Genomic DNA, 230,686 nt, shown 5'->3' with positions numbered 1-230,686 from the left:
GCTCGCACACAATCAACACTTCAATGCACGCGCTCACGGCTTCGGATACCGGTGACCCCAGCCGATCCAGGAGCGATCGCTCACCGTCGAACCGTATTTATCGCCGCTCTTGTACGCGTCGCGCCGGGTGATATTGCGGACGCTGTGATCGCCCATCAAGTAGTTGTTGGCGCCGTCGAGCGCATTGCCCGAATCCAGGCTGCTCGCGCGGAACTTTGATGGCGGATGTCGCGGACGCTCGTCGTAACAATCCATGGCCCAGACCATCGCGTCCATATGCGGAATCTCGCTGATGCGTCGTCCCGCAACGCCGGTGGTGTTTCCGTCGCCGCTCGTCGAGACCGCCGAGTCGTTGAACCAGTAGTACGTCCAGAGTTTCATTTCCGGCCGCAGATTCTGGAGCGTCGGCGCGGGCCAAACAAAGTAGCGGAAATACTGCTGCAGCCCAAGCGCGATCGTTGGATCTCGGATGTCGGATTCCGTGTTCTTGGCCGCGGGGCAGGTAAAGGGGGTATTGCCACCCTCATTCAGATACGGCTGCAGCGCGATGACCGTGTTGATCTGATAAAGGTCACGTGGATCAGACGGCCAATTGATCGGATCTGGCGACGTCCTCAGATCAAACCACCGCGGCACCTTCTGTTCATCCAGATACATCTGCGTCGCGATGCCGAGTTGCCGCAAATTGCTCTGACAGATCACGTCCCGCGCGCGTTGACGAGCCCCCTTGAGCGCCGGCAGCAGAATCCCGATCAGCATCGCGATAATCGCGATGACGATCAATAGCTCGATCAGCGTGAACGCCGACCCGCTCCGCATCGTGCTGCGATTCTCGCGTTGACAGATCACGACTTCACCTCAGCCCAGAGGTCTTCGGAGTCGATGCCGCCGCATTCGAAGCAGGGCCAAACGGAGAATTCTCCTTCACCATTTGCCGTTCCGCGTTGAGTCTCTCTACCGTTTCCTTCCACTCGGCCGCGGCAACCAGAACGCCGGTAGGTTTTCCTGTCTTCGGGTTGATTACGCCTTCGTCCGGCTTGAGCGCTCTCCCGACGCTCCGCAGCTCCTTTTCAAACCGGCCCCGAGGCATTTGCACTTCCTCGCCGGTGTCCATATAGCGAATCGTGACGTTCTCGGTCATGCGCGCCGGGTCATACGGCGATCGCGCCGTCAGCGAGCGGATAAATGTCCACGCCGCAAAGATGATGGCGATTCCCGCCAAAGACCAGCCGACGACAGGGTTCTTCAGAATGTTCCGGATGGCATTCATGTTGGATTACTTGTCCATGATCTTTGCGTGTCCCCAGTTGTAGAACGGGGGGGGGATGCCCGTCGGATCCTGCGCATAGTTGTATGTCGAAATGTCCAGCAGCTTGATGCTCTGATCGCCGAACAGAAAGTTATTCGTTCCTCTTTCCGCTCCCGCAGCACGCGACGTCTTCGTCGCCCAACCCAAAGTGGTCTTGGACGTATGGCGGGGATATTCATCCAGGGCATCGGTCGTCCAGACCGTGAACTGCGGGAATGGGATCTCAACCATCCTTCGCGCAGACATACCGCTCTGGACTTTTGGGTAGGGGCCCAGCGGTCCGGTTGCGATTTTGCTGTCGTTGAACCAGTATTCTGACCAAACCGCCAGAGGCTTTTTGTTGAAACTCAACGGGTCGAGGTCCTCCGGCAATGCAAAGACGCGATTTGCCAAATAGAGGTAGCCGAGATTGTTCTCATCCGTCACGCTTAGAAGGCCCTTGGCCGAAGGACAGGTGAACGGAACGTTTCCAAGATTGCTCACATACTCCTGCAGCGTGAGGTTCGGATTCACCTGGTACATGACGCCGCCTTGATCTTTCGGGTCCGCTTTCGAAATCTTTGTCTTCGGATCCATGAACATGTCAAACCATCTCGGGACCTTTTGAGAGTCCAAGTAGCTCTGCGTTGCGATCCCGATTTGCCTCAAGTTGCTCTGACAGATCGTTGTGCGTGCGTTCTTCCGTGCTTGCCCCAATCCCGGCAGCAGAATCCCGATCAAGAGAGCGATGATCGAGATCACCACCAGCAGTTCGATCAGCGTGAACCCTTGAAGTCGAATCCCGTCCTGTGATTTGACTCTTCCGTGCATGTCTTCGACTCCTGCCGCGGCTCATCGCCCGAACGGGCTCACCGCCAAAAAAATTTCACGCTTTCGCCTCGCTCGGCATCATCGCCGACTTGGCTTCCGCCGCCCCGCCGCTGGATTCAGCGACGCCGCCCCACGAGACATATACGTCCAAAGCCTCCCCCTGGCCCAAACTTTTTACGTCCGATTCCGTCAGTATTCCTCCCGGAATCGCGCGCCCGTTCGCGGCGCCGAGGCGCACCGTCGCCGGTTTGCCCGCGTCGAACGCGCGGCTGTCGAAACGCACGCGGATCTTCTTCCCCCTCCACGTGCGAACCGCATCCACCTCGCCGAACTCCGCCGGAGTCACCGGATCGATCAAGAGACCCGCTTCGCCGCTCTCCGTGAACACCGGCCGGATGCCGAGAATCCACTCGAGGCTCACGCGGTTCAGCCACGCCGCGCTGCCCGTGTACCACGTCCAGCCCGCGCGCCCCGGCTTGTCCGAGAGCGGCCCATCGACGTTGCCGGGCGTGACATACGGCTCGGCGAAATAGCTGTCGGCGTTCTTTCCGCGAGTCGGTGGCGAGATGCTCTTCCAGATCCGCGCGATACTCTCGACGTCGCGTCGCTTGCACGCCGCGGCGAGCGCCCACGTCGCCGCGTGCATGTAGACGCCCCCGTTTTCCCGGCTCCCCGGGCTGTAACGCGTCACATAGCCGATCGTCGGATCGGGGATCGTGTACGCCGGGAACAGAAGCAGCGGACCGTACGGGCTGAGCAGGTTCTTCTTGACGCTCTCCCACGCCAGCGCGGCGCGATCTTCGGGCGCGATATCCGTCAGAATCGACCACGTCTGCGCATTCAGATGGATTTTGCCTTCGGGGCTCTGCGAGCTGCCGATCCACTCGCCGCTGTCTTTGGTCCCGTACTTGTACCAGGCGCCGTCCCACGCGTGCGCGTTGATCGCCTTCGTGTACTCCTCGCGCTTGGCGCGATAGCGCTTCGCGTTTTCCGCATCGCCGCTGCGCTCGACCACCGTCGCGAAGTTCTGCAGGACGTCGCACAGGAACATGCCCAGCCAGACCGATTCGCCCTTCTCGTCAATGCCCATCGCCGACAAGCCGTCGTTCCAGTCGCACGAACCGATGAACGGAAGGCCGCGCTGGCTGGTGCGCTTGAACGTGCGCTCGATCGATCGCTTGCAGTGATCAAGAATCGTCGCCTTCGCCTGTTCGTCATCCACGAACGGCGCCGTTTCTTTCAGAATCGAATCGTCGCCCGTCTCGCGGATGTAGTTCCCAACCAGGAACGGCAGCCAGAGATAGTCGTCGCTGCACGCCGTGTGATTGCCGAAGTCGGCGAGCGCATGCCACCAGTGATAGACCGAGCCGTCTTTGAACTGCCGCGCCGCGTGCAGCATGATCTGTCGCTTGGTCCCCGCCGGATCGAGCGGCAGCCAGACCTGGCTGTCCTGGAGCTGATCGCGGAACCCGAACGCGCCCGACTGCTGGTAGTAGCCCGTGCGCCCCCACATGCGCCCCGAGAGCGCCTGGTACGGCAGCCAGTGGTTGTTGAGCAGATCAAAGTCCACGCGCTCCGACTTCACCTTCGTCGCCGAGAGCAGGTTCTTCCAGAAGTCGTGCGCCCGGCGGGGGGTATCCCACGCCACTTTCTCATCGGCGTACTTGTCCACCTGCGCGAGGCACGCCTTCTTGTCGGCTCCGATCGTCAGCACAAAGTGCAGCCGAACGGTCGCGCCGGCCGCGAGCGAAAGATCGCCCCCGAGCGCCGCCGCGGCATCGCCGAATCTGCCGAATCCCGCCTGGCGCAGCCCCGCGATGTCGCGCACGCTCATCGCTTTCGGCGCCGAAGTGGAGCCGTACTTCCCGAGGAAGGTTGCCTTGTCCGCAACCGCGAGGGGCCGATCGAACTGCGCGCCCCCGACGCTGTGCGCCGCGACGTACGGCCACGGCACGTTCCAGTGCTCGCGCTCGGTCTTGGGCCGGATGTCCCACATGTTCTTGGTCGAGACGATCGCACGCCGGTTCGCCGATTCATCGAACGAGACGTCGAAGAACAGGCGATGGAACTCGCGTTTCACGTCCGGCGCGACGCCGCACGTCCACTCGAAGAACGAAGCGACCCGCAGGCTTCGCGCTTTGCGGGTCGTGTTGGTGATCTCGACACACCAGACCTCAACTTGATCTTTCGGATCGACAACCAGTGTCCAAGTCGTGCGCACCCCGCTGCGCAACGTGCGGAACATCGTGCTGCCCAGCGCGTGGGTGCATGAGAACTCGTCATACGGGCGACGACAAGGGGAAGGTGCAAGGGACCAGATGTCCGGCGCATCGAGCGGCGCATCGAGGTCCGCGATGTACAGGAACTTTCCGTAGCAATCGCGAACCAGGTCCATCTCCCAGCGCGTCAGCACGTTGTGCTGCGCATCATCGAACCACGAGAACCCGCCCCCGTTCTGGCTGATCACCAGCCCGTATCTCCCGTTGCAGATCACGTTCACCCATGGCATGGGGGTGTCGTGGTCCGTGATGACGAAGGACGAACCGGAAGGATGAGAGTGGTCGAAATTTCCGAAGCGGCTGGAGAGCATCATGCATCAACCTTGTGGCATCGCGGGGCGCCGACCGGCGTTGAAACGCACGCGAAACCGGATTCACTGAGCCATGAAAGCGCTTACATCGTGACACAATCCGAGGGTCGTGTCAAGGGGGGAGGGCAGGTTCTCCGGAGTTTTCCACAATTGCCGCGGCGCCCTGAGGAAAGCTTCAGACTGAGAAAAAACCAGCCCGCGGCGTTTGCCGCGGGCCGGAACTGATTCAGTGCTGGATTTGCTGCGAGAGAGCGGCAAATCACGCGAATCGGAGAGTGAGCATCAGGCGCGACGACGACGAGCCGCGACCAGGCCGCCGAGGGCGAGGAGCGAAGCAGCGCCGGGCGTCGGAACAACGACGACATCCCAGTACTCGGTGTCATTGACCGTGCCGTCGCTTCCGAGCAGCGGGTTGCGCGTGTTCTGGAAGCGGAAGCCAAGACCGGCGCCGTCGATGAAGCCGTTGAGGGCGGGATTGCCCGCATCGAACGTGTTGAACACGGTCTTGGTGAAGTTGGTCGTCAGGTTGGTGAACTGAACGGCGTATGCCGCGAGAGCGCCCGCCACGCCCGGGGCGTAGTAGGTGTAGCTCATCTGCAGGATGTCGCCCTTGGTAAATGCGGGGCTGATGTTGCCTTCGGCAATCAGGCTGAAGTTCTGATTTGCACCACCGACGAAGACCGTGCCGTTGCCGACGACAAAGATGCCGCCGTCAGCCGAGAAGTCGCCCGCGTTGTTGTTGAAGAACCAGAGGCCGCCTTCGGGCTGCTGAGGCCAGAGCATGCCCGAGCCGTCGTTGTCGATGTTCGAATTGATCCGCATCTTGTAGCTGATCTTGAACGACTGGTTGTTCTGGAGCGAGAGACGCGTGACGCCGTTGTCGTCGCTGAACTGAGCGAAGTGGCGATTGGCGAACTTCTGCGGGTTGTCGGGGTTCACCGGGCCCATGTTTTCCATGATGCGCACGCCCGAAGATCCGTTGATGGTCGGGGTGATGATGGAGTTGGGGTAATCGTTGAAATTGCGATACACCATGTTGAAGCCGTTGAAGCCGTTGATGTCCGCCATCGCGGAGCACGCAAAGCCGGCCACGGCCGCCAAACCCGTCACGGAACGCCATTGCATAAGAAATCTCCTCTCGCAACTCTCGCCCGAAGGACTTCTGCGGGCACCGACCCACGAAAAATCACTCGGCCACTGAAACCGTTTTCAAGCCACCCGCCAGCGAGTAGCGAGTGCAATGAAAACGTGCCTCAAGTTCCAGGCGGATGCCAAAATTTCGGTGCGGTTCCCGAATAAACGGAAAAATCGCGGCGTGCAAACGTCCTATAAGCGTCACCGCACGGGGGTATTCGCCTCTGAGAACTTGAGGCGATCCATCCCTTCGCGAACCCATTTGTGGCTTTGGAACCACTTCCACACGTTTCCGGTACGGGCGTTTTCGATGGCGAGCAGCAGCGGGCCTTGGTCGATCGCGAGGTACTCCGATGCCGCCCAAGGTTTTCCGTCAGGGCCCTCCAGGTTGAACGCATCGACGAAGCCGAAGCCGCCGCCTTCAGCGAGCGGCACAGACGGGTCGCGCCACGCAAGCGGCTTCCCGTCGGGCCCGGTGAGAGAGCGGTAGTAGCGCATCGCGCGCATCGCGGCATCGGGCTGGAAGAGAATCGCGCACCCGGCGCCGTAGGGCGCGATGGTGCCGTCGCCGAAGTTGTCTTTCGCGCGGAAAGTCGTGTAGTCGTAGTCGCCGCGCGCGCCGGGCACCATCACGAAATCCGGATAGACGCCGGCGACGAGATATCCCTTCGGATAATCCGATGCGGTGAGTCCCCATGCATCGGGTCCGAGTGTCGGCAAAGACTTGGGGTTTTCGATTGCCTTGATGCGATGAAGGATCGTGGCGCGCCGACTGTTTTCCCACCAGTCGACCGGCGGGCGAAACTGGACACTGAACGCTGCGGGATTGTCCGGGCCCATCGCGGCGTAGTTGAGCCAGAGATGGCTGAACGTGTTGACGAACAGCGACCCCGAGAACGGGAGAAAAGTCATCACGCCGGTTGTCTTCGGAAGATCCGCCGGCAACTTCTTCGCGCCGGCATGCGTGTAGGAACCGAGTTGTCGGCGCAGCTTGTAGTAGAGCGACGGATCAACTCGATGAGACTCATCGGGTGCGCAAACAGCGAGAAACGTCGTCAATCGGTGCTCGCAACCCGAATCCATCCAGTAGTAGGGGAGGCGTGCGCCGTCACCCTGCGGATGACTCGAATCCTTCGGCTTCCATCCGAGCGAAATGAATCCGCGCTCGTGCGGCTTGGCTTCGTCGCCGCCCTGAAAGAATGTCCAGTCTGCTTCTTCGAAGAGTTTGTCGCCGAGCGTTGCGACCTCGCCTCCGAAGTACGACGATGCGGTGAGGATGCCGGCGAACAGGAGCGCGGAATCGATAGTCGAAACGGTGTGCTCGAGATTCGCGCCGCCGTGGATGCCGCCCGTTTCGCCGTCGATGAAATGCTGGAAGAGGCCGGCCTTTCGGATTTCGGGTTGAGAAGAGAGCGTCTTCAGGATGAGGATCGCGCGCTCTTGAGCTTGGTCGCGGGAAACCCAGCCGCGCTCGACCGCGATCGGAAGGCCGGAAAGCAGGAAGCCGACCCCGGCAACGCTGACGACGGGCTTCGAGAGCCGGTCCGGAGGCATGCCGTTTTTCGGATTGCCGGTTTCCCACAAATAGCGAAAAGCGCCGTGCTGAACCTCTTCGAGAAAAGCCTCGTCTTCGGGGGAAAACTGAAAAGGAGGTCGCTTGATGTCCGCCGGCGAGCAGATTGCTTCGAGAGGCTTATCCGCTCGTGCCGACGCGGGACCCGAGGCAACCCCAGCGGCGAAGACGACCGACAGGAGGGCGAGAGATCCGGAGAGTGAGTGGCGCATATGGTGTTCGCCAAAGGGTATCCGAAAAAGAAAGCGTTTTCATTGGGGCGGGACTGGGTGGGAAAACAGGGTTAGCCAAGGGTGAAAACGCTCGTCAGCCGATAGCATGAGACCCAGATGAGGCGGATGAAAGCCAATTCGATGAGCAAGGGCGGAACATCAATACAAGACGTTGCTCGCGAGGCAAAGGTTTCGATCGCGACGGTGAGCCGCGTGTTGAATCAGCCCGACCTGGTCACGGCGGAAACCGCGGGGCGAGTGCGGGAAGCCATCAAGCAGCTCGGATACGTCCCCAACGCGTACGCGCAGGGGCTGAGCAGACGTCACGGCAAGGTCTTGGGAATCGTACTGCCGGATATTCACGGCGAGTTCTATTCGGAGTTGCTGCGCGGCGCGGACGGCGAGGCGCGACGGCTCGGCTTCCACTTGCTTGTGAGCTCCGATGCGCACGATCACGGCAGCCCGACTCGGACCGAGAATCTTGCGTTCGGGTTGATCGACGGCCTGGCGCTGATGATGACCGAGCCGAACATGCAGTTGTGGCGCGAAACGCTCGATGCCGCGCTGCCGACGGTGGTGCTCGATGCGGAAGTAAACGAACCGGGCGTGGACAGCGTCGTCGTGGACAACGTGATGGGCACGCACGAAGCGGCGGAGCATCTGCTCGAGAAAACTCCGGCTTCGAATTGCTATTTCGTCGGCGGGCCGCGCGAAAACTTCGACACGGTGCAGCGTGCGGCGGAATTCAAGAAAGCGCTGGCAAGCCGCGGGCACTCGGTTCGGGACGATCAACTTGCGTTCGGCGAGTACTCGATCGACTGGGGCCGGAATTGGGTCGCCGAGAAAATGAAATCCGGCGGATTGAAGAATGCCGCGGTTCTGGCGGGAAACGACGAGATCGCGCTCGGGATCATGCAGGCGGCGCAAGACGCGGGCGTGCATGTACCGAAGGATTTGCGGATTGTGGGCTTCGACGACACGCGTATCGCGACACTGGTAAGGCCGGCGCTTTCGGCGGTGCGCGTGCCGCTGCTGGACATCGGCGCGGCGGTGGTCCGATTGCTCGTGGAGCGCGTGGGCAACAGCGAGAAGCCGGCGACGCGTGAGAAGCTTCCGACGAAGTTGATCGTGCGGGAGAGCAGCCGGGTGTGACCGCCGATGTGGCCTCTCCCGCACGGGCGAGGCTCCGTTCTGATCCAGTTCAAGAATGCGGATCGGAATCGAGCGACTGACCGTTCGTTGCGATCGCTTTCGAGTACCACGTCGCGGAGTCTTTGGGGGTGCGTTTCTGCGTGGTGTAGTCGACGTGCACGAGGCCGAAGCGCTCTTTGTACCCCTGCGACCATTCGAAGTTGTCGAGGATGGACCAGTGGAAGTAGCCGCGGATGTCGGAGCCGGCACGGATGGCTTCGCGCAGCTCGAGCAGGTAGCGGCGTGTGAAGTCGATGCGCTGCGGGTCGTGGACTTTTCCGTCCATGCTGACCCAGTCGATGCCGCTCATTCCGTTTTCGGTGATGTACACGGGCAGCTTGTAGCGCTCATACGTGTAGCGCGGGCCCCAGTGGAGACTCTTGGGTTCGACTGGCCAGCGGACGGCGGTGGTGGGGTGCGTGGCCTGACGCTCAACGGTTGCCGGCTTTCCGTCTTCAGCGCGGCGGACGGGCGTGCCCTCGTAGATGTTGAGGCCGATGAAGTCGATCTTCTGGGAGATCAATTCCATGTCGCCGGGCTGAATCGTCGGCGCTTTTGGTGCGTCGGCGCCGAAGATTCTCATTCCGTCTTCGGGATAGTGGCCCTTCGCGATCGCGTCGGCGTACCAGGTGTTGTTCCAGAGATTGCGCTCCGTGATCGAGCCCATCGACTGGATCGCGGCGTCCTGATCCTGCTTCGAATCGGATGCTGGATACTTCGTGACGCAGACAGGCGCATAGCCGATTTGCTGCGCTCCACCCACCCCACCCACCCCACCCGCCCCACCCGACGCTTTGCATCGGGCGCGAAGCACCTGCACGCTCGCGCCGTGGCTCATGAGCGCGTGGTGGCAGGCGACGAGCAGTTCGCGCGTGGGGAGGCGAAGGCCGGGAGCGTTGCCGGCGTCGGCGTGTCCGAACTGCAGGAAGACCTGCGGTTCGTTGAGCGTCATCCAATGTTTCACGCGGTCGCCGAGGCGATCGGCGACGACTTGCGTGTAGTCGGCGAACCACTTGACGGATTCACGGTTGAGCCAGCCGCCGCGACGGAAGAGGGCTTCGGGATAATCCCAGTGGAACAGGGTGATGTATGGCGTGATACCGGCGGCAAGGAGTTCGTTGACGAGTCGGTCGTAGAAATCCAGTCCCTTCGCATTCACCGCGCCAACGCCCTCGGGCAGAATGCGCGACCACGAGAGCGAGAAGCGGTAGGCCATGAGGCCCATCGACTTCATGATCGCGACGTCTTCCTTGTAGCGGTTGTAGTGATCGCAGGCGACGTCGCCGGTGTGTCCTTGAAAGACATTCGGCTTGATCGGGTTGAAGGCGGGACCGCCTTCGGTGGGTCGGGCGTGGCAATAGGTATCCCAGATCGAGGGCCCTCTGCCGTCGGTGTTCCAGGCGCCTTCGATCTGGTACGCGCTGCTCGCGGCACCCCAAGTGAAATTGGTGGGGAATGACATAAGGGCGGAGTGTAGATGCACAGGGCGGGCAAGCCGCCGCGAGTCGAGCGATGAGATTGGGGTTCAGTTGCAGAGCAGGTCGTTGTACGCCGCGACGAAGATCACGAAGTCGCTGTCATCGCAAAGGCTGTCGCCATTGAGATCACCGGGGCGGTAGGCGCCCGGTATCAACAGGTCGTTGTACTTTGAGACGAAGAACACGAAGTCCGCATCGTCAACGAGACCGTCATTGTTGAAATCAGCGGCGCAGGAATCGATGTTGTAGAGCGGACCGGCAAGCACGCTCTCGACCGCGCCAGGCTGAACGAGTTCCGCAAGACCGAGCGCGCCGAGCGCGACATCGGGCATGCCGGCGGAATTCGGATCCCAGGTGAGCTGCGTGCTGGAGCGCCGGTACAGAATGCTCGCGCCGCCTTTGAACGTTTCGCGTGCGCCGATGCGATAGGCGTGATACGCGCCGGTCGCGGCGGGCACGTGCACTGATCCATCACCGACGCCTGCCGCGAACGCTTCGAGCGACGTGAACGTCGCGATGTTGTCGGCGTGGCTGGTCAGATCGTCGGCACTGTAGCCACTGGGCGTCGTGCCAGCGGAGAAGACGGTGTTCCAGCGCGGAGCGTTGTCGTCGGTCCACGCGTAATTCGAGAGGCGGAGATTCAAGATTTGCGCGCGCCAGTCCGGGCTGCTTCGATAGCCATCGACGAGCAAGAGCGAATACAGATTGGTGAATGCCGCCTGAAAGCTGTTGTTGCTGCCGCTGGTGATCGGATATCCGGTGACGAATGTGCCGGTCGGCCAAAGCGAGCGATTGAGCCAGTTCGTGAGCGCCGTCTGCGAGCCACTTCCGCCGTACGTCGCGGCGGCGTTCACAAAGACGAGACCTTCGTTGTAGCAGCCTGACAGCGAACCCGGGATCGGACCGCCGCCGGCGTTGCCGAGAAAAAAGATGATTCCGGAACTTGGGATGAGATAGGAGTCCCAGTTCTTGACGCCTCCGATGATCGCTTTGGCGGCGGCACGTACCTGCGGATCGCCCGGGTAGAACTGCGCTGCTTTTGCCGCGGCGTGAACGATCTTCATCGTGCTCAGCGTCGCGTAGCCGTCGTTCCATTTGATTCCGCCGGTCGAGGGCTCCAGCCAGTGCTGGAAAATGCCGTCGGCGGAGCGATCGGGCTTGATTCCATCGGGAGCGAGCCCGGCGTAACGCGTGAGAACAGAGCGAACGGCTGGCAGATTGCTCGATGTGCCGCTGAGTTGATCGCTCATCAGGCAGAGAAAGACCGTCCATGCCGCGGCATCGGGCGATGCGGGATGGAAACGATTCCAGGAAGGAATCACATCGGCATCGATGACCCAGCCGGGCGGTTCGCCGTCGGGAGAGATGAGACTCTTTCCGAAGAAGACGACTTGCGCGATTTCGTCGTTGATCCAATTCTCGAAGGAAAGGCGCGTGTCGGAGCTGTCACGGGTTTTCGTCGCGTCGGTGCCGCCGCCGGACAAGAGCGTGCCATCGCCGAGTGCAGCGATGGATGCGAGCGGTGGATTCGGGCCGTCGTACACCGACGGCGAGAAAGCCTGTGTTGCGCGCGCCTGCGCGAGCGGGATGAACCAGGTCGCCGAGCCCGCGCCGGTGGAAGAAAGCGCATAAAGGCCGGCGTTCGAAACGCCGCCGTAGTGATCCGAGAACGCCAAGTCGCGCACACTTGCGAGCGAACCGAGCGCGGTGAATGAGAACGAGTTTGTGCCGATGATGGAGCGCCAAACTTGGCCGTTCCAGGCGCCGAGCATCGCATTCTGCGTGCGATCAACGACCAGTGAAGTGGGGGTCGCGCCGCCGGAAACGGCACTTGTGAACAGAAGGCTGCCGCTCGTGACATTTCGGTTCGCGTTGTAGCAACGGATCGTTCCTGCGGAGGCAACGTAGAGCCGGCCTTTGAAGTGAGCCATGCCGAGGTGCGTGAAAGTCGCGTCGGGAGGCGTGAGATCGACGCGTGCGAAGAGGTTGAGCGAATCGGTCTGTGTGTCGTAGCGGAGAATCGCATCAGCGGGACTCGAGTCGGGGGACGCGCTCGTCGTGTGCAGCGCGATGAAAAGAAGGCGGCCGGACTCTGAAAACGCGAGCGAGACGGGTCCATCGGCGGAGGAATTCAGCGCCATCCAGGGGACGAGCGCGGTCATGCGAGTGCGTGAGAGCGAGGCGAGGAGCGTGCCGCGGGTATCGCGGATTTCAATCGAGTCCGAAACCGAATCGGCGGCGGCTTCGTAGCCGGAGAGGGCGCTGCCCGCGACGGCGGCGATGTTGGCGACGGGAGCAAAGGACGCGGGCCAGACAGAGGAAACCGGCGCAGCAAGCAGGGACGAACCGCTCGACGCGAAGGCCGCGATGACGAGACAAATCGAGTGTGCGGAACGGTTCATCATCCTCCTGTGCGACCGCGCGGAGCGGGCAGATTCACAATACTCTGTTCGATTGACGATGGCCCGGAGTTTCGGCATAATGAAAGCGATTTCATGCCTATGAAACGCGTGAGATTCCGGTTCGAGGACGCGAGAACGAGTTTGCGGACGTCCGCCCTCGGGAAGGCTTCGGAGAAGAACATGAGTGCTTCCAGAATGACGTCGCTGATGGGCGTTGGGTTCGGGGTGATGCTGGCGCTTTGTGCCGGATGCTTTGTGACTGAGGCGCGGGCGGACGTGCTCTTCCGAGAAGCGTGCGAAGATGTGAAGGCTTGGACTTTACAGCCGAGTGATGGAGTGGTCGCGACGCTCGAGAGTGCGCAAGGGCCGGATGGAAAACCAGCCATTCGTTTGAAGTTCGACTTTCGCGCGGGGAGCGGATTTGTGGTGATCCGCCGCAAGGTGGGCGTGGCGCTTCCGGCGGATTACAGGCTTTCATTCGATTTGCGGGGCGAAGGCCCGACGAACAACTTCGAAGTCAAACTGCTCGACCACTCGGGCGAGAATGTCTGGTGGGTGAACAACCGCGACTTCGCGTTTCCGACGCAATGGGAGCACGAGCGCTACAAGCGGCGGCACTTTTCATTCGCGTGGGGGCCGAGCGGCGGGAAGCCGAACGAAGAGCTGGGCGCAATCGAGTTTGCGGTGGCGGCGAGTTCGGGCGGGCAAGGGACGGTGGAACTGTCGGATCTGGTGTTGGAATCAGTTCCGCAGAAAACGGAGAAGCTCGAGAACCCGAAAATCGTGTCGTTCGACGGCACGGTGATTCACGACGACGAAGCAACGATGATGGATCGGCCGGCGAAGATCGTCTGGTGGACGGACCCGGGAAAAGACGGGGGGTCGATGACGGTGTCGCTCGGGGGTGTACGTGAGTTTGGCGGGGTTATCGTCCGATTTGATAAAGGGCGCCTCGAGCGGGGAGCAAAGACGATCGAGTTGTTCGGATCGATGGACGGAAAAACCTTCACGTCTCTGGCGAAACAGGAAATTGCGAGCTCCGGACGTGTGTACATGCCGCTACGCGATGCGGAAGCGGCGTTCTTGCGATTCACCGTGTCCGGTGCGGAAAAGCATGGAGCGATTCTCGACACGCTTGAAATTGCGCCGCTTTCCTTTGGGGAGAGTCGCAACGGAACTTTGGCACGAATCTCGCGCGACTTTGAAAAAGGGATGTTTCCTCGGTACTTCCAGCCCGAGCAAACCTACTGGACGGTGGTGGGTGTTGCAGACGACAGCAAAGAAGGGCTGCTCAATTCCGATGGTGCGCTTGAAGTGGACAAAGAGCGGTTCACGCTTGAACCGTTTGTCATCGAGAATTCCAAGGCGGCAACAGTCTTCACATGGGCGAATGTGCAGTCAATACAAAGCTTGGCAGGCGGCTACGTGCCGATTCCGAAGGTCACTTGGACTTTTGACGGTCGTCAACTCGATATCGAGTCATTCGCTTTCGGGCCGGCCGGGAAAAGCGTATTGGCAGCAAAGTACACGTTGACGCCGGCCGATCGCGAAGACGATTTCGTGCTTGCGATCCGTCCACTGCAGGTGAATCCGCCATGGCAAGATTTGAAGACGAGCGGAGGATTCGCGCGAATCGACACACTTGAGGTTCACGGACCGATGGGAATTGTTTCGAGGGAGACGCCTGCCGATCGAAAGGTTGTTCGTGTGATTGGCGACAGTGTGGAATCACATGCGTGGACATTCGACGAAAGCCCAACCATTGAAGGTCTCCGCGGCGGCCCGCAATCCGTCAAGGACAACCGCGGCCTTGCAGCTGGCGCGTTCCTTGGACCAACACGAATCTGGTCCAAGCCGATGACGGAATGGGCCGTTCTGATTCCCCTTCATGACGAATCCGACATGCCCGCGTGGGCTTCGTTGCCGTTTGATCAGGCGATGGCCGCTCTCGAGAAAGAAAAGCAGTCGGTTGAGGACTGGTGGCGGGCGGAGCTGAACAAGGTCACACTTTCAATTCCCGCCGACCGCGATCTCGAGAACACCTTCCGCACCGCGCAGGCGCACATCCTCATCAACCGCGACGGGCCGGCGATTCAGCCCGGCTCGCGCACGTACGAGCGATCGTGGATCCGCGACGGGTGTCTGACAAGCAGCGCACTGCTCGCGACCGGACACGCCGAGCGTGTGCGCGAGTTCATCGATTGGTACGCGCCGTTTCAGTACCCGAGCGGCAAGGTCCCGTGCGTCGTAGACAAGCGCGGGCCCGATCCCGTGCCGGAGAACGACAGCCACGGGCAGTTGCTCTACCTGCTTCACAAATACTACCTGTTCACGCACGACACCGCGACGCTTGAAAAGAACTACGCGCATGTGACCAAAGCCGTCGAATACATCGATTCGCTCCGCAAGCAACGCATGACGCCGGAATACGCGAACGCGACCGGGCTGAAGCGCGCGGAGTACGGGCTCGTCCCCGAGTCGATCAGCCACGAGGGGTATAGCGCCAAGCCCATGCACAGCTACTGGGATGATTTCTTCATCGAGAAGGGCTTGCAGGATGCCGCGGATATCGCCCGCGTGCTCGGCAAGAGCAACGACGCGACGAATTTCCAGGACATGGCGGATGAGTTTCGTACCTGCCTGATCGATTCGATCAAGCGCGCGACGGCGCACCACAAGATCGACTACATCCCCGGGTGCGTGGAACTCGGCGATTTCGATGCGACAAGCACGACGATCGCGCTCTGGCCCTGCGGCGCGGGCGCGTGGCTCGACCGCGCCCAACTCGAACGCACCTTCGACAAGTTCTACGGCTTCGCGATGGGTCGCATCGACGGAAGCGCGAAGTACAACGAGTACACGCCGTATGAGTGGCGCATCGTCGGCTCGATGATCCGGCTCGGTTGGCCCGAGAAGGCGTGGAGACTGATGGACTTCTACATGGCCGATCGGCGCCCCGCGGCGTGGAACCAGTGGGCGGAGGTGGTCTGCCATGATCCGAAGAACCCGCGGTTCATCGGCGATATGCCGCACACGTGGGTCGCGAGCGATTTCCTGAATTCTGTGCGCTCGATGTTCGTGTACGAGGATCCAGCGGACAAGTCGCTGGTGATCGGCGCGGGGATCAGGCCGGAATGGCTCGACGGCGAAGGCGTGTCGATCGGAAACTGGCCGACGGAGTACGGCGTGCTGAGCTACAAGGCGAAGCGGGAGAGCGCCAAGGTGACGATCCAGTACGAGATGTCGGCGCTGCCGCCATCGGGAGTGATTGTCGTCTCGCCGACTCTCGCCGGAAAGGAAATGCGCCTGACCGAGCCGAAGGGAACAGCGGAGTTTGTGCGGCCGTGAGCGACCTAACTCCTGCGGCTTCGAAGATCTGAACTCGTCGCGGTGGTGACATTGATGCTGTGCGAGCGCACGGTAGCGCCGCACGCGGGGTATTTGTGCGCATGGGTCCCCGCCCGGATTCGAACCGGGAACGACAGGACGCCGATGAGCGGGCGCGCGACTCTGCGCGGAAGCGCGCGAAGGTCTTGGAGGAAAACAAGGTCTTCGCGTGGGCGTGAATTGACGACGCGCGAGCGTGGCCGGCACAGGGAAGCGCTGGCTGTGCTCGTTTCAATTCGGGTTGAGAATGTCGCGAACCGTCGCATTCATCATTGTGGTGGACTGTTCGGACAAGATGAGATTGTCCACTTTGATTACGACTACCAGCAAGCGCCGGATGAGTGCGTCTGCAACTTGCAAGAGGTTCTTTGCGTCGGGGTACGGAGGACCGTTGCGCGACGCGAAGGGGCCGCCGTGAATCGAACTGTGCAGAATAGACGTAAACCAGAAATACTCTTCCTCGCGCCCAACTTTCCGCGCCAAGGTTGTCCCGTCGCCGACGTACCACTGCCCCCGTGGGCGTTGGTTCTTGTCCAGATAGTTTGCCTTCACGCGATCAAACTCGGTCTGATTGTTGATTTCGCCTGGGGCGCGGAGTCGGGAGTTGCTCAGTTGCTTCGCCCACTGCGAATTCTGTTTCACGAGAGTCGTCGCCCGCTTGTAGCGTTCGACGTGCTCGTACTCGAGATAGAGGTCCGCCAAGTCGTCGGCAGTCTTTCCGTTGGCACTGTCACCGAGACGGATGTATTCGGCCTGAAGAGCACAGTCGTGCATACATCGAAGAATTGCCGAGGCATCATTCGCGCACAGTTGCATCTCTCGTTTCGACGTGCAGCCTGCGACAATGTGCAGAATGCTCTTCCAACTGCCCGAGGCTCTCACGAGCAGCATTCCAGTTGCCCTGCTCGCCTTGCCGGGTTGCGAAATCGCATCGTGCTTGGAAATGACTTCGCCAATCAACGCTTCCATCAATGCGGCGAGTTCTTTGTCGTTGTCGTCGAGCAAGATGTATTCCTAAAGCATTTTTCCTTGCCCGCACGTCTGGCAGCGCCACGGACTAAAAGACTCGGCAAGCAACAGACACGCCCACACGATAAGGAACAGCCCGCCGGTAAGGATCGTCAACAGACAACCCATTCCGCCGCTGAAGTGCTTGCGTGCGTGAAGGGTCGGCTTGCCACAAACTTTGCAAAAGCGCTGCGTCTGAATGAATGCCATTCGTACCCCCGGTGGTACAGCAGTCTACACCAAATGCGCTCGGGCGGCGGGGTTGACAACCGCGCGCATAGCGCTAGTCTCGCGAGGGACGGCCTGGGCAACCGTCAGAAAGGCGAACGCTATGCGGAAACTGAAGTGCTTTCAGGTTCACGGATTGAACGTGTCGGAGGTCTTGGACGAATTCAACGAACGCGCGGAAGAATTCGGAGTCAAGGAAAAGGACATCATTTCGGTATCGACGCTACCGCCCGATCCAAGGCAGGTAGCGGCGGCACGCGGGGGCGAGAAACCGCCAAAGCTGCAAGTGGTCATAACCTATTGGGCGGCAGAGTGAAAGTGAACAGGGAGGTTCCGATGACGATGACGCAAGCAGACATCCAACGGATCATGGATGCACACCCCCAACTCAATGAGTACGGAATCGGCGTGTATGACGACAAGGCAAAGCCGTCCGTACAGGAGGCGGAACTCGCCGAAGGCAAAGCAAAACTTTTGGGTAGCGCGGAAGCCTGCAACCGCGTGTGCGAGTGGTTGAAGGGAGTGAAAAAAATACGGGCGATCAATTGGGACCAGACCAGTTACGGTCTGAAGCATTTGGCCGAGCGCGACGGCGACTACTGCTCAAACGGCGCGTTCATCGTGGCGGCAATTCACTCCGGATTCCCTTATCGCATTGAGCCGGGCAACGCCTACGTCTACTTTGGCATGTCCAAGAAGTCCATCAAGGCAATTCGGGACCGGCAGAATCATGTCGTGAGATAGTCGGCGATGAACATTCAACCTCCATCCGTTCTTGAGTACGGCGGCACTATGGATGCCGCGCCGTTGGAAATCCACGTCCTGAGCGAATTCGCGAAGTTCCTTCGGAAAAGTGGCGAGCCTTGCGAATTCATCGAAAGCGAAGAGGCTGTTCGGCTCGGTCTGGTGCGGAAGATTGACGGCGCGAGTGTGGACGGCGTGCTACGAATCTCGTCGGGCGATGTGGCCGTGGAACTGTTGGGATATGCGCCGCTCGGGGACCGTGGCGAGAGCATGAAACCCGATTTGAAACTGCGCACGGAAGTGATTGGGCCGAAGATCGCCCAATGGCAGTCGGAAACGCACATCGAACTCAGGATTTACTATTCGCAGCGCCTTCGAACTGCAGCGCCGTTCGGCAGGGTACTCGCCGTTCCGGATAGACGCATTTGGCATGCGCTGGCCAATGAAATTCGGTCGGCGTTGCTGTTAGCGAAGCCGATGGAAGTTGACGGACGGCAATGGCTTCGCTTTGTCGAATCGGATATAGCGACACGTTGGGGGTTTCGCGACGGAACTTTGTTCCTGGACGAATCCGCTTTCCCGTTGTGCGCTGAGCACTTGGACGGCTTGCAACTTCATCGGCTTCACGATTTCATGCTGCCGCGCGTCGATAGCAACTTGTCCGACGGGATGATCGGTCTAGCAGGCTGTTGAAATTCTGATTGTGCCTACTGCGCCGACGCATTGCAGACAACTTTCTGGCCCTCAGACCCGGGTCGCGAGGGTAGATGGCGGTTCGAAATTGCGACTGGTTGGAGTTTTTCAACAGCCTGCTAGCAGGCTGTTGAAATTCTGATTGTGCCTACTGCGCCGACGCATTGCAGACAACTTTCTGGCCCTCAGACCCGGGTCGCGAGGGTAGATGGCGGTTCGAAATTGCGACTGGTTGGAGTTTTTCAACAGCCTGCTAGATTCGTGGACAGCTATGAATTCGCCAGTGCCCCGCCAGCGCTGCGAGTGGGCGTCGGCCCCATCCGAGGCTGAGAGCGAGTTGGGGCGATTCCCGCTGTTTTCTGGTTCGGAACGACTGTGGGCGCTTGGAAGCGCAGGGACGCGCATTTCCCCGATATGTGGCATGGATGTCGCCTGGCACCAACAATGCGAGAGCGACCGAGCGTCCGGAATCAATGAAAGAACGCCTATTTTCGAGGCGTTTTCTTCGAATGGCCCCGCCCGGATTCGAACCGGGAACCAAGCGATTATGAGTCGCCTGCTCTAACCGTTGAGCTACAGGGCCAACAGAGCGAAGAGTATCAGCGCGGCAATGAAAAAGGCCCGCGTCCGGCGCGGGCCTCGATCAATCAAAATTGGCCTCGGATCACTTGATCGACAGCATCTCGCGATAGCCGGGGAGAGGCCACAGGTCCTGGCTCACGCGCGACTCGAGTTCATCGACGACAGCGCGGAGTTCGCCCATGGCGCCGAGCACATCGTCGTGCATGTGATGGGCTTTCTTGTGCTCGTCGGCGACCTGCGTATCGATCGCCTTGTCGAGCTTGGCGATCTTCGAGCGCAGCTGCGAAACCAGCTCGCTGAAATCATCGAGCTCGGCTTTGAGGCTCTTGGAATCGCCTCCGGCGGCCTTGGTCGCGGCAACCGCTTCCGCAATCTCGGTCTGCTGGCGGATTGCCGCGGGAAGAACGAGCGTGCGGGCCATGATCGAGGCTGTCTCGGCCTCGATCTGGACCTGCTTGTTGTACTTCTCGATGTAGATGTGCTCGCGGCTTTCGCTCTCGACCTTGTTGAGAACGCCGTACTTCTTGAAGAGCTCGATGTTCTTCTTGGAGGTGAGAACGGGCAGGGCATCGACGGAATTGCGGAGGTTGGGGAGCTTGCGCTTCTTTTCCGCCTCGACGTGCCACGCGTGGTCGTAGCCGTCGCCGTTGAAGATGACCCGCTTGTGCTGCTTGACCGTCTTCTGGAGCAGGCTCTTGACGGCGGTCTGCAGCTTGGAAGCGGACGGATTCGAGCCGACGGCCTTCTCGAGCTGGGTCGCGAGGAAGTCGAGGCTTTCGGCGACGATGGTGTTGAGCACCGTCGCGGGCCACGCGACCGACTGGCTGCTGCCCACCGCGCGGAACTCGAACTTGTTGCCGGTGAACGCGAACGGCGAGGTGCGGTTGCGGTCGCCGGTGTGGCGGGGGAGCTGCGGAAGCGTGCGGGCGCCTAGGTCGAGCTTGCCGCCCTTCATCGTGCTCTTGGGTGAGCCGCTCTCGATCTGATCGATGATGTCCGAGAGCATGTCGCCGAGGAAGATGGACATGATCGCGGGCGGAGCTTCATTGGCACCGAGCCGGTGATCGTTGTTGGCGCTCGCGACGCTGGCGCGGAGCAGGTCGGCGTGGAGATCGACCGCACGGATGACGGCGCAGAGGAAGACCAGGAACTGCATGTTGGTGTGCGTGTCGTCGCGCGGGTCGAGCAGATTGGTGCCCGTGTCGGTGGACATCGACCAGTTGAGGTGCTTGCCGCTGCCGTTGATGCCGGCGAAGGGCTTCTCGTGCAGGATGCACTGGAGGCGATGGCGGTTGGCGACCTTCTTCAGAGTCTCCATGACGATCATCTGGTGATCGCACGCGAGATTGGCGGTCTCGAAGATCGGGGCGAGTTCAAACTGTCCGGGGGCGACCTCGTTGTGGCGGGTCTTGACCGGCACGCCGAGGCGGTAGAGCTCGCGCTCGGTCTCAACCATGAAGGCGATGACGCGCTGCGGGATCGAGCCGAAATAGTGGTCTTCGAGTTGCTGATGCTTCGGGGGCTTGGCTCCGAAAAGCGTGCGATCGCACGCGAGCAGATCGGGGCGATCAAAGTAATAACTCTGATCGATCAGGAAGTACTCCTGCTCGGCGCCAGCCGTGCACATGACGCGGGTCACGTCCTTATCGGTGCCGAAGATCTTGAGGATGCGCATCGCCTGCTCGGAGAGCGCGTCCATCGAGCGGAGGAGCGGTGTCTTGTGATCGAGCGCGACGCCGGTCCACGAAACGAACGCGGTGGGGATGCAGAGCGTGACCCCGCCACCCGCGCGATTGAGGAAAACGGGGCTGGTCGGATCCCACGCGGTGTAGCCGCGGGCTTCAAAGGTGGCGCGCAGGCCGCCGGAGGGGAAGCTCGATGCGTCGGGCTCGCCCTGGACGAGGGCGCTGCCGCTGAATTCGCTGAGCGCGCCGCCCGTGCCGTCGGGGACGAGGAAGGCGTCGTGCTTTTCCGCAGTCGTGCCTGTGAGCGGCTGGAACCAGTGGGTGTAGTGCGTCGCGCCGTGCTCGATGGCCCAATCCTTCATAGCGGCGGCAACGCTGTCGGCGAGCTCGTGATCGAGGGGCTCGGCATGCTTGATCGTGCGCTGGAGCTGCTTGAAGACTTCCTTGGGGAGACGCTGACGCATGACGCGTTCGTTGAAAACATCGGCGCCGAAGGTGTGGGTCACGGCGTCGCCGGTGTTCATTCGGAGGGCCTCCGGTCGATGGCTGTTGGAATGGTGATGGCTGATTTCGAGAATCGCGTCCGTTCGATTGGTCATGGGTGATCTCTGCTGGGGTTGATCTTGAGAACGGTGCCGGTCCCGCGGCACAGTGAAAACAAACTCATACCGTCACCACCCATACAACCGGAACAAACCGGCGGACGGGCTTTGGCGGCCGAACACGCTCATTGCGTGCCCAAGTGTGCGTACGGGCGGAATTATTGGCACACGAGCGTCCAACGGGAAGCGGTTACGTGCCCAAGCCGGCGCAGAGTTGTCGGCAGAAATCGCCCGCGACTTGGGCCGGGGAACCGTCATTGCCGACTTCGGACAGCCGCCGAATCAATGCACTTCCGACGATCGCGGCGTCGGCGCTCTGAACCACGTGGCGGACCTGATCGGGGGAGGAGATGCCGAAACCCACCGCAATCGGCAGATCGGTGATGCCGCGCAATTCGGAGACGCGACCGGAGATCTCGGGCAACTCCGAACGCTCACCGGTTATTCCGGATCGGGCGAGGACATAGAGAAAACCGGTCGAGGCCTTCGCGATTGCCGCGGCGCGATCGAGCGGAGTTGTTGGCGCGATGAGGAATGTGCACGAGAGACCGGCTTCCCCCGCGGCGGAGCGCCACGCTTCGGACTCTTCGAGCGGAAGATCGGGAAAGATGAATCCGTCGAAGCCGGCATCGCGGAACCTCGCGACGGCGGAAGCGATGCCGGAGTTTGCGCCGAGGCGCTGCATAATGGAGATGCTGACCATCGCCACCAGACCCAGACGGATGCGCTCACGCACGGAAGCAACCTGATCGAGCACGAGGCCCGGCGTGCAGCCGGATTGGATCGCGCGGTGCATCGCCGCGGCGATGACGGGGCCGTCGGCGATCGGATCCGAGAATGGGATTCCGACTTCAACGACGGACGCGCCCGCATCCTGAAGCGCGAGCAGAATGTCGGGCATCGAGTGAAGGCCGGGGTAGCCTGCGCACACAAAAGGCATCAGCGCCTTCCTGTTGCTCGCTTTGAGTTCGGAAAAAATGGAATCGATGCAGCCCATGCGGGGCCACTATACCGGCGCCGCATGCGAATCGCGCTACACTGGCGGGTGAGCCGAACAGGCAAACTGACACCGGCGGATGTAGACGGCGCCTACGCGGCGGCACAAAAAGTCGTGGACATGCATCGCGCGCTGGTCGGGTTTGTTCGCCCCGGAAAAACGCTTGCGCAGATCGATCGATTCGTCGCGACGACTCTCGAGTCGATGGGGACCGAGTCGTGCTTTCTTGGCTATCGCCAGTCGCTGCGCGGCCCGAAGTTTCCTTCGCACGCATGCCTCAGCGTAAACGATTGCATCGTTCACGGAACCGCAGGTTCGCTGGACCGACCGCTCGCGCCCGGCGACCTGATCAAGATCGACATCGGCGTGACCTATCGCGGCTGGATCGGCGATGCTGCTTGGACGTATTCGATCGGCCCGGCGTCGAGCGAGGTGCGTCGACTCATGGACGCGGGCAAAGAATCGCTCTCTGCGGGCATTCAGGCTTTTCGGATAGGAGAGCCGCTGTTGCTATGGGCAAAGGCGGTCGAACACTGCGTGGAGTCGAAATACGGATTTCGACTGATCCGGGGTCTTGGAGGGCATGGGTATGGGAGAAGGCTGCACACCGAACCGTTTGTTTCGAACTCGACCCCGACCTTTGCAAGCGAATGGCCGGACGGGTCGCGACCATGTTCTCCGGGGATGCTTCTGGCGCTGGAACCGATGATTGGCGTGGGAACCGGTCAGCAGCGCTCGTCGAATGGGCACGACTGGCCTGTCTACACGGCGGATGGATCTCTCGCGAGTCATCATGAGCACGATGTTCTTATCACCGAGAGCGGTCCGCGCGTGCTGACCGAGGGATTGGATGATCTGCCGGATGAGCTGCCCGCGTGACGCGCCTGGCTATATAACTCTTTCGTGCAGAAAATGCCGATCGAATGCCGAATGAGGAATTCGTGTGGGAAAGACTTGACAGTTGCTCTGACGTGTGCTGGTATGACTCAAGACCGCCCGGAAAAGGGCTGTGTTACGGAGATGATTTCATGCGGACAATTTCAAAGGCTATCGCTCTCTCGGTCGCGCTGTTGAGCGCGCAAACCGTCACGCTTGCGCAAACCGCGACGCCGGTGCAGCTAAAAGCATCGGACGCCGCGGCAAACAGATACTTTGGTACGAGCGCGTCGATCAGCGGCGACATGCTCGCGATCGGGGCGCCGCTCGCTTCCGGCGGTGCGATATCAAATAACGACGGATCGGTCTATCTCTTCCGGTGGACGGGGACGGCGTGGTCGCAGGAACAGAAGATCGCCGGTCCGAGTGCGATCTCGGGGACACAAACCGACTTCGGGCGGTCGGTTGCAATCTCGGGCGAGACCCTTGTGGTGGGCGCCAGACTCGACGACACCGCCGCCAGCGACGCGGGCGCCGCGTATGTGTATGTACGTATCGCGGGCTTGTGGACGTTCCAACAGAAGCTGACGGCAAGCAACGCGGCGGCGAACGACAATTTCGGTGACGCGGTCGCGATTGATGGCGACACGATCGTGGTGGCGGCGTCCGGTGCGGACGCGGGCGGCACGGATCGCGGTTCGGTTTATGCGTTCGTGCGCAGCGGCAACGTCTGGTCTCAGCAGGCGATTCTTCCCGCGATGACCGGCGCCGCAAACGGGGACAAAGCCGGAGAGAACGGCGCGCTTTCGATCAATGGCGACACGGTCGCGGTCGGTGCGCCCAGCAAGACTTCGAATGCCGGCGCGGTCGCCCTGTATTCACGCCAGATTGCCACTTGGACCAATACAACGGTTTTGGCGAGCCCGGACGCCGGCACCGACACAGCCGGCAAGTTCGGCTCTTCCGTATCGGTCAAGGGCGATGTGCTGGCGGCCGGTGCGATCAATTCTTCGAAGACGGTTGCCACAGGTGGCGGGGCATACATCTACAGGCGTACTTCCGGAACTTGGGGCGCCTCTTCGAGCGGAGTTCTGGTTGTCCCATCCGGGCTGGCGACTGGCGACAGCTTTGGTAGTTCCATCATCCTGAGCGGGAACACGCTTCTCGTCGGCTCGCAGGGTCGGTCCACCAACACGGGCGCGGCGTACTCATTCCGCTTCCAGGACGGTGCCTGGTCACAGGAAGCGTTGATTCTCGCTCCCGATGCCGCTGTCGGTGATTTCTTCGGGTTCTCCGTCTCTATGGACGGCAACATCGCCGCCATCGGCGCTCAAGCCGACGACTTCTCCGGCTTGACCGATGCCGGTTCGGCTTGGGTTTTCTCGCGTGAGAACAACAAGTGGCTCAATGGTCCGAACTACGCGTCTTCGACCGCCATGGTCGCCGGCGATTCGTTCGGATTTGCCGCGGCGATCGATGGGAACTACGCCATCATCGGCGCTTACACCGACACGGTCACCGCGGTCGGACAGGGCTCGGCCTCCATCTTCACGCGCGGTGGAACCAACTGGACATTCCAGCAGATGATCACCGCGACCGGCGGAACGACGAACGACAATTTCGGCCGGAGCGTCAGCATCAGCGGCTCGACCGCGCTCGTGGGCGCTCCGTCGGTTGACAACGGCGGCGCGATCGACCAGGGCGCCGTGTATTTCTTCAATCGCTCGGGCGCCACCTGGACCCAGACCGGCGGGACCATTCGGGCCTCCGACGGCTCGGCCACCGACTATTTCGGCACGAGTGTCGGCATCAGCGGCGACTACGCCGTGGTGGGCGCTTACGCGGATGACACCGGGTTGTTCATCAATCACGGCTCCGCATATGTGTTTGAACGCAACGCCAACGGTGTCTGGCAGCAAATCGCTCGCCTCGAAGCTTCCGATAAGGCCTCGAACGACCTGTTCGGCTACGCATCCGCAATCAGCGGCAATCTGATCGTCGTCGGCGCGCACAACAAGTCTTCTGTTGGTTCCGCGTACATTTTCGCGAAGGACGATGTGGGCACCTTCAAGCAGGTTGCAAAGCTCAGCCCGAATGATCCGAGCGCCGGCGCGCTGTTTGGCGTTTCGGTTGCGACAGATGGTGAAATTGTGGTTGTGGGCGCCCAGGGCAAGCCCGCGGCCTACGTCTATGCCAAGCAGAGCAACAACACCTGGACGCAGGTTTCCAAGCTGACCGCGCCGGACGGCAATACGACCGATGGATTCGGCGTGAGCGTTTCGGCGTCAAATAGGCAGATTGCGGTGGCGACGGTCACCGATCGGCGAGGCGCCGTGAACGGCGCAGGCTCCGCGTACCTGTTCACATCGTCGACCGGGCTCGCAACCGGCCCCTACGTCACGCAGTACCGCGTGAACCCGATCTCGACCGTGACCGCGGCGGGCGACGGCGTGGGCTATAGCGTCGGGATTTCCGGCGGCACGATCGTCGGCGGCAGCTTTACCGGAACCGGCATCACCGGCCGCGCGACCGAATTCACCGATGTCACGGACAGCGCACTCACCAGCGTTGTGAATCTCACCGCACAGAACACGGCGACCGATTTGGCCAGTGCTCTCGAAGCAGCCACGGCGGATCAAACAATCATCGCGGCGGCGGGGGCGTTTTCTCAATCGCCGAGCGTGAACTTCGGTGGGAAGGCCGTCACGGCGAAGAGCCGCAGCACAATCCAGACTCCCGCGACGACACTCATTTCTATGGCGAACGGAGCCGTTCTCACAACGGCTTCTGGTTATCCCATGAGTGTGTACGGAACGCTCCGCACGTCGAACGATTCGGGTCGCAGCGATCTGGTCGCTTCGAATATCTATCAGGGCGGGTTCGGAAGCTGGAACATCGGCGAACATGAGGTGTCGATGTCGGCGACCAGCGCGACATTCGACGGCAAGACGACGCTGCAGAGCACCAAGTCTGGCCTCAGCACAAACGGAACGATCCTGTTCCGCGGCAGCCTCACCGACCTGTTCGGCGGCAGGCTGACCTCCGCCGGTCCGATGACCTTCGACGGCATCGTCAATCTGAAGAGCACATCCATCACTTCGGGTGGAACGATGTCGATTGAGACGAACACAAACATGGCCGGCGTCACGGTTTCTTCGCCGGCCAATGTGGTCACCGGCGGCGGGCGCTGGGTGTTCGGCGGCACCTTGATGGGGCCTCTGAACAACTCCGGCAAGATCATCACCGCCGGCGCGTCGAGCATTTACGGCTCGATCATCAACAACTCGGGCGCAACCATCGATCTCACGGGTGGTGCAACTGCTTTGTATGGCAGCGTCGTGAACAACGGAACGATCACCGGCTCGTTCAGCGGTTGCCCGACCTGCGTGGGGCTTCCGGTTGCCCTCCAGATCGAATCTGACATGATGTTCAATGAGGGCGCGGGCTTGGCGATCTCAGGTGGTTCGATCGAGATCGGTCGGTCGTTCCAGGCGACGGCTCTCGACTCGCACCCCTTCAACATGCTGGCCGGCGGCATCCGCATGAGCAACAGCGGGCAGGGCGCTTCGACCTTCGAGGCAATGAGCCACGATTACGGCCCAGCCGGTGCCGTGCTCCATGCGGACATCGACTCGAGCTTCCCGATTGGCATTCTCGAAGTCGGACCGAAGGCTACCGTGCTCAATCTCGTCGACCTGTTCGACAACGATGCGGCGGGTCAGTCTTCGCGCGAAGCGGTGTATGTCGAGACCCTGATCGTGAACGCCGGCAGCCGCTTGAACACTGGCGGCATCAGGGTGTACGCCCGTTACTCCTCGATCGCGGGCACGGTTGACAACATCAGCAACGTCATCACGCTCGGCGGGCCCTGCGACGCCGATCTGAAGATCGACGCGATGGTTGATGATGCCGATTTCTCGCTCTTCGTCAGCGCATACAACGTTTCGGATTGCTCGGACAACGCCATGCCGCGTCTTGGCGGCGGCGGCTGCCGCGCCGATCTGAATTTCGACGGCTTTGTCGATGACGCGGACTTCCAGATCTTTGTGGGCGCCTACGACCGCCTTCTGTGCGATTAACCAAGGTTTTCGCCTCATAACTGACAGAGGAATTGCCTTGCGGCCCTGCGATTTGCAGGGCCGTTTTCTTTTCCGGCATCCGCGCGACGGGATCGGGAGAATGATGATGCGGAGGCGACCGGTGCATTCGGCCCTCGGAAATGACGCCCTCGGCAGGCCGGTTCGGCTGCTTCTCGCCGACCCGAGCGACCTGCCACCAGGTTCACGTCCCGATGGATGGCGGTCTTCACTCTCGTCGGTGTGGCGCATCGGGCTGGATGCGTTTCGCACTCGATCCGGATGGTACATCGCGTCGATGCTCGGGCTGCTCGCCTTTGACTTTTTCGGGCTCTGGGCCGCGGGGCCGCTCGCCATGTTTCTGGTGCTGTCGTCTCCGATCGCGTCGGTTCTGCTGATTCTGGTCGTCAATTCGGCGGTTGGTCTCTCCCTCGCCATTGAGGAGCGCAAGCGAGGTGCTCGCGACCTCTGGCTGGATGCGGGGCGATGTCCTAGCTGCGGCTATGTGCTCGATCAGGAAGATTCGGATCCGCACCGCCCGATTGTCTGCTCGGAATGCGGCGCGGCGTGGCTGGCGACGCTCGCATCTCCGGATCCGATCGTTGTGCTTCGGTCCCGAGCGATCGGCGTCGATTCAGTTTCCGGAGTAGTAGCGCGCAACGTGCCCGCCGACGATCACGGCCCGTACAGGATCACCGCCGAGTTCGTACGCGAGCTCCCGGTAGTCTTCGAACCGGAGCAGGACAAGATCCGCCCGCTTGCCGGATGAAACGACGCCGCGATCCTTGAATCCGAGCATCATGGCGGGATTCACGGTGATCGCCGTCAGAGCCTCGTCAACGGTCAGCCCGCAGAACCGGACCGCGAGCGCTGCGGCAAGCGGAATCGAGATCGAAGGAGATGAACCGGGATTGGCGTTGGTCGCGACGCAGACCCGGCCGCCTCGATCCACCAGCTCGCGCAGGTTCGCGAACTTGATCCCCGGCGACATGCCGGTGAACGCCTTGCAAGTGGATGAGTTGCCGAGGTTGATCGCCGTGATCGGGAGACCAACGGCGAATGTTTGACTCTTCGATAGTACCTCGAGTTCCGCGCTCGTCGTCTGCTCCAAATGATCAACGCTCAAAACGCCGAGCTTGACGGCTTCGGTTACCATGCCGCGGCTCGTGAACTGATCGGCATGCACTCGCAGCGGATGCCCCAGCTCCTTGGCGGCATTCAGCAGCCGGAGCGAATCCGAAAGCGTCCACGCGCCTTCTTCGCAGAACAAATCGATTGCGATGCCGGGGAATTCCGCGTGAACAGTCGGGAGCGTCTCGTTGATGGTTTTCTCGACAAACGTCTTTTCACCGACGGTTGTATCGATCGCGTGTCCGATCAAAGCGGTGAGCACCACAGTGCCCGGCCAGGTCAGCGCGGCATCCCTGATAGCGCGAAGCATCTTGATCTCGGTTTCGGTGTTCAAGCCGTAACCGGACTTGATTTCGATCGTTGTGATGCCTTGGCGCAGCGATGCATCCAGGCGCTGCCGAAGCAACTCCGTGAGCCGAACGAGCGGTGTTTCGCGAACGGCTCGAACGGTGCTCATGATGCCGCCGCCGTCCTTGAGAATCTGCAAGTAGCTTTCGCCGGCCAGCCGTCGCGTCCACTCGTCGATCCTGTTTCCGGCCCAGCAAAGGTGGGTGTGGCAATCCACGAACCCCGGCATCAGGACGTCGCCGCGTGCATCGATGACCTGCCCGCCGGGCGGAACGGTGATCCCGTCGCCGACTGCCTCGATGCGCCCGGCGCGAATGAGCACGTCAACGTTTTCCCGCATTTTCAGCCCGCGCATTGCCTCGCCGGTGCGCACCCCCACGTAGCCCGGCGGGGCTTCCATCGACAAAAGTCGGCAACGGCGAATCAGAAGGCTCATTCGAGTGCTCAAAGCAGCGTGAATTCGGCCCCCGGCCCAATCCGCCCGACGTCCTGTGCAGACGCGGGCCCTTGCAAAGCTTATCAGGAACTCGGCCTCACTGCTTGACGGAAGCGGTACGAAGCCCGATGCCCCGCAGAAACGAGAGCAGCAAATGTGCAGCGAGCCGGGCGGTGCGCCCGCCTTCGTCGTGCGGTGGACAGAGTTCCATGAAATCAAGACAGCGAAGGTTGTAGTGCTGACCCAGCCGCTCCATCGCGTCCGCGAGTTCGCGTGGTCCGAGCCCCGCCGGATTCGGCGCGCTGACCCCGGGCGCCGCCCCCATATCGACGCAATCGAGATCGACGCTCACAAACCCGCCGTTCGTGTCGATGCCTCCGAGCGGATCGGAACCGGCCGGTGCGATGACGCCGCGATGTTTGATAAACCATTCGGCGTGCTCACGCTGGTTCACGAGCGGATTGAATCCGACGATTCGCAGGTTCGATGCGATGTTTTCATCGAGCAACCGGCGGAACGACATCCCGCTGCCCGGAGTGTCGCGCACATCGAGATGCGCATCGAAATAGATTCCGGGCATGAGTGAACCGCGTGCGCGGGCGACGCCTCTTACCAGCGCATAGGTCAGATCGTGCCCGCCTCCGAATCCGATGACGAGCATGCCGCGGCGGGCGAGTGCTTCCGTCGCTTCGCTGACACGATCGTGCGTTCGGGCAAGAGCCTGAGCATCTTGTCCTTCCGCGGGTACAACATCCCCGGCATCAAAGACTGCCGGTAACTCGCACAGAAACTGCGACGCAACTCCGTATCGGCTGAGAGCATCACGGATCGCGTGCGGCCCTTCGCGTGCACCGGGGCGTCCGTTGTTCAGATGTACCCCGAGATCATCGGGCATTCCCAAGATTGCGATTGAACAGCCGTCGTGTGAGTCCGTCCGGATCGTCGAAGCGAAACGCCCCGGCGCGATGCCCGCCGGATATCTCGCCGGAGTGCAGTGGGGGAGGTTGAGGGAAGGACTCATATCGCGCTCGAGATCAGGATCGCATCGGGATATCGATTTTGTTTGCCTTGGCGCACGCGGCGGCTTCGTCGTATCCGGCATCGACATGACGAAAAACACCCATCGCTGGATCGTTTGTCAGCACGCGCTTCAACCTCGCCACGGCCTCCTTTGTGCCGTCCGCAACGATCACTTGGCCCGCGTGCTGACTGAATCCGATTCCGACGCCGCCGCCGTGATGGAAACTGACCCATGATGCGCCGCTCGCCACATTGACCATGGCGTTGAGGATCGCCCAGTCGCTGACGGCGTCGGTCCCGTCCTTCATTCCTTCGGTCTCGCGGTTCGGGCTGGCGACGCTCCCGCAGTCGAGATGATCGCGGCCAATGACGATCGGAGCTTTGATCTTGCCGGACTTGACGAGGTTGTTGAGCATGACGCCGGCTTTGTCGCGCTGGCCCTGACCGAGCCAGCAGATGCGCGCCGGAAGGCCCTGAAACGCGATGCGTTCCTTCGCCATCGTCAGCCAGCGATGGAGTCCTTTGTCCTTCGGGAACAGCTTCATGAGAGCTGCGTCGGCCGTGAAAATGTCTTTCGGGTCGCCCGAGAGCGCGACGAAACGGAACGGCCCGCGCCCGACGCAGAATTGGGGCCGGATGTACGCGGGCACGAAACCCGGAAACGCGAACGCATCCTTGAAACCGTGATCGAAGGCTCGCTGCCGGATGTTGTTGCCGTAGTCGAACGTGATGCTTCCGTGCTTCTGAAGCTCGACCATGGCGCGCACATGGCGATCCATTGATGCCAGACTCTCTTGCTCGTACTTCGCAGGGTCGCTCTGCCGCCAGGCCTCTGCCTGTTCGATCGATCTTCCCAGCGGCACATAGCTGAGGAGATCGTGTGCGCTCGTCTGATCGGTCAGGGCATCGGGCGTGATGGCGCGTTCGAGGAGTCGCTCGAGCAGTTCGATCGCATTGCAGCACACGCCGATGCTGATCGCCTTCTTGTCTTTCGCGCTCGCGACCGCGGCATCAATCGCCGCGTCGAGATTGTCCACGACTGAATCGAGGTAACGGTCTTTCACCCGGCGCTGCAGGCAGCGCATATCGACATCGGCGATCAGGCATGTGCCGCCGTTCATGGTGATGGCGAGCGGCTGCGCGCCGCCCATGCCGCCGCATCCGGCGGTGACGCACAGTTTTCCGGCAAGATCGGCCTTGAAATGATGCTGCCCGAGTTCGCGGAATGTCTCGTACGTCCCCTGCACGATCCCCTGCGTGCCGATGTAGATCCACGAACCGGCCGTCATCTGGCCGTACATCATGAGACCTTTGGCCGCGAGTTCATCGAAGTGCTTTTGTGTCGCCCAGTGGGGGACTAGATTGCTGTTGGCGATGAGCACCCGCGGCGAATCCTTCGTCGTTTGAACAACGCCGACCGGTTTGCCGGACTGAACCAGCAATGTCTCGTCCGCTTTCAGACGTTTCAGAGTCTTGATGATTGCATCGAACGCGGGCCACGAGCGCGCCGCCTGTCCGCGCCCGCCATAGACGACCAGATCTTCCGGGCGCTCGGCAACCTCAGGGTCGAGGTTGTTCATGAGCATGCGCATCGCGGCCTCGGCCTGCCAGGTCTTGCAGACTTTCTTCTTGCCGCGCGGAGCACGCACGACACGTGCGCCGGATTTCGGCGCCGCCTTCGCGGCGTCGGCGAGAATCTTCGAAACTTTTCCGATCTTCTCAACCACTTTGGTCGGCATTCAACGCTCCTCGAGGAGCGAGTGTAGTGGGCGGCCGCACCGAAGTGTGAGGCGACGAGGCCTGTATCCTGCAAGGATGCGATGCCGTGACTGCGGCTATTCACTCGAAGGGTTGTCGCTGCGGGCGAGGTGTCCCGAATGCGGCGGCTCGAAACGCGACAGCGAGGATGAGCGCGAGATCCAAGGGCTTCTCATTCGCAAGTGGCGGCAGGCAATCTGGGTGCCCGTAGTTCTGGCCGCGGCGACCGTGCTTGTCGGCTACGGCGTGCCGATCCTCACCCCGCTTGTCGCGCTCTTTTTCCTGATGTTCGTCGCGATTCTGGCGGAAGATATCACCCGATTGCGAGGATTCCTGCGTCCGGAGTGGTCTCCGTTCCGGTGGCTGTTCGAGCTTGCAATCGTGCTCGTCCTGTTCGTGACATATTTCACGCTCGCGTGCGTTGGCCTTTGGCGACTCGCGCAGAGCCCGCTCGTGCGAAGTTTTTTCTAGCGCCTATATCCCACCGAATGCGCCCTCGCGGATGAGATCCGATACCGCCTCGATATCGCGCGTGAGCGGACGATCGTGAGTGAGCTTCTTCACCTTGGAGCGGACGATCTTGTACGCCGCTTCGACACCCTTGCCGCTCTTGAGGGGACGATGCGCTTCGAGTCCCTGTGCGGCGCAGATCAGTTCGATCGCGACGACTTTGCGGGCGAGATCGAGTGAGCGAGCCGCCTTGGCGGCACTGCGCGGGCCGAACGAGTTGTAATCTTCCATGCCGGCGGAAGTGGGGATGTTGGCCACGCTCGCGGGAGTCGCGAGCCCGATCATCTCGTTGACGCATGCCGCGGCGGTGTACTGGGCGATCATCAGTCCGCTCTGCAAACCCGGGAGCGGCGAGAGGTAAGGCTTCAGGTGACTCTCGGGTTCGAAGGCGCCGGTGATGAGATATATCCGCCTTTCGGCGATGCCAGCGATGTGGCAGAGCGCGATCGCAAGCAAATCGAGCGGGATGGCGAGCGGCATGCCGTGGAAGTTGGCACCGGAGAGAATGTCCCCCCGCCCGCCCGGGCGGGGAAACACGAGCGGGTTATCGGTGACGGCGCCGAGTTCGTCGTACTCGAGAACCGAATTTAGATTTCCCATCGCGTACCAGCACGCGCCGAGTACGGTGGGGGCGGCGCGGAGCGAATAGGGGTCCTGCACGCGCGGGTCGTTTTCGACGTGGCTCGGCAGAATCCGGCTTCCCGACAGCAACTCGCGCATTCTCTCGGCCACCGTGCGCATGCTGTAGCAATTGCGGGCCCGATAAAGCCGATCGTCCAGAAACTCATCCGTAGCACGGCAGGCTTCGATCGATATCGCCGTCGCAATCACGGCCGCGCCGAAGAGTGTCGACGCGTCGTGCGAGATCAAACTTCCCCAACCCGCCATCAAATGGGTACCGTTGATCAGCGCCAGCCCTTCTTTCGCGGACAGTTCGAGCGGCTTCATCCTCGCTTTACGCAACGCGGCAGCGCCGCTCATCCGACGCCCGCCCAGTTCCGCCTCGCCCTCACCGATCGCGACCAGCGCAACCGCAGAGAGCGGAGCCAAATCGCCGGATGCGCCGACGCTTCCCACGCTCGGCACGATCGGCGTCACCCCTTTGTTGAGCATCGCAACGATGGTTTCGCAAACAATTGGGCGCACGCCCGAAAGCCCGCGCCCGAGCGATGCCGCGAGAAGCAGCATCATGGCCCGAACGACATCGCGCGGCAGCGGCTCACCAACACCGGCGGAATGCGAACGCACGAGGTTGCGCTGCAGCGCTGCCAAATCCGCTTCGCCGATTCGTTGTTTGCTGAGCGAGCCGAAACCGGTGTTGATCCCGTAGTGCGGTTCGCCGTCCTTGAGCGCCCGCTCGACCACGGTCCTCGATCGCTTCATCGCGGCGATCGACTTCGGAGAAACTCGCACGCGGACGTTTTCGCGAGCGACCGCAACCACATCCTCGATTGAAAGAGAGCCGGTCGTGAGGTCGACGGAATGGGCCATGGGGGACGAGTGTAGGCACCAAAAATAGCCATAACGTCCTATAATATATGTTATGTTAAATACAAAGAGCTGGCGTCAAAGCGAGCGTGCGATCCCGCCGCAGGCGGCTCGGACGATGGCCAAACTCGCGAAGGAAGGCGTTCGACAAATGAGCTTCGCTGCAGAACCCGCACTTGGCAGCGATCGAGATCATCCGGTCCTTGGTGTCGAGCACGCAGGACAGCGCCCGACGCAGCCTGAGGCGTTCCAGGTAGCGATGGACCGGCAGACCGGTGTGGCGCTTGAAGACGCGGCAGAGATGAAATGGTGACATGCACACCCCCGCCGCCAGGCTTTCAAGGCCGTGGGAGTGCTCCGGGTTCGTCGCAAGCACGCGACGCACCTCGTCAACCGATTCCCTGTGAAACCTCGCCTGAGCGGGGGAAGGGCGTCTACGCCGGACGGTGCTTCGGGCCTGCACGTTCGCCTCGATGATTTCGGAGATTGACTCCAGCACGGTCTCCTCGACTCGAAGCCCGTTGCGACCGTTTCCCTCCACGAGAACCGAATTCAAAGCGTGCAGGCGCAGCAGGGGGGCTGTGGGTGATGGACCAAAGTTCCAGGGAAAACGAGAGGTGGGGTCGTGCTTTCGACCCGTGGCTGCGGTCAGCATCTCCGCGAGCAACTCGGGCCGAATATCAACCCAGTCGTTGCGAAGGCCGTGAGGGGTGAGATTGCGGCGGCGATATGTGAACCCGACATTCGTGAAGTACACCGTGTTGCGGTCGATCACCGTCGGCGAGTCACTTTCGACCGTCACCAAGTAGGGGATTCGAGGCAAGCCGATTGCGGGCCAGCAATAGCCTGTTCGTGCCTGTCTCCATTCCGGGTGATCGGCGGGAATGTGCAGGACGCCGATTCCGATGAGCGGCGTTTCGAACAGCGGGTGCGCGCGATGCGTCGGCGACATGTCGGGTCGCTTTGTAATCCCTGCAGGAATGTGCAAGGGCGGAGCCATGCACGTCTTTATCCGCCAGAACCCCCCTCCCGGTTCGATTTCTGTGTTGGTTGCACCGGGTTTTCGGACAGACCTTGCGAAACCGGCAAGCGGATGCAAATGCGATGGGTCCGGAGAATCAGACGAGCCGCAGCCCCATGTAAAGCGTCTCGGGTTTCGGGTCGTCGTTGTATCGTGGGATTTCAATGAAGCCAAGCGAGCGATAGAGCCTGCATGCGGACTTGAGTTCCGGCTCGGTGTCGAGCTTCATGAGCGTGTAGCCCCCCTGCTTTGCGAATCGGATGAGTTCTTCGCAGAGCAAGCGTCCGACCCCCCTGCCGCGGGTTTCGGGTTTGGCGTAGAGGCGCTTCATCTCGCAGATGCGTTCGCCGGGGCTGTCGTGCGGGGCGGGCTCGATCGGGCGGAGGGCGACGCAGCCGACGGCGGCCTCGCCGTCCATCGCAAGCAGGATGCAGCCGCGCGGGAGCGCGTACTTACCCGGGAGTGAACGGAGTTCTTCTTCGAGATTCTGCTGAGCGAAGCTGGCGGCGCAGAGATAGGCGATGCTTTCGGAATACTCGCGAAAAAGACCCTTCGCTTGTTCTAGCTCCGGTGGAATTGTCGCGTAAATGCACTTGATCATCGCAACACTGCCATCAAATTGAAGGCGTCACTGCTTGTGGTAGTCTCCTGCGAACTCCGGGAGAGCGTGTCATGTTTTTCTTTGACGGGATAGTTGACTGGTGGGCCTCGCTTCCGTTGTGGGTGCGATACGGCGTTGCGATCATCATTCTCGGCATCAGCGCGCTCGCGTTGCTCAACGGCCGACTCATCCTCTGGGGATGGGGGCTTGGAGTCGCGTTCTTGTTCCTCGCGGGAAGGTCTGATTCCGAGAAGCGGGGTTACAACTTCTAAAAACGATTACTGCCCGTTGATGACCGTCAGGCATTTCGCAGCGACGTCGCCGAGCGGAACGATCTCGCCTTTGCCGGTGTCTCGCCGAGTCTTGTACTCGACACCCCCCTGTTCGAGCGCTTTGTCACCGAGGGTCAACCGGATCGGGATACCGACAAGATCGGCGTCTTTGAATTTCACGCCGGCGCGTTCGTCGCGATCGTCGATCAGCACGTCAACTCCCTTGCCGACGAGCTCGCACGCGATCTTTCCGGCGACTTCACTTTGCTTTTGATCTTCCGGCTTCATGAGCGTGATAAGCACGTGATACGGTGCGATCGGCGCGGGCCAGGCGATCCCGTTCGCGTCGTTGTTCTGCTCGACGCACGCCGCCATTGTGCGGCTGACGCCGATGCCGTAGCAGCCCATGATCACGCTCTGCTTCTGCTGCTGCGCGTTCAGGATGGCGAAGCTCATCGCGTCGGAGTATTTCGTTCCCAGCTTGAAGATGTGGCCGACCTCGATACCGCGGGCGGCGACGAGCTTCGCGCCGGGTGAGCGGGGCGACGGATCGCCTTCCTTCGCGTTGCGCAAGTCCCCCACTTTCACTTTCGATGCATCGTCGAGCGCCGCTCCGACGTCGCGACGCCAATTGAAATGCTTCCCGTGATAGTCGGCCTTGTCGGCGCCAGTGGCCCAGAAGCCGCCCATCGAGGCGTCGCTGTCGATGAGGAGTAGCGTTCCGGGAACGGAGTTGACCGTCTTTGGCGATACATATCCGATCGCAAAGCCTGCGGCACGCGCCGCCTTCTCGTCCGCCATCGCGATCTTCTTGAAGCCGGAGAGCGCTTTGACTTTTCCTTCGTTCACGTCTTGATCGCCGCGCACCGTGGCGATGATCCACTTGATCGACGTGCTTTCGCCTTCGCCGACGCCAAAGACAATCGTCTTCAGCATGCGCTCGGGCTTCACCCCCATCGCCTTCCCGACTTCATCGATGCCGGGGAGATTGGGCGTGTGAACCTCGGTCCATTCACCGGTCGCGGGCTCCTGAAACGTGCCGCGCTGGCGCTCGCCGATCTCGCACTTTTCCATGTTCGCCGCGTAGCCGGTCACCGGACATTTGAGAATCGTGTCTTCGCCGCTGGCGCAGTTGACCATGAACTCGTGGCTGGCGCTGCCGCCGATCGGGCCGGACTCGGCTTCGACGGCGGTGAAATCGAGGCCGCAGCGCGTGAAGATGTTGGTGTACGCGTGGTACATCGCGTCGTACGCCTCGTTCAGCCCCCCCGCTCCTTCCACGCTCATGTGGAACGAGTACGCATCCTTCATGATGAACTCGCGGCAGCGGAGCAACCCCGCGCGCGGACGCGCTTCGTCCCGGAATTTTGTCTGGACTTGATACAGGTTGAGCGGGAGTTGCTTGTAGCTCGCGATCGAGCCCTTCATCAGATCGGTGATGACTTCTTCGTGGGTCGGCGCGAGCGCGTTCATGCGACCCTTGCGGTCCTTCACGCGGAACAGGTTGTCGCCGTAGTCCTGATCGCGCTTGGTGCCATCGAAGAGTTCGAACGGCTCGAGCGCCGGCATCAGCATCTCGGTCGCGCCGGCCCCGTCCATTTCCTCGCGCACGATCGCGCCGATCTTGTTCAGCACGCGGTGCGCGAGCGGCAGGTAGTCGTAGATTCCCGCGCCGACCTGGCGGATAAATCCGGCGCGATGGAGCAGGATGTGGCTCGGAGTTTCCGCATCGTTTGGCGCTTCGCGCGTCGTCGGAATGAGCGACTTGGTCCACCGATGACAGACACCGGAACGAACGGAAGAAACGACCGACTTTTTCGCGGCGGAAGCCCCCGCGGGCTGCGTGTTTGACAACATAGGCCCGAAGGTTAGGCGGAAGTCGCGCTCGCGCTCCGAGCGGGCGACCACCCAAGGCTCTGAAGCACCGGAATCCAGCGCTCGGCGCGCTGCAACGCGTGCTCATCCTTCGGTCCGGCCCCCCACCACCAACAGAGTTCGACCGGCACGTTCATGTCGATCACGAGATCTGCGATCTGCTTGTCGGTGAGATCGGCAAAGGGAGTATCGACTTTGATTGCGGGCTTTCCGTGTTCGGCGCTGTCGAGGCTGGCGAGCCGAGTCACGAGCAGAGCGCGATCGACGGCGCGCGCGATCTTCTCGACATCCGGAGCCCCGGGGAATTGAACCGGCCAAACAACCAGATCGCAGCCGAGCTGCGCCGCCTGGTAAGTCGCGCCGATCAGGTTGAGCGTCTCGCTCAAACCCGCTCCAAAAGAACCGTGAGCGCCGGGACCGCGGAGTTCCCCGCGAGCTTCGGCGACATCGAGTTCGTAGAGCTTGGCCTGCTTTTCGATGGACTGGCGGCGTGACCGATTGGTCTCGTCGCCCACGGGCATGAAGAGCACGATCGGTTTGGCGGCCTTCTCATCGCCGCCTGCGCTCACGATCGCCTCTCTCGCTGCGGCACATGCCACCAGCGAGGCGAGTGAACCGTCGGAAATCACAAGAGTCCGTGAAAGTGACGCCGGGTTGCTTGAAGATGTCCCCATCGAGTGAGCCCCACCAGGCTTCATTCGCTTCCGTCCGTCGACCGGAGCCCAGAGCGCCGGAGAAAGCGATCAGCCATGATCGCATACGTTCCCCGTGCGCAGGGGTTCCGCGTGGAAGCGTTTTCGGCTGTTACGGGGCCTGAGAGTAAAACTTTGAGGCATTCTGCTTGAGCGCCGCAAGATCTTCCTTGCGCACGTACATCATGTGGCCGGACTTGTAGTAGTTCATGCGCACGTTCTTGCGCAGCGCCGGCTCCAAACCCATGTGGTCCACGGTGTACTCGCTGGCGAAAAAAGGCGTCGCCAGATCGAAGTAGCCGCACTCAATCGAGATGCGCAAATAAGGATTCCTACTGATCGCGCCCGAGAGTGTACGGCTGACATCGGGATACGACGAATTCGAAGGGAACTTCCAGGGGCGCACGCGCCCGGTCAGGATCTCGTAGTTGACGTCGGACTCGAATTTCAATTCGCCCCGCACGTACGCGTTGAGGGCGGCGGTGTACGGGCCGAGAATCGCGGCGTAACTGGGGTCGTACTCGGTCCGGTCCGAGACGTCGTTGACGTCGTAGCCGAGGTAGCGGCTGTCCAGCCGCCCCACCGTCCGGCCCTCATCGCGCAGCAACTCCTTTGTAAACGAGTAGATGGGCACGCGAAGATTGCTGCGGAGGATGTACTCCTTGCTCAGGCCGATGAAATCGGAGAGTCGCTGAGCGATTGATTCCCGTTCTTCCTTCGAAAGCCCGTCGCCCTTCGCGAGGGCGAGCAGGTAATCGTGCCCGGCGAATTCCCTCGCTTGCCGCAGCGTCGTCTCGAGTTCCTGATCGAACGGAGGCTTCAGCTTCTTGTGGTAAAAGGCGGTTGCGGAATACGTCGGCAGGAACAGCCAGTATGCGTCGTCGTTCGCGGCGTCGAATGAAAGCGTCTGGAAGTTGAGCACCATCGAGATCAGGGTGATGCCGTTCAGATAGATCCCGAGTCGATCCTGCAGATCACCCGAGAGTGCCGCGGCACGGGTAGTTCCGTAGCTCTCACCCGCGAGAAACTTGGGGGAGAGCCAGCGGTCGTTGCGGACGAGCCAAAGCCGGATGAAATCAGCGACGGATTTGGCATCTTCGGTTAGTCCGTGAAACTTGCTCGCGTCCTCGCCTTCCGCGGCTCGGCTGAAACCGGTGCTGACGGGGTCGATGAAAACCAGGTCCGTGAGATCGAGCCAAGACTGGTCGTTGTCAACGAGCGTGGCGGGCGGAACAGGAGCCTGACCATCGTCACCGAAGACGACTCGGCGCGGCCCCAGCGCGCCCATGTGAAGCCAAACCGAACTGGAACCCGGACCTCCGTTAAAGGTAAAGGTGACGGGTCGCTTCGATTGATCAGGGCGAACCCACTCTCCGTTGGAGCCGGACTTCTCGAGCTTCTCGTATGCGATGTAGAAAATGCTCGCTTTGCTCTTGCCGAAGTCATCGACCTGAGGCATAAGACCGGCGGTCGCCCGGTAATGAATCGTCTGGCCACCGATGGTGATGTCGTGCTCGGTCACGACGGGTGCCTTTTCCGAGTCTTTCGAATCGTCTTTGACTTTGACGTCGGGCTTCTGATCCGGCTTCTTGTCGCCCCCTTGTCGAGCGATGGAAAGAGGACAAAGAAGAAGTGCGGAAAGGGTGAGAATCGGCCAATAGATCTTCATGGCTGCATCGTACCGAAAAGGATCACACCGGCTGTAGCGGGAACGCTTTGTCCGATTCGTGCTCGGCTCCAGCAGAAAGCAAGCGGCTACGGACAAGCCGAATCTCCGAAATCACGAACTTTTCGGGAGCGAGCCGCTCGGCGCGTCGATTGATCGACTTTCCCGGGAATCTCGCGAGGGTGAAATGCGGCAGGAATTCGTCGCGTTTTGAAGATCGGAGCGCGAGCCGTCGTGCGAGTCGTCTTTGCAATTCCGCGAGAGAGGACGGCAACGAAGTCACGGCCGCGAGCAATCGAGGAGGACCGCGCTCCGGAAGCATTTGTAATTGGCGGGCTTCCACCTGCGCTTCGCCGATGCCCGCGGTCGCGGCACGGATCGACTCGCGGATCTCGGGAAGATCGCGCTCCTCGCGATCGCCGAGAAACACAAGAGTCAGGTGAACCTGCTCCGGCGTCGAGAGCCTGACATCGGTCGGGAGAAGCGAGCGGGCGCTCGCCAACCACGCCTCCACGATCGGGAGCGGCGGATACGCGGCGACGAAGAGCCTCAAGGTGCGGCTCATGGCTGGGATCAGAAATTCGGCGTCGGAGCGCGAAACTGCTCGAGATCCAGACCTCGGAAGTATTCAATAGTCTTGGTCAACCCCGCCTCGAGCGGAATCTTTGGCTCCCAGTTGAGCTTGGCCTTCGCCAGCGTGATATCCGGTTGGCGCTGAGTTGGATCGTCCGCGGGGAGCGCCCGGTGCGTGATCTGGGACTTTGATTCGGTCATCGCAATGATGGTCTCGGCGAGCAATTTGATGCTCATCTCGTTTGGATTGCCGAGATTCACCGGACCGTGGAAGCTGTCGGGTCCGTTCATCATCGCGATGAGACCATCGACCAGATCATCCACATAGCAAAAAGCACGGGTTTGCGAACCGTCACCGAAGATCGAAATATCCTGCCCTGCGAGCGCCTGGCGGATGAAGTTGCTGACCACCCGCCCGTCGAAAGGGTGCATACGCGGCCCGTAGGTATTGAAAATCCTCACAACCCGAATGTTCAATTTGTTCATCCGCAGGTAGTCAAAGAAAAGCGTCTCGGCGGCACGCTTGCCCTCGTCGTAGCAGGCGCGCGGCCCAATCGGATTGACGTTGCCGCGGTATGCCTCCGCCTGCGGATGCACTTCCGGATCGCCGTAGACCTCGCTCGTCGAGGCCTGCAGAATCTTGGCGCGACAGCGCTTGGCCATGCCCAGCAGATTGATCGCGCCGAGAACGCTCGTCTTCATCGTCTTGATCGGGTTGTACTGATAGTGCCCGGGCGCGGCCGGACACGCGAGGTTGTAGATTTCGTCCACTTCGAGCCAGAGAGGGTGGGTGATGTCGTGGCGGATCAGTTCAAAGTTCGGTTTTCCAAGAAGATGCGCGATGGTGTTCTTCTGGCTGGTGAAGAAGTTGTCTACACATATGACATCATGGCCCGCCGCAACCAGCCGATCGCACAGATGCGAACCCAGAAAACCCGCGCCGCCCGTCACCACGATTCGACGAATCTTCATGCTGGCCTCTCCGTATCCGGTTTATTCATGGCAAGCTCATCGGCCGCTCGAGCGGCGGCCTCGCAGTTCTCCCGCAGGTGTTCCGCGTTCGTCGTCCCCACGATGACGCTGCAGACACCGGGAAATGCGAGATTTCGCGTCATCGCTGATCGAATGGGATCGGTCCCGAGTTTGTCGAGATGACCGCTCGCGAGCGCTTTTTTGACCAGTATTCCTACGCCGCGCCCCGCGGCACTGTTCACTGCGTCTCTCATCGCCGCCTCGTCGCCGATCTCGAGCATCAGCACATCGGCCCATTCGATCGCCCGGGCGACCCCGGCAGCGGACTTGAGCGATGCGCCGATCGTGCGAACCTTGCCTGCTTCCTTCGCGCGGCGGAGCGCGCGGATCGCCCCGTCGAAACCGTCCTTTGAGGTCTCGGCGACTCCGTCTGAGTGAAGCAGAACGCTTCCGAGCTGAGGCAGCGATAAGCGCTCAAGGCTGCGATCGATGCTCTGTGCAATCGAATTCTCCGAAAAATCAAACACCGAAACACTCCCGGTCCAGTGCTCGCCCGCTTTCGTAACAACGAACCAAGGATGCTTGCGATGCTTCAGAAAGCGTCCCAGCCTCTCTTCACTCACGCCGTAGGCCGGAGCGGTATCCAGAACACAGATACCGACTTGCTCCGCGGCATCAAGCAGCGCCGAAGCTTCGGCGTCGCTGGGAAGCATCGCCCGGCCCGGGTATTTCAGGCCGGTCGTGCGGCCAAACTTGACCGTCCCGAGGCCGACGATACTCAACGTGATGCCCGTCTTGCCGAGCGGTCGCGCGACCATCTTCAGTGTTGAGTTTGCGCGTGAGAGTGCCAAGGAATGGAAGCGTAGACGGGGCGATCGGAGTGTCCGATGTCTCCCAATTCCGAACCGGACGGCTCGCAGATAGATCGAACGACTCCGAGCACCTCCTCCGCCGCGGCGGGCGCCGTCACCAGCTTTGTAGGCCACACGGCTATCGCATTTGTGCCTGCGATTCGCCGCACGACCGGCGAATCGGGCCTTTTGCCCGAGGAGCTTTTCCCTTCAGCGCGGGCGATTCGCAGCGTTCGGAATTCCCAATCGTCGAAATCGAGTTTCGGAAAGCAATGGCGGAGCTCGGCACGCGCCGCTTCGATCTGCCCGTCAACGTTTCGGGACACGCCGCTCTCGGCGAGTTCACCACCGAGATACCAGGTGATCGCGCCATCTGCTTGGGCGCTGGTAATTGTCAGGCGGGGCTTGTCAGAAGCCGCGGCGATCCAGTGACCAAAGAGCAATTCGGGCGCGCCGCGTCCAAAGACCATGTGCAGATCGCGCCGCTGCATCATCTGCTCCGCGGGTTGGCCGAACAATCGCAGGAGCGCTTCGTTTCCTTCTCCGGCGCACAGCACGACTGCGCCGGCCTCAATCTTCGTGCCTCCCCACCTTAAACACATTCCTGATGAAGCCGCGGCGATCGTCTCGACTTCCGCAGAAACAACCGGGCCATTTGCAGCCCCGAACAACGCTCGGAGCGCCGAGATCGGCTCGATCACCCTTTCCGCAACGCAATAGACGGCTCGTCCGCGAGCATCGAGAAGGGACGGGATATCAGCGGAGCGCGCCGCTTCCACGTGACTGGTCAGCACTTTGGATGCGATCGCGCCCGTCAATTTCGAAATGATTCCGGAATCGGTCCACATCAGCATCGACTCTGAAACGATGTCAACCCCGCAAAGGTTGGGACCGCCGGCCCCGGACATCGCATCATCCCATGCACGAGCCGACGCCTCCGCAGCGGTCGCGGCGTGGGCAGCGTCAGGTCCCAGCGCGTATTTGACGCCTCTGTGAAGAATTCCCTGCGACGCCGCGGTTTGGCCGTTGCCGAGCCTGGACTTTTCCAGAAGCACGGTGCTGTAGCCCGCGTTCTCGAGCTTCCAACGGCACCAGAGACCGGCGATGCCTCCCCCGATGATCGCGATATCCACCCGAGCTGTGCTCAACCGGCCGATCTCCACATGCAGCAATTATTGAGGCGCCGGCGGAATCTTCAGGACCTGACCCGGCCGCAATTCGTCCGCGCGACTGAGCACCTCGCGATTGGCTTTTAGGATGAAATCTATTTGCCTGATTGTTCCGTAGTACTTCTGGGAGATTCCCGTCAAGGTATCGCCCCGAACGACGGTATGGGTCCGCGTCGCGGTGGGTATTTCCTCGCTTATCGTGGGTGAGCGTGGCGTGGGTTTGCCTTGAATGTTCGCGGGATCGCGGGGGATGCGCAGAATGCGTCCGGCCTTTATCCGCGTCGGGTCCACGAGCGGATTAGCGTTTGCGATCACATCGGCCTTGTTTCGACTTCCAAAATACCTGAGTGCGATCGACGCAAAGGTATCGCCGGGCTGAACCGTGTAGTCCAGGAACTCGGGAGCAACGACTCCTCCGCTCTCGGGCCGCACGGGCTTTGGCTCCGACGCCGTTTCTGCTTTCCTGGATGGCATCGGAAACGGATCGGTGGGCGGCAACCGGGGTTTGGGATTCCCGTTGTCCGCAAGCCGCTCGGTCTTACCCGTATCCGCTGTGCTAAAGCTGATCTTCGCTTCGGTGGGAGTCCAGAGCCAGAACACGATGATCCAAACGATCACCAGGCAGAGCAGCCCTGCAGCAATCTTTCCGCCGTGGTGATCCACGACCGGCCTCCGTGGGCGCCATTGCCCAATCGCCCGCACCCGATAGACGCTCCCCAGCAAGCCGACGCCGAACTAGCGCGTCACGAGAGCCGTCCCGGGAACCGGCTGGACCTGTTCATCGGCTTTCCGGCGTTTGCCGGACCACACCAGCGGAGCGGCGACACCGACCGAGGAGTAGGTTCCGACCAGCAGGCCGACGGTCAAGGCGAACGCGAACGCCCGCATGCCTTCTCCGCCGAGCACGTAGAGCGCAATGCAGGAGAAAAGCGTGGTTCCGCCGGTGATCACCGTTCGGCTGAGCGTGTGGTTCACGGCCGTATTGATCATGTCGTAGTCCGCCTCGGCGCTCTTTCCCTTGGTCTCGCGGATGCGGTCCATGATGACAATCGTGTCGTTCAACGAGTAGCCCGCGATCGTGAGGAGGGCCGCGATCATGTTGAGGTCGATGCGGAATGGAAGGAGCCCGAGTGATTGCGCGATCGGTTCTGTGGAAGAGTGGCGATAGAGCACCTGCGACAGCGCGAGGCAGGAGACGACCACCACGACGTCGTGCACCAGAGCGATCAGTGCCGCGACGGAGAATCGCATGCTCTTGAATCGGAACCAGATGTAGATGGAAATCAGCGCGAAGCTCAGCGTCGTCGCGACGATCGCCTGGGCACGGAACGATTCCGCGATCGCCGGGCTGAAGATCACGACGCTGGCCGGGGTCTGCGCCTCGGTCAACGCTGCCTCGACGAGCTTCCACTCGCGCCCGGCAAGCTGATCTTTCCACTTTTCTTCGTTATCGAATACCTTTAGATTCTCATCGGCAACGACGACGACGGCGGACGTCAGGGCGCTCACGTCCGGGGAAGTCGCGATGACCGCCCGCTTGCGTGAAAGCGTGTCGGCAAAGTCCGGACTGCCTCGCGTCGCTTCGAGGCGTGACTGCAACGTCGCGAGCGGAATCGGCGGAGTGATGTCGTTGAGAACGATCGCGACACCGCCGATCGAATCTCCGACGTTCTTTCCCTGGGGAAGTGTTTCGCCGATGTTTGAGCCGAGGTCGCCGGTGAAGATGCGATGGACGGGCGCGTCGGCAAAGTCGGACGCCGAGCCCGCGAATTTCAAGGCCGGCTGCTGCTCCATGACATCCGTGAAGCTGTCCACGATGGCTTCGAGAATCTGATCGCTCTTCGTGGAAATGGTCTTCACGGCAAACCGCCAGCTCGTTACGCCGTCTTTTTCCGGATCGATGGGGAGCACTTCGGCGTTGAGCAGTTCCCGAAGAGGACTGTCGACGGGCGCGTTTTGTCCGATCTGCGCGATGCGATTCTGGACTTCGGGGCGCGTGAGCGTCACGTGTTCTTCCGAACCCGGCGACTTCGGCTTGAATTCCAGCGTGACGGCGGTGCCGCCGCGGAATTCGTTGTCGAGCATGTCGTTACCCTGGAAGAAAACAAGACCAAGGCCGATGACGACATATGTTGCGGAGAACGCAAAGAAAAGCGGACGGAGCCGGAGCCAATCCACGTTCGGAGTCAGCGCCCGCTGCAAGCCCGGCCAGGCCAGCGGCAGCATGTTGACTCGCTTCCAGCCGAGGCCCAGCAGGATCCCGAAGAGAATGCGGCTGAATATCAGTGCACAAAAGAGTGTCGAAACGACACCGATTCCCATGGTGATCGCGAACCCGCGAATCTCGGCGGTACCGGTGTACGCCAGAACAACGCAGACGATCAGGTTCGTCACGTTGCCGTCGAAAATGGAGCTGAAAGCCTTGTCGAAGCCGATGCGGACCGCGGTTTTCGTGTCCGCACCCCGCAGTATTTCTTCGCGGATGCGTTCGTACACCAGCACGTTGGAGTCAACGGCCATGCCGAAAGTCAGGATGATCGCGGCGATACCGGGCATGCTGAATGCCGCGTGGTTCATCGACAGCGCCCCGAGTACCAGAGTCGCGTTGGCAAACAAAGCGAGCACGGCGACGAGGCCGGCGCCGAAGTAATAGACAACCATGAACGCCGACACGACGACGAGCGAGACGACGCCCGCCTTGAACCCCTTTTCGAGGTTGTCGGCGCCGAGTTCAGGGCCGACCGAACTCACGCTGATCGGTTCTGGGCTGAGCTTGGCTTGCAGCGAGCCGGCCGCGAGAACGCGGATGATGTACTGACGTTCCGCGGAGCTGAATTCGCCGGTGATCTGGCCGCTCTTGCTGATGGCCGAATTGAGCGTGGGCGCCGTGTACACCTCGTCATCGAGGAGTACCGCCATCCGCTCTTTCACATGGTTCTTCGTGAGTTCGCCCAGCTTGGTCGCGCCGCGCGCATCCATCACAAAGTCGATCGCGGGCACGCCTCTTGGGTCGCGTCCCTCCTGGGCGCGCGAAACGCCCCAGTCACCGTCGGCTTTGGTCAACCGGCTGCCCTTGACATCCCAGACCAGCATGTAGTACTGGCCCTGATACTCCTCAACGACGTAGTTTCGCGTCCGGAAGAACTCCGCCGGGTTGGACTCGAGGAAACGCAATTCCGGTTCGTTGTGATACCAACCGTCGATCTGATTGATGCGAGCCCACATCGTCTCGCGGGGCTTGGCGCCCCGAGGGCCCTTCTCCCGCAGCTCTTCACGCACCTGCGCTTCATCGGGCAGGTGGCCGGGATCGACCGTGATCCGAAAACTCAAAACGCCGGCGCCCTGAAGCATGCGGATCAGGTCCTGCGGGTCATCCAGCGTCGTGCGTTTCTTCGCGTATTTGGCGTAAGCCTCCAGCACCGCATCGAGCTGATCTTTCGCATCCGGGTACGACTCGCGGATACGGCTGAGCGCGTGCTCTCGAGCGCTGGGCAATTCGATTCTCTGCCCGCTTGCATCTTCGATGCTGCGTTTGCGGTCGGACAGATTGAGCGCCTGGCGTATCTCCGCCGGAGGTAACACCGTCGCGAGCGCGGCCTTTGTCGTCTCCTCCACTTTCAATTCGGCTTCGCCGGCTTTGTCCACCAGAACGTCGATTTCCGAGACCGGCGCGTTGGCGGTCTTTGCTTTCTCGATTTCGCTTCGCAGGAGCGCCGCTTCGTCGTGCTGCGCGACCAGCTTGTTCAGCAGTTCCTTGCGCTTCGCGTTGCCTTCCGCCAGCTCCGAGATTCGCTTGCTTCGCTCGTCACCCTTGAGCGATTCCAATTCGGCGATGCGTGCGCGCGTCAGAGTCGTCCGTCCGAGCCTCCGCAGTTCGTCCTCGAACTTCGCCTTCAGATCCTTGACCTCTTCGCGCGGAAGCGGCATCGAGATTTCGATTCGATCTCGGCCCTGGCTCACCATCGCAATTTCGAGCAGCCCGTCGGGATCGACACGCTCTTTCAGAATCTTGATCGTGTCGCTGATAACTTTCTTTGCGTCTTCATCCTGCCCGATCTCGACTTGATAGATCAGTGTGACGCCGCCGGCGAGGTCCTTACCGAGGCGCAGCTTCTCCCCGGGCGGATAGGTCTGCCAGGCGAAGAACACGATGAGCGCAAGAACGATGCAGAGGTTTCTGTAGAGTTTGCCCATGCCAGTCCCGAATCCGATTCCGTGTCGCGTGGAAGTACATCCCCACGCGATGAGTTTTCATTGGTTGAATCAGCGAGTGCCCGCGCCGACCGCGGCGGGCTTGGTCTCAAGCGATGAATCCGCTTTGGAATTTCGGGATGACTTAAGGATTCCCTGCACCGCCGACTTCGCGAAGCGAATCTTGCCTTCTTCCATCCGCACGACGAGTTCGTCGTCGCGGATTTCGGTCACCACGCCGATAATGCCACCGAGCATCTGAACCGTGTCGCCCTTGCTGAGCGACTCGTTCATTTCTTGACGCTTCTTCTTCTCTTTGCGACTGCCGTTCCATGTCGTAAAAATGATGAGGAGGAGCATTCCTCCCATCAGGTAGAGAAACATCGGATCAAAGCCGGCCGGACGAGCGGCTGTCCCGGCTGGAGCGGTTGCTCCGGAAGGTTGCAAAGACTGGGCCTCGCTCGGCGCCGGCTTGCTCGCACTCGGAATCCCGAGCGGCACGAGCGCCTGGTTGCTCGGCGCCGCATTCTGCGTGGCGGGCGCGCCGCCCGCCGTGGCATCTGAGTTTCCGCCTTGCGCAAGAATGAATGTCGAATACTGCTGCATCTGCATCACCATCATGCTCCAACGAGGCGGGCCGCCGATCAGGGCTGAACCCTGCCGAAAGCGACCCGAACAAGGAATTGGAAGGGTAGCCGGACAAATGACATTTGTCGGCCCCGCTCACGGCCCGAATCCAAAACAACTATCCCCACATGCGGCGGCCGGTTCGCGGGGAAGGGCAGCAAAATCGCTTTCACTCCGGCGCATTCTCGGGCTCGCGCGCTTTGGAGACCGGCCAGTGATTCTCAAACCAAGACCAATCGTCCGAACCGATTGTCGCGCGCAGATCGGCCATGAACCTTTGGAAGTGGCGGAGATTGTGGAGCGTCACCAGAATTGGGCCCAGCATTTCTTCCGCCATGAAGAGATGCCTGATGTATCCGCGCGAAAATGAGCATTCGGTTCCTCCGGCACACGCGACGCAATCGCAACCGAGTTCGATCGGCGACAAGTCTTCGGCGTATCTGGCGTTTCGCAATCGGATCTGGCCGCGCGAGGTAAAGGCGTTTGCATTCCGGCCGTTGCGGGTCGGAAGCACGCAATCGAACATGTCCACACCAGAGCGCACCGCTTCGTAGAGGTCTCGTTCGTATCCGACCCCCATCAAGTAGCGCGGCTTTTCATCGGGGAGCAACGGGGCGGTGAATTGAACGATCCTGGCGATGTCTTCGGCGCTCTCGCCTACCGCGACGCCGCCGATTGCGAAGCCCGGACAATCGAGGGCGCAAACCCGCTCGGCCGACCACCTTCTACGGTCCAGATCAGTCCCCCCCTGCACGATACCGAACAGTCCTTGATCTTGCGTGCGTGCATGCGCTCGGATGCACCGCTCGAGCCATCGCACAGTTCGCTCGTTTGCGAGATCGAGCCGCGCGATGTGGTCGTACTCGCGATTCTTCGCGTTTCTCTTGGAACTATGTCGCGTGTCCCGCTTCACGACGGACGTGAGCCGAGCCTGACTCGGACGTTCGACTCTCGGATCGATCGAGGGTGGACAGTCATCGAGCGCCATCAGGATGTCGGGCCCGAGCAGATTCTGCACCTCGACGGCGCGCTCCGGGGTGAACCGGATGGTAGCTCCGTCGACGATCGAACGGAATGTCACGCCGTCGTCGTCCACCGTATTGGTTTCGCTCAGGCTATAGGCCTGATATCCACCTGAGTCGGTGAGAATGGGCCGTTGCCAGTTCATGAAGCGATGGACGCCGCCCAATTTGGCGACGAGCTCCGGTCCCGGACGCAGGAGCAGGTGATAGGTGTTGTTCAGCAGAATCTCGGCGCCGGTTGCCTCGACCTGCGCGGGCAGGATTCCCTTCACGCTCCCCTTCGTCCCAACGGGCATGAAGGCGGGCGTTTGAAAGCTGCCGTGCGGCGTCGAGACGACTCCCGCGCGTGCGCCGCAAACCTTTGACCTCGCCCGGATCTCAAATCCGATCGGACTCTTCATGCGACATCATTGTTGCGTCGAGCCCCGTCTCCAACGGAGCAATGATTTCGGCGCGATCTGAGTCAGACGCCGCGACCGCGCAAACGTTCCGTGTCGCGGGCCAGAACTCGGCGCTCTTTCTCCGTCAGGCTTGAAACGCCGCTGACTCGCACCTTTTCGAGGATTCTGTCCACCTCGACATCGGAGTCGGCGCCGCTTCGAAGCCAGGACCAGCCGCCCCCCTGCTTTCGCGGTTTTTGCGGCTTTCTCGAATCCGAAAAGACATCGAAGAAATCCTGCAAGAGGTGCGCATTTCGTATGAAGAAGTAACCGGCGATCGCGCCGCCGAGGTGCGCGGCTTCGCCGCCGGCGTTCTTTGCCCCCATGAACAACTGGACCATGGAGAGCACGACGAACCCGTACGCAAACGTCCGCATCTTGAGAGCGATCGGGGGGATAATCAATTGAACAACGGTTTCGGGCTCGATCTTGGCGCATGCCATGATGACGCCGAAGACGCCGGCGGAAGCGCCGATCAGAGGCGTGGTCGTCATGTGGAAAAGCAGGCCGGGAACAGCGGGCAAGCCCATTGCGTACGCGGCAATCCCGAGCAAATTCAGCAACAAATACAGGACGCCGCCGAAAATGCCGGTGACGAGATAGAAAGCCAGATAGCGTTGCCCGCCGAGATACCTCTCCACCGTCGGGCCGAAGACGTACAGACCCAGCATGTTGAAGAACAGGTGCATCACGTTGGCGTGCAGAAACTGGAACGTGATGAACCGCCAGACTTGTCCCTGCAGGATCGTCGCGGTGGAAAAGTGCCCCCAACCTTCCAGCGGCCGCTGCACTGTGTAGTAGGCAGTGCCCACAACCTGCTGCGTGTCCCGGTCAAAGAGCGGACGAATCAGTTTCATGTCCGGAGTTGTCACCGCAGACCGGTCCGCCTTCCCTCCGTTGGGAAGATAAAACTCACGCGCTTCAACTCCGTCTCCGGCTCCTTCAACCCCGTAGAGCAGCGGAACGCCGGGCCGCAGCCAGAACGCGCCGATGACAAATATGGCGACGTTCACCGCGATGATCCACGTGTTCACCGACCAGAATCGCAATCGCCCGAACACCGCGGGGGTTCGATCCCGTTCCCATGCATATTGCCGATCAGCCAATCCCATCCATGCCTCGGTTTCTGAACCGTTCCTCGTTGAGAACCGGCTCCGGGAAAATGCGCAACTCCGGTTCCGAATGAATCAACCGTCCGCAGTCACTTTATCGGCGTTCACCCTTTGGAGTTCTGACCCCCGGAAAAAACCTCGGCAATGACTCCCGGCTTCACAAAGAGGAGCAGGCCTGCAACCTGCGCCGGTTTCAATCGAAACGCCCGGCAAACAGCGCGTCGATACGCCTCGATCTGTGCTCGATACGCGCCCATCGCATCTGCGATTTCCTCCTTTCCCACATTATCCGTTTTGAAATCGATCACTTCGGCCCAGGCGGGTCTGTCCTGTTCAATCCCCACAACCACACGATCGACTCTCCCTCGGACGAGACCTTGGTCGTTCCAGGCGAGCGGCCACTCACGCAACACGCGCAAAGTCCCGGACCGGTTTGAATAACGTTTTCTGGAAAGCGCGGCGCCGATCGGGCCGCGCAGAGATTCTCGCAGCAGCTCTTGTTGCTCTCGGCATTCCTGATCGGTGCAACCCAATCTCTCGGCCGTCGCCGCGAGCTCGCGATCCGATGCTTTCCAATCCTCCAACCATTCCACGCTCTCCATCCAGGCGTGCCAAAGATCGCCACGGCGTCTCGCACCGAGATTCGCCGTCGGCTCGCGGAGGATTGCCCCGGCGTCGCGCGATTCCGATTTCAAAGACGGAGCCGCTCCCGGGCGAGTCTCCCGCCTTTCCAGCGATAAACTGAGCTTACAGGAAACGGTCTTGCCGACCGGCGCTTCTCGGGGGGACAAGCGTTCTCTGTTCTTCGCTTGGTGCTTCCAGCAAAAGAGTTCGGCGGCCTGGGCGCCGAATGCGGGCCCTCCGACCGCGGCGCGCAAAACCCTCGCGCTCGATAATTGCTGCCGTGGCTGCTGCTCGTTCATCACGATCATCTCGAGCCGGCGTTTCGCGCGGGTCATCGCAACGTACAGACCGCTGATGGCTTCGCGGATATTGCGCGCATGCCACCGGTCCGCCACAGCCGTGAGGTCCGAATGACATGCCTGCACGGCCGCGTTGGGCCAGAGCGAGACTGCCCGCACCGGCGCGAGCGGGTCGGATTCGCCTTCCTCCCCGCGATCGACGACAACCGCGGGAACGCGTCCCTTCCAGCGGCGTTCCAGGTCGAGGAGCACCACCGCATCCCATTCGAGGCCCTTGGCCTTGTGAACCGTGAGCACGCTGACCTCTCCCGCCGACGCATCCACGATCGCGGTCTCGTGCACCAGGCGAATGAACTCGGGAATTCGCCCCCGAGGCTTTGCATCGAAGTCGAGCGCGATCCGCTCGAGATGTTCGAGCCGCGACGAGGCGCGCGCGGAGAGTTCGGCACCCAGATCGTCGCGCAGCCACTCAATCAGTCCCGCGATCCCATCCCGCGCAATTCGCGCTCGGATGTCGGAGGCCACACGCGTTGCGACCGAAGAATCGAGAGGTGAATTCATGCCGACAATGCGCGCCAGGGCTGATTTTCCGACATGAAACTGCGAGGCACTGTCGCCGGGGTGTTCGGCGAGCTGAAGCAGGCTGACAACCGCGCTGACGCATCCTTCGTCCATCAGCGGATGACCGCGCTCCTGCGCCGCCAGAATGTCCGCCTTCTTCAGCCGGTGTATCACGCCTGGAATCACGCTGTTCGTTCGCGCGAGAATTGCGATGCTCCAATCGGGATGTGCCCGATGGATTTCTTGTACGCGCTCGATCGCACGGTCTGCGACCAGTCCCTGGGCATCTTCACCATCGCCCGCGAGGCGGACTTGCTCGATACGCGCAAGCCCATCACTGTCAAGGGCGGCGGCGTGCGGATGGAAATTCGCCGCCCAGCGCTCCGCGATTCTCGAATAGTCGCCGAGCGCAGGATTCGACCTGATTGACCCGAACACATGGTTCACCGCGTCGAGCACGGCCTGCGAGGAACGCCAACTCTTCGCGCGGGTCTCCGGTGAGCCCAATCGCAGCCGCGAGCTCAGCCCCTCGAGCAACTCCGGCACCGCGCCGCGCCAGTTATACAGCGACTGCTTCACATCGCCGACCGCAAAGAGTGATCGACGAGCGCCCACAGATCCGGCGCCGCTCGTGAGTTCGCGAAGAAGCGGTTCGAGCACGCGATACTGCACGCGCGACGTGTCCTGAAACTCATCCAGCAACAGGTGATCGACCTGACCGTCCATGCGGTAAGAAACCCACTCACTCTCTTCCGGGCTTAGCGCGAGCATGAGCCGCGGCAGATCATCAAACGTCACACCGTTTTCCGCTCGCTTGGTTTCCAGATACGCGCTGTCGAACGCCTGGATCAGTCCGCCCGCGGCACGCGATGATTCCGCCAGCGCCGACGCAATGGCGGCCGTGCCGTGGCGAGCAAGTTTCAACAAGATTTCTCGCATCGCCGCAGGAATTTGGCACCTCGAATAGGGTTTCCCTTCGAGCGCGGCTTTCGTGACCGTCTGATCCAGAAACCTTTCCCAATCGCGACTTCGCGCGGCACTGGCGAGCTCATCGCGCGCTCTTGCGAATCCCTTGTGTGGCGAGCCTTCATTGGTCAACACGGGCGGAAGCGCCCCGAGAGCCGCGATCTGTGCGCTGATCGATTCCGAATCGAGAACTGCGGATTCATCTCCTCGGATCACGCCCCACTTTTCGGCGGTGCCTCCGCTGTCAACGAACGCATCGTGGAGTTCGATCGCACGGCGGATCAATTCGGCCCGCGGGCGCATCGGCAACCCGCCGTTATTCATCGATTCGATGATTCGCAGAAGCGCCCTTGCCTCTACCCTTGAGCAAAGCAGATCGATTGCCTGTTCACGCGTTTCGTCAACCTCCACTTCATCCAGAATCCGCCATCCCGGTGTCAGGCCAAGTTCCGAGGCGCCGAAACGACCTATCTCCGCGAAGTACGAATCGAGCGTTTGAACGCGAACGCGATCGATGCGGCGTGCCAAACCGAGCGCCAGCTCGCGCGCCTCTTGCGGAGTGCAACCGAGACTCCCCGCGGCGACATTGTCTCCCTTGCTTGCCCCGATCAATCGCTCGAGTACTTTGGCGAACATCTCGCCCGCGGCCTTGCGCGTGAACGTTGTTGCGAGGATCTTGTCGGGCAATCCGCCCGATTCGAGGAGCGCCCGCACGTAGCGACCCGCGAGCTCAAACGTTTTTCCGGAGCCCGCGGAAGCGAGAATCACAGAGGCGGGAGCGGTCATTCTTCGACCTCCTCCGGGTCCGCTTCAAGCAGCGTCACTCCGCAAAGTCTTGCGATCGCGCCTTCTTCAAACGGATCATCGCCTTGCTCGAATCGTTTTCTGAGCACACGCTCCACGATCTCTGCCGCGAGGGCCTCGGCTTCCGCGTACTGATCCTTGTTCCAATCCGCGAATTCGACACGTCCGTCGTCGCTCTTTTTGGGAAGCAGGAAGTAGCCCGCGCGGGCGCCATTCGGAGCCAGCCCGCTGGCACGCAACAAATAGACGTACAAAGGCAACTGCAGATCGATCCACTTTTTCGATTTGAGATGGACCTTTCCCGGCTCTTTTGCGGTGTCGCCGGTCTTGTAGTCGAGAACCAGCCATTCTTTCTCGCGTCGATCAACCCGATCGAGACGGGCTTTCAGCAGGATCGTTCCACTCGGGGCCTGGATCTCGATCGGCTTTGGGGCTTCCCACTCAGTCGCGTGAATCTCCCAGCCATCACTCGCATGCGATGCCTGAACGCGAGCAAATGTTCGCAGACGACGCCTGGCAACCTCAAGCTGAATGTCTCGTACACCCGAAGACTTCTGCAACGGGAGCTCGGCAATAGCCCGCTCGAATTGCGAGAGCACCCACTCGGCGATCGCGGCCTCCCGCCGTTCTGATTTCGCTTCTCCCGAGCCGAAGTCTTTCAGAATCCGATGGAGCAACGTCCCCATCGTGCCCGAATCCGACTCGGCGTCGGGCTCGTCCACTTCCACGAGTCGCGCGACGTGCTTGAGAAAGAATACATACGGGGAGCGGATGTATTCTTTGAATGCGGTCGCACGGACGGCAGACGGCAGTGCGATTTCGTGCAATGGCGCCACGGGAAAACCCACACCGGGCATCCGATCCTCGTTCTCAGCGCCGCCATGCTTTTTCGCAAGAAATCGTGCCGCCTCTGGGATCCCGCTCGTCATGCGCTCAATCCGATCGATCGCTTCACCATCCTCACAACGAAAGAGCATCCGGCTCGGTTTCAGCGGATTTCCTTCGTTGTCTCGCTTCGCGCAGATGAACCAGACACCCGCGCGCGTCTTCGCCTTGTGTTCTCGCGACCGGATCAACCCTTCGAGCAAGAATGCGTCGCGCTCGGCACGCGAGCCGCCGGTCGCCATTCCCAGTTCGGCTCGCACGCGATCCGGCAGGAGCGGGTCTTCCACTCGTCCCAAGGGGATCGCTCCTTCGTTGAATCCGACAACGACCACAAACGGCGCACGATCGACCGCGGCCTCAAGCCATCCGAGGACCTCGATTTCGTCCCGGCTCGAAGCCGCCGCGATTCGCGCCGCGCGGATGGACTCGAGGAGCAATTCGATCCATCTCCACGCGGGCATCGCCCCGATCATCCCCGCGGCTATTCGCACTTGTGCGATCGAGTCCGCGATGGCCTCCAAGGCCTCTGCTTCGCGATCCGATTGATCTTCGCCACCAAGCGCTCGATCAACAAACCCGATGATCTCGTCCAGTATCAGGTCGGTTTCGCGCTCGGCACGGTCTTCGGCGCACAGCGGGCCAAGCAACTCCTCGACGGCATCCGCAACCTGTTGCAGGTCTTCCTGCAGGCTGCTCGCCGGAGCCCCCGGATTCAGGATCGCCGCGGCATCGACTTTCGCGACCCAATTCTGTGAGGGCTGCCTGCGACGGACAATCCACCGCTCAACTTCGGGTCGTTTGACAATCGCCGCAAGCGATTCGAGGGTTCCTTCCCGAAGGTGCTCGCCCGCGGCGACAAGCAGTTTCACCACGGAAGCCCGACCGATCTCTTCTCCAGAGGCGTCGTGAAATCGCAACCCATCGACCCCCCGTGCCGCGAGCGCGAGATCTCGCGCCCAGGACGGTTCCGGAGCACAAACGCTGACATCCCGGGGCGTCAGCCCTCTGTGCTGTTCGGACCACGCTGCGATCCGTCCGATGGCGCGATCGGCGCTCGCTTTGGTGTCGTCCGCGATTTCAACCATCGAACGCGGGATGGAGATTCGCTCCCGCGAGATATCGCGACGCACACAACCGTCCTCGTCGAGCCAGCGGTTCTCCGATTCCGGCCCGAACACCAGAGCGGAAACAACAGCCCGACTCCGCTTGATCGCGGCGCGCGAGGCAGCGTCGAGTTCCGCCAATCCGACAAGGACGATTTCGCGGACGGTCGGCGTAATCTCGCAATCCGCGGCACGGAGTTTCGCCAAGTTTGCCAGATTCGAATCTGTCAGTCGCCTCTCACTCAGCAGCGATTCGTACGTGTGGCGGCAGCGCTCGATGATCTCCCATCTCTTCGAATCACCCGTTTGCTCGAGAGCGCGGCACCGTTGCGGCACCTCACCGGGCAGGATCAATTCACGCGCCAATTCTCCTGCCGTGGAATCAAGCATGGCACCGAGCCGCACCCACTCGCCGATGGCATCATCCAACGGCCGGCGCCGGTGCAGTCCTTCGAACTCTTCGGCTCTCAATTTGCGCAGCGCGATTCCCCAGGCCATCGCTCGGACAAGCGAAGGAGCCGTTTGGGTAGATTCCAGGAGGAGCGCGCCGCACAATTCTCCCGGTGTCGCAACGCGACCCGGCGAAACCCAGAACTCCGTTTTTTCACCGATCCCGACCAGCTCCGCCATCAGCTCTCGTCCGAATCGTCGACCCGGCACGACGATCAGCGCTCCGCGACAGTCGATTCCGTCTCCCAATTCGTGCGTCTGAAATCGAGTGGCCAGCCACGCGGCCGCACTTTCGAGCAACGATCGATCCCACCCCATGAATACCTTTTGAACCAACGGCTTGACACTCCCTTTTCGCCGCAGCCGGACAACTTTGGTACGGTATCAGTTCTATTCTCGCCCCCTCGGCAGTCGATTTTCGGAAGACCAATTTATGAAGACCAAGCGCTCACGTTCGATCGCGGCTCTCATTCTCGCCACCGGCCTTGCGGGATCAGTGCTCGCTCAGTCCCCCGCCGCTCGAACCGGCCTGATCCAATACCCGAGTGTGAGCCCGGATGGGAAACTTCTGGTTTTTTCCTCGGGTGGTGACCTATGGGCGGTTTCTCGATCCGGAGGAACGGGGACCCGGCTGACATCGCACCCGTCGGAGGAGCGCGAATCGGCTTTTTCGCCGGATGGAAAATGGCTGGCCTTCGAGTCCGAGCGAGATGGTCCGCGTTCGATCTACATCGCGTCGATTGAGCGGACACCGACCGGCGTCGCTCTTGGCCCGGTCCGTCGCGTCACGACGACCGACCGGGCGCAGAATCTCACCGGATTCACTCCTGACGGAAAGTTTGTCACATTCTCTGCGACAAATGAACCGAGCATCTACCGCTCAAACAGGCTGTATAAAGCGCCGGTTGAAGGCGGCCCGATCGAGCGGCTCAGCGACGCCTTCGGAACTTTCCCGCACGTATCTCCGGATGGCTCGTTCATCGTGTTCACGCGCGGGCGCGCCGATTTCACTCGTCCCAAGTACAACGGCTCGGGCGCGCCGGATCTGTGGAAGATGAATGTTTCAACCGGGGATTTCGAGCGTCTCACATCTGACCCGCGCTCGGACGCCGATGGCTGGCCCCTTCCTGACGGGTCCGTTGTCTATCTGTCTTCAAAGTCGGGCGAATTCAACGTGCGACGCATTGCGGCCGGACAGACCGACGGACAGGCCATCGACCTTACCAATTTTCAGCCGACCGGGAATGAACTCACCATCGGACACGGTGCGCGCGATCTCACGGTGAACGCTGCGGGTGATACCGCGTCGTTCGTGGTATGGGACACGCTGTACACGCTGGACCTGAAGACGCCCGGCGCCAAGCCCCAAGCGGTGTCGATCGCGTTCTCGGGCGATTTCGCCGACTTGGATACCCAGCGGCTGAATCTCGGAAAAGAAGTCTCGGAACAGGCGGTCAGCCCGGATGGCAAAACGCTCGCCGTGATCGCACGCGGGCAGATATTCGTTCGCGCGACAGAAGAGCACTTCCCAACGAGGCGGGTCACGCTGGGCTCCGGGCGTGCGCGCGGACTCAGTTGGTCGCCGGACAATCGCGTCCTCTTCTTTGCGTCCGACGACACCGGCACGTATCAGTTGTATTACGCAACGGTGGCGCTGGCGAAGTCGGACCTCTTGCCGCCCGAAGAAAAGAAACCCGAGACCAAGGGCGAGGAGAAGAAGGAAGAAAAGAAAGAAGAGAAGGCACAAGACGCAAAGCCTGCTGATGGAGAAAACAAAGACACCGGCAAGGAATCCAAGAAAGACGACAAGCCAAAGAACGAATTCGCAAAGAGATGGGCCGAGGCGGTCACCTTCGATATTCATCCGCTTCTGCCGGCGAATCTGGCTCCGGGCAAAAACGACGGAGTCTTCGGACCCGAATACCGCGACCCGACTCCGTCACCCGACGGAAAGAAGCTGATCTTTACGCGCGGGCTGGGCGACGCTGTGTTGATGGACCTCGCGTCCCGCGATTGCCGGGTGTTGTGGAGCGGATGGAACCCGCCGGACATTCTCTGGGCGCCCGATTCGCGTCACATCGTTTACGAACTGGAAGATCTTGATTTCAATGCGGACATTTGGCTGCTCGATACAAAGCCGGGTGACGACGGGAAGACCCCCGCACCAATCAACCTCACACGTCACCCAGACTCCGACGTGTCACCACGCCTGACAGCCGATGGCAAGATTCTCTATTTCCAGAGCGAGCGCTCCGAGCAAAACAATCAGTTTCAGGTTTATGCGCTGGCCCTCGATAAGTCTCTCGACGCGCTACGCCCCTACGAACTCGAGGAGTACTTCACCAAAGCCGCCGAAGCCGCCAAAAAGCGCAAGCCGATCGATCCAGTTGAATGGGACAAGTCGGCGGCGACCGGTGGCGAGGCAAAGCCGGAAGCGGAGAAGAAGGAAGACAAGAAATCGGACACACCCAAGCCCTTGCGCTTCGACACCGAAGACGCGTATCTGCGCATCCGCCGCGTGACCAATGGAATCCCGCTCTCTTCCCCGCAGCTCGCGATCACTCCCGCGGGCGACCGCATCATTTTTTCCGCACCGGGAGATACCGATCCTTCGCTGGTTTCGATCTCATACAAGGGTGAGGATCGCAAGACCATTCAGTCTGGCGGCGTATCAAACATTTCCGTCTCGCTGACGGGAGACAAGGTGTTCTTTATCCGACAGGGCACCGTGTCTTCTGCGCCACCGACCGGCGGCAAGGTCGAAGCGCTTCCGATCGACGCTCCGTTTGTCGTCGATGTTGCCGCGCAGCAGCGGCAAAAATTCATGGAGGCCGCTCGCATTCTCGGCAATTTCTTTTATCACCCGACGCTGAAGGGCCTGAATTGGACGGGAATGGCCGACCGTTATGTGACGCTCGCACAATCCACCCGCACCGTGGGGGAATTCGCACGCGTAACCATGATGCTCTTTGGCGAGCTCGAGGGGTCCCACGTCGGGGTCTTCAATCCTCCGGGGAGCGCGCCGGCTCAGCTGTCGGTTGGTTACCTCGGCCTTGATACCAAGCCGGTACCGGGCGGTTTTGAAGTCGTCCGCATTCTGCCCCGCTCTCCCGCCGACAATTCGCAAGCCGCGGACGAGAAACTGCGCTCGATGCGTCTCGCAGTGGGCGACGTGATCACCGCTATTGATGCCCAACAACTCGCCGCGAATGCAACATCGATGCCGAGCACAGACCTCGCTGTCGCGCTTGTCGGAAAGGCGGGCAAGGAAACTCTGCTCTCGTTCACTCGTAAATCGGATGTGCCCGATCCTGCGACCAACGAAGTCAAGTCTCGTGCCGTGCTGATCACACCTCTGTCGTCGGGCGCCGATGTCGATCTGCGCTACGAAGATGAAGCGCTGCGCCGTGCACAACTCGTCGATAAACTGTCCGACGGCAAGCTGGGTTACCTGCACATCCGGGCGATGGGCCAGGCGTCTGTCGACGATTACGAGCGAGATCTGTTCGCGGCGGCGGACGGCAAAGTCGGCCTGATCATCGACGTGCGAGACAACGGGGGAGGAAGCACCGCCGACATCCTGTTGGCGTCTCTGACCGCGCCGCGCCACGCCTATGCGATCTCGCGCGGCGCACATGGCGAAGAAGTGAAGAAGGACGCGTACCCGCGCGATCGCCGCTTGATTTACGGCTACTCCCGCGACATCTCGGTTCTCATCAATGAGAACTCGTTCTCAAACGCCGAGATTTTTGCTCACGCGATCAAGACGATCAACCGCGGAAAACTCGTGGGTACTCCCACATACGGCGGCGTGATCTCAACCGGCGCCGCGACGCTCATTGACGGGACGGCTGTACGCACACCGGGCCGCGGGTGGTACATCAGCGGCAGCCACACTGACATGGAGAATCACGGCGCGCAACCCGACATCAGCGTGCCGCAAACCCCCGCCGACGAGGCCGCCGGACGGGATGCGCAGCTGGAAGCCGCGGTCAAGGAACTGCTTGATCGCGCGAAGGAACCAGAGTGACGAGTTCGGCGCAGCGGGCTGAAGCCGGGCAACCGCCGCGCTCGCCGCGTGTCGCCTGACCTTCGCGATCGCTACGCTCGTGCTCCGTGCCGCAGCCGCCGTCACGCATCCTGATCGTTCGACCCAGCGCGCTGGGCGATGTGTGCCGCACGGTTCCGGCGCTCGTCTCCCTTCGCGCGGCGTTTCCGCACGCGCAGATCGATTGGCTTGTACAGGACGCCAACGCGGATGCGGTGCGCCATCATCCGGCCCTCTCAAACGTCGTTGACTTTCATCGAAAGAAGCTCAGCGAAGGGCTGTGGCGCGGAACAGCGACGCCGTTGCTCAGGTTCGCGGCCTTGCTTCGACACAATCGCTACGACGTCGTATATGACCTGCAAGGCTTGGCCAGGTCCGGATTCTTCGCGTGGTTGACACGCGCGCCGCGGCGGGTCGGGCTCAAGAACGCTCGCGAGTTCGGATGGCTCGGATTGACGCATCGGTACGAAGCGTCCTGGTCCCTCCACACGGTCGATCGGATGCTCGAGGTACTTCGACGCGACGGAGTACCGCCGGTGATCGACATGCGTCTGTATACAGCGCCCGCTTCGCGTGAGAGGGTGCTTGCCGATCCGGAATTGCGAGACGGCCTCTTTGCTGTTGTCGCTCCAACGAGCCGTTGGCTCTCGAAGCGATGGCCGGCCGAGCGTTTTGCTTCGGTGGCGCGGGAGTTGCTTCGAAGGGGATACTCACGTGTTGTACTTGTGGGTGCTCCCGGAGAGCGCGAGCAGTGCACACCGCTGACCGATCTCGCGGCGAAGGAACCCCGGATTCTTGATCGCATTGGAACGACTTCGATCGCTGATCTGATGGCGCTCACCGAAGCGTCATCGCTTGTGATCGCCAATGACTCCGCAGCGATCCACATGGCGGTCGGTTTCGGACGGCCGCTGATCGGGCTCTACGGTGCGACCGATCCGAAAGCGGATGGTCCCTATCAGCGCGACGCCGACGTCGTTAGTCACGTACCTCCTCGGGCGGTCCGGCACAAGGGGATTTCGAGCAACCAGCTCATGCACCGAATTTCTGTTGAAGAAGTGATTGAGAGAATCCCGTCCCCGCGCCGAATCGACCCGGTCGCTGCCCACCTCGCCTCCGCGCGCCCCCGATAGACTCCAACCACACCCGTCGAAGGAACCTGTCCGATATGCCCCGTTCCATTGCAGTCTTCTGCGGCGCCGCGTGCGGCCATGACCCCGCGTTTGTGGCCGCGGCAAGAAGCCTTGGGGTCGCCATTGCGCGATCGGACCGAGCGCTCGTCTACGGCGGAGGCAGCGTGGGGTTGATGGGAGCGGTCGCTGATGGAGCCCTTGAACACCAAGGGCGCATCACCGGAGTAATCACCCGTCAACTGGTTGACAAAGAACTGGCGCACCGCTCGGTTTCCGACATGCGCATCGTGGCGACCATGCACGAACGCAAGATGGCGATGGCCAACATCGCCGATGCGTTTGTGGCGCTTCCCGGTGGCTTCGGCACGCTCGATGAGTTCTTCGAAATCCTCGCTTGGGCGCAGCTCCGGATTCACACCAAGCCAGTTGGGATGCTCGATGTCGGCGGCTTCTTTGATCCGCTTATGCACTTTCTCGATCGCGCCGCCGAAGCCGGGTTTCTCCGCCTGCCGCACCGCGAGTTCATCATCATCGATCCGGACCCGATTTCGCTGATCTCGCGGCTTGCCGCGCCGAAGTAGCTTTGTTCCCGCTTGCACCCGGTTTCGTGCGGAGTTCGCAGCAGACGCCGAATTCGCTGCATATCTCATCGTCGGCGCACAAGCCGGCGCGTGCCTTGCAGACCGCCCGGCCGTGCCAGATGAACTGATGCGATAGCTCACACCAGCGTTCGCGAGGAAACAGGGCCATCAGCTTGCGTTCGATCACCTGAACATTGTCGGTCTCGTTCGCCAGGCCGTACCGCACGGCGAGCCGCTGGATGTGCGTATCCACTACGAACCCTTCGTTGACACCGAAGCAGTTTCCGAGCACAACATTCGCGGTTTTCCGCGCGACTCCTGGAAGGCGGATCAATTCTTCCATCGTCCTCGGCACTTCACCGTCGAATTCTTCGACAAGCATCCGAGCGGCACCAACAAGGCTCTTCGCCTTGTTTCTGAAGAGTCCGATCGAACGTAGATATGGCTCGAGCTCCGAGGGTGAGGCCTGCGCCATCGCGCGAGCATCCGGAAACTGACGAAACAGCCCGAGCGTAACTTTGTTCACCGCAACATCAGTCGTCTGAGCGGAGAGAATCGTTGCGATCAGCAACTCGAAGGCGTTGCGGTATTCGAGCGCGCAGTGCGCGGCGGGATATCGCTCTCGCAGCACATCGGCGAGCCGGAGTCCCCGCTGTCTCGCTTTTTCGCTCACCCTTCGGTTCTCGGATCGCTGCTTTTTCACGGATTGAACTTATCCTGCTATCGAAACGGTAGCGAACGTCCGGATAACACCCAGTTTGTCCATTCGAGCCCGGTTTTCGTTGACCGCCGCCGCGCGTTCGATGAGAATGGTTTGCTGGCTTCCGCCGCCGGATTGATGGAGGGAGACAAGCAACCGCTTGTTTTCTATTTCCGCCCGCGCGGCGTACACGCACGCGTGTACGCGTGCGCCGTCGCCTCGGCGTTCCGGTCGTCCGAACCCAACATTTGGGTGCGGGCGCGGAGGTTTGATTCTCATCAGCCACCGAGCCAAGTGGTGTTTGGCTCGGTGGTTGTGTTTTTGGCTCGAAGCAGGAAGTTGCGTTGCCAATGGCATGCCCGACAGGAGTTGAACCTGTAACCTCTGCCTTCGGAGGGCAGCGCTCTATCCAGTTGAGCTACGGGCACGTGACTCGAAAACTTGCCGCTTTCGAACACACGGCGGCCCGATGCTACGATCGCCCCTTCCCGGAAGCAAACCGCTCCCCCACTCATGTCCACCGCGACCCATGCCGACGCCCCGAGGACCATCGCTCCGGGGCCAGAGCCGTCATTTTTTTCACGTCCCACCCCGCGATTGGCGGTTTACGGCTTCACGTTCATTAACAGCCTTTCCGCAGGACTGGTCACAAGCGGAATCTTCGTGCTCACCGCCGAAGGCTTCGGCTTTTCCGCGCTGCAGAACTTCCTGCTTGGCGCGGTCCTCGGAGTGATGTACATCATCGGTGCGCTCGGGGCTCAGCCGTTCACGCGATTCCTCCGCAACGCCATCCCCGGTTTGAGCAGCCGCGGAATTCTCGTTGGAGTCATGATTGCGTTGGGATCCCTCACAACGCTTCCGGCGCTTGTTTGCGGCTTGGGAAAGCCCGACCGTTCCGCCGGCGGTGAATGGTCTGTGTGGATCATGGTCGTTTTCTACAGCCCGATTACGGGGATTCTGTGGCCCATGGTTGAGTCGTTCCTTTCCGGCGGCCGGAGAGGCCACGAACTGCGCGCCGCGATCGGGCTCTGGAATGTGCTGTGGAGCGCGGCACTGGTGATCGGCGCGTGGGCGATTTCTCGATTCGTCAAGGACGCGCCGGGTGCGGCACTCGTCGGCCTGGGACTATTCCAGGTGTTGTCGATCTCGGCTCTTCGCTGGTTTCCTCGCGAACCCGGCGTCCACCTGCATGAATCGCACTCGCAGACCCCGCCGATCTACGCCGATCTGCTCACTACCTTCCGGGTCTTTCTGCCGACCTCGTACGTCGTGAGCAGCGCGCTCGGCCCCATCCTGCCACTGGCGTGTCAAGCTATCGGGGTACCGGCCGAATGGCAGATGGTTGTGATTTCGGCCTGGCTCTTGCCGCGCTGTCTCGGGTTTCTCGCGCTCGAGCGTTGGCACGGTTGGCACGGGCGCTGGTCCGCGCCGATCGTCGGTGGCGCGTTCTTTTCAGGCGGTTTCGCGCTCGCGATCTTCGCATGGAGCATCGCGAAGAACGATCCATCGCAGGGCATGGATTATCGCGCGCTCGAAATCCTGCTGGCCGGCCTCGCGCTCTTCGGCGTAGGAATGGCCATCATCTATGCCGGAGCAATTTATTACGCGATGGAGGTCGGCGCCGCGGAGGTCGAGGCCGGCGGCATGCACGAGGCCCTGATCGGTGTCGGATACACCGGCGGTCCGCTCTTGGGTGTGCTCGCGATCGGCGCAAGCTCGAGCGGGATCATCCGCGAGAATTCCGTCAGCACTTTTATTCTCTGGGGGGTGCTCATCGTGCTGGTGGTCGCATCGGCCATCGTTGTGAAACGCGTGCGCGATGGACATCGAAAGCACAACATGGCTCATTCCGCGCCGTGAGTTCAGAAGAACGCTCCGCTGCGCGGTGACTCAGACAGCAATCGAAGTGAAAAATGGGCGCCGGCCGCGAAGTGCTCGCGACCGACGCAACACATGGGGTGGGCAATGAGAGGTTGGACTACGGACAAAGCAGTTCGTTATACGCAGAGGCAAAGAGCACGAAATCCGAGTCGTCCACAAACGTGTCGCCGTTGAGGTCCGCGGGGCAAACCGGCCCACAGATCAATTCGTCGTATGCGGCGGCAAAGATCACAAAGTCGGCGTCGTCAACAAATCCATCGTTATTGAGATCTCCGGGGCAGGGCAGTTTCACCGTGAAACTCACGCGAGCGTTGTTGGTCACAACGGCGGCTCCCGGCGACAAGATGTAGTTGGCGGCATTCGTTGTGCTCGCGCCCGAAGCCGGGCCGTTGTATTGCAAGGCCATCGTGCCAGCGGTCGGCAACGGTTGCCCGAACGGAGGCCCCGCATTGCCGTCCGAGTCGTTCGTCAGGTCAACTGAATTCGAGCCCAAGTAGGACGCGCCGCCATATGCAAGCGACCACCAGATTGTGCCGCCGTCAAATTCGAACGTGATGCGTCCGGCGTTGAGATAGGAAACCGGAATCGGATTCGTCATGATGAAATCCGGCACGGTCATCGGGCTCGTCTTCGATTTGAAGGAATTCGTGCAAACCAAAACGGTGTCGCCGCCCGCGGCATTCGGTACGTTCGACGTGAAGTCGATCAAGACGACAGGGTTCAGACCGTTGGCGTCGTATGCCTTGAGCCGCGCAAACGAGACCAGGTTCTGACCTGCAAAGCGCTGGCGGAGTTGAATCGCCTGCGCCGTCGTATCGCCGCCGACACCGCCGATCACCAGTTGTATCTGCATGATGTGGTGGTTTGCGACCGCCACGCCGCAAACCACTCCGGCCGATACCGCTCCGAAAACCGTTCGTTTCCGCATAGTTGCGCTCCCACTCAATGTGCTTGCGGGCGACTCCTGTCGTCCGCCCCCACGGGAGCATGTCGGAATGTGTGAGGCGGATTGCAGGAATTGTCCGGAATTAGCCTCTCTTAGCGCCGAAAAGCGCTCCGGCGCCGGATGCGAGACCAGAAGGAAGATAACTCAACAAAAGAGTTCGATACTTCTCGCTCTCTTCTCGCGCGAGCGCGGCGCCATCTTCGACATGTCGCTGAGCGTTCGACCAGTCAAAGTCCATGAGCCCGAAATACTTCAGCGCGAGGACGGCGCCGACCAGGATCGCCGCGATGAGAAGAACGCTCCGAATGATTTTCTTAAGGACGAAAGCGATCAGAAAGGCGCCGACGAAACTCGCGCCGTAGCGAAACGCCGCGGGAGCTTGGACGCGCGGTTCGGGAGGTGCGTTTGTCGGCGAAGCAGCGAATCCGGAAACCGGCACCGGAGCAGCCGGAGTACGCGTTGCTCCGGTGGCGGAATACGCCCACCATGCAGCGCCCGCCAGTGTGATCAGGATCGCCAGCCAGAGCGACTTGGATGAGAGCAGCCCCCGCTTGCGGCCGAGGTCCGGCGGAGAGGAAGTAGCCCGTGAGTTTGATTCAGCCATCATCCGGGAGTCCTCCTAGCGTTATCCGCATGTGGTGGTCGTCATGAATCAGCCCGAGTCAACCGAGCCGCCGCCGAGCAGCGCCACCGACACCCCAAAATCAGCGCTCGAGGCGCACGTCGCCGAGGTCATGCCCGAACTGTACAACCAATTGCGCGAGATCGCGGCGCGATACATGAACCGGGAGCGACGGGATCACTCCATGCAGGCGACGGAGGTCGTGCACGAAGCCTTTGTCCGGCTCGCGGGTTGGGAAAAAGCGATCAAAGTCAACGATCGGGAACAGTTTCTTGCCGCCGCTGCAGCGGTGATTCGCCGGGTGCTCGTAGACCACGCGCGGCGCCGAAACGCGATCAAACGCGGCGGCGGCGAAGTTGGGCGACTGGGCGACTTCGACGCCGCGGCACCCGACGAACACGGGCCGTCCACGGTGGCGGAATTGCTCGAAATCGATGGCGCGATCGAGAAACTTCGCCAGCTCAACGAGCGATCGGCCCGCATTGTGGAACTGCGGTTCTTCGGCGGTCTGACGATCGACCAGATCGCGCGCGTGCTCGGCATTTCGCCCCGCACCGTGCACGAAGATTGGCGGTTCGCGCGTGCGTGGCTGCGGCATGAATTGGGAGAAGCGCTCGGCGAACACGATCAGGATTAGCGGGATTTGCCGTCAAGCCCGCGGAATCGATCGAGCATGCGCCGAAACCTCCCGCCAAGTCCGTGCGCGGCGCCGACCGGTTTGCCATCAAGGTAGCCCCGAATGTCCTCGGCCATGGCAGACACCGCGGAGTACCGGTTCGTGGGTGCTTTATGCAAGGCCTTCATCGGAATCGCGCCCAGCTCTTTGTTGAGTTCGGAGAAGAGCTCGCCGGAGCTTGTCGAGCGACGGGCGGCGATTTCGTCCGAGCGATCCGAGAGTTCAGAGAGCCGTGCGACAGGATCGAGAACTTTCTGCTCCTGAATGATGCGCGAGAAATCGCCGATCCCGGCACGCCGCAGAGCAAATCGGTCGAACGGCGCGACGCCGACGAGGATCTCGTAGAGCAGTGCCCCCAAGGCGTAGACATCCGAACCAGGCTCGGTCAGACGCGGCTGGTCGGCGACCTGCTCAGGCGCCAGGTACTCGACGGCGCCGCGATTCAATCGCATTTCGAGCCAAGTTCGGCGGTGCCCGAGCAGGTCGTGAAGCGCACGGGCGATGCCAAAATCAAGGAGGGTGACTGTCGGAACATCGCCGGCCATGCGAACCAACGCGTTTCCCGGCGCCAGGCCACCGTGAATGACCCCGCATTGATGAGCCGCTTGCACCGCTTCGCAGGCATCCAAAAACAAAAGGAGCCTCGCGCGAATCGAAGCTCTGACCCGATCGCAGTAGTTTAAAATGGGCTCGCCGGGAACGAAATCCGTGGCGACGAACATTCCGCCGCCTGTCAATTGTGCGGCGTCGAGAAGGCGCGGCGAAGGATACTGGCGAAGGAGCGCCAGCGACCGCTGATCCACCTGAATACGAGAAACAACCTCCCGGGCTTCGGCGGTTGAGAATGAGAATGCCGAATGAACAACCTTGACGACAGCACGCCGATTGCGCGCCTCGGGATTATGCGCGAGGCTCGTGACGCCGCTCGCTCCCTCGCCGAGCACTTGGAGCAGCTTAAATCGGCCGACCGGCTCACGCGGAACTCGCATCCGCGGAATCTCTGAAGTTTCCTCGATCGCCCGGATCACCGGTTTGTCGAGTACCGAAGCCTCAGAATCGTCGTACTTCAGCAGGTCCGTCACTTGCCTCTGGAGCGCTGGATCCCCACCGCACCGCTGAGACAAAAATGCCTGCCGCGCGGCACCGCGGAAGCGCTGCGCATCAAGAAAAATCTCGCGTACGAGCTTGAAACGCTCGGAGTCCAAAGTGGCCCTGGGAATGGCGAAGTCACTTGACTGCATCAGAAACGCATTACCCGCTTTCCTGAAACAGCGAAATCGACCGGATTCGGCTGCAGCCATGAGCACAAAGAAACTCCGCCCCGCATGGGGGCATGGGCCGGAACGCCTTGACTGCAAGATCCTGTTCGATTCGCGTCCGAGAGAGTCTAAATTCGTATTTTGTTTGGATTGCATCCTTTTTGCAAAAAGTTCGCAGGCGCGGACTCGCGTTTCCGCTTTGACTCGGGAGGGGAGTGGGCACAGAGAGGGAAGAGAGTTTGGAGCTGTGCCGGTGGTCAGGTAGAAGCAGGACGGGGTGGAGGAAAAAAAGGTAACTCGGCAGTGGGGTTCGGCACGAGGCGCCAGCCTCGCACCGAGTCGAGAGGAAATGGTCGTGTGTGCCCGAGGGGAAAGGGCACATACGAGAATTCCGTGGACGCCGGCTCTCGTGGGTCGGCGTCCACGGTTCGTTTTTGCAATTAGCGGTATTCGAAAAAGCGTTTGAGTCCCAGCCAATGCTTTTCGTACAGGTTCCATGAAAGCCACGCCGCGGCGTACGTGATTCCGATGCAGGCGACAGTGAACGCCAATTGCGCGGGCAATTGCGAGTCCGCGATCATCGGCAGTTGCTTCTGCTTGAGGATCAAGTCGCGAACGAGCGCACGCAGCGGCAAGTGAAACAAATACATCGCGTACGAGTATTTTCCGAAGGAACGGAGCACTCTGGACTCGAAGACTCTCACGAGTCGCGACCGCCGTGCACCGGGATCGGCGATCTCACGCTGCGATGCCGCGACCGCGCGCACCAGAATCGCACCGAAGAACACAGCGAGAACGGTCAAACCGGCTGCCTGAATCTCCGGCAGATTCGCGCTGAAGAGCCCTTCTTCTCCTATTCGTCCCGAGTGCGTCCAGTAGCGGAAGACTCCGTCGCCGATCAGCAACAGACCCACGACCGGGATGACAACGCGCGCTGCCGCCGCAAGTCGTTCGAGCCCTCCTGCCTGCCGCACCACGAGTGCAATAAAGGCCCCCACCGCCAACGCATCAAGCCGGCTAGGCGTGAGCACATGCAGCGCGATCGGATTCACCCCTGTGTAAAGAAGCCAGCATCGAAACGCAAGGGAAAACACGATCGCCCCCATGCAGATTCGGATCAGTACGGTTCGGGAAAAGAAAAACACAACCGTCGGCCACACCAGGTAGAACTGCTCCTCGATCGCGAGCGACCACGAGATATCCAGAATCCCGTGCCGAAACTGCCCCGCTTTGGCGATCGCGAAGTTTGACAAGTACGCCCAGTACATCCATTCGTCGCCCTCGATTCGCCCGAACCGGTCGAGCTTCGCCTGAGCAGCATGCGGCAGATGCGCCGCCGCGGCGGGCAACACGATGAGCGAGAAGAACACCACGGCGTAGTAGAGCGGAAAGATGCGTAGCGCCCGGCGAATGTAGAACGTTTTGAAATATTTCGCATCCTCGCGTGTGTCGTACAGAATGCCGGTGATCAGAAAGCCCGAAAGCACGAAAAAAAGATCCACGCCGCACCAACCCGAGGAAAACAGCGTGCGAGCGACGCCGTCGATGCCGCGCTCGCTTGAGAGCAGCGACATGTGGAAGATCATGACGAGCAGGATCGCGGCCCCGCGGACGCCGTCGAGCAGCGGCAGATGCTTGCGGAAATTGGGGATCGCGGAAGGCATTCGGAACAGCGATTACGCCAGCGAAAAGATGTCTCCTCTCATCGGCAGTTCCGCCTTCAATCCGTAGCGTTCGAGTAGGCCCTGTGCGAGAGAAGCGCGTGGACCGTCGTCGCCGTGCGTCAAAGCCACCCGTGGCTTTCCCGCCGCCAGCTTCGACATCCATTCGATGAGTTCCGTTCGACCCGCGTGCGCCGAGAAACCATCGATCTTGTGCACAGTCGCCCGAACGACGATCGGGTCGTTGAAGATGTAGACCTGTTTGGCTCCCTGGGCGAGGCGGCGTCCCATGGTGCCCTCACCCATATAGCCGACGAGGATGAGCGCCGTGCCGCGGCGCCAGATGTTGTGCCGGATGTGGTGCACGATCCTGCCGCCCTCGCACATCCCCGAGCCGGCGATGATGACGCAGGGATCCCACGATTCGTTCAGCGCACGCGACTCGGTCGCGGATTCGATGATGCGGAAACGCTTCAAATCCTGCTCGAAGTTTCCTGTTCGCGCGAGCTTCGCCGCATCGTTGTCGTAGAGCTCCCTGTGCTTGCGGTAGACCTGTGTCGCTCGCATCGCCGCGGGGCTGTCGAGGAAGATCGGGATGTCCGCCGGCAGTTTTCCGTCCCGTACTGCCTGACCGAGGTAATAGAGCAGCAACTGCGTGCGTCCGATGGCGAACGCCGGTATGAGCACACGCTGCTTGTTGAAGATTGTCTCGCGGATGACCCGGATGAACTCATCGAGAGATGGCTGCAGCGGCGGATGCTCCCGGTCGCCGTAGGTCGATTCGAGAAAAACAAGATCGGCCTTCGATGGAGGGTCGGGATCGCGCAGGATCGGAACATGACGGGGGCCGATGTCACCGGAAAAGGCGATGACTCGGGTATCGTTTCCATCCGACACCGTCATCTCGATCGAGGTCGCGCCGAGAATGTGGCCGGCTTCGCGAAAGAGCACCGAAATGCCCTCGGCGACCTGCACAGGTTCGTAGTATGGACAATCTCTGGTCCGAGCCTTGATGCACTCCGCGTCGGCACGCGTGAACAGCGGCGGTATGGGTTCCAGCCCCGCCCGTTCCCGACGCCTGTTCTCCGCGAGCGCGTCCTGTTCCTGAATCCCCGCGGCATCCGCAAGCACCGCATCCGTTAGGTCGCTAGATGCCGGCGTCGAAAAGATCTCGCCTTTGTACCCGTTCTTGCAAAGTATCGGAAGGCGGCCGGAGTGATCCAGGTGCGCGTGCGTGAGAACGACGGCATCGAGCTCATCGAGCGCGGGAGGCATCACAAAGTTCGCGCCGCCCCGCGCGTCCGGGCCCTGGAACTGCCCGAAATCAACGAGCACGCGCGATTTCAAGGTTTCAACGAGGTAGCACGAACCTGTTACACCGCCCGCGGCACCGAGAACTTGAATACGGATCATGCACTCTTCCTGAAAAAAGCCTTGTCACCAGGCGGGTGTCAACCGGCCCCCATGCGACGTATGCGGCGCCCACGCAAGAACCACGGCTTTCACAGTGATATTGGTCTTCTTTGGTTTGAGCGTGATGCGTTCCAGCGAAATCGTGGCGGCGTCCACCCTTGCAGATGCAGCATCGATCTCGCCCTGCACCTTTTCTTCGAGTTCTCTGATCTGCTGATCGATCGCCGCGACATCCTCCTCGGCCCGGCCGACATCCGCGGATTCTTTCATCGTGCGCGACGCGCTCCGGGCGGCGGTCCCGGCCTTGCTGACGTTCCCTGCGCTCATCGTCTTTCGACCGAGCAGAGCACCGAGAATCGCCGAGCCAACCGAAATCGCGGTGTTCCACTTTGCTCCCGACGCCTGCTCCTTCTGAACCTGAACTTTCGCTTCCGCCCGTCTTCGGCGTTCTTCCAGCGTCGCAGCCTTTGGTGCGTACTTGGCGCGAATCTTGTCGATCGCGCCGTCGCGGGCTTCGCGCGCGGCCTGGTCGAGCCGCAAACGAAAATCGCGTTCCGACTCCCCGGGCTTGGACACCTCTTCGAGATCATCACAAATAAGGATGTCGATCGATTCCGCACGGAACAGCGCATCAACAAGCGACTTCTTCCACGCATCAAAGTTTTTCGGCTTCGCGACATCCGCAGGAGGTACCGCAAATGACGAGGGAGTTGCGGGCTCGCGTTCGAGGTCTGCTTCCGACAACTCCGCAACCTGGGCGCGATCCCAGTCGATCGCGATCGGGCCGCCCTCGAACGAAACGAGCATCGAAGCGCTGACCTCCGTGTCAACTCCGACTTTGGAATCGCTGTAGTAGATTCTCGACAACCCGAGCAGCATGGGTACGTACGTGACCGGACCGCTCGCCCGCGTAGCCAAAAAATACTGCGGCACTTCGGGGGGAAGCACGGGCCGAGCCGCCGAAGAAGCTGCGGCAGTCTGTTTGGTGGGCACGCTCTCCGTTTCCGCGACCGCGGCATCACCGATCCGCGCGGGATCGGAGAGCAGTTTGATTTGCGTCCGAGTGAGGGGCCCGCGCAAGTATGAAAGGCACCAACGCGTCTCGAAGACCACGGGCCCGTCGTCGTGCACGTTGTTCATGAGAAACACACGCGAACCCAGTTGCGAGAGCAATCGATCCATTGCCGCGCGATCAAAGCCGGAACCGGCCTGAGTGGATGCTCCCTCAAGCCCGTCGAGCACGCGCTGCTTGTCGCGATCGGTCTGGAGTCGGCCGATGAACCATGTTCCCGCGTTGGCGAGCCCCTTGTAGTCAAGATCAACCGGGTTCTGGGTCGCGAGCACGACCCCGACTCCGAATGCTCTCCCCTGCTTCATGAGAGTGAGCAAGGGCCGTTTGCTCGGCGGGTTCGCTGTCGGCGGGAAATATCCGGCGATCTCATCCATGTACAGAATCGCGCGAAGACTCGAGGTTCCCGATTGCGTTCGCATCCACCCAAGTACCTGATTGAGCAGGAGCGAGACAAAGAACATCCGCTCCGCATCCGGGAGATGGGCGATCGAGAAGATCACGCACCGGGGCTTTGCCGTGGGAGAATGAATCATCGCGCCGATTTCGAGCGCCTCGCCCTCCATCCAGCGTGAGAAACCCGGCGACGCGAGCAAGGAATTGATCTGCATCGCGAGCGCAAATCGCTCCTTGGCAGGATAGAAGCTCTCGATGTTCATGACCCCTACCCGCTGGATCGGGGGATTCTGCACCTGCGCGATCAGGCTCGAAAGCTCAAGATCTTGCCCTTCGCTCCATGAGCGCGTGATCAGTGCCGAAAGCAGGATGTGCTCACGGCCTTTGAGCGGATCGGCTTCGATCCCAAGGAGCCCAAGGAGACTTGTGACCACCGTGTTTACGCGTTCACGAAAGACCTCTGCGTCCTCGATCACTTCCGGCGTTGGCGCACCAAACGACTTGAGAATGGAGACTTGAAGGCCCGCGCTGCTCCCGGGCGTGTAAATCGCGAACTCGGCAGCGTCTTTCAAACGCTGGATCCGCGCGCCATCCTGCCCCCACTCTTCCAAGCCCTTGGCCCACAGGGCGGCCTGCTGCGCCGCGTACTCGTCCGGCGAGACACCCTTTTTCTTTGCATCTTCTGCGTTGATCCACGGACGGAAATCGTCGGCCTTCAGGCTCGGAAACGTGAGCAGAAGATTCGAGAGATCGCCCTTGGGATCGATGATCACGGATGGGATGCCGTCTATCGCCGCTTCTTCCAGCAGCGCCAGGCACAGCCCGGTCTTTCCCGATCCGGTCATTCCCACGCAAACGGCGTGCGTGCAGAGGTCTTTCGAATCGTAAAGGATCAGGCTCTCCGAGCGCCGGCGAGCGGAAAGGTCAAACTCCTTTCCGAGATAGAAGACACCCAGCTTCTCAAAATCCGGATTCGGCATCGCGGCACATCCTTCCGACCACAATGTATCCGATGCGCAAAGATCAATATGAATCATGGTTTAACGGCGTTGTCGGCGTCTTCCGATTGCTGGTACTGTCTGGATATGGCAGACGAGTCCGCCCGCGAACCGACTTCAGTCGCTACGTCTTCCGGTCCGCAGGTCGACGGTGATCGCCCCGTCAATGCACCCACGCGAAAGACGGGACCGCATCTGATATTCAGGCTCGCGTTGATAGTCACGGCAATTGCCGCGGCGATTCTTTTGACTCCGTGGGTTCGGCGGATGCTGCACACCGTTTCGACGGATGACGCCTATGTGAACGGACACGTGACGTTTGTCGCCCCGCGCGTGCCGGGCCAGGTGAGCAGAGTGCTGGTCGAAGACAACAACCGCGTCAAGAAAGGCGATCTTCTCGTCGAACTGGACAAGACACCTTATCAATTGCAGGTGGACATCTCGGGGGCGGCGCTGGGCACAGCAAAGGCCAATCTGGTCGCCGCGATTGCCGCCGCCCGAGGCATCGAAGGACAAATGCGCAGCCTGCGTTTCGCTTTGGAACGATCGATCGAATCCGTGAACGATCGGATCGAACTCCTGAAAGCAAAGGCCGCCACACTCGATGCCCAGAAGGCGCAGATGACTCTTGCGCAAAGTGATTACGAGCGAGCGCTCAAAACGGGAGACTCCGGCGGACTCTCGCAGGAGGAAATCGATCACCGAAAGCAGGCGGTGCAGGTCGCGCAAGCAAAGGTCGCGGAGGCTTTGCAGAATGTGCACGAGATCCGGGCCTCGCTCGGTCTTTCCGTGCAGCCCGAACAGGGCCGGCCGCTCACCGATGTTCCCGCAAATCTTGACCAGACCTTTTCCGCAGTCCGTGAAGCGCAGGCCCAGCTCATCCAGGTTGCCGCCCAGATGGGGATCGTTTCTTCGTTCGAGCATTCGCCTCGTGAAATGCTGGCCGACTTCAAGAAGCGCGCACCCGACGGCAATATCGACACGATTTACAACGAGTTGCTGATGCAGGCGCCGAGCGTTAAGCAGGCCGAGGCAAGGGTTCTTGAAGCGCAGCGCCAACTCGAACAGGCAAAGCTCAACCTGAGCTACTGCGATGTCATCGCTGAGATCGACGGCGTCGTCACCCGTCGCAACGTCAACCCCGGAAACAATGTCGTCGTCGGCCAGTCGCTCATGGCGGTGCGCTCGCTCACCGAGATCTGGGTGGACGCCAACTTCAAAGAAACCCAGCTTTCCTATCTGCGCATCGGGCAGACAGCGACTCTCGACGTCGATATGTATGGCGACACGCACCGGTTCAAGGGCCGTATTACCGGCTTTACCATGGGAACGGGTTCAACACTCGCACTTCTGCCCGCCGAGAACGCCACGGGCAACTTCGTCAAAGTCGTGCAGCGGCTACCCGTGCGGATCGAATTGATCGACTATGACCCCGAAGAATTCCCGCTCTTCGTAGGTCTTTCGGTGACCCCAACGGTCTTCATCGATCAGCCCGCGACGGGACCAGATGCCGGGCGCGTCCTCCAACCGTCGATTCAGACTCCCCTGCCCGAAGGCCGCGGCGCCGGCGTGGAGTCGGCAAAGTGACGGACCGGGCGAGTACCGCGTCCGCGTTCCGAACCGCTGACTCCGCGGCAGTCCGGCCGTGGGTCGTCGGCCTCGCCGTCGTCATCCCGACATTCATGGAGATCCTCGACACGACGATTGCGAACGTCGCGCTCCGCTATATCGCCGGCGGCCTTTCGGCTCCGGCGGTGGACAGCGAGTGGGTCATCACAAGCTATCTGGCCGCGAACGCGATCATCCTCCCGATGTCGGGGTATATCAGCACCCGATTGGGCCGACGCAACTACTTCCTTCTCTCCATCGCCATCTTCACGGTTGCCTCAGCTCTCTGCGGCATGGCGCCCAGCTTGGAGCTGCTCATCGCCGCCCGCGTGGTGCAGGGCTTGGCCGGCGGCGGGCTCCAGCCCTGCAGCCAGGCGATCCTGCTCGATGCGTTTCCCAAAGAGCAGCGAGGCGGCGCGATGACGATGTTCGGGATGGCGGCGCTCCTGGGCCCCGTGATCGGACCGACCTTCGGCGGCTATCTGACCGACAACTTCGGCTGGCGCTGGATTTTCTACGTCAATGTGCCTGTTGGCCTGCTGGCGTTTTTCTATTGCCGCGCAGTTGTCACCGACCCCCCTTATCTCCGCGCACAAACCGATCGTGCGAGGGCGAACCCGTTGCCGTTCGATTTCCCGGGGTTGGTGCTGCTTGCGATCACGATGATTTCGTGGGAAGTCGTGCTCAGCAAGGGGCAGGAATGGAACTGGTTCGGCGACCCGTTCTGGCGCGTGCAGACTTTGACCGCCGCGTTCTTCCTCGGTTTGATCGGGCTGGTCATTCGCGAACTTCGAGTCGCGAACCCGCTCGTCAACTTCCGCACCCTCAAAGACGCCAACTTCCGCTCGTGCTGCATCATCCTGGCGTGCTCGTACGGGGTTCTCTACGCGGGGACCACTTCGCTTCCAGCGATGTTGCAAACGCTCTTCGGCTACAACGCCACTATGTCAGGCCTCGTTCTGTCACCGGCCGGATTGTTTGCGATCGTCACGATGCTGTTCATCGGGCGAATGCTGAATCGGGGAACTGATGCTCGCATCCTGATGACGATCGGCGTGTTCCTGATTGCCGCCGGAAACTACTGGATGGTGCTCATGAATCTCTCGATCAGCCCTTGGCAGGTCGTGTGGCCCCGCGTGGTGATGATCATCGGACTCGGGTTTCTGTTCGCCCCGCTGAACGTCGCCGCGTTCGCCACGATTCCGATCGCGATCCGCGGCGCCGCCGTCGGCCTGCTCGCGCTCCTTCGCAACGAAGGCGGGAGCGTCGGCACATCGGTCGCGCAGACCGTGCTCGAACGCCGCGAGCAATTCCATACACTTCGCCTGAACGAATTCCTTGACCCGCTGAACCCAGCGGTCGCGAACATTCTCGAACTTGGGCAGAGAATCTTCATGACGCAAACGGGTGATCCGGTCGCGTCGCGCTTCATGGCCTATCAGCTCATGGCGAACATGCGGGATCGGCAAGCGACCGCCATGGCGTATTTCGATATCTTCTGGGTTGCCGCCGTGCTCGCGTCTTCCCTGTTGTTCCTGGTGCTGCTTATGAAGAAGGCCCCGACGGAAAAGGGCTCGCACGTCTCCGCGGAGTGAATGTGGCGAAGAACTATCTGATTCTCAGTGCATCCGTGGGCGCGGGACACCTTCGAGCCGCGGAAGCGGTTGAACTCGGCCTCAAGAGAATCGCACCGGACGCTCTCGTCAAAAACGTCGACGTTTGAAGTTGACCAACGTGCTGTATCGCCGCGTCTACGCGAAGGCATACCTCGATCTCGTAACCCGGGCCCCCCACCTGCTCGGTTATTTTTACGACAAGACCGACCGCGCGCGGCCCCGTGGCGGAAAAGCAGACAAGCTCCAGCTGCTCGTCGATCGCCTCAACATGCGCGGCTTCGACAAGTTGCTGGACGAGGAACCATGGGATGCCGTCATCAGCACGCATTTCCTGCCCGCAAGCCTCATCGCCCGCAAGCGAAGAAAGAATCAAACAAAGCAGCGACACGTCACAGTCGTCACCGACTTCGATGCGCACGCGTTCTGGGACAACCAACCCTGCGACCGCTACTACGTGGCGATTGAGGAAACACGCCACACCCTCTTGGCCCGCGGCATCCCATCGGCCGACATCCTCGTCACCGGAATCCCCATCGACCCAGTGTTCGCGGCGCCAAAGCCCAGAGCCGAGCTGTTGCGAAAGCACGGGCTGAAGGGTGTTCGCCCGATCGCGCTCCTGCTCGCCGGCGGGTTCGGTGTCGGACCTGTTGAAAAGCTGCTCGATGCCATTTTGCAAGTCGATACCGGACTTGAGGTCATCGCCGTCGCCGGCAAAAACACGCAGCTCAAAACCAAGCTCGACAAAGTGTCAGTGCCGACGTACCACTCGGTCAAGGTGCTCGGCTTTACGCGCGAAATGGACGAGCTTCTGGCGATCGCCGATGCGGTCGTGACAAAGCCCGGCGGCTTAACGACATCCGAATCGCTCGCGCGGGGCGTGCCGATGGTCATCGTGAATCCGATTCCGGGCCAGGAAACCCGCAACAGCGACTTCCTCCTCGAAAACGGCGCCGGCATCAAAATCAACAGCATCGGAGCCATGCCGTACAAGCTCGAAAAGCTCTTGGGAGATCGCGCCCGCTTAAAGTCGTTGAAAGATCACGCCTTGCTCCTGGGCCGCCCCGAATCCGCGCTCACCATCGCCAAAGATATCGTTCGCGGGTGAGCGTTGTCCCGAAAATGACGCGGTTCAGGTGAAGAGTCCAGAGCCATGGAGCAAATGCGAGCGACACTGCCGCGGATCGTGATCATCGGTGGCGGCTTCGCCGGACTGAACGCCGCACAGGCCTTGAAAGGCGTCGCCGCGGATGTTTCCGTCATCGATCGCCGCAACTTCCACCTCTTTCAACCGCTTCTTTATCAGGTCGCGACCGCCGGCTTGTCTCCCGCCGATATCGCCACACCGATCCGCCACGTTCTACGCAAACAGAAGAACGCGCACGTTGTACTTGCCGAGCCGACCGCGATCGATCTCGAGAAGAGGCACGTGCGATTCGACGGCGGCCCGACGCTCGAATATGACTGGCTCGTTCTCGCCGCGGGCGCGACACACTCGTATTTCGGGCATGATGAATGGGAAGAGATCGCCCCGGGACTGAAAACGGTCGAAGACGCGACCGAAATCCGCCGGCGGATTCTGCTCGCATTCGAGAGCGCCGAATACGAAGGGAGCGAAGAAGCGCGAAGAGCGGCACTGACCTTTGCGATCGTCGGGGGCGGACCGACCGGTGTTGAACTAGCGGGCGCGATCATCGAAATCGCCGCCAAGACGATCCCGAAAGATTTCCGCTTCATCGACACGACCACGACCCGTGTCATTCTGTTCGACGGAAGCGACCGGCTGCTACCGACCTTCTCCCGCGAATCGAGCGAGCGCGCCAAGCGGACACTGGAGAGAATGGGTGTTGAGGTTCATCTCAACGCACGCGTGACAAATATCACCCGCGATGGAATTTACGTCGGCGAGGAGTTCTTCCCAGCGCGGTCGGTTCTTTGGGCCGCCGGCGTGCGCGCGAATCCGATCGGCGAAACCCTCGGTGTTCCTGTCGAGAAAAACGGTCAGGTGAAAGTGGGTCCTGATCTCTCGGTGCCGGGCCATCGCAACGTCTTCATCGTCGGCGACATGGCGTCGGTCGAATCAGATGGCAAACCTGTGCCCGGCGTCGCGCCCGCGGCCATCCAGATGGGCAGATACGTCGGAAACCTCATCAAACGCGAGATCGAAGCCGGGCACCCGCCCCCGCCGCGCGAGCCGTTCGTCTATTGGGACAAAGGCTCACTCGCCACGATTGGGAAAGCCAAAGCCGTAGCCGAGGTCGCAGGCTTCAAATTCAGCGGATTCTTCGCCTGGCTCGTCTGGTCGCTCGTCCACATCACTTTCCTGATCAGCTTCCGAAACCGATTGATCGTGATGTTCAACTGGGCTTGGGGGTGGTTCTTCTTCTCGAAGTCGGCGCGGCTGATCACGGGCGATACCGATATTCGCGTTGATGAAGTTCGCGCAGGGGAAGTTGTGATCGGCAGCAAGTTTGCATCGCCGCACGAGCGTTCCGGATCAAGCTGACAGTGCCATTTTTCAGAGTCAGTATTTCACCTGCGACTTACGGCGCCCACACGTTTGCAGTGGAAGTCGACGCACTCTTCGGTGTTCCGCTTGCCGCGCCGTTTCCGTTTCCATAGCCCCCCGGCGCCGGAATCTCCGTGCTGCTTACATCCGCCTTGATCACGTTGACGGGGTGCACTTCCTTCGGGAATGCCGCGGCGGACGCCGCCGGAACCGTTGCGCCGTTCAAATGCACCTTCCCGCTCGAAAGCCCCGGGAAGTGCTCGCCCTGCCAAGATGCCGGGTACTTGGCATCGTCGAGGTCAATGGCGGCCTTGGTCGGGAACAGCGGCCGGAACGTATCGCACATCACCGCGAGTTCGGCCGTGTGCGTTGCGGTCAGCGACGCCTCCACCGTCCCGGGATGCGGACCGTGCGGAATGCCCTGCGGGTGCGCCGTCAGAGAACCAACTTCGATCCCCTTGCGGCTGCCGAAATTCCCTTCCACATAGTAAAGCACCTCGTCCGAATCGAGATTGCTGTGGTTGTACGGAACCTTGATCGACTGCGGGTGGTAATCGAGCATCCGCGGACAGAACGAACAGATGACGAAGTTGTGCGCCTCAAACGTCTGATGAATCGGAGGCGGCATGTGCAGCTTGCCGGTGATCGGGCTGAAATCGTCGATGTTGAAGATGTACGGGTAGTAGCAGCCGTCCCAGCCGACGACATCGAGCGGGTGGTAGTGATAGATGTACTCGTGCACCATGTCCCGCGCCTTGATGCGCACGGGATAGTCACCCTTCTCATCAAACGTCAGCGGCATCTCCGGCAGCCGCAGATCGCGCTCGCAGTACGGCGCGTGCTCGAGAAACTGGCTCGTCTCCTTCGCGACGTACCGGCGGGGCGGTCCGATGTGCGATCCGTTCGCGGTTTCGATAAGAAGGATGCGGCCAAACGGAGTGTTCTCAAGGCTCGGCTCGCCCTGCGCGATCTTCGAAGCATCGCGCTTGTCCCACGTCAGCTTGTAGATGACCCCTTTGGGGATGATGATGTAGTCCTTGGGGCCAAACTTCAGCGTGCCCATCATCGTGTGGACAACACCCGTTCCGAAGTGGATGAAAATGCACTCGTCGCCCTGTGCATTCTTGAAGTGATAGTTCATCTGCTCCGCGGGATTACAAACCGCCATCTCGCAATCGGTGTTTCCGAAAAGCACGACTCGCCCCGTCACCGCGTCTCCCTTCGGAGGCGATTTCTGCCCTCCGGTCATCACGTGGCGCATCCGCATCACATTCTGCTCGAGGTACTCCTGCTTTGTGGAGTAGAGATGCTTCCACCCCGCAACCTGCGTCGGCGGGTGGATGTGATACATCGTGCTTGTCGGGCCCGTGAAGCCCTCGGTGCCGAACAGTTCTTCGGAATAGAGCACGCCGTCGGGGCGGCGGAATTGCACGTGCCGCTTTTTCGGGAGAAGGCCGAGTTTCGTGTAGTAAGCCATGGCAGTATCTCCGGTGCTGCTTTCATTTTACGCGACGCGAATGGCACGCCCGAGGTTCGCACCAAACGAAGCATTTGGTTGACTTCACACACTCCAATGCGCCGAGGACGCCGCTCCGCGGCGAGAAAGGGTCTCAGTTGGCTCGTGCGAGGACAGGTGGCTTGACTTCGCCGAATTCCGCGACAAAACTCCACGTTCCGCAAGACGGCGATTTAGAAATGGCTCGCTTTTTCAGCCACATCATCACACACGTTCGCCTCGGCCAAGCGCCGGCGGCGTGGTCGAAACGCGACGCCTGAGTCGCCATCGCTCATTTTATAGAATTGAACATTGAAGAGGTGCTTGTTTTTCGTGTTTTCCGCGCGCTCGTTGCACGCAGGAGAACGGGAAGGCTGTTCGCCATGAACTCAAACGTGAAGATCGACCCGAACATCCGGGAGATGAATGAACTGACGGTTGCGAAGATCCTGCGCCCCGAGGACATCCGCTCGGCATGTTCGTTGCGACCCTTTATGAAACGCACGAGGTGCTGCCGCCGCAGGCGCTCGACGTCACTCCCGGCCTGAGCGTGCGCCCCATCAAGGTTGCGTGCTATGACTGCGCCGACGGAGAACCGCGGCGGGTTCTCTCCGTGTGCCTGCCCTTTGTGCAGGTTGAGTCTGCCGAGGGCTGGCTCTCCACGCTTGACGTGCGTCGTCAGTCGCTCGTGGAGTTGTCCGAGATGTTCGGGCTGGAAGCCTTTACCCGCCCTCGTCGGAAGGATGACTGATTCATTGTCAGGGCCGGTCCGCCGAGAGGCGGGCCGGCCGCTTTCAACAGCGCCCGATCCCTCGTGGTATCGTCTTGTTCTTCCGAGGTGACAAATGTCAAAGCCGGGCGTGGCGGACAAGGCGGCGGACGCGACTCTGAGCGAGCCTCAGGCGAAGCTTCGATCGGGCTTGATGATCGCTGTCGCGGCGATCGTGCTCGTTTGCATCATCTTCGGCTCGCTGCCGCTCAAGGTCGTTGCGCTCGTGCTCGGGCTCTGTATCATTCAAGGACTGTGGCGAGGCGCCGCCGAATTGATCGGCATCGTCGCCGGAATGATTTTCGGTGTTTTGCTTTGCCGCCCCATTGGACGCGCGCTCGAGCCAGCCCTGACTTCGATGACCAGCACCAGCGGACTTTCCGCCCGACTGATCTCCGTTGGCCTGGCGGCACTCATCATTTCAGCGATCGTGGCAATCGCAATCAGCCTGGTCGCAAAGCGATTGCTGAAGAAGCGCCCACAACTCTCGGGGATGGACAAGTTCGCCGGCGGCGGCATCGGGCTGCTGGAGGGCTGCTTCCTCGGCCTGATCGTTCTCTGGGTTCCGCTCGCGATGGAACCCGTCGCGCGCGGACAACTCGGCGCGGGTCCCGGCGGCGAAACCCCGCCGCCAAACCCCGTCGCCGAAGCGGTCGTGCGCTTCGCCGAAGAAGTGAAAGACTCCAGCCTGGGGGGCGTCGCCGAGAGCACGAACCCGATGGAGGGCGCCAAGATCTTCGCTCTCACGAGCGATTTCGCGCTTGTGATGCGTCACCGCAAAGCAAGAGAGCACTTTGTCGCCAGCGAAGCCATGCGCAGTCTTCGCGAAACCCCCAGCGTGCAGGATGCGATCGCCCGGCTTGAAAAGGATCCGGAATTGGGGGCGATGATCCGCGCGGGCGATTACGGCCCGAGCTTCGTCCGGGGCGTACTCACCAGCAGAGCCCTGCTCGAAGTCTTCGACACCACGTCGGTCGTGAAAGATCTGACGCCTCAGGTCGGGCAAATCGAAATCGCGCTGCAGGAAGCAAAGAAGATCGCTCTCGAAGGCCGATGAGCCGACGGATTGATTTCGTTCCAAAGCGATCGGCATTCAGGAATGTTGTTGCAGCGTGAAACTTTTCAATTAATGCGCACCCGTGACGCGGCGCTCGCCGCGGAAAAGCGTTTTCGGCGCGAGCGGACCAGGATCCGTCGGCGATTGCCCGGCGCGATCATCGAACACGTCGGTGCAACGTCGGTTCGGGCGATGCCCACCAAGAGCGATCTGGACATCGTGGTTCGCGTGGATTCCGCGTCCTTCTCCGAGGCAGAACGCCGGTTGCTTCGCCTCTATCGCCGCAATCTTCAGAGCGAGCGGAATTCGGAATTCGCATCTTTCGAGGACAACCGCTCGACGCCGCCGCTGGGTGTTCAGCTTGTCGCGATCGGCTCGGCGCATGATGACTTTGATCTCATCCGCGATCAATTCCGCGTGAGCGCCTCTTGCCGTCGCAGCTTCGCCCGAATCAAGCGAAGGTTCTCCGGAAAAAACATGGCCCGCTACCGCCGCGCCAAAGCGGCTGCGCTCGAACGAATCGCGAAAAAAGAGCCCCTGGCGACGCTTCTCGCCGGCAGGCGCTCGCGCACGCCGCACCCGAAAAACTAGAAGCGCCCGATCCAGATTCCTAGCAGGCTGTTGAAAAACTCCAACCAGTCGCAATTTCGAACCGCCATCTACCCTCGCGACCCGGGTCTGAGGGCCAGAAAGTTGTCTGCAATGCGTCGGCGCAGTAGGCACAATCAGAATTTCAACAGCCTGCTAGAATCGGATGCACAGGAGGCTGAACCGCGCGAGGTTCGCCCGATTCCGGTGCGAATCGCCCGCCGCGGCCAAATTCGCCGCGTGCACGAGGAAACGTGAGATGGCAATCCGAGTTGGAATCAATGGATTTGGTCGCATCGGCCGCCTTGTCTATCGAATCGGTTTCGAGCAGGGCATCGAGTTCGTCGCGGTGAACGATCTTGTTCCCGCCGACAATCTCGCGTACCTCCTCAAATACGACACGATGCACCGCCAGTTCAATGTCAAAGGTGCGCCGGCCACGATCTCGGCCACAGAGAATTCGTTCACGGTGAACGGATTCACCACCAAGACAATGGCCGAGAAGGACCCCGGCAAACTCCCGTGGAAGGACATTGGTGTCAACTACGTTCTCGAATCTACCGGCCTCTTCACCGACTTCGAGAAAGCCAGCCTGCACAATCAGGCCGGCGCCAAGCGCACGATCATCAGCGCTCCGACCAAGAGCGAACCCGCACAGGTTCCCACGCTCGTTCTGGGCGTCAATCACGAAACCTACGACCCGAGCAAGCACACCGTCGTCAGCAACGCTTCCTGCACGACCAACTGCCTCGCGCCGATCACCAAGGTCATCGTGGACAATTTCGGCCTCGAAGAAGGCCTGATGACCACGATCCACGCCGCGACCGCGACCCAGCCGACGCAGGACGGTCCGTCCAAGAAGGACTGGCGCGGCGGACGCAACGCCTACCAGAACATCATTCCCGCCAGCACGGGCGCCGCGAAGGCCGTCGGCCTCGCGATCCCCGCGATCAAGGGCAAGCTCACCGGCATGTCTTTCCGCGTGCCCACCGCCGACGTTTCCGCCGTCGATCTCACCTTCAAAACGAGCAAGGACACCAGCCTCGCCGAGATCAACGCCGCGATGAAGACCGCAAGCGAAGGCTCGATGAAGGGCATTCTCGGCTACACCGACGAGGAAGTTGTTTCCAGCGACTTCGTCAGCGATCGGCGCTCGTCCATCTACGACGCCAAGGCAGGCATCGAACTCAACAAGCGCTTCTTCAAGGTCGTGAGCTGGTACGACAACGAAGCGGGCTACGCCGCACGCTGCGTGGACCTGATCAAGTACATCGCGAGCAAGGACGGCATCAAGTAAGCCGCTCGCCGGTCATCGGCGAATCGCAATGATTCTGATCTCGCAAGAACCCACCGCAGCAGGTGGGTTCTTTCTTGCGCGTTCTGGTTGTTCGCCCGAAAATAACGGACACGCGGACGTGCAATCCCCGGCGCCGGAATAGACGGACCTTCGTTCTCGGTCGAAGATGCCGCGTGGTGGCAGTGCCTTCGTCGTCGGCGCCTCGTGCGGCCCTTCGGCCTGGCCGCCCCGCGGACCGCGGGAGTGCGCTCATGAAATCTCGATTCGCTTTTTCGCTCATCGGCCTCGCGCTGGTTTCCATGCTCGCGGGTTGTTCTGCGATGCTCCCGATTGCGGGCGCGCTCGTGCTGAAAGAAGCCGCTGATCGTTACGAAGCCGCCAACAAACCGGCGGAGTCGAAACCCGCGGGCACTGCTTCCGATGAGCCGACTGTCGCCGCGGTTTCCGACGATGCCGCGCCGGCGTTCGAACAGCAAGCGGCAGCTTCTCCGCGAATCGCCGTAACGTCCGGCACGAGCGCGACGACCGACGGCCGCGTCGGAACGGCGAAGACCTCGACCACAATCGAAACCGGCGCTTTGGCGGCCATTGTCGCTTCGCACGGCGAGGAATACACCGAGGAAGAAATCGCGGCTTCGAGGCGATCCTTCAGCACGCCCGTAAACCGGATCAATCCGTCCGCTTCGGCGGCGCTCGCCCCGGCAAAGAACGGAACCGCTCCGTGCACACCCGACGCCACGGCTCAGGCGAACGAAAAAGCGCAATCCGCAGTGAAAACCGCCTCGTCGATTCCGACCACAAAGGCCGCCGCCAGTGATTCGGCGACCGACTCGGCGGCTCGCATCCTCGCCACGGCGCTTAAGCAGATTCCCAATCCGCAGGCAACCCCCGCCGCCAAGCCCGCGCCGATCATTCCTGACAAATCACGAAACGATTGAGGATCATCGCTCAAGCTTGCTCGGCCTCGGTTCTCTCCTTCAGCCGGAGCAGCGCAGAATCCCACTGCCTCGAAATACTTTCGAGCGAGCGGGCTGCATCGTCAATCGCCCGCGGCACAAGCGCAAATCGATTCTCTCTCCCGTGCCTCACGCTCCGCACCAGCCCCGCATCCTCAAGGACTGCCAGATGCTTTGAAACCGACTGACGGGTGACACTCCTCCCTTTCGACAGGGCCGCGATCGACATCGATCGGCCGTCCCGAAGCCGCGAAAGAATCGAGAGTCGCGTGTCGTCACCGAGCGCCGCAAAGACACGCACCCTTCGGCGCACGTCTCGGAGCACATCACGCTCGCTCATTGTCGATGTACTCCCGAATGTTGTTCACCTGAATCTCCCAGCCGCCCGAGTTCATCCGGAACGCCTCATCGCGTCGGTGGGCCGGCACTTTGTCGAAGCCTGATTCGGTGACCCGCAGCAAGACGCCGTCGTTCTTTGGCTGGAGATGAAACTCGACAAGCGTCGGCGTTTCGGCCGAATAATCCACTTTCGGGTTGATCGCGTACGGATGCCAACGGAACGCAAAGTACTCCATCGGCTTCAACGCGACTACTTCGACTTTGAACACCAGGTGCTCATAGCCTGGATAGGTGATGCGTCCGTGCGTCTTTTTGCCCGCGACAAACGGCCCCTCGAGCGCGACACCGAACCACGCACCGAACTCCCGGTGGTCCGTCAGCGCTTTCCAGATCCTATCAACCGAGGACCTTATCTCGATCTGCTTCTCTATCCGGTCGCTCGACGATCTCATATGCAACCTCCTGGTTGCATATCATATCAGACCGAAACACGCCGAGTTTTCCCGACTTTCTTTACTTCGTCTTGATCCTGATCTCGTCGCCGTCCTTGCCTTTGCCCGCCGCTTCCCCGGCACCGCCCACAAGCCGGACAGCCACATTCCGCACCGGCCGCTTCATCTCGCCCTCGGTCTTTACGACCTTGACAATCACTTCATCGCCCTTGCGCTCCGCCGAATAGGTTGTTCGAAGGTACTCGCCCTTCTTGTATCCCCATCCATCGCCGGCGTCCTCGTACATCGTGCCGATCGCCTTGCCGTTCTCATCAAGATTGACGATCAGCGTCGCCTCGACCGGCTTCTCATCCACAAACTGCATCACCTGCCCCGTCGGCACGATCGCGCCCGGACGCACGTACAACTTCGGCAAATCCGGGTCCGCCTTCTCGGGCGAATCGCTCTTCGTGAAGTCAAACTTCGCCCAATTCCCCCGCGGCATCGCGCTCACGCGCGAGCGATCCGGCACCATGTCCGGCACGATCAACAGGTCGCTCCCGAGCAGGAACGCGTCATCTTCGCTCCGCAGCGCCGGGTTCGACAAATCCGCCCAATACGCCGGCCGAATCACCGGCAACCCGTCGACACTCGCCTCCTGGAACAGCGTGTACAGGTAAGGCATGAACCTCATCCGCCGATTGATCGCGTCGCGGCACGTGCTCTCAACTTCCGGCCCGAACGACCACGGCTCCTTGTCGATGTTCCCCTTGCCCGTGTGCCCGCGCGCAAACGGCATCATCGCGCCGAATCCCATCCAGCGCGCAAAGAGCTTTCCTTCGCCTCCCTTCGGTCCGTTACCCGCAAATCCGCCGATATCCGGCCCCGCGAACGGTTGACCGCTCATGCCCATGTTGAGCGCCATCGGCACCGAGTTTTCAAGGTGATACCAGTTCGCGCTGTTGTCGCCAGTCCACGTCGCCGCGTACCTGTGTCCACCCAGGAAATTCGCGCGGCTCAGCACGAACGGCCGCTTGTCCGGGTTCGCCTTCATAATCCCTTCGCGGCTCGCCTTTACCATGAACATTCCGTACACGTTGTGATACCGGAGATGCGGCCCGTTCCCGCCGAGATCCGCGTCCGCGCGGTGCAGGTTGTCTTCCGGCATCGTCTTGCTCGGAACGTTGAACACCGCCGGCTCGTTCATGTCGTTCCAGATCCCGTCGATCCCGTTCGCCATGAAGTCTTTGTACAGGCCGCCCCACCATTCACGCGTTTCTTTCCGCGTGTAATCCGGGAACACACACTTGCCGGGCCACACCTCGCCGAAGAACGTGCTTCCGTCGGCGCGCTGCACCGGGTGATTGCCCGCCATCGCCTGCTCGAAAACGAAATACCCCTCGGGTCCGAACTTGCTCTTGTCCGCCGCCACGCCCGGATCGATCATCCACACGTTGTGAACGCCCTTGCCGTGCAAGTAGGTGTTCAATCCCTTCGGATCGGGGAACTGGCTCTTGTCGAACGTGAAGATCCGAAACTTGTCCATGTAGTCGATGTCCATCCAGATGACATCGAGCGGAATCTTCCGCGACCGGAACCCGTCCGCAATCTCCTTCACCTTCGTGTCCGGGTTGTACGAATAGCGGCACTGGTGATACCCGAGCGCCCACTTCGGCGGCAGTGTAATCGTTCCCGTCAATTCCGCGAGCGCTTTCACCACGTCCTGCGGCGTATCGCGCTCGATCATGATGACCGGCGGTTTCGGTCCACCATCGACGGTCACGACAATGTCGCCGCCGCCAAGGCTCGGCATCGCGATCGTCATGCGATACGAGCAGTCGATCAAAATGCCCTTGCTTTTTCCGTCGGGCGCAACCGCGAGAATCCACGGATGCGATTGATACAAACTCGGATTGGTATCGTCGTAGCCGTACGCGTCGGTGTTCCAGAGAGTCACGGTCCGCCCGTTGCGCAGAACCGGACCTGCGACCGATCCCGTTCCATACAGCGACGTGTTGGGCGCAACCGCGATGCGAATAATGGTCTTCTCGCCTTGCGTTTCAAAGCGCGGAGCCTCGGGCATCGATCCGCTCGCCGCGCCGATCGCGGGTCGGGCTTTCTCCATCGCGAGCGACGGCAGCGCGTTCTTCTGAGCCTCCGCATCGGCGAAGTAGCAATACACCCCCTTACCGATCGGGCCGGCGATTACCGCGGCCAGCTCCGCTGCCGAAGCCGCCGCGCCTGCCGAAAGAATCAGCGCAGCGCCGAGTACTCGAACAAGCCGACCCTTCACGCTTCCTGCTTTCCGCATCGGTAAGACTCCCTGTGTTTGCATTCGCGCCGCTGGCGAGGCGGGGAGTATGACGCCAATCCCGACCCGCCTCAAGCCCTGCAGCCCGAGAACACCCCCAGATTCTCGCCGGACGCTGCATTTGTCCGTTGCCCGCCGCGTTCTCTGCCGGTATCTTGTACTCGGAGGAGAAACGTTTACATTCCGGCCCGGGATTCTCACAATCCCAAGGGCGGATCGGAACGAACATCTTCCGTGTCAACGGCGTTCTCTTGTCACCGGTTGGTTATCTGCCGCCTGATTTTTTCCGAACTCGTCCAGAGAGGACCCGATCGATCATGTCCATCAGCCCGAACCGCCGTTCTTACTTTCTCGGAGTTCTGCTCGCAAATGCCGCCGGTGCCGCGTTGTGTCTCACAGCCGCCGCCGGAAACGTCGTGCCCGGCGACAATGCGGTCATTTTGCAATGGTTCGAGTGCAAATGGACGGACATGGAAAAGAAGGTGCCGGACTGGTTCATGGCGGGCTATGGCGCCGTCTGGCTTCCGCCCATCTCCCGTTGCCTTGATGTTGGCTCGGCCGGCTACAACCCCTTTGATCGATTTGATCTGGGCAGCCCTTCGGCCCCCACCGCATACGGAACCGCCGACTTCTTCGACGCGGCACGCGGCGAACTTCAGCGCGCCGACGGACAGGTCTACATCGACGCGATTTACAATCACAACGGCGCTCGCGATACATCCTCGGGCTTTCAGGCGAACGGAGGCTGGCCCGGTTTCTGGATGAATTCCGCGCCCGGAAATCCGAGCAAACTCCCCACCGACAACTGGGGAGACTTCCACAACGGCAACGGTTCCGGATATCTGCAGTCAGAGAATCCCGGCGGCTCAAACTACAACCTGTACAACGGCGACTTGGTTTCACTGATCGACATCGCTCAGGAAAGCAACAACGTCTTCATCCGCCATCCGGTCGCCGCGGGAGATCCGCAGAACATCCCCGCGGGTACTCTTTACAACAAGCCCGACCCGAAGAACGCTCAGTTTTATTCGAATCGCTCGCTGGCCGGCACCGCCGTTTCAAACCCCGGAACCTTCCGTTACAGCGGCACGCTCAACTTCACGTTCTATCCCTATGACGGTCTCAACGGAACCGCGGTCGCCGACAACGGAACCGGGCTTCTCATGCGCTGGACGCAGTGGATCATGGACGTCCACAAGGTTGACGGCTTCCGACTCGACGCGATCAAGCACGTGCCGAGCTGGTTCTGGGATCAGTACTTCGATTCGATCGTGTACAACCGTCGCACCACACCCGACGGGCGAAAAGTGATTCCGTTCTCGTTCGGCGAGTCGGTCGAGAGCAACCAGTTCTGCTACGACAACTACATTCGCAAGCCCAACAACAACAATCGAAGCGGCGATTCATGGGGCAACCGCGACTGCCTCGATCTGAACGGCGCGGGCCAACTGCGCGATCTGGTCAACGCTTCGGGCAACGGCTCGTGGCAGAACGTGATCAACGCACACCTCGACAACCAGGACGGCAACAACGACGGAACTCTCGGCGTCAATCACATCTGGAGCCATGACAATGGCGACGGGGGCGACGGCGGTTCCGCCCCGCCCTATCCCTCGGCAACGGCGCAGGGAATGTACGCCCACGCGTATCTGCTCACGCGCCCCGGAGTTCCGAACGTCTACCACAACGCCCGCGGCATCGCGCGCTCCGGAGGGTTCTGGCCGCGCCAGGGAATGCCGACAGCGCTCGGCTTCAACACCGATCCCGCTGTAAATACGCCCGACGGCACGCTCACCAAACTCGTGCAAATTCACAACTGGGTCGCACGCAACGACATCAACCTGATCAACTCGACCGATCCGCAGAACCAGTCGAACGCCGATGTGCTCATCTTCGAGCGCCGCAAGTTTCTCGGCTTCGGCAGCTACACCGCGAGTTGCCTCGTCGCGACCAACGACCGATACGACGCGGGCACCGACGTGCGATTCGTCAAGACGAGTTTTCCGACCGGCACGCGCCTGATCGAACTCACCGGCAATGCCGCGGATGCGACGGTCGATCCGACCAACATCATTCCCGAAGTGCTGACCACGGCGGATTTCAACGGCACGCCGGGCTGGGTGCTGGTCACGACTCCGCGCAACAAGACAGGAACCACGACGCACAACAAGGGCTACCTCGTCTATGCGCCCGCGTTGCCGAGCGGCACACTCAACCTCACCGGCATCACCTCGACGATCGCCGCCGACACGAATTTCGTGCCGTCCTATCGCCGCCGCATGACGCCGATCCCGGTCATCACCGGAAACTCATTCCAGATTCAATTGACGACGAGCAACGGCGACACCGGCATCGTCGGCCAGCCCGGCGCGAACGACAACACCGACGACAACGCCCTCTTCAAGATCGATCAGGGCTACAAGGACTTCAACGGCAACGGCGTCGTCGACTTCGACTACACGAGCGCGGCGGGCGCCGGCTACGAGCAATTCCTGACGCTGAAAGACCCGCTCTACAACAAGGGCTACCTCATCAATCAGGGCAATTACGCGCAGACGATCGACGCCTCGCTGCTCGATGAGGGCGTGCACTATCTCTCGGTAGTTGCGTTCCGTCACCGCGGCGCGAACGACTCGCCTCTCTTCCGCGAATTCCGCCAGGTCTTCTACGTGGACCGACTCCCCCCGATCGCCAATATCACGAATATCGCGCCGGTGATCAACGCGAATCCATCGGCGAATTACCTGGTGAAGGCCGGCGACCGGACCGTCACGCGCACGCACATCATCATGAATCTCGCCGCCGCGGCGGACCCGATCGCCAGCTCCAATTCCTTCAATCAGTGCACCCAAAGCGATCGGTTTGACTACTCGCGAGCGGTCTCATTCGTGAACGGCGTGAACCGCGTCACGCTCGTGTCGTTCGAACTTTCCGGTCGCTCATCGGTCAAAGACTATTACGTCAATTACTTCACGACTTGCCCGGGCGATTTCAACGCGGACGGCTTCGTCGATGACACAGACTTTGTGATCTTCGCCGCGGCGTACGACGCGTTGACCGATCTGCGGGGCGACCTCAACGGCGACGGCCAGACCGACGATTCGGATTTCGTCATCTTCGCCGGAGCGTACAACAACCTGCTCTGCCCGTAACCGGTGGTAGGTGCAACGCGGGAGATAGAGAGAACGCGGAAGGTGCCGAGATCGCGGAGTTGCGCAGAGAAGAGATCTGGAAAGAAAAACTCGCGGCTCAACTCAAAGCTTGAGGCGTCAAGGGAATTGACGACAAATCATTGCGATCTTCGCTGACGCATGTATGCGCGGTCGATCGGCCCATCGCACAATCTCTATCCTGCTCGATCCTCGCGAATTCTCCACTCTTGCTTCGCTCTCTTCCTCCTTCGCGAAACTCCGCACCCTCGGCGCTCTCCGCGTTCTCTTCCTTGTCACCAGAACCGGAGCGAATCGCTCACGCACCCGCCCCGACCGTTTCCCGCTCGACCGTAGCCAACTTGAGAATATTGGACTGCGTCATCTTCTCGCCGGAAAGTTCGCCCGTAATGCACCCGTCGCTCATGACTAGGATTCGGTCGGAGAGCGCGAGCAACTCGGGCATTTCGCTCGAAACCAGCAGCACCGCGGCCCCGGCGTCGGCGGCGCCGCGCACAAGCCGATAGATCTCTGCCTTGGTGCCGACATCGATCCCGCGCGTCGGTTCGTCGAGCAGCAGAACCCTGGTGTTCTTGCCCATCCATCGAGCGATCAGGAGCTTCTGCTGGTTACCGCCCGACAGCTCGCCGGGCAACGACTCCGCGCTCGCCGCCTTCACACGGAACTCGGCGAACCGATCCGAAACGAGCCGTCGCTCGCCGCCGCGATCGCGGATCCCGATGAGACGCGCGAGCCTCGACATGAACGGCATCACGGTGTTCTCGCCCACCCCCAGCAGAAAGAAAAGACCCTGCAATCGCCGGTCTTCGGGGACATAGCCGATTCCCGCGGCGATCGCCTCGCGGGGGCCTCCGCCCGAGATTGGTTCGCCATCAACTTCCATTCGGCCGCGCGCACTGTGATCGAGCCCGAAGATCGCGTTGAGCAACTCGGAGCGCCCGGACCCGACCAGCCCCCCGACCCCCACGATTTCTCTTTCTCTGACTTCCAGCGAGATGTTCGACAGTTTCTCGGATGAGAGGCTAAAGACGCGGAGCATCGCGCTCCCGGGCGCCGCGACATGCCCGGTTTCCGCGGCCAGCGAGGGCAACTTCCCGGTCGGAGTGCTCAATCGCCGCCCGATCATCTGTTCGACCAGCGTCGGCTCGTCAATGTCTTTCACGCGGCTCGTTGCGACATATTTTCCGTCGCGGAGCACGCTGACGCGATCGCACACCGCGAAGATCTCGCCCATCCGGTGGCTGACGTAGATGACCGTGATGCCGCCTTGGGCCAGCCGACGCGTGATCTCGAGAAGCCTTTCCGTCTCGGCGATCGAGAGCGAACTCGTGGGTTCATCGAACACGATCACGCGTGGAGCGCTGCCCCCGCTCGCGGATCGATCGTCGAGCGCCGAGGCGATCTGGCAGATCTGCCTGCGCCCGGGCGAGAGCGTCCCGAGCGGCGCCGCAACGTCGATCGCGGGCTCGAGCTTGTGCACGAGCGCCGCGGCACGCTCGAGCATGGCGCGTCGATCGAGCAGCCCGAAACGCGTGCGGGGCAGATCGTGCAGCGCCAGGTTCTCCGCCACTGAGAGGTTCGGGCACTGGGCAAGTTCCTGGTGCACGATGCGGACGCCCGCGTGGAACGCGTCGTCGATCGAACCGGGCACAAGCTCTCGCATCTTGTCGGGATGCGCGTCAAGAATTCGAATTGTGCCGCTATCCTGGCGGTGCAGCCCGCTGATGACTTTTCCGAGCGTGCTCTTGCCGGCGCCGTTCTCGCCCATGAGCGCGTGCACCTCGCCGCGAAGAAACGACACGCTCACGTTATCAAGCGCCTGCGTGATCCCGAATCGCTTCGAGATTCCTTCGGCGACGAGCAGCGTCGTCGGTTCCTGTTCTGCAGGCGTCTCACGATCCATCCGACCAGGCTTCCTTCCCTGAAAGAAACCGACCGCCCCGAGAGTCGGCGCGGTCGGAAGAATCATCGTACGCGAAAAACGAAACGGACGCGCTTACTTCTTTCGCAGCCACTTGTTCCACAGGCCTTCGTACTGATCCACGTTGTCCTTCGTCACCACCGACAGCTTGAAGTTGTTGATCACTTTGTCGGGGTTCTTGTTGGAATTGAGCTTGTCGACGAGCATGACCACGCTCTCGTATCCCCACCCGTAGCAATCCTGCCCGATGAGCGCCGCGACTTCTCCGTTCTTGATGTAGTTCAACTGCTCCGGAAGGTGATCGACCGACACGATCTTCGCCTTCTCATACACGCCGTCGAGCGCGTTCTGCGTGAAGAGCGGCCAGCCCCCCACCATCGCCCAGCCGACGATGTCGGGGTTGGCGGTCTGCACCTGCTGCACCAGTGCCGCGGCATCGCTCGCCGTCTCCTTGGTGTAGTACACGTCTTTCAGCGTAAAACCCTGATCCTTCAGGGTCGCCAGCTCATCTTTCACGCCTTTGACACGGGCGTTGAGGTTGGTGGCGTTCTGATTCCCGGAGAGGATGGCGATCTTGCCGCCCTTGCCGCTCATCGCCTTCGCCAGCTCGCGCATCACCGATCGGCCGGCTTCTTCGTCGTTGATTCCGTAATAGGCCAGACGCTTGCTCGCGGGGATATCGCTGTCGAAGGTGATGACGACGACGCCCCGATCGATCGCGCTGTTGACCGCCGCAGTGAGCACATTCGCGTCGCTCGCGCTGATCGCGATACCGTCGAAGCCCTGGCTGGCGAGCTGCTCGACGTACTGAGCCTGCTGCTGCGCATCCTCGTTGACCGGGGTGCGCCATTCGACTTTCACATCGGCGCCGAGCTTTTTGCTGAGTTCTTCGCCGGCGTCGAGCGCGCCGGTGCGGGCCGCCTGAAAGACCGGATTACTCTGGCTCTTGGCGATGACGCCGATTCTGTAGGTCTTCTTGGGGGCTTCGCCCGCGCCCATCAGCGCGAGTGCGCCGGCTCCCGTCAAGAGTGCGAGCGCCGCTCCGAGCATCCCTTTCCTGTGCAGGCCGATTTTCATGAATCTATCCCCTGAAATTCGGGCGGCAACTTCGCCGCCGCGAGCGTGTGTTGGAACGCTTTCATCGTATCACAGACCGGCGCGTGTGCGGAGACCGCCTCCCCGGCCGCGAAAGAAAAGAGCCCGCCTTTCGGCGGGCCCCTCGTTCTTCAGTGTCCGATCCTCAGATCGTGATTACTCCATGATGTTCGGGCAGACGAGGTCGTTGTAGGCCGCGACGAAGAGCACGAAGTCCGAATCGTCGACAAAGCCGTCGCCGTTCAAGTCGCCCGGGGCGAAGCGGGAATCGGCAATCAGCTCGTTGTACTTGTTCGCGAAGATCACGAAGTCCGCATCTTCGACAATCCAGTCGCCGTTCAGATCGGCGGGGCAGCTCTGGAAGACCCGCACCCACTGCTTGCCGGCAATATTCGCGAAATTCACCTGATTGGGCACGCCGACGTTCGCACCCGGCGAAGTGCCGTAGGAAGCGGGCAGATCGCCGAGCACCTGGTTCGTCACGTTGCCGCTCGACTCGATGAAGCCGGCGAGCTTGATGTCGCTGGTGCCGTCGTAGCCGAGTTCGGCGAGGTCGATGGAAAACTCGAGTCCCGTGTTCACCGCGATCACGTCGTCCTCGGTGAACGGGGCGCCGCCGTTGGCGGAAGTCACGCCCGCGAGGTTCGACTGATCCATCCGCATGAGGATGATGCCGGCGGCCGGCTTCGGGGCATTGGTGTTTCCGCCGCCGCACGGAGCGACGATGTAATCCACCATGAACTTGTGACCTGCGTACGGCGCGAAGTTGCCTTCGAGTTCGGTGCGCGTGCCGTCTTGCTCCTGGATTCCGATGAACGGCTCGGTGGTGCCGCCGGGATATCCCTGCAGACCGTTGTACTTGATCACGTCGTACAGCTGGCCGTTCGCGCCCGCCACGAGTTTCGGACCGCCGTCGAACATGCCGTAATCAACGATCGCGTCGCACACCGTCGCACGTCCGTTGGTGCGGAGCACGGTCGCGTGCGAGTAGTTGTTGACATTGTCGCCGTTGGTGTAGTCGATGAAGTAAGTCGCGCTGAAATCAGCATCGTGCGTCAGGCCGACGGGGTTGACGCCGTCGCCTCCCATGCCGTTCAGGTGACCGAAGTCAAAGCCCGAGTTGTCGTTCCGGATGCGGTTCTGGCCGTGCTCCACTCCGCCCGGAGTCATGAACCCACCGACATCGATGAACATGTTGTACTTCGAGTAGTCGGTGCGGACGTTGCCGGTCGTCAGGAGGTAGAGGCGCTTGTTGGTCTTGTCCACGTAGGAATACACACAGTCCAGCTCCGAGCCATTCGAGACGTTCTGGTTGCCGGCCGCGGGCGGGCAGAACGCGGGAACGCCGAGCACGTTGGAGTTGTTGATCGTGGCGAGGATCGCCGGTGCTCCCGCGGTGCCGCCGGTCAGCGCGCCGTTGCTCGCAGCACCGGAAGAGCCGCAGTAGAAGCTGGAACCGCCACCGGATCCATCGTTATTCGAGAGCTTTGCGTAATCGACATAGAGAGCAAAGGGCGAATCGCCGCAGTTGAGGCCGACCCAGTAACTGGCGTTGAAACCCGTGTCGAAGGTGAGCCCGTTGCCCGAACCGTCGTCGCCCATGCGGTTGAGGTGCATGCCGTCGCCGCCGGCCGGGGGGTTGTCGCCGCGCAGGCGATTCTGGCCCTGCGCGCTGCCGGTGTCGAAGAACACTTCGAGCGTGTTGTGGTTCGACTCGAGGTTGCCGGTGAAGAACATGTAGAGGTTGCCGTTGGCGATGCGGACATATCCGCCGTCGAGTTCGGAGCCGCCGGCGTAATCCACGGTTCCGCCGACCGCGTCGCCGAAGCCGGTGCGTGCACCCTGCTGGAAGCGCGTGGTCCAACCCGAAGAGTCGCGGGTGCCGTCGATCACCGGGGCGGTGCCCACGGTGGCGAGATTCACGGTGTAGTACTGCAAGCCCGCGGCCCTGGCATCGGTCTGAAGGTTGACCGAGCGCGATTCGCCGAAGTTGGCGGGCTGAGCGGCTTCGCCGACGACCGTGCCAACCAGCGGAACGCCGCTGAACTGATTGGAAACGAATCCGCCGTCCTGGTTGTTGATGAAAGCCGTCACGCGCAGCGTGCTCGGGTTGCCGAGCGCCGAGAGCGGAATCGCCAACTCAATTCCCGTCGTCACGGTGTTGACGGTGGCGCCGCCCAGCGTGTTCTTGTCGCAGTTGATGACGTTGTTGTCGCCCGCATTGGTCGGAATGGCGTTGACCCAGCGAGGATTGCCGTACTGGGGCTTTTTGACGCCGGTGATGGCAAGGGGTTGAGCAACCGCAAGACCGCAAACGCCCGCGAGAATCAGGGCGGGGGCAATGAAACACTGACGCATCGGCAGATACTCCCTCGAAGAAGCTTTCCAATCGCCACCCACCGACCCGGTAGCCGGCGGCAGCCAAACGCGCAGAAACCACCCACCCAGACCCGGACAGAGTGTTTCTGACACCGTTTTCAAGTGTACCACAAACGAGCCCGAACACCGCGGTGTTCACTCACAAATCCTGTTGTTTTCGCTATTTCCGCGACGCTACCTCCCCGCGAGCGCGCACGCGAACGTCCTGTCCGTGTTACTGCGGAGCGCTTTCCACACCAGATCGTCGAATTGTTAAGACCCAGCTCCTCGGAATCACGGCACGGTTGCGAGTCCGGCCCGAAAACCGCCCGGGCGTGCGACCATCTCTCAGGGCTCATCCGCGGACAGTTCACCTCGAAGAAGCGATGCAAGCGACCGTGGCAGAACCGCGCCGGAACCCCGTCTGAACCGCGACCGGACCCTGCAATCAATCATGGGGCGATCGTCGAGAACTGGCGAGGTCGAGCGGGCCCGAGTATCGCGGCGCTTGACAAGCGATCGGTATTCCCGCTAGTTTGCAGAGTCCCGGGGGTTGATTCCGAATCCGGAGGGATACGACGGACGGATTCCGTCGTATGGTTTGGAAGCGTTTCACGCGGCAGCGCAGCCCGTTCGGGCGTCTTTGTTCCGCCGCAGGCAGTGCCAGAAGGACATGTGATGCACATCGCCAGTCAGCCCGAAAGATTTCACGCGCCCAGAGACGCCGAGCGGCTGCGTTGGTCGCGGCGCGGAGGCGTGCGCGGTTTCACGTTGATCGAGTTGCTGGTCGTGATCGCCATCATCGCACTCTTGATCGGTATTCTGCTTCCGGCGCTGGGCAAGGCCCGCAACTCTGCTCGAAACATGAAGTGTCTCGCGAACGTCAAGTCGATGGCGACCTCGATGGCGCTGTACGCTGGCGAATACAAGAGCTGGTACCCGGCGCTTCCCGTCGCCGATTCGGGCGAGAGCGAAGCCGCGATGGACAAGGAAGATGCCAATCACATAAAGCCTCGATGGGGTCGGCAACACAAGTACGGCGGGCTCGCGGGCTTCTTTACTTTAAATCAGTTGGGGCAGGGAGATGACGCGAACGATCCCCGAGTCGGCTACATCCGAAAGATCTTCGCCCAAGTATCGCCATATTATTCGGACAGAGTGACGCAGCCGGTGCTGGGCAAGTACATGGATGGGTTCGGCGCCTTGGTTTGCCCGGCGGATCGAGAGGACCGTCGGTACTATTATCACAATACCTCCACGAATGGCTGGGATGGTGGCAAAGCATATTATACTTCAGATCCACCGCAATACACTTCGTATACCCCCAAAATCCCCTCAAAGATTGACGAAATTGCTTCTTATAATATTAGTTATTTTTACTATGCCGGACTGAAGACGGATGAGCCGACGGTCATTTCGTCGGTGCCGGTCTGGGGCGACGAAACCAACGGCCCGGATGTCGGCACACTCTCGTTCTACAACAGCGGAAACCCGTCCGGCTCACCACCGTCCGGCTATGCGGCCGCGGGCGCTCTCTCGACCGACACGTACGGAAAAGTCGACAATCACGGACGCGACGGCGGCAACTTCATGTTCTCCGATGGGCACGGCGAGTTCGTGACCGGGAACATCCAGTCCACCTTCTTCGACAAGCCGACTTTCAACAAGCCCGCCAACACCACGCGGAACATCAACGCGATCCTCTCCTATCGCAGCAACTGGATCGAAGCCGTCGATTGATTTGTCGTCCTCTCTGCGCCAACTTGCTACGCTTCACCCCTCTTGACCGCCACCCCGCACAAGAATCCGGCGATTCGGAAATCGCTTTTTCGCCGCCTGCTGCAGGCCCAGGAATCCGGGCTCATTCTCGTCATCCTGCTGATGGCGGCGGTGCTCACGATCAAGGGCGGCAGCAAGCCGGGCGACATCATCCGCATCCCGATTCCGGCCGAAGCCTCGGTTGAAGAGGTCGGGGGCGTGCTCGTCGTCACCTCCCCCACCGACGCTCCCCTCAAAGAAGTCCGGGCGACACTGGGCGATTCGGGCACGAGCGGAGCCAATGTCCGCATCGTCGCAGGATCCGCCAAGCTCGAGGCCCGCAGCGCCAGCAATCCGCGCGTCCGAACCTTCGAGGGTTCACAAGTCCTCATGGTCTCGCGCTTCGAGAGCAAGTTTCTCAACACGCAGAATCTTGTGCTGCTCGCAACCCAGGCCAGCTTCATCGCGGTCATGGCCGTCGGCATGACGGCCGTCATCATCCTCGGGGGGATCGACCTTTCGGTCGGCTCGATTTACGGGCTTGCCGCGGTGGTCGGGGCGTTCGCGCTCAAAGCGCTACAGATGCACGTGCTCGGGCCGGAGGCCAACTCGCTCGATGCCTCTGCGGGCGGGGCGCCGTGGTGGATGTCGATTCCGGTCGGCATTGGCGTCTGCTGTCTTGTGGGTGCCGCCTGCGGTGCCGCGAGCGGGTCGATGATCGTCGGTCTGCGCGTCCACCCGTTCATCATCACGCTTGGCATGATGGCGATGCTGAGCGGGCTCGTCTTTGTGCTGACGCGCGGCCAATCGATCACCGGTTTCCCGGAGAGCTTCACCAAGGGCTTTATGAAAATGCCGGCGGGGAACGTCTACCCCGTGCCGGTGGCGATCATGGTGCTCACAATGCTTGCGGGCATGTTCGTCTTGAGCCAGACCGTGTTGGGCCGGCGGATCTTTGCGATCGGCGGGAACGAGATCGCTGCAAAGTACGCGGGCATTCCGGTCGGCGGCGTGAAGGTCATCGTGTACGTCGCGATGGGAGCGCTCGCGGGCCTCTCGGCTGCGATGTACCTGGGCTATTACGGTGCCGCGGCACCGGGCGCGGGTCAGGGATATGAACTCGATGTGATCGCGGCGGCGGTGATCGGCGGCGCATCGCTTTCGGGCGGGCGCGGCAGCGCGTTCGGCGCGGTGCTCGGGGCGCTCCTGGTTCAGATGATCGGCAACGGGATGCTCGTACTCGATATCGATCAGAGCTACACGCAGATCGTCAAGGGCGCGGCGATCGTCGCGGCGGTTGTGCTCGATCAGGCGAAGGCAAGATTGACGCCGGGCGCAAGATGACCGGAATTGGGATGTGGGCGGGATTTTTTGAGATTCTTGAGTTGGGTTCGCTCCGAGGAATGGCGACGGACTTTCACCCGTTCGTCGCGAATGTGGCGCGGTTCGACGCTGAAGGCGTCGGCCGGAATAGCCGGGGCTTGCCGCGAAGCGGCAGCCCCGGTGTGAATGCGACCAAGGAAACGCAGGCCGAAGGTCTGCACGCGGTCACGAGCGCGGCGACGCACAGGCCCTCGGCCTGCTGGTCTTGTGGCGGCCTATTACCGGTGGTGCGGCTTCGCCGCGACCCCATCCCCCACCGGCTATAGGCGCTTAAGCCTGCGCGTTGGAAGAACGCGGTTTTCGATTTGGGATGTTGGATCGAGAGGCGAGCACGCGCCCTTTGAAAATGCGATGATTGCCGCGCAATACACGGTCGACAGTGCGTGGTGAGGTTCGACGCCGAATGCGTCGGCGGCGCGGGATCGGACTGAAAAAAAGCGGCGGGCTTTCGCCCGCCGCGTTCGAACTGTTCAAAGGACCAAGTTCAGATATTCAGGCTCGGAATTAGTCCCACCAGAACTGCTGCGTGGTCATCGACTGCACCTGGCCGGTGCTCGCATCGAAGGTGGCCCAAGACGCGACGCCGCCGTTGTTGCCCCAGCAACGAAGGTAGTTGTTGCGGCGCTGACCGATGTTCTTATCCTTGAGCAAAGCGTCTTCGGAATCGTTGTAGGTCTTGCCGTCCGTGCTATTGGCTTCGTCTTCGTTGGCGAAAACGTTGTCGTACTTGAACACGCCGGCGGTGTTCGAAGAAGACACCTTGTCGTAGACGACCGTGATGTTTTCCGGATCGGGTCGGGTTTCAAACGACACGGAGTTGTCGTTGCGGGCGAGGTTGCCTTCCCACGAGGTGCGAGCGCCGTGGATCAGCAGCGTGTTGGACTGGGTCGCCTTGATGCTGTCCTTGCCGCGCGTCGTTTCGGAAAGCTTCCACGCGCCCTGATCGCCGGTGTACCACGGGCCACGGTTGCCGAGAACCACCTGACCCGCATCGAAGGTGCTCTGCCACATGAAGCGGCGTGCACCGTACATCGGGACGAAGGCGTACGAGAACCCGCCAGCCGGAGTGATGCCGCCGGCGCCCTTGATGTCAAAATCGCCGCCGATGTCCGTCGTCGGATACGCGGCGAACGAGGGATCGCAGATCGCCTGCGCCTGCTTGGTCGTATTGACGGCCGCAGGCTTGCTGAACTGGTAGTAGGGATTGACCTTGATGTTGCCGTTGACTTCGGCGGGGCTGACGCAGATTTCGGGGCCGAAGGAACCGTTGTAGATCAGCATCGAGACCATCCAACGCGGAACGTCCTTCTGGAACTTGTTCTTCGCTTCGTTGGCTCCGGTCGTGGTGATACCCGGAATCGTGTCGTTGGAGTCGATCGACGAGGGCAACGGGTAGTTGTCCTGGTTCTGACCGGCCCACGTCACCATCGACTGGTGGATGGAGCGGACCTGCGTGCCGTCCTTGATCTGACGAGCGGCGGCGCGGGCCTTGCCGAGCGCCGGGAGCAGGATGCCGATGAGCAGGGCGATGATCGCGATCACGACCAGCAGCTCGATCAGCGTGAATGCAGACTTGCGAGACTTCATGCTTGATTCTCCCGAGTGTGGAAGGCCGGAATTGGCTTCGCACACTCAAAAACCGAAGACGACCGACTTGACGACATGCCGGGCATGGAAGCGGCGGATCACCGCCACCAGCCATTGCAGTCCAGTCCGATCGACACGCACACCGCGGAGGGTCGTCCAAGACCCGCGAACGCCGCATCTTTCGGACTACCAAGTTGTCGGCAGGTCGCTCACGCCCCGAATCAAGCAAGCGGGCGGAACAAGGTGGAGCCCAACGGACCCCGATGAGAACGCCGTGGAAAAATATCCAAACGGTGCGGATCAGAATTCCCGAGAGCGGTCTTCCGAACGCGTGCGTCCTGCCATTCAAACACCAAACCCAAATTTTCAAGCCGGGTTCGCGGCTTGCGCGACTCCGGAACACCAAAACGTACACATCCCGATTCGAACGTCAAGGAAAACGGTTCCAGCAAGTTATGGATACGCTGGGTTTTGTACCCGTGTTCACCAATCGGAATCCAAACATGAGAACACCAGAAGTGCAGCTTTCGGAAATCGGGATTGTGCTTCCTCCCGCGGTGCCGCCGGTCGCGGCGTACATCCCGGTTCGCCTTGTCGGAAATCTGGCATTTGTCGCCGGTCAGATTCCGATGCGCGATGGGAAACTGATGGCGAGCGGGACAGTACCGGACAAGGTTTCGGTGGAAGATGCCGCGGCGTGCGCCCGCCAATGTGCGATCAATGCGCTCGCGGCGCTCAAGGCTGAACTGGGCGAACTGGCGCGCGTGAAGCAGATCGTCCGCGTCGGCGTTTTCGTCGCGTGCGGCAGCGGCTTCTTCGATCATCCGCAGGTTGCAAACGGCGCGAGCGAACTGCTGCAACAGGTCTTTGGCGAGGCGGGCAAACACGCCCGAGCGGCCGTGGGTGCACCCAGTCTGCCTCGAGGGGCGCCGGTCGAGGTCGAGCTCGTTTGCGAATTCCGCGCACCGTCGTGAATCGAGACGACAGCATCCGAGAACTTGGAGGTAATGCGCGGGCAGAGACGTGTTCGCAATGGCGGTGCGATTCGGAGACATTCGCCTGATTCCGGCTGCTTTCTCGGGCCTGGGCCGCTCCTTTCCGGTATCCGATGCGTAGATGAAGCCAAAGCCTTGCAACTCGGGGCTCCGCCGGTCACACTTGGGATGCTGGCATATTTGTTCTCGCCACGGCCCGCGCCGCGGCAAATCCGGGGAGCTTTGATGGATCACAGGCCCGCGCCACCCAAACCAGGCGACAAGCCGACAACGGCGACCCACGTTGCGACGCCCCCGCCCTCTCCGGCTGCGGCGCAGGTGACGCAGTTGCTCGTTGCGGCGGCGGGCGGAGATTCGCAGGCTGCGCGCGATCTATTGCCCTTGGTGTACGAAGAACTTCGGCGGCTCGCGCAGGTGCGCATGGCGCGCGAACCCAAGCGCGGCGCTGGGATGACGCTCCAACCGACGGCGCTTGTACACGAAGCGTACCTCCGCCTGCTCGGTGATCACGAGGTGCGCTGGAACGGGCGCGGGCACTTCTTTGGTGCCGCGGCACTGGCGATGCGCCGGATTCTGGTCGAGCGTGCCCGTCACCGCAAGCGGCTCAAGCACGGCGGCGGGTTGCAGCGTGCGGACATCGAGATGGCGGACATCTCTCCGGTGCTCGCGAGCGAGCCGCCGGCGGAGGAGATGCTGGCGCTCGATGATGCATTGAAGGGACTTGAGAAGCACGATCGGCGCAAGTACGACGTCGTCATGCTGCGGTATTTCGCGGGCTTGTCGATCGAAGAAACCGCGGACGCGCTGGGAGTGTCGCCCGCGACGGTGAAGAATGACTGGACGTTCGCCCGCGCGTGGCTGAAGCGCCAGGTCGCGGGCGCCGACACTTCGGATTCGGAAGAGTGAGCACCGCGCCGGGCCAACGCACACCTCCGCAGCGACTCGAGGACATTTTTCTGCGCGCGACGGAACTCCCGGCGCTGGAACGCCCGGCGTTTCTGGATGGGGTGTGCGGAGGCGATGAGGAGCTGCGCCGCGAGGTCGAATCGCTGCTGCAGCACCATTCGGGCGTGGGCGGGTTTCTGGATTCGAAGGCGGCGCCGGGACGAGGGCTGCTGACCCAGCTCGGCGCGAGCGCGCTTTCGGATGCCGAGCCGCTCTTGCCGCCGGACAAGAAGATCGGAACTTTTCAGATTCTCGGGGTGCTCGGAAGCGGCGGGATGGGCGTGGTGTATGTCGCTCAGCAGGAACGCCCGAAGCGCACGGTGGCGCTCAAGGTGATGCGGCGCGTGCTGGGCGATCCGCATTCACTCTCGGCGCAACGGATTCTGCGGCGCTTCGAGCACGAGGCGGAATTGCTGGGGCGGCTGCACCATCCGGGGATCGCGCAGATTTTCGAAGCGGGGACGTATGCCGTCGATGGCGTGACCCACCCGTACATCGCGATGGAGTTGGTCCGGGGCGATCCGCTGCTCGCGTACGCGGCGAAGCACAATCTCGGGAACCGGGAGAAGCTTGTACTGGTCGAACGTATTTGCGAGGCGGTTCAGCACGCGCACCGCAACGGCGTCATCCACCGCGATCTCAAGCCCGCGAACATCCTCGTGGATGAATCGGGGCGACCGAAGGTACTCGACTTCGGCGTTGCGCGAACCACCGATTCGGATCTCCAATTGACCAGCGAGCACACGGCGGTCGGAGCGCTGATCGGCACGCTGCCTTACATGTCGCCCGAGCAGGTCAGCGGAGATCCGGCGGCGGTCGATACGCGATCCGACGTGTACGCCGTGGGAGTCATTATCTATGAACTGCTCGCGGGGAAACTACCGTACGACCTCGCGAGCCGCTCATTGCCCGAGGCAGCGCGGATTATCCGGGATGAAGAGCCGACGAGACTCAGCACGATCGATCGCTATTTTCGCGGCGATGTCGAGATGATCGTTTCGAAGGCGCTCGCCAAGGACCGGACGCGCCGGTATCAGTCGGCAAGCGACCTGGGAGATGACATCGCGCGGTACCTCGCCGGGCAGGCGATCTCGGCGCGGCGCGATTCGGCGATGTACGTCCTGCGGAAGCAGCTCCGGCGGTATCGCGGAATCGTCTCCACCGTCGCATTTTTCCTGCTCATCGTGGTCTGCCTCGGCGTGTTCGCCGGGATTCAGGCCTTCCGCGCGTCGCGGCTGGCGGCGACCGAGGCGCTCGCAAAGAACGAGGCGCTGAGCGCGCTCAAGCAGGCGGAAACAGAGCGCAAGCGCGCGGACGCGACATCGGAATCGCTCGCGGTGCAGCTGGCGCGATCGAACGTGGAGCGCGGGCGCCTGCTCGGCATCGCGGGAAACCTGCTCGCGGCGGAGGACCTGATCTGGCCGGCTCACCTGCGCGAACCTAATTCCCGGCACACTTTTTTCGCGCTCTGGGAACTCTACATGCACGAACCCTGCCTCGCGACAGTGCGAGCGCACTCGTCGACGATCTGGGGGATGGCGGCGTCGGGCAACGGGAGGTTCGTGGTCACCGGCGCGGAGAGCGATCCGCCGCTCAAACTCTGGGATGTCTCCACGCGAACGGCGGTCCGAGACATTTCGATTCCGTTTTCGACCTCGCTGGATTCGACGTCACGCGGGCTGGCGATCGATCGAACGGGGAAGCGCATCGCGATCGGGTACGAGGACGGTCGCATCCTGCTGGTGGATGGGACGGATGGTTCGACGACGAAGTCGGTGAAGTTTGGCGATCGGTTCGTGCGCGGGCTTGAATTTTCGCCGGATGATTCCGTGTTGCTCGCCGGGCTGGGCGACGGGAGAGTCCTCGAGCTCGATCCCTCGACGCTGGATGTCCGTCGGACCCTTCTGCGGATCGAAACGGGGGTGAACCAGGTCGCGTGGTCTCCGGACGGGAAGCGATTTGCGATTGCCGCGGGCGATTCGACCGTGCGGCTTTTTTCGTGGGACGACGCGGGGATTCCGGAGTCGATCCAGATTTTTCGGGGCCACACGATGCCGGCGAATGTGATTGCGTTCAGCCCGGACGGATCGGTGCTCGCATCGGGAGGAGGAGATCGCACGGTGAGGGTGTGGGCTCCCGAGACATCCGAGGGTCTTGCCAGCCTTGACGCGCCAAACGGAACAGTCCGCTCGCTCAATTTCACGGCGGATGGCTCCCGACTCGTTGCAGGCGGCTGGTGGACCATGAACGTGTGGGATTGGCGCCGCGAGCGCAAGCTGAGGTCCTATTCCTGCCCCGAGTCGTGCACGGGAGCGGCACTGCTCGCCGGCGGTAAAGAGCTCTGGACCACGGTCGATGACACGATCCGCGTCTGGGATTTCTCGTCCACCCCCGGGTTGGAGCTGATCCCCGGCCACGCGGGAAGAGCGGTCGCGGCGTGGAGCCCGGACTCGAAGTTCATTGCGTCCGGAGACTCGCAAGGGGCGGTTCGCGTCTTCGATGCTTCAACGATGTCGCTGGCCCGCACGCTCACCGGGAGTTCGGCCCGCGTGCGCGCGATCAGGTTTGACAGGACGTCTCGCTATCTCGTCGTAGCGGGTGAAGACACGAGCGCGCGTGTCTACGACTTGAACTCGCCGAACCCGGAACCTTCGGTTGTGTTGCGGGGCGCGTTTGCGCTCTCACCCCGGTCGATCGACTTCTCGCCCTCAGGCGACTTGCTCGTGCTGCCGTATCACGACGAATGCCATCGCGTCCTGCGATTTCCGGAATGCACCGAGATCCACAGGATCCCGACGGCAGGACGCGAAGAGGCGCTGAGCGCTCGTTTTTCTCCTGATGGCAAAGTGCTGGCGACCAACGACCGCGATCGCGCGCTGCGGCTCTGGAGCGTGGGCGATTGGAAACCGATCGGAGCGATGCGTCCGGGCGGGATCGCCCCTCAACCGTGGTCGATGGAATTTACGCCGGATTCGACGAAGATTCTTCTGACCAGTTGGAACAAGCGGGCCGAATTGTGGGACGTCGCGACGTGCAAGTTTCTCCAGTCCTTTACGGGTCACGGGGGGTTGCCAACGGATATCGCCATTCGCAAGCGCGAGCCCATGATCTTCGCAACGACCAGCACCGACGGGACGCTGCGGCTCTGGGATATGACTCACATGAACGAGCCCTGCATGCTCACCATCGATCGATTCTCCAGCTGGGAGGTCAACAGCCTGCAATGGAGCCCGGACGGTCGCAAACTCCTTGTGGGCGACTCGGTCGGGAATGTTCAGGTCTGGAACATGCGCTACTTCAACCGGCACATGGGGGGCAACATGCAGTATCAGCTCGACCGACACCGGTCTGAACTGCCGCCGGACCTGCCGATGGATGACATCCTGGAACTGATGAAGCGTCTGAACGATCGCAGCCGGACGGGCGCGTGAGCAGACGACCTTGCAGAGTCCCGCGACGATTTCGGCGATTTTGAGCCGTCGCGGGAAATCTCTGCAGGGCGGCGGCGAGGAATTCGCTTCTCCAATCGGAACGCACCACCGATCCGGCATGCCGCCCGTCCGTTCAAGGGAAGGAGCATGCGGCACACACGATCGGCGCCCCCGCGAGTGGGCGCCGATCTTTTTTTTCACGGCTGCCGGGCGTTGCGGACGCAAGCTCAGTACCCGGATTTCACATCGACGACGTTGAGCAGCGGCTCACCCGCTCCAAAGCGACGGACGTTCTCCTGCACAAGCCCCCACTCCCGTTCGTCGGTCAGGTCCGAGTCGGCGGCGACGTGCGGCGTGATCACAACGCGCGGCTGTTTCCAGAGCGGGTGCGATGAAGGGAGCGGTTCGGGGTCGGTGACGTCGAGGCACGCTCCGGCGAGCACGCCGCTGCGGAGCGCCCCGAGCAACGCATCGGTGTCGACGATCTTGCCTCGGGCGATATTGATGAGAATCGCGCCGCGCTTCACCTTCGCGAGTAATTCGGCGTTGAATAGCTTTTCGGTCTCCTTTGTGAGCGGGGCGCAGATCGTGACGACGTCCGCTTCGGGAAGCATGGCCGCCAGGTCCTGCGGTTTTCCAACTCTTTCGACAAATGCCGGCGAGGGAGCGTCAGAGCGGCGCATCGCGATCACGCGCATGCCGAATCCGTCCGCCCGCTTTGCGACTTCGCTGCCGATGCCGCCGAGTCCGACGACAAGCATCGTTTTTCCCTGGAGGGCGAACGGGCGGAACTCCGTGTCGTCCGGGCGATCGCTCCACTTCTGCTGCTCCTGATGCCTCGCGTACGTGGCGAGATCGCGCGAGATCATCAGGAGCATCGCAAAGACATGATCCGCGATTGCAGGTCCGTGCACGGCGCGGCTGTTCGTCATCACGATCCGTTCTTTGTCGATTCCTTCCAGCTGCACATAGCGGTCAACACCTGCCGAAAAACTGATGACCCAGACCAGCTTGGGAGACTTCTCGAGAAATTCGGGTGTCAGCAAGTGCGCCGCGACACCGTGCGCCTCGCCCGCGTGCTCGAGGGCCGTTTGTCTGTTCAGCCCGCTGATGAACCGAACGTTGGGCGCGAGCCGTTCGAACGCCTCGATCTGCGCCGGCGGCAGACGGCCCATGAGAACCGTCAGTTGTGTTCGCTCCGCCTGATCGCCGGCCGGCATCGCGAACGCGACCCGAGCGTTTCGTGTCGAACCAAACTCCTCTGCGGTCGGCTGCTGACCGAGCGCGATGCCCGCGCAAATCCCAAAGACGAGGCAGCAGAGATACTTCATTGCGTGGGCTCCGGACAGTCATGGCCAAATGGCCGAAGAAAACCCAGCGGCGATTCTCCCTCGAAGCCTACCGGCTCTGACGCTTCAGGGACGGATCGATCGGGATTGCCTGCCAACCCGGGATTCCTTTCGCGCTCTTGACCTGATTGTCGGCCTGGATGAAGTCAATCGAGCCGTCGTCGTAGACACGATAGATGTAGCTGTCGCCCCCGCTGACGCCGATGACTTTTCTTTCAAAGTGGTTCTGGAGCCCGAAGATCCCCAGAGCGAGCGCGCCGGTGACGCACCCGATCGCGCTGCGCTTCCAGAAGAGCAGTCTTTTCTGCAAAACCGTGACCTCGTCGTTGGCGCTGTTCATGTCTACTCCCAATTTCGAGCAACAGAAAATAGCCGCCGGTCTGCGGACCGGTGCTTTTGATTCCGTCGCGCAGGGCGAAAATGTTCTACCCGAGCTTTGCTTCCATCGAAATCTTCGCGTTGAGCACCTTGCTCACGGGGCAGTTCGTCTTGGCTTCGGTCGCAAGTTGCTGGAACTTTGCCGCGTCGATCCCCGGAACGGTTCCGGTCACATCGAGATGGATTGCGGCAATCTGCCAGCCGCCGCCCGCCTGCTCCATCGAGAGAGTCGCGTTCGTCGCGAGCTTGGTCGGAGTGATCCCCGCGTTCGACATGATGAACGTGAGCGCCATGGTGAAGCATCCGGCGTGCGCCGCGGCGATCAGTTCTTCGGGATTGGTTCCGTTGGCGCTCTCAAATCTGGAAGCGAATGAATAGGGTGTGTTCTTGAGTGCGCCCCCCGGAGCTGAAAGCGTGCCCGCCCCGTCCTTGATCGAACCGTTCCACTGCGCCTGCGCTGTTCGTTTGATTGTCGCCATCGTCAGCCCTCCGGTGAATGTTCTGCTCATCGGCGCACCGATCGCGCCGACTTGTAGCCTAGCGCCGCCGAGGCGGCGCACGCGGCGCCTAAGGAAGTCTGAATCTGTCCGACATCAACGAGGCTGAGGCGACACAGCTCGGCTCAATTTGCTGTGCGCGGTTGATCCTGACTCAGAAACGGGCGCTCGCGCGTTCAAATTGTGGTGCCCGCGGAGCGCGAGAATGCCAGAGACTTCTTGACTCTCTGAAACGTGCGACATGCTTTGCTCCTGCTATTGAGCGAGAGCAAGCGCGAGAGCTGCGGAGCTCAAAACCGGCACCCGACGAGGCCTTCAGCCCCCGCTGAACAACACCGGATTCCGCCCGCTCGAACCCGCCGCAAATGCGGCGTTGCCCGCACCAGAAGGAGCTGCGGCCGGTGTCCGCGGAAGCGATCGTCCGGCTCGATCCTGCGGATTGGGTGACCTGCGCAATCCCTCGGCCTGCAGCTCCTTCTCTGCCTGCACCCAATCCGATTCTGCGCTCCCCGAGCCTCCCGCGCGCGAGAGGAAAATAAAATAGGCCCTCTCCTGAATCCGCTCAGGCGTGATCTCGGCACTAGAAGCCCCAATCTGGGTGCGGCTACCCGCCGTGGATGATGCCTGTCGTGCGGATGTTTCGGTGTTATGAACGATATTCGTCGCCATAGATCCTCCTTGACCAGGTCCCTAGACCAGCTCCGAGCACCCCGTCGAATACGGCCACAACGCGGGGCCGCTCCCGCCTCTCCCGAACAGTGTCCTCCGCCAGTCTCTCTTGCTCCGCAACTCGGCTTTTGTCGTGCATCGCAGCGCGCCGCGAGCATTGACCCGCCATTTGATGACGCGATCTCAAGCTTCGGTGCGCGAGAAATCATGGAATATCCGATTTCCATGAAGCCAGAATGAGTTCGAACTGAAATCGATCGCGCGGCACCAATCGGCTGCACTCCCGACAGCATTGTCGAACTACTCAAACAAAAAAACCGGGCGGCATCGCCCGGTTTGGGTGAATTAGCATCCTCGCTGTCGCCTACTTGAGTTTGCTCATCAAATCGCTGACGCTGGAATTGAGCTTCCCGATTTGTTCGGTGAGCTCCGCGCTGAGGTCACTCCATTTATCCGCGGCGGCGGTCTTCAATTCGCCGAGCTTTTTCTCCACACTCGCGAGTTGCGATTTGGCGCTCTCGACCCCGCTCTTCAGGGAGGACTTGAGGGGTTCGGCCTGGGAATCGACTCTTGAGGCGAGTTCGTCCACTTTCGCCTTCGCCGCGTTGTACATGTCGGTGGCGTTCGTGACGGCTGCCGACTGCAATTCGGAAACCTTTTCCGATGCCGAAGAGGCAACATCCTTCGCGGCATTCGCGGCGGAATTGGTCACTTCCTTGGCCTTCGCAGCGGCCTTGTCACCTTCTTCTCCGCAAGCACATAGCCCGATCGCAAGTGCAGCGCACAAAGACGTGGCAATCAGGTGTTTCATGGAAGACTCCTTGGCGGCGTACGGCACTGGTGCCCCCCGATATGCCGCGTTCCAGCGGGGTACTGAGAGTTTACCACTCGCACCCGCTTCCGCTACTTCGGATTCTGAGATGGCGGATTTCCTTTGCGATCGATATCGATGGCGACCGGATAGTGATCCGACGCGTAACCCTCGGGAGGCAGCGTCGTCCGCCAATCAGCGCCCTCCGGGCGAGCGGGCATGCCGTAGATGAAAGCGGAATCATTCACGAACTGTTTGCGCAAATTCTGATTGAGAAAAATCAGATCGATTCTGCGACCGGACTCGTGCGAGATGTTGCGAGGATCGGCGGAGTCGCGGCCGCTGAAGACATCGAACAGGCCGGCGTCGGTGTAAATCTTCCCGTTCGGATCCGTCACCATGCCGTTGAAATCTCCCAGCACGGCGATCAATGCACCAGGATTCGCCGCTTCGATTTCCTTGACGATGTCGACCACGCCCTTTGCTTCGGCGATTCGCCAGTAGTCGGAACCCCGGCCGGACTTGTGGTGCACCACCAGCAGCGTCAACGTCTCATCCTCTCCGCCTTTCAGATTGAAAGCAGCCGAAGGAATCTGGACATCCACGCGAAGCGGCGTCCGACGGAACTTGATGTCCTCGCCGGCGAGCGGATTCGGACGGCTTCCGTCGCGGGCGGGGTGCTTGCCGCCGATCTTGCGAGCGTTGTACGCCTCCGTTTTCACGATCGGAAAGCGCGAGAGCACCGCATTGTCGATGCCGCGCGGATCTTCGGACTCGACAAGCTCGGCGTACTTGTAGCCCAGATCCTGAAGGTACTTGTCCCGAAACTCCTTCAACACGGCCAGCGACTCCACTTCCTCCATCGCAACAACGTCCGCGTCGACGGCGCGAATCCCCGCGGCGATTGCCTCGCGCTCCTCCTGCGGCTTGATGGGAGCCGGGTCGCCCTCGTTGTGCGTGCGGGTCACCGGATCCGAATCGAACAGGTTCATGGCGTTGTACGTTGCGATCCGCACCTGACCACTCGTGCGTGGTCTCGCGGTCTTTTCGCCGAATCGCACCGTCGTTCGATCGACCTGCTTCGTTGCGGGAACGGACGGCGCCGTTTTCTCGATTGATGGAGCAGATTGGGCGAAACAAGCTGCGGCGAACAAGAGAGCGGCGAGCGGTGTGGCAATTCTCATGGGAGTCTCCATTGCTGACGCTCATCGTACGACCTGGATCAACGAGCGCTGAAAAAAACAACCCGCGCCGAAAGTACGGTGCGGGCGTTGGACTCTGTGCCGGAGGAATTGATTACTCTGTCGCCCGGGTAAACGTGTACTCGGCCACGCCCTTACCACCGGAGCCGGCGCTGATCTCGGTCGAGAAGTGATTATCGCCCTCAAAGCGCACAACGACCGCGACCGCGTTGCTCGGACCGCTCGCGGGCAGATACGTCAGCACTTTTCCGCCCTCTTCCGAATGACCAATCAGGTGCGTGATTGAAGGCGATGCGTCACCCCAGGCGGTGACTGTCAAACCCTTTCCGGGTTCGGAGGCAAACAAGAGCGAGCCTTCTTGGCGGCTGGTTTGCCCCGCGAGTTCGCCCGACGTTGTCTGGACATCCAACAGGACGAAGAAGTTGTTGACGAGCACTCCCGCGGCACGACCCTGCACGCTGTGTTTCTGGCCGTCTTCCCCGGACCAGGAACCTTCAAATCTCCAAGCACCCACCAGTTTGGCGAGTTGTCCGCGATCCGCATCGGCACGCTCGGTCGTCACGGACCGATTCGTCGCACAGCAGGATCCTGCCTGACAGCCCCACTGAGCAAAGAGCGAGACAATCGCAGCAATTCCCACACTGGCGCGAATCACGCCGGAATTCACTTTCACCATTGCGAAGACCCTCCGTATCGCATGTTCTGCTGGCTCTGTTGAGCGCGCCGATTCTGATCGCCGATCACACCGCCGACAATCGCACCCGAAACGGCACCAATCGCGGCACCTGCACCCGCGTTGCCGCTCAGAGAACCGATCGCCAAGCCTCCCAAGGCGCCGATCGCGCCACCAGAAACTGCGCCTTGACCCGCATTGTTGCAGCCGCCCGCACCGGCTGCGAAGGCGACCACCACGCAACAACCGATCCAGGCTCGAAGTAGAGATTGACTCGATTCACGTTTCCTTGCCATGGCCATACTCCCAAGGTTTCCGTCTGGCGCTCCGGACGCGTCCGACTTCGTGCGCACTATACCAGCCTCCCGATAGAAGCAGCAGACTGGGATTGTCGCGATTGGCGGCCCGCATCGAAGACTGCCTACCGGCGCACGAGTTGCAGCGTCGCTTTCGCCGCGGCGAATCCGCTCCGCGCAGCTCCTTCCATCGTCGCTGGCCAATCCGTGCGCGTGTAATCACCGGCCAACACCGGTGATTCGCTCACAGCTGCCAGGGGTTCGGGGCGCAGGGGTTCAAACCCGGGAGTAAAGGCAAATGTTGCCCGCCGTTCCTTTACGGGGCGCGCGAGTTCGAGCTTCGCATCGGCGGCCTCGGGAAAACGGGCGAGCAGATCACGAAGCACTCGCCCGACAATCTCATCCTGATCGAGCCCCATCCATTCGTCGGCGGCACTGACGACCGCATGCACCTTCCGCCCGTCCTCGTCCTTGCGGAAAAGCCATTGCGTTTGGGCCCCGACGAGCACGGCGTGCGGTACGCGCAGAACGGGGCGATCAAAGAACAGGTGAACTCCGAGGATCGGGCTGTGCTTCATGCGTTGCATGCCTTCGAATCGGGCGTCGCGTCGCCTGATCGCGTCATCCGCCAGCAGAACCGCTTTTTCAAACGGCAGCGCGCAAAGAACCGCGTCGGCCTCCAAAGTGTGTCCGCTCGCGAGCGTCGCCCTTCGGCCGTCGAAACGCGCGACCGACTCTCCGAGCAGCAAAGTTCCGCCGGAATCGGCGATCGCTCCGCGCGCGCGGTCGTAAATCTGCCCCAGCGGAACCGTCATGATGCCGATGCGCGAAGGTCGGGCTCCGGCCAGAAACGCCTGCTGAAAGACCTGGATTGCCGGCAGTGCCGAGACCCGTTGCGGCGTCAGGTTGCAGGCGCTGATGACGATCGGATCCCAGAACTTGAGACGATCTGATTCGTGCTGCCCAAGATCTTCGAGCAGGTCTGCAAATGTTCGGGCTTCATGATCGGTGCGATTGAGAAACCGAATTTGTGCAAGACCCGCCGCGATGCGCGATTTCTCCGCGAGCGTGAGAAACTTCGCCCGAGCGAACGCCGGAAGCCCGTGAAGCGGAGGCGGAAGCGCCGCGGGCTTGAGAACGGAGGTGCGGCCGCCTTCTTCAACCCAATACTGGTGATCGTCCCACCGGATGAGATGCGAAACTCCGAGCAGCCCGCACAGACGTAGATATGCTTCGCAGCATCCGAGCGTCACGTGCTGGCAGTTGTCGAGCCAGAGACCGGACTTTGCGTCAAAGAAAGATGAAGCCCGGCCTCCGAGTCGATCTCGCGATTCGATGAGCGTGACGCGAGCGCCCGCCGAGCAAAGCTCGAGCGACGCGGCGATTCCGGCGATTCCCCCACCGAGAATGAGCACACGAACGCTCAACGAGTGCTCCGCGCTGTATTCACGTGAGCCGCTCGAACGCTCACTTCTTCGCCGCCTTCGCCCGAACGGCGTTTTCGATGGAAGACTTTCGAGCTTCTGCGGCGGCGCTCAGTTGCCGGCTCCATCCTCTGGCGTACGAGCTCGCCGCGATCCACGATTTCATCGGGAGCGACAGATGCACCGGTCGCGCCGCGATCACAAGCTTCGGCTTTTTCTCGATCCGGTCGAGCAGAGCCGAATACACCCTGGTCAATCCGTCGAGCACGGCGAAACAGCTCGGGTCCACCTTGTCGGCGAGCGGCGCCGATTCATTCAGACTGCGGCGCGCAAAGCCTGTCAACTCTCGGACAGCCGCCTCGCACCGAACGGGATCACGCCATTGGCGCAGTCCGTCCGCGATCAGCCCGCACTTGCCGAGAACATCCGCAGGAAAATACACGCGCTTGGGTGAGCGATCAAAGTCAGAGGCGAAATCGCGGAGCACGTTGATGGTCTGGAGCGCCCGCCCCCGAGCCTTTGAAAGCGGCACGATGTCGTCGAAATTCACGCCCTTTTTGAGCCCCCACACGCTGATGCACATGAGCCCCACGGTTCCGGCGACGCGGTAGCAGTAGTCTTCGAACTGTTCGATTGACTCTATTGCAAAATCGCCGCCGCTCTCGCCGACTTCTCTCCGCATTCCCTCGATCAAATCCTCGGACCAGCGGGGCCTGATTGCGCAGGTTCGAAATGTCCACGTGACCGCCGGCCAGATTGTGGTGTCGTCTCCGGCCGGACAATTCGCGAATGCTTCTTTGGTGAATTTGGCGAATCGATCCAGTCCGCTCCGCGCCGCGCCGGCATCCGGCGAATCGTCCGCGATGTCGTCAGCGAGCCTGCTCCAGGCGTAGAGCGCGTACATCTCGCCCCGGCGCTTTTCCGGCGTAAGCCGAATGGCGCGGTAGAACGAAGCGGCACGCTTGCGCGTGATCTCGCGGCAGACTTCCATCGACCGCCGGACCGGCCCGGGCGCGGACGTCGTTCGGCTCAGCCGTTCCGGGATGGATTGATCCAGACGGGACATTCGCGGGAGAGTATCGCAGATTCCCGCGGCGGCGAACAAGGCTTGCCCATCATTCCCGCCATCGCCGCAGGGAGCGAAGCGCAAGCGCCCGCAAAATCAGGACCGCCTTGTCCACTTTGGAAAGCCTTGGCCGCTCCCACAGCGTGGTGCATCCCGTGCGCAGAATCAGCCGGAGGGTCTCGCGGCCGCCGTGATGAAAGAGGTACACCACGGGGCCGAGACGGCGATTCAGGTGTCCGACGATCTGTCCGCCCTCAACGTAGAGAATGTCCGTGCGCTCGACGAGCTGACGAAGAGCAAGGATGAAAGGCACGCGCGCTTCGGGGTCTTTCGGGCGACTCATCCATTCGCGTATTTCGGCTTCCGAGCGGTGAATATCGTGGAGCGGAAGATAGATTCGATCGCGTTCGACCAGATCGCGTCGCACATCCTGCCAGAAGTTGGTGAGCTGAAGCGCGGTGCAAATACGATCGGACAGGTAAAAGAGCTCCGGCTCCCGATCGGGAATAAATCCATCGAGCATCAGCACGATGCGTCCCACCGGGTTCGCGCTGCGCGTGCAGTAATCCAGAAGTTGATCCCAGGTCTCGTATCGGGTGACGCGCTGGTCCTGTTCGAAGGCGAGGATGAGGTCTTCAAATGGACCGACGGGAAGATTCTTTGCTCTCATCGTCTCGCCCAGCTTCTGAAAAACCGGGTGATGCGAATCGCCTCGAACCGCAAGACGCAATTCCTGTCGCGCCAGTTCGAGGAGTTTGAGCGCCCGCGAACGCGCCATTTCGCCGACTCCCTGCGCATCGGCAAGATCGTCGATCAATCGGCAGTAGTCGTAGACGGTGGCAAAGTGAGGTCGCAGGTCGCACGGAACCAGAGGGCTGAGAACCGAGAAGTTCTCCTGATCGCTCGAAGCCGCCGAGGGTGGGAGCACAAGAGTGTGATCGGTGCAGTCGACTGCGACGGAAGTTGGGGCGCCGGTTTGATGCAAGCGTTGAAACCTACCATGAACGGTCAGCACGGAGCGAACGGTGAAACTGATTCTTGCCAATCCCCGCGGCTTTTGCGCCGGCGTCCAGATGGCTGTGGACGTCGTCAGCCAAACGATCTCGCTTTTGCCCGGCGAGAAGGTCTACGTCTTTCACGAGATCGTCCACAACAGGCACGTCGTCAATCGGTTTCAGCAACAGGGCGTGGTCTTCGTGGAAGATCTGGCTGAAGTGCCATCGGGAAGCATCCTCGTTTTTTCCGCCCACGGAGTATCTCCCGAAGTACGGGAGTATGCGCGAAACCGGCGACTTCAAACAATTGACGCCACGTGCCCCCTGGTGACCAAGGTGCACTCGGAATGCATCCGTTATGCACGCCAGGGATTCGAGATTCTGCTCGTGGGGCATGCGAATCACCAGGAAGTCGTGGGCACAAGGGGCGAAGCGCCGGAAGCGGTGACGGTCGTCGAGAGCGTCGAACAGGTCGCGACGCTGAGAGTGCGTGACGAGAACAAGCTCGTGTATCTGACACAGACCACTCTTTCGACCGATGATGCCGGGGTCATCATCTCGGCGCTCAGACAGCGCTTCCCGAATCTGAAAGAGCCGCCGAGTTCGGACATCTGCTACGCAACGACGAACCGCCAGCAGGCGGTGCGTCAGATCGCGCCGGAGTGCGATATCGTGCTCGTAGTCGGATCGAAGAACTCATCGAACTCCGTGCGTTTGACCGAAATCGCCCAGAACGTGGGAACGCCGGCGCGGCTCATCGATGATGTCACCGAGGTCGATTGGAAGTGGTTCAAGGGTGACGAGACTGTCATGATCACCGCGGGCGCGTCGGCGCCCGAGGACCTCGTGGCCGGACTCTGCCGCGAACTGCTGCAGCGTTTCGGAGGAGAGCTCGAGCAGCGTGAGATCGTCAACGAAGACGTGGAATTCGGCCTTCCGCTTTCGCTCCGGAAGCTCGGAAAGGCAAAGGGCGTCGACCTCGATGACTCACGCATCCGTGTCGGCGCACCGATCATTACTCTGGCGACGTACGGTGCGGTCGCGCTAACGGTCAGCGCAAGGGCCAAGTAGAATACATGAAAGCACGCAGATACGCGTCGCCAGTGCACATCATGGGCTCACGCAGCCATGGACACTTCTGCGCCGGCCGCTGCGAGCAATCCGCTTCGCCATGTCCAGCGCTTCAGCAGCAGAAACTGCTGGAGCAGCGCCTGAAGCAGGAGAGCCTCGTACGCACCTTCAACGGCGGTGGCGGGAATGTCGGAATACCGAAGAAAAGAGTCGCGAATCCGCTCCACCCCGACGCGCTCGCGTGTGACAAAGGCCTGCGAATATTCGACTTCCTCAGAAAGTGAGACATCTCTGCCGAAGCATGCTTTGGCGAACGATGGATTGGCGCGTGCAAAGTGCCACGCGGCCACGCCCAGGTTGTGTTCACGGGTGAGCAGATCCTGCGGCCGGTAGAAGTGCTCGTGATCGGCTCTCGCGTCGGGACGATAGAGAACCGGCGTTGCGTGCTCTTGCGCCAGCCGGAAGCCGAGCTCGATGTCTTCGTACCCGTAGAGTCGCTCCCCCGCGTAGAAGCCTCCGACGGCCCGAACCAATTCGGTGCGTGCCGAAAAGTTCAGACCGAAGCAGTGCCGAAAGCCCCAGTCTCGCTCGGGATCAAACGGCGCCGCGTCCATCGTGTCGTAGAAAAAAATCATCGAAGTCTTGCGCGTCAGGAGGTCAAGCAGCGACTCATTCTCGCGCCGACAGAATGGCGAAGCGCCGACGGCGACGATTGGCTTCGCGCGCGTTCTGTGGGCTCCGATGTGCGCGCCGACAAATCCGGGAACGGGACGAACATCGTCGTTGATACTGATCATGAAGGTGCCGCGGGCCCGCTTCAGCATGCGGTTGCGGACCATCATGAGGCCCTCACGCGGACACTGCATGAGTTCGAGGGGGGCCCTCCCGCCGCAGGACTTCCATTTCTCTCGCGCGGCATCCTCGGCACCGGGGTCGGGGCCATCGAACCCGACAATTACCTCAAACTGGGAGTGGTCGAAGTCCTGTTTTGCGAGGCAGGCGAGGCAGTTTGCGAGTTTGTCGGAACGGGCGAAGGTGGGGATTAGGACGCTCGCTTGCATGAGAGGAATATCGGTCCGGGAACGGGAACAGATACACCCAAGTGCGAGGCCGTGAGATGGCAGCTTGTCGAGAGCGCGATCGATGGCGTGACCGTGTGTTTCAATGGGCAATGGATCGCTTTCCCTTGAATCCTCGTCGCCTTGAGACCGCGACACCTTGACACTCGGTCTTCCGCCATAACCTCATGCGTTGCAGCATCCTGCGAGTCACATTTTCGAGTTCACTCCCGAGACACTTGCCGGCTGGTGCGAGGCCCGCGGCATGACCCCTTTCCGCGCGAAGCAGATTCTCGAATGGATCTATGTGAAGGGAGTTGCAGACCCCGCGCAGATGAGCAACCTCTCGAAGCGCGATCGCGAGGCGCTCACCGCTGAAATGACGTTTCTTTCGGGAGATCCACTCGCTCACCAATCTGCGACGGACGGCACGCAAAAACTGCTCATCGAATGGCGAGACTTTACGGAGTCCGGGCCGAGTGCCGACCAGGGGGTTTCCTTGCCAGTGATGAATTCGGCAAAGCCGACTTCCGACGGGTCCGATCGGCAGACCGAGTGCGTCATGATCCCCACCGAGGAGCGCAAAACCGCCTGCATCTCCAGCCAGATCGGATGTCCCGTCGGCTGCAGGTTCTGTGCATCCGGCATGGGCGGGCTGGACGGAAATCTGTCAACCGGGCGAATCGTCGAGCAGGTTTGGCGACTCGGCCGGCTCAAGGACGTCGGACGCATCAGCAACGTCGTCTTCATGGGCATGGGCGAGCCGCTGAGCAATTTCAAAAACGTGACCGGGGCCATTCGAGTCATCACGGCGCTTTGGGGACTTGGGATCTCCGCGCGAAAAGTGACCGTTTCGACGGTCGGCCTGCCGCAGGCGATCCGACGGCTTGCGGAGGAGTTCGAACTGCCGGTCACACTTGCGCTGTCACTCCACGCCCCGAACGACTACATCCGGCGGAAGCTCATTCCCTGGGCCGAATACACCACGATCAGCGACCTGCTCGGAGCCTGCCATCTTTGGTTCGAGAAAACCGGACGCGAAATCACCCTCGAGTACACCTTGCTCCGGGACGTCAACGACCGTCCCAAGCACGCCGAAGAGCTCGCCGGAATCGCAAAATCAATCCGCGCCAACATCAACCTGATCCGATACAACGAGGTCGCAGGAACCGATTTTCAACGACCGCGGAATACCGACGTGCTCGAATTTCAGAAAATCCTTCGCTCGCATAACATCAATGCTCATATTCGCGCCAGTCGCGGCCGGGACATCGCGGCCGCCTGCGGGCAGTTGCGGCACGAAGCGGCGGGAGCAACGGGCGAGTGAACGGGACACTGGCCGAAATTCCGGGTTGGGCCGATCGCTTTGTCCCGTTCTCAGCGACTCACGGAATCGTGACCGCCGCGTTCCTTGTGCTCACCATCGCGGTTTGCCAGAGCGTGGGAAAGCTGCCCCTCAGCCCCCGACGCACATTCGAGATATTCGTGGGAACGTGGGCGTTTGGCTTCGCGTGCCTTTATGCGGCATGGTGGTTGTTCCCCAGGAACTTTGATATCAATCGGTCGCTGCCTTTGCACGTCTGCGACCTGATGTCCTTCTTGTCTCCGTTCTCTCTGCTGTCCGGGCTGCGGCGCTATGCATCCCTCGCCGTGTTCTTCGGCCTGGCGTTCTGCACGCAGGCATTTGTCAAGCCGCTTGCCGGCCCCGGGCCGTTCCATCTCGCAAAATGGGCGGAGTTTTGGGGATTCTGGATCACACACGCGATCGTGGTGTTTGTGGCGGTCTATTGGATTTGGGTTCGCGGCTTCCGACCGAAATGGAGCGACTACCGGCACGCGACCATCATCGCGTGGATTTACATCGCGATCATATTTCTCTTTGATGCTGCCTGCCGTCTGAACTACGCCTATGTCGGTCGCGGAACGCCGACCGGAGAGACGTTCGCAGACGATCTTGGCCCCTGGCCGCTTCGGGCGCTTTGGATTGCGTTGATCGGACAAGCCGCGCTCACGGTGATCATGCTGCTGAGGCTCATCCCCGGCGGCGAGCCCCGATCGTCATTAAACTCTTCGCGATGACCGGCCTGTGCCTCGCACTCATCTTCATCGCAGCAGCGATCTGTGCGCCGCTCTGTGCGATTCTCATTAAGTTGGGACACCGGCTAGGAACCTTCGACTCTTCGGGAGTCGCGGGGCAGATCAAAGACCGGTCGCGTCGCGTTCCCAACACGGGGGGCATCGCCATTTTCTGGGGGATTGTCGCGCCGATTCTGTTCGCGCTTGCGGTCGGTCATTTCTTCCCGGCGTGGTTTCCTGCCGTCGCGGGGAACACGGTGCCCTACCTGGCCCAGAAATCGCCGTCGGCGATCCTGCTGATCGCGTGCCTGGCAATCCTGCACATCATGGGGTTGATCGACGATCGCACGCCCCTTTCACCGATTCCCAAGCTTCTGCTCATGGCGGCTCCCGCATTCGCCGCCCCGCTCCTGATGGATACCCGCCTCCTGACACTTCTCGACCCGTGGGTCGGCGGGCCGTGGCTGAGCGTGCTCATCACCGCGGCATGGTTTCTCGCCATCACCAACGCGATGAATTTTCTCGACAACATGGATGGCCTGAGCGCCGGCATCGCCACAATCGTCTCCGCGTGCCTTCTCGTCGTCACGATCGACAAGGATCAATGGCTGCTTGCCGCTTGCCTCTCGCTCACAATCGGCGCGTGCCTGGGCTTTCTCTGCTTCAACGCACCGCGCAAGAGCGGCGCGAGATTATTCATGGGTGATGGCGGCAGCTTGGTGATCGGGTTCATGCTCGCATTCGTCACCGTTCGCGTCACCTATTACGACCCCCAAAGCGCGCAATCATCCCGCGCGCACGCCACCCTTATGCCTCTCGTCATTCTGGCGTTGCCGCTCTACGACCTTGTTGTCGTGACCACGGTTCGGCTGTGGAACGGGAAGTCGCCGATGGTGGGCGATATGAATCACGCTTCGCACCGACTCGTCAACCGGGGGCTCAGCCGGGCCGGCGCCGTGTACCTGCTCTGGGGCTTGACAGCCGCGACCGGCCTCGCGGGCTTGGCCCTTGCACGCGCGGACGGAGGAGTCGCGGCATTGATCGGTGCGATGGTGTTCGTTCTGCTCGGGCTGCTCGCATTCTTTGAATACGCCGCTCCAAGTCCCTCGAAACAGAATCCGCGTGGCGGTGGAACGTCGAACGCCCGATCCGAAGGCGAGCGTGTGGCGTGAATCCGATCGCCCCTGAATCGGCGCCCGAACGCCTTGCTGCGCAGCGCCAGATTCTCGAAGCGCTGTGCGGAATCGGAGCCGCGCTGATCGTCGGGCTCGCGGTTCTCAAGGCAAGCGTCACGCTCGTTGCTTTTCCCGGCTGGGATATCGATCCGATGACGATGGCGGCGCCCATGGTCGGACTCGGCCCGACCGCAACGCTCGCAATCGACTGCTCGCTCCTGACGCTTGCCGGCGCGATGATCGCGCTCTGCTCACCTCTGGTCGGCCGCTTCCCTGCAATCGAGTTGCTTTTGCTCCTTGCAGGCGTGGCGTCTGTTTCATGGCATGGCCTCTTTTCCGGTTCCGCCTCGCAGGAGAATCTTCTACTGGGAATGGGGTGGGTCGCCGCAATGAGCGCCGCGGTTGCGCTCGCGCACGCAGCTCGCATCCCATCGGTTCGGCGAATAGGCGCCGCCGTCGCACTCGGATTCCTCGCGTTTCTCGCGTTCAAAGGTGCGATGCAGGTGTGGGTGGATACGCCGCAGACCATCGCGGAATACAAACGGAATCGCGAAGCGATTCTCGCCTCGCACGGATGGTCGCCCGAGTCCTTTGCCGCACGCACCTTTGAGCGTCGGCTCTATGACTCCGTCGCCACCGGCTGGTTCGGCTTGTCGAACGTCGTCGCGACCTTTGGGGCCGCGGGGGTCGGCGCATTTCTTGTCCTGATCCTGCGAGAACGGGGCAGAGCATTGAGGGTTCTCGCGATCCTCGGATTCGCCGGCGCTCTCGTGTGCACATGGCTTGCTGCAAGCAAGGGCGGATGGGCGGCAGCGGCCATCGGGAGCTTCGTCGGGCTCGCGGGTCCGCTGATCGTCCGGCAACGCAGATTCCTCGGCGCGGTTCTCATGCTGGCAATCCCAATCTGCGCGATCGGAGCGATCGTCGCGCGAGGAGTCATCGGAGAACACATCGCTGAGCTCTCGCTCCTGTTTCGCTCGCAATATCTAAACGCCGCGGCGAGAATCTTCGCCGCAAATCCCATCGCCGGCGTGGGGCCCGCAGGTTTCAAGGATGCCTACCTCATTGCAAAATCTCCACTCAGCCCGGAAGAGATATCGAGTCCCCACAACGTGCTCTTCGATTTCGCAGCCACGCTGGGAGTCGCGGGAATCGCTTGGAGTGTGCTCTGGCTGGCGTTGCTCGCGCTCGCCGGCGCAAACCTGGCCAACCCAATTGAAGAGCCCGACAAGCCAGACCCGAACAACAACACGCGAACTTCGTTCCGGTTGGCCGCGCTCGCGCTGGCCCTGGCGACGCTCGGCAGCGCATGGGTGGAAAACCTCATCACAACTCCTTCGGGAAGCGTCGCACGCATTGCATCGCTCGGATGTGCGCTCCTGATCGCGTGGCGGGTCTGCGCAGCCAGTGAGACCGCTTTGCGCGTCGCGCTGGTGGCCGCCGCCGCGGCCTGCGGCTTTCACGCGATGATCGAGGTCACGGCCGTGCAATCCGGTTCATCCGTCCTGTTCGCTTCAATCGTCGGGCTCGCCGCCGCGCAGCCGGCTGCTGCGCTGATTCCCGTGCGGCGGGGAGTCTTCAAGATCGCCGTGCCCGGTCTTTTCATGGCGTGCCTGGGAATACTTTCGAGCTCGCTCGTGGCGCGTGTTCAAAACTGGGAATCGCTTCTGCTCGGCGGCGCCGAACGTTTGGAGCCTGTGACGACGCTTGCTCAGGAAATCGCGACGTCAGACAACGCAGCCGCCCTCTCGGACGCCGTGTCCGATCTCGGAAGAATGCTCGGCAGGCCGGTCGCACCGAATCGCGAGTCGATCAACCGCGCGCTCCAGGATGCTCGCCGCAAAGCAGGCTCGCTCGCCTACGAGGACCTGATCATGGCGATCGCCGCCGACCCATCCAGTCAAGCCACTCGTCAGGCCGCGTCGAACCTATCGCTTCAACTCGCGGCACTCGAAGGGGAGGGAGCCGCTCAGGGCGGGCCGCTCGATTCGATCGAATCCCGCCGGCTGAGATCCGCGCTGGACCTGGCGGAAGACTCGGCGCGGCTGCCATGGCATCGAGCTTCGGCCGCGACCTGGCTCGCAACCGTCCGCCGCGGAATCTGGCAACTGACCCTGAATAGAACGATGCTCGACGGTGCGTACCAAGCGTCGGTCGAGGCCGCCGAACTCGACCCCCACAATCCGCTGCACGCCGCGACCTGCGCCCGGCTGGCGCAGGCGCTCGGGAACTCTCAGGCAGCGCGCGATTGGGCCAAACGTGCTCTCACTCTCGACGAGAACATGCGGCTTGATCCCCTGCGCCGCTTCGAGCGGCACGAGCGCCAGGAACTCGAGGGTCTGAGCAAGTCTTCCGAGTGAGGAGGGCCGGAGAATACTCGGACGCTCGCGAATCCCGAGATCGCCGGCGAGCCGCCGGCTTCCTCCGCCTTTTGCAGCAAACCACGACAAATCTTGCGACTTGCGGCCGTCCTCGTGTGCTTGATTCTTAGGGACTTTGGACTATTATTCTGCTCGCAAAATTCGGAGCGCATGGCGGGGATCTCCCGCCCCAGACAATGACGCTCCGGCGGTCGGAACGGGTGTTTCAGTTATGGAAGAGGAAGAAGAAATCGCGGGGTGATCAAAAACCCCGATGCCCCGCTCGCACCACCTAGCAAACGGCCGCGAGCCCACCCGCCCCACCCATCACTCGCAATTCTCGCTCGTCCCACCATTGAACCAATCGACGCGATCGGCCTCGGTTCCGAGACCGGACGCGTGAACTCAGTCTTCGAGATCAGGCGGCACGCCGCCCGGTCCCGAGCATTCGCAAGCACGAAGGAAACGCCATGACCGCCGACCTGTCCTTTATCAGAAATTTCGGAATCTGCGCCCACATCGACGCCGGCAAGACGACCGTCTCCGAACGCATCCTGTTCTACACCGGCAAGAACTACAAGATGGGCGAAGTGCACGAAGGCACCGCGACCATGGACTTCCTCCAGGAAGAGCAGGAGCGCGGCATCACCATCCAGTCCGCCGCCACCACCTGCCCCTGGACCCGCAGCGGCAAGGAATACAAGCTGAACCTGATCGACACCCCGGGCCACGTCGACTTCACCATCGAAGTCGAACGCTCGCTTCGCGTGCTCGACGGCGCGGTCGCCGTGTTCGACGGCAAGGAAGGCGTCGAAGCGCAGTCGGAAACCGTCTGGCGTCAGGCCGACCGCTACAAGGTCCCGCGCCTCTGCTTCATCAACAAGATGGACAAGCTCGGCGCTTCTTTCGATTTCTCCTACGAAACGATCAAGACGCGCCTCGGCGCCAACGCGCTCCCGCTCCAGTGCCCGATCGGAAACGGAAATGAATTCCAGGGCATCATCGATCTCGTTTCGATGCGTGCTTACTACTTCGAAGGCGACAAGGGCGACAAGGTCACCGAACGCGACATTCCCGAGGATCTCAAGGAATACGCCGACAAGTGGCGCCACGAGCTCCTCGAGAAGGCCGCCGAACTCGACGACGACCTGATGCACAAGTACCTCGAGGGCCAGGTCCCCACGCAAGAGGAGATCCGCAAGGCCGTCCGCAAGGGCGTGGTCTCACGGGCGGTTTACCCGGTGCTCTGCGGCGCCGCGCTCCGCAACATCGGCATCCAGCGCCTCCTCGACGCCGTCGTCGATTACCTCCCCTCTCCGACCGAAAAGCCCGACGTCGAAGGCACCGATCCGCGCGACAAGAACGTCCGCCTCACCCGCCCGCACGATCCGGCGGCGCCCTTCAGCGCGCTCGTCTTCAAGGTCGTCAGCGATATGCACGGTGACCTCACCTACATCCGCGTCTACTCCGGCACGCTCACCAAGGGCACGCGTCTTCTCAATCCGGGCAACGGCAAGAAGGAAAACGCCAGCCGCATCTTCGAGATGCACGCGCAGAACCGCATCCCCCTCGAGCAGGTGACGGCGGGCAACATCGTCGCCGTCGTCGGCATCAAGGACTCATACACGGGCGACACCCTGTGCGACGCCGATGATCCGATCCTCCTCGAGCGCATGTTCTTCCCCGAGCCCGTGATCGCGATGTCGATCGAGCCCAAGACGACCGAAGACAAGCGCAAGCTCTCCGAGGCGCTCGGCGTCATCCGCCGCGAAGACCCGTCGTTCCGCTCCAACTACAACGAGGAAACCGGCGAGACCATCATCGCCGGCATGGGCGAGCTCCACCTCGAAATCATCAAGAACAAGCTGACCCGCGACATGAAGATCAACGTCGCCGTCGGCAAGCCCAAGGTTTCGTACCGCGAGGCCATCACCAAGAAGGCCGAGTACGTGCGAGGCAAGTTCGTCAAGCAGACCGGCGGTCGCGGTCAGTTCGGTGACTGCACAATCCACCTCGAACCCTTCACGGCCGAGCAGGCCGCGGCGGAGGAACTCGATTTCTCCGACAACATCGCCGTCGTCAACGAGGTCGTCGGCGGCTCCATCCCGAAGGAGTACATCCCCTCCGTCGAGTACGGCATCCGCCAGACCTGCATGACCGGCGTCAAGTTCGGCTACCCGATGATCAACGTCAAGGCGACGATCGTCGACGGTTCGAGCCACGCGGTCGACTCGTCGCAGGTCGCCTTCGAACAGGCCGGCCGCCTCGCCGTCATGGAAGCGACCGAAAAGGCCGGGCCGGTTCTCCTCGAGCCGATCATGAAGGTCGTCGTCACCGTTCCCAACGACTACCTCGGCAACGTGACGGGCGATATTTCTTCCCGCCGCGGCATGATCATCGACACCGATGACCGCGGCGTCGTCAAGCTCGTGACGGCGGAAATCCCGCTCGATCAGCTCTTCGGCTACACGACCTCGCTGCGAGGCATGTCGCAGGGTCGCGCCAGCGCCACGATGGAGTTCCTCGAGTACCGCCCGATGCCGCGCAGCCTGCAGGAAGCCGTTGTCGAAGCCGACCGCGGCGGCAAGGCCGGCAAGAAGTAATCAGTTCCTTCAACTTGTTTCAATCAACCGGAGCCGAAGGGCTCCGGTTTTTCTTGCTGCGCATCATTGTTTGGCCCATGTTGGAAGATGCCCTCGCATCCAAGCCGCAATGGAGCCGACGTCAAGCACGATCAGCAACGAGAGACTGATCCAAAGCGGACAATACCTACCAATGAAATCAGGGAGGAAGTAGAACGCCGCTGCCAGCAGCAATCCGCCTACAAACCACAAGACAAGGATCGGAGCTGTCGAGGCGCGCAGGGTCGATCTTGCTCTTCGAGACGGCGGCTCACCCATGTGAAGCAATCGCGTCCAACTCTCGCACGCTCCCGCCGCAAGCGCAAACACAAGCGCCACGACACTAATTGCCGACGGATGCATGGAGCGGACAAGGAGGACTTCGCCGAGTCGTTCGCTTAGATAAGCCTCGCGCCTCGCGTTAAATTGTGCGACCTCGCGCTCGAGCAAGATCGAAGACCAATCAGTTCTCAGCAACCAGTCTGAGGTTGTGAATCGAGATCCCCGTTGCGGTCCCGTTGGCGACTGAACGTGGAATTCGCCTTCGATCGAATAGCTTGGGCCATTTGAGCTGGGAGCCCAAATACCTCGATAGTGATGCACGACATGTGCATTCACTGAAGTGACAGGCACCGGCGAGTACGCAAGCCCCCGCGCAAAGAACGTGACGGCAAGTACCGCCGCCAATTGAGGCAGCAAAAGCACGGCAACGGTCCATCGCCATTCAGCGCCAACGGATGGGAGATGCCAAGCAACCTTTGGTCTTTGCTTCGTCGAGGTCATGGCCCCATCCGCAGCAACCGCCCGATCGACCGCAACACCCCGCCCTGTGGCGGCTGCCTTTGACGCTGATGCTCCGGCAGCCCCGCCCTCGCCGCCGCGGCACTCTCAAATCCCGCGCCCTCCTTTAGCCCGATCGCGAACCACTCATCCAGCACCGGATCAAGACTGCTGACAACCTGGCTCGGCGAAACCCCCATCGTCCGCGAGTCGAGTCCGGTCAGGCAGCGAAAGAGCACTTCGACCACGCTCCTCACTTCGCCCCGGATCTCATCCTCCCGCGCGGTGCGTGCGTCGCGCAAGCCCTTCGCGGCAATCCGGGCCCAGCCGAAATGCTCGATCTGCACCCGCCCCTGCCGATCCACCAGGATTTGCTTCGCTGCGATCGGCCCGTTGTAGACCCGACCGCCGTGCATGTCGTCCATCGCGTGCAGGATGTGATCCGCCGCCGCTTCCACTTCTTCCGGTCCCAGCCGAGTCCCGCGCGAGGTCGCCAACGTCTCGAGCGTCACCTGTCCCGACGAATTGCCGAAGTAGGGCGTGACAATCACCACACGGTTTCGTTCGTCACGAACGACTTCTTCGATCGGCGCGATGTGCGCCACGCGCATCGAAGACAAAATCGAGCTCATCTCGATCTGGTCACGAGCGTCCAGCAACCCGCCCTCGCCAGGAGTGTGCGCCACGTGGGCCGAGAGCGTTTCAGCACGCTTCACAAGCACGCGATCCGCGGCGGCACCAGCCTCGAGCGGACGCACCACGCGGTAATGATCGGAGAGGTTTTTCAGCGATTCGACGCCCGACATCCGCATCATCGTATTCGATACCCGGTTCAGGGCGGCAGGGCCCCACTGGTTTTGGTGAGCCGGCGGAGATGTATTCCGAATGTGCGAGCCGCGCGGGCAAACGCTCGAAAGAAGCCGGGATATCCGGTGAAATAGGCGCGGCGAAACGCCGTTATCCAAATGGGGTCGCCGACGCCGACCGGAACTTTCATGAAGGATGCCGGAGCTCCGTGGCCGGCCTTTGGAGGAATCACTATGTCGTCGCGCGTTCTCAAGTCCGTTTTGTTCGCGCTCCCCGTGCTCGCTGTCGCCTCGCTCGTTCAGGCGGCGCCCGTCTCCGCTGCACCATCAACCAGCGGCCCGACAGTCAAGCAGTCGGATACCACAACCGCGAAAAAGCACAAGAAACACAAGAAGCACAAAAAGCACAAGAAGCCGGCCGCGAACACCAAGTGACCGCGCCAAACAGCTGATTGATCGCCGGGCCTCGCGGGGTTCAGCGAGCGTGGGACGAGAAAAGCCCCGACGAAATGTCGGGGCTTTTTCCTGCGCGGGTTTTGGGGTGCACTCACTTCCGCCAATGAGCCCCCAGCGAGCACAGTCAGTGCCGTTGACATGCATTTCAGGATGGCAAGGGAGGTACAGACCGGGGAAGGCGACGAAAGCACACGACCGGTCCACCGCAAGAAACAATGGATCGAAATTGCTCCGCTTGTGTTTGTCCTCCCCCGTTGCCCAACGGGGGAGGTGGCATCGCGAAGGCTTTGTGGAGCGATGACGGAGGGGGACTCGGTTCTCCCATGAATCGAAACGCGGAATCTGTCCACTTCACTGCGCGCATTCTCGAACCGATCCCATTCCGTCCTCCGCTCGTATGATTGGTCGGGCCGAACTCCGGTCCCCCAGAATCTGCACTCACCGCGTGAACGGAGACCCGCGATGTCCACACTTTCTCCCGCCGTCAAACCCAGCAAGGTGTCCGATCCGCTCCAACTGATCGACGTCGATCATGTCCAGTTCTACGTCGGCAACGCGAAGCAGGCCGCCTTCTTCTACGCGCACTGCTTCGGTTTCCAGATCGAGCAGGTCTGCGATCTCACGACCGGCAATCGCGACGCGGCACACTACCTCCTCACCCAGGGCAACATCCGCTTCATACTCAGCAGCCCCCTCGCCCCCGAGCACCACGCCTCCATGGAACTCGCCATGTACGGCGACGGCGTGAAGGATGTGGCCTTCACGGTCTTCGACGCCGAGGCCGCCTACGACCGCGCGATCAAGAACGGCGCCATGAGCGCCTACGAGCCCCGCGTCTACAAGGACGACAAGGGCACGGTCACGATGGCGGGTATCCGCTCCTACGGCCGCGTCTGCCACACCTTCGTCAGCCGCACCGGCGAATACGAACTGACCAAACTCAAGCAGGGCGGGCTCTTCATGCCCCGCTTCAAGCGGATTGACGGCGGCGCCGGCTCTGGTGGCACCGGCTCTGGTGGCACCGGTCTCCAGACCGGTGATTCCGTCGGCTGCGCCCCCCAGAGCGGTGTGGGTGGGGTGGGTAGCTCCGTCCTCGCCATCAACGAGTACAACAGGAAGCACCCCTGCGGCCTTAAGTACGTCGATCACCTCGTCGGCAACGTCGAACTCGGCAAGATGAACTACTGGGTCCAGTGGTACGAGAACGTGCTCGAGTTCAAGATGTTCAAGCACTTCGACGATGCCGACATCTCGACCGAGTTCTCGGCGCTCATGAGCAAGGTGATGGCCAGCGGCAATCAGCTCATCAAGATGCCGATCAACGAGCCCGCCGCGGGCAAAAAGAAGAGCCAGGTGCAGGAATATCTCGACTGGCATTGCAACACGCCGGGCGTCCAGCACCTCGCCCTCCGCACCGACGACGAGCTTCACTCGATCGCCGCCCTGCGCAGCCGCGGCGTCGATTTCCTCATGCTCCCCGAGGCCTACTACGAAAAGGTCTGGGATCGCGTCAACGGCATGCTCAAGCAGCACGGCCACGAAGCCGTGAAGGAAGACCACAAGAAGATCCGCGACCTCGGCATCCTCGTCGACGCCGACGACGAGGGGTATCTGCTCCAACTCTTTACGAAGCCCTTGCAGGACCGGCCGACGCTCTTTTTCGAGATCATCTGCCGCCGCGGCTCGCAGAGCTTCGGCAAGGGCAACTTCAAGGCGCTGTTTGAAGCCCTTGAAATGGAGCAGGGGAAACGCGGGAATTTGTGATCAGGGAGATCGCCGATGCCCACGGTTCTTCGTGTCGGTTCACTCATTTTCTACTCAAACGAAGGCCAAGAACCGCCGCACATTCACATCCGCAAAGGCGCAAAGACCTCCGACGCGATCGCAAAGTGGTGGCTCTCGCCCCCGACCAAGGCATACTCCCGCGGATTCACCGTCGCCGAGTCGCGAACAATCGAATCAACGGTCCGAACTCGAAGAAAGGAACTGCTCGATGCGTGGCGGAAACACTTTGAAGCGCAATGAAAGCCCGGCGCCGCGAATTGTCCACGCTGGAATCCGCCGCGTTCGAAAAGAGCGCATGCTTCTTATCAGTTTCGCCGACTCACGGGTCTTGGGTTTGCCATTGACGCTTTTTCCGACTCTGGCAGTCGCCGGCCCAGCAGCGAGAAACGACATTGAACTCATCGCCCGTGGCCACGGACTTCGGTGGCCGCAGCTTGATCTTGACTTATCCGCCTCAGGACTCTTGGCAGGAAATCCCGAGTTCACGGGATCTGCGAGAAAAGTTGCCACCGAGCGTCGGCTGAAGGATTACTTTCGCTTGCTTCAAGATTTCGCCAGCAAGAGTTTGGCGGGTTGACGCGGGAGAACGATACAAAATCGGCTTCACGCCCCACCGGTCTCTTTTACGCCCTCTCCGCCTACATCTGGTGGGGATTCGCGCCCGTTTATTTCCACGCTTTCATGCGTGTCCCGCCGTTTGTCGTCCTCGGGCACCGCGTCGTCTGGTCCGTCGCGCTGCTCGTGCTTCTCATTTCTTTCGAGCGCCAATGGCCCGATGTCCGGCGTGTGATCCGCGATCGCTCGCTCCGGCCGGTGCTCGCGGCTTCCACCGTCCTCATCGCCATCAACTGGCTCGTCTTCATCTACGCCGTCGGCACCGACCGCATCGTCGAATCCAGCCTCGGCTTCTTCCTCAACCCGCTTGTCACCGTCGTCCTCGGCATGGTTTTTCTCGGCGAGCGCCTCCGCCCTATGCAGTGGTGCGCCGCCTTCATCGCCGCCGCGGGCCTCGCCTACCTGACCATCGCCCGTGGCGGACTTCCCTGGATCACGATTACGCTCTCGCTCTGCTTCGCGATCTACTCCCTCCTGCGGAAGAAAGCGCCCGTCGCCCCGATGACAGGCGTCTTTGTCGAAACCGCGATCCTCTTTCCCGCGTCGTTCGCGTTTCTGCTCTGGGCACACACCCGCGGGTCCGCACACGCGTTCAACACGCCGCTCACGCTCGGGCTGCTCTCACTCGCCGGCATCGTCACCACCGTGCCGATGCTCTGGTTCATCGCCGCCTCGCGACGAATGCCGCTTGTCACCCTTGGTTTTCTTCAGTTCATCAACCCGACGATCCAGTTCGTAGTCGGCGTCGTGATCTTCCACGAGGCCTTCGACCGCGATCGCCTGATCGCCTTCTCGATTGTCTGGATCGGCGTGATTCTCTTCGTGCTCGATCTTGTCCGGCGCTCGGCCCGCGCAATCTCACAGAGCGACGTCGCCGCCGTGACCGTCATGGCCGAGCCGGAGTGACCCCTGCCCCAATCATCCCCCCACTCCGTGCCTGAGCGCGCGCCGGATGATCCCAAGCCCGTACTGGCTCGCCGCTTTGTTCACAAACACCCCGAAATCAACCGCGGCATGCTCGTTCGCCGAATCCGAAATCACCCGCACCACGCCGAGCGGCACACCCTGCTCGTAGCACACCTGCGCGACCGCGCCCCCTTCCATCTCGACGCACAACGCGCTCGGCACCTTCCGGCGCACCTCCTCGCGATCTTCGGCGCTCGCGACAAACCGGTCCCCGCTCGCGATGTCGCCGGAAAACACGCGGGGCGAAGGAATCCCGAGCTCCGCCGCGGCGGCCGACCCGATCGCCTCTTGAAAATCGTGGCGCACAAATTCCGCCGCACTCTGTTCGAGCGCTTCACGCAGCCGGGAATCGCATTCAAACGAACTCACATTGAGCAGCGGCAACTCGAGGGGTGGGACGAGCGGCGATGCATCCATGTCGTGCTGCCAGAGGCGCTTCCCCACCACGACGTCACCGACCCGTAGATTCGGGTCGAGCGCGCCCGCCACGCCGCTGAAGATGATCGACGAGACCCGGTGAACATCGATCAAGTGCTGCGCCGTCACCGCCGCGGCGACCTTGCCCATCCGGCTGAAGACCAGAACGATTCGCTTCTCTTCGAGTTCGCCGGTGTAATACGTCCTTCCCCCGTGCGCGTGCTCCGAGTCCCGCCGCATGGCGCGTGCGAGCAGATTCGCCTCTTCCGGCACGGCGGTCATGATCCCGATGGTCACGGCGTCTGCTCCGGAATTTGGATGGGCGCGAGCGCCTCGATCAGTTCCCGCACGCGGCCCCCAGCCTTCGGGCACAGCGACTGCATCTGCTCGCGCGTCCCGAGTCGAAAGTCGGCCCAATCGAACCCCGGAGACACCGTGCACCCGAGCAGCGCGTACCCGTCGCCCCCACCGCCCGCGCGAATCCGGCACCCCTGCCACACGCCCCGCGGCACAACCACCTGCGGCCGATCGCCCCGCTCCAGATCGCTTCCGATCCCCACGACCTGCGCGCTCCCGTCGGGAAAGATCTGCAGTTGCTCCACCGGATCGCCCCGGTAGAAATGAAACACCTCGTCGCTCTGAACCAGATGCATGCGCGAGACGCCCCCCGGCGCCAGCAGAAAGTAAATCTGCGTGCTGTGATTCCTGCCGCACGCGCGCGCGTCATACCGAACCGGCAGCGCGTCGCCCGGAATCATCTCGCCCGAACGATACGTCTCACGGAAATAGCCGCCCTCGTGCGGCAGCGGCACAAGACCGAGTGATTCGACGATTCTTTGAGCCTGCGCGTTGAGCACGAGGCCAGAGTATGGCATCACATCTAAGCGCGCCGGAGTTTTCGCAGCGAGTCGCGGGCTCTCACCACCGATTCGCTCTCCTCGGTCCGCAGCCTTCGAATGAGCTCTGCGATTTCCGGGAGCGCCGCGTCGGTCCGCTGTTCCAATCGCTCGCGCAATGTGGCAACATCGTGGAATCGTCCCAGATGGCGCGCCGCGCCGGCGATGATCTCTTCCTTGCGCTTCGTGCCGCGGACCCCGAGATCGCGAAGCGTGCGCAGCGAAATGCGGAGTTTCTTGAGATCGATCCTCAAGTCGTGCAGGGCCGCATCGGCCGGAAGCGGATGCGAGAGAACCTCGTTGGCTCGATCGATCCAGCGCCCCGCGCGACGCGCGACTTGCTTGCGGATCGTTGTTGGCTCGGTTTCTTCATCGACGCCGAGGCGAGCGCGCAGCTTCCGCAGGCGCGAGGGCGTCACTTTCGCCACATACTCGAGCAGATCGCGTTCATGGAGCGGCCGCTCCTCTTCGATCTCTCTCTGCAACCGGCGGGGTTGGCCCTCTTCGCCAAGCAATTCCGAGACGATCTCGACATGCACATCCAGGTCGCGCACGCGACCGGCACGCCGGCGAAGCTTTCGCAAAGTCTTCTGCAGCCTCTCCGCGGCATTCCTGTCGATCGCGCTCTCCAGAACGTCCAGTACAACACTGGCGGTGCGGCACGAACGCCTCAGCGCGTGCACTTTCTCCGGCGTCGCTTCGCGAGCTTCCATCAAGCGTTCCGCGGCATCGAGAACCTCTCCGACCGCCCGGCGCGCCAGCCGCGCAGGCTGCACCTCCAGCGTGCGTTGACCGGTTCTTTCGACCACTGCGGACAGCATTCGGCGCGGCACCTTCGGAAAAGGGCTGATTCGGCGTCCTTGCCGTCGACGTTCCACGCGCGAGCGTATAGGCAGCGTGGTGCAGCCCGCTCCGTGAAACTGGAGCGCCCGAAAGATTTCACACAACCCGTCGTCGTGGCGCAAAAACCGGGGTCAGCCGGATGCCGATTCCGCCGCCTTTGTGGAAATCCTGTGCATGGCTTGTCGACTGGCGCCAGCCCCGGCGAAGTGAACACCCGGAAGCCGAAAACACACGCGCACCCTGGCCCGTACTGCCCCCGTTCGCTACTTCGGAAATAGGAAAGTGAGATTGATCCGCAGACCCCACGTCGGCCCTTGAATCGGACTCTCCGCGTAGTAGCGTCCGCCAATCTGCAAACTCACCGGCTGCTCACCGACCCTGAAAATCTGGCTCACCATCAGGTTGAGCGGCACGGTCCATTGCTTCGCCGTCCAGTCGTATGTTGATTCGGTGTTGAGCGTGAGCGTGGTCGCGGTCGGCCACGTGTAGCTGAGAAACGGCTGAAAGTACGAAGCATTGATTGTGGGGTCGCCGTGCGGACCCGCAACCCGCCAGATGTGGTTCGCGAGAATTCCGTATGTCCAACCGTGATCCTGCTTCAGCACAACCGCGGTGGGCCCGAGACCGAACTGTCCTTGCCCGAGCTGCGAATCGGTCGCCGTCGGGATGTATTCAACCGGACCGATACCCCAGATGAGTCCCCACGGTCCCGGTTCCTTCGGCGAGAAAAATTGCGACGCCGTTGTATCACTGAGCCCGAACTTGTCGGACATTCCGGGCGCCGGCGCTTCCTGATACACCACCGGCACGATGGTTCGGAAGATGATGTTCCAGTCTTCGCTGATCGAAACCGGAATCACCGGCTGGATGTTGAGCGTGTATTTCCCCGCATCGTTCGGGCCGAAGCCTTTGTCGTAATTAAACTGAAACGGAACACTGATCAGATCGGCGACCGGGTTGTTCAGCTTCTTCGCCAGGTCATCGTCATCGCCGGAAGATTTGTTGGCCTGCTGCGAAGGCTTCGCATCGGCGCCTCCATCGAGATGGAACACCACCGACGTGTCGAGCGCGGTGAAGTCGCTCGCCGAAGCGACCCTCTCACCCGCGCCGCAGATCTGCGCAGTAAACACCGAGACCAACGAACCGCACACCGGAGCGATATTCCTCATCCGTCCTTCCTCTCTTCGCGCACGCGCTCAGCGTGTTCGATCCTACGCCAACCGCGAAATCAAGAACCGTCGACCGATTCGAACTTGATCGGCTGATCGAGCTTCTTTCGAGCGAGCCACAGCAGGAAATCCCAATCGAGCGCGGGACCGGGGTCGATCTTGTTTCTTTGAATGTTGCTGTGACCGAGCACGCCCTTGAATTCCGCCCACTCCTCGTCGGTCAAACAACGCGACAGCGTCGTGCTCATCGGGCCGCGCGGCGATTCGAGCGGTATCTCGGGCAGCGCGATGTGCAGCGCCGCCAGCAGAGAAGCGAGCGACGCGTACTGCTGCGCGGTGTAGTCCGCCTGCACAAGGATCTGCCCATGAACTTCGCCCCGCACGAAGTCGGACCGTCGCGGGCGCGCCACAAAACCCGGTGTCCGGATGCCGCCGTCCCCGAATTCCGGCGGCAGCGTCACGTAGAGCCCGCGCTCATCGCGAGTATACCACTTTTCAAGAACCGGGCTCTCGCTCGGGTACGCGCCGATGTTGGCGATCTCGATTCCGATCGATCGGCTGTTCGATTTGGTTGCGTGCCACGCGCGCTCCTTCACATCGAGCGTTTGGTAAATCGTGCCGTCGAGGTCCACCATGAAATGGATCGAGAGCCCGCGCACATCGTGCAATGTTCGGAAGCACTGGCGGCTCGTGCCGCTGGCGTCGTAGTGCAGAACGATCTGATCGATCTGCCCGCGCAGCTGGTTGAGACTCCAGTTTCCGCCGTGGGTTGTTTCCGCGAGCGGGGAGTCTTTGGCGCGCGAATCGAAACGCGCGGCGGGCTCGGCCTGTTGCGCTTTGTTACCGGTCGGAGTTGCGGGCGGCGCGAACCTCTTCTCCGTGCGGTAACCGTCGTATCCGCCGGGATCGGTCCACAACACAACCGGCGCGCCGGTGTGGATGAGCCTTCCGGCGATCACGATCTCGTCGCCGGTGCGACGCAATTCCGAGCCGACTTTCGGCTGCGATTCGCAGCCCTCGACGACGAAGATTGAGATCGCGATCGCGCAGCGCAGAGCTACGCGGGAACAGAATCGAACGAAGTTGTGCCGGCCAATTCGCGGGCTCATGTCACGCGCTCGCGGAAACAGCATCCGGATCGGTCGGTTTTCCCAAGGATCCCTCGCGCGCGGAGATCAGTGCCGCGGTCATCGCGTCGCCGGTGATGTTGATGACGGTGCGGCACATGTCGAGAATCCGATCGACGCCGAGAATGATCGCGATACCGGCCGGAGGAACGTGGATCGATTCGAGAACGATCACCATGAGGACGATGCTCGCTCCGGGCACCCCGGCCGTGCCGACTGATACCAGCGTGGCGGTCGCCACGATGAGAACCTGGTCGCTCAGGGTCAGCGGAATCCCGTAGAGCTGCGCGAGGAAAGTCGCGGCGACCGCCTGGTAGAGCGCGGTTCCGTTCATGTTGATCGTGGCGCCCAGCGGCAGAACGAAGCTCGCAACCGAGGCCGGAACTCCCAATCGCTTTTCGACGCACTCGATGTTGACGGCGAGAGTCGCGGCGGAAGAAGAAGAGGAAAACGCCAACAGCTGCGCCGGCGCGGTCGCGCGGAAGAACGCGCGCGGGCTCACGCGCCCCTTCGACAGCAGCAGCAGACAGAGCGGGAAAACCACAAACTGCACGGTGCCCAAGGCGCCGACCACGACGAGGCAGTAAACGGCGAGCGCGCGCAGAACGTCGAGCCCCATGCCCGCAACAACCGGCACGATCAGCGCGAACACGGCGTACGGCGAGAGCGCCATGATCGCCTGCGTGATGGCGATGAACGCATCGCTGAGCCCGGAGCATGCACGGAGCGCCTCGTGGGCGCGTTGCCCTGGCGCGACTCCCACCATGGTCAGCCCGATTCCGAGAAGAACGGCAAGCACGATGACCTGCAGCATCTCCGCATCTGCGAGCGCGCGGAACGGATTGGTCGGAACGAGATTGCGGATCAGGGTCCAGCCGCTGACGGCTTGCCCGGCCTTTTCCGCGGCGTCCACGCGCTGCGCGACTTCGGCGGCGCGGGCGCTTGCCATCGCCGTTCTTTGCTCCTCAGAGACAAACGTTCCCGGCCGGACAACATTTGACCACCCGAGACCGATGACCACCGCCAGAACCGTCGTCACCAGAAATACCAGCAGAGTCTGTGCGCCCAGCTTGCCCACTTTCCGAACATCGCCGAGGCTCGCAACGCCGACGATCAGCGAGAAGAGCGTGACGGGCACCGCGATAAATCGCAGCAAGCGGATGAACAGATCGCCCGCAAGACTGACTGCGTTGATCACAAAGCGAACCAGGGTCGCGGCCAAGCCGGCCTGGCCGTTCGCATCGCTCGCTTTCCCAGCGAGAAATGCCGCGGCATCTCCGACTCCGAGACTCTTCCAGGTTTCCGCGGTCCAGAACAGACTGCACGCGCCGCCAACGACAACTCCGAGCAACAGCGCGATGACGATCCGCCAGTGAAGTGCAAGCCTCATGCGCCGGACAGAATACCGCGCATCACAGCAACGGGTTCTTCGCGCCCTGCGTGTACTCGCAGGTCGGCGAGAGATTCGGCTGCGGGTTCACGAAGACGTCTGTGTACAACTCGCTCTCGTCCGGAACGGGCGACGACTCCGCAAAGTCGAGCGCGGCCTTGACCGTGGCCTTCACCTCGGACTGCAGCTCGATGAACTGCTGCTCGGTCAGCAAGGGTTTGCCGTCCGGACCCTTGCGATCTTCCATCAGGTGTGCCGCGAGCCGATCGATCGAGTCCTTCGCCTTGTACTGATCGACCTCTTCCTTTGTCCGGTACTTCTGCGGATCGGACATCGAGTGGCCGAGATAGCGATACGTCTTGAGATCGACGAATGCCGGCTTCTGGTTTTCGCGGCACCAATCGACCAGCGGCTTGAACGCGTCGTAGAGGTCAATCACATCGAGCCCGTCGATGATCTCGCCGCGGATGCCGTAGGCGTCGGCTTTCTTGCGAAGGTCTTCGGACATTGTCGTGCCGCGGCTGATGGATGTGCCCATCGAGTAGCCGTTGTTCTCGACGATGTAGATGACGGGGATGCCATAGAGCCCGGCGAGGTTCATCGCCTCGTGCAGCGCGCCCTGATTCAGGGCACCGTCGCCCAGATAGGCGAGGGCAACTTTCTTCTTCGCCTGCCCGCCGTCCACGCCCCGCTTCAAGACCTCGATTTCGTACTTTGCGGCGAACGCAAGCCCGGTCCCGAGCGGCGTCTGCGCGCCGACGATTCCGTGGCCGCCGAAGAGCCAGTTGGGCTTATCGAACATGTGCATCGACCCGCCCTTGCCCTTGGCACAGCCGGTGGCTTTGCCGAACATCTCGGCCATACAGGCCCCGGGGTCCATGCCCCGGGCCAGAGCGTGGCCGTGGTCGCGGTAGGCGGTGACAATCGGATCGTCGGGGTTCAGCGCCGCGATGGTGCCGACAGCCGTGGCCTCCTGGCCGGTGTAGAGGTGGCAGAATCCGCCGATCTTCGCCTGTTGATAGGCCTGCCCTGTTCGATTCTCGAACTCCCGGATGAGGAACATGTCCCTCAGCCAGCGGACGAGTGTTTCGGGGGGGAGACTGTCGGAAGCCCGGGGACCGCCCTTTTTGGTCGGCTGGGCGGCGGCTGATTTGGTGGTATTTGCGGACATATCGACGGGTGAATGAGCCAAGGAAGTCATCGGTGATAGGGTAGGTGAGCGAACCCGCTCTTTTCCGCGGGCTTAGAGTTTTGCATGGATACGGCGCCTCCCGGCCCAACCAGCCCTTCGCGCGATCACAGGGCATCCGAAGCGACAACCCCTTTCGCGGGCGGAAGCGTGCGGGTGCAGGCGGTCCCGGTGTTTTTGCCGGATCAGTCCGATCCCTCCGAGCGTGAATACGTGTTCGGCTACCGGGTGCGAATTACCAACTCGACCGATCGAATTGTGCAGTTGCTCGCGCGACGCTGGACGATCGTGGATGCGAACGGCAAGCTCCGCGAAGTGGAGGGCGAGGGTGTGGTCGGCCGGCAGCCGATTCTGGGCCCCGGTCAGTTCTTCCAATACGAAAGCTTCTGTCCGCTTCCCACACCATGGGGAACGATGGAAGGAGCGTTCTCTTTTCGGGCGCGCGAACCGGGACGAGCAGGTGAAACAGCATCGTCACTGCTCGACGGACCTTGGCCCGAGAACTTTGAGGCGCGAGTCGCGCGCTTCTACCTGGTTGCCGCGGAAAGCGAAATCGGGTCCGGTGCGAGCGCAAGAGCCTGACTCGCATCAGCGGTCGTTGCGAACCTGAATGTTCGAACCGGGGTGCTGACCGAATGTCGATGCTCGCAGGATTTCGACTGCGGTTTCGAGCTGCAGATCGAGGCCATCGGTGAGCAGCTTGTCGGGGTCGGGGAGCGCCGACTTCGATGAATCATCGCGATCGGTAGGCAAAATGTCGGCATTTCGGCGCAGAAGGATCGAATCCGTGGTTTGCTTCGGCAGCATCTCGATGGCGATGTTGGGCGTGATCCCCCACTCGCGCGCACCGGGTTTTCGGTGGATGATCCTGTAGCCGGGCGGCGCGGAATCGGGGATGGCGTAGTACTGCATCGTGAGTTTCATCGCGGCGTCGTCGGAGAGACCGAACACCTTCTGCACGCTGCCCTTTCCGTAGCTGCGCTGGCCCAGCACCATCACGTTGACATCACCGGTGCGCCCGTAGTGCTGGAGGGTGCCGCTGACGATCTCGCTCGCGGAAGCGGAGCCTTCGTTGATCAGCACAACGACGGGCGTTGTCTTCAATCTGGCGGTGTTGGATCTGGCCATCTCCGGACTCTCCGCGCGGCCGTTGGGGCCCTGCATGGCGACGACAACGCCGCTGTCGATGAACAAGTTGGCGACCTGCACCGCCTGATCGAGATAACCGCCCGGATTGAACCGCAGATCCATCACCAGGCCGCTAAGTCCTTCTTTCTGCATCTGGCTCACGGCGCGCCGGAGTTCCTCGGCGGTCTTCTCGCTGAATTGGGTCAAGCGCACGTAGCCGATGTGGTTGTCCCTATCGATGAACCAGTCCCAAGAATCCTCGCGTGCACCCTTGCGCTTCCAGCCCTTGACGGAGACCACGTTGATGAGCTGGCGATTGATCGCAAACTCCATCTCGCGGTATTTCTTCTCCGGTTTCGCGTCGTTGTCTTTCGGCGCTTCCACTGCCGACGGCTGCCCGCTATCCCCGGCGATCGCGTCGGCGGTCTGAGCGCTGTCGGTCTCGGGGCGATCGACCGAAAGAATCACCTGCGTGCCTTCGGGGCCGGTGATGTTGTCGACGACCTGATCGATCGACATGCCGTACGCGCTCTTGCCGTTGATCTTCTTGATGATGTCGCCGGCCTGGATCCCGGCGCGGAAGGCCGGGGTGCCCTCGAGAGGAGTCACCACGCGTACGTTGGACTGATCATCCAGTTCGATCTGCACGCCTACGCCGACAAACTTGCCCTGCGTGGTCCGGTTGAAGCGATTGAGCTCATCGGGCCAGATGATGGCGCTGAACTCATCGAGCTGATCGATCGCGCCGTTTCCGAATTCGTGGAGGATCGCCTCGGACGGAATCTTGGTGGTGCGATCGTTGACGGCGAGCAGACGGGTCAGGATCGCATCGATTTCTCCCACGCCCGGTTCGGTCACGCGCCCGAAGGCGTTTTTCTTCGGAGTTGCCAGCTGCTCGCGTTCGGTTCGCAGCGCGGTCAGCATGGCTTCCTTCGCGTTCTGATTGTCGAGCTCGGGGAATGCGCGGTGAAGGTCGTTGGTCGCGATCATGGTCTCGATTGCGATGATGCCGCCGGTCAGAAGCCGGCGCGTGGGAATCTGCTCGACGTGATCGGAGGAGCGGGCGATCGCACGCACCACCATGTCCTGATCGATGCCCTTGAGCTTCTGGTGGTAGTTGTCGCCGGTCGGGTTGTACGGCGGCAGTTCCTTCTCGCCTTCGGCCTTGAGCCGCTGGTTGCGCATTTCCCACAAACGCTCGGGCGTGTACATGCGGATCATCGCCAGCCGGCGCGATTGACGTTCGAGATCGGGCTTGTACTGCCCGGATTCTTCGAGGAGCGCATTCAGGAGGCTGAACATTTCGCTCGCGACCAACCACTCGCCGTTCTGCTCGGCCTTTCGCGCCGAGGCGTCCGCCAGTTCAACGAGTTTCTTGACTCGCGCGTCGGCGAGCACCGAAGGCTTGTCGGTGGACAAGACCCAGAGTTCCAGCGCGCTCCTCATCGCCTTCGCCAGACGAGCGGGCGTCAGGTCTCCTTGAAGGCGCTCGTCGAGTTCCTTATTGACTTCCGCGAGCCGTTCGATGCGGCGCTGATCGCGCTTGGCGAAGTTCTCGTCGAGCAGCTTGACCGACCGCTCCATCTCCGCACGCTGGTCGGCCCCGAGGGCGGGGTCGTCTGGGAGTTCGTGGATGTACGTCACGAAGTCGTCGAAGCGGCCGCTCTTGGCGATCCGCCACGCGCGCTGCGACCACTCGTTCGCATCGGCCTTCGCGGCGGTCTCACCGGCGAATACCACTGAGGCCGAATACGGCGCTCCGGACGCAAGGAGAAAAGCCCCGCACGCAAGCAGACGACCGAATCGCAACACACGCGTCCTTGTAGTCAACTCCACGAAACCTCCCACTGCCGGGCGAACCGCCGCGGCAAACAGCCAGCCCGAGGAACCGTCGAACGGACGAACCACTCACGCGTCGATCGGCATTGAACGCGCCGGTGTTGACCGCGCGATCGTTCCGCTCGAACGCCCGAGCATATCGGACCGCTCCCACCCAAATGTTCGGGAGGATCGGAAGGCCCGGGCACACGCTTGTACCGGTCGGGCACACGCACGGTTCGCGAAGCCGGAATGGGGAACTCAAATGTCCAGGCCTTCATACGCGGCTGCCGTCGCAAGCGCTCCAGAACGACCGGTGAATCTGCGGACAGTCCGCCTCAAAAAGAACCGCCCCGGGCGCGGAAGCCCGGGGCGGAATTGATCAGCAAACGAACCGCCAAGAACGTGCTGATCCGGAGACGGACCAACACGGTCCGCCCCACGAGAACAAGGCGGAATCAGATGCGACGACGGCGGCCGGCGAAGAGGCCGGCGAGACCGACGAGCGCGATGCTGCCCGGAGCCGGAATCGCATCGCCCGAAATGACGACATCATCGACGCGATCCGTGCCACCCGTGCCGACCGAACCGCCGTTCGCGGAAATGTTCGACAGGTTCACGAGACGGAAGTAAACCGTGGCCTGGTTGTCCAAGTTCGCGGGACCAGCGGTCGGTCCGAAGTTGAAGATCGCCTGCGCCGTGCCGGAGCTCCACGTCGGATTCGGCGAAGCGTTCGCAAGAACGGTCAGCGTGGATCCGATCTGGGTGAACGTCGTGCCGTTGGTGCTCCAAAAGAGCCCGAAATCGCGGGGACCGGTGTTGCTGGAGGTCTGCGTCCACGAAATGGTGATGTTCTGGTAGCCGAGCGTGCTGCTCGTGAACTGGTAGTAATCACCGATCGCCCACGTGTTCGAGCTGAACGAACGGGCGGAACCGTTTCCAACGGGGCTGGAATACGCGGTCGCCGCGGACGCGTGCGTGCCGGACGCGTTACCCGCGAACAGTCCGCCAGTCGAAGCGATGTTTCCGGAATTCGCGCCGGTGACCGAATAGGTGCTTAGCAGATTCTCGAAGTCCCACGACGTCAAGACCGCAGCGTTCGCGGACGCGCCGATGGTTGCGCCCGCCACAGCGGCGAGTGCAAATGCAGAAATCTTCATGTTCTCAAACCTCCTATTGCAAACTCTCCTCGACAGCGCGGCGGAACGCGCCTGCCCCCATACAACGGGGGCTTGTCTCTCTATGTTAAGACTATACCGGAAGCCAACCTTAACATGACCCGACTTTCATTCAGTTTTCGCAAAGAAATTGCGCCGCTGGCAGTTCGGGTGCGGACCGGGTATAGTCCCGCCCTTCGGGCGCGTAGCTCAGTTGGCTAGAGCGCGGCTGTCACATAGCCGAGGTCACAGGTTCGAGCCCTGTTGCGCCCATTTTCAGGTCTGGTTGATTCCCTGCCCCATCCTGCGGTATGGCAGGTCCGATTACGCGACTCGACCCCGCGCCGCGTTGCGGATGCTCCACCGAACCGAATCCATATCGGGAGGCTGTCTCCTCACTTGGCGGACTCAAGCACCGACCCGTCGCCGCCGCACCACAACGAACCCAAACACGATGACTAAGAAGCCCTGACCCGGTTGAGGGTTAGGGCTGGGAAGGACGATCGAGGTTCGCGGCGATTTCCACGCCCGCGAATCAAATCGTTTTCAAACGATCCCGAGCGCGCCTAGGCCCGGCGACGACGGATCGCGATGAGCCCGCTTGCGGCCAACAGCCCAAGCGTTCCGGGCGTCGGAACCCCGTTGATCTGGACGTTGTCGATGCGGTTGTTGCCGCTTTGATTGGTGGCGCCGTCAAAGGTGACCCGCAGGCGCAGGTTTGCGGCGCCGTACGCGGCCAGATCATTGATGTTGATCGTCTGAACGGCGAAAGAGGTCGTAAGCGAGTTCACGACCGTGATCAGCGTGTAGCTCAACCCGTCGACCGAGTATTCCCAGGTCTGCGACTGAAACCCGGTGCTCGTGTTCCGCGTGGCGTAGCTGAGGCTGAGCGCCGAAGTGATGCCGACCGTGCTGATGTTGAATTGCACCCACTTGCCGTTGTTCGTCACGCCGCTGTCCACGCCGTTGCCGGCGCGCATGGCGAGAGCGCCTCCGGAAGCGTCGCCAAAGAGTGCGTTGTCGGTCGTCCCGCCGAAGGTTCCCAGATCGCCGGTGTTCTGCGCGGATGTCCCCGCGACCGTATTGACCGAGAAATTCGTGGTGATGGTGCCAGAACCGGCGTTCGCGGCGAACGGATAAGCGTCATCCATCGTGCCCAATCCGCCGCTCGTGCCTGCGGTGCTGTTGTTGAAGTTCCAGTACGCGATGAGGTCGGCTTTCGCGCTACAGGCGAACGCCACACCCGCCGAAATGGCGAGCCCAAGAAGGCAACTCTTCATGTCTCAATCCTCCTCGTTCGATGATGTCTCGATCAAAGCGCGGCGGAACACGCGCTCGCTCCCGACGTGGGAGCTCGTCTCTCGTCGAAAATCGTACCAGAAGACTGTCTGCGCACAGCGCCTACTTGCGTCAATTCTTCAAAGAAGCAGTGATTCTGATAATCGGTCCTGCTTTTGACGCGCCGAACGCGATCGGAAGATAATGAATGCGTTTCAGTCCGATTGCCGCACAGCGAGGGCTGGATCGAATGCCCTATTTCGGTGTGAAATGCTCTGGTTTTGTGCGGTTTTTGCAAAGACCGGATCGGGTCTATCGTGTGACCGGCAGGTTCGCCGGATTGATAGGAAACATGAGATTTAATTCATTAAAAAGCTTTATAATGAATTGAAAATAATGTTCCGCGCCAGCGATCAAGCGCGCACGACCCGCATCGTCCATTTGGAGTTGATCGAGTCCGCTTCGAAACTGTTGCCAGCGTTCGCGTTGTGCCTCACCGTGCGGATCAAGGCTTGAGAGACCTTCGCCGCCGGACAGCTCGAGAGCGCGGCGGAGCGCCTGTCCGATGAACTTGCCTCCGTTGGTCGAGCCTTCGGCGACATAGGCAAAGCCCAGCAACGAAAGCGGGTCAGCGGAGGCGATCTCATCGATCATTCGCCGCGTTGCCGCGACAGGTGTGACGGACGACGGGTCCACACCAAAGTGGCGAAGATCGGCTTCGAATCGGTCCGGATAGGTGTGATAGGGCCGCAGCAACTGGGCGACTCGCGCGTCGGACTTTGCGTTCTCGAGCGCGCTCGTCAGAGCCGTGTGGACGAGGTAATACTGGCCCAACTGTGCCACGAAACCGGCGGTCCCGAGCTGCCCACGCAGGACGCGCCCCTGAAAGTCGTGGCGCTCCGCCGCGGTGTGCGCCGGTTGCGTTTTGGTTTTGAGTGTGTCGGCGAGGCCCATGGTCGGTGTCGTGGTGGTCATGGCGAATCCAATGTTGAGAAAGAGTCTCAACTACGATAGCGCCATCGGCGGCGAAGTCGAGCGGAATCGCCACATGCGGGTCGGCGGTGAGCGTTCGATCGGCGATCAGCCGACTTGGAGTCGGGTTCGCGCAGCGTCGATCGCGTCGCTCACGGCCCGCGGACCGGTTCCGCCGGGAATCTCGCGGCGTGCCAGACCGGTCTCGAGTTCGAGGGATTTGAACACGCCGGCGTCGATGCGCTTGTCGATCGCCTGCAATTCGGCGAGCGGCAGGTCCTCGAGGCGTTTGGTTTTTTCGATCGCGAGTCTCACCAGTTTTCCGACGATGTCGTGCGCATCGCGGAACGGGACTCCTTTGGCGACGAGGTAATCCGCGAGTTCGGTTGCGTTGGCGTGGCCGTCGAGCGCGGAATTGCGAGCGCGATCTTCGCGGACCTTGAGCGTGTCGAGCACACGCACGAGCACGCGGAGGCACATCGAAAGCTGCTGCATCGAATCGATCAGCGGCTCTTTGTCTTCCTGAAGATCCTTGTTGTACGCGAGCGGGAGACCCTTGACCGTCATCGCGAGCGTCGCGAACGCGCCGAAGATGCGGCCGGCCTTGCCCCGGATGAGTTCGCACGCATCGGGATTCTTCTTCTGCGGCATGAGGCTGCTGCCGCTGGAGACGGAATCGTGCATCTCGACGACCGCAAACTCCTGCGAGGCGAAGAGGATGAGGTCTTCGGCAAGGCGGGAGAGGTGAAGAGCCGTGATCGAGTTGGCGGAGAGCGTTTCGAGCACGAAATCGCGATCGCTGGTGGCGTCGAGGCTGTTGCGGGTCGGCGCATCGAAGCCGAGGTCCTTTGCGATCTGCTCGCGATCGACCTGATAGGTCGTGCCCGCGAGCGCGCCGGAGCCGAGGGGTGAGATGTTGACGCGCTTGCGGGCGTCGCGGAGGCGGGCGGCGTCGCGCTCGAGCATTTCCTGATAAGCAAGCGCCCAGTGCGCGAAGAGGATGGGCTGGGCGCGCTGGAGGTGCGTGTAGCCGGAAGTGATGATAGATTTTGTGCGCTCGGCCAAGTCGATGAGCGCACGTCGGGCATCCTTCAACTCGGCGAGTCGCGCATCGATTTGCGCGCGAACGAAGAGACGAAAGTCGGTGGCGACCTGATCATTTCGAGAGCGGCCGGTGTGGAGCTTTTTGCCGAGGTCCCCCACCGCTTCGATCAGCCGGCGCTCGACCCAGGAGTGGATGTCTTCGTCGGCGCCCGAGAGAGGGAGAGCGGGCGAATTTGAAACTTCAGATTTCAGATTTGAAAGAGCGGCGGTGAGGCGCGCGAGTTCCTGATCGTTCAGCACGCCAGCGCGGTGAATGGCCTTGGCCCAGGCGATCGAGCCCTCCACGTCCTGAAGCGCGAGCGCGGCATCCACGGGCAGCGAATCGTTGAACTGCTTGAAGAGTTCGTCGGGCTTGGTTTCGAAGCGTCCGCCCCAGAGAGCCATTGGTGACCTTTCAGATACATCAACACGGAGAAACACAAGGGACCACCGAGAAAGACACGGAGAAGGCTAGCAATGGACGGACCGATCAGAGCCGCTTTGTGGATGTGTCGGATGCGTGAGGATTTCCGAATCAAAAACGACGACACCCCGGAGGCACTGGCTTTCGCGAGCGCGTCCGGGGTGTCGCTTGGAGAGGAGGAGAGGTTCGGTTGTGAATCGGCGTCAGACCTGATTAAGGCGTGGCGCCAGGAGGAGAGGAGAGAGAAGAGAGGTTCGTGATTCGGTTTTCAGGGGCGGGTCTTTGTGACCCGCCAAGAGAGTTGCCGGCGCGGGGCGAAACCTTGCAATCACTGTTCAGAATTTTGCGATTTGCGCCCGGCCCAAAGACCACGACACCCCGGGAACTTTGGCCTTGGCCAACGCTTCCGGGGTGCCGTTTGGAGAGGAGAGAGATCGATGAGAGAGTCTTTCCGCTGACTCCCCTTCATACGAGCCGGGCGAGGCCGTAGTTCGGCCAGCCGGACGGGTTTTCTGGAACGCAATGACCGGCGTGCCGCGGTTTCGGTTTCGGCAAACCGCGTCGCTTCTCGTTTCAACCGCAGGACTAGCCGTCCGTGCGAGAAACCAAATACAGATCGCCGTCTTTTACGAGGCCGAGGCCCGGAGCGAAAATCTTCGTACTCGAACCCCTTTCGAGAGGCGTCGTTTCTATTACACGTATCGCGCGGGTGACGTTGCCGCCGGGAGTCGCGACCTCGTCGGCGACGTTGACGATTTCGACACGATCCATCGCGATTCCGGGGGCGACTTCCTGATAGAAACGATCGCCCATGATCGGCTGGCCCGGCATCATGAGTCCGAAGCGGGCGCCGCCTTCGCCGGACTTCCAGGCCCCGGCGTGACTTGCGATCTCCCCGTTTTCGTAGATATCAACTTCTTCGCCAAAGTAGTAGACATCGCCGGTTGCGGGATCACAGGCGAAGAAATTGCGGGAAACCTCCTTCAATCCGCGCGGCGTTTCTTCGCGTTCCTCGACGATGCGGGTTTCGACCCCGTCGATCACCCGAGTTTCAGCGAGCACCGTTATCGTGAGCGTTTCGTGTCCGCTTTGGAAGCGGCTGACCGCGCCGGGCTGAATCGCAAAGTATGGGTTGTTGCCGCAGGACTTCAGCGTGGACTTGTCCACGGCGAAGGTCGCGCGAAAGTCGTCGGTCATTGCCGCCTGATATTCCGAATCGCCGGTCTCATAGGGTTTGTAGCCCCGGTTGCACGCGACGAGCGCAAGCACGAGCGCGGATATCCCGAACGTGGTGACGCGCATGCATCTCCTTTCGAAGCGCTTATTCGACTCGACCAGATGACTTCAGGGCGCGGATACGTTCGGGCAAGCTCAGCAGCTTGATGAAGCCGCCCGCGTCCTTGTGTTCGTAGATCTCGCCCTTTTCGAACGTCACGACTTTTTCGGAGTAGAGGGAATTCGGGCTCTTGCGGCGGATCGCGGTTGCGGTCCCCTTGTAGAGCCGGACCACGACTTCGCCGGTGAGTTTCTCGCTGGACTTCTGGATCGCTGCCCACAAAGTTTCGCGGTAGGGAGTGAACCAGCGGCCGTTGTAGACGACTTCGGCGAACCAGAGCGCGAGATGCTCTTTGAAATGGCGCGTTTCGCGATCCTGCACGAGTTCTTCGAGGCCCTTGATGGCTTCGACGAGGATTGTGCCACCGGGGGTTTCGTAGATGCCGCGGGACTTCATGCCGACGAGACGATTCTCAACGAGATCAACGCGGCCGACGCCATGGGTGCCGCCGATACCGTTGAGTTTTTCGACGATTTTCCAGGCCTCCATCTTCTGGCCGTTGAGCGCAACGGGGCGGCCTGCTTCGAAGGAGAGCGTGACTTCCTCGGGCTTGTTTGGCGCGTTTTCCGGCGAAGCCGTCAGCATGTAGCAATCTTCGGGCGGCGCGTTCCACGGGTCTTCGATGCTGCCGCCTTCGTGGCTGATGTGCCACAGATTGCGGTCGCGCGAGTAGATCTTGGTGGCGCTCGCGGTCGTGGGGATGTCGCGGGCTTTGAGATAGTCGAGCATCGCGAGGCGGCCGGTCAGATCCCACTTTTCGTGGCGCCACGGCGCGATGATTTCCATGTCGGGAGCGAGGGCGGCGTAGGCGGCCTCGAAGCGCACCTGATCGTTGCCTTTGCCGGTGCAGCCGTGGGCGAGTGCCGTGCAGCCGAACTTTCGTGCGGCTTCGACCTGCGCTTTGGCGAGGATCGGGCGGGCCATGGCGGTGCCGAGCAGGTAGCGACCTTCGTAGAGCGAACCGGCCATGACGGTCGGCATCACGAAGTCGTCGATGAATTCTTTCTTGAGATCGACGACGACGCAGTCCTTCGCGCCGGAGTCCTTGGCTTTCTTTTCGACACCGACGAGTTCGTCGGAGCCCTGGCCGACGTCGCCAACGACGCCGTAGACCTCGCAGTCCATGTTTTCTTTGAGCCAGGGGATGATGGCGGAAGTGTCGAGGCCGCCGGAGTAGGCGATGGCGATTTTCTTGGGCATGGACAATCTCTCGTGTGCACGCGGCCGGAATCTTGCGGCGCGGCGGGTGCGAACGTGGAAACCAGCAAAGATTAGTCGCGGAGCATGTGGAAAAGCAGCGCCATCTGGGCGTGCATGCGGTTTTCTGCCTGATCGAACACGACAGAATTCGGCGAATCGATCACATCGTCCGTCACTTCGCTGCCGCGATGTGCGGGGAGGCAGTGCATGAAGAGCGGCGGCTGCTTGGCGCCTTCTGCCGCCTTCTGCATGAGACCCGCGTTGACCTGAAACGGCTTGAACAGCTTTCGGATCCGGTCGGTCTCGGACCCCTGTCCCATCGAGACCCAGACGTCGGTGTAGACTGCATCGTGGCCGGCGATGTCGCCGACATTGTGCGTCACCTTCAACTGCGAGCCCGACGTTGAGGCAAGAGCCTTGCACTCTTCGAGCACAGACGGCGTCGGATCGCGCCCGGGGGGCGTGAGCGCTGTGACGTGCGCGCCGAGTATCGCGCCGAGTTCCATGAGCGAGTGACACACGTTGTTGCCGTCGCCGACGTAGGCGAGGCGAAGGCCTTGCAACTCGCCGCGCTTTTCCTGCAGAGTCATGAAGTCGGCGAGCGCCTGACACGGATGGAACATGTCGCTGAGGGCGTTGACGACCGGAACTTTGCTTGCTCCCGACATTTGTTCGAGCACGGTCTGCTTGTACACCCGCGCGACGATCGCGTGGACCCAGCGTTCGAGATTGTGCCCGTAGTCAGCGACGGCCTCGCGCTCGCCGAGTCGCTGCTCGGAGTGATCGAGATAGACAGGCTGTGCGCCGAGGCGATGAATCCCCACTTCGAAGCTCACGCGCGTGCGCAGTGAGGGCTTCTCGAAGAGCATCGCGACCGATCGGCCCTTGAGCGCTTCCGAAAACTCGGCGGGATTCTTCTTCATCGCCCGCGCGGTCTCGAAGAGCCGGAGCACATCGTCGCGGGTCAGGTGGGCAAGGCGAAGCACATCGTTCTGGCGAACATTGGGGATCGAGGCAAAGCCGGGCATTTTCTGTGTGAGTCTCCGGAAGGCGAATCGAGACAATATGCGGGATTGGAATGAACGCGCCGGGCGCAAACTCACAATTCACCCAGCGACTTCGCTTGCTTCACGAGGCGGTGATCCGCGTCCCCACCTGCTCACCCTTCGACCAGCGAAGCAGATGCTCCGGTCGATCGCCGGAAAGGATGACGACATCCGCTCCTGTCTCGTTCGCGACCTTGGCCGCGGCACGCGTCTTTGGGATCATTCCGCCGTAGACATCACCGCTCGCGATCAATCGTTCGATTTCCTCGGGCGTCGCTTGTGGAACGAGGCTACCCGCCTTGTTCTTGATTCCCTCGACATCGGTAAGCAGCACGAGGGCAGAGGCCTTGAGCGCTCTTGCCAACCCCGCCGCGGCATCGTCGGCGTTCAGATTGAGCGGCTTGCCGGACTCATCGAGACCGATCGAACAGAGAACCGGGATGTAGCCGTGTTGAAGCAGGGTGCGCGCCAATTCCGCGTTGCCGCCAGCAACCTCGCCCACTCTCCCAAGATCCGCCGGTCCCGATTCCGTCGGGATCGGCGCGACCTTGCGGCATGTCAGCATCGCCCCGTCGCCCAGCGAAAGTCCGACACCCCTGCCACCCGCGCGCCGAATACACCCGACGAGCGATTTATTCACCGTGCCCGCAAGAACTCCGACGATCTCGGGGATCTGTTCGTCGGGCGTGACCCGCAATCCCTGCACGCGCTGCGGCTTGATTGCCAGCCGATCCATCAGCCTGTCAACCGCTTTGCCGCCCCCGTGCACGAGGATCAGACCGCCGGCGTGCGACACTGCGAGCGCGACGAGCGACTTCCACAGCTCATCCTGTTCCGCCTGGTTTTCCAGCGTTGTGCCGCCGATCTTCACGATGAGCGGCCCGGATGCGCTCACGAACGATCTCCGTTTTGCTTCGGTCGCAGCGCGGTGGCCTCTCCCAGCCCGAGGCAGATATTCATGCACTGCACGGCCTGCCCCGCGGCGCCCTTCACCAGGTTGTCGATGGCGCTGAACACCAACAGGTGAGAGTTGGCTTCGTCGATCGCCCAGCCGATGTCGCAGAAATTGGTGTTGCGCACGTCGCTGACGGCCGGAAACGATTTCGAAGGCAGCAGCCTCACAAACTGTTCGTTTGCATATGCCTCGCCGAACACTTTGCCGACTTTCTCAGCGGTCGTTCCATCCACAAGATCGACGTGGATTATGGAAAGAATGCCGCGGTCGAACGCGACGAGATGCGGCGTAAAAAGAGTGGGCAGTCCGGCGTAGGCGTCGATCTCCGGCTGATGCCTGTGCGAAAGCACGCCGTAGGGCTGCAGGCTCACCTCCGCCAGCATGTACTTCACGTTTGCGCCGCGACCGGCTCCCGTCACGCCCGATGCGCTATCAACGATCGGGCGCGTGCCTTCGCGAATCAGCCCGGCTCGCTTGAGCGGGGCGAGCGGCAGGATCGCGCTCGTCGGGTAGCAACCAGGAACCGCGATCAGGAACGCCTTCGCGATTTCTTCGCGGAAGAGTTCGGGCAAACCGTACACAGCTTCTCTCAGGAGCGCCGCGTGGCCGTGCTCAAACCCGTAGTGCTTGGGATAGAGGCCGGGGTTCTTCAGCCGAAATGCCGCGGAGAGATCGAGGACAACCGCCCCCGTCTTCAGGAACTGGGGGGCGAGCTCGACGCTCGCTTCGTGGGGAGTCGCGAGAAAAACCGCGTCGGGTTTCAGCGCGGCAACTGCGTCGAACTCGACTGGAAGAATGGGCAGCTCACAAATGCCGCGAAATCGGGGAAAAATCTCTTCGAACTTCCCCGCCTGATCGCCCTTCTCGCGGCGCGCGGATGCGAACAAGCCCACCACTTCCGCACCCGGGTGCTGAGAGAGGATGGAAACCAGTTCCGCACCGGAGTATCCGCCGGCGCCGACGATCACGACGCGCTTTCGCGCCGCATTTCCCATTTTCCATTTCCTTACTGAACGCGCGGGACTGCGCTGTTGGCTTCGGCCATCGCCTGGTCATATCGCCGGACCAATTCCGACAGAGTTGCCGCCAGTCGTTTCGCACCGTTCCAGTTCATCACCACGCGGCTGCCGATGGCGAAATGAATCCCCTGCTGACCATCGGGCCCCTGCTGCGGCACATTCAGCCCGAAATCAAGCACGACCTCGTCCTGCGTGTTGGTCGTACGGATCGTGTTGGCGTAAGTCGTCACCATTTTGGTTTCATCGATACGGATGGCGACTTGCTGCTGCTGGTTCTGGTTCGGCGTGCCCGACATGGAAAACTCCTGTCCCCGCAGAAACTGAGACGGGGCTGCTGCTTTTGTTTGCTCGCGGGTTGTGGTACAACCATCGCGAGGTTGGAAAGCGAGTTTAGTCCGCTCGCTTTGCCCGCGCCGGCCTCCCCCAACCCCCAGGCTCACCGATGGCTCTTGCCGAGATGCCCAAGTCACGCAAGCCGGTCCAAGGCGCCCGGACCCTGTTCGCCGCGATCGATATCGGCAGCAACGCGGTGCGATTCGCGCTCGCCAGCGCCGACGCACGCGGCGAATTGAAGATCCTCGACGAGCGTCGCCGCCCAACTCGCCTCGGAGCAAACCTATCCAACGGGAAGGGACTCCCCAAACCGGCGATGAAAGCGACCATCGCGGCCGTCAAGGAATTCTGCTTCGATGCGATCCGTCACGGAGTGCGGAGTATCCGAATGGTCGCGACCGCTGCGGTCCGCGAGTCTCCCGACGGTGCCGGTTTCGTGGAACGCCTCGAGCATGAGGTCGGCCTGCCCGTTGAGATCATCGGCGCTGATGAGGAATCCCGACTCGCCTTTGCCAGTTGCCGCGCCGCGTTTGAGCTCGAACGCCAAACAGTTGCCATCGTCGATATCGGCGGCGGCAGCGTGCAAGTCAGTCTCGCCCGAAAAGGGGTGCTGTTTGAAGCGGTTTCCATGCCGCTCGGCGCGGTACGGCTCACTTCGGCGTTCAAGACTCCGGGCGGCAAGGAGTCCCAATCCGCGCTGCAACGGATGCGCAAACACGTCGCCCGCATGATCGAGGAGGCGCTCCCGCCGCTGGTTCAGAGCCCGACCGCCGTCATCGGGTGCGGCGGCACTTTCGCAGCGATCGGGGCGCTGCTCGGCGATTTCGCGGGCAACCGTGCGCTCGCGCCGATGCTCGCGCAGCGCAGACGCTCGCTCGTGCGCGCCGGCCACGCCTCCGAGGAACTCGTGCAGCTCGTCGGTGCGATCGAGAGGATGGACATTCCGCAGCGCGCAAGTCTCCTGCGAAGAGTCGGTGTCCCTCCGGATCGCGCCGACATTCTCCCCGCGGGCGTCATCGTCGCGCGTGCACTTGTGAAGCATCTCGGCGCGGACCGGATCGTGCCGCACCCCGGCGGGGTGCGCGACGGCATGCTGCGCGAAATGTCTGCACGCGCGACGGCATGCGGCATGGTCGAGCGTGCACGGGCGATTGCTCGCGAGGCGCACTACGAAGTCGCCCACAGCGAGCAGGTTGCTCACCTCGCTGTGTCGCTACTGCACGATCTCGCGGACGTTGATCGCATCCGCGAAGCACTCGACGATCGTCCGGATGCCACAGAGCTGCTCGAGAGCGCTGGGCTCCTTCACGACACCGGAGTCCCGATCGACTACGACCGGCACCACAAAGTTTCGCGGCGGATCATCGAGCTGGCGAATTGGGGCCGGATTTCGCCCGTGGATCGAGCCGTGATCGCCAACATCGCGAGGTACCACCGCAAGTCGCTCCCCGCGGAAAAGCACGCGCCGTTCTGGTCGCTGCCCGCGCGCGAGCGCCAGGTCGTGCGCGTGCTCGCGGGCATTCTGAGGATCGCCGACGGCCTTGATCGCTCGCACCGGCAGATCACGACCGGCGTGCGGGTTCGAGTCACCCCCGCATCGCTTCAGATCATCGCCGAAGGAGCAAGGGCCGATGGCCCGGACATCCGTGCCGCGAGCAAGAAATCCGACCTGCTCTGTGCCTCGATCCGCCGAAAAATCTCCGTCGTCGCGGGCTGACGAGAAATCGACTGAGAAAGATACGCGGGAATGTCGATATTCCGCCCACTCGGAATTCATTCAGGAGTGTCGATGCGACAGGTGCTGCAATCGGTCGTGAGAGGAATCAGAAAGAGCCCGGCGCTCAACTCGATGGCACGCGCCTGCGTCAAGGCGATCCCCGACAAACGCCACATCACGAAAATGCGCGACATCGGGCCGGTCGCCATCCGGCTCCGCCGGCACCGATACTTACTCTGGGAGCACCCGCTCGTTCACGATGCGTTCATGGTTTCGCTGTTTGCCCGGCTCATCCGTCCGGGGGATGTTGTCTACGACATCGGCGCAAACATCGGACTCTACACCCGCCTGATGAGCCACTGGTTCGGCGCGAGCTACATCTACGCCTTCGAGCCCATGCTCGAAAACCGGGAGCTCCTCGAGGAGAACGTGCGCCTGGGCAACATGCAGAAGTCCACCGAGATCTCGCCTCTTGCGCTCTCCGATGCCGCCGGCACCGAAGAACTCCAGATCGACGACATGAACTCCGGCTCGGCGGTGCTCAACAGCATCTCCGGTGGTCAAGCTTCAAGCGGCAGAGCCCACTTTGGACTGCCTCCGAAAACCGAGACCGTCGAACTCGAAACACTCGATGCGTTCGTAAAGCGCGCCGGTGTACGCCCTCCGGCCATGATGAAAATCGATACCGAGGGCGCCGAGGTCAAGATTCTCATCGGGGGCCGCGAAACGATCCGCTCGCACAGACCGCGCATGGCGATCGCGCTCCACGGAAAAGACAAGGCAAAGGGCACGCTCGAACAACTCGAGATTCTCCAATGCCCGGCGTACGGCTACGTCAAAGAAGACGGCAAGTCGATCTACCGTCGGCTCTCGGTTCCCGATTTCGACCGCTTGAACAACAACAACATTCTCGCCGCGTACGACGAAGACCTGCTGCGGCCCGAGCCCCAACCGCTCGAACGCGCACCGATTTCGAGGAAGTAACCCGTTTTCGGACTTTTCGCTTTTCGCCGCAATTTACCGTGCAAGCTTCGCATCGGGCAGTAACATGCTCCTGGCGAGTTTGTTTCCGTGCCTCATGCGGTCGCTTGCCACGGAGTGCCCGAGAAATGCGGAAAATCTGTGCGTTGATGTCGCTCGCCGGCATGTTTTCTTTCGGGGCTCTTGCGGGCGAAACCCATTCTGTCGGCGTGCCGGAACGCTTCGACGGCCAGAAAGTCGTTCGCATTACTCCAAGAAACATCGCCGACGTCTATTTGCTGGAACAGATTTCTGGCGATCGATGGACGTGCGGCCCCGGCGGGCCAAATGGCGAAGCCGACTACCGAGTGAGAGCCGCCGACCTTCCGGCGCTCAATCAGGCCGGCGTTCCCTACAAAGTGATCATCGACGACGTGCAGGCGCTCATCGATGCCGAGCAAACGGAGATGCACAATCCGTTTGCCGATCGCGGCTTCTTCGATGCCTATCAGGATTACACCGGCGTCAGCAATTACGTGAACTCGCTCGTCTCGACGTACCCCGCCTTCGTCCAGCGCATTTCGATCGGGAATTCGATCCAGAACCGCGAAATCTTCGGTATCCGTGTCACCAGCCCGGTCCCCGCGCCCGGCGGATCCCCCCGCAAGCCGGTTGTCCTCTTCAACAGCCTTCAGCACGCGCGCGAGTGGATCACTGTCACCACCGACCTCTACGTCGCGACCCAGCTGCTCGCAACATACAACTCCGATTCACGATCCAAGAACATCCTCGACACCTACGAGATCGTCTTTGTCCCCATCACGAATCCCGACGGCTACAACATTACCTGGACAACACAGCGTCTCTGGCGCAAGAACGCTCGCGTCATCAGCGGCACAGTCCGCGGAGTCGACCTCAACCGCAATTGGAGCGTCGGTTGGGGCCTGAGCTCCGGATCGAGCGGCTCTACTTCCAGCGAGACTTATCGCGGAACCGCTCCGTTCTCCGAGCCCGAATCCGCCGCCCTCAGCAACTACGCCCTTTCCATTCCCAAGCTCGTCGCGCACATCGACTTCCACAGCTACTCGCAACTGGTGCTCCGTCCCTGGTCCTACCAGTACACCACGCCCGCCGGCGTCGCGAGCCTGAACCGCATCGGCAACGCGATGATTTCCGCGGTTTCGACGGCAACCGGGGCGTCGTATCAATTCGGTGGACCCGATATTTTGTACCTCGCCTCCGGCACGGCGCCAGATTGGTTTTTCGGCAGCACCGGAGCCACCGCGTACACGATGGAGCTTCGCGACACGGGCCAGTACGGCTTCGTGCTTCCGGCTTCGTTCATCATCCCCACCGGCAACGACGGCCTCGCCGCGGTCTATGCAATGCTCGGCGGACTCTGCCGCGCCGACCTGAACAAAGACAACGTTGTCGACGACAGCGACTTTGTTTTGTTCGCGGCTGGATACGACGCCCTGACCGATCGGACGTCGGACTTTACCGGAGACGCTCTCACCGACGATTTTGACTTCGTGATTTTTGCCGAGGCGTACGACCGTCTGACTTGTCCGTAACTTTGCCCCTTAATTGAGGCAAGTCGTCCGATAAGCAAACGCGCCGAAATTAGAATTACTGTTTGCAACAGACCTCTTCGATTCGCGTTCATCCCGATTTTGTCGTATTCTCTTCTTGTGCCCGCACGAGCGGTCACGCGAGAGGTGTTTTTTTTGACGCCGAGCCGCGTTTCTCACGCCGTGCGCTCGAGGGAGAGTCTTCATGCAGATTCGGAAGAACAATCGTTCGAACTTGGTCACTGTCGGCACACTGGTCGCGCTTTGCGGCGGCGCGGCTTCGACGCTCGCGCAGCTCGGTGCATTCCCCGCTTCGGACTTTGAGTCAAAGAGCGTTCTGCCGTTCCAGCTCGAACTCGCGATCAACGCGAAAGCGCCGACCACCATGAGCGCCACGCTTATGCGCGCGGGTATCGTGCGCGCGATGCACGGCACTCAGAACTGCTACGCGTCGAATCTGACCGCCGAGCAGTGGCAGAATCTTCTGGATCAGTTCCAGTTCCTGCCCATTACGCAGACGCCGATGGACCCCGACGATCCGTTCGGCGATCGCTTTAATGTGGACACCTTCAAGTGGGGGCCGACCGGCTCCGCAAATTCGCTCTATCCGGCGAATGCGGCCTCCCTGGCCATCCTGACGGTCAGTTTCCCGAACGATGGAGTGACCTGGGGCCTCGCAAACTCGGGCTTCGCTACGGGCGCAAACGCGCTCGGGGCTTCGCTCACAAGCCAGTTCACGGATCTCGATCGCGGTCGTGAATACCTCCGCGCGTGTCTGGGCTCTTGGCGCAAGTACGGCGGCATCACGTACACCGAAGTCGCCGACAACAACACCGCGATGGACAACAGCTCGACCCACAACAACGCGAGAGGCGATATTCGTATCGGCGGAATCTCACTCAACGGTCAGAGCGGCGTGCTCGCGTACAACTGTTTCCCCGCATCCGGCGGGCTCGCGGGCTCCCTGACCGGCGGCGACATGGTCATCAACACGGCTTATTTCAATGACGCCGGCAGCTTTAACAGCACAACCAACAACTACAGGTACTTTCGCAATACCTGCACGCACGAACACGGCCACGGCTTGGGCTTCATCCACCAGGTTCCGTGCAACAGCACGAAGCTCATGGAGCCGTTTATTCAGACTTCGACGGACGCGGTCCGCGTCGACGATCGCCGCGCTCTCGGCCGCAGCTACGGCGATCGCTACAGCGGAAATCAGTCGCTCGGCACGGCGGTCAACTTCGGCGATCTCGCCGCACGCTCGATCGCTGCCCGCGATCTCTCGCTCAACGGCTACTGGAACAACGGATCGAATGCGACCGGCGCCGACTACTTCAAGTTTACGTTGAGCGGCACGCAGAACATCAAGATCATCACGACGCCCACCGGAGGCACCTACACCACCGGTCAGCAGTCGAACAGCTGCACCGGCACGACGACGGGGTATGCCACCAGCAGCCTCGGCGATCTCGCCTACGAGCTGACCAACGACGATGGCACGGTCTCGATCGGACTCGTCAATGCGACTTCCCTCGGCGCGGCGGAATCGTTCACGTTCACAAATCTTCCCGCCGGCTCGTACGCGCTGCGAGTCTGGGACAACAACGCCGCCAACCTGACGGGCGGCTCGAATCCGAACACGATTGTTCAGCTGTACGACCTCGAGATTCAGGCCGGCACGAACATCTACGCCGACCCCTATGCCAACGCCGGCATCAACAAGCGGATCGCCGCCAACACGACTTGCTACTTCATCGGAGACATCAACTCGCAGGCGACCGAGACTCGGACGGCGGTGCTGCTCAACCGCTATGAGTGGGACCTCGATGGCGACGGCGTCTTCGAGGTTGGTGTCGCGCCCGCGGCATCCGTTCCGAAGCCCACGTTCACCTACGTCTCGAACGGGACCTATCCGGTCACGCTGCGCGTCCGCGACAATCAGAACAAGACCGGCACCGACACGATCTATGTGTCCGTTTACGGCGCGACCACGACGTTTACCGGCAACGCGGTTTCGGGCGACCAGGGCACGATTCTGCCCTTCACGATGATCGGCACCAACCTGAAGAACGTGACGAGTTCCTCCATGGTTCAGGTGACCACCGGCACGGGCGTGACCGTGACCGGCACGCCGATTCCGAACTCCCTGGGAACACAAGTCACAGGGCTTTCGTTCGTCATCGCCGCCGACGCATCGCTCGGCGGTCACAACGTCCGCGTTTCGAACTCGGACGGCAACTCCACCAACGTGAACTTCCTCACCGTCACGCAGGCGCCGGTCGCGTGCCCGGGTGATCTCAACAACGACACCTTCGTGGACGACGCAGACTTCGTGCTCTTTGCCGCGGCCTACGACCTGCTCGACTGCAATGATCCGTCGATGCCTGTTGGCTGTCCCGCGGACCTCAACAACGACGGGCTCGTGGACGACTCCGACTTCGTGATTTTCGCCACCGCCTACGACGCGTTCCTCTGCCCCTGAGTCCGGGTTCGAACTCTCGAAATAGAAAACGCCGCCGGGAGACCGGCGGCGTTTTTCTTTCCAAAGCGGGCGAAGGGGCTTGAACCCTCGACCTTCTCGTTGGCAACGAGACGCTCTACCACTGAGCTACGCCCGCGTCGTCTTCAATTATCGCCCTTCCGAACATGCCGAATCGGCCGGAAGCGGGTAGAAAGTTAGCCGGAGCAGCGGGAAAGGTCAACCTCCAGACGTCGGCCCGGCGTTTGGGCCGAGCGGCTACACCGGCGGAACAGGGCCCCGCACCGCGGATTCAAGGTCCGAGGGCTTGAAGAAACTGTTGAAGAAAATCGGACGTTCCATACCCGGCCGGAAGATCGCGACCAGGGGAATACCGCCTCCGCCGGAAATCTCCCGCACCAGCCCCCATCCTTGCGCTTCGTCGGCGCTGGTCAGGTCGATTTTCATCGGAACGACGTCCGCTGAACTGAGCAGCCCCACTCCGACCTCGCTCAGCAAGACGTTGCGCTCGATGACGTGGCAGTTCGTGCACCACTTCGCCGTGAAGTCCACGACCACCGTTTTTCCGCTATCGAGCGCCCGCGCGATTTGCTTTCGAATGTCGGTTTCGGGCACATTGACGAAGCGGGTCCAGGTAATGGGGCCCTCGGAAGCCAGCGCTCGCGTCGTCCAGACGGTCGCGCCGATCCAGACGAGCGCGCACACGGTCACGGCCGTTTTCGCGCCGATCGTTCGAAGCATCCGCCACCCACCGATGATGGCCCAAAGGCCTCCGACCGCGGCGACGCCGCCCACGACAAACCACGGCCACTTTTCGCTCGTGAGATTCGAGAGAAGAAACGCCGCGACCGCGAGCATCAGGATTCCGAGCACTTGCTTGAGCAACTCTCCACCCGGCCCCGCTTTGGGCAGGATATCGATAAGCCGTGGGAAAGCGATGAGCAGGGCGTAGGGCAGCGCCATCCCGATACCCATCACGACAAAGGTCACGAGCCCCATCCAAGCCGGCTGTGTCGCGGCCCAGGCGATCGTTGCACCGAGCAGCGGGCCCGTGCACGGAGTCGACAGCACCGCAGTCAATACGCCGAGAAGAAAATTCCCGAGCACGGTGTCGTGACTCGGGTTGAGCATGTACACCGATTGCGGCAGCCGCACCGTGAAGAGACCGATCATCCCCAGGCCCATCAGGCCGACGATTGCCGCCATGACAATGGTGAACCAGCGGCTGGTGAACACCTGTCCCCAGTCCTGCTTCTGGCCGCCCGTGACGATGCCGAAAATCAGCAGCCCGAGCACCAGAAACGTTGCGACTATTCCCACGCAGTACACCGACCCGAAGAGCGCGAGCTTCCCCGGATTTCCCGCCTGCTGTTGCAGCGACAGAATCTTGATCGGGATCACGGGAAGCACGCACGGGGTCAGATTGAGCAAGAACCCCGCGGCGAGTGCGATCAGCAGAATCAGCAATGTCTGATCGCGCCGGAGAGAAAACTTGTACCCGACAAAATCGAATCCGCTCGTTGCCGGCTGAACAGAGGCGACCGCCCCCGCGTTCATCCGCGAGAACACGCTCGGATCAAACGCGTCGAACACTTGCGGGTTGACGACGTCCCGGCTCGCAACGTCCGTAAGCGGTTTCACCGTGATCGTGACGTCGCGCGTGACATCCTCGGGCATCAGGCACTGCGATTCGTCGCACGCCTGGATGGAGATCTTCAGCGGGATCGTGAGATTCCCCATCGGAACGCCCGAGGCGAGCTGCACCGGCACGAACGCGATCGCTTTGCCGGCGAAGAATTCCAGCGAGAGCGGCTTTCCGATCCACAGCACCGTCAACGTTTCGGAATTCGGCCACTGGATCGGACCGACTTTGAGCCCCCTAGGCGCCTCAACCTGAATCTGCGTCGGGACCGGATCGAGGTCTTTCAGTTCGTCCGGCACTTTCGGATCGTTGGTCTGAGTATGCCAGCCCTTGGCGTGATCGAGTACGACCGCAATCGCAAACTGTTCGCCGGGGGCTGCTTCGGTCCGCTGCGCGATCGCCGAGACGTCCACCTTGGTGGACGACCCAAACTGTGCCATGGCGGAATGGCCCGGAATCACCAACCCCAATGTCAGAATCAAAAGGCCAAGTCTGCTCATCTGCGCCGATTCCTTCCGGCGGGCTTCACGGCCCGCGTCTCCCGACCTGATCGGTCCGTCATCGTTCAAGGCTGTACGCAATGCCGGTCGATGATTGGATGCGTCTGTTCGTGTCCCGTTCCTGTCCCCGATTCCATTCTCCCGAGCCTACGGAGCCACGATGGCCGATGTTCTCAACCAGAGCGAGGTGGATGCGTTGCTCGCCGCGGTTGATACCGGCGATGTCGAGCAGGAGCTGAAATCCGTCACGATCTTCAGTCGTCACCGGGATTCGACCGAAGGCCTCGAAGTCAAGGCGTACGACTTTAAGCGCCCCGAGCGCGTCAGCAAGGACCAGATGCGGTCGCTCCAGACGTTGCACGAGAGCTTCGCGCGAAACTTCGGCGCGTCGCTCTCGGGGTTTCTGCGAACGATCGTTGAAGTAAAGGTCGCGACCTGCGAGCAGATGACCTACTCGGAGTTCATCGCCGGCCTCCCCAACCCCACCAGCTTCAATCTCATCAAAGCGGACGCACTGGAGGGGCAGATCTGTCTCGAGATCAGCCCGCTCATTATCTATCCGATCATCGATCGGCTGCTCGGCGGCACGAGCCAGGATCTGTTCATTCCGCAGCGCCCGCTCACGCTGATCGAGACCCGCCTCATCAGTAACGTGACCACCCGCGGCCTCACGACACTCTCCGAAGCCTGGAGCTCGGTCAAGAAGATGACCTTCAGCATCGCGGCCACCGAAAGCAATCCGCAGCTCGTTCAGATCGTTCCACCCAACGAGGTTGTCGTCGTCATCGGCTTTGAATTGAAGATGAGCAACCGCGCCGGAACGATGAATCTCTGCATTCCGTACAACGTCATCGAACCCGTGATGGAAGAGCTCAGCACGCAAAGCTGGTTCACGTCATCCAAGAATCAGCGTTCGGCGGAAATGGAGCAGACCGTTGCGACTTCGCTCGGGCGCGCAACACTCGAAGTAACAGGCCTGCTCGCCGAAACCACTATCAGTCTGCGCGATCTCCTGCTGATGGCGCCGGGCGACCTCCTCGTCACGGAGAAGCGCGCTGATCAACCGGTGGTCGTGTGTGTTGAAGAAGAGAAGAAGTTCTTGGCGCGGGTCGGACGGTGCCGAGGAAACAAGGCCTTGAGAATCGATCGCGCGATCACAACCACCGATCGCGTTTGAATGACCCCGGGCTGCATCGAAAGGGAGAGCGCCTTCACCCACTTACTGGCGGCCAGCAACTAGGGTGAACGCCTCAGCCGATCTCTCCGCAACTAGGGTAATCGCTTCATCAAATACTTCGCAGCTAGGGTGAACACTTCATCGATCGCTTCCTTGCAAAATACAAATTGAGTTGTTTGCAAGGAAAATCTCAGTATTTTATGGCCATCTCGGAATCGCTGAGTAATCTCTGCTTGTCTTCCGGCGGGTGCTATTCCGCAGCAAACGTCGGAGGAGTGGAGATTTGGGGCGACCCCTTTCGGGTCTCAAAGGAGAGAGGCAATGACGAATATCAAGTTTTTGGCGGGCGTGTGTGCGCTCGCGGGCGCGGCGATCTCGGCGCAGGGCGCGTTCATCGCCGGCGCAGGATCGTGGGGTTCATACACGGGTTCGCTGTCATATTCGGCGGGAACCAGTGAGTTGACCATCGTGCTGAAGAACACCAGCCCGGCGCTCAACGGCGGCTTTATCACCGGCTTTGTATTCAACATCATGAGCGCGGATGCGGGCGCGTTCTCGACGCTGATTACGTTTACGCATCCGTTCCTGAATCTGTTCAACGAGAGCGCATCGCCATATGGAAACTACAAAGGTGGCGCGGCACTCGGTGGCGACTGGCTCGGTGGCGGAAGCCCGAACGCGGGAATCGCCGTCGGCGCGACCGGAACGTTCGTGTTCAAGATCACGGCGAGCGACGCGGGGTCTCTGACCGACGCCAGCTTCCTGTCGATTCCGAATGCTTCGGAAGCTTTCTTGGTCAGATTCAAAGGTTTCGTAAACGGTGAATCGGATAAGGTGACCATCCCGGCCCCGGGCGCTTTCGCGCTCCTCGGACTGGGCGGTCTCGTCGCGGCTCGCCGTCGGCGCTGATCGTTCTCTTGCGGAATTCCCTTCAAGACCGGCCCACAAGGCCGGTTTTTTCATTGCTCAAATTCATTGGGCAAACAGGTGCGCCACGGGCCCCTGCTTAAGAAGCAGGCAACATAGAGTCCGGTTTCGCGATGCCAAAGCTCGTCCGAAGTGGAAATCGCCCGTGGAATTCAGCGTCTGCGATACCGAAGGCGGAGACCGCAATCCATTCGAAAATGGAACCCCCTCCGGGCCTCTCCTATACTGACGCGGCCTTTGTTCGGTCCTGCTTCGTCGCCGGCGTTACGGTGGCGCGGCAGGCCCGGGGATTCAGCACCATGCAGACGGCTGGCAACCATGCTCGGTGATCGTCCCAACCTCGCGAGAGCTTCGCGCTCTCTCAGGAACGGACGGACCGGTCGCCGGTCGGCTCGTGCGGGAGATTTCCGCATGAGTTGACGCCGCCTCGCTGCGTCGCGCTTCGTCCCCGGGCCGCGGGCGGTCGATTGCCGCCGGTGGCCCGATGTGTTTTTGGTCCGAGATTCGGAATTCGACAACCCGACATTCTGACAACCAGACAGCTCAGGAGATCGCAAAATGAACACACAGGAAATGCTTCGCATTCTCGACTCGATCGCCCGCGACCGCAACATCGATCGCGCGGTTCTCGTGCGCGATCTCGAACTCGCGATGGTCTCCGCCGCCAAGAAGCACTTCAACACGCTCGACGCCGAAGAGTTCACCTGCACGCTCGACCCTCTCAGCGGCCAATTAACGATGACCCGTCACGGCGCGCCGCTCGAGATGACCCCCGCCGCGTTCGGACGGATCGCGGCGCAGACTTTCAAGCAGGTGATGATCCAGAAGTTCCGGGACGATGAACGGACCAGCATCTTTGAAGAATTTTCGAAGCGCGTGGGCGAGATCGCCGTCGGCACGGCGCAGCGATATGAAGGCGGCGCATTGGTCGTGACCATCGATCGCGCCGAAGCGTTCATGCCTCGGAGCGAGCAGATTCCGGGCGAGCAGTTCAACGCGGGCGACCGTGTTCGCTGCCTCATTCTCGACGTGCGCGACGTCGGAAACCAGATCAAGATCGTGCTGAGCCGCAGCCACCCCGATTTCATCAAGCGCCTCTTCGAGGTCGAAGTGCCCGAAGTCGCCGAGCGCATCATCGAAATCAAGGCCATGGCGCGCGAAGCGGGCTACCGCACCAAACTCGCCGTCAGCAGCATCGACAACAAGGTGGACGCCGTCGGCGCGTGCGTCGGCGTCAAGGGTTCACGCATCAAAAACATCGTCGACGAACTCAACGGCGAGAAGATCGACATCGTTCGCTGGAACGAATCGAGCCAGGTGCTCATTCAGAACTCGCTCAAGCCGGCCGAAGTCCAGGAAATCAGCCTGTGCTTCGAGCTCGGACGCGCAACCGTCGTCGTGCGCGACGATCAGTTGTCTCTCGCCATCGGCAAGCGGGGTCAGAATGTGCGGCTCGCCGCTCGCCTTACCGGCTGGGATATCGACATCCTCACTCCGGAAGAGTTCACCAAGGGCGTCGAGACCATGTATCAGACGGTGCAGAGCGTCGAGAGCATCACCGAGCAGATGGCCGACAAGCTCGCGGCGCTCGGCATGGTCAGCGTGTTCGACATCGAGGAAGTTGGTGTCGAGGTGCTGATGTCCGAACTCGAGATAGACGAGTCCAAGGCCAACGAGGTGGTCTCCACCTGCTCGACCAAGGCCAAGGAAGTCGCCGAGCAACAGCAGAAGGACAAGGAAGAAAAAGAACGCAAGGCGCGCGAGGAAGCGGCAACCGCCGCGAGATTGCTCGCCGAAGGCGGCCAACCCGGCGATGCCGCGGCGGACGCCATCCTGGGCGCATCGACCGATTCGTCGGGCGAGGCTCGTGCCGCGGACATTCTGGGGCAGGGTTCGTGAAGAGCGTGATCGGTCGCCTTCCGGCGCGAGCCGGAGAATCGTCGGAGTCGTTTTCGGTTTTCAGACGGATTGCGAATCGCGGAGAATCGTTTGGCCAAGCAGAAGCGCGTATTTGAGATTGCGAAGGAAATCGGCGTCGATTCCAAGGTCATCGTGGCCAAGTGCCACGCTGAGGGAATCGACGAGTCGATGATCAAGAACTACCAGTCCGCAGTGAGCGCGGGCCTGGAAGCCACCATCAAGGAATGGTTCAGCGACCACGCCGCCGCCTCGTCAACCGCGATCGAGACGGCCGAGAAGATCGATATTTCGACCGCCAAGAAGGCCACGCCGAAGAAGCGCAAGAAGGCCGACACCGAAACGGATGAGTCCGGTGGCGGCACCGCGATTGCAGCGCCTCCCGCTTCGACACCATCGACATCTGCAGGCCCATCGACTCCTCAGCCAGAGCCCGTCGCGAAAATCCGTCCCGCAGCAAAGCCCGCTTCGATTGCCGCCGCTCCGGCATCTCCCGAGGCTCCAAAACCGGAAGTCCACGCCCCTGCGGCAATACCTGCGGCCCCAGCCGCGAAAGCACCGGCACCCGCAACTGCGAAGCAAAAGCCGGTGGAAACTCCGCGGACCGACGGCGGGAGCGCGACAACTCCACCCGGCTCGCAACCTGCCGCGAACTCGCATGCGCCGACGCCGCCGCGCGTACTCGGACCGACGCGAGTGCAGCCTGCTCCGGTGAATGTTCCCACGCGCCCGACAAACGTCGCGCCGGCGGGCCCGAAGCTCGAAGTCAAGACTCCGGTCAAGCTGTCGGGTCCAAAGGTCGTGCGGATCGAGGCCGCGGAAGTTATGGACGCGCCTCGACCGCGTCGCTTCACACCGGGCGCCGGGGGCGGAACCGGGACGGGAACGGGCGTTCGGCCCCCGCGCGGAGCCGAGGGCGCGGAAGACGATGGTGGTCGAAGCCCGCGACGCAAGTCGGGCGGCAGCGGAGGCGGTTCGGCCGCGGGCGCGAAGCGCTCGAGCGGAACGGGTGTGCCGCAGCGACGGCGCGCGAGTTCCGGGCAGGAATGGGTGGGCGGATCAAGCGGTGTCTTTTCGGAACAGGATCTGATCGAGCGCGAGGCGCGGCTCGCGCGGTCGGGCGGCTTTCTGAAGAAGCGCCGTCAGGATCTCAAGCGGACCGAGCATCAGGCGGACACGGATCAGCAGCAGGAAGGCAAGGTTCGCATCGCTGCGCCGTTCACGATCAAGGATCTTTCCGAGGCGACGGGCGTGAAGGGCGCCGAGATCGTCAAGAAACTGTTCCTCGAAGGGGTCATGGCCACGATCAACTCGGGCATCGATCCGGTCAAGGCGCAGGAGATCATGATCGAGTTTGACATCGATCTCGAAGTGACCGAAGCAAAGACGGCCGAAGAGGCCGTGAGCGCCGAGTTCGAGGACCGCAAAGCGGTCGATCTACGACCCCGGGGCCCGGTCGTCACGATTCTCGGGCACGTCGACCATGGAAAGACCAGCCTGCTGGACAAGATCCGCAACGCAAACGTGGCGGCGGGCGAAGCCGGCGGCATCACGCAGCGCACGAGCGCGTTCCGCGTGCCGCTCGAGGTCGCGGGCGAGAAGAAAGAAATCGTCTTCCTCGACACGCCGGGCCACGAGGCGTTCACGAGCATGCGTTCGCGCGGCGCGAACATGACTGACGTGGTGGTGCTGGTCGTGTCGGCGCCCGAAGGAGTGATGCCCCAGACGATCGAGAGCATCAACCACGCGAAGGCGGCAAAGGTGCCGATCGTCGTGGCGCTCAACAAGATCGATCGCCCGGACGCGACCGATGCGCAGGTTCAGAAGGTGCTGGGTCGCCTCGCCGAGAACGATCTCAATCCGGTGGAATGGGGCGGCAATATCGAAGTCATCAAGACTTCGGCGACGACCGGGCAGGGAATCCCCGAACTACTTGAAACGCTCGATTACCAGGCGCAGCTTCTGGAACTGAAGGCGGATTTCGACGGACCGGCGCGCGGCACGGTGATCGAAGCCCGCACCGAAGAGGGCCGCGGCGCGGTCGCAAACATTCTGGTTCAGCAGGGCAAGCTCAAGGTCGGCGATTACATTGTCGCCGGGCGCGCGTTCGGTCGCATCCGCGACATCACCGACGATCGGGGCAAGAAACTCAAGGAGGCGACGCCCCCCACGCCGGTGCAGATCTCGGGAATTGACGAAGTACCGACCGCGGGCGACAAGTTCTACGTCGTCGATTCGCTGAAGAAGGCGCAGGAAGCGGCGGAGCAGCGTCGTCACCGCGAACGCGAGACAGAGTTGGCTCAGCCCAAGCTCACGCTCGACTCGATGTTCGCGCAGATGGCGGACGCCGAGATCAAGGAAATCCGCGTCGTGATCAAGGCGGCGGAGCAGGGCACGCTCGACGTGCTCAAGAGCCAGGCAGAGAAGGTCAGCACGGCCGAGATCAAGGTGCGCGTGCTCGAGGCGGCGATCGGCGGCATCACCGAGAGCAACGTGCTCCTGGCGCAGGCGTCACAGGCCGTCATCATCGGGTTCAACGTCATTCCGTCGGGCAAGGCGAGAAGCCTCGCCGAGCAGAAGGGCGTCGAAATCCGTACCTATCAGGTCATCTACGACATCGTGGACGATCTCAAAAAGGCCGCGGAAGGCATGCTCGCTCCCGAGCTCCGCCAGGAAATCCTGGGCCATGCGGAAGTCCGCAAGGTCTTCAAGATCACCAAGGTGGGCGCGATCGCCGGCTGCTACGTCACCGACGGTACCGTCCAGCGCGACGCGCTTATCCGCGTCACACGCAACGGAGTCGTCGTCGAGAACGACCGCAAGCTCGAGCAGCTCAAGCGCGTCAAGGACGATGCGAAGGAAGTGCGTGCCGGCATGGAGTGCGGCATGAAGATCGTCGGCTACGACGACATCAAGGAAGGCGACGTCCTCGAGTGCTACAAGCAGGTGGAGGTCAAGCGGACGCTGTAGTCGGGCGAACCGGGGCCCGATGACGACGCGCCGCTGACGAAATTCTGATGGTCCTCGGAGTTCTCCAATTCCAGGTGCTGATCCACGGAGCCGAGTCGCTCAAGGACAAGCGTCGCGTGATTCAGTCGCTGAAGGATCGGCTGCACCGCGAGCACTTGTGCTCGATCGCGGAGGTCGGCGACCCCGACTTGCTGAACGTCGCGACCATGGCGCTCGCGGTCGTGACGCGAGAAGGCCGCCGGGCGGGTGAAATCCTGGACACGGTCACGACGAAGCTGCGGGAACTTCGCGACGGCGAGCTGGGCGAGATTGACCGGCAGATACTGCATGCCAGCGCCGGCTGGCTCGGCGCGGTCGCGCCGGAGGAACAGGACGATGCGACCCCGGACGCCCGACCGGGCCCGACGGCCTCTCCGGCAACTCAGGAGGCTCCGATGCGCATCGGCGATCCGAAGTCCGGTGACGGGACGGACGCAGAAACCGACGCGATCATTCACGAGCGGGCTCTCGAAGCGGATCTGATCGAGCAGATCGAGCAGGCGGATCGCGAAGACAGAGCACGGCGCGGCGGAGATGCAGCGTGAGCAGACGGCAGGAACAATTCGCGTCGGTTCTGCGCGAAGCCGTGCAGGCCGTCATCGATCGGGGAATCCAGGATCCCCGCATCTCCGGGATGATCACGGTTACGGGGGTGCGAGTCGCCGAAGACTTCGCCGATGCGACGTTTCTTGTTTCCGTCTTGCCCGCCGAAAAGCAGGACCTGACCCTGCACGGAATCCGCAGCGCGACCACCCACATCCGGCGCGAGGCCGGCAAGAAAATCGAGTCGAGGCGGCTCCCGCGGTTCCATTTCGATGTTGACACCAGCACAAAGAAGCAGGCGGCGGTCATCGAGGCTCTGCTGAAAGTTCAGAACGACCGCGAAAGCCGCGGCTTGAGCGGAGCCGACCCGGGGGGATCGCCGGCTCAGGATTCCGGCGACCCGTCGATCTCCCCTCCGGCCGAAGGACGCACACCATGAGTTCGCAGGATCCTGCAAAGCTTCTCCAGGCCCTGCTCAAGAAGCTGTCGAACCGATATGGCGAGCAGCAGCCAGAGCCGCTCACCGCCGGTGTGGACGAGGGCGTGGACCCTCTGCTCCACCTGTTCATCTATTCGTTTTTGCTCTGGGATGCTTCGACCGGTCAGGCACGCGGAGCGCTCAAACGCATCCGCGAGACATTTGTCGACTACAACGAGCTGCGCATTGCTTTCGCGGACGAAATCGCCGCGGCATTCGGAGAGCGGTATCCGCGCGGGTACGAACGCGCGCTGCGCCTTCGCTCGAGCCTGCACGACATCTTCCGGCGCGAACATTCTCTGTCGCTCCAGAGTCTGACCGAACTGTCGAAGCGCGAGGCTCGCTCGTATCTTGATTCGATCGATGGGACCCCCGCGTACGTCTCGGCCCGCGTGCTGCTCCTGGGGCTCGGCGGCCACGCCATCCCCGTTGATCAGCGCATCGCCGATCTGCTTGCGGCGGAAGCGGTACTCGGAGACGACGTGACCGACGCGGACAGCGCCGCGTCGTGGCTCGAGCGGCAGATTCGCGCGGGTGAAGCAAGCTCGGTCGCGATCGTGCTGCAGGCATGGTCGGATGATGAGGGCGCCGCTCCGCGCCGCGAGCGCCGCGCGGACCTTCCGGATTTCTCTCCTCCGGAATTGCCGCCACCGGTTCTGGCGGATCAGGGAAGCTCGCCTCCCGCGAAAAAGCAGCCAAAGGGCAAGAAAGCGTCGAAGCGGTCTTCAAAATCGTCTGCAAGAGGCTGAAGAACAAACTCACACCCCGTCGCGAACATTCTCCATGCGCTCACGCTCATCCGAACGCTTCACCGACTCGATTCTGCGGGCTGCATCCCGTCCCGTGCTGGTCGCGGCGGTTGTCGTGGCTGCATCGGGCCTGTCATGCTCCACCAAAACAGCCTCGCCGATGGTTCAGGAGTCCATCGAGCTTGGACCGATCGATCCCGCCGACGAGGGGCTGCCGCGTTCGGTGCAGGAAATGCGGCGCGTCATCCGAGCGACAAAGCCGGAAGTCGCACATGGCCGAGCACTCCCTACTCCGCCGGGAATCGACGCATCGCGGGTGACGGCGCTGACGCCGGACGAAGTCGCGGCGAACCCGAATCTGCGGCGGCCACTCGACGAAGTGGTTCCGGAGTTAGCGTCAAAGGTCTCGCTGCCTAAAGCTTCCGACCCCGTCGCCGATGAGGAGGCAAAGGCCGAAGCGGTGCGACTGTACATCGCCGGGCGCTCGGCGCTTCTGGCCGGAGACGCAAATCAGGCGCAGTCTCTTCTGACCGACGCCGCCGGAAAAGACCCCGCGGAAGCCGCGGTCTGGAGGGAACTCGCCGAAGCGCAGTACCGCCTCGGGCGGAGGACGCTCGCGATCTCTTCGTACACGCAGGCGGCCCGCCGCGGACTCGACGAGGCCCGCGTGTGGTGGATGCTGGGCAAGGACTCGGCACAGAAGTCCGATCTCAACCGTGCGGCGGCCTACCTGGCGCGAGCGAGCCAGGCGCCGGACCTCGATTCGGATGCGGCGCTCCCGTTTCTGGTGATGGCGGATCTGGGCGAGACTCTCGCGAAATTGGGGTATTCGACCGCCGCGGCGGAGGCACTGCGATCGGCCGTCGCGCTCCCCGAGACATTCACCGAAAACACGAACTACCGATCCGAATTGGGAGAGGTCTATCGCCGTCGCGGCGAATTGCTCGAGCAAGCAGGCGATATCGCCATGCAGCTGGGTCGTTCCGAAACCGCGATCGAGAGCTACTCCCAGGCGATCGAGTACCCGGCGGTCGATCCCGGGGCGACGCTGGTGCGATTCATTTACGCGTCCGCCCTCGTGGGCGAACCTTCCAAAGCGGCGCAGCTTCTCATCGAACTCGTTTTGAATCAGAACGGCTGGATCGAAGACCGGCAGCTGCTGCTTATTCGATACCTCGCCGAGAACACAAACGCGGGGCCGGCGTTGGCGCGGGCGCTCGCGACGATGCCCGAAGATCTTCAGAAACCGCTTTCCCCGACGCTCGAATCGCGCCTCGTTCGGGCGCACGCCGCGGCGGACGCGAGAGGCTCTCAGATTCTTCGCGCGTATCTCGCCGAGCATCCATTGGACGCCGAAGTCGCGGCGGACCTCATCGAGCTCACATCCCGAAACGGTTCCGCCGCGGGCAAAGAAGCACTGAGCATGGCGGGTGATTCCCCGCAGTCGGCCGTGCGACTCGCCGACGCGCTCATCCGCAATGGGCGGGCGCTCGAAGCATCGTTCTCGGCGATCGAACGCGGGGCGAAGTCCCCGGGGCAGCGTGCGCTGGCCGCGTGGCTCGAGTCGCGTCTTGGCTTTGCCGAGCGGGCGCACGCCACCGCGAGCGAGATCGACCTATCCAAAGCTGAGTCTCCGGCCGATCGAGCGGTGTTGCTCGGAGTGAAGCTGCACTGTGCGCTCGATGCGGGAGACTTTGCAAGCGCATCGGCCCTGGTCGATCAGCTCAAATCGGGCAGCGACCTGCCCTTTGCCGTTCGCTGCGGCTCCCTCCTCGATGCGGGCGAAGATGGGTTTGTCATCGAAACCGCCAAGGCGCTCGACGTGGCCACGCTGTCCGATGACACGGGCGAAAGGGTCGCCGCCGCGGAAATTCTCGCCCGTGCTGGGCGAGCGAAGGATGCGGAAAGCATTCTCGAAGCCGCGATCGCCCGGGATCGATTTGATGAGCGCGCGTATCAGTCGCTGATCGGCCTGTACTTGCCGAATGGCCCCCTGAAGGACGAGGCCAAACTCGGAAACATCTCGAGAAAGCTCCGCGACGTCATCCCGTCAAGCCGCGCGATCCGCTGGCTCGTCGCAGGGGAACTCGCGCAGCGTCAGCTCTGGTCGCAGGCCGAATCTTCGCTGATTTCCATCGCGGAGGAAGGCGAGCCGGATCCGGCGCTGATCGAGCAACTCGTCAACGCCTGGGAACGGCAGACGACGGGGGACGCGGACATCAAGTCCGCTGTTCTTGAGCGTGCCGACGCATGGCTGACTGTGAAGCTGAAGCAGTATCCGGGCAGCGTGCCGCTGATCGCGGCGAAAGCACGAATTCTCGAATTGCAGGGAAAGGCGCCGGAAGCCGAGAAGCTGCTCGATCAATTGCTCGCCCGGTATCCGATCGATTCGGTCGCGCGACAGCGCGAGCAGCTCGTCCGAGCAACACTGAAAGACCCGGCCCGCGCGAAGCAACTCGCGCTCGCCCGGCTTGATCACGCGCCCCGCTCCGCGGACGATTCGCTCGAATTGGCGGAAATCTTCGCGAGCGCCGACGATTCGCGTGGCGTCACGTCGGCGATCATCGATGGACTGCCTCCGGGCGCGATCCTGAACACAGCTCAGCGCCTGAGGCTCATCTCGCTTCTCAATCAGCAGGCGGGTGCGGCGGTCACTTCCGAATCGGCAGAGTCAGCGAGGTCGGTGCTCGAGCTGATCGACCGCTCGGTGCAGCTCGGCGTAGACCTACCCCGACCCCTGCACGAGTCGCGGCTCGCACTCCTTGCGACCTACACCCCTACCGACACCGGGGCCCTGGTCGCAGCGGCGCGCGACACCGTGCGTGCGTACCCGGACGGTTCGACCATTCTCCTCGCCCGGACCGCCGACAGGATCTCCAAGTCTTCGTCACCGGGCGCGGCGCCGAGGTTCTTGCGCGAAGCGATCGTGTTCGTTCCGGAACCGACGACGGAGCTCTATCGCTATCTCGCGTACTACCTGACGGCGAAGTACGGCGATATCAACGATGTTCGTGCGCTCATCCCGATGCTCGAAGACCCGGCAAGGGCGGTCATCGTGTCGGAAATGGCGGCCGACGGCGATCAGGAGCTTCCCGCCGGACAAGCCGAGCGCGTGACGCTCGCGCTGCACAACGTCGCCTCGTGGGCGACCTTGCGGGATCGCTCTCCGTTCGCAATGGAGATCTATCGAGTCGTACTCGGCCGTGATCCGCGCCACGCGATGTCGTGCAACAACCTCGCGTACTACATGCTCGAGCACGGGGGCGATCTCGCGGAGGCGGAGCGGCTGTTGACCATCGCCTACGCGGAACGACCCGATACGGCGAGCGTGCTGGATTCGCTGGGGTGGCTGCGTTTCAAGCAGGGCCGTCTGAGCGACACGAAAGACCAGAGCGGAAACGTGATCGAGCCGGGCGCTGTCTCGCTGCTGACCCGCGCACTCGAAGCCCGCGATGGCAATGACAACGCCGTCATCACCGATCATTTGGGCGATGCGCTCTGGGCGGCGGGAGAGACTCAAAAAGCCAAGGATCGCTGGGAACTGGCGCGCGTCTCCGCTCGGAGAGCGATCGATCAGATTCTGGCGGCGCGTGTGCAGCGCAATCTCGGCGAAGACGACGACTCCTTCAAAGTCGAGTTGCAGGAGCTGCGGAGTGTCTTGACACAGACCGAACAGAAACTCAAGGCGCTCGCCGATGGAAAGCAGCCCGAGATCGCCGCTCACGCAACACCGGCCGCATCACACTCCGAGGCACCTTCCAACCGATAGCTGTGAGCACCCGCGATGGCCGGACACAACAAGTGGAGCAAGATCAAGCACCGCAAGGCCGTGGTTGACAAGCGGCGCGGGAAGGTGTGGACGAAGGTTTCGAAGGCGATCATCGTCGCGGCGAAGAACGGCGGACCCGATCCGGAATCGAACCTTGCGCTGCGTTACGCGATCGACGAGGCGCGGTACGCCAACATGCCGCGCGACACGATCGAGCGCGCCATCCAGAAGGGCGCCGGCGGCGCGGGCGGGGAGAACTATGAGCCGGTGCGCTACGAGGGCTACGGCCCCGGAGGCGTGGCCATCATCGTCGATACGCTGACCGACAACCGGACACGTACAGTCGGCGACCTTCGCCTTGCCTTCGGCAATCACAATGGAAATCTCGGCAACAACGGATGCGTCGCGTACATGTTCCAGCCCAAGGGGCGCGTGCTCGTCAATGCGCCGGCATGGACAGAAGACGCGATGATGGAATTGGCGATCGAAGCGGGCGCGGACGATGTTGTCACGCCCGAAGTCCCCGCGGAAGAACCGTGGGCCATTCTGTGCGCCGTCGGCGCGTTTCAGAGTGTGAAGGACGCGATCGAGAAACGGGGCGATGGCGTCTCGATCGCCGAGGCCGAGATCGCGATGGTGCCGGCCGACACGGTCGAAGTTGCGGGCGAGCATGCGGACAAGTTGAGCGAGCTGATCGACGCGATCGAGGAACTCGACGATGTGCAGAAGGTGTACACCAACGCGGGGTAATCGCGCCGGATCAGATCGCGACGCGCTCGCCGCGTCCGGTCACCGAACGCCAGTCCGTTGACCCTCGAATCTATCGCGGCCAGTAGAACTGGAGCCCGTTGCCGTCCGGGTCGCGCACGTGCAATTCACGCGTGCCCCACGAGGAGTCGAACGGAGGCTTGATGTCCGTGATTTCGGAACGAGCACTGAATTCACGAAACAGCGCGTCCAAATCGCGCACGAGGAAGCGAAAGACCGGTCGATCGCCCGTGTGACCCCACTGCGACGGATCGGCCCATTGCAGATGAAGTTCAGCAGCGTCACGCCGGATCGTGCCGTACTTCGGATCCACTGGCAGATCCTGCCAGGATGATCGAAACCCCAGCGCTTCATAAAATGCAATCGACTTGGCGACCTCCCGGCAGGGAAGCACCGGATGCACGGCCTCGATGACGGGCGGCACGGAGTGATTGGCGGGTCGCCGTCCTTCCATCTCGCGGCTCCTCTCCGGAAGCGCCCCAGCTATCGCTTCCCAACGTTCCTCGAACTCCCCCGCTTCGACTTGTTGTGCATGTACGGCGTCACGTGGAACGTCGCCTCGCACTTACCCACCTTGCGCTGCCGTGCCGCCATCCGGGACACAAGCGAGCGCTTGTCCTTCGACCGGTCCCCAATCGCCTGCGGGATCACCGCCTGCTGCACGATCTCGAGTTCCAGCGTGACATTGAACTCTCGCCCCGAAGCAACCAGTGCCTTCAGATCCTCGCGCGGGACGACGTGATACAGCGCCGGACCGTAGCACGGGCGGAGGAACCGGTAGGTCAGTTCCTTGCACACGATCGTGAACTCTCCGCCGGTGATGCCGAAGATGTACATCCCGCCCGCGATCTCGCTGTTGGCCAGCAGAGCCGCGCCCGCCATCGCGTTGTACCAGTTCTTGTTAAAACGCCGGAAAGGCAACTCGGCCGTGAACGTGTCGGAGTCGACCCGCTTCATGCGGATGCCGCTCTTGAAGGCATACGGCAGCCAAATCAGCGAGCAGACGCGATGCCAGAAGTTGTTCCGAGTTGAGAGTCGCCCGATGAACTCTTCGATGCGCTCAGAAAACGTAAGGCGCGAGCCGGCAACTTCGGCGGCCTCGGTTCCGTCCTGTTCGCCTGCTGTGCCGTCGCCCCCGGTCACATCCGATTCGGCAATCTCCAATTCGACCACTTCCGCATCCTGAGCGGGCTTGGGCTCGCGGACCTCGGGCTGATCATGTGCGGAGGATGCGGCAGGCATTCGGCGGTTCGATTGTAGACGAACGCCCCGCCACGTCAGTTCACGCACCATCCGGCTGCAGCTCGTACCAGAGGTCTTTCCGGCGGACTCGCTGAACCGGATTCCCCGGCTCATGGTCGAGAACGAGCAGCCACTGGTTCTCGGCCGCGGCTTCGAGAAACCAGTGTCGCGAAATCATGCTGGTGTATGGCTCAACGTCGTAGGCAAGGCTGTATGCCGCACCCACGTGATGGATCGTGGGCATGACATCCGGTGTAAAAACAACGGTGCGGCCCTTGTCGTCGTGGAAAATGATCGCTTGCTGTCCCCAGGTGTGGCCCGGAACGAGCAGCACCCCGATACCGGGTACCCCATTTGCATCCTTGAGACCGTGTAGCGAAGTGATTCGCTGCAGCGCTGGCGCTCGTGGTATTTCGTCACGCGTCGGTGTGTATCCGGTTGCGAACGGGCGGGCGGAGTCGATCAAGTGCATCTGATCTTCGACGGGAAGCAGGTGATCGCGAAAATAGGTCCGCGTCATCACGCTTGTGTTGGCCATCGCATCGTTCCACTCGCGAAGCTGCGTGTAAATTTCCGCATTCGGAAAGGATGAAACGGCGTTGAGTTCGCTCGACACTTTTTCGCCCTGTCGCGGCAGACGCGTCAATCCCCCCGCGTGATCGAAATGCAGGTGCGACACGATCACCGCGCCGATGTCCTCGGGGCGGCAGTTGACTTCCTGCAGCGCATCCAGAATGGAGCGATCTTCGAGAGCGAATATGTCTCGGCTCTTGGCGTCGAGTTTGTTGCCGCTGCCGACCTCGATCAGAACGAGCTTGGGGCCGGGTGGATCGTCCGGGGCAGCGGCTGCACGCTCGAGCAACAGACAGTTGTGCTGGACATCGATTCTTCCGCGGTCATCGGTCGGAACCGCTTTATTCCAGACTACGCGGGGAACCAAGCCGAACATCGAGCCGCCGTCGAGCCTGAACTTGGCTGCGCGCAGGAGTCTCCATCGGTACGTCACGGTCATGGTGCGAGGGTAAGCCGGTTCGCGGCTCCAAACCGGTGCGCGGTCGCTTTCCCGAGCCCGACGCGCGCGTCGGCACACTACACTCGCGCCGATGTCCGATTCGATGAAGAAATCTGGTCCCGGTGCCGCGGTGATCTGGGCGGTTTTTCTGGCGGTCTCGTGGACCTGGTGCATCGGCATGTTTCTTCCGGTGCTGATGGTGCGCGACTACGGACTCTGGGGATTCGTCGTTTTCGCGGTTCCCAATGTCGTCGGAGCGGCCGCGATGGGATGGGTGATCGGCACCGCGGAGACGAGCCGGAAGTGTGTGGCAAAGAACCTGACCCTGGTGCGAGCTTTCTCGGTAGTCACCATCGGTTTTCACATCTGGTTTGTGTGGTATCTCACGCACTGCGGATGGGTCTTGGGAAATTGGTGGCCGTGGCTGGCGGTCGGGATTTTTTCGCTCGCGCTTTTTTCGGGGCTCCGCGCGGACGCCCCGTCGGAAGCCCTTGTTCCGTATGGCATGAGCGTCGCGATCATCGCGTTTTCACTCTTGGCGGGAATCCAAGTCAGCATTCCGAGGCCCGCGGCACGCGAATTCGCGGGTATCCCGGCCATCGCCTGGCTTGCGCCGGTTTGCACCTTCGGGTTCTTGCTCTGCCCTTATCTCGACGCGACTTTTCATCGAGCGCGACAGGCAACGACCACCCGGGGCGCGCGCCTCGCCTTCACACTCGGGTTCGGCGTCTTCTTTCTGGCGATGATCCTGTTCACGCTCGTCTATTCCGGACTGCTGCTGGGCAACAGCCTCGCGGCGTCGCGCGTCCTGACCGCGATCGTGTTGCACATGCTCGTGCAATCCGGGTTCACATGCGGATTGCATTTGCGGGAGATCGTGCGATCCAGCAGCGCAGCGGATAGGGTGAAGATCGGTGGCTCTATCGCTGCGCTCGGCGTAATCGCCCTCATTTCCGGAATGACCGCGCTGTTCCAATTCGAAATCCACGAGAACATCGCGCCAGGATTCGAGAAGGGCTATCTGATCTTCCTCTCGGCGTATGGATTGTTCTTTCCCGCGTACGTGTGGCTGGTCATGATTCCGTTACGGAATACCGATCGAAGGCCCACGTCGTTGCACTACGCGCTTTGGCTCGGCGCCTGCGCGATCGCGGCACCGATGTTCTGGATGGGCTTTCTCGAAAAGCAGGAATGGTGGCTCGCGCCGGGTCTCCTCGTCGTTCTCGCCGCGCGGCTGCTTATTTCAAAGGCAACGAGCCAAGCTTCGCCGCCGCGAGAGCCGCGAGTTGAGGCGATTCAGACCGATCCGACGCCAGCTCTGTCAGGCGTGCGAGAATCGCGGAACGATGAGGTTCCGGGCATCCGCTCCTGATCGAATTCGCCGCGACGATCACGGCGTTGCGCTTGAACATTTCCAGCGTGGCCCGTGTCATCGCAGAACCGGCCACAGCATTCGCGCGGTCTTCGCTGGTCCACGCTAAGACTTCGAGAACATCAAAGAAGTCGCGGCGCGGGGCGTACTCGGGATTGCGCTCGCCCACACCGACTTCGGATGGACGACTCGAATTGTGCGGACAGACTTCCTGGCAGATATCGCAGCCGTACAGCCAGTTCCCGATCGCGTCGTGAAATCGCTCGTCGATAACTTTGCGATTTTCGATCGTGAGATAGCTGATGCAGCGCGAGGCATCGACGCTGTAGGGCGTGATCGCTTGCGTCGGGCAGGCGTCGATGCAGCGCGTGCACGTGCCGCAGTGATCGGTCAACGGCGCGGGCGCCGAATCAATCTCGAGCGTAGTGAGAATGCCCCCGAGGAAGAAGTAGCTGCCGATGCGCGGGTGGATGAGGAGCGTGTGCTTGCCGATCCAGCCCAGGCCGGCGAGATTCGCGATCTCGCGCTCCATCAGCGGAGCGGTATCGACGAACGCGCGGAATTCGGCGGTTTCTTGCCGCGCGCGAAGGCTGTCGCACAACTCGTGCAACCTCTTTTTCATGACCTTGTGGTAGTCGCGCCCCCGCGCATAGCGAGCGATCATTCCCGCCGTTGGTGACGCCGGGGTCGCCTGTTCGGGACCCTTTTCACGCCGCGTGTGGTAAAGATCCGCAACCAGGATCGCCGAGCGCGCTCCGGAAAGCAAGAGCGCGGGGTCATCCCGCATCTCCGTGTTCCGCGCGAGATACTCCATCGTTCCGTGCTTTCCCGCGCGAAGCCAGGCATGAAACTCATCCGCGTGCGCGCTCGAACGCAGATCGCAAACTCCCGTTAGCGCAAAGCCGAGGGCGCGGCAGGCGGCCTGGATGTCGGATTCGCGGATCAATCGAAAGCAAGGCTAGCGGAGCAGGGCGCGGACGCGTCCACCGATTCACGGGCGGGCGGTGTTTCTACCTGCTGAGTCAGGGAATCCAGTCCAGGCTAGCGCACGTTCAGCACGCCGCGGGCGGTGCCATCGGGCGCTGCCGACTTGCCGACCCACTCGAAGTATTTCTGAGCGCTCCGCGTGAGCACATCGGACGGGTCACCGGGGATCTTGAACCAGGCGCGGTCGTATTCATACACAACCCACCCGGCAAACCCGCTGGTTGCCAACGCCCGAACAGTCGCGACCGCGTTGGCATCTCCGCCGCCGAGTGCCCGGGGCTTGCCGTCGGAATAGTCCTTGAGTTTGACGGAAAAAAGGCGATCGCCGAGAACGTTGATGCCGCCTTCGACATTCTCACCGGAAAGTGCGGCGACTGCAGGCGAATAGGCCGCACCGAGAAGTGGATTGCTCACGCGATCGAACAATTCGCTCAGCGACGCTGCGGTGGCGAACGAACCGCCGTTTTCGATCGCAAGCCGGACGCCGGTATTGCGTGCGGTTGCGACAGCAAGTTCGAGCCGTTCAACGATTCGCGCGATGCCGCTGGATCGTGACTCGCTGGCGGGAATCTGGTACGCGAACACCCGCACCAATGGCGCCTCGAGGCGGGCGGCAAGATCGACCGCCCAGGCTGTGTCGATAACCCCACGCGGAGTGCCGCCGAGCACGTGACCAACCAAGGGGGGCGTGATGGCGTCGTCGTAGCGAGCCGAGGTTGCGACACATGCAACTTCGCAACCGGTCGGCGCGAAAATGCGCCGAGTCTTCGCAGGATCGGTGAGCGCAGGATCGCAGGCAAATTCCGTCGATCCGCTTCCGAAGGTCCTCAATTCGACACCCTGATATCCGGCTTGCTGCGCGAACTGGGCAACCCGGTCCAAGGTCCATTCCGGGCAGGCGACTGTGCTGAATGCGAGTTTCATCAAGGTCCTCTTCGAACCCAGTAGGCCAAGCCCCCGTGGGATTGACCATCTGGGAAGTCCACGCACCGGACATTATGCGATCAGGCGGGCTAGTGATCGATAACTTGCCCGATTTCATCGACGGAGAATCAGCCAAAGGTCGATTCCTTTCGAACGGAACGCTGCTCGTGGGCGCTCCGTGGCGGGCCTGCTGGGAATCGGGCGGGGGAACCGGAGCAGCCTTTCCATGTCGAACTCAAGGCTTGTGAATCGTCAAGAACACGGAATCACTATAAAGTCCGAGAACTGCAGTGGCGACCTGACCAACTCGTCGGTACGATGCCCCCACTTGGTGCCCAACAGACCCTCACTTCTTGGCGTTGAGCGCCGCTTTCGTTTCGCGTGCTGCTGGCTGATCACGGGAGCAACCGCTTTCGCGGCGGTGGGTTGCTCGTCCTCGCCACGGGCCGAGTATCTGATGACGCGGTCCATCGAAGTCGCTCCGACAAGCGAGGGCGACGGCACGACCCTCGCACAACGAAACGATGTTTTGCGCGGCAATCTGGCTGGCGCGACCGCGGTCGTCCCCCTCGCCGTCGTCAAACCGGAAACTGACGATTCGCGGCAATAGACCTCGGACGATTTTCGAACAAGTTGAGCGCGGCCGAAGATTCCCGCTTGCTGAAGCCGGGGCGGGTTGCCACACTTCGGGCGTGAACTCTCAATCTCCCCGACACCCAATCCAATCTTCAAATCAACCCGGCGTGACGTCGGGGCTCGTCACCGATCTGCACGGAAAACTCGACTATTCAACCTACCTGAGCCTTCGAGAACTCTTGAGCGCGCAGCGTCCGCTCAGTTCGCCCCAGCATCACGACGAGATGCTCTTCATCATCCAGCACCAGACGACCGAGCTGTGGTTCAAGCTGGTCATTCATGAACTCAGGGCCGCGATGGCGATGGTCGCGGCGGATCAACTCGAACCGAGTTTCAAGATTCTGGCGCGGGTCAAGCACATCCAGCAGCAGTTGCTCGGACAGTGGAGCGTTTTGGCGACCCTCACCCCCACCGAATATGTTCAATTCCGCCACGTGCTCGGCCCCGCGAGCGGCATTCAGTCGCACCAGAACCGGATGATCGAGTACCTGCTGGGGAATCGTGAAGCGCGTTTTCTGGAAGTGTTCCGGCACGAGCCCCAAATCTTCGGAGCGTTGGAAGCAGCACTGCGTGCGCCGAGTTTGTACGACGAGTTTCTGCGACACCTCGCCCGGCGCGGCATGGCGATCCCGCCGGGGGTGCTTTCCCGCGACCTTACAAAGCAGCACGAACCGGACGAGGGAGTTCTCGCAGTGTTCAAGCAGATCTACGACGACCCGCACAAGTGCTGGGATGCGTACGAGATGTGCGAAAAGCTTGTGGACATCGATGAAGCCGCGATGCTCTGGCGCTATCGCCATCTCAAAGTGGTGCAGCGTGTGATCGGCATGAAGCGCGGGACCGGCGGCACGGCGGGCGCCGCTTATCTCCGCAACATCTTCGATCGGCCTCTTTTTCCCGAACTCTGGGATGTGCGCACCGCCGTCGGGCCGGAGGTGCACCCGTCGTGAGCAGCCTCGCCCCGATCATCGGCGAGCGGATTCGCAGCGCGGCCGAACCGCTTGGGAGTGCCGACCTGACGGAAGCGGGCCTGCAATCCTGCATCGCGCCGCTGTTTTCGCGCGTCCGCCGACGCACCGAGATCTACCTGGCGAACCACAGTTTGGGAAGGCCGCTCGACCTGCTTGCCGAAGATGTCCGCGAGGCGCTCGACGCGTGGTACGCGGATATGGACGGCGCGTGGGATGTCTGGATGAAGGAGATGACAACGTTCAGGCACAATATCGCGTGCCTGATCGGCTTGCATCGGGCAGACGCGGTCGTGCCGAAGACGAGCGCGGGCCAGGGATTGCGCGCGGTGCTCAACGCGCTGCCGACCGAAAAGCCGCGGGTGATCGCGACGCGCGGCGAATTCGATTCGATCGACTTCATTCTCAAGACTTACGACATGCGGGGTCGCGCACCAGTCCGATGGGTGGAAGCGCGGACGGAACCAGATCGTCCGCCGAAGATCGACGCGGACCTGATCCTCGACGCGATTCGATCGGAATCGCCCGACCTTGTCGTGATTTCGCACATCTACTACGCCACGGGGCAGCGGCTCGATCGGATCGAAGAGATCATCGGCGCGGCCCATGCGAAGGGGGCGCTCGTTCTGCTCGATGCGTTCCACAGCGCGGGGGTGATCCCGGTCGAATTCGAAAAACTTGACGCCGACTTTGCGATCGGCGGCTCGTACAAGTACACGCGTGGCGGGCCCGGCGCGGCATGGCTGGCGATCCATCCACGTCATCTCGACAATCCGCGCCTGTGCACGCTCGACACCGGCTGGTTCGCCAAGCGCGACACGTTCGGTTTTGAGCGGCCCGATATCCCGCAATTCGCAGATGGCGGCGATGCGTGGCTCGAAGCGACGCCCGCCCCGCTGCCGCTGTTTCAGGCACGCTCGGGTCTGCAGCTCGTTCTCGCGATCGGGGTGGAACGGCTGCGAAAATATTCGCTCGCGCAGTTGGAAACGCTCTCGCGGCTGCTCAACAACTCCGGCGTCGCGTCGTATCGGGGCGATCCCGATCCTCGACTCGCGGGTGCGTTTCTTCTCATTCCAAATCGGGCAGCCCCGAGGGCGTGCGGCGAGATCAAAGGCGCCGGCGTCAACGTCGATGCGCGGCTCGGACATCTCCGGCTTTGCCCCGACGTTGTGACAACAAACGAAGAAATGACGCGGGCCTCAGCGATCATCGCGAAGGTGCTGGCGCGGTAGCCATCGGGAGCGTGAGCGAGAAGTCGGTGCCGCGCCCCGGCTCGCTGTGCACCTCGAGCCGGCCATCGTGCGCTTCGACGATCCTGCGCGCCGTCGGGAGCCCGAGGCCCGTCCCCCCGGATTTGGTCGTGAAATACGGCTGGAAAATCTTCTCGATGGTCTCGGCGCTCATGCCCGGACCGGTGTCGATGACATGGATCTGTGCCACGGCCTGGCGTTCCGCATCCATCGATCGCACCGTTCGCACGATGAGTTCTCGGGGACGATCCGTGTTGGCGGTTTCGGTGGACATCGCCTGCGCGGCATTCAGCAACAGATTCAGAACCGCCTGCTTGAGATGGGCCGTGTCCACGTCGGCGTAAAGCGGGCCCGACGAAAGATCGGATCGCAGGCGCACGCCGCTCTTTTCGGCCTGGGGCAGGAAAAAGTCCACCAGTTCTTCGACGGCGATGTTCAGGTCAGCGGGCTTGCGATCGAGACGGAGCTCGCCGGCAAATTGAAGAAAATCCGTGAGGATGCCGCGCAACCGCTCGACCTCGCGCCGGAGGGATTGCACGCGGCGAACCAGACGCCCTTTTTCTTCACCGGCAATCGCGAGTTCCTCCACGCCCTCGCTTAGGAGCTGCGCATTGAGCCCGATCGTTGAAAGCGGGTTCTTGATTTCATGCGCCAGCCCGCCGGTCATCGCGCCGAGTTCCGCGAGACGCTCGACCGATCGCGCCCGCCTTTCGGCAGAGCGAATCTTTGCCGACTGCCGTTTGAACGCCCAGAATGCCGCCACACCGGCGCCAAGAACACCGATCGCCAACCCAAGCAGCAGCATGGAAGTCCCGGACACGCGTCGAGTTTAGAACTTGCGCGGGCGGTCAGCGCCGCGGCGAACGCGTGTACCCACGACGGGGAACGACCACCTCAGGACCATCGGGTGGTCGCATCACTCGGGTGGCTTTCCATCCCTTGTCCGTTTTCTGCGCGTCATAGATCACTTGCGATCCGTCTTTCAACACGCGAAATCCGTCGCCTTGGATGACGCTGTAATGCGCGAAAATGTCCTGACCTTCGGGCCCGACAATAAAGCCAAAGCCCTTTCGAGGGTCAAACCACTTCACCAAGCCCTCAACATTGGTCAATTGGGTTGCGCCTGTGCCACCCGTGCCCTCGGTCATCGCCGGCCCCTTGTTCAATCGCGCTCGGCCCGAAAGTCCGAGCGCCTCGGAAACCACCGGGAGTTCGACTCCCGATCTCCGATCCCCCCATTCCACTCCGCGAGCCCGCACTCCATCGAGCCGTCGCCTCCTGCGCAGCCGAGAACAGCCGGGGTTGACGCCCCTTCTGCCCACGGCAGCTTATCAGACGCGTATTGGCTGTCAACCGAGGCGATGACCCGCTGGTTGGTAATTAAACGGGCTGGGGCGCAGAAGCTGCGGAATCCGCCGCCGGAGCCGCCGCGGGAGCGTTTTTCTTGGCTTCTTCCACCAAGACAGCCTTGCGGCTGAGCTTGATGCGACCCTGATCGTCCACCAGGATGACCTTCACCTTTACAGTGTCCCCGACCTTGACGACGTCGGTCACGCTCTTCACGTAACCCTCCGCCAGTTCGGAAATGTGGCACATGCCGTCGGTTCCGGGCGCGAGTTCGACGAACGCGCCGAAGTCCTTCACGCTGACGACCTTGCCGGTGTACACAGCGCCGACCTTGACCTCTTCGCAGAGTGCTTCGATTTCGGTGCGCGCTCCCTCGATGGAGGGGCCGTCGTTGCCGGCGAGCTGGACGGTGCCGTCGTCGTCGACATCGATGGTGATGCCGTAGCGATCCTGCAGGCCGCGGATGGTCTTGCCGCCGGGTCCGATCAGCTTGCCGATCTTCTCCGGATCGATGCGCAGCGTGATCATGCGCGGCGCGAGGGGCGAAATATCCGCACGCGGCTTGGCGATGACTCGCTCCATGATGTCGATGATCTCGAGCCGGCCCTGTTTGGCCTGCTGGAGAATCTTTTCGATCTGCGAGACGACGAGGCCGCGGGCCTTGAGATCGAGCTGGATGCCGGTGATCCCTTCGCGCGTGCCGCTGACCTTGAAATCCATGTCGCCGAAGAAGTCTTCTTCGCCGATGATGTCGGTCACGAAGAGTTCGTTCTGATCGTTGTCGTCGCTGAAGCGCCCGACGCTGATGCCCGCGACGGTCGCCTTGAGCGGCACGCCGGCGTCCATCAGTGCGAGACACCCGCCGCAGACCGACGCCATCGACGACGAGCCGTTGGACTCGGTGATGTCGCTGACGACGCGGATCGTGTAGGGGAACTCGTCGGGGCCCGGGATGACGCCCATGAGCGAGCGCTCGGCGAGTGCGCCGTGGCCGATTTCGCGCCGGCCGGGAGCGCTCAGGCGCTTCACTTCACCCGTCGAAAACGGCGGGAAGTTGTAGTGAAGCATGAACTTCTTGCTGTATTCGGGAATGAGGCCATCGACGATCTGCTCGTCTTTTCCGGTGCCGAGCGTGACACTGATGATGCTCTGCGTCTCGCCGCGCTGGAAGAGGGCCGAGCCGTGGGTGCGCTGCAGCACACCGACAGCGCCGGTGATCGGGCGCAGCTGCGTCGCTTTGCGGCCGTCGGCGCGGATCTGCTTTTCGACGATCAGACGGCGGGTGACCTTCTCTTCGAGCCGGCGGAACGCTTCCTTCGCGAGAATGCGGTTCTTCAGGCTCGTGCTGTACTCGCCATAGTTGCCCTCGGTGTACAGCGGGAAGCTGCCATCGAGAACGGTCTTGCGCAGCTCGTCCACCTTGGCGTTGCGCTCCGCCTTGCTGTTGATCTGGCGTGCCGCGGTCATTTCCTTCTCGGCGATAGAACGCACCTTCTCGGTGATTTCCGACGTCGGAAGGAAGAGTTCGCCGCCCTTCTTGGGCTTGCCGACTTTACCGGCGAGCTCGTTGATGAGACCGAGCACGTCGTTGATGTTCTGCTGTCCGAAGCGGATCGCCTCGATCATGCTCGATTCATCGACCTCGGCGGCGCCGACTTCGATCATGTTCAGGCCGTCTTTGTGGCCGGAGAGCACGAGATCAAGATCGGAGTAGTCGAGCTGGCTCACCGTCGGGTTGACGACGAACTGCGGCCCGTTGTCGGTATGGATGCGCCCGACGCGGACGGTCGCGATCGGTCCTTCGAACGGGATATCGCTGATCGCAAGCGCGGCGCTCGCGGCGACACCCGCGACGACGTCGGCGTCGTTCTCGGTGTCGTGGCTGAGCACCATGCACTGGATGAGCACTTCATCCACGAATCCGTCCGGGAAGAGCGGGCGGATCGGGCGGTCGATCATGCGCATCGTGAGAATTTCCTTCTCACTCGGCGGGCCTTCGCGCTTCTTGAAGCCGCCCGGGAACTTGCCGGCGGCGGGAGTCTTCTCGCGGTAGTCGACCGTGAGCGGGAAGAAGTCGATGCCTTCGCGCGGGTTGGCGCGAACGACCGAGGCGAGGACGGTGGTGCCGGCGTAGGTGGCGAGCACGGTGCCGCCGGCCAGCTTTCCGACGACGCCGGTTTCGAGCGTGAAGACGCGTCCGCCGATTTCCTTCCGGACGACGACCGCACCCGGCAGATCGGCAAGACCTGTGGAAGCGTGAGCAGCCTGAGACATGAATTGAGTTCCTTCTTCTGCGGATCGGCCACAACCGCGCCTCCAACATGCATTGGCATGCGGGCGTGTGAGCGAACGACCCTGGGCTTGTTTGCCCCCCGGACTTCCCGTTGAGTGGCAGAAGGCAATGGGCAGAAACCGCGAGGAACGGGGCTGCCGATTGCCCACTGCCGCGTCCGAGAGAGACCGGAGGGGCTAGAAAACGAAAACGGCCCGGCGGTCTTTCGAGCGCCGGGCCGGGTGATTACTTTCGGAGGCCCAATCGGGCGATGAGCTTCTGGTATTCCTCGGGCTGCGTCGTCGCGAGATAACGCAGGAGCCGGTTTCGACGACCGACCATCAGAACCAAGCCGCGCCGGCTGTGGTGGTCCTTGTCGTGCGATTTCAGGTGATCCGAGACTTCTTTGATCTTCTCGGTCAGCATCGCGATCTGGACTTGGGGAGACCCGGTGTCCTTGTCGTGCGTTTTGTAGTCTGAGACGATTTTTTTGCGACGTTCAGCGACCAGTGCCATGAGTTCTTTTCTTTCTTTCGTTCACAGTTCTTTCGGGTGCCAATGCTAGGCCCGGCGGACAGAACGATCAAAGGGGGCGCCGACCAAAACCAGCCCGGGAGAGCATACCGAAACCCGATTGCGAGCGGTTTGCTGCCCCCATCCGCCGGCCATCTGATCAAATCTTTGCCTAAGGCGCGAAAACGCCGGGCTTGCGAAGGGTACATTTCGGCCATGTCTACCGCCGCCGCCAATCCCGCGTCCGCAGGGCCGTCCGGGTCTGCTGCCTCGCAGGGTCGATCGTCCGGACTCTCGATTTCCAAGCGGGTCGCCGAGCTTAAACCCTCGGTGACCGTGGCCTTTATGAACCGCGCGAAGACCATGAAGGCCCAGGGCCTCGATGTTTTGAGTTTCGCGGCGGGCGAACCCGACTTCGACACACCTCAGGTCGTCAAAGACGCCGCCATTCAGGCGCTGAATGCCGGCATGGTGAAGTACATGCCGACATTGGGTGACCCCGAGACCCGCAAGGTGCTCGCGGAAAAGCTCGTCACCGAGAACGGCATCCCCACCACTTCCGATCACATCGCGATCAGCGCCGGCGGCAAACACTCGCTCTATGTCGCCTGCCAGTGTCTGTTTGATTTCCCGGCGCCGGGCGAGCCCTCGCAAGAAGGGATCCTGCCGGTGCCGGCCTGGGTGAGCTACGCCCCGATCATCGAGATCGCAGGCGGCAGAGTCGCCGAAATCCAGACCGACGCTTCGAGCGATTTCAAGATCACCCCTGAGCAACTCAAGAAGGTCATCAACCCGCGCTCGCGCGCCTTCTTCATCAACTCGCCGAGCAATCCGTGCGGCACGATGTACTCGCCTTCGGAGCTCAAGGCGCTCGCGCAGGTCATTGCCGAAGCGGCGAAGACCACCGCGCCGAATCTCGTCGTCGTCTCGGACGAGCTTTACGAAAAGATCGTGTACGGGGGCATCGAGCACTTCTCGATCGGCAGCGTGCCGGAGATCGCGGAGCGCACGCTCACGATCAACGGGCTTTCGAAGGCCTACGCGATGACGGGCTGGCGCATCGGGTACGCGTGCGGCTCGGGCACATTCGGCAAGAAGCTGATTGATGCGATGGGCGTGCTGCAGGGACAGATGACGACCAACATCACCAGCTTTACCTATCCGGCGATCCGTACAGCGATCACGAAGACCGCCGACGAAGTCGAGAGCATGCGCCGCGCGTTCGCCGATCGTGCGGCGGCGATCTACGCCCGGCTCATCAAAGTCCAGGGATTCAAATGCCCGAAGCCGACGGGCGCGTTCTACGCCTTCCCCGATGTCTCAGCGCACTTCGGCAAGACCAGTGCGGGTGGCAACGGAACTGCGGGCCGTAAGATCAACAGCGCGATGGACTTCTGCGAGGCGCTGCTCGCGGAGCAGCACGTCGCGTTCGTGCCCGGCGAAGATTTTGGCGGGTGCGGGAAGAATTGCGTGCGCATCTCGTTCGCGTGTTCGATCGATCAGATCAACAAGGGCGTGGACCGACTTGAAAAGTTCATCGCGGGGCTTCGCTAGGCTGCGACGCGGACGTACAAACGACCGGCGCCGGAATCGATCGGAGAGGCCCATTCTTCTTTGGGTTTTTTTCGAAACCGCGAAACCGTTTTCATGCGCGGGCGAATGTGCAATGGCTCATTTCGCTGAAGAGCGTTGGGTTCGTGGGTGCGTTGGTGACTCTTCAAACTGCTCTGGTGGCATCCGCGCCTCGTTCGGTGCGGATTTTCTGATACGGTCGTTCCTGGAGGTTTCTCGCGCAAGTGGAGGTGTCCCGTGTTCCGCCGTCTCACATCGAATCCGGCAAGTCTGCAATCGGTTCGCGTGATCAGGAAAACGCTTCGCGTTTGTCTCACGACGACGGTCTGCACGCCGGTTTCGGTCGGCGTAACGCTGGGCGATCGTCTGATCGCGGCTCGGTGACCCCGAGTCTTGAATCTCTTTCTTTCTCCGACCGATCGCTCCTCAATCCAATCGTCGACTTGTGCCGCGCAAGCCGGTACTGCGTTCGCGCAGTTCCGCGCGCGTCGCGCCCGGATTGCTTCCACACGGAGCGTTCGCGTCCCCAACCGTGTCTCGTTCTTCAGCGCCGCCCTTTCCTCGTAGGACTGGGCGGTGTTTTCGCTGGCGAAAGGCGAAAAGCGACAAGACCCGTTGGACCGATGGGACTTCTTTCCAGAGTGCGCGATTACTCCGAAGCGGGCTGCGGGGGCGCAGCGCCATCAACGGGGGTCTCATCCGGATCGCGCAGGACCAGCGTGATTTCTGAGTTCTGCTTGTCCTGCTCGACCCCCACCACTCGCCGGCGCACGAGATCGAGCACGGCGAGGAAGAGGCCGATCATCTCGCTGCGGGTGCGATTCGTCAGCAGAGTGCGGAAGGTCACCCTCGGGCGCGCTCCGCCGGAAACCTCAAGCGTTTCGCTCTTGATGCGATCCACGATGTCCGCGGCGTGCAATTCGATCGGCGTGTCGTCGTACACAACCTGGTGATCGCCCAGCCGCTCGAAGTTGACGGTCGCGACAATCTTTTTGAACGCCTCAAGCAGATCCGTCAGCTCGAGGTCTTCAACGTCGAGCGCTGCGACTTCATTCTGGATCGTTTGCTCGTCGGCTGTGTTCGCAGCCTCTTCCGCGCCGCCAACGGGAAACCGCGCCTGCCACTGCTTGCCCCTGAGTTCGAGCGCGTCCGCGGCGTCGCGATACTGTTTGTACGCGAGCAGTTGCTTCACAAGATCTGCGCGCGGGTCGCCGGCGTCGCTGCCGGAGTCATCGGTCGAAACCGGCGCATTCGGGTCGTTTGAGCGCGCCAGCCAGCGGCTCTTGATTTCCATCAGCGATGCCGCCATGACGAGAAACTCGCCGGCGACTTCGATATCGACGGGCGTGCCGTCCTGATCGAGGTCGCGCAGAAACGCGATGTACTGATCCGCGATCGGTGCGATCGGGATGTCGTTGACATCCACTTCGTTCTTGCGGATGAGGAACAGCAGGAGATCGAGCGGCCCCTCGAACGACTCCAGCCGTACTCGATAGTCTTCGGTCAGCATCCGTGCCTCCGGCGCAATCGCGAGAATCGGCGGCTCCGCCCCGAAAAGCGATTGGATCCGCTCGCAGTGTACGCACTTTCGGCCAAACCCCGAACTACCCTTCAGTGATGGCATCCAAGGCCGCTCCCGGGACAAAGCCGGTCCGAATGACAGAGCCCAAATCAACGGGGGCCGATTGCTTGGCGCGACCACAGGGAACGCCGCGCGGCCCGAAGGTTTCACCCGAAGCGATGCAGGCCGGGAAGCGCCTTCTCCGGGCAGAGGCCGCGGCGGTTGCACGCCTCGCGGAGACCCTTGGCGACTCCTTCGAGCGAGCGGTCGAGTTGGTTGTTCAGTGTGCCGAATCCGGCGGAACGGTGTTGATTACGGGGCTTGGAAAATCGGGCCTGATCGGCGCCAAAGTTTCGGCGACGCTCGCTTCGCTGGGGATTCCGTCGCACAGCGTGCATCCGTCCGAGGCGGCCCACGGCGATCTCGGGCGCTTCCGCAAGTGCGACACGGTTATCTGCATTTCCTTCAGCGGCGAAACGGATGAAGTGGTCAACCTTGCCTCCATTTTGAGGCAGGACGGCCTCCCGATCATCGCGATCACCGGATCGGGCGGGCAGATCACGGGGCGTGCCGCGGAGCGCGAGAACGCCAAGGTTTCGAGCCTTGAGCGGCTTGCGACCGTCACGCTCGGCCTGGGTCTCGAACAGGAAGCGGGCGAACCCGACTTCGCGGCGCCGACTTCGTCGACGACGGCGACGCTCGCGCTCGGCGATGCGCTCGCCGTCGTGAGCGCCAAGGTGCGCAATTTCACCGATGAAGACTTCAAGCGGCGCCACCCCGGCGGGACGCTCGGCGATCTGCTGCGCCCGGTGACCGAGGTGCTGCGCTTTGTCGCGGGAAAGAGCCTGCCGCGCGTGACCGACGACCGCACCGTCGCGTCGGCGCTCGAAGAGGCTTCGAAGATTGGGCGGAGGCCGGGAGCGATCGTGCTCAGCGATCCGAAATCGGGAAGGCTCAGCGGCATCTTCACCGATGCTGATCTGCGCCGCCTCATACTTCGCGATCCCTCCGAATTGCAGCGCCCGATCAAGGAGGTCATGACGAAGGACCCGCGCTGTCTTCCGGAAACGGCGCTCGTTCGGGATGCCGTGCGGCTTGTCCGCGAGTTCCGCGCCGACGAGATCCCGGTAATCAACTCTCTGGGCGAACCGATCGGGCTGCTCGACGTGCAGGATCTCGTCGCGATGAGGCTGGTGCAGGATTGAAGCGCCGCCAACGCAACACCTCTGAGAAGCCCGACCCCCGCCACACGCGCGGCAGCGTCCGCACCAACGGGCTCCTGCTCGCGATCGGCGTGGCACTTCTCTCGGCGGGCGGGCTGTGGTTTGTTGCGCGAGCGCCAAACAAGTCGAGCGTGGATTCCGTCAATCCGACCGACGTCGGGAACGCGCCAACGGCGGAAACGGACCTCAACGGCTCCGACATCACTCTGCAACTGGTTGATCGGAATGATCCGGGGCGGCTTGCCGCGGAACTGAAACTTCCCGCCATTCAGCCGCTCGAGGCGAAGCGATATTCGGTGCAAACTCCTTCGGGTTGGCTGTACCCGCGCGACGGGCGGGTGGTCTGGATTCGCGCCGACCGGGCTGATCTTTTTCTACCGAACCGTCAGCAGCTCCCCGAGCGCGGTGACTTCAAGGGCAACGTCATCGTGCGCCTTTTTGAAGGACCCGCCGGCCGCAAGATCGATCCGGACACCGAGAAGCCTCTGCTCGAAGCAAAGAGCGAGCACATGGCATTCGATGGCGCGATCGGTGAATTGCAGATTCCCGAGCGGCTTCTCGTCACCGGGAGCGGCATCTCGTACGCCGGGAAAAACGTTCGCGCACTCTTCAACGACCCCGAGCAACGCCTCGAACTCTTGACGGCGGAGTCAAGCGAGTATCTCCGGTACGACCCGGCGAAAGCTCGCGAGACTCCGAGTCTGTGGCAGCCGCGGACTCCTCGGGGAGAGGATCTCGCGAAGCGTGCCGCCCCACCTCCGAGTAAGCAGAGTGGTCCGTCACTCGCTCAAACGGAGCAGACCGCGCCGCGCCGCCGCGAGACTCTTTACAGGGTTACCGCGCAGCAGAGTGTGCATGCGTCGCAGGGAGCGCGTGAGATCGAGAGTGATGCGCTCGAGGTGTTCGCGCGACTGATCGACAATCAATCGCCCATTCGATCGACGGCCGGCGCGAAGTCGGCTTTCCATCAGAATCGCAGCTCGGACCAACTGCTTGTTCGGCGTGTTTCGATGCAGCAGCCGGAAGGATCGCCTCTATTGCCTCGGGAGCAGATTCCGACCGCGAGCCGAGCATCAAACGACGACCCCGTCGAAGTTGTATGGAAAGGACCACTGGAAGTTCGGCCGCTTTCTGCCGCAAATGAACTTCTCGCATCGAACGATCTGGCGGTCCGGTTCTCCGGTGCACCGAAGCACGTGACGTTTTCGGATCGAGGCGCGCGCGTCTCGGGCCTCGGCGACTCCGTCACCTACCTCGACACCATTCGCGAGGCACGCATCTCAAGTTCGGAATCGGGCGGCGTCCTGCTCCGAGCCGAAAAATCTGGACGCGTGATCGCGACGGACGCGCGCATGGATCTCCAATCCGGCATCGCGGCGTTCCGCGGCACGGGCCGCTTCGAGAACATCGACTCAACAGATCTCGCGGCAAATGCCGATCGCTCGATCGCTTGGTCGGATTCGGCAGAACTGCTGTTCGGGCTAGACGCCAAGGGCGATCCGAAGAATCTCCTGAGCGCGAAGTTCATGGGGGATGTTGAAGCCCGAGGCGGGGAATCGGTTGCCAAGGCGGACCTCGTTGCCGCGGATTTCGACCCCGCGTTCCCGGATCGTCCGGTGCTGCAGCGCGTCAACCTGCGGGGAAATGCGGGCGCGACGGATGCACAGGGCGGGACTCTGATGGCCAAATCCGTGGAGATCCGATTCGCGGCGCCGAGCGCGATTGAAAAGGAGCCCGCGGCACAGGTTCTCCTCGCACGCGGCGATGTCGAAGCGAGTTCGAATGGGTCGACGCTTCGCGCCCAGCAACTCGACGCGCAACTCGGCACAGATCTCGAAGGAAAGACAACGGCGACCCTCGTCACCGCCCGCGAGCAGGTTCAGATCGAAGGGAAAGACGGCCTTCGCGCCGGGTGCGACGAACTCGCGGCGGATGTCGCAACGCAGAATGCGGAACTGGCGGGTGAGATCGTCGTGCTCGCCAAGGGCGATTCGAGCGTCAGCGGTCGGCGCATGAAGCTCGAAGGGGAAACATCGAGGCTCGAAGTCGTGGGCGAGGGTTCGTTCCATCACGAAGGGACAAACTCGGCGGGTATCCGTCAGGTTGCTTCGGCCAAGTGGTCGGAAGGCATGACGTACGAAGATTCAACCGGGCTGCTCGAAGCGAGCGGCAGCGCGGTTGCCGAGGCGATGCCCGATGATCGCACACGCGACACACTCACTGCGGATCGGGTGCGCGTTCAACTGACTCCGGGTGGCGAGCGGCGCGCATCGCTCGAGGATCTCGGAAACACGTCTAAGCCCGGCGACGCGGGCGGACAATCGCAGAATGCAAAGCGCGACATCATCAGTGTGATCGCCTTCGGTGGTGCGGATGCGTCGCTGGCAAAGGTGGAATCCCGGCGCTACGAGAGCGCGGTTCCGATGGATGGCGAAGGGCAGATGCCCAAGCTCGAACGGCTGTTGTATCTCGAATCGCGCGAGATCCAGGCCGACAACGTCGGCGGCACGTTGTCGGCGCCGGGCGGCGGCAGAATCCTGATCGTCGATCGGCGCGAAGCCAACTCCGACAAGCCTGAGAATGCAGCACGTTCGCCCGTCGATATGGGCGCGACCGGCAAAGGCCAGACCCTTTTCTCCTGGCGCGACTCCATGTCGATGAATCGGCCGACACAGACGATGAAACTGAACGGAGATGTGCGTCTCACCAATGAGCGCCCCGTCGATCGGCTCATCACCCAGCTCGACTGCGAGCATCTCACGGCGACTCTGCTCGAAGAGGCCCGGCCAACCGGGGCCGATGCGCTCTCGGAAGGCCGCGGCCAGCTCTCTCGCGCGATCGCCGAGGGCAACGCCCGTCTCAAGAGCGGCACCAAGGAATTGCTCGGGCAGATCATCGACTACGACGCGCTCGCCGGAACCGCGATGGCCGGTTCGGACAATGGGTCGATGGTGACGCTGATCGATCAGGAATCGCCGACACCGGTTTCTGCGAAGTCGATCCTGTGGGATATCGCGAAGGGACGCGTTGAGGTGCGGTCGGTTTCGACCGTCGTCGCGCCGCGGTAAGCAGCCCGTTTATCCAAACCAAAGCCCGATTGGCTCTCATGGGCCTCGCACGTTATGCCGACGTGCGATCGACGATGTTGTACGACTCGCGCTCGCCACGCCCGCGCACCGGATAGTCTTTGCGGAGCGGATGCGCCGGGTAGTCCTCCCAGGTGAGAATCCGGCGCAGATCGGGGTGGTTCTTGAAGCGGATGCCGAACATGTCGAAGACTTCGCGCTCGGTCCACTCAGCGCCGGGCCAGAGGTCGCACACGCTGTCAATCACAAGAGCCGGATCGTTCGCGATTCCATCGGTTGGAATTGACGGATTGAGATACACCTTGACAAAGAACCGGTGGTCGTGCGCGTGGCTCAGCAGGTTGTACACGACCGCAAACCGCCCGGGCTGCTCCGTCGGATAGTTCAGGTAGTCGATGCCGATGACATCCGAAAGGAAGTTGTAATCGCACTCCGGATCGGCCTTGAGAAAGGCCATCACCTCGTGCAGGTCCGCCGCGCCGACGATCAGCGTCGATTGCCCGCGGAATTCCGTCGCACGGAACGACTTGCCGGGGAATCTCGCTTTGAGTGTCTTGAAGGTCGGGTGATCGAGCGTCGTGGCGTTGGACATGCGGTTTCCTCTGCCGGAGGGTAGCCGTTTCACCGAGAGTTGAGGGCCGAAGCGAGCATCTCCGGTTTTTCTCCCCGGAGCACGATCGGCTTTTCAAGTTTCCGGGCCACATGGAGAAGAGGAATCCACGCCTCCACCTGGCTCTCTTCGTATCCCGCGACTGGATCCGATCCGACACAGACCGCCCGAATCGACTGCATTTCGGCAACCTCGGTTAGTCTCGCCGCAAAGTCATCGATTCGGAATCCGGCATTCGCGGGAAAGAGTGCCGCGGGCTCGAGAAAGATTCCGACGTTTTCATGAGCGCGGGCGACCCGGAGCAATCCGGGAATATCGGACACGATGGAGTGGAGTCGAGGCCACACAATCAACTCGATCCCGCGTTGATTGCATTGTTCGACCGCACTGCGCAAGCCGCTGTCGAGCACCTCCTTTCCATCACCTCCCCATGAGCGGAATGCGCGCTCGATCGCGTCTCCGCTCTCAACACCTTCGAGTTCTCCGGCGGGAATCACGAGCCTCCTCGCGCCCCCGTTCAAGGCCAAGACTTCGTTCTGGTGGGGTGCTCGCCCCAGGTCCGCGAGGGAAAAGGGCGCAATCTCTGCCCAGACGTCAGCGATCTGTAAGCCGTGAATTTCGCGGGAATTCAAATCCAGAATGAAGTAGCTCACGGCGACAGCGTAGTTCAAAGCCGCGGCAGTGCGTTCGTCGATGCTTCAGATGCCGGCGGTGAGTCGCTGGCAAGCGCTTTGCGGAGCTGGCGTATCACCAACGAGAACTGTTTCGCCACGGAGCTTGGCCGAAACGTTCGGGAGATATGTCATGGTCGCACAGATGACGTACGAGAGCGAGCGGCTGGGAACTTTCACGATGCCGCAGCTGGTTGAGCAGATCATCCAGATCAACCCCACCGCCAAAACGTCATACCTGCAGCAATTCGGAAGGGGCGAATTGCAGGAGTATCTGGAGCATCTCCTGCACGCGCAGCGCCCGCGCGGACGCGACGCCGTCTGGGCCAGGCCCGTCGAAGGGCATGGAATCATTTTCGCCGAAGCGGCCGACTGAACCGGCAGGAGCTGCCCGCCGATGCCCCCACCCACGGCCAATTGGCGGCGGTTGTTTATTCGGACTCAATTCACTCATTCGTCCGGTCGATCAGCCCCGTGACCGCCGCGGCATCCGCTGCGTTCGCCCAGGAGATCGACCATGCGTTTTTCCGCCTCCCTCGCGCGCCTTGTCCTCGCCGGAACCGCCGTTGGAATCACAGCCTGCAGCACCTCGGTCGTCGCGACCGACGAGCGCTCGCACGACACAGCATTTGCCGCCCCATTGCCCACCCGCGACCAGTTCGACGGTGCGGCCGAGCAGCAGGGATTCGTCAATCAGCCGACTTCGTACCAGACAGTCGCATCTCAGCCGACCGCCCTCGGAGGCGAGCCGATGCCGATGTTTGTGCGGCGCGCCGAATCCGATCGCCCGCTTGTCCCCGACTCCGCTTCGGTGCGTCGAGAGCGCTTCGCCGAGACCGGACCTGTCAGCACCGACGGCCTGACGCAGATCTCCTTCGCGCAGGAAGGCGAAGACTTCGATCCGACGCTGACGCCGGACGGCACGCAAGTTGTCTTTGCCAGCACACAGCACCGCGCGACGAGCGACATTTTCGTGAAGCCAGTGAACGGCAGCGTCATCACGCAGCTCACCAACGACCCCGCCGACGATTCGATGCCCGCGGTGAGTCCGGACGCCAAACGTATCGCTTTCGCCAGCAACCGTTCCGGCCCGTGGAACATCTATGTGATGCCGATCACCGGTGGCAAGCCGGTGCAGATCACAGCGACGGCGGCGCACGACCTGCATCCTTCGTGGTCGCCCGACGGAACCAAGATCGTCTTCTGCCGCCTCGGCGAGATCTCACGTCGCTGGGAACTGTGGATGGTGGACGCATCGAACCCGAGCTCGGGCAGCTTCCTCGGATACGGCATGCTTCCGCAGTGGTGTCCGAAAGCCGGAACGGGAGTCGCCGGAGGCGATCGCATTCTCTTCCAGTTGCCGCGCGAGCGCGGCGCTCGCACCTTCGGCGTCTGGGCAATGGATTTCAAGGACGGTGCGACAAGCAACCCGATGGCGATCGTGACCAGCAACGACTCGGCCCTCATCAATCCGGCGTGGTCGCCGGATGGACGATTCATCGTCTACGCCGAGGTTCCGGCGCCGACCGGCCGCGTCGAGATCAACCAGACCCGCCCGACTCAGTCGGATCTCTGGATGGTTGCCGCCGACGGTTCGGCCAAGGTGCGTCTCACCGACGGCAACGCCGTCGCGCTCATGCCGTTCTGGGGAGTCGGAAACCGGCTCGTGTTTTTCAGTGATCGTGGTGGCCGCGGCAACGTTTGGACGATGGACACGCAATCCGCTGTTCTCGCCTGCAGCAACTTCGTCCCGCCGGCGTCGGCCTCGGCCCCTCACGCTCAGCCCACAAGCGAACACGCCGCGGCAAGCCCGCGCAGCAGCGAGGAAATGGCCTCCGCCGAGGAACAAAAGCACTGAGCACCTCCATTCGCCCGAACCGACTGATTCAACCGATAAGAGCGAGCGTCCGGGTGATTCCGGACGCTCGTTTTTTTCCGATTTGAACGCGCAACCCGGAGGGTGCCGTGCCGCGAATGAACGCAAATGCAAGTCGATTCAGCATCGCAGTTTGCATGTGTTTCCTTGGGCTCCTCGGCTGTCAGGCCAAGCCCGATCTCGATGCGCCGCGATTCTCGATCAGCCCGTATAGCCAATCACAGGGGGAGCTGCTCTGGGCGGTCGCACCGCTCCGAAACGAATCCGCGACGACCACCGTCGATCCGCTGTCGATGAGCGACAAAATTGTCGAGGCGATCGAACAGGTGCACGGGCTGCGTGCGCTCCCGATGAATCGAACGCTTGAAACGATGCGTGCAATCCGAATGCCCATGGTTCGAACGCCGGCCGACGCGAACAGGCTCGCCGAGGCCCTTGGCGTGGACGCCTTGGTCGTCGGGGCCATCACCGCATACGACCCGTACGACCCGCGGATCGGGCTTGCGCTCACGGTGGTGCCCCGCACGTCGGCAATGAATGGTGTCGCGTATCTCCAAACCGGAAAGCTCGATGCCCGAGCCGTGCAGAGCAGTCCCACCGAAGTGGTGCCCGAGGCCGTGCTCGGCGAGCCAACCTCGTCCGCATCGCTTCTGCTGGACGGAAAGAACCAAGCGGTCCAGATGGACGTTCGCAATTACGCCGACGGAAGGGCGGACCGTTCGTCAGCCGCCGGGTGGCGGAGATACTTGCGAAGCGCGGACCTTTTCGCGGAATTCGCCGCATTTCGAACGGTGGATCAACTGGTGGAAGCCGAGACGCTCCGCCTTGCTCGACTCCATCCAAAACCCAGACAAAATGAACCAGTAAAGTCCGAGAAATCGACTGCAAGCGCAGCCCGCAATTGAAGTTGCGCTCACAAGTGCTTGCTCAGCATGGCGTTAAGTTGCGCAATTCTCGGCGGTCCGAGAAACCGGCACGGGGGGGCCGTCCGTATAAATCAAAGTGAAAGGTGTTGGTCCGCCACGACTTACGTCCTTCCGGAACGACGGCGTTCAGCCAGAGGGGGCGAGAACCGATTGAAGGTCTGCGATCGCGGGGGTCTGCCGTCGTCTCGTGACGTGCGTTATCCGCCGAGCCAAGTCCGCATCCGGGTCATTTGACCCGGGTCCGGCCCGGAGAGTTGCCGATGTCCACACTTCCGATCATTCAAATGTTCACGAGCTACCTGGGCGAAGAGCGCCATTTCAGTCCCTACACGGCGCGCTGCTATGGTGCCGACCTGCGTCAGTATCTCGAGTATCTGACCAAGGAATTCTCGATCAAGGCTTCCGACGAGCAGGAAAAGAACGCCACAGCGAAAGTGACCGAGCAGGCACGCTCGGGACAGCGTCCGGCTGTTTCCGGCGCCGACTTCCAACCGACGAGCCTGACCGAAGCCGTGTGTCAGGCGTCCGCTGACGTGATCCGAGGCTTCCTTGCGCACCTCGGCGACAGCCAGTATTCCGCTGCGACCATGGCGCGAAAGATCGCCACCCTCCGCTCGTTTTACAAGTGGGCCGATCGGCGCGGCGTCGCCTCGGGCAATCCGATGACGCTGATCCGCACGCCGCGCCAAGGCAAGCGTCTGCCGAAAGCGATCTCGATCGAGCAAGTGGAGAAACTTCTCGCGGCCCCCGATGACAACGACGTGCTCGGCCGTCGCGATCGCGCGATGCTCGAGACTCTGTACTCGACCGGGCTTCGAGTCAGCGAGCTCATCGGCCTCGAAATCGAAGACCTCGACATCGCGGGCGAAGCCCTGCACGTCCGGGGCAAGGGCAAGAAAGAACGCATCGTCCCGCTCGGAAGCCACGCCATCGGCGCGATCAACCGATACGCGGAGCTTCTCCGAAGCGACGCGCGATTCGCGAACTGCTGGAGCCAGGATCGCAAGACCCGGCCGCTCTTTGTCAACAAGCACGGCGGCAGGCTGAGCAGCCGCTCGGTCCGTCGTAAGCTCGACAAATACCTCAAGCAGGTCGGTCTTGATCCGACGATCAGCCCGCACACGCTCCGCCACAGCTTCGCGACGCATCTGCTCGACAACGGCGCCGACCTGCGCAGCGTGCAGGAGCTGCTCGGCCACCAGTCGCTCAGCACGACGCAGGTGTACACGCATCTCACGGCGCAGCGGATGCAGGATGCCTACAACCGCTCTCATCCAAGAGCGCAGGCGAGCTGACCGCAGAGACGATATTACTTCAGAGCGTCCAGCGCTTCACGGATCTTTTTTTCCGTGGGTTCAACTTCACCCACTGTAATGATCGCGCGAACAATCCGGTCCTTGTCCAGCACGACAGCGCCGCCGGTTCCCCCGCCGATGATCGAGTCGTAGTCGAACACTTGTCCGACCGCGATGAGCGGCATGTTGTCCGGGATGCTGAGCACTGCGCTGTCCGTCGGATTGAGCAGGCTGAGCAGGATCGATGTGATCGAAAGACGCACCGCATCCGGCGGAATGATCGCGACACTCCTGGCGATCCAGCGATCTTTCGAACCGGCTTCGAGCTTTCGAACCAGCTGCGCCGCGATCCGAGTTTCGCGCTGAAGCCTTCTCATGACCTCGTCCCGGACTTGCGAGTCGTAGTCTTCGAGTCCGGACGGATCGGTCGGCACAAAGATGAGCACGGATATCAGGTTGTCTTTCACCTCCGTCCACGGAGAGAGGCCGGTCGACATCAGCGTCATCGTTGCCGGGAACCGTTCTCCGACACGAACCTGATCGGCTTCGGCGATGAGATCCGCCAGGGCATCGACCCGCTGACGTCCCACGATTTCAATCGGCCACGTTTGGGAATCGCCAGCGGGAAGTGATCGAGCCGTGAGGTCAATGTTTCGAATCGGGCCGGAAGCCGAGGCGACCTGCAAAGAGGAAATCCGACCGGAATTCCGATCGACGAGCAACCGGAATGTGGTGTCACCGGCTGTTCCGGCGTACATCATCTTCCCCGTCGGTCGATCGACGGCGCCGGGTTGCCACACAACGGCGGTGCGGCCGGGCAATACCCCGAGATCCTCGAGTCGATCCGTCCCGGGATCCGCCAGCGCGAGCTGGGGCAACACGAGTGCGGGCATGACCGTCGTGAGCGATTCAAGAAGAGGGCCATCGGAGAGCGTGAACTCGGCGTACCGGTTTTTCTCGAGCCGGTGCGTCGCCAGCATCTTGTGCCCTTCCAGGCTGATCGCAAGATCGCCCAGTTCGACTCTTGCTTTGAGCGGTCCGTTTTCTGAAGTCTCCGAAGCATCGATTTTTACAAGCACGTCGGAACGCCGCTCGCGCCCTCGATCGTCCCGAACACGCACCTGCACGTTCTCGGCGATCGGACCCGATCGGTACACCTGCACGGTTTTGGCAAACGGAACATCGTCCGCAGGTGCCACGGGTGGAGATTGCGAAGCCGTGTACTGCGCCCCGATGCCGAGAACCGCCGCTGTGAAAATGCAACGAATCATGTTCGCTTATTCCTCGTCCGACTCTTCATCGATGTCGGAAGCTCCAGCGGGAGGCTCACCGAACAGCGCCGAGCCGATGCGAACGCAGTTCGCACCCTCTTCAATAGCGACCTCAAAGTCGCCGGTCATTCCCATCGAAAGGATGTTCACAGGGCCTTCAACAACCCCGCTGGCCCGGAGTTCATCGAAAAGTTCGCGGCAGCGAGCAAAGGTCGCTCGCGAATCCTCCGGCCGCGGGGAATGGGCCGCCATCGTCATCAGGCCGCGAACGCGAACGTTGATCATCGTGCCGATTTGTTCCGCGAGAGGAATCGCCGCGGGAATCGGGCAGCCGAATTTCTGCTCTTCGCCCGAACAATTGACCTGGATGAGCACTTCGATCACTCGGTCTTTCCTCAGAGCGATGTTCTGAAGCTCTTCCGCAATTCGAAGTGAATCGACCGAATGCGTGAGGCGAACGAGATCGATCACCTTCTTCGCTTTGTTGCGCTGCAGATGGCCGATCATGTGCCAGCGGACCGAAGATTCCGCGGAGTCCCCGGGAGAACGGCCCGCGCCGAGGAGCGATCCGCCCGGCACCGCCGCGCGGCGCATGCTGGGAAGGGCGCGCAGCCGCGCCTGGAATTCATCCGCCATCGCGGCCTGCTGGATCAGGTGCTGCACCCGGTTCTCGCCCAAGTCGCGATGCCCAAGCGAAAGTATCTCCCGCACTTGATCGGGCATCGCGTGCTTGGTCACCGCGACAACAAGGATGTCGCTCAGGCTTCTGCCAGAACGCTTGGCGGCAGAGTCCACCCGCGACTTCACCAATTCGTACCGCTCGGCAAGTGTTTTTGGAAGGGGCTTCACGGGTGATGCAGCGGAAACGGCGACGGGTCGAATCTTATTCGCCCGCGGATCGTTCTTGGCTGCACTCGAAGAAACCGTGCGCGAAGAACTCTTCGGGTGGGTGGCTTGCTTGGTCTTGGGCATCTTGGCCTCCTGCCTTCGGTCCGTGCTTTCGGATTCGCGATGGGGGAATCCGGCGGCTCCGCCGCTTTCGCGTAGCATATCGCGCCCGAGTCGAGCGCAGTTCCATGGAGATTGGTTCGACCCCGGCAGGAAGCAAGGGAGGCGGAATGAGCGATCAGCCAATTCGAGAGAAAACCATCGGCGTGGGCGAGATCGCCCCTGATTTCACCCTGAAAGACCAGAACCGGAACGACTGGAATCTGGCCGAGCACGTCAAACAAGGAGACGTCGTCCTCTGCTTTTATCCCTTGGCGTTTACCAGCGTTTGCTCCACCGAAATGAAGTGTGTCAGCGACGAGATCGCGAAGTGGTCGGCTCAGGGGGCCCAGGTTGTCGGCGTGTCGTGCGACAGCTTCGCCGTGCTCGCGGAGTGGGCCAAGCAGCTTGGGCTCAAGCAAACCCTTCTCGCCGACATGCACCGCAACGTGTGCACGCAATACGGGCTTTTTTGGAAAGACCTGAATGTATCGCAACGAGGGACGGTGGTCATCGCGCAATCCGCGGATGGCAAAGGCACAGTGAAGTGGACCCAGAGTCGCGAGCCGGGCAAGGCCATGAATTTCGAAGACGTGCTCGCGTCATTAAGCAAGTAACGCAGCCGCCAAATCGAAAGATGCGGAAGGGAGCGCGAACGTGAGCCAGTGGATGTCGATGGATTTGCCGTCTGTGCAGGCGATCCGCAACGAACTGGAAATGACGAAATTCCACATTCGCAAGATTCATTGGTTGCTCATGAACACCCGGCGCCACGCGTACATGGCGAGCGCGATGGAACGCTGCCGCGCGACCGGAAAGCCCCCGCGAGGACTTGTCGAATTCCGAGCGCAGTTCGGCGAAGACTGCATGCTGTACGAGCTTTTCGAGGGGAAGCAGGAGGGTTTTTTCATCGAGGCCGGAGCGTTCAACGGCGTGGATTTTTCCGTCTCGTTCGCGTTCGAGCAGCTCGGCTGGAACGGCCTGCTGGTCGAGGCCATTCCGAAGCGCGCGGAAGAGTGCCGCCAACAACGGCCCCACTCCCGCGTGGTGCACGCGGCGATCGGCGCGCCCGGGGGGCCGGCCGACATCTCATTCGCCACGACAGAGGACGGGTACGGCGGGATGCTCTCTCGACGAATGGATACAACCGACACGCTCATGCCCAAGCTACCGGCGGACATGCCCGTCGTCAACGTGTCCGTTCCGTTCACAGCACTCGACGCATTGCTGCAAGACCACCCCGGGCCGATCGATTTCGTCGCGCTCGACCTCGAAGGCGGCGAGGTCGACGCGCTCAAGGGTTTTTCGCTTTCAAAGTTCCGCCCCCGCGTGCTCCTGCTCGAAGATGAAGTCGAAGCAAAGACTTCGCCAATCCGGGAGTACATGTCCTCTCAGCCATATACGTTTGCGGGTTGGGCCGAAGTCAATCTTGTCTACATCCACAATGACGAGAAATCGCTTCTGGAGCGCTTCGCCCGGATGTCCGTTTTCGGCTGGTGACCGTTTGCTGATTGCAAGGGCGCGGTGCGCCACGAAGAACCGGTCTCTGCAGCCTCCGTACCCTCGCTCATGGCGCCGAAGTACTCTCCCCTTGTTCTCATCATCCGTGACGGCTGGGGAATGAATCCTCACCCTGAACACGATTCGTTCAACGCCGTCCAGCTCGCGAAGACTCCCGTTGCCGATCGCCTGATGCGCGAATATCCGTGGACGCTCATCAAGACCAGCGGCGAAGACGTCGGCCTGCCGCCGGGCACGATGGGGAACAGCGAAGTCGGCCACCAGAACATCGGCGCCGGGCGAATCGTGCCGCAGGAATCACTCGTGATGACGCGCGCCTGCGAGTCCGGCCTGCACGTCAATCCGGCGATCAAGGCCGCGATCGAGCACGCCGAATCGCGAGGATCGTCGCTGCACCTGCTCGGCATCAACTCCGATGCGGGTGTCCACGGTCTGCTGGAGCACCTCTTCGCAATACTGAAGGCTTGCAAGAAGATCGGAGTCTCGGGCTCACGGGTCTTTGTGCATCTCTTCACCGACGGCAGAGATACCGGCCCGTTTACCGGATTGGAATTTGCCCGGAGCGTGGAAAACAAGTGCCGCGAAATCGGAGTCGGCCGGATCGCGAGCGTGATGGGCCGGTACTACGCGATGGACCGCGACCATCGCTGGGAGCGTGTCAAGCTCGCGTTCGATTGCCTCACCGGACGCGGCACTCTTGCGACCGCGCCCGATGCGATTTCGGCGATTCAGCGCTACTACGACAACCCGTCGGGCGAAACGCTCAAGGGCGACGAATTCGTGACCCCCACCGCGATCGGAGATCCGGCGCAGGTCAACGCCTCACGCATCAAAGACAGCGACGCGGTGATCTTCTACAACTATCGCGGCGACCGCCCGCGCGAACTTTCGGCGGCGTTCGTGTTCCCGGAAGAAAAATGGAGTGCCGTCAAGCCATCCCCCGACAGCGGCAAGGCAGGCTTCGATCGAGGCAAGAAGCTCGATTTGTTTTACATCACGATGACGGACTACTGGCAGGCGCTCACGCCTCATGTTTCGGGCGTTGCGTTTCCAAAGCCGCCTCGCATGTCAAACATCGCGGGAGAGTGGATTTCGAACAAGGCGGGCGGCTCGGACCCGATGGGACAATTCCGCTGCGCCGAGACCGAGAAGTATCCGCACGTGACGTTCTTCTTCAATGACTATCGCGAGGAGCCGTTTCCCGGCGAAGTGCGAGAAAACCCGCCGAGCCCGAAGGTCAAGACCTACGACATGAAGCCCGATATGTCCGCGCGCGAAGTGTGCGACGCGGTGCTTCGGCGGCTCGCGGCAGATAACTGCGAACGGTTCATCGTCGTGAACTTTGCCAATGCGGACATGGTCGGACACACCGGCAGCTTGTCCGCGGCGATCAAGGCATGTGAGACGGTGGACGGGTGCGTCGGCGAGATCGTGGAAGCGACGCTCAAGCATGGCGGCTCTCTCATCGTGACCGCCGATCACGGCAACAGCGAGCAGATGTTCGACCCGGAAACGAATGCGCCGCACACGGCGCATACCACGTACGACGTCCCCCTGATCTTGGTAGACGAGCGATTGAAGGGCCGGGCTCTTCGAGGAGACCAGAACGCCTCGGGCTGGTTCAAACCAGACGTGCGCGCCGCCCGAGGTCGGCTCGCCGATATCATGCCGACCGCGCTCGAGATCATGGGGTTGCCACAGCCGCCGGAAATGACCGGCCGCTCTCTCCTGAAGTAAGCTCGCCACCGAAGCGTGTCTCGCCGGTACGCTTGCTGCATGAGCGACCCGAGACTGCACAAGCTCGCTGATGTTCTTGTCAACTATTCCACGCGCGTCAAAGAGGGCGACCTTGTCGCGATCCGGGGTGATCCGATCGCCTGGCCGGGGATCGAGGCGGTCTTTGTGGCGGTCTTGAGAGCCGGCGGCAATCCGTTTTATGTCCCTCAGAGCGAGCGAATCGCGGAACTGCTGCTCGAGCACGGGACGGACGAACAGATCCGATTCCTGAGTCCGTTGGATATGCAGCGGGTGGAAAGAATCGACGTTGAAATCGCATTCTGGGCGGAATCCAACACAAAGTCGCTTTCGCGTTACCCGTCTGAACGGCTGGCAATGAAGCAGGCGGCGCGCAAGCCTTTCATGAAGCGCTTTCTCGAGCGGGCCGGCAAGCGCGAGCTTCGCTGGGTCGGCACGCTTTTTCCCACCAATGCATTCGCACAGGATGCTGAAATGAGCCTGTCGGAATACGAAGACTTTGTCTTTCGAGCCGGGCTCCTCCATCTCCCCGATCCTGCAGCGGAGTGGAAGAAGATCAGCGAGCGCCAGCAGCGCGTTGTCGATTACTTGCGTGGGAAAGAGCAAGTCCACTTTCAGGCACCTCCGGTTTCCGGCGAACACGACGGGACCGACCTGCGCGTGGACGTTTCCAAGTCAACATGGATCAACTGCGACGGGAAGGAGAATTTCCCGGACGGTGAGGTTTTCGCTGGGCCTCAGGGTGTCGACGGACACGTGAATTACACGTTTCCGGCGGTTTACCACGGAAAAGAGGTCGAGGGGGTGCGTCTGGAGTTCAAAGGCGGGCGGGTCATAAACGCCAGCGCCAAGAAGGGCGAAGACTATCTCATCAAAATGCTCGATCAGGACGCCGGCGCCCGCGTCATGGGCGAAATCGCGATCGGCACGAATTATTCGATTCGAGAGTTCACCAAGAACACACTCTTCGACGAGAAAATCGGGGGCACTTTCCATGCCGCGGTCGGCGCGGGATACCCGGAGAGTGGCAGCTCCAACGAGAGCGGGCTGCACTGGGACATGGTCTGCGACCTGCGTGGCGGCGGGACGATCGCGGCCGACCGAGAAGTGTTCCACCGAAACGGGCGGTTTGCTCACTCGGACTGGCCGGCGCCGGACTGATCGCTCTCGCTCAGTTTCTCGAGTCGTGCACTGAACTGCGTTGCGCCGGCCTCGAGGGCCGCGACTCGCTTGTGCGTCTGCGAAAGTCGAGTCGACAAGTCGTCGGCGACCGATGCGTATTCGTCCAACCGGCGTTCGAGGAAGGCGATCGATTCCTGAAGTCGTCGAATCTCCTCCCGGCACTGATCGGATGCGTCGGAGCCATTCATTCTGTCATTCTTGGAAGGCGGAGCGGCTCCGGCATTGGTACGCTTGCCCATCATGCGGATCCAGTTCATCGTTGCCTTGTGCGTGTTCTCCGGTATCGCTCGCGCGCAAGACTACGCGCTCGACATCGCACCGACTCCTTTCAACATGACGAACGCCACCGCACGGGCGCTCGAGAAGGACGAACCGGTCAAAGCGGGTCCGATGCCGTTTGGAACCGCGGGAAACTCTTTGATCACGGTCGGCGGAGGTGTCGCGTACGCCTCCACCGACAATGGAAATTCCACCAACTCGAACGCCTACGTCGCGTGGAACTACTTCCTGGTCAACGACGTCGAGTTTTCGCTTGAGGCGGGCCTTTGGTACTTCAATCAGCCGGGCGAGGACCAATGGGGCGGAAGCGGCACGCTGGCTTTTCGCTGGCACTTCGTCAACAAACGAACCTGGTCGCTCTTTGTCGAAGCAGGTGTTGGATTGCTTGGCGCGAGCGGCGAAGTGCCGACAGGAGGCACGAGCTTCGATTTCATGCCGCGGGCGGGCGGCGGATTCACCTACGAGCTCTCGCCGGGAGGTCCTCGACTCCAAGCGGGGGTGCGCTGGTATCACGTGTCGAACGCCCGAATCAACGGCGATTCGAACAATCCATCGAGCGATGGCGTGATGGGATTTGTGGGCCTGATGTTCCCACTGAACTGAGGAACGCAGCTCAACCCGCCTTGCGAAGTTTTTCGGGAGCCGACTTTGCCGTGTCCGACGCCAGATCGGTCAGAATGACGCGGTTCCTCCCCGATTTTTTCGCGGTGTAAAGGCACTTGTCGGCGGCATCAACCCACGCCGCCGCACCCACACCGATCGGCGTCAACGCGCCGGCCACACCGATCGAAACCGTGATCCGGCGTTCGGGGTGGCGGGGCCAGACCACCGCTTCGATGTTCTGGCGCATCCGATCGCAGAACGCGAGCGCATCGGCGGGACCGGTCGCCGGCATGATCAATACGAATTCCTCGCCTCCGTAGCGGCAGGCGATGTCGGACTGGCGCGAATCACGCTGGATGATCTGTCCAAGCCCCTGGAGCACGGCATCGCCCGCGGGGTGTCCGAACGTGTCGTTGATTGATTTGAAATGATCCGCGTCGAAGAACGCGATCGAGAGCGCTCCGTCGTGACGCTGAACGCGGGCGACCTCGTCCTGCACGCGCCGATCGAAATACGCGCGGTTCCAGAGGCCGGTCAATCCGTCGATCTGCGCTCGCTGCGCCAGCATTTTGAGAAGAAAATTCAGCCTCAACGCGGCACGGATTCGAACCCGAAGTTCCGTGAATTCAAACGGCTTGATGACGTAGTCATGAGCGCCGAGATCGAACGCGGCCACCTTGTCCCCGGCGTTGTCGAGACCGGACAGCACGATGACCGGAATGTGAACCGTTTCGGCGTTGTCCTTAATCGCTCGCAGCACCTCGAACCCATCCATGGTCGGCATATCAAGATCCAGCAGAATCAGATCCGGCCGCTGGGCCTTGAGCGATTCGAGCCCGGACTCGCCGCTCTCGGCGGAAACGATTTCGATCTCCTCCTGCTTGAGGCGGGCCTTGAGGAGACGGTGCACGTCCGGCGAGTCGTCAATGACGAGTACACGCGGCCGAACTGCAACAGAAGTTTCCGAACCGGTGGTCATCCGTCCCCCGAGGGCGTGGCTCTGACATGGCGGGAGCGATGTCGGGAGACACCGTCACCACGTTTGGTTTTTCGACTGTTCAATGGGGCGCGTTCAGGGAAATTCCGGAACCAGAGTCACGCCGCAACGGCCCGCCCGCAGAGGTCGATAAGTTCATCGACCTGGCGCTGCAGTACGGCAATCTGTGCGGTATCGACGCCGGAATGCAGCGTCCGCTCGACACCAGCGGCGGAATCGCTGATCGTGGGGAAGCCATAGCCGCCGGCTGCCCCTTTCAGCTGATGAGCCGCGCGACGAAGCTCGTCGAACTGCGACGCCCTGAGCAGCCCCCGGAGCGCGTCCGCTCGTCTGGGCAGTTCCTGAACGAATTCCTCAACCAATTCGACCATTTCGGCGTCACCCGCAAAGCGGCTCCGAAGTGGTTCGGCCTGCTTTCCTGCGCTCATTTGTGCCTCCCGATCGCGGAGCATCGACCGGAACGGCCACGGCTTTGACCGTGTCTGGTTATCTCTGAAAGAATGTCCACAAGTCCCGGACGGTTAGCGGACGGCGGGCGCCCACGGCCACCCAAAACAAGCAAATCTGGGAATGATGGGAAACTTGACGCCACAAAGGATTATCGTGCTGCGGCGATCCGGCGCCAACGAGCCAATATCCTGCGTCTTCGAATTCTGAAATGCCGAGGGGCGGACTCGAACCGCCGACCTCCGGGTTATGAATCCAGCGCTCTAAACCAGCTGAGCTACCTCGGCGATCGAGCTGATCGTAGCCATCTCACAGACCGCGTTCATCTTGTGAGGAGTCGGTCCGGCTCTCGAAACTTACTGCGGATCATCGGCCATGCGCTCGCGGGGAGCGGCATGTTCGGCCGCACGCGGACGATCGGCGGGGCGAGCGGTCTGCTGACCGGATTCAATCGGGGCTCGATAGCCACCCTCGACATACGGATCTCTGCTCTTTGGACGCGACGCCTGATCTTCGATATCGTCGTCGATGCCCTTGAGGCCCTTTTTGAATTCCACGATGCTTCGGCCAAGCCCACGTCCGACTTCGGGGAGGCGCTTGCCGAACACGAGCAGCCCGATGATGGCCAGGAAAAAAAGATGCCAAGGGCTCAGGAAGTCGTTGATGAATGCAAGTGCCGTCATGGGAATCCTCGGGGTTTCCAGCGGGCCGCCTTGCCCTCCGGTTCAATCATAGTTCCACGCGGAGGCCAAGGCTGCACAAAGCAATCGACCGGTAGGGGCCGCGGTCAGGCAAAAACTTCAGCCGAAATGACCACGTTGTGGAGCAGCATCGCAACGGTGACGGGCCCAACCCCGCCAGGAACCGGACTGACCCAGCCCGCGACGTGTTTGACCGGCTCAAAGTCCACATCCCCCACCGTCTTCATCTTTCCGTCGATGCTCTTGACTCGATTGACGCCAACGTCGATCACAATGGCCTCAGGCTTGACCATGTCCGCCCGGATGAGGCCGGGCACGCCCGCCGCAGCAATGAGTACGTCGGCGGAGCGGGTCAGTTCGGGCAGGTTGTGCGTGTGTTTATTGCAGGAGATCACGGTTGCCTCCTGCCTCATGAGAAGCACAGCGATGGGCTTTCCGACGACATCGCTGGCGCCGACAACAACCGCCCGCTTGCCCCGCAGCAGCGGCCCTTGCGATCCCGCGGGCACGAGCGGGTCGGCGACCACCGACTCCACCATTTTGATGACCGCCAGAGCCGTGCAGGGCGCGAGGCTTGAGCGTCCGTACACCACGTTTCCGATGTTCGCTGGATTGACTCCCTCAACATCCTTTTCGGGTGCGATCAATCGCTGAACGCGATACGGATCGATTCCCTCCGGCAAGGGAAGATGGAGCATGATCGCGTGCACGGAATCTTCGGTGTTCAGGAGCAGCACGCGCCCCGCTATGTCGTCGTAGGTGGCGCTCGCGGGCAGCAGGTGGAGTTTGTATTCGATCCCCAGCGCCGCGCAGGTCTTTGCCTGATTCTCCGCGTAGACACGCGCAGCCGAATCTCCCGAATCGGCGAGCACGGCATCAAGGCGAACGATCCTGCCCCGATCCCGCATTGACGCGACTCGCGCCGAGAGCCCGCTTCGCACCTCCGCCGAGAGTGCGTTGCCGTCGATGAGCTTTGCATCCTTGCGAGCGGTCATGATCGGATGATAACCGGACTTCGAGTCCGGCTGCTTTACAACACGCCTCCGGTTTGGCAAGATACATGACCATGGGTGAGGAAACGTCGCTGCGTTCACAAGTTCCGACTCGGCTCGAATCGGGTGCGGGCCATGTGGAAGGCTCTGCCCTGATGTTCGCGCCTGCGTTTACCGGCCGGTGGGCCCCGATCGCAAGAACCTCGGGCTACCAACTGGCGCTGTTCGCCTCAGCCGTATTCATGACCTTGATGCCCCTGCTGTACTTCGCGGCGATCGGCGCGATCGGCTGGGCCGTCTATTGGCATTTCACCCACGACACCGGAATGCTGCACACTCGAGCGACCGGGCGCGGCGCGGCGTTCATGTTTTTGCTCTACATCCTGCCCGGCGTCGCCGGAATTGTCCTGATCGCATTCCTGCTCCGCCCGCTGATCTTCCTCTTTGGAACGGATGACAACGAGGATCGGATCGAAGTGTTCCCCCGTGAAGAGCCGCGTTTGTTCGCCTTCGTCGAGATGGTGTGCCAGACGATGGGCGCGCCGATTCCCGAACGAATATTCATCAATTGCGAAGCGAATGCCGCGGCGCAACTGCTCGGAGGCGGCTTCGGGCTGTTCGGCCGGCGTCGCCTCGCGCTGCACGTCGGACTTCCACTTGTCGCGGGCCTCAGCGCCACGTCGTTCGCGGGTATTCTCGCGCACGAATTCGGACACTTTTCTCAGGGCGCAGGGATGCGTGCGACATCCATTCTCGGGCGGATGAGCCGCTGGATGGGAATGGCAGCGTACGACCGAAGCGGGATTGATGCGAGCATCCACGGCCTGACACAATCGGGCACGGCGTCGCTGGCATTCATCGGCGTGGTGCTGCTCATCTGCGTCGGCATCGCACGACTGATTCTGAAGTTTGTGTTCTTTCTTGGCTTCGGCGTTTCCCGCATCATGGGCCGGCGCATGGAGTTCGATGCCGATGCACACGAGGCCAGGTTTGTCGGGAGCAAAGCCGCAATCGAGACTTGGCCACGACTGCTCGGACTGATCGAAGCGGTGCGCCAGGCCGACGCCAAAATCGCCGACCAATGGAAGAACAGAACGCTCCCCGAAGACTTCCCGGCACTGGTTGCTTCAACCGCTCGCCGGCTGTCGCCGGACGATCGGGCCGATTTGAAACGAGCGTGCGAGAACAAGCACACCGGTTGGTTCGACACCCACCCGGCGACCGGAATACGCATTCGCTCCATGGAATCCCTCAAAGAACCGGGTGTCTTCCGACTCGACGAACCGGCGACCTCGCTGTTCACCAATTTCGGCGATGCCAGCAAGAAAGCTTCGTACGCGTTCTTCAAAGAACGGGTCGGCGAATACATCTTTTCTGCGACGTTCGTGCGTTCCGCGGACCTTTTCGGTTCGCACGAAGAAGAATCGCGTGCCGCGGCTGTCCCGGATTTTCTCGGCTTCGAACCTCCCGATTGGCGCCCGCTCTGGCTCGGGATGGAGTCCATCACGCCCCCGTCCGATCCGAAGGCGTGCTGGGAAAGAGTCCGCGCGGCGCGCCAGACACTCGCCAAGGCCGGGCCCGCCGCGGCAAGCGCGCTCGACGAATTCCTTGCGTCAGATCAGACCCTGCTCCAGACCGAAACAGCCCCGGTCGTCTTTTCACTCGGAATCTCGTCGATCAAGAAAGAATTTCAGTTCAAGTTCACCGATTCTCGCGCCATGTCGCGCGAAAAGGACAAAGCCGTCGAAATCGCTTCGCGGACTTCGGCGCCGCTCGATGATGCGCTCGATGCCGCCGCGGCGCGGGTTGCCGGAAATCTCCGAATGCTCGCGGTTCCGGGAATCGAGAAACGGATCGACGGAGCACCCAAGATGCTGGCCCGTGCAAAGGAGTTGGCGAACGCCGACTTCGCTCTGCGCCGCGCGTTTTCGCAGGTCAAACAACTCCGCGAGAACTTCCAGCGCGCCATCCTTTTGATTCCCTATCTCGACGATGCCAGAATGAAGGAGAAGGCTCGCGAATCCTTCCGGCCCATCACGGATCTGCTTCGCGACGGCGTCATCGGAATGAGACAGGATCTGGGCGGCGTGAAGTCGCCCTACCCGGGCCCGGATGGCGAAACCAATCTCGGCGGTTTGATTTTCCGCAAGACCCCCGCGTGGCGCGAGTACAACCAGATTATGGGGGCGGCATCAGATGGAATTCAGAAATTCACCGAGACGCAGCGCCGGATCATGTCCGAACTTGTGGAGCTCGCTTCCCGTACCGAATCCGGCCTTCGGAACCAGCCCGCTTCGAAGGCTGCAGGCGCGAGCGCCGAAACCGGTTCCCGATCGAGGTAGCATTCTCGCGTGACACCCCCGGCAAAGACCAGCAACAAAGAAGTTGCCCGCATCGAGGAGTTGCGATCGCTGCTGCATCGCGCCAACCGCGCGTACTACGCGGACGCGGCGCCGATCATGAGCGATCCGGAATTTGATCGGTTGCTGAATGAACTGGCGGCCCTTGAAGCCCGACATCCGGAGTTGGATGATCCGACCAGCCCGACCAGGCGCGTCGGGGGCGACCCGATCGAAGGGTTCGAGCAAATCAAGCACAAGGTGCCGATGCTCAGCATCGACAACACCTACGACGAGCAGGGGCTGCGCGAGTGGTACGCCCGGGTGAGCAAAGGCGACGCCGGGCTCTTCGGCGGGAATAGCGCCGGACCCGAGATCGTGTGCGACCCCAAAATCGACGGCGTCGCGCTCTCGATCCGCTATGTCGATGGAAAACTGGCGTACGCCGTCACGCGGGGCGACGGCACGACCGGTGACGATGTCACGCACGCGGCCCGCGCGATCCGCGCGATCCCCCTCACGCTCGAAGCCGAAGGCCGGCGCGGGGTCGAGATCCCCAAAGTGCTCGAAGTGCGCGGCGAGGTGTACATGCCGGCCCGCGAATTCGAGCGTTTGAACAAGGAGCGCGAAGATGCGGGCGAAGAGCTGTTCATGAACCCGCGCAACGCGACGGCGGGCACGCTCAAGAACCTCGATCCAAAGGTCGCCGGCTCACGAAACCTCGCGTTCTCGGCGCACGGGAGAGGCGACATTGTCCTGCGCAAACCGGGCGATGCCGAGGAGTTCGCTTCAACTTTTTCGGGTTTTCTACAGAACGCTCGCGCGCTGGGGATCCCCACAAGCCCCCACTCCAAAGTGTGCGCCTCGGTGGACGACGCCATCACAATCATCCGCGAATTCGACAAACAGCGCCATTCTCTTTCGTTCGCAACCGACGGGATGGTCGTCCGCGTCAATTCGTTTGCGCGCCAGGCGGAACTCGGTCTGACCTCCAAGAGTCCGCGCTGGATCGTCGCCTACAAGTATCCCGCCGAGCGCAAGACGACCAAACTGATCGACGTGCTGCATCAGGTCGGGAAAACCGGCAAGATCACCCCCCGCGCCGTAATGGAGCCGGTGCTGATCGCCGGGACCATGGTGCAGCACGCGACGCTGCACAACTACGGACGCATCAGAGACGCCGAAACCGAAGAAGCCGGAACACGCACCGACATCCGAATCGGTGACACGGTCTACGTCGAAAAGGCCGGGGAAATCATCCCGCAGGTGGTCGGGGTCCTCCTCGAGAAGCGCCCGAAATCTGCCCGCAAGATCGATGCCCCGTCAAAGTGCCCCGAATGTTCCGCCGTCGTTGAAGTGGAGCCGCCCGAAGCGGAAAGCAACCCGGCACTCGAAACCGTTCGTCGCTGCATGAACCCCGAGTGCCCGGCGCAGATGCGCGAAAAACTGGTCTGGTTCGCGGGCCGCAAGCAGATGGATATCGAGGGTCTCGGCGAGAAAACCGTCGACCTGATTCGCGCGAGCAAAGTCCCTCTCGACTCATTCGCGGACATATTCCGTCTCCGCGACCATCGCGAAGCGCTCGCGGAACTCGAAGGCATGGGCGAGAAGAAGATCGAAACGCTGATCGGGGGCGTCGAAGCCGCGAAACAGCGCGGACTCGGTCGGCTTCTCGCCAGCATGGGCATCCGGCATGTCGGAGACACCACCGGCAAGATGCTCGCGCGCGTTTTTCCGGATCTCGATTCGCTTCTCGAAGCGCCGGCGGACATGCTTATGCCGCGTGCATTGAAAAAGGACCGAGCGGTCGAACTCGGTCTGTCCCCGGAGCCAAAGGACCGGCCGGAAACGGGACTCGGCAAGGACACCGCCCCAGTCGTTCACGCCTACCTCCACAGCGCGCAGGCCACAAAGACATTTGGCGAGCTGCGCAAACTCGGCGTGAAACTCGTCAGCCTCGACCATCAGAAGCCCGGCGAGCTCGCGGCAGCCGGTCCGTTCTCCGGAAAGACCGTCGTCCTGACCGGCACCCTTGAGAACTACGAGCGAACAGAACTGACGGAGATACTCGAGCGTCTCGGCGCCAAGGTTTCCGGATCCGTCTCGTCCAAGACCGACCTCGTGATCGCCGGCGAGTCGGCGGGATCCAAACTGGACAAAGCCCGAGAACTCGGCATTACTGTCTGGGACGAGGCACAATTGCAGAAAGCACTCGGCAAATCCTGATCCCCTCGCCTTCCTCCCGATCCGCGGCAGAATCTACATGTCCACGCCCGCCCCCAAGCCCACGCTTCCAGATCGCGGAGACGACGGCACCATGCGCAATGTCGAATTCAAGGCCGAATTGCGCGATCTGCCTCTCGCCATGTCGGTGTGCGAAGCGCTCGGCGCGCGATACGTCGGCCTGCTCGAACAAACCGACACCTACTACAAAGTCGCCGATGCACGCCTGAAAAAACGCGAAACTCCGGGCGAGCCGACCGAGTGGATCTTCTACGAGCGCCCCGACTCGAGCTCCCCGAAACTCAGCCGTTTCATGATCTACTCCGAGGCCGAAGCGCTCGAACGGTTTGGGTTCAGCCCGCTTCCGGCCTGGCTCGTCGTCCGCAAATCACGCGAACTCTTGTTGCTCGGCAATGTCCGCATTCATCTTGATATGGTGCGCGACCTTGGAACATTCATCGAGCTGGAGGCGATGGTGACCAAGGGCTGCAGCGAGAGCCGCTGCCGCGAATCCATCGCGCAGATCCGTGAAGCGCTCGGCCCGCTGTTGGGCGAACCGATTTCATCCGGATACAGCGATCTGCTCGCCGAGTCGGCGCCCGCCTGAAATCACATGTCGTCATCCGGCCGGTCGGTTTCGTCTTCCGTCTCAAAGCGAACGACGACTGCCGCACGGGCGAATTGATCGCCCCGGTGACGCCCCGAACCATCCATCAGCGCGAGCGCCGCAACCGGAAACAAGAACCATTTGATCGCGTTGCGAATCAGATTGCCGGCAAATCGAGGTCGCCGCAATTCAGCCTGTTCCCCCGGTTTCGCCGGCGCGATGGAGATCACTTCGCAATCCGCGAGCAATTTTCCGGGGCTGCGCCCAAAAAACGTCTCGCCCACGGTACCGACAATGCAGCCGAGGATCGCGAGAAGGAAAAGCGTCTCGAACGCCTCGCCGTCCAACCAGACCATCGGGCCGAGCAATTCGAGAACGCTGTTGCCCGTCAGACGCGGAATAAGAAGCGCGACAATCGCGATGTCCAGAATGGTGGCGATCGCCCGACGAGTCGGCTCCGCGAATGAGAAGCCTTCCGGAAGATGCACCCCATCGGGCTCTTCGGCGCGCAGCACCAACACAAGAATGAGTCCCATCGCGAGGACCAATCCGATCGCGATGAAGCGAAACTCCCCCGACCCCAGCGGATCGAGCGGCTGAGCCGGACCCGAGTAGAAAATCCGGCCTGTCAGCAGCGAAAACTCGATCACCTTCGCTCCAGGGGTCGGGGTCACGCCGAGAATCTTCGCGTCGGGACTGCTTTGGCGCGTCGCCGAAACGACCATCAATCGCGCGAGCCCGTCAAGCGGGACTAGCGCGCGCACCTGTCCGACGGGCTGGACATCGGCGATACGCCGGACATACCCCGGCGAGATCTCGAACACGTCGATCGCATCAGTCCCGGCATTTGCCGCCGCATACCACCGGCCGCCGACGCGCATCCACGTCGCCGTCGGCGGGATTGCTTCGCTCCCGGAAGGCGAGAATCTCTCAGCGGTCCAGCTCGACCTCCACTTCGGCTCACCGTCGGATTTGATCTCCGTCCATTCTTCGGTCCAGACTTCCCAATGTCCTCGGCGCCACGCAACCAAATAGATTGCTCGGGCATCGGCGAACACGCCGAACCGAGTACCACCCGTGTCTCGCTGCATCTTGCACAGCGCTTCCGGAATCTCGATCGATCGCCAAGCCCGATCGCTCAACAACAGAAGGCGGAGCGCTTCTTCAGGTTCGTCGACCAGGAGCGCGACCGGCCCCAAAGGGCCTGCCGCAACGCCCGCAAGCTTCGACATTCCCGGGAGACTCGGCAGCGTGTCCATCCTCCCCGAAGGTTGATCGACCCACAGATCCGAGTCGGAAAAGCGCTGCGCCCGGAGCGCTCGTACGGTCCGCGTCGCGCTCGCGGGGTCGCCGCTGACATCGGCGCGCGGACTGAACACCGCGAAGACCGCATTCTCCCACGCGGCAAGCGCCTCGGGCACCTCGGTCAGCCGCGTCACACTTCGATACAACCCTTGTGCCGCCGGGCGCCCCGAATTGTCCGATGCGGCTCTGGGCGGAACGTGCGCGAGAACGTATTCGCGACCCCCGACAGCCGGCATGACGAACCACGAATGCGTCGCCGCCGGATACGCCTGCAAGTCAGTCATCGGCGCACCCGCACTCGGGAGTCGCGCCGAGGCTTGCCAGGCAATGAGCACGACAAGTGTGGCCGCGAGCGACGCGGGCATTCGCCAGCGCGAAAAGAAAGTGCCGCCGTTCACTTGCTCGCTCCGTCTGGCGCCGTCGGGGGCTCGGCCCCATCCATCGTTTCTCGCTTATCGAGATCGATCAACCTGGGCACCCGATACGACTCTTTCAACAATTTGATGAAGTCGAACGCGGCGGGATTAATGGGCTTACCTCCGGCGGTTCCATTTCCCGGATCGTTGAGATTGATCGTGATTGTCAGATCCTGCCGCGGCACCTTGATGATGCACCGCGACGGCAGGCTCGGCGTCGCACCCACCACGGAACGGGACTGAAACGCAACATACTTCGAGAGCTCGCTCCGCACGACCACCTTGTCCGATCCGTCCAACAGCTCCACCATCACCGGAAGCATCGATTGCGGATCAACAAGCACACGCTTCGTCGAACCACGCGCTGGCAAGTCGTACCAAAGAAGCGTCCTGTCGGTGCTCCAGTGCAGCTTTTCCGGGCTTCCCGGCTGCCCCGGAAGCGGAATCGGCGTGATCGCCATCAACTCGATGAGGTCGAGCGGGTGCACGGGAATCCCGAATCGATCAACCGTCTCCGGAGTCGCTTTGGCGTGCCGCCCGAAAAACGCGACCTTGTCGCCGGTGAGGTCGAACCACCAATACAGCTCCTCGTTACTGCCGAGATAGAAGTACGTGTTTCCGAGTTTGTTGATGATGACCGCGACCTTCGTCGGAAAGATCACCTGCAAGTAGCCTTCCGCTTCTTCCTTGTTGAGCGTCGCGTTCGCAAGCCGCCCGTCCACGCGCAGCGAAACACGCGCCCACAGAGAATCCAGCCCGCGCACTCGTTCGTTCTGCGCATCGATCACCGATTTGATCGGCGGCAACGCTTTCGGCTGCGCGACATTTCCGCCGCCGGGCGTCTGCGGGGAGCTCTGGCAACCGCCCGTCCACAATCCGGCCGCGATCAACGCGCCCGCAAGCACGCGTGCAAAGAGCCTCGATGACACCCCGCGCAACTTCAAGCCTGCCCCACCGGGTCGGGAATCAGCTCCTTCAGCTGGTCAAGCGCGCCCGCGAGCGACTCGTCTTTCATTGAAACCTCGCGCACTTCGACGACAGGCGCCTGTATCTCATCCGCGCGAGTCCGCGCCCGCACCCGCAGCATCCCGTCTTTCGAACCCTCATAGACAAACAGTCTTCGCCGGACGAGGAACAACGCGAGCACAAACCGGAACGCTTCCTGCGCCGGAGTCTGTGGATTGTCGAGTTGCTCGAAAAGTTCCGATGCCTCTTCATCCGAAAGCTTGGTCTTGCGAGCATCCGCCCCGGGCTGAAACACGGTCGTCCAATGCGCAAACAGACCGGTCGGCCGGGCGCCACCCGTCCATGATTCACTCGAAAAATCCGTCCTCACGAATTCTTCGTCGCGATTCGAAAGCGTCGCCACAACGCGCTCGCCGGGCAAAAAGGCACGTCCGCTCGCCGCGCAAACGCCGGGTGAGCGTGAAATCGGATACGACGAGGAGAAGACATTCGACATTCAAAGGCATCCTTGCCCGGCGGCCCTGACTCGGCCACTCGCACACTCACGCTACGTGCGCCGGCTCCGGTACATCACAATATTGACCTTTTCAAGCGTCATCAGCCCCTCGCGGACCATTTTGTCCACGACCGGCAAAAACGCCTTGATTTTCTCCGCCCGGTCCACGATTTCCACGCACAAGGGGAGTTCACTCGGAATCCCGGGCTGAGGAGGGCGATGGAGCAGCGAATTGGCTCCATAGCCGAGCACGCCTCGGAGCACCGTCGCCCCGGCGATCCCAGTCGTCCGTGCGGTCTGCACGATCGCCTCGTGCAGCGGCCGACCGTCGAATGTGTCGTCTTCGCCGACAAAGATTCTCAGCAGTTGTCCTTCGCCTTCTATCTTCATCGTGCTGCTCCTGTCAATGCACTCTCGGGCATACACACGACGCAACCATCGGCTCGAGTCTACTCGATTTGGGGCTACGGCGCGATATGCTGCCCCCGACTTTCCCAATGATCGCTTGAAAGGGGAATGCGGTGCAGAATTTCACCGTCCTCGCGACCGATGCGTCGGGCAGGACTGTCAAGAGAGTTGTCGCGGCAGCAAGCATCGCCGATGCCGAGCAGGCCGTTCTCGCCGAGGGTCTTTCCGCCCGCTCCATTTCGGCCGATGCCGAAGACTCCGACTTTCCGGCTCCGCCTTCGAGCGGTCGCCGCGCCTCCGCCGGACCGGAGGAGCAGGTTTGGAATGGCTCCCCAAGTCAGTGGCTCAACGCGGGCTGGTTCGCCGCGTGCCTTCTGCTCATTCCCATTCCGATCGCGATCTGGAAATACATCGAGCTCCGCAATATCGGCTTTTCGCTCAGCAGCCAGCGCATCAAGGTCGAGTCGGGAGTCCTCAGCAAGCAATACGACCAGGTCGAGTTGTACCGCGTGAAAGACACCATCCTCACTCGAAATCTCATCCAACGGATGCTCGGTCTGGGTTCACTCAAAATGATCACGAGCGATCCGAATCAACCGGAACTCTTGTTCCCGAGTATCCGCGACTCCGAGAATGTCCGCGAGTTGGTCCGTCAGAACGTCGAACGAATGCGCCGCTTGCGGGGCGTGCGCGAGCTCGATGTCGCGGATGAATCCTTCGGAAACGCCCTCACGAGTTGACGCCGCGATCAACTGCCCCGCGGAACGCGGCGGCCCGAGGAAGAACCGGTTGCCGCGGCAATGAACTGGTCAAAGAGTCTCTGCCCGACCGCGGCATCGGGCGTCCGCTCCGGATGCCATTGCACGCCGAGATAGAACTCCTTTGATTCATCGACTACGGCTTCCAGTATACCGTCCGGACTGCTCGCAATCGGAACCAGCGTCCCCGCCCCCGTCACCGCCTGCCGATGCCGGCTGTGCACAAGCCCCGAGAGTTCGAAGCGGCGCGGAGACCCAATCGGTGCAACCCGATGCTCGGAGTTCCAGTGCTCGGCGTGCGTCGGCACGCTGTCCTCCATTCGCTGATTCAGCGTGCCGCCGGCAACCAGGCACATCATCTGCATCCCAAGACACACGCCCAGCACCGGTGTGGTTTTCTCGCCATCGAGCCTGGCGAGAAGCATCGTTTCGAATTCCTGCCGGATTTGGTGTTGAGGCGTGACCCGCGAATGCGTGGCAACTCCGAATGGTTCGGTGCGAGGATCGCCGCCGCCAGTCAGCAAAAAACCGTCGCAGCGGGCCGCGTACTCGTCCAGCATCGAAATCATGGGCGCCAGAATCACCGGCACTCCGCCGGCCCGCTCAACCGCGTGGCAGTATTGAAGCGCCACGTCGAGCCTGACGCGCCCCCCCTGCTCCGACACGTCAGGAGTGATTCCGATGATGGGCTTCGTCGAATTCAGCTCAGGCTCCGTTTCCCGCCGCGAGCGCGCAATCTCATCCGGCTCTACACTGCTCCGATGTCGCGCTCGGCCGCACTTTTCTGGGTTCTTACTGCTCTCGTGCTCGGGATCATTGTTTGGCTCACGCAGCCGCGACCGGTGCTGCAATCGGCGTCCGTGCAGCTCCTTCCCGATTTTTCCCCGTCGCAGGTTTCTCAGATCGAGATCGAATGGCCCGACGGCGAACGCGCCCGCCTCGATCGGGCCCCGTTCGATCCCTACTGGATCCTCCTTTCCCAGCCCAAAGACAACGCACGAACGCCACCCTGGCCCGCCGAGACCGGCCGCGTGCAGGGCCTCCTGCGGCTGCTTGCAGAAGCTCGCGAAGGTGGCGATGCCCGCGCCATGCCAACCGCTCTGTTTCTGACCCTCTCACGAGGTTCCGGCAGCCCGATCCGCCTCGCGGTTGACCCCAATCCGCTTGGCGGAACCGGAAGCATCGCCCGTCTCGGCGCCGACGGGCGTGTCGCCGCGGTGGCTGAAGTCGACGAGCAGTTTGTCCGAGCACTCGCATGGAGCGCGATCGACTCCTGGCGATCGAAGGATCTTCTCTTCTGGCCAACGGCCGCAACAACCGAACTCCGCTCGCGGTCCGGGTCCGCGACCTTCGATGTCGTCAAGGCGGGCGGCGCCTGGATCATGCGCGACCCGATCGCGATCAAAGCCGATGCCGCGGGAGTCGAAGGCGCCCTGCTTCTGCTCTCCAAATCTGCCGTCGATCGGTTCCTGCCCCCGAACGCGACACCCGAAGATGCGTGGGCCTCGCCCGCACGAGTCATCCATTTCGCGGCCAAAGTTCCGGGCACACGCGATCACCTGGAAATCGAGCAGGCAATGGAACTCGGCACGCTGATCGACTCGAATTCACGGATGGTCAGAATCACTGCGCGCCAGTCCGGCGAGAGCGCCGCGCTCTGGGGGCCGGAAATCGCAATCGTGAACGAAGCGACACTGCGGGCCATTCCAACCGACGCCGGAATGTTCGTGTCGCGGATTTCCCTCGACCTGCCCCCGGCCGACATCGCGTCGGTCGAGATCAGATTCTCCGGCCGGCGCGCTGTGGTCGAGCGGGATTCATCCGGCAAATTCGGCGAGGCGGATCCTCCGGTCCGCGAATTACTACGGCTGCTCTGCGAAACGCCTTCCTCGGGGACTCGAATTCTCGACGCCCCGCCACCGCCCTCGGACGAATTCGTCGAAGTGCGCGTCTTCGGACCCAAATCCGATCCACTCGCGAGTTTTCTCCTCCGAGTCGGATCGATCCCCTCGCGGGTCTCCGGCGCGCCCTCCGTTCCGGCGATTGAAATTGTTTATCGCGCGATTTCGCGCACGGTGCCGTGGCAACGACCCGGAGATTTTCTCGCCACCCTGCGCGGGCTCACGTCAAATACGCAGCAACGGTGATCGCTTTCCGGCGGAACGGGCTCGCATCATCGTTCATTTCGATGCAACGCCGATATCAGTACGGAACTGCGCGCCCTCGAAGCTGATCATTCGCACCGCCTCATAGGCCTTGGCGCTCGCCTCCGCGACAGTCGCTCCGAGGCCGGTCACGCCCAGCACACGCCCACCGTTCGTCACGGTCGCCCCGTCCCGATCGCGCGTCGCGCCGGCAATCGAAACAACCACATCCTTCACCTTCTCCGCGTCCTCGATGCCCTGAATGGGCGCCCCCTTCTTCGGCGCTTCCGGATAGCCGCGTGCGGCCATCACAACGCAGCTCGCCGCGCGTTCGTCCCATTCCACTTCCACCCGGTCGAGCGTTCCCTCGCACGCGCCGCACAGAAGATCGATCAAATCGCTCTTCAATCGCGCCATCAGCGGCTGACACTCCGGGTCACCGAAGCGGCAGTTGAACTCGAGCACCTTCGGTCCCGCGGGCGTCAGCATGATCCCCGCGTACAAAACACCCTTGTACTCAATCCCGTCCCGCCGTAGCGCATCGATCGTCGGCACCAGGATCTCGCGCTCCACATGACGCAGTGTCTCCTCGTCGATATTCTCGGCCGGGCAATACGCGCCCATGCCGCCCGTGTTCGGCCCCTTGTCCCCGTCCTGGAGCCGCTTGTGATCGCGGCACGCCGGCAATACCAGAATGTTCCCGCCGTCCACGATCGCCAGAACCGAAACCTCCGTGCCTTCCAGCCGCTCTTCGATCACAACGCGCCGCCCCGCATCGCCGAATTCCTTCTTCACCATCATCCGCTCGAGCGCCTCGTGCGCCTCTTTGAACGTCTGTGGCACGACAACCCCCTTGCCCTTCGCAAGCCCCGCCGCCTTGATCACAGGGGGCGCTTCGGCGTGGGCATCTCTGCTCTTGGCAACCAATCCGCGCGAGCGATTGTCGAGGGCCGGTGGGCTCTCGCGCGACGCGAGATAGTCCTTCGCCGCGCGGTAATCCGTGAAAATCCGTGCATCGCCCGTCGGGATCGACGCCGACCGCATCAATTGCTTCGACCACGCCTTGTCGCCTTCGAGTTTCGCGGCTTCCGCAGACGGCCCAAACACCATCCGCCCCGGCGCGCGAAGCTTGTCCGTCCATCCCTCGCAAAGCGGGTCTTCCGGCCCGATGACCACCAGCCCGACCTTGTTTTTGTCACAGAATTGCTCGAGCCTGTAGATCTCTCGGAAGCTCACCGGAACATCAACCGGCTTCGCCAGCTTCGACAACCCCGCGTTCTCCGGATGCGTGATCCACAGATCGCCAAGCCGGCGCGATTCGCGCAGTTTCCGAGCGATCGCGTGTTCACGCCCGCCGCCACCGACCAGAAGCACATTGACCTTTTCTGACATCGCTCTCCCTATCGCCGCCGACCGCGGCAAACCGGGGCGATGGTAGCTATCGCGATGCCGCGCCGGCGCGCCCCGCCTCTCTCAATTCCGTTTCATCCCATGTAACAAGCGCACTCTCAAACATCTCCGTTGCGTCTTTCACCGCCCCCGCGATTGCTTCCGGCCCGGGCAACCAGCAAAGCCTCGCGATCCGTTCGTACACGCCCCGCGGCAAATCATCCTTCAGATACCGGAATCCAAAGTCGTAACGCTCGATGCAGTGCACGCAGCGCAAGAGATCAACAAGCGGCCGCAGCACCAGCGCCTGATAGAAGTACGCCGCATCCACTGGCAGATTCCGCCGCGCCAGTTTCACGGGCAAATGCCGGAACAACGGGAACTTCTTTCGCATCTCCTTCACTTTTTTCGCCGCCGCGTCAATGCACGCGGCCCGATCAACGTGCGCCACGCGCACGAGCGAATCATGATCGAACAAGAGCCGCCCGACTCCGTGCCGCTCCTTCTCAAACCACGGATGCGGCTTGTCTTCCTCCACGATCAGCCAATCGATCATCAAGTCTTCCGGCGCATTCTCGAGTTGATAGAACGCCTGCTCGAATCCGTGCCACGTCGGCGTCGGCAACCGAAAGCGAATCCGGATCGGTCCGATTTTTTCGACCGCCGCTTCGATGACCGTCGCCGCCGCTTCCGTCTTGCCCCGTGCGCACACCACCATCAGATCAATGTCCGACCACTCATCCGTGCGCCCGTTCGCATCGCTCCCACCCAGCCACGCGGCACGAAAATCCGGATTTGCGATCAGTTGTTCCCGAAGCCCCGAGATGATTTCTTCGCGATGGAGCATGCGACGTCTACCCGCAAGGTGCCGCCTGGTTTCGCGCCCGAAACGCCCGCCCCGATTGACAGAACCGCCTCTCGCGCCTATCTTCCCTCCAGATTGCGGGGTGGAGCAGCCCGGTAGCTCGTCGGGCTCATAACCCGAAGGTCCCAGGTTCAAATCCTGGCCCCGCTATTCGAAAACCCCCCGCGTTTCACGACGCGGGGGTTTTTCATTTCCGCCCATTCTCTGCCCCGTTCCGGCCCTTCTCGCCCACGAGCGCCCTCGTTCCCGCAATATTCGCGAGCCCCCAATCGCGAACGGCGAGCATGACGGGCAGCAAGCTCCTGCCTTTCTTTGTCAGCGCATACGCCGAACTCCCGGCCCGCTCCGTCGAATCTCGCGCGACAACCAGCCCGCTCTCACACAAGTCGTGCAATCGGCTCGTCAAAATGTTGGTCGCGATTCCCTCCGGCGATTCCAGAAATTCCCGGAAGTGCGCCTTCCCCACAAAGAGGTCCCGCAGCACGATCAGCGTCCACCGGTCGCCGATCAGATCGAGCGCGCAAGCCACCGGACAAACCGAGCGTCTGCTCTTCTTTGAACGCGCCAACGAGCCTCCTTACTTCTGTTCTGATTTCATCTGCCGCAGTATCTCCTCGATCTGCTTCCGATGAATCGCCAGATGCATCCCTGTCATCCCGTGCCATTCCGCGGCATCCAGCGGCCCAAACCACGGATGCGCGAACCGCACAGCCGTCCGAAGCTTTGCCGCACCTGCGACAACACGCTCCACCTCGTCGCACGAACCCTCGTATCGCTGCACCACATCCGCGCCAACCTCTCTCGACGGCTTCACCGCCGCCGTGCTCGCCTTCATCCGCGGCACATCGCCCTTCTAAAGCGACGCGATCACCATCGCCACCTGCGAATTCACGATCCGAAGGTGATCCAGCATCATCCACACCGACCAATACCTGCTGCTGTCCTCGAGCCCGCGCAGCCTCGGGATCAGCACGCGCTCCGCCGCCGCTCCCGCCGAAAGCGATTCATACAACTCGCGTATCCGAGTTCGCTCTCGATTGAACTTCCGATCGGATCCCGCGCGACCGTTGACGCGGCAGCCGATCCGCAGCACCCCCCCCCCACCAACTGCTCGATCTTCGGAACACCCGCTCCGGGCTTGTCCAGCACGGGCTCCGCAGTGAATGGCTTTGACATGGCGGCATTCTACGCAGTCACTTGCAAAATGCAAGTGATTTGGCGCCACGCCCAAGCCCACGCCGCCTGCCCCGTCACTCCCCCCTGCTTCCACCAAGCGCCCGATCCAGATTGAACGCGGCACTAATGAACGCCAGGTGCGTGAACGCCTGCGGAAAGTTTCCGAGCGCCTCGCCTCGCATCCCCGTCTGCTCCGCGTACAGCCCGACGTGATTGGCGTACCCGAGAAACTTCTCGAACAACACCCGCGCTTTCTCGAGCCGCTCCGGCTGAAAGCGCCCGGCGCGGGTCTGCGCCTCGATCATCCAGAGCGTGCAGATGTTGAATCCGCCCTCGTTCCCGGAAAGCCCGTCGTCCGTCTCGTCCTGCCGGTAGCGGTACACCTGCGTGTCGGCGGTCAGGCCCCGCTCGGTGAGCGGACGCGAGATGGCGTCCAGCGTGCGAAGCATCCGCGGGTCGTTGGGCGCGAGAAAGAACACGAGCGGAAACGCAAGGTTCGCCGCGTCGAGCGTGTCGGTGTCATAGTGCTGGACGAACGCGCCGCGGCCGGGGTGATAGCCCTTGTCCATCACCTCGCGATAGATCTCATCGCGAACGTTGCGCCAACCGAGCAGATCGCCGGGGAACGACCGCTTCTCCGCAAGCCGAATGCCGCGGTCGAGCGCGACCCAGCACATCACTTTGGAATACAAAAAATGATGCTCGGGCCCGCGCACCTCCCACACACCTCGGTCCGGCCGCGTCCAGTTCTTGCACACCCAGTTCATCACCCGCGTGAGCTGTCTCCACGTGTCGTAGCTGATCGGCGTCGCGTACTTGTTGTACAAATACACCGAGTCCATCAACTCGCCGCACACGTCGATCTGAAGCTGCTGGTACGCCGCATTCCCGATCCGAACCGGACGCGAGCCCCGGTACCCTTCCAAGTGATCGAGCGTGATCTCTTCAACCTCGTGGCGACCGTCGAGGCGGTACAGAGGCTGCAGCATCCCATCCGGGGTCAACTCGTGGATCCGCGCATCGACCCAGTGCATGAACGCGTCGGTCTCATGAACCAGACCGACGCGCATCAGCCCGTACAGCGTGAACGCGGCATCACGCACCCACGTGTACCTGTAGTCCCAGTTGCGCTCGCCGCCGATCGGCGCCGGCAGTGAGCACGTCGGCGCCGCCACGATCGCGCCCGTTGGTTCAAACGTCAACATCTTGAGCGTGAGCGCCGACCGCCGAACCATCTCGCGCCAGCGCCCCGTGTACGTGCAGCCCTGTATCCATCGCCGCCAATAGCCGATCGTGTGCTCGAGCAGCTTGTTGGCGTGCGGCTCGTGCAGAATTTCGGTTTTCCCATGCGCGGGTGCCTTCCCGATCCCGTGATAGAGCGAAAGCACGATCGTCTGACCCGCTTCGAGCTTGACGTCGGCGCCGACACCGCCGGAATCCTGCGCCGCCAGAGGCGTCGTGCTCGTCACATGCAGATAAGCCTCCGGCGATTCGAACACGGCGCCCCACGGCACGATCGTGCATTGGTGCTTCGCCCGCGCATAGTCGAACGCGGGCCGGCAATGCACCCGGACGTTGACCCGCCCGAACACGCCGCGGCAGATGCGCACGATCGACGGCGTGTGCGGATCATCCAGCGGAGCCGCGGCACTCTGTCCACCCATCGGCATGAAATCGATGAGCTCGGCAACCCCCTCGTGCGATTGAAAGCGGGTAACCAGTACGTTGGTATCGGGCCAGTAGAACTGACGCGCGGCGCCGTGATTCTCCACCGGAGAAACGCTGAATCGCCCACCCTTGTCGTCATCGAGGATCGCCGCGAAGACGCTCGACGAATCGAACTGAGGCATGCACAGCCAGTCGATCGACCCATTGAGTCCAACATGGGCAGTCGTGCGGAGATTGCCGATGACGCCGTAGTTCTCGATCGGGAGATAGGCCATTGCAAAGTTCCGAGGTGTAAGGCGGACTCACCCGGCAAGAGCCTAGCAGTCATCCGGAGATCACAAAATGAAACTCCTCGAGGAAATCGAGTGCGAGCCTTCTGTTGTCTCCGTTACCGCGACGCCGGCATCAGTTCGAGAGTTGAAACGACAAACGCCGCCGTTGCGGATTTGATCGTCCGCTCCCGATCTGGCGCAAACCGCGAATTGTGCGGCCCCGGCAGCATCATCGTGCGACCCGCCGCCTTTGCTTCCGCGAACACCGCCGTCTCTGCCAGGGCCGGGGGGGGGGGAGGTGCCGCGAATTCCGCCGTTTGCTTCTGCCTCGGCGTCACCAGCGTCGACCCCACCAAGTTCCAATTGCTCTTCGAGCGCTTCATCAGCAAGGAGCGCAACGAGCCGCCGGACATCGACATCGATTTCGAGCACGAGCGGCGCGAGGAGGTGATCCAGTACATCTACAGAAAATACGGACGCGATCGCGCCGCGCTCACCGCCGAGGCGATCTCGTATCGAAGGCGCAGCGCGGTGCGCGACGTCGGCAAAGCGCTCGGGCTCTCGCTCGATCTTGTCGATCGCCTTGCGAAATCGATCGAGTGGTGGGACAAGGGCGCGATCGATCCGGAAAGCCTGCGCGAGATGGGCCTCAACCCGGAAGACATCACGCTGCAGTGGCTCGCGCGACTTGTCGGCGAGTTGCTCGGTTTCCCTCGCCATCTCTCGCAACACGTTGGCGGATTCGTCATCACGCGCACGCCGCTCTGCGAACTCGTTCCCGTCGAGAACGCCGCGATGCCCGATCGCACGGTGATCGAATGGGACAAGGACGACATCGACGCGGTCGGAATGTTCAAGGTCGACGTGCTCGGGCTGGGGATGTTGACGTGTTTGTCGAAGGCGTTGGATTTGGTAAACAGGGGCAAAGGGGCAAAGGGGCAAAGGGATAAACGCGGCGGAAACAAACCGATTACCGGAAAGCACGACCCATGAAAGTGAAAACGTTTCGAGACTTGTTGATCTGGCAGAAGGGGATGATCTTGGCGCGCGAGATCTATCTCGCGACACGGAAGATGCCCAAGGAAGAAATGTTCTGTCTCACCAATCAGATGCGTCGCGCCGCATGCTCGATCCCGATGAACATCGCGGAAGGATATTGCAAGTACACACGCCCGGAATACATGAAGGGTCTTCGAACGGCGATCGGTTCGCTGGGAGAACTGAGTACCGCCTACGAGATCGCAACCAGCTTGGAAATGATTCCCGTCAATCCGGGATTGATTGCCAAACTGGCCGAAGAAGATCGCATGATCCAAAGCCTGCTGATGAAGTTAGACGCCAAGACGAAAGAAGAGCTTCGGCTGAAGAAAGACCTGAAACGCAAGAAGTAGTTGCTCTTCTTCCCTCTGCCCCTC

Annotated in this window: 183 protein-coding genes, 6 tRNA genes and 1 pseudogene; 78 read left to right on the top strand and 112 right to left on the bottom strand. The window is 61.7% G+C overall.

Features of this window, described 5'->3' with window-relative positions; all coding sequences use genetic code 11:
- Positions 1–33: 33 nt before the first annotated feature.
- From KF691_08610 to KF691_08585, 6 genes are all read right to left on the bottom strand, one after another.
- Positions 34–849 (bottom strand): type II secretion system protein, encoded by an 816-nt coding sequence (locus tag KF691_08610; GenBank protein ID MBX3389501.1) that lies wholly within the window; start codon positions 847–849, stop codon positions 34–36.
- Positions 850–853: 4 nt separating this feature from the next.
- Positions 854–1,270: a hypothetical protein gene (locus KF691_08605; GenBank protein ID MBX3389500.1), complete on the bottom strand. Its 417-nt coding sequence runs from the start codon at positions 1,268–1,270 to the stop codon at positions 854–856.
- A 6-nt stretch (positions 1,271–1,276) separates the two neighbouring features.
- Positions 1,277–2,119 carry a prepilin-type N-terminal cleavage/methylation domain-containing protein gene (locus tag KF691_08600; GenBank protein ID MBX3389499.1) on the bottom strand — a complete coding sequence of 281 codons (843 nt, stop codon included), beginning with the start codon at positions 2,117–2,119 and terminating at the stop codon, positions 1,277–1,279.
- Positions 2,120–2,174: 55 nt separating this feature from the next.
- Positions 2,175–4,712, bottom strand: a complete 2,538-nt coding sequence (locus KF691_08595) for a hypothetical protein (GenBank protein MBX3389498.1) — start codon at positions 4,710–4,712, stop codon at positions 2,175–2,177.
- Between the two features lie 279 nt (positions 4,713–4,991).
- On the bottom strand, positions 4,992–5,834 hold the full coding sequence (locus tag KF691_08590; GenBank protein MBX3389497.1) for a hypothetical protein: 843 nt from the start codon (positions 5,832–5,834) through the stop codon (positions 4,992–4,994).
- Positions 5,835–6,044: 210 nt separating this feature from the next.
- Positions 6,045–7,628, bottom strand: a complete 1,584-nt coding sequence (locus KF691_08585) for a hypothetical protein (GenBank protein MBX3389496.1) — start codon at positions 7,626–7,628, stop codon at positions 6,045–6,047.
- A gap of 126 nt (positions 7,629–7,754) precedes the next feature.
- Between KF691_08585 and KF691_08580 the strand changes: the two genes are divergently transcribed.
- Positions 7,755–8,780: a LacI family DNA-binding transcriptional regulator gene (locus tag KF691_08580; protein MBX3389495.1), complete on the top strand. Its 1,026-nt coding sequence runs from the start codon at positions 7,755–7,757 to the stop codon at positions 8,778–8,780.
- Positions 8,781–8,829: 49 nt separating this feature from the next.
- On the opposite strand, the gene KF691_08575 is transcribed toward KF691_08580, so the two are convergent.
- Positions 8,830–10,281, bottom strand: coding sequence for a beta-glucosidase (locus tag KF691_08575; GenBank protein ID MBX3389494.1), 1,452 nt, complete (start codon positions 10,279–10,281; stop codon positions 8,830–8,832).
- A 63-nt stretch (positions 10,282–10,344) separates the two neighbouring features.
- The gene (locus KF691_08570) at positions 10,345–12,699 is read right to left on the bottom strand and encodes a hypothetical protein (protein MBX3389493.1); all 2,355 of its coding nucleotides are present in this window, start codon (positions 12,697–12,699) and stop codon (positions 10,345–10,347) included.
- Positions 12,700–12,879: 180 nt separating this feature from the next.
- On the opposite strand from KF691_08570, the gene KF691_08565 reads away from it, so the two are divergent.
- A complete protein-coding gene (locus KF691_08565; GenBank protein MBX3389492.1) occupies positions 12,880–16,047 on the top strand; it encodes a hypothetical protein in 3,168 nt (1,055 codons plus the stop codon).
- A 270-nt stretch (positions 16,048–16,317) separates the two neighbouring features.
- On the opposite strand, the gene KF691_08560 is transcribed toward KF691_08565, so the two are convergent.
- A complete protein-coding gene (locus KF691_08560) occupies positions 16,318–16,860 on the bottom strand; it encodes a hypothetical protein (GenBank protein MBX3389491.1) in 543 nt (180 codons plus the stop codon).
- On the opposite strand from KF691_08560, the gene KF691_08555 reads away from it, so the two are divergent.
- Positions 16,855–18,066: a hypothetical protein gene (locus KF691_08555; GenBank protein MBX3389490.1), complete on the top strand. Its 1,212-nt coding sequence runs from the start codon at positions 16,855–16,857 to the stop codon at positions 18,064–18,066. The two genes, KF691_08560 and KF691_08555, sit on opposite strands and share 6 nt — an antisense overlap.
- Before the next feature lie 6 nt (positions 18,067–18,072).
- A complete protein-coding gene (locus tag KF691_08550) occupies positions 18,073–18,759 on the top strand; it encodes a hypothetical protein (protein MBX3389489.1) in 687 nt (228 codons plus the stop codon).
- Between the two features lie 510 nt (positions 18,760–19,269).
- Here the strand turns inward: KF691_08550 and KF691_08545 are convergent.
- From KF691_08545 to trpA, 3 genes are all read right to left on the bottom strand, one after another.
- A tRNA-Ile gene (locus KF691_08545) sits at positions 19,270–19,342 on the bottom strand.
- 81 nt (positions 19,343–19,423) lie between these two features.
- Positions 19,424–21,625 (bottom strand): glutamine synthetase III, encoded by a 2,202-nt coding sequence (locus KF691_08540; GenBank protein ID MBX3389488.1) that lies wholly within the window; start codon positions 21,623–21,625, stop codon positions 19,424–19,426.
- Positions 21,626–21,818: 193 nt separating this feature from the next.
- Positions 21,819–22,625 carry a tryptophan synthase subunit alpha gene (gene trpA, locus KF691_08535; protein MBX3389487.1) on the bottom strand — a complete coding sequence of 269 codons (807 nt, stop codon included), beginning with the start codon at positions 22,623–22,625 and terminating at the stop codon, positions 21,819–21,821.
- 48 nt (positions 22,626–22,673) lie between these two features.
- On the opposite strand from trpA, the gene map reads away from it, so the two are divergent.
- Both map and KF691_08525 read left to right on the top strand, forming a co-directional pair.
- Positions 22,674–23,504: a type I methionyl aminopeptidase gene (gene map, locus KF691_08530; protein MBX3389486.1), complete on the top strand. Its 831-nt coding sequence runs from the start codon at positions 22,674–22,676 to the stop codon at positions 23,502–23,504.
- A 149-nt stretch (positions 23,505–23,653) separates the two neighbouring features.
- A complete protein-coding gene (locus tag KF691_08525; protein MBX3389485.1) occupies positions 23,654–27,580 on the top strand; it encodes a hypothetical protein in 3,927 nt (1,308 codons plus the stop codon).
- 631 nt (positions 27,581–28,211) lie between these two features.
- On the opposite strand, the gene hutI is transcribed toward KF691_08525, so the two are convergent.
- The 3 genes from hutI to hutU all read right to left on the bottom strand — a co-directional run bounded on the left by hutI (position 28,212) and on the right by hutU (position 32,251).
- Positions 28,212–29,456 carry an imidazolonepropionase gene (hutI, locus tag KF691_08520; protein MBX3389484.1) on the bottom strand — a complete coding sequence of 415 codons (1,245 nt, stop codon included), beginning with the start codon at positions 29,454–29,456 and terminating at the stop codon, positions 28,212–28,214.
- 133 nt (positions 29,457–29,589) lie between these two features.
- Complete coding sequence (locus KF691_08515; GenBank protein ID MBX3389483.1) at positions 29,590–30,387, bottom strand: arginase family protein; 798 nt, start codon at positions 30,385–30,387, stop codon at positions 29,590–29,592.
- Between the two features lie 139 nt (positions 30,388–30,526).
- Positions 30,527–32,251, bottom strand: coding sequence for a urocanate hydratase (gene hutU, locus KF691_08510; GenBank protein MBX3389482.1), 1,725 nt, complete (start codon positions 32,249–32,251; stop codon positions 30,527–30,529).
- 76 nt (positions 32,252–32,327) lie between these two features.
- On the opposite strand from hutU, the gene KF691_08505 reads away from it, so the two are divergent.
- On the top strand, positions 32,328–32,741 hold the full coding sequence (locus KF691_08505) for a hypothetical protein (GenBank protein ID MBX3389481.1): 414 nt from the start codon (positions 32,328–32,330) through the stop codon (positions 32,739–32,741).
- Between the two features lie 3 nt (positions 32,742–32,744).
- On the opposite strand, the gene hutH is transcribed toward KF691_08505, so the two are convergent.
- From hutH to KF691_08490, 3 genes are all read right to left on the bottom strand, one after another.
- Positions 32,745–34,271 (bottom strand): histidine ammonia-lyase, encoded by a 1,527-nt coding sequence (hutH, locus tag KF691_08500; GenBank protein ID MBX3389480.1) that lies wholly within the window; start codon positions 34,269–34,271, stop codon positions 32,745–32,747.
- Positions 34,272–34,326: 55 nt separating this feature from the next.
- On the bottom strand, positions 34,327–35,220 hold the full coding sequence (locus KF691_08495) for a helix-turn-helix domain-containing protein (protein ID MBX3389479.1): 894 nt from the start codon (positions 35,218–35,220) through the stop codon (positions 34,327–34,329).
- 166 nt (positions 35,221–35,386) lie between these two features.
- Positions 35,387–35,890, bottom strand: a complete 504-nt coding sequence (locus tag KF691_08490; GenBank protein ID MBX3389478.1) for a GNAT family N-acetyltransferase — start codon at positions 35,888–35,890, stop codon at positions 35,387–35,389.
- Between the two features lie 71 nt (positions 35,891–35,961).
- Between KF691_08490 and KF691_08485 the strand changes: the two genes are divergently transcribed.
- Positions 35,962–36,162, top strand: a complete 201-nt coding sequence (locus KF691_08485) for a hypothetical protein (GenBank protein ID MBX3389477.1) — start codon at positions 35,962–35,964, stop codon at positions 36,160–36,162.
- 6 nt (positions 36,163–36,168) lie between these two features.
- On the opposite strand, the gene KF691_08480 is transcribed toward KF691_08485, so the two are convergent.
- From KF691_08480 to KF691_08415, 14 genes are all read right to left on the bottom strand, one after another.
- Positions 36,169–38,019 carry a proline--tRNA ligase gene (locus tag KF691_08480; protein MBX3389476.1) on the bottom strand — a complete coding sequence of 617 codons (1,851 nt, stop codon included), beginning with the start codon at positions 38,017–38,019 and terminating at the stop codon, positions 36,169–36,171.
- A gap of 11 nt (positions 38,020–38,030) precedes the next feature.
- A complete protein-coding gene (locus KF691_08475; GenBank protein MBX3389475.1) occupies positions 38,031–38,711 on the bottom strand; it encodes a hypothetical protein in 681 nt (226 codons plus the stop codon).
- A 130-nt stretch (positions 38,712–38,841) separates the two neighbouring features.
- A complete protein-coding gene (locus KF691_08470; protein MBX3389474.1) occupies positions 38,842–40,398 on the bottom strand; it encodes a hypothetical protein in 1,557 nt (518 codons plus the stop codon).
- Between the two features lie 22 nt (positions 40,399–40,420).
- Positions 40,421–40,960 (bottom strand): RNA 2',3'-cyclic phosphodiesterase, encoded by a 540-nt coding sequence (gene thpR, locus KF691_08465; GenBank protein ID MBX3389473.1) that lies wholly within the window; start codon positions 40,958–40,960, stop codon positions 40,421–40,423.
- Positions 40,961–40,968: 8 nt separating this feature from the next.
- Positions 40,969–41,940: an SDR family oxidoreductase gene (locus KF691_08460; GenBank protein MBX3389472.1), complete on the bottom strand. Its 972-nt coding sequence runs from the start codon at positions 41,938–41,940 to the stop codon at positions 40,969–40,971.
- Positions 41,937–42,791 (bottom strand): aldo/keto reductase, encoded by an 855-nt coding sequence (locus tag KF691_08455; protein MBX3389471.1) that lies wholly within the window; start codon positions 42,789–42,791, stop codon positions 41,937–41,939. The genes KF691_08460 and KF691_08455 overlap by 4 nt, the downstream gene beginning before the upstream one ends.
- Positions 42,761–43,939 carry an FAD-binding oxidoreductase gene (locus KF691_08450; GenBank protein MBX3389470.1) on the bottom strand — a complete coding sequence of 393 codons (1,179 nt, stop codon included), beginning with the start codon at positions 43,937–43,939 and terminating at the stop codon, positions 42,761–42,763. Before KF691_08450 ends, KF691_08455 begins: the two co-directional genes overlap by 31 nt.
- A 24-nt stretch (positions 43,940–43,963) precedes the next feature.
- Positions 43,964–44,623 (bottom strand): LysM peptidoglycan-binding domain-containing protein, encoded by a 660-nt coding sequence (locus KF691_08445; GenBank protein ID MBX3389469.1) that lies wholly within the window; start codon positions 44,621–44,623, stop codon positions 43,964–43,966.
- Positions 44,624–44,695: 72 nt separating this feature from the next.
- Positions 44,696–48,154 carry a protein translocase subunit SecD gene (gene secD, locus KF691_08440; GenBank protein MBX3389468.1) on the bottom strand — a complete coding sequence of 1,153 codons (3,459 nt, stop codon included), beginning with the start codon at positions 48,152–48,154 and terminating at the stop codon, positions 44,696–44,698.
- A gap of 69 nt (positions 48,155–48,223) precedes the next feature.
- Positions 48,224–48,772, bottom strand: coding sequence for a preprotein translocase subunit YajC (yajC, locus tag KF691_08435; GenBank protein MBX3389467.1), 549 nt, complete (start codon positions 48,770–48,772; stop codon positions 48,224–48,226).
- A 175-nt stretch (positions 48,773–48,947) separates the two neighbouring features.
- On the bottom strand, positions 48,948–50,201 hold the full coding sequence (locus KF691_08430) for a queuine tRNA-ribosyltransferase (protein MBX3389466.1): 1,254 nt from the start codon (positions 50,199–50,201) through the stop codon (positions 48,948–48,950).
- 62 nt (positions 50,202–50,263) lie between these two features.
- Positions 50,264–51,274 (bottom strand): rhomboid family intramembrane serine protease, encoded by a 1,011-nt coding sequence (locus KF691_08425; protein ID MBX3389465.1) that lies wholly within the window; start codon positions 51,272–51,274, stop codon positions 50,264–50,266.
- 182 nt (positions 51,275–51,456) lie between these two features.
- On the bottom strand, positions 51,457–54,588 hold the full coding sequence (locus KF691_08420) for a UvrD-helicase domain-containing protein (protein MBX3389464.1): 3,132 nt from the start codon (positions 54,586–54,588) through the stop codon (positions 51,457–51,459).
- Positions 54,585–57,344, bottom strand: a complete 2,760-nt coding sequence (locus KF691_08415; GenBank protein MBX3389463.1) for a PD-(D/E)XK nuclease family protein — start codon at positions 57,342–57,344, stop codon at positions 54,585–54,587. The genes KF691_08420 and KF691_08415 overlap by 4 nt, the downstream gene beginning before the upstream one ends.
- A 133-nt stretch (positions 57,345–57,477) precedes the next feature.
- Here KF691_08415 and KF691_08410 point away from each other — a divergent pair, with 133 nt between their 5' ends.
- From KF691_08410 to KF691_08400, 3 genes are all read left to right on the top strand, one after another.
- Positions 57,478–61,074: a PD40 domain-containing protein gene (locus tag KF691_08410; GenBank protein MBX3389462.1), complete on the top strand. Its 3,597-nt coding sequence runs from the start codon at positions 57,478–57,480 to the stop codon at positions 61,072–61,074.
- 86 nt (positions 61,075–61,160) lie between these two features.
- Complete coding sequence (locus KF691_08405) at positions 61,161–62,225, top strand: glycosyltransferase family 9 protein (protein ID MBX3389461.1); 1,065 nt, start codon at positions 61,161–61,163, stop codon at positions 62,223–62,225.
- A gap of 35 nt (positions 62,226–62,260) precedes the next feature.
- On the top strand, positions 62,261–62,806 hold the full coding sequence (locus KF691_08400) for a TIGR00730 family Rossman fold protein (GenBank protein ID MBX3389460.1): 546 nt from the start codon (positions 62,261–62,263) through the stop codon (positions 62,804–62,806).
- On the opposite strand, the gene nth is transcribed toward KF691_08400, so the two are convergent.
- Positions 62,754–63,509, bottom strand: coding sequence for an endonuclease III (gene nth, locus KF691_08395; protein MBX3389459.1), 756 nt, complete (start codon positions 63,507–63,509; stop codon positions 62,754–62,756). The two genes, KF691_08400 and nth, sit on opposite strands and share 53 nt — an antisense overlap.
- Positions 63,510–63,857: 348 nt before the next feature.
- Positions 63,858–63,934: transfer RNA gene (locus KF691_08390), tRNA-Arg, on the bottom strand.
- An 85-nt stretch (positions 63,935–64,019) separates the two neighbouring features.
- Between KF691_08390 and KF691_08385 the strand changes: the two genes are divergently transcribed.
- Entirely contained in the window at positions 64,020–65,366 is a 1,347-nt protein-coding gene (locus KF691_08385; protein ID MBX3389458.1) for a hypothetical protein, read from the top strand.
- Between the two features lie 118 nt (positions 65,367–65,484).
- Here the strand turns inward: KF691_08385 and KF691_08380 are convergent, their stop codons facing one another.
- Both KF691_08380 and KF691_08375 read right to left on the bottom strand, forming a co-directional pair.
- Positions 65,485–66,315: a hypothetical protein gene (locus KF691_08380; GenBank protein ID MBX3389457.1), complete on the bottom strand. Its 831-nt coding sequence runs from the start codon at positions 66,313–66,315 to the stop codon at positions 65,485–65,487.
- A 100-nt stretch (positions 66,316–66,415) separates the two neighbouring features.
- The gene (locus KF691_08375; protein ID MBX3389456.1) at positions 66,416–66,940 is read right to left on the bottom strand and encodes a hypothetical protein; all 525 of its coding nucleotides are present in this window, start codon (positions 66,938–66,940) and stop codon (positions 66,416–66,418) included.
- Between the two features lie 40 nt (positions 66,941–66,980).
- Here KF691_08375 and KF691_08370 point away from each other — a divergent pair, with 40 nt between their 5' ends.
- Positions 66,981–67,592, top strand: a complete 612-nt coding sequence (locus KF691_08370) for a sigma-70 family RNA polymerase sigma factor (protein ID MBX3389455.1) — start codon at positions 66,981–66,983, stop codon at positions 67,590–67,592.
- On the opposite strand, the gene KF691_08365 is transcribed toward KF691_08370, so the two are convergent.
- Genes KF691_08365 through KF691_08350 form a run of 4 tightly spaced genes read right to left on the bottom strand, consistent with a single transcriptional unit; the run spans position 67,589 to position 74,409 of the window.
- Positions 67,589–69,397, bottom strand: coding sequence for a protein kinase (locus KF691_08365; protein ID MBX3389454.1), 1,809 nt, complete (start codon positions 69,395–69,397; stop codon positions 67,589–67,591). The genes KF691_08370 and KF691_08365 overlap by 4 nt on opposite strands.
- On the bottom strand, positions 69,331–70,554 hold the full coding sequence (locus KF691_08360) for an acyltransferase (GenBank protein MBX3389453.1): 1,224 nt from the start codon (positions 70,552–70,554) through the stop codon (positions 69,331–69,333). Before KF691_08360 ends, KF691_08365 begins: the two co-directional genes overlap by 67 nt.
- A 12-nt stretch (positions 70,555–70,566) precedes the next feature.
- Positions 70,567–71,964 carry an MBL fold metallo-hydrolase gene (locus KF691_08355; GenBank protein ID MBX3389452.1) on the bottom strand — a complete coding sequence of 466 codons (1,398 nt, stop codon included), beginning with the start codon at positions 71,962–71,964 and terminating at the stop codon, positions 70,567–70,569.
- A gap of 24 nt (positions 71,965–71,988) precedes the next feature.
- Entirely contained in the window at positions 71,989–74,409 is a 2,421-nt protein-coding gene (locus KF691_08350) for an ATP-binding protein (GenBank protein ID MBX3389451.1), read from the bottom strand.
- Between the two features lie 105 nt (positions 74,410–74,514).
- Between KF691_08350 and KF691_08345 the strand changes: the two genes are divergently transcribed.
- The 4 genes from KF691_08345 (at position 74,515) to KF691_08330 (ending at position 80,154) form a co-directional block, all read left to right on the top strand.
- Entirely contained in the window at positions 74,515–76,014 is a 1,500-nt protein-coding gene (locus KF691_08345) for an HlyD family secretion protein (GenBank protein ID MBX3389450.1), read from the top strand.
- A complete protein-coding gene (locus tag KF691_08340; protein MBX3389449.1) occupies positions 76,011–77,630 on the top strand; it encodes a DHA2 family efflux MFS transporter permease subunit in 1,620 nt (539 codons plus the stop codon). Before KF691_08345 ends, KF691_08340 begins: the two co-directional genes overlap by 4 nt.
- A gap of 124 nt (positions 77,631–77,754) precedes the next feature.
- A complete protein-coding gene (locus KF691_08335; GenBank protein ID MBX3389448.1) occupies positions 77,755–78,756 on the top strand; it encodes a hypothetical protein in 1,002 nt (333 codons plus the stop codon).
- 45 nt (positions 78,757–78,801) lie between these two features.
- Positions 78,802–80,154, top strand: coding sequence for an NAD(P)/FAD-dependent oxidoreductase (locus KF691_08330; protein MBX3389447.1), 1,353 nt, complete (start codon positions 78,802–78,804; stop codon positions 80,152–80,154).
- A gap of 37 nt (positions 80,155–80,191) precedes the next feature.
- On the opposite strand, the gene KF691_08325 is transcribed toward KF691_08330, so the two are convergent.
- Positions 80,192–81,634, bottom strand: coding sequence for a homogentisate 1,2-dioxygenase (locus KF691_08325; GenBank protein MBX3389446.1), 1,443 nt, complete (start codon positions 81,632–81,634; stop codon positions 80,192–80,194).
- A 493-nt stretch (positions 81,635–82,127) separates the two neighbouring features.
- On the opposite strand from KF691_08325, the gene KF691_08320 reads away from it, so the two are divergent.
- The 5 genes from KF691_08320 (at position 82,128) to KF691_08300 (ending at position 86,301) form a co-directional block, all read left to right on the top strand.
- Positions 82,128–82,403 carry a hypothetical protein gene (locus KF691_08320; protein ID MBX3389445.1) on the top strand — a complete coding sequence of 92 codons (276 nt, stop codon included), beginning with the start codon at positions 82,128–82,130 and terminating at the stop codon, positions 82,401–82,403.
- Positions 82,404–82,497: 94 nt separating this feature from the next.
- Entirely contained in the window at positions 82,498–83,478 is a 981-nt protein-coding gene (locus KF691_08315; GenBank protein MBX3389444.1) for a CvpA family protein, read from the top strand.
- 72 nt (positions 83,479–83,550) lie between these two features.
- The gene (locus KF691_08310; GenBank protein MBX3389443.1) at positions 83,551–84,069 is read left to right on the top strand and encodes a GrpB family protein; all 519 of its coding nucleotides are present in this window, start codon (positions 83,551–83,553) and stop codon (positions 84,067–84,069) included.
- 256 nt (positions 84,070–84,325) lie between these two features.
- Entirely contained in the window at positions 84,326–85,363 is a 1,038-nt protein-coding gene (gap, locus tag KF691_08305) for a type I glyceraldehyde-3-phosphate dehydrogenase (GenBank protein ID MBX3389442.1), read from the top strand.
- Between the two features lie 251 nt (positions 85,364–85,614).
- Entirely contained in the window at positions 85,615–86,301 is a 687-nt protein-coding gene (locus KF691_08300; GenBank protein MBX3389441.1) for a hypothetical protein, read from the top strand.
- A gap of 10 nt (positions 86,302–86,311) precedes the next feature.
- Here the strand turns inward: KF691_08300 and KF691_08295 are convergent, their stop codons facing one another.
- The 3 genes from KF691_08295 to KF691_08285 form a co-directional block, all read right to left on the bottom strand.
- Complete coding sequence (locus tag KF691_08295) at positions 86,312–86,659, bottom strand: helix-turn-helix transcriptional regulator (GenBank protein MBX3389440.1); 348 nt, start codon at positions 86,657–86,659, stop codon at positions 86,312–86,314.
- The gene (locus KF691_08290) at positions 86,646–87,110 is read right to left on the bottom strand and encodes an SRPBCC family protein (protein MBX3389439.1); all 465 of its coding nucleotides are present in this window, start codon (positions 87,108–87,110) and stop codon (positions 86,646–86,648) included. The genes KF691_08295 and KF691_08290 overlap by 14 nt, the downstream gene beginning before the upstream one ends.
- 61 nt (positions 87,111–87,171) lie before the next feature.
- A complete protein-coding gene (locus KF691_08285) occupies positions 87,172–89,400 on the bottom strand; it encodes a DUF5110 domain-containing protein (protein ID MBX3389438.1) in 2,229 nt (742 codons plus the stop codon).
- Positions 89,401–89,717: 317 nt separating this feature from the next.
- On the opposite strand from KF691_08285, the gene KF691_08280 reads away from it, so the two are divergent.
- A complete protein-coding gene (locus KF691_08280; GenBank protein ID MBX3389437.1) occupies positions 89,718–92,552 on the top strand; it encodes a hypothetical protein in 2,835 nt (944 codons plus the stop codon).
- A gap of 316 nt (positions 92,553–92,868) precedes the next feature.
- On the opposite strand, the gene KF691_08275 is transcribed toward KF691_08280, so the two are convergent.
- The 3 genes from KF691_08275 to KF691_08265 all read right to left on the bottom strand — a co-directional run bounded on the left by KF691_08275 (position 92,869) and on the right by KF691_08265 (position 97,944).
- Positions 92,869–94,473 (bottom strand): sugar ABC transporter ATP-binding protein, encoded by a 1,605-nt coding sequence (locus KF691_08275; GenBank protein ID MBX3389436.1) that lies wholly within the window; start codon positions 94,471–94,473, stop codon positions 92,869–92,871.
- A gap of 93 nt (positions 94,474–94,566) precedes the next feature.
- Complete coding sequence (locus KF691_08270) at positions 94,567–95,568, bottom strand: substrate-binding domain-containing protein (protein ID MBX3389435.1); 1,002 nt, start codon at positions 95,566–95,568, stop codon at positions 94,567–94,569.
- Between the two features lie 174 nt (positions 95,569–95,742).
- On the bottom strand, positions 95,743–97,944 hold the full coding sequence (locus KF691_08265; protein MBX3389434.1) for a hypothetical protein: 2,202 nt from the start codon (positions 97,942–97,944) through the stop codon (positions 95,743–95,745).
- 678 nt (positions 97,945–98,622) lie between these two features.
- Between KF691_08265 and KF691_08260 the strand changes: the two are divergent.
- Together KF691_08260 and KF691_08255 are read left to right on the top strand one after the other, a co-directional pair.
- A pseudogene (locus KF691_08260) lies at positions 98,623–98,814 on the top strand (prepilin-type N-terminal cleavage/methylation domain-containing protein).
- Between the two features lie 912 nt (positions 98,815–99,726).
- Positions 99,727–101,046, top strand: coding sequence for an ABC transporter permease (locus tag KF691_08255; protein MBX3389433.1), 1,320 nt, complete (start codon positions 99,727–99,729; stop codon positions 101,044–101,046).
- A 543-nt stretch (positions 101,047–101,589) separates the two neighbouring features.
- Here KF691_08255 and KF691_08250 read toward each other — a convergent pair.
- A complete protein-coding gene (locus KF691_08250) occupies positions 101,590–102,672 on the bottom strand; it encodes a prepilin-type N-terminal cleavage/methylation domain-containing protein (GenBank protein ID MBX3389432.1) in 1,083 nt (360 codons plus the stop codon).
- 503 nt (positions 102,673–103,175) lie between these two features.
- Here KF691_08250 and KF691_08245 point away from each other — a divergent pair.
- From KF691_08245 to KF691_08235, 3 genes are all read left to right on the top strand, one after another.
- Positions 103,176–103,646 (top strand): RidA family protein, encoded by a 471-nt coding sequence (locus KF691_08245; GenBank protein ID MBX3389431.1) that lies wholly within the window; start codon positions 103,176–103,178, stop codon positions 103,644–103,646.
- A gap of 246 nt (positions 103,647–103,892) precedes the next feature.
- A complete protein-coding gene (locus KF691_08240) occupies positions 103,893–104,573 on the top strand; it encodes a sigma-70 family RNA polymerase sigma factor (GenBank protein ID MBX3389430.1) in 681 nt (226 codons plus the stop codon).
- Positions 104,570–108,043 carry a protein kinase gene (locus KF691_08235; protein MBX3389429.1) on the top strand — a complete coding sequence of 1,158 codons (3,474 nt, stop codon included), beginning with the start codon at positions 104,570–104,572 and terminating at the stop codon, positions 108,041–108,043. The genes KF691_08240 and KF691_08235 overlap by 4 nt, the downstream gene beginning before the upstream one ends.
- A 227-nt stretch (positions 108,044–108,270) precedes the next feature.
- Here KF691_08235 and KF691_08230 read toward each other — a convergent pair whose 3' ends face one another.
- The 11 genes from KF691_08230 to hpnC all read right to left on the bottom strand — a co-directional run bounded on the left by KF691_08230 (position 108,271) and on the right by hpnC (position 117,336).
- Positions 108,271–109,374 carry a D-2-hydroxyacid dehydrogenase gene (locus KF691_08230; protein ID MBX3389428.1) on the bottom strand — a complete coding sequence of 368 codons (1,104 nt, stop codon included), beginning with the start codon at positions 109,372–109,374 and terminating at the stop codon, positions 108,271–108,273.
- Between the two features lie 67 nt (positions 109,375–109,441).
- Positions 109,442–109,732 (bottom strand): hypothetical protein, encoded by a 291-nt coding sequence (locus KF691_08225; GenBank protein ID MBX3389427.1) that lies wholly within the window; start codon positions 109,730–109,732, stop codon positions 109,442–109,444.
- 85 nt (positions 109,733–109,817) lie between these two features.
- The gene (locus KF691_08220) at positions 109,818–110,249 is read right to left on the bottom strand and encodes an OsmC family protein (GenBank protein MBX3389426.1); all 432 of its coding nucleotides are present in this window, start codon (positions 110,247–110,249) and stop codon (positions 109,818–109,820) included.
- 333 nt (positions 110,250–110,582) lie between these two features.
- On the bottom strand, positions 110,583–110,936 hold the full coding sequence (locus tag KF691_08215) for a DUF2934 domain-containing protein (protein ID MBX3389425.1): 354 nt from the start codon (positions 110,934–110,936) through the stop codon (positions 110,583–110,585).
- A gap of 364 nt (positions 110,937–111,300) precedes the next feature.
- The gene (locus KF691_08210) at positions 111,301–111,747 is read right to left on the bottom strand and encodes a hypothetical protein (protein ID MBX3389424.1); all 447 of its coding nucleotides are present in this window, start codon (positions 111,745–111,747) and stop codon (positions 111,301–111,303) included.
- Between the two features lie 92 nt (positions 111,748–111,839).
- Complete coding sequence (locus KF691_08205) at positions 111,840–112,931, bottom strand: endonuclease/exonuclease/phosphatase family protein (protein ID MBX3389423.1); 1,092 nt, start codon at positions 112,929–112,931, stop codon at positions 111,840–111,842.
- A gap of 112 nt (positions 112,932–113,043) precedes the next feature.
- Positions 113,044–113,625: a DUF1579 family protein gene (locus KF691_08200; GenBank protein MBX3389422.1), complete on the bottom strand. Its 582-nt coding sequence runs from the start codon at positions 113,623–113,625 to the stop codon at positions 113,044–113,046.
- Entirely contained in the window at positions 113,619–113,918 is a 300-nt protein-coding gene (locus tag KF691_08195; GenBank protein MBX3389421.1) for a hypothetical protein, read from the bottom strand. Before KF691_08195 ends, KF691_08200 begins: the two co-directional genes overlap by 7 nt.
- 125 nt (positions 113,919–114,043) lie before the next feature.
- Positions 114,044–115,345: a hydroxysqualene dehydroxylase HpnE gene (gene hpnE, locus KF691_08190; GenBank protein MBX3389420.1), complete on the bottom strand. Its 1,302-nt coding sequence runs from the start codon at positions 115,343–115,345 to the stop codon at positions 114,044–114,046.
- 40 nt (positions 115,346–115,385) lie between these two features.
- On the bottom strand, positions 115,386–116,408 hold the full coding sequence (locus tag KF691_08185) for a squalene/phytoene synthase family protein (GenBank protein MBX3389419.1): 1,023 nt from the start codon (positions 116,406–116,408) through the stop codon (positions 115,386–115,388).
- A 49-nt stretch (positions 116,409–116,457) separates the two neighbouring features.
- On the bottom strand, positions 116,458–117,336 hold the full coding sequence (hpnC, locus tag KF691_08180) for a squalene synthase HpnC (protein ID MBX3389418.1): 879 nt from the start codon (positions 117,334–117,336) through the stop codon (positions 116,458–116,460).
- Between the two features lie 97 nt (positions 117,337–117,433).
- On the opposite strand from hpnC, the gene ispH reads away from it, so the two are divergent.
- Entirely contained in the window at positions 117,434–118,474 is a 1,041-nt protein-coding gene (gene ispH / locus KF691_08175; protein ID MBX3389417.1) for a 4-hydroxy-3-methylbut-2-enyl diphosphate reductase, read from the top strand.
- A gap of 47 nt (positions 118,475–118,521) precedes the next feature.
- On the opposite strand, the gene KF691_08170 is transcribed toward ispH, so the two are convergent.
- Entirely contained in the window at positions 118,522–119,535 is a 1,014-nt protein-coding gene (locus tag KF691_08170) for a glycosyltransferase (protein MBX3389416.1), read from the bottom strand.
- Between the two features lie 190 nt (positions 119,536–119,725).
- Here KF691_08170 and rlmN point away from each other — a divergent pair, with 190 nt between their 5' ends.
- The 5 genes from rlmN to fusA all read left to right on the top strand — a co-directional run bounded on the left by rlmN (position 119,726) and on the right by fusA (position 127,746).
- Positions 119,726–120,859, top strand: coding sequence for a 23S rRNA (adenine(2503)-C(2))-methyltransferase RlmN (gene rlmN, locus KF691_08165; protein ID MBX3389415.1), 1,134 nt, complete (start codon positions 119,726–119,728; stop codon positions 120,857–120,859).
- Between the two features lie 68 nt (positions 120,860–120,927).
- Positions 120,928–121,611 carry a TIGR02206 family membrane protein gene (locus KF691_08160; protein MBX3389414.1) on the top strand — a complete coding sequence of 228 codons (684 nt, stop codon included), beginning with the start codon at positions 120,928–120,930 and terminating at the stop codon, positions 121,609–121,611.
- On the top strand, positions 121,608–122,780 hold the full coding sequence (locus KF691_08155) for an undecaprenyl/decaprenyl-phosphate alpha-N-acetylglucosaminyl 1-phosphate transferase (protein ID MBX3389413.1): 1,173 nt from the start codon (positions 121,608–121,610) through the stop codon (positions 122,778–122,780). Before KF691_08160 ends, KF691_08155 begins: the two co-directional genes overlap by 4 nt.
- Entirely contained in the window at positions 122,777–125,143 is a 2,367-nt protein-coding gene (locus KF691_08150) for an O-antigen ligase family protein (protein ID MBX3389412.1), read from the top strand. Before KF691_08155 ends, KF691_08150 begins: the two co-directional genes overlap by 4 nt.
- 470 nt (positions 125,144–125,613) lie before the next feature.
- Complete coding sequence (gene fusA, locus KF691_08145) at positions 125,614–127,746, top strand: elongation factor G (protein MBX3389411.1); 2,133 nt, start codon at positions 125,614–125,616, stop codon at positions 127,744–127,746.
- Positions 127,747–128,543: 797 nt separating this feature from the next.
- Here the strand turns inward: fusA and KF691_08140 are convergent.
- Complete coding sequence (locus KF691_08140; protein ID MBX3389410.1) at positions 128,544–129,350, bottom strand: hypothetical protein; 807 nt, start codon at positions 129,348–129,350, stop codon at positions 128,544–128,546.
- A 234-nt stretch (positions 129,351–129,584) separates the two neighbouring features.
- Between KF691_08140 and KF691_08135 the strand changes: the two genes are divergently transcribed.
- From KF691_08135 to rarD, 5 genes are all read left to right on the top strand, one after another.
- A complete protein-coding gene (locus KF691_08135) occupies positions 129,585–129,785 on the top strand; it encodes a hypothetical protein (GenBank protein ID MBX3389409.1) in 201 nt (66 codons plus the stop codon).
- Between the two features lie 483 nt (positions 129,786–130,268).
- Positions 130,269–131,570 carry a 4-hydroxyphenylpyruvate dioxygenase gene (gene hppD / locus KF691_08130; protein MBX3389408.1) on the top strand — a complete coding sequence of 434 codons (1,302 nt, stop codon included), beginning with the start codon at positions 130,269–130,271 and terminating at the stop codon, positions 131,568–131,570.
- A 15-nt stretch (positions 131,571–131,585) separates the two neighbouring features.
- Positions 131,586–131,831 carry a DUF4160 domain-containing protein gene (locus tag KF691_08125; protein ID MBX3389407.1) on the top strand — a complete coding sequence of 82 codons (246 nt, stop codon included), beginning with the start codon at positions 131,586–131,588 and terminating at the stop codon, positions 131,829–131,831.
- The gene (locus tag KF691_08120) at positions 131,800–132,168 is read left to right on the top strand and encodes a DUF2442 domain-containing protein (protein ID MBX3389406.1); all 369 of its coding nucleotides are present in this window, start codon (positions 131,800–131,802) and stop codon (positions 132,166–132,168) included. The genes KF691_08125 and KF691_08120 overlap by 32 nt, the downstream gene beginning before the upstream one ends.
- Positions 132,165–133,112, top strand: a complete 948-nt coding sequence (rarD, locus tag KF691_08115) for an EamA family transporter RarD (protein ID MBX3389405.1) — start codon at positions 132,165–132,167, stop codon at positions 133,110–133,112. The genes KF691_08120 and rarD overlap by 4 nt, the downstream gene beginning before the upstream one ends.
- 12 nt (positions 133,113–133,124) lie before the next feature.
- Here rarD and KF691_08110 read toward each other — a convergent pair whose 3' ends face one another.
- The 7 genes from KF691_08110 to pdhA all read right to left on the bottom strand — a co-directional run bounded on the left by KF691_08110 (position 133,125) and on the right by pdhA (position 140,215).
- Positions 133,125–133,886 (bottom strand): 5'-methylthioadenosine/adenosylhomocysteine nucleosidase, encoded by a 762-nt coding sequence (locus KF691_08110; protein ID MBX3389404.1) that lies wholly within the window; start codon positions 133,884–133,886, stop codon positions 133,125–133,127.
- The gene (locus KF691_08105; protein MBX3389403.1) at positions 133,883–134,446 is read right to left on the bottom strand and encodes a cupin domain-containing protein; all 564 of its coding nucleotides are present in this window, start codon (positions 134,444–134,446) and stop codon (positions 133,883–133,885) included. The genes KF691_08110 and KF691_08105 overlap by 4 nt, the downstream gene beginning before the upstream one ends.
- 23 nt (positions 134,447–134,469) lie before the next feature.
- Positions 134,470–135,306, bottom strand: coding sequence for a CHAD domain-containing protein (locus tag KF691_08100; protein MBX3389402.1), 837 nt, complete (start codon positions 135,304–135,306; stop codon positions 134,470–134,472).
- A gap of 285 nt (positions 135,307–135,591) precedes the next feature.
- Positions 135,592–136,497: a hypothetical protein gene (locus tag KF691_08095; GenBank protein ID MBX3389401.1), complete on the bottom strand. Its 906-nt coding sequence runs from the start codon at positions 136,495–136,497 to the stop codon at positions 135,592–135,594.
- A gap of 59 nt (positions 136,498–136,556) precedes the next feature.
- Positions 136,557–137,606, bottom strand: a complete 1,050-nt coding sequence (locus KF691_08090) for an N-acetylmuramoyl-L-alanine amidase (protein MBX3389400.1) — start codon at positions 137,604–137,606, stop codon at positions 136,557–136,559.
- Position 137,607: 1 nt separating this feature from the next.
- On the bottom strand, positions 137,608–139,014 hold the full coding sequence (locus KF691_08085; protein MBX3389399.1) for a dicarboxylate/amino acid:cation symporter: 1,407 nt from the start codon (positions 139,012–139,014) through the stop codon (positions 137,608–137,610).
- 22 nt (positions 139,015–139,036) lie between these two features.
- Positions 139,037–140,215 carry a pyruvate dehydrogenase (acetyl-transferring) E1 component subunit alpha gene (gene pdhA, locus KF691_08080; protein ID MBX3389398.1) on the bottom strand — a complete coding sequence of 393 codons (1,179 nt, stop codon included), beginning with the start codon at positions 140,213–140,215 and terminating at the stop codon, positions 139,037–139,039.
- Between the two features lie 54 nt (positions 140,216–140,269).
- Here pdhA and apaG point away from each other — a divergent pair, with 54 nt between their 5' ends.
- Positions 140,270–140,785 carry a Co2+/Mg2+ efflux protein ApaG gene (gene apaG / locus KF691_08075; protein MBX3389397.1) on the top strand — a complete coding sequence of 172 codons (516 nt, stop codon included), beginning with the start codon at positions 140,270–140,272 and terminating at the stop codon, positions 140,783–140,785.
- 6 nt (positions 140,786–140,791) lie between these two features.
- Here the strand turns inward: apaG and KF691_08070 are convergent, their stop codons facing one another.
- Both KF691_08070 and KF691_08065 read right to left on the bottom strand, forming a co-directional pair.
- Positions 140,792–143,071 (bottom strand): S41 family peptidase, encoded by a 2,280-nt coding sequence (locus KF691_08070; protein MBX3389396.1) that lies wholly within the window; start codon positions 143,069–143,071, stop codon positions 140,792–140,794.
- Between the two features lie 536 nt (positions 143,072–143,607).
- Positions 143,608–144,309: a PEP-CTERM sorting domain-containing protein gene (locus KF691_08065; GenBank protein ID MBX3389395.1), complete on the bottom strand. Its 702-nt coding sequence runs from the start codon at positions 144,307–144,309 to the stop codon at positions 143,608–143,610.
- Between the two features lie 196 nt (positions 144,310–144,505).
- Here KF691_08065 and KF691_08060 point away from each other — a divergent pair.
- Positions 144,506–144,579, top strand: a tRNA-Val gene (locus tag KF691_08060).
- Positions 144,580–144,872: 293 nt separating this feature from the next.
- Here the strand turns inward: KF691_08060 and KF691_08055 are convergent.
- The 3 genes from KF691_08055 to argH all read right to left on the bottom strand — a co-directional run bounded on the left by KF691_08055 (position 144,873) and on the right by argH (position 148,044).
- Positions 144,873–145,586 carry a hypothetical protein gene (locus KF691_08055; protein MBX3389394.1) on the bottom strand — a complete coding sequence of 238 codons (714 nt, stop codon included), beginning with the start codon at positions 145,584–145,586 and terminating at the stop codon, positions 144,873–144,875.
- A 310-nt stretch (positions 145,587–145,896) separates the two neighbouring features.
- Positions 145,897–146,559, bottom strand: coding sequence for a biliverdin-producing heme oxygenase (locus KF691_08050; protein ID MBX3389393.1), 663 nt, complete (start codon positions 146,557–146,559; stop codon positions 145,897–145,899).
- A 105-nt stretch (positions 146,560–146,664) separates the two neighbouring features.
- Positions 146,665–148,044, bottom strand: a complete 1,380-nt coding sequence (gene argH, locus KF691_08045) for an argininosuccinate lyase (protein ID MBX3389392.1) — start codon at positions 148,042–148,044, stop codon at positions 146,665–146,667.
- 72 nt (positions 148,045–148,116) lie between these two features.
- On the opposite strand from argH, the gene KF691_08040 reads away from it, so the two are divergent.
- Positions 148,117–148,323, top strand: a complete 207-nt coding sequence (locus KF691_08040; GenBank protein MBX3389391.1) for a hypothetical protein — start codon at positions 148,117–148,119, stop codon at positions 148,321–148,323.
- Positions 148,324–148,648: 325 nt separating this feature from the next.
- Here KF691_08040 and KF691_08035 read toward each other — a convergent pair whose 3' ends face one another.
- From KF691_08035 to KF691_08010, 6 genes are all read right to left on the bottom strand, one after another.
- Positions 148,649–149,365, bottom strand: a complete 717-nt coding sequence (locus KF691_08035) for a hypothetical protein (GenBank protein MBX3389390.1) — start codon at positions 149,363–149,365, stop codon at positions 148,649–148,651.
- A 19-nt stretch (positions 149,366–149,384) separates the two neighbouring features.
- Positions 149,385–150,605 (bottom strand): argininosuccinate synthase, encoded by a 1,221-nt coding sequence (locus KF691_08030; GenBank protein ID MBX3389389.1) that lies wholly within the window; start codon positions 150,603–150,605, stop codon positions 149,385–149,387.
- A 65-nt stretch (positions 150,606–150,670) separates the two neighbouring features.
- Positions 150,671–151,627 (bottom strand): ornithine carbamoyltransferase, encoded by a 957-nt coding sequence (argF, locus tag KF691_08025; GenBank protein MBX3389388.1) that lies wholly within the window; start codon positions 151,625–151,627, stop codon positions 150,671–150,673.
- A gap of 100 nt (positions 151,628–151,727) precedes the next feature.
- On the bottom strand, positions 151,728–152,540 hold the full coding sequence (argB, locus tag KF691_08020; GenBank protein ID MBX3389387.1) for an acetylglutamate kinase: 813 nt from the start codon (positions 152,538–152,540) through the stop codon (positions 151,728–151,730).
- The gene (argC, locus tag KF691_08015) at positions 152,537–153,595 is read right to left on the bottom strand and encodes an N-acetyl-gamma-glutamyl-phosphate reductase (protein MBX3389386.1); all 1,059 of its coding nucleotides are present in this window, start codon (positions 153,593–153,595) and stop codon (positions 152,537–152,539) included. The genes argB and argC overlap by 4 nt, the downstream gene beginning before the upstream one ends.
- 11 nt (positions 153,596–153,606) lie before the next feature.
- On the bottom strand, positions 153,607–153,915 hold the full coding sequence (locus tag KF691_08010) for a DUF3467 domain-containing protein (GenBank protein MBX3389385.1): 309 nt from the start codon (positions 153,913–153,915) through the stop codon (positions 153,607–153,609).
- A gap of 146 nt (positions 153,916–154,061) precedes the next feature.
- Here KF691_08010 and KF691_08005 point away from each other — a divergent pair, with 146 nt between their 5' ends.
- The 4 genes from KF691_08005 (at position 154,062) to KF691_07990 (ending at position 160,685) form a co-directional block, all read left to right on the top strand.
- A complete protein-coding gene (locus KF691_08005) occupies positions 154,062–155,669 on the top strand; it encodes a Ppx/GppA family phosphatase (GenBank protein ID MBX3389384.1) in 1,608 nt (535 codons plus the stop codon).
- A 72-nt stretch (positions 155,670–155,741) separates the two neighbouring features.
- A complete protein-coding gene (locus tag KF691_08000) occupies positions 155,742–156,653 on the top strand; it encodes an FkbM family methyltransferase (protein MBX3389383.1) in 912 nt (303 codons plus the stop codon).
- A 125-nt stretch (positions 156,654–156,778) separates the two neighbouring features.
- Positions 156,779–158,203 carry a hypothetical protein gene (locus KF691_07995; protein ID MBX3389382.1) on the top strand — a complete coding sequence of 475 codons (1,425 nt, stop codon included), beginning with the start codon at positions 156,779–156,781 and terminating at the stop codon, positions 158,201–158,203.
- 202 nt (positions 158,204–158,405) lie between these two features.
- The gene (locus KF691_07990) at positions 158,406–160,685 is read left to right on the top strand and encodes a hypothetical protein (protein MBX3389381.1); all 2,280 of its coding nucleotides are present in this window, start codon (positions 158,406–158,408) and stop codon (positions 160,683–160,685) included.
- 64 nt (positions 160,686–160,749) lie between these two features.
- Here the strand turns inward: KF691_07990 and KF691_07985 are convergent.
- Both KF691_07985 and KF691_07980 read right to left on the bottom strand, forming a co-directional pair.
- Positions 160,750–160,821 (bottom strand) — tRNA-Gly (locus KF691_07985).
- Positions 160,822–160,940: 119 nt separating this feature from the next.
- Complete coding sequence (locus KF691_07980) at positions 160,941–162,824, bottom strand: thioredoxin family protein (protein ID MBX3389380.1); 1,884 nt, start codon at positions 162,822–162,824, stop codon at positions 160,941–160,943.
- Between the two features lie 160 nt (positions 162,825–162,984).
- Between KF691_07980 and fliM the strand changes: the two genes are divergently transcribed.
- The 9 genes from fliM to KF691_07935 all read left to right on the top strand — a co-directional run bounded on the left by fliM (position 162,985) and on the right by KF691_07935 (position 176,143).
- The gene (gene fliM, locus KF691_07975; protein ID MBX3389379.1) at positions 162,985–164,001 is read left to right on the top strand and encodes a flagellar motor switch protein FliM; all 1,017 of its coding nucleotides are present in this window, start codon (positions 162,985–162,987) and stop codon (positions 163,999–164,001) included.
- A gap of 321 nt (positions 164,002–164,322) precedes the next feature.
- Positions 164,323–164,910, top strand: coding sequence for a hypothetical protein (locus KF691_07970; GenBank protein ID MBX3389378.1), 588 nt, complete (start codon positions 164,323–164,325; stop codon positions 164,908–164,910).
- 576 nt (positions 164,911–165,486) lie between these two features.
- The gene (gene nusA, locus KF691_07965) at positions 165,487–166,827 is read left to right on the top strand and encodes a transcription termination/antitermination protein NusA (protein MBX3389377.1); all 1,341 of its coding nucleotides are present in this window, start codon (positions 165,487–165,489) and stop codon (positions 166,825–166,827) included.
- Between the two features lie 90 nt (positions 166,828–166,917).
- The gene (infB, locus tag KF691_07960; protein MBX3389376.1) at positions 166,918–169,815 is read left to right on the top strand and encodes a translation initiation factor IF-2; all 2,898 of its coding nucleotides are present in this window, start codon (positions 166,918–166,920) and stop codon (positions 169,813–169,815) included.
- A gap of 74 nt (positions 169,816–169,889) precedes the next feature.
- The gene (locus tag KF691_07955) at positions 169,890–170,399 is read left to right on the top strand and encodes a DUF503 domain-containing protein (protein ID MBX3389375.1); all 510 of its coding nucleotides are present in this window, start codon (positions 169,890–169,892) and stop codon (positions 170,397–170,399) included.
- Positions 170,396–170,836: a 30S ribosome-binding factor RbfA gene (rbfA, locus tag KF691_07950; GenBank protein MBX3389374.1), complete on the top strand. Its 441-nt coding sequence runs from the start codon at positions 170,396–170,398 to the stop codon at positions 170,834–170,836. Before KF691_07955 ends, rbfA begins: the two co-directional genes overlap by 4 nt.
- Complete coding sequence (locus KF691_07945; protein ID MBX3389373.1) at positions 170,833–171,624, top strand: hypothetical protein; 792 nt, start codon at positions 170,833–170,835, stop codon at positions 171,622–171,624. The genes rbfA and KF691_07945 overlap by 4 nt, the downstream gene beginning before the upstream one ends.
- A gap of 34 nt (positions 171,625–171,658) precedes the next feature.
- Positions 171,659–175,393 carry a tetratricopeptide repeat protein gene (locus tag KF691_07940; protein MBX3389372.1) on the top strand — a complete coding sequence of 1,245 codons (3,735 nt, stop codon included), beginning with the start codon at positions 171,659–171,661 and terminating at the stop codon, positions 175,391–175,393.
- A 15-nt stretch (positions 175,394–175,408) separates the two neighbouring features.
- Complete coding sequence (locus KF691_07935; protein ID MBX3389371.1) at positions 175,409–176,143, top strand: YebC/PmpR family DNA-binding transcriptional regulator; 735 nt, start codon at positions 175,409–175,411, stop codon at positions 176,141–176,143.
- A gap of 70 nt (positions 176,144–176,213) precedes the next feature.
- Here the strand turns inward: KF691_07935 and KF691_07930 are convergent, their stop codons facing one another.
- The 5 genes from KF691_07930 to KF691_07910 form a co-directional block, all read right to left on the bottom strand.
- Positions 176,214–176,615 carry a VOC family protein gene (locus KF691_07930; GenBank protein MBX3389370.1) on the bottom strand — a complete coding sequence of 134 codons (402 nt, stop codon included), beginning with the start codon at positions 176,613–176,615 and terminating at the stop codon, positions 176,214–176,216.
- Between the two features lie 29 nt (positions 176,616–176,644).
- Positions 176,645–177,403, bottom strand: coding sequence for a hypothetical protein (locus KF691_07925; GenBank protein ID MBX3389369.1), 759 nt, complete (start codon positions 177,401–177,403; stop codon positions 176,645–176,647).
- Between the two features lie 40 nt (positions 177,404–177,443).
- The gene (locus tag KF691_07920) at positions 177,444–178,415 is read right to left on the bottom strand and encodes an MBL fold metallo-hydrolase (protein ID MBX3389368.1); all 972 of its coding nucleotides are present in this window, start codon (positions 178,413–178,415) and stop codon (positions 177,444–177,446) included.
- Positions 178,416–179,653: 1,238 nt separating this feature from the next.
- Positions 179,654–180,733 carry a tRNA epoxyqueuosine(34) reductase QueG gene (queG, locus tag KF691_07915; GenBank protein ID MBX3389367.1) on the bottom strand — a complete coding sequence of 360 codons (1,080 nt, stop codon included), beginning with the start codon at positions 180,731–180,733 and terminating at the stop codon, positions 179,654–179,656.
- Positions 180,734–180,828: 95 nt separating this feature from the next.
- On the bottom strand, positions 180,829–181,698 hold the full coding sequence (locus KF691_07910) for a sugar phosphate isomerase/epimerase (GenBank protein MBX3389366.1): 870 nt from the start codon (positions 181,696–181,698) through the stop codon (positions 180,829–180,831).
- 743 nt (positions 181,699–182,441) lie between these two features.
- Here KF691_07910 and KF691_07905 point away from each other — a divergent pair.
- Together KF691_07905 and KF691_07900 are read left to right on the top strand one after the other, a co-directional pair.
- Positions 182,442–183,284, top strand: a complete 843-nt coding sequence (locus KF691_07905) for a hypothetical protein (protein ID MBX3389365.1) — start codon at positions 182,442–182,444, stop codon at positions 183,282–183,284.
- Positions 183,281–184,534, top strand: coding sequence for an aminotransferase class V-fold PLP-dependent enzyme (locus tag KF691_07900; GenBank protein MBX3389364.1), 1,254 nt, complete (start codon positions 183,281–183,283; stop codon positions 184,532–184,534). Before KF691_07905 ends, KF691_07900 begins: the two co-directional genes overlap by 4 nt.
- Here the strand turns inward: KF691_07900 and KF691_07895 are convergent.
- The 4 genes from KF691_07895 to rpsO form a co-directional block, all read right to left on the bottom strand.
- Complete coding sequence (locus tag KF691_07895; protein ID MBX3389363.1) at positions 184,509–185,372, bottom strand: hypothetical protein; 864 nt, start codon at positions 185,370–185,372, stop codon at positions 184,509–184,511. The two genes, KF691_07900 and KF691_07895, sit on opposite strands and share 26 nt — an antisense overlap.
- A gap of 28 nt (positions 185,373–185,400) precedes the next feature.
- Entirely contained in the window at positions 185,401–185,700 is a 300-nt protein-coding gene (locus tag KF691_07890; GenBank protein ID MBX3389362.1) for a cold shock domain-containing protein, read from the bottom strand.
- A gap of 232 nt (positions 185,701–185,932) precedes the next feature.
- Complete coding sequence (pnp, locus tag KF691_07885) at positions 185,933–188,173, bottom strand: polyribonucleotide nucleotidyltransferase (GenBank protein MBX3389361.1); 2,241 nt, start codon at positions 188,171–188,173, stop codon at positions 185,933–185,935.
- 244 nt (positions 188,174–188,417) lie between these two features.
- Complete coding sequence (rpsO, locus tag KF691_07880; protein MBX3389360.1) at positions 188,418–188,687, bottom strand: 30S ribosomal protein S15; 270 nt, start codon at positions 188,685–188,687, stop codon at positions 188,418–188,420.
- Between the two features lie 213 nt (positions 188,688–188,900).
- Between rpsO and KF691_07875 the strand changes: the two genes are divergently transcribed.
- A complete protein-coding gene (locus tag KF691_07875; GenBank protein ID MBX3389359.1) occupies positions 188,901–190,238 on the top strand; it encodes a pyridoxal phosphate-dependent aminotransferase in 1,338 nt (445 codons plus the stop codon).
- Positions 190,239–190,493: 255 nt separating this feature from the next.
- The gene (locus KF691_07870; GenBank protein MBX3389358.1) at positions 190,494–190,640 is read left to right on the top strand and encodes a hypothetical protein; all 147 of its coding nucleotides are present in this window, start codon (positions 190,494–190,496) and stop codon (positions 190,638–190,640) included.
- 265 nt (positions 190,641–190,905) lie between these two features.
- Here the strand turns inward: KF691_07870 and KF691_07865 are convergent, their stop codons facing one another.
- Positions 190,906–191,766 carry a segregation/condensation protein A gene (locus KF691_07865; GenBank protein MBX3389357.1) on the bottom strand — a complete coding sequence of 287 codons (861 nt, stop codon included), beginning with the start codon at positions 191,764–191,766 and terminating at the stop codon, positions 190,906–190,908.
- Positions 191,767–191,873: 107 nt separating this feature from the next.
- Between KF691_07865 and KF691_07860 the strand changes: the two genes are divergently transcribed.
- Both KF691_07860 and KF691_07855 read left to right on the top strand, forming a co-directional pair.
- Positions 191,874–193,022, top strand: coding sequence for an SIS domain-containing protein (locus KF691_07860; protein ID MBX3389356.1), 1,149 nt, complete (start codon positions 191,874–191,876; stop codon positions 193,020–193,022).
- Complete coding sequence (locus tag KF691_07855) at positions 193,019–196,108, top strand: hypothetical protein (protein ID MBX3389355.1); 3,090 nt, start codon at positions 193,019–193,021, stop codon at positions 196,106–196,108. The genes KF691_07860 and KF691_07855 overlap by 4 nt, the downstream gene beginning before the upstream one ends.
- Positions 196,109–196,160: 52 nt before the next feature.
- Here the strand turns inward: KF691_07855 and KF691_07850 are convergent, their stop codons facing one another.
- Together KF691_07850 and KF691_07845 are read right to left on the bottom strand one after the other, a co-directional pair.
- Positions 196,161–196,718: an NADH-quinone oxidoreductase subunit C gene (locus KF691_07850; GenBank protein ID MBX3389354.1), complete on the bottom strand. Its 558-nt coding sequence runs from the start codon at positions 196,716–196,718 to the stop codon at positions 196,161–196,163.
- Positions 196,719–196,747: 29 nt separating this feature from the next.
- Complete coding sequence (locus KF691_07845; GenBank protein ID MBX3389353.1) at positions 196,748–197,389, bottom strand: hypothetical protein; 642 nt, start codon at positions 197,387–197,389, stop codon at positions 196,748–196,750.
- 151 nt (positions 197,390–197,540) lie between these two features.
- Here KF691_07845 and KF691_07840 point away from each other — a divergent pair, with 151 nt between their 5' ends.
- The 4 genes from KF691_07840 (at position 197,541) to KF691_07825 (ending at position 201,504) form a co-directional block, all read left to right on the top strand.
- Positions 197,541–197,783 carry a hypothetical protein gene (locus KF691_07840; protein MBX3389352.1) on the top strand — a complete coding sequence of 81 codons (243 nt, stop codon included), beginning with the start codon at positions 197,541–197,543 and terminating at the stop codon, positions 197,781–197,783.
- 141 nt (positions 197,784–197,924) lie between these two features.
- Entirely contained in the window at positions 197,925–199,265 is a 1,341-nt protein-coding gene (locus tag KF691_07835; GenBank protein MBX3389351.1) for a PD40 domain-containing protein, read from the top strand.
- 155 nt (positions 199,266–199,420) lie between these two features.
- Positions 199,421–200,188 (top strand): hypothetical protein, encoded by a 768-nt coding sequence (locus KF691_07830; GenBank protein MBX3389350.1) that lies wholly within the window; start codon positions 199,421–199,423, stop codon positions 200,186–200,188.
- A gap of 281 nt (positions 200,189–200,469) precedes the next feature.
- On the top strand, positions 200,470–201,504 hold the full coding sequence (locus KF691_07825) for a tyrosine recombinase XerC (GenBank protein MBX3389349.1): 1,035 nt from the start codon (positions 200,470–200,472) through the stop codon (positions 201,502–201,504).
- A gap of 14 nt (positions 201,505–201,518) precedes the next feature.
- Here KF691_07825 and KF691_07820 read toward each other — a convergent pair whose 3' ends face one another.
- Together KF691_07820 and KF691_07815 are read right to left on the bottom strand one after the other, a co-directional pair.
- On the bottom strand, positions 201,519–202,775 hold the full coding sequence (locus KF691_07820; protein MBX3389348.1) for a hypothetical protein: 1,257 nt from the start codon (positions 202,773–202,775) through the stop codon (positions 201,519–201,521).
- A 6-nt stretch (positions 202,776–202,781) separates the two neighbouring features.
- Positions 202,782–203,747, bottom strand: coding sequence for a YggS family pyridoxal phosphate-dependent enzyme (locus KF691_07815; GenBank protein ID MBX3389347.1), 966 nt, complete (start codon positions 203,745–203,747; stop codon positions 202,782–202,784).
- Positions 203,748–203,893: 146 nt separating this feature from the next.
- Between KF691_07815 and KF691_07810 the strand changes: the two genes are divergently transcribed.
- The 4 genes from KF691_07810 to KF691_07795 all read left to right on the top strand — a co-directional run bounded on the left by KF691_07810 (position 203,894) and on the right by KF691_07795 (position 208,199).
- Complete coding sequence (locus KF691_07810; GenBank protein MBX3389346.1) at positions 203,894–204,379, top strand: redoxin domain-containing protein; 486 nt, start codon at positions 203,894–203,896, stop codon at positions 204,377–204,379.
- A gap of 40 nt (positions 204,380–204,419) precedes the next feature.
- Positions 204,420–205,262: an FkbM family methyltransferase gene (locus KF691_07805; GenBank protein ID MBX3389345.1), complete on the top strand. Its 843-nt coding sequence runs from the start codon at positions 204,420–204,422 to the stop codon at positions 205,260–205,262.
- 69 nt (positions 205,263–205,331) lie between these two features.
- Positions 205,332–207,020: a 2,3-bisphosphoglycerate-independent phosphoglycerate mutase gene (gpmI, locus tag KF691_07800; GenBank protein MBX3389344.1), complete on the top strand. Its 1,689-nt coding sequence runs from the start codon at positions 205,332–205,334 to the stop codon at positions 207,018–207,020.
- Positions 207,021–207,059: 39 nt separating this feature from the next.
- Positions 207,060–208,199 carry an aminopeptidase gene (locus tag KF691_07795; GenBank protein MBX3389343.1) on the top strand — a complete coding sequence of 380 codons (1,140 nt, stop codon included), beginning with the start codon at positions 207,060–207,062 and terminating at the stop codon, positions 208,197–208,199.
- Here KF691_07795 and KF691_07790 read toward each other — a convergent pair.
- On the bottom strand, positions 208,172–208,408 hold the full coding sequence (locus KF691_07790) for a hypothetical protein (GenBank protein MBX3389342.1): 237 nt from the start codon (positions 208,406–208,408) through the stop codon (positions 208,172–208,174). The two genes, KF691_07795 and KF691_07790, sit on opposite strands and share 28 nt — an antisense overlap.
- Before the next feature lie 52 nt (positions 208,409–208,460).
- Between KF691_07790 and KF691_07785 the strand changes: the two genes are divergently transcribed.
- Entirely contained in the window at positions 208,461–209,102 is a 642-nt protein-coding gene (locus KF691_07785) for an acyloxyacyl hydrolase (GenBank protein ID MBX3389341.1), read from the top strand.
- 10 nt (positions 209,103–209,112) lie between these two features.
- Here KF691_07785 and KF691_07780 read toward each other — a convergent pair whose 3' ends face one another.
- From KF691_07780 to KF691_07760, 5 genes are all read right to left on the bottom strand, one after another.
- The gene (locus KF691_07780; GenBank protein MBX3389340.1) at positions 209,113–210,081 is read right to left on the bottom strand and encodes a diguanylate cyclase; all 969 of its coding nucleotides are present in this window, start codon (positions 210,079–210,081) and stop codon (positions 209,113–209,115) included.
- A 116-nt stretch (positions 210,082–210,197) separates the two neighbouring features.
- Entirely contained in the window at positions 210,198–210,527 is a 330-nt protein-coding gene (locus KF691_07775) for an Hpt domain-containing protein (protein ID MBX3389339.1), read from the bottom strand.
- A 231-nt stretch (positions 210,528–210,758) separates the two neighbouring features.
- Positions 210,759–210,833 (bottom strand) — tRNA-Met (locus tag KF691_07770).
- A 69-nt stretch (positions 210,834–210,902) separates the two neighbouring features.
- A complete protein-coding gene (locus KF691_07765) occupies positions 210,903–211,229 on the bottom strand; it encodes a twin-arginine translocase TatA/TatE family subunit (GenBank protein ID MBX3389338.1) in 327 nt (108 codons plus the stop codon).
- A gap of 104 nt (positions 211,230–211,333) precedes the next feature.
- Positions 211,334–212,242, bottom strand: a complete 909-nt coding sequence (locus KF691_07760) for a bifunctional 5,10-methylenetetrahydrofolate dehydrogenase/5,10-methenyltetrahydrofolate cyclohydrolase (protein ID MBX3389337.1) — start codon at positions 212,240–212,242, stop codon at positions 211,334–211,336.
- A gap of 71 nt (positions 212,243–212,313) precedes the next feature.
- Between KF691_07760 and KF691_07755 the strand changes: the two genes are divergently transcribed.
- The 3 genes from KF691_07755 to KF691_07745 are packed head-to-tail and all read left to right on the top strand — an operon-like array spanning position 212,314 to position 217,408.
- Complete coding sequence (locus KF691_07755) at positions 212,314–214,581, top strand: M48 family metallopeptidase (protein MBX3389336.1); 2,268 nt, start codon at positions 212,314–212,316, stop codon at positions 214,579–214,581.
- A 9-nt stretch (positions 214,582–214,590) separates the two neighbouring features.
- On the top strand, positions 214,591–216,804 hold the full coding sequence (ligA, locus tag KF691_07750) for an NAD-dependent DNA ligase LigA (protein MBX3389335.1): 2,214 nt from the start codon (positions 214,591–214,593) through the stop codon (positions 216,802–216,804).
- Between the two features lie 37 nt (positions 216,805–216,841).
- Positions 216,842–217,408 (top strand): class IV adenylate cyclase, encoded by a 567-nt coding sequence (locus KF691_07745; GenBank protein MBX3389334.1) that lies wholly within the window; start codon positions 216,842–216,844, stop codon positions 217,406–217,408.
- A 2-nt stretch (positions 217,409–217,410) separates the two neighbouring features.
- Here the strand turns inward: KF691_07745 and KF691_07740 are convergent, their stop codons facing one another.
- The 4 genes from KF691_07740 to KF691_07725 are packed head-to-tail and all read right to left on the bottom strand — an operon-like array spanning position 217,411 to position 220,981.
- Positions 217,411–219,111 (bottom strand): hypothetical protein, encoded by a 1,701-nt coding sequence (locus KF691_07740; protein ID MBX3389333.1) that lies wholly within the window; start codon positions 219,109–219,111, stop codon positions 217,411–217,413.
- On the bottom strand, positions 219,108–220,058 hold the full coding sequence (locus tag KF691_07735) for a hypothetical protein (GenBank protein MBX3389332.1): 951 nt from the start codon (positions 220,056–220,058) through the stop codon (positions 219,108–219,110). The genes KF691_07740 and KF691_07735 overlap by 4 nt, the downstream gene beginning before the upstream one ends.
- 11 nt (positions 220,059–220,069) lie before the next feature.
- The gene (locus tag KF691_07730) at positions 220,070–220,591 is read right to left on the bottom strand and encodes a hypothetical protein (GenBank protein MBX3389331.1); all 522 of its coding nucleotides are present in this window, start codon (positions 220,589–220,591) and stop codon (positions 220,070–220,072) included.
- A gap of 51 nt (positions 220,592–220,642) precedes the next feature.
- Positions 220,643–220,981 carry a DUF190 domain-containing protein gene (locus KF691_07725; GenBank protein ID MBX3389330.1) on the bottom strand — a complete coding sequence of 113 codons (339 nt, stop codon included), beginning with the start codon at positions 220,979–220,981 and terminating at the stop codon, positions 220,643–220,645.
- 131 nt (positions 220,982–221,112) lie between these two features.
- On the opposite strand from KF691_07725, the gene KF691_07720 reads away from it, so the two are divergent.
- Positions 221,113–221,739, top strand: a complete 627-nt coding sequence (locus tag KF691_07720) for a PH domain-containing protein (protein ID MBX3389329.1) — start codon at positions 221,113–221,115, stop codon at positions 221,737–221,739.
- A gap of 8 nt (positions 221,740–221,747) precedes the next feature.
- On the opposite strand, the gene KF691_07715 is transcribed toward KF691_07720, so the two are convergent.
- Positions 221,748–222,422 carry a gamma-glutamyl-gamma-aminobutyrate hydrolase family protein gene (locus tag KF691_07715; protein ID MBX3389328.1) on the bottom strand — a complete coding sequence of 225 codons (675 nt, stop codon included), beginning with the start codon at positions 222,420–222,422 and terminating at the stop codon, positions 221,748–221,750.
- A gap of 96 nt (positions 222,423–222,518) precedes the next feature.
- Between KF691_07715 and KF691_07710 the strand changes: the two genes are divergently transcribed.
- Positions 222,519–223,904 carry a hypothetical protein gene (locus KF691_07710; protein ID MBX3389327.1) on the top strand — a complete coding sequence of 462 codons (1,386 nt, stop codon included), beginning with the start codon at positions 222,519–222,521 and terminating at the stop codon, positions 223,902–223,904.
- Between the two features lie 33 nt (positions 223,905–223,937).
- On the opposite strand, the gene purD is transcribed toward KF691_07710, so the two are convergent.
- Positions 223,938–225,293 (bottom strand): phosphoribosylamine--glycine ligase, encoded by a 1,356-nt coding sequence (purD, locus tag KF691_07705; protein ID MBX3389326.1) that lies wholly within the window; start codon positions 225,291–225,293, stop codon positions 223,938–223,940.
- A 46-nt stretch (positions 225,294–225,339) separates the two neighbouring features.
- Complete coding sequence (locus tag KF691_07700) at positions 225,340–226,137, bottom strand: nucleotidyltransferase domain-containing protein (GenBank protein ID MBX3389325.1); 798 nt, start codon at positions 226,135–226,137, stop codon at positions 225,340–225,342.
- Positions 226,138–226,231: 94 nt separating this feature from the next.
- Between KF691_07700 and KF691_07695 the strand changes: the two genes are divergently transcribed.
- Positions 226,232–226,305, top strand: a tRNA-Met gene (locus KF691_07695).
- A 37-nt stretch (positions 226,306–226,342) separates the two neighbouring features.
- Here the strand turns inward: KF691_07695 and KF691_07690 are convergent.
- The 4 genes from KF691_07690 to KF691_07675 form a co-directional block, all read right to left on the bottom strand.
- The gene (locus tag KF691_07690; GenBank protein MBX3389324.1) at positions 226,343–226,723 is read right to left on the bottom strand and encodes a helix-turn-helix transcriptional regulator; all 381 of its coding nucleotides are present in this window, start codon (positions 226,721–226,723) and stop codon (positions 226,343–226,345) included.
- 9 nt (positions 226,724–226,732) lie between these two features.
- Positions 226,733–226,990 carry a hypothetical protein gene (locus tag KF691_07685; GenBank protein MBX3389323.1) on the bottom strand — a complete coding sequence of 86 codons (258 nt, stop codon included), beginning with the start codon at positions 226,988–226,990 and terminating at the stop codon, positions 226,733–226,735.
- An 18-nt stretch (positions 226,991–227,008) separates the two neighbouring features.
- Positions 227,009–227,167 carry a hypothetical protein gene (locus tag KF691_07680; GenBank protein ID MBX3389322.1) on the bottom strand — a complete coding sequence of 53 codons (159 nt, stop codon included), beginning with the start codon at positions 227,165–227,167 and terminating at the stop codon, positions 227,009–227,011.
- A gap of 238 nt (positions 227,168–227,405) precedes the next feature.
- Positions 227,406–229,274 (bottom strand): glycoside hydrolase family 15 protein, encoded by a 1,869-nt coding sequence (locus tag KF691_07675; protein MBX3389321.1) that lies wholly within the window; start codon positions 229,272–229,274, stop codon positions 227,406–227,408.
- Between the two features lie 90 nt (positions 229,275–229,364).
- On the opposite strand from KF691_07675, the gene KF691_07670 reads away from it, so the two are divergent.
- Both KF691_07670 and KF691_07665 read left to right on the top strand, forming a co-directional pair.
- The gene (locus KF691_07670) at positions 229,365–230,264 is read left to right on the top strand and encodes a hypothetical protein (protein ID MBX3389320.1); all 900 of its coding nucleotides are present in this window, start codon (positions 229,365–229,367) and stop codon (positions 230,262–230,264) included.
- Positions 230,261–230,662: a four helix bundle protein gene (locus KF691_07665; protein MBX3389319.1), complete on the top strand. Its 402-nt coding sequence runs from the start codon at positions 230,261–230,263 to the stop codon at positions 230,660–230,662. Before KF691_07670 ends, KF691_07665 begins: the two co-directional genes overlap by 4 nt.
- Positions 230,663–230,686 lie beyond the last annotated feature (24 nt).

The sequence above is a fragment of the Phycisphaeraceae bacterium genome (genome assembly GCA_019636555.1).
GTDB lineage: Bacteria > Planctomycetota > Phycisphaerae > Phycisphaerales > UBA1924 > JAFEBO01.
This window is presented reverse-complemented; position numbering and strand designations above follow the sequence as displayed.

What these genes read in the sequence shown, in the direction of transcription:
- KF691_08215 (MBX3389425.1), bottom strand. Translation starts at nt 110,936, where the DNA reads ATGGCGACGAATATCGTTCATAACACCGAAACATCCGCACGACAGGCA.
- KF691_07825 (MBX3389349.1), top strand. Translation starts at nt 200,470, where the DNA reads ATGTCCACACTTCCGATCATTCAAATGTTCACGAGCTACCTGGGCGAA.
- KF691_08315 (MBX3389444.1), top strand. Translation starts at nt 82,498, where the DNA reads ATGTCAAAGCCGGGCGTGGCGGACAAGGCGGCGGACGCGACTCTGAGC.
- KF691_07790 (MBX3389342.1), bottom strand. Translation starts at nt 208,408, where the DNA reads ATGAATGGCTCCGACGCATCCGATCAGTGCCGGGAGGAGATTCGACGA.
- KF691_08515 (MBX3389483.1), bottom strand. Translation starts at nt 30,387, where the DNA reads ATGCCCGATGATCTCGGGGTACATCTGAACAACGGACGCCCCGGTGCA.
- KF691_07925 (MBX3389369.1), bottom strand. Translation starts at nt 177,403, where the DNA reads ATGCCTGCCGCATCCTCCGCACATGATCAGCCCGAGGTCCGCGAGCCC.
- KF691_08490 (MBX3389478.1), bottom strand. Translation starts at nt 35,890, where the DNA reads ATGATCAAGTGCATTTACGCGACAATTCCACCGGAGCTAGAACAAGCG.
- KF691_08475 (MBX3389475.1), bottom strand. Translation starts at nt 38,711, where the DNA reads ATGGGGACATCTTCAAGCAACCCGGCGTCACTTTCACGGACTCTTGTG.
- fliM (MBX3389379.1), top strand. Translation starts at nt 162,985, where the DNA reads ATGGCCGATGTTCTCAACCAGAGCGAGGTGGATGCGTTGCTCGCCGCG.
- KF691_08550 (MBX3389489.1), top strand. Translation starts at nt 18,073, where the DNA reads ATGAACATTCAACCTCCATCCGTTCTTGAGTACGGCGGCACTATGGAT.
- KF691_08410 (MBX3389462.1), top strand. Translation starts at nt 57,478, where the DNA reads ATGAAGACCAAGCGCTCACGTTCGATCGCGGCTCTCATTCTCGCCACC.
- KF691_08375 (MBX3389456.1), bottom strand. Translation starts at nt 66,940, where the DNA reads ATGATGGCTGAATCAAACTCACGGGCTACTTCCTCTCCGCCGGACCTC.
- KF691_08485 (MBX3389477.1), top strand. Translation starts at nt 35,962, where the DNA reads ATGTTTTTCTTTGACGGGATAGTTGACTGGTGGGCCTCGCTTCCGTTG.
- KF691_08355 (MBX3389452.1), bottom strand. Translation starts at nt 71,964, where the DNA reads ATGATCCGTATTCAAGTTCTCGGTGCCGCGGGCGGTGTAACAGGTTCG.
- KF691_07980 (MBX3389380.1), bottom strand. Translation starts at nt 162,824, where the DNA reads ATGAGCAGACTTGGCCTTTTGATTCTGACATTGGGGTTGGTGATTCCG.
- KF691_08055 (MBX3389394.1), bottom strand. Translation starts at nt 145,586, where the DNA reads ATGAAGAGTTGCCTTCTTGGGCTCGCCATTTCGGCGGGTGTGGCGTTC.
- KF691_07945 (MBX3389373.1), top strand. Translation starts at nt 170,833, where the DNA reads ATGAGTTCGCAGGATCCTGCAAAGCTTCTCCAGGCCCTGCTCAAGAAG.
- KF691_07840 (MBX3389352.1), top strand. Translation starts at nt 197,541, where the DNA reads ATGGTCGCACAGATGACGTACGAGAGCGAGCGGCTGGGAACTTTCACG.
- KF691_08290 (MBX3389439.1), bottom strand. Translation starts at nt 87,110, where the DNA reads ATGAGATCGTCGAGCGACCGGATAGAGAAGCAGATCGAGATAAGGTCC.
- KF691_08265 (MBX3389434.1), bottom strand. Translation starts at nt 97,944, where the DNA reads ATGCGTCAGTGTTTCATTGCCCCCGCCCTGATTCTCGCGGGCGTTTGC.
- KF691_08040 (MBX3389391.1), top strand. Translation starts at nt 148,117, where the DNA reads ATGGACGGACCGATCAGAGCCGCTTTGTGGATGTGTCGGATGCGTGAG.
- KF691_08480 (MBX3389476.1), bottom strand. Translation starts at nt 38,019, where the DNA reads ATGTTGTCAAACACGCAGCCCGCGGGGGCTTCCGCCGCGAAAAAGTCG.
- KF691_08400 (MBX3389460.1), top strand. Translation starts at nt 62,261, where the DNA reads ATGCCCCGTTCCATTGCAGTCTTCTGCGGCGCCGCGTGCGGCCATGAC.
- KF691_08570 (MBX3389493.1), bottom strand. Translation starts at nt 12,699, where the DNA reads ATGAACCGTTCCGCACACTCGATTTGTCTCGTCATCGCGGCCTTCGCG.
- KF691_08090 (MBX3389400.1), bottom strand. Translation starts at nt 137,606, where the DNA reads ATGAGCCCGCGAATTGGCCGGCACAACTTCGTTCGATTCTGTTCCCGC.
- argC (MBX3389386.1), bottom strand. Translation starts at nt 153,595, where the DNA reads ATGGGAAATGCGGCGCGAAAGCGCGTCGTGATCGTCGGCGCCGGCGGA.
- pnp (MBX3389361.1), bottom strand. Translation starts at nt 188,173, where the DNA reads ATGTCTCAGGCTGCTCACGCTTCCACAGGTCTTGCCGATCTGCCGGGT.
- KF691_08580 (MBX3389495.1), top strand. Translation starts at nt 7,755, where the DNA reads ATGAAAGCCAATTCGATGAGCAAGGGCGGAACATCAATACAAGACGTT.
- KF691_07745 (MBX3389334.1), top strand. Translation starts at nt 216,842, where the DNA reads ATGTCCACGCCCGCCCCCAAGCCCACGCTTCCAGATCGCGGAGACGAC.
- KF691_07765 (MBX3389338.1), bottom strand. Translation starts at nt 211,229, where the DNA reads ATGACGGCACTTGCATTCATCAACGACTTCCTGAGCCCTTGGCATCTT.
- KF691_08005 (MBX3389384.1), top strand. Translation starts at nt 154,062, where the DNA reads ATGGCTCTTGCCGAGATGCCCAAGTCACGCAAGCCGGTCCAAGGCGCC.
- KF691_07685 (MBX3389323.1), bottom strand. Translation starts at nt 226,990, where the DNA reads ATGAAGGCGAGCACGGCGGCGGTGAAGCCGTCGAGAGAGGTTGGCGCG.
- KF691_08470 (MBX3389474.1), bottom strand. Translation starts at nt 40,398, where the DNA reads ATGAAGATCTATTGGCCGATTCTCACCCTTTCCGCACTTCTTCTTTGT.
- KF691_08350 (MBX3389451.1), bottom strand. Translation starts at nt 74,409, where the DNA reads ATGCCGAATCCGGATTTTGAGAAGCTGGGTGTCTTCTATCTCGGAAAG.
- KF691_08310 (MBX3389443.1), top strand. Translation starts at nt 83,551, where the DNA reads ATGCGCACCCGTGACGCGGCGCTCGCCGCGGAAAAGCGTTTTCGGCGC.
- KF691_07995 (MBX3389382.1), top strand. Translation starts at nt 156,779, where the DNA reads ATGCGGAAAATCTGTGCGTTGATGTCGCTCGCCGGCATGTTTTCTTTC.
- KF691_07940 (MBX3389372.1), top strand. Translation starts at nt 171,659, where the DNA reads ATGCGCTCACGCTCATCCGAACGCTTCACCGACTCGATTCTGCGGGCT.
- gpmI (MBX3389344.1), top strand. Translation starts at nt 205,332, where the DNA reads ATGGCGCCGAAGTACTCTCCCCTTGTTCTCATCATCCGTGACGGCTGG.
- KF691_08230 (MBX3389428.1), bottom strand. Translation starts at nt 109,374, where the DNA reads ATGAAGTATCTCTGCTGCCTCGTCTTTGGGATTTGCGCGGGCATCGCG.
- KF691_08195 (MBX3389421.1), bottom strand. Translation starts at nt 113,918, where the DNA reads ATGGCAAGGAAACGTGAATCGAGTCAATCTCTACTTCGAGCCTGGATC.
- KF691_07725 (MBX3389330.1), bottom strand. Translation starts at nt 220,981, where the DNA reads ATGAAGATAGAAGGCGAAGGACAACTGCTGAGAATCTTTGTCGGCGAA.
- hutU (MBX3389482.1), bottom strand. Translation starts at nt 32,251, where the DNA reads ATGCCGACCAAAGTGGTTGAGAAGATCGGAAAAGTTTCGAAGATTCTC.
- KF691_08380 (MBX3389457.1), bottom strand. Translation starts at nt 66,315, where the DNA reads ATGCGGAAACGAACGGTTTTCGGAGCGGTATCGGCCGGAGTGGTTTGC.
- thpR (MBX3389473.1), bottom strand. Translation starts at nt 40,960, where the DNA reads ATGAGCCGCACCTTGAGGCTCTTCGTCGCCGCGTATCCGCCGCTCCCG.
- KF691_07820 (MBX3389348.1), bottom strand. Translation starts at nt 202,775, where the DNA reads ATGATTCGTTGCATTTTCACAGCGGCGGTTCTCGGCATCGGGGCGCAG.
- KF691_08600 (MBX3389499.1), bottom strand. Translation starts at nt 2,119, where the DNA reads ATGCACGGAAGAGTCAAATCACAGGACGGGATTCGACTTCAAGGGTTC.
- KF691_08140 (MBX3389410.1), bottom strand. Translation starts at nt 129,350, where the DNA reads ATGTCGGGCGTCGAATCGCTGAAAAACCTCTCCGATCATTACCGCGTG.
- KF691_08155 (MBX3389413.1), top strand. Translation starts at nt 121,608, where the DNA reads ATGACCGGCCTGTGCCTCGCACTCATCTTCATCGCAGCAGCGATCTGT.
- KF691_07970 (MBX3389378.1), top strand. Translation starts at nt 164,323, where the DNA reads ATGACGAATATCAAGTTTTTGGCGGGCGTGTGTGCGCTCGCGGGCGCG.
- KF691_08560 (MBX3389491.1), bottom strand. Translation starts at nt 16,860, where the DNA reads ATGCACGACTGTGCTCTTCAGGCCGAATACATCCGTCTCGGTGACAGT.
- KF691_07810 (MBX3389346.1), top strand. Translation starts at nt 203,894, where the DNA reads ATGAGCGATCAGCCAATTCGAGAGAAAACCATCGGCGTGGGCGAGATC.
- KF691_07835 (MBX3389351.1), top strand. Translation starts at nt 197,925, where the DNA reads ATGCGTTTTTCCGCCTCCCTCGCGCGCCTTGTCCTCGCCGGAACCGCC.
- KF691_07710 (MBX3389327.1), top strand. Translation starts at nt 222,519, where the DNA reads ATGTCGCGCTCGGCCGCACTTTTCTGGGTTCTTACTGCTCTCGTGCTC.
- KF691_07935 (MBX3389371.1), top strand. Translation starts at nt 175,409, where the DNA reads ATGGCCGGACACAACAAGTGGAGCAAGATCAAGCACCGCAAGGCCGTG.
- KF691_08295 (MBX3389440.1), bottom strand. Translation starts at nt 86,659, where the DNA reads ATGAGCGAGCGTGATGTGCTCCGAGACGTGCGCCGAAGGGTGCGTGTC.
- KF691_08540 (MBX3389488.1), bottom strand. Translation starts at nt 21,625, where the DNA reads ATGACCAATCGAACGGACGCGATTCTCGAAATCAGCCATCACCATTCC.
- KF691_08280 (MBX3389437.1), top strand. Translation starts at nt 89,718, where the DNA reads ATGTCCATCAGCCCGAACCGCCGTTCTTACTTTCTCGGAGTTCTGCTC.
- KF691_08185 (MBX3389419.1), bottom strand. Translation starts at nt 116,408, where the DNA reads ATGTCCCGTCTGGATCAATCCATCCCGGAACGGCTGAGCCGAACGACG.
- KF691_08065 (MBX3389395.1), bottom strand. Translation starts at nt 144,309, where the DNA reads ATGAAGATTTCTGCATTTGCACTCGCCGCTGTGGCGGGCGCAACCATC.
- KF691_07785 (MBX3389341.1), top strand. Translation starts at nt 208,461, where the DNA reads ATGCGGATCCAGTTCATCGTTGCCTTGTGCGTGTTCTCCGGTATCGCT.
- KF691_08220 (MBX3389426.1), bottom strand. Translation starts at nt 110,249, where the DNA reads ATGGCGACAATCAAACGAACAGCGCAGGCGCAGTGGAACGGTTCGATC.
- purD (MBX3389326.1), bottom strand. Translation starts at nt 225,293, where the DNA reads ATGTCAGAAAAGGTCAATGTGCTTCTGGTCGGTGGCGGCGGGCGTGAA.
- nusA (MBX3389377.1), top strand. Translation starts at nt 165,487, where the DNA reads ATGAACACACAGGAAATGCTTCGCATTCTCGACTCGATCGCCCGCGAC.
- KF691_07875 (MBX3389359.1), top strand. Translation starts at nt 188,901, where the DNA reads ATGTCTACCGCCGCCGCCAATCCCGCGTCCGCAGGGCCGTCCGGGTCT.
- secD (MBX3389468.1), bottom strand. Translation starts at nt 48,154, where the DNA reads ATGGGCAAACTCTACAGAAACCTCTGCATCGTTCTTGCGCTCATCGTG.
- KF691_08320 (MBX3389445.1), top strand. Translation starts at nt 82,128, where the DNA reads ATGTTCGTTGCGACCCTTTATGAAACGCACGAGGTGCTGCCGCCGCAG.
- KF691_07665 (MBX3389319.1), top strand. Translation starts at nt 230,261, where the DNA reads ATGAAAGTGAAAACGTTTCGAGACTTGTTGATCTGGCAGAAGGGGATG.
- KF691_08565 (MBX3389492.1), top strand. Translation starts at nt 12,880, where the DNA reads ATGAGTGCTTCCAGAATGACGTCGCTGATGGGCGTTGGGTTCGGGGTG.
- gap (MBX3389442.1), top strand. Translation starts at nt 84,326, where the DNA reads ATGGCAATCCGAGTTGGAATCAATGGATTTGGTCGCATCGGCCGCCTT.
- KF691_08595 (MBX3389498.1), bottom strand. Translation starts at nt 4,712, where the DNA reads ATGATGCTCTCCAGCCGCTTCGGAAATTTCGACCACTCTCATCCTTCC.
- KF691_08575 (MBX3389494.1), bottom strand. Translation starts at nt 10,281, where the DNA reads ATGTCATTCCCCACCAATTTCACTTGGGGTGCCGCGAGCAGCGCGTAC.
- KF691_08245 (MBX3389431.1), top strand. Translation starts at nt 103,176, where the DNA reads ATGAGAACACCAGAAGTGCAGCTTTCGGAAATCGGGATTGTGCTTCCT.
- KF691_08370 (MBX3389455.1), top strand. Translation starts at nt 66,981, where the DNA reads ATGAATCAGCCCGAGTCAACCGAGCCGCCGCCGAGCAGCGCCACCGAC.
- KF691_08050 (MBX3389393.1), bottom strand. Translation starts at nt 146,559, where the DNA reads ATGACCACCACGACACCGACCATGGGCCTCGCCGACACACTCAAAACC.
- KF691_07815 (MBX3389347.1), bottom strand. Translation starts at nt 203,747, where the DNA reads ATGCCCAAGACCAAGCAAGCCACCCACCCGAAGAGTTCTTCGCGCACG.
- KF691_07775 (MBX3389339.1), bottom strand. Translation starts at nt 210,527, where the DNA reads ATGAGCGCAGGAAAGCAGGCCGAACCACTTCGGAGCCGCTTTGCGGGT.
- KF691_07780 (MBX3389340.1), bottom strand. Translation starts at nt 210,081, where the DNA reads ATGACCACCGGTTCGGAAACTTCTGTTGCAGTTCGGCCGCGTGTACTC.
- KF691_08345 (MBX3389450.1), top strand. Translation starts at nt 74,515, where the DNA reads ATGGCAGACGAGTCCGCCCGCGAACCGACTTCAGTCGCTACGTCTTCC.
- KF691_07910 (MBX3389366.1), bottom strand. Translation starts at nt 181,698, where the DNA reads ATGAAACTCGCATTCAGCACAGTCGCCTGCCCGGAATGGACCTTGGAC.
- KF691_08505 (MBX3389481.1), top strand. Translation starts at nt 32,328, where the DNA reads ATGCGATGCCGTGACTGCGGCTATTCACTCGAAGGGTTGTCGCTGCGG.
- KF691_08095 (MBX3389401.1), bottom strand. Translation starts at nt 136,497, where the DNA reads ATGAGGAATATCGCTCCGGTGTGCGGTTCGTTGGTCTCGGTGTTTACT.
- yajC (MBX3389467.1), bottom strand. Translation starts at nt 48,772, where the DNA reads ATGATGGTGATGCAGATGCAGCAGTATTCGACATTCATTCTTGCGCAA.
- KF691_08225 (MBX3389427.1), bottom strand. Translation starts at nt 109,732, where the DNA reads ATGAACAGCGCCAACGACGAGGTCACGGTTTTGCAGAAAAGACTGCTC.
- pdhA (MBX3389398.1), bottom strand. Translation starts at nt 140,215, where the DNA reads ATGACTTCCTTGGCTCATTCACCCGTCGATATGTCCGCAAATACCACC.
- KF691_08270 (MBX3389435.1), bottom strand. Translation starts at nt 95,568, where the DNA reads ATGAAAATCGGCCTGCACAGGAAAGGGATGCTCGGAGCGGCGCTCGCA.
- KF691_08170 (MBX3389416.1), bottom strand. Translation starts at nt 119,535, where the DNA reads ATGCAAGCGAGCGTCCTAATCCCCACCTTCGCCCGTTCCGACAAACTC.
- KF691_08120 (MBX3389406.1), top strand. Translation starts at nt 131,800, where the DNA reads ATGCGTGGCGGAAACACTTTGAAGCGCAATGAAAGCCCGGCGCCGCGA.
- trpA (MBX3389487.1), bottom strand. Translation starts at nt 22,625, where the DNA reads ATGGGCTGCATCGATTCCATTTTTTCCGAACTCAAAGCGAGCAACAGG.
- KF691_08000 (MBX3389383.1), top strand. Translation starts at nt 155,742, where the DNA reads ATGCGACAGGTGCTGCAATCGGTCGTGAGAGGAATCAGAAAGAGCCCG.
- KF691_08100 (MBX3389402.1), bottom strand. Translation starts at nt 135,306, where the DNA reads ATGCTGTCCGCAGTGGTCGAAAGAACCGGTCAACGCACGCTGGAGGTG.
- KF691_08385 (MBX3389458.1), top strand. Translation starts at nt 64,020, where the DNA reads ATGTCCACCGCGACCCATGCCGACGCCCCGAGGACCATCGCTCCGGGG.
- KF691_08430 (MBX3389466.1), bottom strand. Translation starts at nt 50,201, where the DNA reads ATGAAGAGTCCGATCGGATTTGAGATCCGGGCGAGGTCAAAGGTTTGC.
- KF691_08360 (MBX3389453.1), bottom strand. Translation starts at nt 70,554, where the DNA reads ATGCCTTCCGCGATCCCCAATTTCCGCAAGCATCTGCCGCTGCTCGAC.
- KF691_08325 (MBX3389446.1), bottom strand. Translation starts at nt 81,634, where the DNA reads ATGGCTTACTACACGAAACTCGGCCTTCTCCCGAAAAAGCGGCACGTG.
- KF691_08590 (MBX3389497.1), bottom strand. Translation starts at nt 5,834, where the DNA reads ATGCAATGGCGTTCCGTGACGGGTTTGGCGGCCGTGGCCGGCTTTGCG.
- KF691_08525 (MBX3389485.1), top strand. Translation starts at nt 23,654, where the DNA reads ATGCGGACAATTTCAAAGGCTATCGCTCTCTCGGTCGCGCTGTTGAGC.
- KF691_07730 (MBX3389331.1), bottom strand. Translation starts at nt 220,591, where the DNA reads ATGTCGAATGTCTTCTCCTCGTCGTATCCGATTTCACGCTCACCCGGC.
- KF691_08200 (MBX3389422.1), bottom strand. Translation starts at nt 113,625, where the DNA reads ATGGTGAAAGTGAATTCCGGCGTGATTCGCGCCAGTGTGGGAATTGCT.
- KF691_08420 (MBX3389464.1), bottom strand. Translation starts at nt 54,588, where the DNA reads ATGACCGCTCCCGCCTCTGTGATTCTCGCTTCCGCGGGCTCCGGAAAA.
- KF691_07930 (MBX3389370.1), bottom strand. Translation starts at nt 176,615, where the DNA reads ATGGAAGGACGGCGACCCGCCAATCACTCCGTGCCGCCCGTCATCGAG.
- KF691_07830 (MBX3389350.1), top strand. Translation starts at nt 199,421, where the DNA reads ATGTGTTTCCTTGGGCTCCTCGGCTGTCAGGCCAAGCCCGATCTCGAT.
- KF691_07700 (MBX3389325.1), bottom strand. Translation starts at nt 226,137, where the DNA reads ATGCTCCATCGCGAAGAAATCATCTCGGGGCTTCGGGAACAACTGATC.
- KF691_08300 (MBX3389441.1), top strand. Translation starts at nt 85,615, where the DNA reads ATGAAATCTCGATTCGCTTTTTCGCTCATCGGCCTCGCGCTGGTTTCC.
- KF691_08495 (MBX3389479.1), bottom strand. Translation starts at nt 35,220, where the DNA reads ATGTCGCCGACGCATCGCGCGCACCCGCTGTTCGAAACGCCGCTCATC.
- KF691_08285 (MBX3389438.1), bottom strand. Translation starts at nt 89,400, where the DNA reads ATGCGGAAAGCAGGAAGCGTGAAGGGTCGGCTTGTTCGAGTACTCGGC.
- KF691_08125 (MBX3389407.1), top strand. Translation starts at nt 131,586, where the DNA reads ATGCCCACGGTTCTTCGTGTCGGTTCACTCATTTTCTACTCAAACGAA.
- argH (MBX3389392.1), bottom strand. Translation starts at nt 148,044, where the DNA reads ATGGCTCTCTGGGGCGGACGCTTCGAAACCAAGCCCGACGAACTCTTC.
- KF691_08330 (MBX3389447.1), top strand. Translation starts at nt 78,802, where the DNA reads ATGGAGCAAATGCGAGCGACACTGCCGCGGATCGTGATCATCGGTGGC.
- hutI (MBX3389484.1), bottom strand. Translation starts at nt 29,456, where the DNA reads ATGGAAGCCCCGCCGGGCTACGTGGGGGTGCGCACCGGCGAGGCAATG.
- KF691_07990 (MBX3389381.1), top strand. Translation starts at nt 158,406, where the DNA reads ATGCAGATTCGGAAGAACAATCGTTCGAACTTGGTCACTGTCGGCACA.
- KF691_07860 (MBX3389356.1), top strand. Translation starts at nt 191,874, where the DNA reads ATGGCATCCAAGGCCGCTCCCGGGACAAAGCCGGTCCGAATGACAGAG.
- KF691_07755 (MBX3389336.1), top strand. Translation starts at nt 212,314, where the DNA reads ATGGGTGAGGAAACGTCGCTGCGTTCACAAGTTCCGACTCGGCTCGAA.
- KF691_08135 (MBX3389409.1), top strand. Translation starts at nt 129,585, where the DNA reads ATGTCGTCGCGCGTTCTCAAGTCCGTTTTGTTCGCGCTCCCCGTGCTC.
- KF691_08460 (MBX3389472.1), bottom strand. Translation starts at nt 41,940, where the DNA reads ATGAAGATTCGTCGAATCGTGGTGACGGGCGGCGCGGGTTTTCTGGGT.
- KF691_07890 (MBX3389362.1), bottom strand. Translation starts at nt 185,700, where the DNA reads ATGACCGAGGGCACGGGTGGCACAGGCGCAACCCAATTGACCAATGTT.
- KF691_07760 (MBX3389337.1), bottom strand. Translation starts at nt 212,242, where the DNA reads ATGACCGCTCGCAAGGATGCAAAGCTCATCGACGGCAACGCACTCTCG.
- hutH (MBX3389480.1), bottom strand. Translation starts at nt 34,271, where the DNA reads ATGGCCCATTCCGTCGACCTCACGACCGGCTCTCTTTCAATCGAGGAT.
- KF691_07675 (MBX3389321.1), bottom strand. Translation starts at nt 229,274, where the DNA reads ATGGCCTATCTCCCGATCGAGAACTACGGCGTCATCGGCAATCTCCGC.
- KF691_08605 (MBX3389500.1), bottom strand. Translation starts at nt 1,270, where the DNA reads ATGAATGCCATCCGGAACATTCTGAAGAACCCTGTCGTCGGCTGGTCT.
- KF691_08085 (MBX3389399.1), bottom strand. Translation starts at nt 139,014, where the DNA reads ATGAGGCTTGCACTTCACTGGCGGATCGTCATCGCGCTGTTGCTCGGA.
- apaG (MBX3389397.1), top strand. Translation starts at nt 140,270, where the DNA reads ATGGATACGGCGCCTCCCGGCCCAACCAGCCCTTCGCGCGATCACAGG.
- KF691_07865 (MBX3389357.1), bottom strand. Translation starts at nt 191,766, where the DNA reads ATGCTGACCGAAGACTATCGAGTACGGCTGGAGTCGTTCGAGGGGCCG.
- KF691_08240 (MBX3389430.1), top strand. Translation starts at nt 103,893, where the DNA reads ATGGATCACAGGCCCGCGCCACCCAAACCAGGCGACAAGCCGACAACG.
- KF691_08275 (MBX3389436.1), bottom strand. Translation starts at nt 94,473, where the DNA reads ATGGATCGTGAGACGCCTGCAGAACAGGAACCGACGACGCTGCTCGTC.
- KF691_08010 (MBX3389385.1), bottom strand. Translation starts at nt 153,915, where the DNA reads ATGTCGGGCACGCCGAACCAGAACCAGCAGCAGCAAGTCGCCATCCGT.
- KF691_07920 (MBX3389368.1), bottom strand. Translation starts at nt 178,415, where the DNA reads ATGACCGTGACGTACCGATGGAGACTCCTGCGCGCAGCCAAGTTCAGG.
- rpsO (MBX3389360.1), bottom strand. Translation starts at nt 188,687, where the DNA reads ATGGCACTGGTCGCTGAACGTCGCAAAAAAATCGTCTCAGACTACAAA.
- argF (MBX3389388.1), bottom strand. Translation starts at nt 151,627, where the DNA reads ATGCCCGGCTTTGCCTCGATCCCCAATGTTCGCCAGAACGATGTGCTT.
- KF691_08035 (MBX3389390.1), bottom strand. Translation starts at nt 149,365, where the DNA reads ATGCGCGTCACCACGTTCGGGATATCCGCGCTCGTGCTTGCGCTCGTC.
- KF691_07795 (MBX3389343.1), top strand. Translation starts at nt 207,060, where the DNA reads ATGAGCGACCCGAGACTGCACAAGCTCGCTGATGTTCTTGTCAACTAT.
- fusA (MBX3389411.1), top strand. Translation starts at nt 125,614, where the DNA reads ATGACCGCCGACCTGTCCTTTATCAGAAATTTCGGAATCTGCGCCCAC.
- hppD (MBX3389408.1), top strand. Translation starts at nt 130,269, where the DNA reads ATGTCCACACTTTCTCCCGCCGTCAAACCCAGCAAGGTGTCCGATCCG.
- KF691_08205 (MBX3389423.1), bottom strand. Translation starts at nt 112,931, where the DNA reads ATGAGAATTGCCACACCGCTCGCCGCTCTCTTGTTCGCCGCAGCTTGT.
- KF691_08250 (MBX3389432.1), bottom strand. Translation starts at nt 102,672, where the DNA reads ATGAAGTCTCGCAAGTCTGCATTCACGCTGATCGAGCTGCTGGTCGTG.
- KF691_07850 (MBX3389354.1), bottom strand. Translation starts at nt 196,718, where the DNA reads ATGTCCAACGCCACGACGCTCGATCACCCGACCTTCAAGACACTCAAA.
- KF691_08585 (MBX3389496.1), bottom strand. Translation starts at nt 7,628, where the DNA reads ATGCGCCACTCACTCTCCGGATCTCTCGCCCTCCTGTCGGTCGTCTTC.
- KF691_08210 (MBX3389424.1), bottom strand. Translation starts at nt 111,747, where the DNA reads ATGAAACACCTGATTGCCACGTCTTTGTGCGCTGCACTTGCGATCGGG.